The sequence below is a fragment of the Paenibacillus qinlingensis genome (assembly GCF_013204845.1).
In the GTDB taxonomy this organism is placed as follows: Bacteria; Bacillota; Bacilli; order Paenibacillales; family NBRC-103111; genus Paenibacillus_E; species Paenibacillus_E qinlingensis.
Map to the genome: position 1 here is coordinate 1 of NZ_JABMKY010000008.1, position 230,686 is coordinate 230,686.

The following is a 230,686-nucleotide window of genomic DNA, read 5'->3' on the forward strand; positions in this document are numbered from 1 at the left end:
TTTTGCAATCTCTTTTATAGTCGATTACTCGACTGTGCTTACTCACTCGTTGTTCAGTTTTCAAAGATCAATTTCTTTCGTTCGCTACCGTGTTACCGAAGCAGCGAGAAGTAATATACCATGTTTACTTTTAATGTGCAACTACTTTTTTTCGAGTTACTTTCAGTTACTCTCGCCAGCCTGTCTTGCGGCCGGATTGATAATATAGCATGGTTTCGACAAATAATGCAATGGTTTATTTAAACTCGTTTTCTATGCTTCTCCTAGTTAGTGGTTGTCGTTGGGTCGACAATAAGCTTTGGGCTATAGGACTATTCCCCCCATTTTTTGCTAATACTAAAGCGTATATATGCTAGTCAGATGAGTGGTGAACTATGAAAGATATTACATTTAAGGCTTTGGCAATTACTAATGAAATTGATCTGAACAAAATTGCGATTCATTGTGGCATTCCGAAAAGATACACATGGGAACAACCCTTAATCCTCAGGCATAAAGTCCTTGAAAAAATCTATCAAAAGGAATTAGATGATTTACAGCAAGTACTAGTCTTTTCCTTTGGCAGTGTTGTCTTCGTGAATCTGACACACCAGAATGAGATCATAGCTTTGTTGAAGTTTATTCAATCTTTCGAGCCTGAAATTGCACTTGAAAGAGCCGATAAATTCACAGATGACTACAGTCTCCATATCGAAGAAACCGAGAGTATGACCCTGACGGATGAATACGTTGTCGCCCCGGAATATGAGTTCTTTTTACCTGAAATGATCGCGACAGTTCTTGCCAAATCAGTGGCACTCGAGAGGAGCGAGGACCAGCTCGGGAAGATTCAAGATAACCTCGAAATCATGATTGATAGACTGGAAAAAGGAAAGCTTCGCGTCGGCAACAAAGAATTGGCCAGAACGACCGCCAAGATCGTCCGCCATGAGTTTAACACGTTAGCTTATATCATGATTTTGGATAAACCCGAGTTGACTTGGACGCATAGCTCAGCAAGCCAGTTTTACGATGAGATGATCGTGTTTTTTGAATTAAATGACCGCTATACTATATTGAAAAGTAAAACAGATATTCTCTATCATATCTTAGAAGGGTTTTCGACGATCAGTCATTCGATCCGAGGTCTTTTCGTAGAATGGATTGTCGTGATTCTTATCGTCATTGAGGTCGTGTTAACGGTATTACAAATTATTGGTTGGCTACCCTCATCACATTAAAAAACACCTGACCTTCATAAACGAAGGTTAGGTGTTTTTGCTTAGATCTCATTCAACTAATCTTCCCTGGTATACGCATAAAGCTGCGCCCATAAGCCTAACCCCATTTGCGAGTATACCCGATAGCCACTTCGTTGCAGTTCCATACCCCCTGCATTATGCTGAGCAACGCCCGTCAAAATCCCATCTGGTGACAGATAACCGGATAGCTCCAGGAGATTGTGCTTAGCGATCGTCATGTAGGTGTTTGGTAACAACTGCCGACTGGCCGCCAAGGCGAACGCGGCAGAAATTCCTGCCGATCCTGAGGTATCAATTCCTGTCGCCGAATCATCCACGAAACAAGACCACAGCCCACTCGGCTGTCTCCAATGCAAAGCCACCTGAGCAACGCGGATAATTTCAGCCTCTAGCTCCGCTATCCCTGCCAAATTGGCGAAAGGAGAATCCTTCAGCTCGACGCAGGTTTTAACCAACCCTAGACAATACCAAGCGAACGCCCTTGCCCAGCTACGAAATGTGTGCTCTTGTGATCTTGCATGAAAGCGCAGATACACATGCTGCTCGCGTGCCAGGCAATCCCGTCGGAGCAGAATCTGTGCAATAGCTTGCTCGGCCATATCCTGACGATTAAACTGCCTGGCCATAACAGCAAGCGGATAGGCAACCGTGTAAGAGCCTTCTGCCGAAACCATGTCCTCATCAATGACGGCGCCGCCGTTCCTGCGACCTGTAGCCTCAAAAAACTCAAGCGCTTTGAGAATGACAGGATGATTCATGCGGTATTTTACAATGACGGCCAGCGGCAAGGTTGCTTCAATCGTTGTAAAAGTCCCATCAGCTTGTCGACCATGTAAGTCTTCATAGTGCAATTCCCCTTGCTCATTAAAAAACTGACTGAAATGCAAATCCAGGATGGGATTCACTCGTTCCTCCCCCAGAATGGGCTGTAAACTGTGCAGCCCATCCAGCACACATCCTTCCATCCATCCAAATGGTTGAAGAGAGGAGAGTGAAAGCATGGTATTCAACGCTTCATCGATGCGTGAATTTGGTTCTCCCATCAGCAAGTGAGGAGCGAATAACACCCGCTCCGGCTCATCATGATGGGCATTAAAAACCCAAAGTGGTTCCTTGCCACCTTTGAGCTCCAATCGCACCCCTTCATGCAGCGCAGCAGCAGTCTGTTTCTCCGTTAGCAGGAGCTCAAAGGGCTGAAATACATATGCATACCGAATATCTATAGCACCAATCCATTCATTGGATTGACGCAAGATGACATCAACCTGCTGTGCATCCCGATAGTCTAAGGCGACGGTGATCCGCAACCGACTGCCTTGTCCTGCTGTCTGCTTGAGCTGATCTCCATGTAAGTGCCATAGCAACGAAAGTTGCTCCTGACCCTCTCCTAAGTGCGCAGCACGCCACCCTCTAGTAATCTGTTTACCCTCAGGTAAGAGAGCCTTCGACTCGCTGATAACGTGGGCCGGCAAATAATGAACCTGTCTCATCTTCGATCCCGCTCTCTATTTGAATTGATCACGATACTGGCTCGGTGTCACTTGTACAACCTTTTTAAAATTTCGATTGAAGTTAGAAGCCGTGCTATATTGCAGCTTTTCAGCAATATCCGCGATCTTCATATCCGTTTCTTGCAGCCAGCGCTTGGCAACTTCAATGCGATAGTTCGAGACATACTCGGAGAAATTAACACCAGTGTCCTTCTTGAACACACGGCTAATATAGCTTGGATGGTAATGAAACCGAGCAGCAAACATTTCAACGCTTAAATCCTGGTCAAAATATTGTTCAATCTCCGAAATCATCAGCATCGAAATATTCACTTCCTGCTTGCGCTGGCGCTCCCCTGTCCAAGCGAGCAGCGGCTGAACAATCTGCTTCCAAAACCATTCTTCGATCTGTTTGGCTGAATGCATACGCACCAAAATATCCGAGGAGAAAATCTCCTTTTGGAAAACCTCTTGTACTGATTCACCTGCATCCTGAACAAGTCCCGTTAAGTTGTTGAATAAACGTCCAATAAAATGCTGATAATCGGAGTGGTTCATCTGGTTTTTCAGAAAATCTGCAATAATAGCCTGTAATCTTTCCTGCGCCTGCTCTTCATTCGATTGCTTAATAGCCTCCATAATCTGAAATTCAAGCTCTTTCGGATAACGGAACATCTGCGCTTTATTGGGCTCCACCTCGTCAATGAACAGAATGGACTCCGATCCCAGTCTAACGCGATAAGCCAATGCATCCAGACTTTCTTGATGAGCGAGCGGTGCATACATAAAATTCGCGTACCTCCTGCTGATCCCTATGCTTATTTTCAGATTCAAATATTGCTTAATGGTATTACGTATTTCTTCGGATTTATTAAACACCTGTACTTTTAATGGCGTATCATCTTCTAGACCGCCACCTAAGAACAGAACGACGCCTTGGTTCTGAACAATCGAGCTGAGCTTCATGGACTGCGGGACAATCTCTTCAATCATATTATGAATCGCGTACAGCATCAGATCCATGTCCTTTTCGGAATAGCGCGTTCCTTCCAACGTATCAATTTGTAGGGCCAGCACACACCATCGATCCCAATTTGTTGGAAAATCATGTCGTTCTAGTTGATCTTCCATTGAATCTAGCCGAATATCGCCAGTTAGTAATTTAAATACCAAGAATTCACGCGTCTGGCTATGCAGAAATACCATTTCCTCTTTTAGCTTCGTACTTGATTTCGTCAAATGATTCAAATGCTCACTAATATAGCTCAACTCATTGTTCTGCATCTGTTTGTAATCTGGCTGAATAGAACGATAGATCCGTTGAATCGGTGAATACAGCTTATGCGAAAAAAAGAACGATGTCGTGATAACAAGTGTGATCAAAATGCCTACAAAAATAATCGTATAGAGCTTGATGCCATTCGATTTACTCATCACATATTCTAATGGCGTAATGGATGCATAAATCCAATTGTTATATAGCGCATGATTATAGTGAATGACAAACTCCTGACCATCCTGTTTATAGAAGAAAAAACCTTCTTGCTCGCCACTTGTGAGAATTTGCTGATAATAGCTCTCCGTCTTCACATTCGTTCCTATGTCATGATTGTTTAAGCTTGCGACGACAGACCCTAACTCATCAATGATCAACGTACGTCCTTTACTGACATCACCAGCAAGACGCTTACTAAGTTCTTGCAAGGGAACATTAATTGAAATAATGCCATCGGGGTTGATCGCATTCAGCGGAATATGCTTAATGAGCTTAAATACATGACCGGACTTCTCATCGTCTGTCAGCTTCCAATAGGAACGGCGAGAGTCATCTCGATAGGAGATCAGTAACTTTTGCAAATCATATAAACGTTTATCATGCGTCTCGATCAAGGGACGATCTTTCATCGGATAGACAGCACCGCCCTCAACAATCCAATCCTGACGGTAGCTCATCAAATTAACGTCTTGAATACCCAATTCGAACACTTGAATATGGACGAGCTCGTAGAGCAGTTTCTCAAAGAGATCATGGTATTCGTAGGCAAATGGCACATCCAATACCGTTTGCATCGAAATCGCATTCGTCATAACAGTTCCGCTAATCGTTTGCGTTGCTAAGGTATCAATGGTTTTAAGTAAATATTCGACTTTCTCCTTGTTCTGCTTCAGGATGAGCCGATTGCTGGCGATAATCTCTTCCTCCAGAATGGCCGAGGATTTATTAAAGGAAAGGTAGCCAAGAAGCACAACAGGCAGTATCCCGATAATGCAGCTAAGCAACACTAAATTTTTGAAAAATCTGGATGTCTGGAATCTACTCATCATGAGTCCCTCACTCTTCCCCATATTCCTTATACCATTCATCATATCATGGAAGGGAGTAAAGGGGCTGCATCCTTAGATACGCCCCTTTATGCCTTGCTTACTTTTTCTTATAAAGCTCAGAAAGTTCTTTCGCGACTTGATCGCCGCCAACTTTTTTCCATTGTTGAATAGCCGCATCGAAGCCAGCATCGTCTATTTTGCCCATGATGTATTGCGCTCGCGCATCAATGAGGAGGGTTTTCAACTGCGCGTCCTTCTCTGTTTGGGTTGGCGAAATCAGACCCATGGATGGATCCTGAACGCTTGCGGCAGCAAGCTCTGTCATCCGCTTTTTCAATAGGACATCCGTATCTGTCGTGCCCGTTGGGTACACAATCGCATCCGTTGTAATCAAGTTTTTGAGATCATCTACATTGAATTGCTCTGCCGCTGGCTTTTTATCATTTTCTTGGGAAATACGGACAAATTCTGCTTTTGCTTCATCACTATTTTCTGTATTGAAATAGCGAAGAACTTCACGAAGTTCTTTTTCTGTCTTCACACTCGTTTTCGGAATCAAGGCTCCGCCGAAATGACCAGCAGCTGCATACGATTTACCGTTAATAGGCGGACTTACCGTCATGGTATACTTATTTTTCGTATCTGCCATTTGAAGATAGTAGAACGGTACGACAGCATCAATGGCTTCGATACTGAGCCCTACTTTATTGTTGTATAAATCTTTTCTAGCTTCATTCCGCACAACGATCGCAAAGTTTTTATTAATTAAATTCTCGTTATACAATTTGCGAAGGAAGGTCAAACCTTCACGATACTCTTTGGTTTCTACATCTTTCATAAAATTCCCGCTCTTATCTACCATCCAGTTGTTCGGGGCGCCAAACCATGCGAAAATATCAGCTGGGATACTATTTTCATAGAGCATGAGGCCGTACGTATCATTGACACCATTTTTATCAGGGTCTTTCTCTTTAAATGCTTTCAATACGTTGTAAAATTCATCGATCGTCTTCGGTTCCGTAAGACCCACATTATCGAGCCAATCCTTGCGAATAATCGTACCTGCACGTACAAGTGGACGCGGACGCGGAATCACATAGTATTTGCCATCAATAGCGAGATTGTTTAAGATATTCTGATCGTATTTTTTCAAATTTGGAAACTCGTTCAAGTATGGCGTTAAATCCCAGAACATACCGGACCGTACACCGTTAAGCACCGAGGTAATGAATGGATTTTCTACCATAATCGTTTGAGGCATCTCACCAGAAGTCATCGTAACGTTCAATTTCTCGCTGTAAACATTAAATGGCACATACGTAATATCCAGCTTCGCATTCGCTATGCGCTCTGTCTCTTTGACAACGGGCCCATCTGCTTTCGGAGCTGTGTTGGATAAATACACATTTAACATTGACACTTTAGCAGGGCCTGTCGGCGCAGCCGGGCTCGATGCAGGTCCGGGACTCCCTCCTGCACTTGGACTTGATGTCCCCGGCGTGTCGGTTGATGTTGTACAACCCGATAGTATAGCGGAAACAGCTAGAACCATCGTGAGTGAGAGCCCCCATGACTTAACCACTTTTTTGCTTTTCACATTTACTCCTCCTTAGTTGTTGAACATGTCTATATAAGGCGGCTGTATGTCTAAGTATAGCCGCTTTGACACCCTTATACCCACATATAAATGCCGTCTGTCTGCAATTCCAGCTCTGCTTTCTCTAAACTTTCCTGCCCAGCATTCGTGAAGTCCAACTTTCCTTGACGAAGCTTGGTCTGAGGATCAACCAGGTGCTCGCCTGTCGTCAGATCGAACTCCCAGCCATGCCAAGGGCACCTGACAATCTCATTTTCACGCCCAAGCTTATATTCGTAGACGAGAGAGGGCAGACGCGTCCCCGTAATGACTCCCTTGCAGACGGGAGCGCCGAAGTGCGGGCACGCATTGCGCCATGCGTAATATTCGCCCTTCACCTTATAGATGCCGTACTCGGCATTTTTGACTTTAACCATTTTACAGGTACCTTCCACAATCTCATCTTTTGCAGCTACCCATATCTTTTCCATGCATGTATGCCTCCTTTCTACTATCCCTTCACAGAGCCGACTAAGGCGCCTTTTGCAAAGTATTTTTGTAAAAATGGATAGACGACCAAGATCGGCAAAGTAGCCACCGTGATAACGGCCATTTTCACTGTTTCTGGGGGGATCGCAGATTCCCCGGCTATTGAGCCCTGCTCCACAAAGCCTGCTTGAGAAACCATGACAATCTGTCTAAGCAGTACCTGGATGGGCCATTTCTCCGTATCATTAATGTACAGGATGGCATGCATGTAAGTGTTCCACTGAAGCACAGCGTAGAACAAAGTCAGCGTAGCAATTGCCGGTAAAGACAGTGGAATAATGATACGGAAAAGCATCCGTAAGTCCCCGCATCCGTCGATTTTCGCGGATTCCTCAAGCTCCTCTGGGATGTTCTTGAAGAAATTAATCATGATAATGAGATAGAAAGCGATAATTGCCCTCGGTAAAATCAGCGACCAATAGGAATTCAGCAGGCCAAGTTCTTTCACGACAAGATAATCCGGAATCATGCCGCCTTGAAAAATCATCGTCACCACAATGAGAAACATGATGCTGCGCCGGAAGTGAAAGCGATTCCTCGATAAGGGATACGCAAACAACGTCGTAAGCAGTAAGCTTGTCAGTGTACCTGCAACGGTAATCCATACGGTAATCCCTAAGCTTTTGGGCAGCGCATTGGTTGTAAAGATGTACGAATAGGCCTTCAGGGAGAACTCCGTTGGAAATAGCAGGAACGATCGTGAGTTATACTCGGCAACAGAGGCAAAGGAACTGGAAATCACATGGATAAATGGCACAACCGTAATTAATGCAAACAAGCTAAGCAGAATAATATTGATTCCATCAAACAAATAATTTCCCCAACGTTTATCCGTCATTTAGTAGAGCCCCTCCTCGCCTGATTTCTTCACAAGCCAGTTTGCCAACACGACAAGGAGTAGGCCTACAACGCCTTTAAATAGGCCAACTGAAGTCGCATAGCTAAGCTGCCCGTTAACTAAGCCCACGCGATACACATAGGTATCGAAAACCTCTCCCACATCACGCGTCAGCGAGTTGACAATATTAAAGACATGATCAAAACTTGTTTCCAAGATGTCACTTATTTTCAGCAGGAGTAGGATCACAATTGTACTGCGTATGCCCGGCAACGTGATGTGCCAAATTTGACGGAAGCGTCCAGCCCCATCCATTTTGGCTGCCTCATATAACTCTGGACTTATAGCCGCCAGCGCAGCTAGATAAATAACGGTTCCCCATCCGCTATCCCGCCAGATGACTTGCAGAATATACATGGGACGGAAAAATTTGGGATCCATCATGATTGAAAATTTTTGGAAACCCAGCGAGGCAATCCAGGATTGGAATAAGCTCTGTTCGGATTCGAAGATAACGAAAAACATCGCGACTACAACGACCCATGACATAAAATGCGGAATATAGACAAGTGTTTGAATCCAGCGTTTGAACCACTCTCGACGCAATTCATTCAGCATTAAGGACAGTATGATTGGCGCTGGAAAGGCAAAGACCAATTGATACAGTGAAAGCATCAACGTATTGCGCAGCAGCATGAAGAAATCAGGATCAGAGAATAAGCGATGAAAATGCTTCAATCCTACCCATTCACTTCCGAAAAAACCGGTGAACGGCTGGAAGTTCTGAAAGGCAATAATGATGCCGCCCATTGGCCAATATTTAAACAAGATAAAATAGAGAATGCCTGGCAAGGCCATGATGTACAGCCAGTGATCACGTCGTAGATCTTTGAGCAATGTTAATCTGATTCTGGATGCCTTCACCGATAATCCCCCTCACTTCAAATTCTCCTTCTTATGCAAACCGTATAAGGCTGCCGCATTTCCGCCTTGGACTTTCTTGCGAAGCTCCTTTGGAAAAGCAGCAAGCACCATTTTGGGATGATCGAAATCCCAGTGCGGATAATCACTTGAGTAGAGGACTCGATCCTCCATTTTACACATCTGAATGATGTGTACGAGATGCTCCGGCGCGTCCGGTTCCTCAATCGGCTGCGTCGTTACATAGACATGCTCCCGAATGTATTCCGAGGGCAGCTTTGTCAGCCATGGCGTCGTATCCCGCAGCGCTTTGTAGTTCTTATCCATTCGCCACATGAGATGTGGCAGCCAAGCGATTCCGCCTTCGATCGCGACCACTTTTACACCTGGAAATTTCTCGAAAACCCCTTCGCACACCAAACTATTCACATGCGCCATATAATTGGTGGGCAGAATATTATGCCATTCCATATAGCGCGATGGATAACCGGAAGGAGTCGGCGCTCCTGTCATTCCGCGTCCTTCCGTCCCTGGATGGATAGCGATCGGTAAGCCCATCTTCTCTGCTGCTTCGTAAATAGGATGAAAGAAACGATTTCCATACAACCGCGTACTGCCGCTGCACATGATAACTTCCACAATATCCGGATGCCCGCCGATTCGCATAATTTCCTTTGCCGCGTACAAGGGATCCGAATGGTTAATCACCATAGCGCCTTTATAGCGAACATCTTTAGATAACCAACGATCGATTAAATAGTCGTTATAGGCGGATATCACAGCATTCCCATAATCGCTATCGGGATTGAGCGACATTTCCAGCACATTTTGCCCCGTTAAAATGACATAATCAAAGCCATAACGTTCAATGTGATCCTTCACCATAAAAACCGGATCACTGCCAGAGCTGCCGCCGTCATCGGGAATCGCATCTCTTCTTAACACACCTACCGGTGAGTAATACGGTTGTCCTACGCCAGTCCCAACACCGATCCACTGCTTATGCCATGGCTTATCTAAATAAGGAAGTAAATCGTGAGGGTCTCTAATCCCATTGTGCACATCGGTATCAATGAGCATCGACTGTGTATGTCCGTGTTGGATATCGTTGTGATTCATCTGTTTTCACCTTTCTTCGTCGTTGTTATGTCCTGCTTGCTAATCATCTTAGCCCGTCGTTTACTTACCGCCTATAATCAATACCTGACAGTCCAGAACCGTAAGCGGGATAAGGTTTTTTAGACGAAGGTAATCCTTATCTTCTTCCGTAGAATCATTACGTGACTGAATGGCACCTTCATTCTTCATGGAAAAATAAAAAGCCAAGCGTGTTCTCCACAAAGGAGATCGCTTGGCATTAGACTTATTATCAGTAATATTGAATTCACTTTCACCCTTTAACTCTCAATTTCTTCTTAATCCCGCCAGCCAATAGCTCCAACAAGATGGCAAAAATCAGAATGAGATACGTAATCGCTCCGATTTCCCTCACATCATAATAGTAGGAACTGGCCATGAAAAAATCATACCCAATTCCTCCTGCGCCAGCTGCAGCACCCATGGCTAATGCTACGGAGAAGTTAATCTCAAATCGCATAAACGTCCATGAGATCAAATAGGTGATCGACGAAGGCAGAACGGCTTGAAATACGATTTGAACCCAATTAGCACCACTTGCTTTTAATGCTTCAATGACTCCTTTATCTAACTCCTCGAATGATTCCGAATACGTTTTCACGAGATAGCTGACAGAATGGAACGTCATCCCAATAACCGCAGCCACACTGCCCAATCCCGCAGCAACGGCAAAAATCAATACCCACAGGACAGTTGGTACCGCTCTAATAAAAGCAACTATGCCTTTAACTACGACGGAAAGTGTCGGGCTGGATAGATTGGTGGCAGCCATTAAGCCGAGCACCACAGCAATGATGGCCCCGAACAGCGTTGTCAGAAAGGCCAATCCGAGGGTGATAAGCAAATAGGTAACCGCTTCAATAAAGGTAATGTGTTTAAAGTGCGGCTGAAAGAACATCGTTATAAGGGTATGGGCTGTCGAGATAATAGCATCTAGAAATTGAATGTCCTTATAGTCAAAAGTTGCGAATGCATACAGCGTTAATACGACGATTGACACCAAGGTCAGCCGGATCACCAGCTTTTGTTTGTTGAACGGCTTCTTCATTGCCAGTTCCTCCATGGTCATGTTACATAATCACCTTCCTGATGTAGGTAGAAACCGTTTCTATCATAAAGATAGCAAGGACGAGAACAAGGACAACTAAAGAGGCAGCGCTGAAATTAAGACTTTTGTAATACAAGTTGAAAAGAAAACCAATACCCGTCCCGGTTAGAATACCAATTAAAGTAGCTTGACGAATGTTCGTTTCCATCATGAACAAGATCCAACTGATCAGCTGTGGAATACAGGCCGGAATAACAGATTGCGAAATAATGGACAAATAGCCTGCCCCTGTAGATCTTAATGCTTCTACAGAACTGCTGCTTACTTCGTCAATCGATTCCGTAAAGGCGCGGGTCAAAAAGCCGAAGGTGCCAAAAAAAAGCGCGAAGTATCCCGTCAATACATTTTGACCGAAAGATATGAGCAAGATCATCGACCACGCGGATACATCAATGTTGCGGAATACGGTCGCGATCGATCGGCTTACCAAACCGAGTCCCCCTCCTACTCCAGTCGTATGGGAGCCCGCGATAGCGAACATCAAGGCAAATAAGGCTGCAACGGCGGTTGCCGCAATAGATACGAGAATCGTCTCAGAGAGCGCGCTGATAATAACGGGAAGCCGTTTCAATGATTTTTCGTTCGGATAAAAATTGTTGAATGCCCATTCGGCCGCCTTAGGTATAGAAGTAAAACCTTTGATGACGTTATAGTTCGTTATGAGTATGGCAATGAGGGTTAGGGTTAACAATAAGCCACAAAATAACAGCGTCTTCAATCGCTTTCTGGCAAAGAAATTATCTTGCATAACTGCCCTCCAGCTCGTCTAACTCTTCCAGCTCCTCCTGATGCTCATGAACCTCCGAACCGTAAATGCGGGATAACTGCTCGCGATTGATTCCTGTCGGATGACCATCATAGACAATAGTTCCCTTATTCACTCCGAGTATCCGGTCTGAGTATTTCAGCGCTGCATCCACTTGATGCAGGTTCACAATAACCGTGATACCCATCGTGGTAGAAATAGTACGGAGATGATCCATGATGACCTTGGAGGCATTGGGATCTAATGAAGCGATTGGCTCATCGCAAAGCAGCATTTTGGGATTCTGCACAAGAGCTCTGGCAATTCCAACTCTCTGCTTCTGTCCACCACTCAGTTGATCACACCGCTTATAGATCTGCTTTTCTAGTCCGAGTGTTGTCAAAATCGTAAAGGCTTGATGCTTCTCCTCCTTGGAGTAAAGCCCCAGAATCCCTTCCAGGGTGGACTTATAACCAAGCCGCCCGTGCAAAACATTTTCGATGACAGACAGTCTATTCACTAAATTATAATGCTGGAATACCATGCCCATCTGAGTTCTCAACCGTTTCAATTCGTTCTTCTTACATGCCAAAATATTAACGCCATTCCATAGAATTTCGCCACTGCTTGCATCAATCATACGGTTAATACAGCGCAGCAGTGTGGATTTACCGGCCCCTGAGGGACCGATAATCGACACAAACTCGCCTTCTCTCACAGCGAAATTAACATCCGTTAACGCTTTAGTATCCATACCATACTGTTTGGATACCTGCTTGAATTCGAGTAATGTTGTCATGGCTGCTCCCTCAATCGGTCGGTTTGGCACGTTGTTATACCTTTTAGTTGTAGAGTGTTCGGATTGGGTTGAAAAATGCGTCATCCACGCCAAGGAACTTTTCTTTGCCAGTCTTTTGCTTAAACATGCCTGGTTCCTTCGAATCTTTCGGAATGAAGATCAGCGGGTTGTTCGTTACCGCATCGGATGTGAGGGCATCCTTTATTTTCTTTGTGTCCTCTACACTTACCGTGCCTGTGTTAATAACAATCGGTTGATTCAGTACCGGTGTAACCGAAATGACCTCGAACTCTTTACCTACCTGTGTATTAAACGGTTCTGCTGCACCTTGTTTTACTTTGTATACCGCACCAGGCGTGTTTTCCGTCCCTGAGCTCAGTTCGATATAGTTAGCCACGCAAGTATCGCAGAAGGCAGCCACATCCGCTTTACCATTTAACAAATTAACTGCCGATCCTTGGTGAGTTCCTCCAAAAAGCACATCGCTAAAGAACTTATCTTTGCCGCCTAGAAGTAAATCATCCACAGTCAAATTCTTATATTTATCTTTTTTCGTAAAATAGGTAAGGATTCTGCCTGAAGGGATTTTAAAGCCGGATGTAGAGGAGTTGGATACGAATGAAAACTTTTTACCGGCAATATTATCCATTGAGTAGATGCTGCCGACTTTATAGGCATCCCCATCCCCTTTACGCACGTTTAACCAGCTATTATAAACCGCATCATCCAATGTTCCTGACTCTCCGCTAGGCACGACTAGCGGCTGAACCTTCTTATTCTTCGCATTCGCTTCGACATAAGCTTGTGCTCCCGTATAAATTATATCTGCACTGCCGCTGGCAATGGCTTCAATAGCAATCGTGTAGTCAGTCGTCGTTTTGTGCTCTACCTTTTTCCCAGTTGCGGCTGCAACAACTTTCCCTATTTCGTCCCGTGAAATTTTCATATCTGCACCGGATTCATTTGGGAACCAACCGATCGTAATGGTATCTTTGGTCTTTACCGCTTGTGTGCCATTCTGAGCATTCGTACCGCAACCAGCTGTTACAACAACCAAAGATAAAGAAAGCATGAGCGTTAACATTTTCTTATTCATAATAAAAAGCCTCCCATACTAATTTTAGTTTAAATTGGCTATTTTATAATAAGGCAACTAGCATACGTTCAAGTTCTTCAGGAGATATGGGGGCAGGATTATTATCCATTCTCCCTTTCGTATAAGAGTGGTCCACAACCTCGCGGATGCCTTCAACTGTGACGCCATATGAGCTTAGATTGCTTGACAATCCATATCTGTTATAAATACTTCGAATCAGATCATCGACTTCGTCTACGTCCGTTGCCCCAAATGCATGAAGCAATTTATCCGGTTCAATTAATGTATTGAAATTATGTCTTAACACTGTCGTTAACGTTAGGCTGGCAGCGATACCATGATCGATACCATATAACATTGTAAGCGGATAAGATATGGAATGGCAGGCAGTCGTTCTCGTATTGCTAAATGCCAATCCAGCCATCAGACTTGCCAAGGATAATTGCTCTCTCCAGGCCAGGTTATCGGGTTGCTCGATTAATAATGGGAGCGTACGTCGAATGCGTTCAATCGCTTCCAGCGAGTAAACACGGGTAACGGTGTTCGTATGAACAGACCAATACGCTTCAGTTGCATGGCACAAGGCATCTAATGCTGTAGCAACGCTTAAACGAAACGGCATCGTAACGGTCAACTCTGGAAGAATGAAAGCTGCGCTCGCATACAACCTCTCATCGGAAACCGAATATTTGCTTCCGAACTCTTCGTCCCATACGGTTGCCCAACACGTCACCTCTGAACCCGTTCCTGATGTCGTTGGGATCCCGACCCACGGGGTAAAATTGTGTTTATTGCGGTATCCCTCATGTGTGATGGCTTCTCGAACTTCCACGATTGTAGGTAGGGTCTTGTGTTGTAAAGCCGACAACACTTTAGCAGCATCCATGACACTGCCTCCGCCAATTGCCACAATAAGTTCATACTGGAAGGGCTCAATTTCCTGTTTCAGCTTCCAAATATCGGACACATTAGGATTATTCAAAGTCACTTCGATCAATAGCGTTTCCTTGTGAGAGAGTGCGTTCAAGATAGGCTGTAGACAATCACTCTTCTCAACGCCCCCTCCTCTTGTAAGTATTAGTACCCTTCTGACATTTGTATAACGATTGATAAACAACTCAGCGAATGCTTCCGCCGATTCTGTTCCTAAGAAGACGGCTACTGGGTTATAAAAATGGTTCATCTCGTTCCCCGCTCCAAACCGCTTCGTTCAAGCTCCTCAATGACAAGTGGCAGCTGAGCGATTGAACCAATAATATAATCTGCTCCTGCTTGTTCAAATATCAGTCTCGTTTGATTCATTCGCTCTGCGAGTTCATCTGGGTGCAGACTCTCAACTTCAGCTTGTGTTAAACCCAACTCACTACTTCCTAGTAGGATAGCAACCGTCCATACCCCCGCATTCCTACCTTCTTGAATGTCGGATACCGTATCTCCAACCTTGACGACTGCTTTTGGAGGATAGATGCCGAGCTCCACTAGATTTCGGAAAATCATATACGGATAAGGCCGGCCGGCTTTTACTTCATCTGATGTGACCAAGCAGTCTGGCGAATATCCCTTCCGCTTGGCTTCCGGAACGATGACCGCCATCATGCTTGCTGTATACCCAGTCGTCGATCCGATGGCTAGCCCCGCATTACGAAGTTGTTCCACTGTTTCTAACGCCCCAGGAATCGGATCCGTGTAAGTTTTCAAAGATTCCATCAATATGGCCTCGAATCGAACATAGAGACGATCAATATCCTCCTTCACGGCTTGCGTACCGTACTTGGTTATCCATGCTGTTTCTACTCTTTCCATCTGCAGAATTGCGTGAATATGATCCCATTTCAAAAGGCCCATCGGCACTCTGGCTTCACGATCTGTAATCGGTACCCCTGCTTCTTCAAACGTTTGAATAAATGCATGCATTGGCGCGAAGCAACCATAATCAATTACGGTACCGGCCCAATCAAAAATAACTGCTTTAATGCGTTCTTTACTACTCAACTTGACTCCTCATTTCTAGGTGGTTTGGATATACCCAATTATAGAATGATATAACGCAAACAAGCAATGCTTTTTGCTATATTTTACGTTAAATTAACAATTATATGCTGTTATTTGCTGTTTTTAACATTGCGAAAACATAATAAAAACGCAAGCTATGATAAGCCTGCGTTTATGATGGTAACATTATGTTTTTTGTACAATTCTAGAAGACCACTATCCATATCAGAATCCGTTACGATCGAATCAATCTGGTCTAATCCACAAATGTTCAGGTAAGATACCGTTTCGAATTTACTCGAATCCGCTACGACGACTTTCCGCTTCGCGCCCTTTAGCATCGCATTGATGACTTCCGTTTCCCCCTGGCGAAAATCAGTCAGCCCTTTCTCAAGGGAAATCGCATTGATACTAATGAGTGCTAAGTCGGTATTGAAGTTCATAATCTCTTCTTCAATCGCACGCCCATACAAGGAGAACTCCTCATGATTTAGGTAGCCCCCCGGAATAATAACGGTGAAGCCTTTTTTCTGAGCCAAAATATCCGCGATCCGAAGGGAATTGGTTATGATCGTAAGTTTCTCAAAGCGAGCCGCAAGCCGCTTCGCTACTTCAATGTTCGTCGTGCCTGCATTGAGAGAAATAGCTTGATATTCTCTCACCAGCTCGACAGCATACAGGGCCAATTCTTGCTTTCGCTCGTTATGCGTGATCTTACGCTTAAAGAACGCTTGATTCGTAGCAATCTCTTCCCTTTTGGAAACAGCTCCTCCATGTACACGCTGAAGCTTCTCCTCTTGCTCCAACCGTTCAAGATCCCTACGTACAGTATCAAGAGAAACTTGCAACAGCGACTTCAATTCCACAACGGTGACTTGCCCCTTGGATTCTAGCTCCAATAGTATTAATCGATGCCTTTCTGGTGCAAGCATTTCGTATCTCCTCCGTGTTATTGCGTTAATTTGCGTTTGTATGTATCTATATCCTAGCAAAAATGCGCTGTCCCGTAAATGTGGCAGCTTCACCCCTTACGTTTTTGAAAATCTATCATGAACTCTGCGAGATCTTTACAGGCCTGAATGGGAACAGCATTATAGGCTGATGCACGTAATCCGCCAACACTTCGATGACCAGCTAAACCGTCAAAGCCATGCAACTCGGACTCCTGAACAAAAAGTTTCTCTAATTCTTCATCTCTCATTCGCCATGTGATATTCATCATTGAACGAAAAGGCTTTTCAATAAATCCCTTGTAATAGCCCCCGCTACTATCAATCACATCATAAAGAAGGTTTGCTTTCTGGACGTTCACTTTCTCTATTTCTGTGATACCTCCCTGCCGTTTTACCCATTCAAGTACAAGTTTCATCATATAAATGGAATGGACTGGAGGTGTATTATAAAGTGAATTGTTTTGTGCGTATGTTTTGTAATTTAGAATGGTCGGAATAGGGTTAACACATGCTTTCAACAAATCATCCCGAATGACCACAACGGTTGCGCCTGCTGGCCCAAGGTTTTTTTGAGCTGAAGCATACAACATAGAAAACTCGTTGAACGCCATCTTCCGACTAAGTAAATCACTCGTCATATCTCCAATAAGGGGAACTGAACCAGCCGAGGGAAAATCATGGAATTGTGATCCCTCAATCGTATTATTGGTCGTGAAGTGGAGATAAGCGGCTTCAGGATCTACTCTTAAATCGTTCACAGCAGGAAGACTGCACCAATTTTGTGGTTTACTGCTCGCTACAATTTTTGCATTGCCAACAGTTTGAGCTTCTTTATAAGCCTTTTCCGAAAAACTACCGGAAAGAACATAGCTTCCATTTCTTTTAGCTGACATAAAATTCAGAGGTACCATAGCAAACTGCATGCTGGCACCACCACTCATAAATAGGACTTGATACTGCGAATCCAATCCTAAAATCTCAAGCATGATCTGCTGTGTCTCCTCGAATAGTTGTTCAACATCCCTACTACGATGAGACATCTCCATAATGGACATACCGTTCCTATACGCAATAAATTTGTCTTGTGCCTGATGCAGGACTTCAAGAGGAAGAGCTGCCGGTCCCGGATTGAAATTGTTAATACGATACATTTTTTCCAACCTCCTATCGTTTTAGAAAACGCAAAAACGCCCTTCGTCTTATTGGGACGAGGAGCGTTTGCTCGCGGTGCCACCCAACTTGATCGAACATAACTGTTCGATCCTCTTGGTTCCGCGATAACGGTCGGGACCGGCTAACTTAGGAACATTATTTGCATAATGCTCTTGACGAAAACGCCTCCGAGTTGGATTCTCATCATAGGCATAATTCAATTATTGATTTATATTCAGTTAAAACTACTACCGATATTTTGTCAATCATTGTTTTGTTTTCTTAGCCTTACAACTTCTTTCTCAACTCACTCACAGCTACCCGCCTAGCACCGGAATTCCGCTGTGATGGCGCAGGTTGAATCGTCGGTTGGGACTCTCCCGCTTCCTGCATCCGGCGAATCAAGCGCTCACGCAGCTCGGCAGCCACCGCATTGAACGATTGCACGCCGACCAGATTGTTCAGCTCATGCGGATCGGCTTGCAAATCGTAAAGGAATTCCTCTACATAGACAGCCGATCCCGCGTCTCGGTTCGGGTCTTGCTCCGGCGCGGAGACACTGTACTTCCAGCGCTGCGTCCGAATAGCGCGGCCAACCTGCGCTTCACTAATTTGCACTAAGACTTCCTCTGGCCAACCTTCTCGCTCTCCACGCAGAAGTGGAAGCAAGGAACGCCCTTGCATGGAAGCCGGAACCGGTATGCCAGCAGCATCTAGAAGCGTTGGCGGTAAATCCACGAGCGACACCATCTCCTGCAGACGCCCACCTGAACGGAAGCGCCCGCCTGTTAATGCGGTTGGGACGCGGATTGAGCTATCATGGCACGAACGCTTGTACTCACTATTCCTCGTCTTGAAATGACAACCATGGTCTGAGGTGAACATTACAATGGTATCATCCTCTAACCCGAGGCTGATCAAAGCATCAAACAAGCGGCCGAGCGCTTCGTCGAGTCTTTTGACCATCCCGTAATAGCCGCCAAGATGCGCATGCGCCGTACCGCCAAGCGACGCCAGGTCACCAGGCACGAAGGAACTGCCGCTGTAACGCCCTTCATAACCCCGCGGTGCCGGGTAATTGTCACTGTGATTCTGATGATGAGGCTCCAGATACGAGAGGAACAGGAAGAACGGTTCATCCTGATGCTTGTCGATATACCGAATCGCTGCATCCGTTTGCGCATCAACTCGGTAGCCCGGCAGCTTCACGGGTTCATTATCCCCGTTATACATGACCGTATCGTATGCATCAGAGGAGAACTCCAACACATTAGAGGCTAACCATTCCTGATAGCCGCCACGCTGCGCCTCAGGGACAGGCTCTTCGCCGGCCAAATGCCATTTGCCGATATAGCCTGTCTGATAGCCCGCATCACGGAAATGATGAGCTAGCGTTTTCTCATCCTTCTTTAGTGGAATGCCATTCACATAGCACCCGGTTTCCGTGGCATATTTCCCTGTTTGCAGGGAAGAACGAGCCGGACCGCAGACAGGCTGACAGGTGTACGAATTGAACACATGCGTCCCTTCCATCGCCATGCGGTCAAAGTTCGGCGTAAGGCCAAGGGGATTCCCGTGAACCCCCGTGGTATCAAATCGCTGCTGATCTGTAAAAAATACAATGACATTCGGCTGTTTGCTCATTTTTTCCCCATCACCTTACTCTTTATTTATTTACTGGCTTTCTTCCACTCTTCGTTGGCCTGCTGCTCGATCTTTTGTCCGCCTTGCTGGTAATATTTCTGAACGAACTCATCAAACTTGTCGACGGACCATACGCCTGTCACGATTTTCACGAAGTACTCTGTCCAGAGCTTCTTCTCCAGATCGGGATAATCCAGCTCGGCCGGTACCGTTTTCCACAGCTGATTCTTAATAATGTCCTTGGAGCCGATTTCCAGCGCTGCCCGCACCTTATCATCTGTCCAACGACGGTCTGTTATTTGCACAAAGCGGACAGGGTTGGAGAATCCTTTTTTGTATAAATCGGAATAACTGGTTGATTGCGCAATTAAGTTTTTACTTTTATCAAACGTGTAATCGACGTTATTTTCGCCATAAGTAAGCAAATCCACGCCGCCGTTCGGATCATCGCTAACCGACCAATCCAGCATTTGAATGAGTCTCTCCGGATCCTGTGCTTTCGCACTTACCGCACGCAGCGCTCCTCCCGAGTATGGATTCACCTCTGGCCAGCCTAGCTTGCCATCGGGTCCTTTCACACGGTTCATCATCGTCAACTTAGCTGACGGCAGCACCTTCAAGAGCGAGGTGTAAAAGCCTCCGCCATTCACATTGACACCGAAAGCATCGCCTTCAAAGACGCCAACCTTGGAGTTTACGATTCTGGCTTCTGCCTGTTTCCCTTCCATGACCGGGAACTCTGGATCCATCAAGCCCTCTTTATACCACTGTTGGAGAACAGCTAGTGCTTTCTTCGTCTCCGGTGTCACAAAGCTTTTTACGATCTTACCGTCTTTCTCGGTCCAGAAGATTGGACCTGTCGTACCGTAGGAGCTAAGTCCGACGCCAAAAGCGCCAAACACGGTATTGAACATCGAGGATTTGTTACCGCCAAATCCGTACGTATCATTTTGACCGTTCTTATCCGGATCCTTGAACGTGAATGCCTTCAAAACCTCGTGCAGCTCATCTAAGTTCGTCGGCTGCTTCAAACCGAGCGCATCCAGCCAATCCTGCCGTACGAGCAAACCTGTTGTATTGGGAGAATTGAAAGACTCCGGTCTAACCCCTTGCGGAATGGCATAAATTTTACCGTCAAATTTAACGCCGTCCCAGCGCTCCTTTGGAATGTACTTCATTAAGTGCGGTGCCTTCGCCAACAGATCATCCAGCGGCTTCAGCAACCCTTGATTCACATACTGTGCTAGCTGCGTCGTATCCACACTGAAGTAATCCGGCATCTGACCGGAGGAAACCAAGAGATTCAATTTCGTTTTGTATTCATCGCCGGAAATCATACTGACCTTGTAATCAACACTCGGTATACCCGCCTTCTCCATCAGTGAAACAATTTTGGGCTTCGCTTCTCCACCGCTGTCTGGATACTCCGGTATCCCGTAGTTAAAGAACATATTGAACGTAACTGGCTTCTTCGAAGCTGGGCTGGCCGATGACGCACTTTCTCCTTGTTCATTAGAGCCGCAACCAGCAGCCACTAAACCCGCTAAGCAGGTGACACACAATACCGAACCCATTTTACTCATCTTTTTCATAAGAACACCCCTTTAAGATCTTCAAATTATGATTTCACAGAGCCTAACATGGTGCCTTTCATAAAGTACTTTTGCAAAAACGGATATACAGCAAGAATAGGTATAATCGAAATGATGACAGTAGCGGCAATCGCAGACTCGGCTGCGAACGTTGTAAATTGACCCGTATCCGTCGCCAACTGCTGGCCGGCAATAATTTCTTTGAGCAGCAGCGGGAGGGTAAACAGCCTTTTATCATTCAAATAAATCAATGCTTGCATAAAATTGTTCCACAGACCGACGCACTCCCAGAGAGCAATCGTGGCAATCACCGGCTTGCACAGCGGCAAGATAATGGTGAAAAACGTACGCAGCGGATTCGCTCCATCCATGGCAGCTGATTCCTCCACTTCTTCCGGAATGGTCCGCATAAAGCTTTGCATAACAATGACGTTAAAAGCAGATATCATCCCCGGCAGCATGAGCGCCCAGAGGGTATTCGTTAAACCTAAGCTTTTTACAAGCAAATAAGTCGGAATCATCCCACCGCTGAAAATCATCGTAAAAATAACCAGAAGCGTGATGACCTTAGCGCCAGGCAAGCTTCTTTTATTTAACGCATACGCCGTCGTCGCTGTAAACAGGACATGCAGGAACGTCCCTACGACGGCCACTAGAATACTATTTCGATACGCCAGCCAAATAAAGCTGGAAGCCAATACACTCTTATAAGCATCCAGCGTAAAGCCTCTCGGGAAGAAGAACAACCCGCCTTGCATGGCCCCAGCCGCTGAGCTTAATGATATGGATAATTCATGCCATAAAGGATAAAACGTTATGATACTCAGCATTGCCAGAAACAGCACATTCCCTACTTCAAAGCTGCGTTCGCCCCAACTTTTGCCCATTCACATCCACCTCCTTACCACAATCCTCGTTCGCCCATGCGACGCACAAGCCAGTTCGTAAACAGCAGCAAGCATAAGCCTACAACCGATTGGAAGAGTCCTGCCGCCGTAGCAAACGAAAATCTGCCCATCGTAAGCCCTACACGGTACACATACGTATCCAGCGTGTCCGCTACATTATAGACGAGCGGGTTATATAAAATGTAAATCTGATCGAAGCCAACATTTAAAATTTGTCCAGTCCGCAAAATCAGCAGCACGACAATGGTTGATGCAATACTCGGCAGAGTAACATGACGGACCAGCTGAAAGCGATTCGCGCCATCCATTCTGGCCGCTTCATACAGCTCTGGATTAACTCCGGCAATGGCGGCTAAATATATGACCGTTCCCCAGCCAACTTCCTTCCACATTTCCGAACCGACCAGAAAGCCCCGGAATACCTCTGGATTCATTAGCGGCGACGAGGACATGCCCAGCAGCTTCGCTACCCCCGTATCTACCGAAAATACGGAGAACAGAATACTTCCCAGCACAACCCAAGAAACAAAGTGCGGAAAATAGATAATCGTCTGTACGATACGTTTGAATACGCCGTTGAAAAGTTCATTGAGTAAGAGCGCAAGCACAATCGGTGCTGGAAAGTTAAACAGCAGCTTATAAAAGCTAATGATCAGCGTATTCCGAAGCGCCACCCAAAAGTCAGGCGAGTCGAACAGAATGCGGAACCATTTTAGCCCAACCCAAGGACTGTCGAATACACTTCCCGCAATCTTAAAATCTTGGAAAGCGATTGCAATACCACCCATCGGAATGTACTTGAATAGAAGAAAATAAAGAATACCCGGCAACAGTAAAACATAATAGTACTTGTGTTTATGAAACGACTTCCTAAATGCGGATGATTGTGCACGAGGCCTCGTGTTCACAACCGCGCCTTGCGATACCTTCATAGGATGACTCATCACATCCCTCCTCTCGACCGAGTGTTACACATGTCGTTGTGTACGCTTCCATCGTATCGGGGAGCGGACATAAAAAAAATCCTCAGTTTGCAATAAACATGAGGATTTCATGATATGAGCCTGGCCAATGTTATAAATTCGGTATAACTATCCGTTTTTCTAGATGCTTTTACGGTACTCACCGGGCGTCATGCCTTCATACTTTTTGAAAAACCGGATAAAGCTCTGCACGTCATGGTAGCCAACCGCCTGGCCAATTTCCTGCAAGGAATCGCTTCTCGCGCTGAGGAGCTCTTTACTTTTCTTAATCCGGAATTCCGTTAAGTATTCCAGCATGGATTTCCCTATCTCAGCTTTAAATGTACGGCTCAAATGGCCGCTGCTGACCCCAATGCGCTCAGCGATCTCCGTAATGGACAGCGGACTGGCATAATGCTCTTCCATATAAATAATCGTTTTGGTGACATAGAGATTCGTGACCTGCTTATCCTGCAGCGTTTCCAGGAACGCAATGATTTTATGAATATGCGTAATCATAAATTGATGCAGTTCATCATTATTTTGGCATTCGTTCAGCTTAAGAATATCGACTTCCTCGTTCAAGGTTCCAATGTCGTGGCCATCCTTCAATAACTCATTCAGCACGGAACTCATAAGCACAACAATCATGCCCTGCAGCTTTTCAAGCGGGTATTTGGATGTATAGATATACTGCTCAAAAAGTTCAACAATACACTGATTCGCTTTCTCGCGGTTCATCGTAGCAACGGCGTGGATCAACTGCTTTTGCAGCGACAGCGGGTAAACAAACTTCAGTTCACTTTTATGATCCTGTAAAAAGACGATGTCATTGCGATTGATAACTGCCTTGTAGTTCAGCATTCTGCGTATCTGCTCGTAGGCAAGATGCAGACGTTCAGGTGCATCTGCATCGCTCACAATAAATTGAAGCGATACATTCAGTTCTCCCTGCCCTACCGCGTTCATTTCTGCGTAGGATTGATGAATGAGCTGTCGTACACTGGCGTCCATGCCTTTTTGCGGTAAATTGACGATAAAGCCCAGCTTGTTCCGCTCCAAAATCGTCCCCTCCACGGGCAGATACGCCTTCAACGTTTCCAGAACCATACTATAGATAAGAAGATTGCGTTGCGGGTCCTCAGCATCCTCCGATTGCAAATCATCAAACACAGCGACGATGACGGCATAGTTAACTTCGTTAAACATGAGGCCAACTTGTTCCAGCCGCGTTGAAATCGTTTCTTTATCAGATATTTTATTACGCAAAATATCGGAAATCAGGTGATCCTTCATGACCGGCTCATTTTGTTTGATCGTCGCCATCATGGAACTGATGGCCCCGCTGACGAGCATGTACTCATCAGAAGATGGTTTATTAACCCCGACGCCGGAGAGCACCTCCATCATTTTTTTCCAGGGATTGTACATCTTAACCGCAAACATATAGGCAATAACCAAACCAATCAAGAACACGAACAAGACAATAACGAGGAGCTTAGACAGCTTTTCAAACAGCTTCGTCTTGTAGCTGGCATAAGGGATCAAGTTGACGAGCGTCCAACCGTTCCCTTTCATCGAGGCAATATCGGCAAAATACTTCGTATGATTCAGAACGATTTTCTGCATCGTGCCTGACGATGACAGCGCATCGCCATCTGAGATAACCTGATGAATCGCCTCGTTTTCCACCTGCGGATGCGACGAAATCACAAAACCACTTTTATCCACAATGAAAATACGCTCTTCATCCCCGATGTTTAAGTTGTACATCGTATTCAAAAACATTTTCTTCTCCATATTTATGACCAAGGTGCCTAGCGGCTTACTTTCGGTGACAGGAATATCTTTATAAAAAGTGACATAATCTTCGCGAACCTGATACCAGAAATGCGGCCGCTCTTCTTTGCGAATTTGGGATAAAGCCTGCTGATCAAAAAACGTATCCGCATCAAATAGCCCCTCATTCGAAGTCATAAAGCGTTCATTTAAGGCACTGTAAATATACACGGAGTAAAACAAATCATTGGAGTTGATCTGACTGCGCAGCTGTTCCTTCAATTGATAGTAGTCATACAGCGTGAAGCCGGTAGGATTTTTTAACATGTTGTTCATATCCGGCAAGAAGGAAAGTTGAAGAGCAAAATAATTAATCTGGTCAATTAAATTATCCAAATTTTTGGAAGTTCGTTGGATACTGGCATTCGATGTCTGCTCAATTTGCGATGTTAAATCTTCATTAATCGTATACGCGTATACGGAAACAATCATGGTGATTGGAATGAGGACTGTAATCAAATAGGAGAGCAGCTGTTTTCGAAATAAGGAGCGATTGAAAAATAGTTTATTTGTAAACCCTTTCAATAATTTCCCTCCCAAATTCTAAGTAGTAACGGTGTAGATTACAGCATATCTTAGACAACTGCCTCCCCTTTGTCAATGTTCAAAAACAAGCGTCGATCCCAAATTTGTGATATCAGGATCGGCGCTATACCGCAAAATAGCCGTATGCACTCCTATCGGGGCGCATACGGCTATTAGTTACTCCATTATGATACATGCCGTTAAATAATTCCGTTACTCATTCATTTTATGACTTTATATCTGGAGCATTTTTAACGGCTTTTGAAGAGCGTCCACAATGGCTGCGAATATACTTGTAGCTAGAATACCCATTAGGCATAGTGAAGTAGGACCCGCTGCATCATCACTAACGGTAACTTTAGCAAGTACCCTTAAGCTTACTATACCTATCAAAATGAGGATAATAACGGCAAAGGCACATTTCTTAATAATCTTCAAAGAATTAAATGATAATTCAGAGAAAGCATTATTCTTTTCGATGTAGGTTAATAATTTATACGCTTGATACAACGCAACAGAAAACGCAATACTGAATCCGTATGCACATACTAAAAAGGGGATTAGGAAGTAAGCTGTATCTGGATGTGCCCTTGCATCTCTAACAGCTATCACTGGCAACCAGATACACAAAGCAAGCACTGCAATTCCTGCCAGAAAGATAATTACCTTTAAGAAAGTGGTTGAACCTCGTTTAACCTTCATTTACAACACCTCACTTATTTAATGACAGCTTGATTTTAGCATACAATTTATTGTTTTACAATAAATTTCAATTGTTATTTATTATATTATTATTGTTATTTGCACATCCATTTAATTATAACAAAAATAAAAAGCATTTCTCGTTACAAGAAATGCTTTTACTTTATCTCACCCAAGCTTGAATCTGAGCAGATGATCGGTCAATTGTTCTCTCTTTAAGATTTCAATCTGCTTGTCCCCGATTAGGTCGAAATGTGGATATTCATCACGAAGATGTATGTAAACTGGATTTAAACCATTCGCCAAGCACCATTCCTTCAATCGTTCCAGATCACAGCAGCCCACCTTAGTGATCGTCTTCACTCCTGGAAAGCGAGGCTCTACCCAATAATGCGTTAAGAAGGCAATTTCCCCCTGTAAACATTTGTTTTTCCATTCATTCAGTTCATGTCTGGTTATTCCGAAAGCCATGTCATCAATCTCCTATTCGGTGCAAACGTCGCCCCAGCGACTCTTCAGATCGTAGTATAAAGCTATTGTTCACCGTTAACCTATTAACATAATCAAAATTTAGATATTTTTTAAAAGTAACCTTAAAATGCTACTATTCTATTTATTTTCGTTGATCCCTTCTTGGAACTGTTGCTCCAATAATCTTTATGGAAGTGCAAGAAGCCAGCAAACGCAAAGGTTTGCTGGCTTCTTCGTAAAAATAGTCTTACTTCGTTATTCTTACATTATCAATATATAAGATGCCTGTGTCATTTCCGGCAACACCAAACGCCAATTTGTTAACATCCACCGCAGTCGTATCTTTGAAGCTGAACTGATTAGCCTTTTTCGCACCGCCCACATACACATCGTACTTTTTGGTAGTCGTATTCAGTACGACCTTAACATCGTACCATTTGCCAGTGGTGATCGGCTCTAAAGCAGTAAGCGTCGTCCCGTCGTAGGCTCTCAAGTAACCGTTATTCAGGCCAATATGCACGGCAATTTTGCTTGTGCTGTCCACAATAAGGAAATCTTTCCAACTGGCTTCTTCTGGTAACGGTACCCCCAGTGGCCGTTGTTGTCCAGTTGGTCGGAGCTCCGCCTGCTGCCGATCCATTATCACCTGCAACCGTGCTTGAAATAAGGAATAGATTTATTCATCATCAGTAACAAATTTATTTACTTTATGTTAGTCAAGGTGGACCTCCATCCAACTTCCGTCACTAGGTATCTTCGCTTCCAAATCCTCACCTTGTTATCGTGACACTGGTCACTTTCGAGAGATTTTTCGTAAGCTCTCCACCTATATAAGCTCAAAGTTAGCTTCTTTCACCACTTGAGAGCTCGGTCCAACGTAGACTTTGAAGTCACCTGCTTCGGCTTCATAACGGCGGTTTGCCGTATAGAACTTCAAATCCTCTTCCGTAATGGCAAACCGGACTTCCCGGCTTTCCTCCGGCTTCAAATAGATTTTCTCAAAGCGCTTCAGCTCCTTCACAGGTCGCACGGTGCTTCCATACAGATCTTGAATGTAAAGTTGAACGATTTCTTCGCCAGCATAATTCCCCGTATTGGTCACGATGACGCTTATGTTCAGCTTATCATTTCGAGATAATTGAACTTTGTCCAGTTGGATATCTGAATAGGCGAAGGTTGTATAGCTAAGTCCATATCCGAAGGGATACAGGGGTTCATTTGGCGTATCTAAATATTTAGAAACGAATTTTCGCGCTTTATTTGCCTCGTTAAGAGGCCTTCCCGTGTTGAAGTGATTGTAATACAGAGGTGCCTGACCCACCTTATAAGGGAAGCACATTGTCAGTTTCCCGGACGGGTTATAATCACCGAACAATACATCCGCAATGGCGTTCCCCGCTTGTGAACCCAAGAACCAAGTTTCGACGATAGCATCCACATGACGATCGAACCAATCCAAGACAAGCGGTCTGCCGTTAGTTAGCACCATTATCGTTGGTTTACCCAGGTTCACGATCGCTTCGGCCAGTTGCTGCTGAACATCAGGAAGCGTAATATCCGCGCGGGAAGCCGCTTCCCCGGACATCGCGCTGTTCTCGCCTAGAGCGAGAATAACCACATCAGCCTTCTGAGCTAAAGCAACTGCTCTATCCATACCGCCTTCTATGCTGCTATTTACCCCACACCCTTCAGCGTACAACAAATTCTCCGAATCGATTCCTCTCTCCATAAGACCTTGCAGCAGCGTAACTGTATCATTGCCGTACCTTGAAAATTGCCAAGGTCCAAGCATATCTTTACTGGCCGCAAATGGTCCAATAACAGCAATTTTCTTCTTTCCTATGAGTGGAAGTACACCGTTATTTTTCAAAAGCACAATGGATTTCTGAGCAAGCTCGCGACTCTTTCTCAAGTGATCTGAATGGAAATGATATTCAATTTCTTTTTCCGGTCTAATATAGCGATAAGGATCATCCATGATGCCGATTTTAAATTTATACGTTAAAATACGCCGAACCGCCGCATCCAATTGCACTTCCTTCACGACACCTTCCTCGACAAGCCGGGGAAGTCGATCGTAGTACAGTCTCGTCACCATTTCAATGTCCATCGTAGCGTCAATGGCCATTCTAGCAGCCGCCTCGGCATCCTTGGCAGCGCCATGAATTTGGATTTCGTCGATCGAGCCATAGTCGGAGATCAGCATGCCGTCAAAACCAAGTTCATCCCTCAATATATCTTTCAGTAGATAAGAACTACCAGCCACTGGAACTCCTTGATAAATGTTGAATGCGTTCATCACCGATCCAGCACCTGCCTCAAGCCCTGCTTGAAAAGGAGGCAAATATACGTTGCGTAAGGTGCCTTCAGAAATATCTACCGTATTGTAATCTCTACCGCTCTCGGCTGCCCCATATGCAATGAAATGCTTCAAACAAGCAATCAATGTCTCTTCGCTGAACAAGCTGTCACCCTGAAATCCTTCTACCTGAGCCTTGGCAATGAGCGAGCCTAGATAAGGGTCTTCGCCCGCTCCTTCTACCACACGTCCCCAGCGGGGATCCCGGGTAACATCCACCATCGGGCCATGATTATAGGTAATTCCGGAAGCGGTCGCTTCTTTGGCCGCAATGGCACATGCTTGTTTGATCGCTTCTAGATCCCAACTACAGGACCATCCGAGAGGAACCGGAAATATAGTCTGATGCCCGTGAATAATATCAGCGTTAAAGAGCAGTGGAATCTTGTGCGGTGATTGTTCAACAGCAGTTTTCTGCAGCGCAAACACACGGCTGCTGTCAAAAGCACCCAGAATCGAGCCAACCTTTCCCTCCGCCACCAATTGCTCGGGAGGCGCAGAAGCTACATATGCGCCGAACGAGAAGTTGGAAGCGATGCATTGACTCATTTGACCGAGTTTATCTTGAACACTCATTCTTCCAAGTAAGCTTTCGATTTCCCCTTGAATTTCTTCATCCGTTCGCGGTGCAATATGATCTTTCCGAAAAGGCGCAACGATTGCTATCAATTCTTCCGTAAAAGAGGTTCCCTTTCCTCTTTCACCTTGAACTTCCATCTCCCCCACGAATGGCAGCTTCAACTTTCCCGTAAACGTATCTTCTGCAAATTGCAGATCTATGAGGATCGGTTCCGGAGAATATTTGGTCTGTCCCACCGCTATCAGACGATCTCCTTCAGCCTTGATTTCAACGATTCCAATTGACACCCAATAAGGTTCCGTACTCATAGCGAGTGTAATACCATCATTTTCTTCCACGTTAAAAACGATTTTCAATTTTAATTGATTCGTGATTACCTTGCAGTTCCATATGCCAATCATTTCGTTGTCCCCCTAGAATCCATTCAAATCTCAAACCCCTTCGCTTTGCATGGGCGTTTTCAGTGAATCCGATTCCTTATTTATAGAAAGCTTGAACCATATCAGAATTCCGATGGAAAGTAAGCCTATCAGTAACATTAGTCCATACAAGTGCTGGTACGACGCTAGTATTTCTGTTTTTTTGTGCGTTTCGAGCAAGACCCCGCATACCGCTACAGAGATTGAACCGCCGCAAAACTGAATGAGCTGCATTAGTCCCATTCCCGAGCCGATGTGGGCCTTCATCAAAATTCGCGACGTTTCATTGTTCAGCGATGCGAGCGTAGCCGAAAATGCAGGCGAAAAACAAATGTAACCTATGAGTATTACAATTGGAGAAGCACCTAGCACAGTGCAAAATAGAAGCAATACGAAAACCATTACGGTGTGTCCGATGAACAAGAAGAGTAAATTGCCGTATCGATCGATCCATCGGCCGAAGTAGCGTGTCAAGAAGGCAGACAGTATGGCCCCTGGAGCTATCGTCACTCCGATTTTCATAGCCGAAAGGTTGAATACTTTCGCAAGTACCAGTGGCATCAGAAACAAGTTGCCGAGATTTAACATTAAAATACAAAATCCTATGACAATGAGTTTGCGATAAGCTTTACTCCTAAATAGATCAGGATTAATGAAAGTTTCTTTCCCTCTACTCATATGCCAGGTATGAAGTACGATCGAAAGACAAAAGACCGCTAGCCAAATCACGGAAACCTGTGTCACCGTTAACAGCAAAGTAACCGCATTGACGACGGTTAAGGATGCACCGGGAATATCGAAGTGGAACCGTAAGGCGTTCTCCCTTGGAAGTAAGCTCAACAAAGCAGGAAGAATAACCAAAACAAGGCACGTTACCGCGAATAGTCCGTTCCAACCGAAGTATGCATTGACTAGTCCCCCGATTATCGGACCTAGTCCGAATGCCATCGCACTCCCTGCTGAAATCATAGCGATCGCCGACCCGCGTCTTTCTTTCGGAATGTAACGGCTAACCAGTACCAGACCAAGACCTGCCATTGTACCCGAGCCCATGGATTGAATAATTCGTGCCATCAAGAGCGTGTAAAAATCATTCGCGAAAAAGCCCAGTAAGGATGAAAGGCCGAGCACCAAAAGGCCAACCGTTAGCAGCTTTCTCATTGGCACAACGTCAGTTAGCCTGCTGTAAATAATGGTCGATAAAGCATAACCCAAGGAATAGCTCGAGATGACCCAAGATCCTTGATCAGCGCTAATATGTAGATCGTGAATAATACTTGGGATTGAAACATTAAACATCGTTGTGTTCATAACAACGATAAACAAACCAATCGTCCAGACTGGCAACACCATTTTTTCGTTGATCTACTTTCACATCCTTTGTTCTATTTTCTTATCAAAGTCAGTGAAAGGGTTGCTCAAATAGTCATTTCTCTCATTTATACGATCTCTTGTGCCGCAGATGCTTCGCTGAACATGCCATGAATCTGATCTACCACTTCTTGCGAGTAACCATATGATTGCAGGGAACTCAGTATAATACGGATTGGCATGCCAAGTACGATAGGATACAGCGGGTTATCCTCATTTATTTTCATTTGGGACATTTGAGACATTACGAACTGGACTTTATCCGCATAGCGGCCGTCTTTCAACCATTCTTGTAGCGAGTGCTGCAGTGTTAACGGTTCTCTCAAATCTCCGGAAGATGTGAATGTAGTAGTCCCAAATAGACGGATATCACGGGAAGAAGCGCCGACGAGAATTTGGAATTCGCCGGATTCAACGGCAAACTTGCCAAGATGCTCAATGTAATGCGAGAAAGCGCGTTCATTCACTTCGATCTGTACGGACTTCGTTTCACCAGGAATAAGTTCGACTTTTGCAAAACCCTTCAGTTCCTTATCCGCTTTCAATACAGAGGATTTCACATCACGCACATATACTTGCACGACTTCTTTACCTGTACACTCACCGACGTTCTTCACATCTACTGTAACCTTCAGTACATCGCCGTCCTTTAAGCTGTTGCTGGAAAGACGCAGATTTGAGTACTCGAACTCGGTATAAGAAAGGCCGTAACCGAACGCATATTTCACATCCAGCTTCTTCGTATCGTAGTAACGGTACCCGACAAAGATGCCTTCCGCGTATTTCACTTGCTTAATATTGCCCGGGAATGACAGGTATGACGGGTTATGCTCTAATGCCAACGGGAACGTCTCCGTTAGTTTTCCTGACGGGTTAACCTCTCCGAATAAAACGTTTGCAATGGCCGAACCTCCAGCTTGTCCTGGCAACCAAGCCTGCACAATGGCCTTTACCTGTGACTCATACGTACCGATATCTATCGCTGAACCGCTATTTACAACGATGATCACGTTTGGATTGACTTTGGACACCGCATCAATCAGCCGCGTATGGTTGCGGGGTATGTTCAAGTCTTCACGGTCATATCCTTCACTCTCGATTTTTTCCGTTGTTCCGACGAAAATGATTACCGCATCCTGACCCGCTGCCAGCTCGCAAGCCTTCTTCAACAGCTCATCGTTATCCGTCTCATCGTAGCCTGCACCGTAAACGGTGTGAGCGAATTTGGAAATTTCCTGAAGAGGAATGTCCAGTAGGGCCGGGTTCATATGAGAGCTGCCGCCGCCTTGGAATCGAGGCGCTTCTGCGAACTTTCCTAATACCGCTATTTTGGCTTTCTTGACAAGAGGAAGAATGAAATCCTCGTTCTTAAGAAGCACAATCGCTTCTTCTGCCACTCTACGGGCAATTGCATGATGATGGTCCACATCAATCGATTGGACTTCCCTCTTATGCGCAAGCACCAGATGAATGACCTTCAGAATTCGGCGGACATGATCATCAAGCTGCTCAGCAGTAATCTGCTTGTTTCGATAAGCTTCCACTACTTCCGCATTACGGTGGCCCGGACCAGGCATTTCCAAATCAAGACCGTATTGAACGGACGCCACCTTGTCTACAGCAGCTCCCCAGTCAGACATGACCAAACCTTCAAAGCCCCATTCTTGCTTCAGAAGACCGTTCAAATACTTATCGTTGTTCGCCATGTGTATACCATTTACTTTGTTATAGGAGCACATTATCGTCCACGGCTTAGCCTCATTAATTACCATTTCAAATGGAAGCATATAAAGCTCTCTTAAGGTCCGCTCGTCCACTTCAGAGCTGACAACCATTCGATTCGTTTCTTGTTCATTGGCCGCGAAATGTTTAATTGACGTCCCAACGCCACCCTCTTGTACACCTTTCACAAAGGAAGCCCCGATTTTACCCGTTAAAAAAGGATCCTCCGAGAAATACTCGAAGTTGCGCCCGCCAAGCGGAGAACGCTTGCCATTCATACCAGGTCCAAGAATAATTCCAACGTCGTAATATTGGCACTCCTCTGCAATCACTACACCCAACTCATGAATCAATGGCTCATTCCACGTAGCCGCCATCGCAGCCTCGATCGGAAAAGCCGTCGCAGGCTGCGTTTTCGAAAGCATCTCACCTGGCTCACTGGCCGTCGTGAGTCTCACACCGTGTGGCCCGTCGGTCAGTTTTATAGAGGGAATATTCAACCGCTCAATCGCTTGTGTACGCCAAGGCGAGGCGCCGGCCAGCAAGCTGATTTTCTCTTCAACCGTCATTTTACCTATCAGTTCTTCTATGTTCATCTGTTTCTCCTCGAAGAATTTATTTAAAGTATACAGATATCTCTAGCTTATATGCCTAATCGAACATACTGCTCCGGCGGAGCTTCATTTGCTTCCATAAGCTGCTTGAGCATTCGGATCATGTTTGTTTCGATGTGCTGATCTTGGATAGGATGCTTCTGAAACGGATCCTCGGCAACATCAAATAGCAATGTACCCAATGAGTGGAAATGGCTATACCCGGCTGCCTTGATCTTCAACGTTTGTATCCCCTTCGTAAAAGAGAACGGCTTTTGTAAACTGATCTCCTGCAGTTCCTTCAAGGAGAACCTGCTGCGCATATGAGTCGGCATCAGCGTGTAGTTGTATAACGGCGTATTATCCTTAGAAACCGGAGCACGCATATAGACGTAGCGGCCATCCGTCACATTCACATGTGCGCCGTGCAATCCGTAAAGAGCGGCCTCTCGTACCGCAAGGTCACTGGCTATCGTTTCCTTAAGAACCTTTCCCTGCATATCCACGGGAACGTCCAGTCCAAAAAATTCCAGCAAAGTTGGAGCTAAGTCGATAGTCTGCACCAAGCTGTTCCTGCGTTCATTGCATTTTCCGCTTCGAGGGTCCCATATGAAAAGTGGCATATGGGCAATTTCATTGTAGAATGGCATGATCGTTTTGGCCCACCAGTCATGTTCCCCAAGCAAATACCCATGGTCGGTATTTACAATAAGCATTGTGTCCTTCCAAAGGTCCAATTCGTCCATGGTATCCAGCACTTTGCCGAGATAATGGTCGCACATGCTGACTAGGGCTGCATATTCAAACCGAACATGTTCGATTTCTTCCTTCGTTTCGTTTACTGGACCGTAAGGCGGCCAATCAAAATGTTTTCCGTCATACTCATGCGGATATAAGTCACGATATTTTTGCGGTGCATAGAAAGGCTCGTGCGGGTCAAATGTTTCGATCTGAACGAACCATCGGTCCTCCCTATGATTCGTCCGTATAAATTCCAAGCCCTTCTCCATCGTTTGCGCTTGCGGAAAATCCTGCTCTTCCCGCACATATTTACGATTCACCCAATCTTGCCGGATCAATGGGTTCATTTGCTTCATGGCGGCCATCTCCGGGATCTGCGGATCGGCAACCTCACCTTTCCATGGATCGCCTTCCTGCCCGCGAATCAGTTCATACGAGCTGTATCGGGTGTGGTAGGTGCCTCCGCCATCTTCCCAGTAATGCTGGTGATCGGTCACCAAATGCGAGTAAACACCATTCTTCTTGAGCAACTCTGGCATGGAGTCATCAAATGGTTCTACCGGGCCCCAACTGCGGTGAAGAAAGTTGTATCGTCCCGTATGAATCTCCCGCCGCGCAGGCATACAAGGCATACTTCCCACATAGGCTTGGTCAAAAACAACCGTTTTCTCAGCTAACCTTGCAAAATTCGGTGCATGAACCCAATCGCTTCCGTAAGGAGGAAGCATATGTCTGTTTAACGTATCAAACATAAGCATAATAGCCTTCATTGTAGATCCTCTCCTTCAAAAATTTTGTCCGAATGTATCTGGAGCATATTTAATGGCAGACGAATAGAAACGACCGTACCGCGGCTTTCGAATGAATCCACGTGCACCCCGTATTGACTTCCATACTGCAAAACAATCCTCGCGTGTACGTTCGCAATACCTAATGACTGTTGTTTCCCATACCCAAGTTGCGCGTTTTCTGAGAGCTGTTTAAGCATATTCTTGATTTCCACTAGACGGTCAGGACGAATGCCCGGCCCGTTATCCGCTACTTCAATCACTAGATCAGTTAGATCGTTAAATGCATTGACAATAATGCTCCCTTTGCCTTCTTTAGGCTCTATTGCATATTTCACCGCGTTCTCAACAAGTGGTTGGATAATCAATTTAGGGATCAAGCATTCCATAAATTGATCATTTAAGCTGAATTGACTACGAAATGTTCCAGGGAATCGAACATGAATAATCGATAAATAATGCTTCAACTGCGTTAACTCGTCTTCCAACTTCACCATCGAATCCGTATCTTTAGCGGTATATCTGTAAAAGTCCGCCAAGCTGCGGGCCATATTAACAATTTCCGGCATATCCTCCAAATAAGCCATACTTTTGATTATGTCGAGCGAGTTGTACAAAAAATGCGGATTAATTTGGGTTTGCAATGCTTTGACCAACGCTTCCTTTTCCCTAAGCTGAAGACTGACTTCCTTGTACTTCAGAGTACTGACGGTTTCGATCAGTTCTTGAATTTGATCAATCATCATATTGAAGCTTCGATTTAAATACTGAAATTCGTCGTGACCAGACACATGGACTGCACGGACGTTCAGGTCTCCTCGCTCCACATTGCTCATGACTTTACTAAGATGAAGAATTGGCCTAACAAAGATCGATGACAAGAATGGTACGGCCAACACAATCCCCAAGGCTATTATCAGAAATGCAGCTATCATGGCATTCGGGGTATTCTTTGTCGCTGATGCCATCTCGGCATAGGGGACCGTCGAAACGAAGCTCCACCCCGTCGTTTCCGATTTCGTAACGGCTACCAGGGTTTTCCGACCTTCCCACTCTTGAATCGAAGCACTTTCGTTAACCGAAAGATTCAGCTTCCCCAATTCCGTCAACTTGCGATCTACGCCCAGCCAGCTGTATTCCGGATAATAAACAATCGAATCCTCTTCGGATATGATAAAGAATCGGCCTTTTGGAGCGAGCGCTGCCTTTTCGAATGTGCGGTTGATTTCATCCAAATAAAAATCGATGACCAACTTCCCTAGAAAATCCATGTTTTCAATGCTATAGATAGGCAGCTCTAAAGACAGCACGCGTACGTCGCCGGTGATGTATTTCACAGTATGCGTGGGGATCACCACGGTTTTCTCCTGAAAGCCGTCATAGCTCCAAGGCTCATCGTTAAAAACATCTTCCGAAGTTAAGGACAAGTTCGACATCGCCAACGTTCGACCATCTGGGGTGAGCAGAAACATGCCTGCAATTTCCGGATAGTTGAGAGCCACAGATCTTCTCAGGACGTTTTGAACGTCTACTTTTTCCTGCGAGGAATGGGATTGGCCTCGTTTCATCCACTGTTGAATGAGCTCGTCTTTCGCCACAGATGACGTCGACTTTCCCAACTGGTAAATGTAAAAATCGATATGATGATTCAGCCGGAGTGTAGCCTCCTGGGAAATTCGATAAAAGTCCCGTTTGATCCCGCTGCTGTAGTAAGTGTAAGACAGAAATCCCATCAATAAAATGGTGAATAAGCCTAGGAAAAGAAAGGCAAACGTTAACTTCGCTTTGATCGAGAAACGAAAATGGAAATCAGCAAAAGTTTTTCTCATACGTTTATACACCCATCGATTTTCTGTATTCATTGGGGGATTGCCCCGTGTTCTGTTTGAATACACGATTAAAGTGCGGCAAAGAATTAAAGCCGACTAATTCGGCAATTTCGTAGATCCTTAGATTACCTTCCATTAATAGAAGCTTGGCCTGCTGGATCCGGAGCGCGGTTAAATAGTTGATAAAGGTTTGCCCAGTATACTTTTTAAACAACAGGCTAAATTGGGAAACGCTGATATGAAACCGATTGGTCATTTCCGTAATCGACAATTCTTCAGCGTAATGGGCGTGTAGGAACTCACATGCTTTACGGACAAGCTGGCGCATATCAATGTTGAATATCGTGTTATAATACTGAATCCAGTGTTGCGTCAAAGTATGAAAGTACTGGGTGACCTGCTCCTGCTTAAATTGAGCAATCTCCATACGAGTGAAGGAGGGCTCCATACCTTGAATCAAGTCATTGAATTTTCCGGAGAACGTTTTGAGTACTATCATTTTTTCGCTTTCCTGCAATGTAGAGGTGCCAATAATTTGCTGAACAATATCGGCTTGTTCCTTAAACACAGACTGAGGATCCATATCGGTGATTTTGTCAAAAAATTGCTGAATGCTCAGGAAATACTGTCTCAGATTTATGAATTGTGCTATTCCCTCACACGCGTTCTGCAATGCTTTATTTAGCTCCTCCTCCATCACGGGCTTGAGCAAAAAATCACTGACGTTATAACGCAACGCTTGCCGTGCATATTCGAATTCACTGTACCCCGTTACAATAACTGTAATGATCGGCAATCGTCTCTCGTGTATTTCACGAACCAGCCAGAGGCCGTCCTGAATAGGCATCATGATATCGGTGATAACGATAGAGGGCCACACCGTATAAATCATCTGCAATGCCTCTTCCCCATTTCCCACCTCGGCCACAACTTCGTATTCGCTTCCCATCTGCTCCACCATTTTGGCGATGGCACCACGTATCCAATGCTCATCCTCAACAATCATGACTTGATACATATATGAGCACCACCTATAGTTTTAATGAATCCACTATGCCGTCCCTTGGAGTTCGACATTAATCCTTCATTATATCATGGGGGTCCCAGAATGCATCCGCGCACGAAGTTGGGTTTACCCTTTTACCGACCCCACAAGCATTCCCTTATCAAAATGCTTTTGAAAATACGGATACATGATAAGCATCGGAATCGAGGCCATGACCACGACAGCCATTTGCACCGGAGGTCCATACTCAAATCCTTTGGTTGACGTTTCCAGCGAATTACTCGATTCCAATATTATTTGCCTTAAGAACACCTGCAGGGGTAATTTCTGCGAATCGCTGATAAACAGAACGGCTTGGAAATAAGAGTTCCAATAAAACACTGCGTAAAACATAATGAAGGTAGCGACCGAGGTCATGGATAAAGGCAGAATGACCCGCAAAAACAAGGTCCACTCCCCGCAGCCGTCAATCCGAGCTGCTTCCTCAAGTTCCTTGGGCGTATTCTGAAAAAAACTTCTCATCACGATCAAGTTAAACGGAAGGACAGCATTATTCAAAAATAGCGACCAATAACTATTCAGTAAGCCAAGCTGACTGGTCAGTAAATACATAGGAATAATGCCGCCGCTGAAAATCATTGTAAATAAGACCATTATATTTATCGCTTTTCTGCCCCTGAGCCAAGTCCGGGATAACCCGTAAGCCATTAAAGTAGTAACCGTAATGCTGAGTACAGTCCCTCCCACTGTTATTTGCAGCGCATTCCAATAAGATGTAATAAAGTTATGGTTGCTGAATAAATAGCCGTAGGCGTTTAATGTCCAATCTTTTGGAATTAGGAAAAAACCTCGTGATAACATTTCTTGTTTCGTCGAAAAAGAGCTAAGAAGCACATACAAACAAGGGAATATAACCAACAGCAGAATTAAAGAGAGAAGCAAATAGATGAATATATCAAATAATGAAAATCGTTTCGTGATGGCCTTATTCTTCATCCTAATATACCCCTTCCTCTCCTATTTTCCGGGATGCCTTGTTGGCCAAGTAGACGAGCACTAATCCGACCAATCCTTTGAACAGTCCGACCGCGGTTGTATAGCTGAATTCCCCTTGGTTAATTCCAACCCGAAACACATAAGTGTCAAACACCTCTGAAATATCAATATTCAGCGAATTCTGGAGCAGTAGGATATGTTCAAAACCCGAATCCATCACGTGTCCCAATCGCAATATAAATAAAATGATGATGGTCGCCCTCAGAGCAGGCAAATTAATATGCCAAATTTGTCTGAAGCGGCTAGCGCCGTCAACCCGGGCAGCCTCATACAGTGTTGGATCTACAGAAGCAAGAGCCGCGAGGAAAATGATCGCGCTCCATCCGGCTTCTTTCCAAACCACCTGAAACAAATAAAGTATCCGGAAGTAACTGGGATCGGTCATCAATTCAATACGCTCATAACCCCAAGTAGAAAGAAGAATGTTAATCCCTCCATCTTGAGATGAGAATAACAAGACAGTCATACTGACGATGACTACCCAGCTTAAGAAGTGAGGAACATATAGCAATGTTTGCGCCCATTTTTTATACCAACGGATGCGAACCTCATTCAATAGAAGAGAGAGGATGATCGGAACAGGAAAAAAGAAAAATAAGTTCAAAGCGCTAATCACTAGGGTATTCCTAAAGATCCCCCAAAAATCCGGGTCCTGGAACAGACGAATGAAGTTATCGAATCCTATCCATTGGCTTTGGAGAAAGCCATCGAAAGGGTCATAGTTTTGGAAGGCGATGATAATGCCGCCCATAGGAATATATTTAAAGACTATAAAATATAAGAAGCCCGGCAAAATCATCAAGTAAATTGGGATTCCGCGCTTCCATTCATCCCATCTGCGAGGCGTGCTCTTGCTGTTTGCCCGAATGGATTCCGTTATCGCAGTACTCAACACAGCAACCTCCATTTCTCAATTTGGTAATAAAGCCTGAATGAACAGCTCGATCATTCAGGCTTTTAACGTTTGACAGCCTATTATTTTGTTTTCAGATATTCGTCGTTTATTTCCTTAATAATGGTATCTCCTCCGCCGGTCTTCCATTCAGCAATCGCTTTATCTATGGACTCCATCGGTTCTTGACCAACAATAACCTTAACCATGGTATCCATCCATTTTTTATCTATCGTCGGTCCGACTTTGATGGCTGTATCCGATTCAAGACCAAAACCGTCGTTATTCACTTTAAGTTTCTCATTGTTATCGAAATATGATTTAATCGTTGCCGTCTCTTTAGGATCATTCCATTTATAAACCAGAAACAGCGGGTCGAACCGTTTAAAGAACCAGCCAACTAACAAGAACTGTCTGTCCTTTATAGATGCTTCGAGCTGCTCGTATTTATCGGCCGATACCTTCTTGTAGTGGACACCTTCGATCCCATGCTTCACCAGATCATAACCTTCGTCAGAAAGCATGTAATCCATCAGCTTCAGGATCCGTTGCTGTTTCTTAACATCGATCTTAGAATTGATTACGATTTTGTCCGATGCTGGTGAACCTGGTGTCCCGCGTTTTCCTGTAGGGCCGGTCGGTGGCAGCAATTGGACAAGCTCCGCTTTCGGATCCAACTTCGTTAACGGCGGTAAAGTTTCGATATAAAGCTGCTGCGGATTAACATTGGCAATACCGGACTTTCCGGCCTCCATCTTATTAAGCGAATCACGCGATTTCAGGATCGGAAAATCTTTGTCCAATACTCCCTCTGTATAAGCCTTTTTCATAAATCCGATAAAATCCTTTAACTCCTTACTTTGGGTTTGCATAGGAACCAGCTTGTCTGCTTCCAATTTCCATTTGTTCGCAAGCCCGAAACTGGAAGTCAGGTATCGTGCACTTCCCCAGAACCCGAAATTGCCTCCAGGGCTAATTTCCATCGAAAAGCCCACCGTATCCTGCTTGCCGTTGCCATCTGGGTCGTTTAAAGCAAACGCTTTGGCGACGTTATAAAATTCATCGATCGTCTCCGGCACTTTGAGGCCCAGTTTATCGAGCCAATCTTTGCGAATGGCCAGTGAATCTCTCGTTTCTTGGTTGTAAAATGGTATACCGAAATATTTATCTTTCGGGTTAAAATGTTTCAGCGACTGCTCTGGAATGTACTTTACAATGTTTGGATACTTGTTTAACTCCGGCTTCACATCCATAAAAATATTTTTACTCTGCCACTTTACATACTCTGTGTTCGTCATATAAAAGACATCTGGGAAGTTGTTCGACGCGGCCATGACATTTAGCTTCTCTGGATAGTTGGCAGAAGGAACCCATTCAATCTTAAGATCGATATTCAGCTTTTTGTTCAGTTCCTCAATGATGGGATGATTAGGCGGCCATCCTCCTCCAGCGTAGCTTCGCGTCATGAGATTAATAGTTACTTTTTCACTCAAGTCGTCTGCTGCAGCATTGCCTTTCTCTGACTCCTTCTTTCCTGTCACGGAATCCCCGCTGCAACCCGCAAGCAGTGTAGTCAACATCACAGCGCTTAACGAGAGCGTTATCATTTTTTTCATTCTTCCAAAGCCCCCCTGAATCTATTTCTTCATGAAAAAGAAGTTAGTTCAACTTTATCAAATATCCCCACCTAGGTCGTTAACGTATAGTCCGATTTCTTTGCATATTCTCCGAAACATTATCAATGGCTCTTACACTATTTTCCCCACAAAAAATTAATACAAGCGTAACTTCTATCATAATTAATGTGACTTCCCAGGCGCAGGTGGCCATGACAAGGGGCGTAAAAAATTCGTTGCGTTTGTACTGCACATCAACATCGGGCACTAACGCCTAGGGGTCCAGCGAAACGCAAACAAACCACTCCTTGCACGGATTGTGCAGGGAGTGGTTGTGCATAAACCTTGAAGGCCACGGCCTATTTCTCCAACTCATAGCGAGCCGCGGTAACGCCCGACTTGAGCGTTCGGATGGACAGCAGCTTGAGCTTGGTTTTCTCACCGTTGCCGTGGAATGCCGATTTTCCGCCGCCCAAGATGACCGGACAAATCGTCAGCAGGAATTCGTCGATCAGGCCGAGCTCAAGCAACGTCTTCGCCACCCCCGGGCTGCCGAAAATAACGAGATTTTTGCCAGGCTGCTCCTTGAGCGCCTTGATTTCCTCCGCGATATTGTCCTTGATCAGCATCGTATTGTGCCATTCCACACTGTCCATCGAGCTGGAAATGACGATCTTCTTAACATCCTGCACCCATTTGGCATGCTCCATACTGTGCTTCGACGCATCCGGATTGTCCAGCACCGTGGGCCAGTAGCTCTCCATCATCCGGTAGGTCGTGCGTCCGTATACGGGAGATCCAACTTCGGCTACAACCTCCTCAGCGTATTTCTCTAATTCCTCGTTGTATGGAATCCAATCTAGTCCTCCGTTCAAATCCGACGCGTATCCATCCAGCGATACATGCATGAACAATACAAGTTTTCTCATGTTGGCTTCTCCTCCGATTTTGAATTTCATTGTTCGATTTTGGGCATTATGCCCGTGTTTCTTCTGTTCATACGTTCACTATAAATCATTACGTAACGTAAGGATCAAGTGGAAATTTGAATGTAAATAGGCGTTCACCCCATGGAGTGAACGCTTATTTTTCAAAGCTTGCCGCAATTCGTCGCTACTAGTTAGAAGACAGAACCCATGCGTCATCAAAAGATACATCCACCGAGGTGGTTCTGAATCCGATTTTCCCTGTAGTTAATTCCGTTACAGGATTAGTCCATTCCGTCTTTAATACTCCATCCACGTAACCTTTTATCGTATTCCCTTGAATAGAAGCCTTGATCGTATACCACTGGTTCGCCTGAGCTGTGAAAGAAGTGCTGGATACTAAGGTCAGCTGTCCATTCACAGCTTTATATAACTCCAGCTTTTGATTCCCTACATTTATTCGATACAAATAATAATTATCCGCATTCTGCACCCGGAAGACGATGCCCGCATTGGCATTGGTGATGGGCATTTTCACTTTACCTTCATACGTATAGTCCGTCCATGCATCACCAGCTGTAATGAGCGCAGTAGTTGAATTATTTTGCGTTAAAACTTTCGTTCCGTCTGTCACCACACTCCATGAACCTGAAGATGACGTCCATCCGGTCATACTTCCATTCTCAAAATTATCATTCAATCGGATGATTGGTGACACTAGGGCATCGTCAAAATGGACGACCATCGAGGTGGTGCGGAATCCGATCCCGCCTGTTGTCAATTCCGTTATAGGATTGGTCCATGCCATTTTTAATTCTCCATCCACATAACAGGAAATTTTATTCCCTTCTATAACCGCCTTAACTGTATACGACTGCTTCTCAACGGCTGCGAAAGGAGTGCTTGTTACTAGCGTCATTGATCCATTAACGGATTTATACAACTCCAATTTCTGATTGGATGAATTGATTCGATACATATAATAATTATTGGCGTCCTGAACCCTGAAGACAATGCCTGCATTGGCATTGGTAATGCCCATTTCCACTTTGGCTTCATAGGCGTAATCCGTCCATGAGCCGCCAGCATTGGCGACAATAAGGGATGTTGTTGTCTGACTGCCGCTGGATAACATTTTATTCTTGTCGACTGTCGGTACGGTCCAATCACCTGAAACGGATGTCCATCCCGCCGTATCTCCATCTTCGAAATTTTCACTAAACAACGGTTTCGTATTGGCAAAGATGATGCCACTTACATTGGCATTTATTACACTAACTTTCAAGTCAGTCAGATTAGTTGCGAGCTTGCCTTTTACATAAACATCTGAGAACATGACACCATTAACCATTCCACCTTTGGTGAGGTTCCCGGAAAGTCTGGATTGCTCTGATCCCACTTCGCGCAGATTAATGTTCTTTAATACTACATTGTTTACATTGCCAGAAGTACTAGTAGAAACTGTAAGCCAATGATTCCCGAATTGATTAATACCGACTCGTTCAATATCGATATTTTCAAACGTAATATTTTGAGCGTAACCTTCCTCCGGAAGCGTATTACTTGTGTAACCATGATCAACCAGCAATGCCCTTGCGCTTTGATACACATACGAATTTCGGACGGTCACTCCGATTTGCGCCTGGGCTACCCCTTGGCCAATTTTGAAAGCCGCGCATCTGGTCCATGCAAATGCGTCATCAAAAACTACATTTTCCAAATGTTCAAGCGCTCCAGGCCATCCGCTAGACATTCCCGTCTGCAACCAGGTTTTTGTAGAATACGTGTCATCATCCGATATGGCAATCGAATGTTTAACAAGCACATTCTGACTCTCGTTGATATCGATAACATCATTTTCGATTTTGTATAAATCCTGGAATCCTTTGAGATTTTTGATTGTAACATTGTCAGAACGAACTACCATGAACGACCAGAAACCAGCATCCCGCAATGTTAAACCATCAAAATTAAAATTTGTAGTTGCGAGCGGTACGATCAGATTATTCAATAATCCTTCATTTTTATTCGGTGCTGGCATTTTTCGTTCTCGCATCGCTATGCCTTTTCCATCAATGGTTCCCCTTCCCCGTATGGTGATATTGCTGGAGTCTACGGCAGTACGAATAAAATACGTTCCATCCGCATTTCGTGAATCCTTTCGAAAATCAATCCCGTAATCTTCGCCCTTGCCTGTACCGACAATGACCGCGCCTCCGGCTAGGTAAAAGGTCACATTGCTTTTCAAAGTCAGATTCCCGCTCTTATAGACACCGGCTGGAATGAATACAATGCCACCGCCAGCTTGATTGGCGGCGTCGATAGCCTGCTGAATCGCGTTGGATGCCATCGATGTCCCCGTATTATCCGCGTTGTATGGGGATTGGGTCACATTGTAAATCCCGGCACCTGTGGATGGGGGAATATTCGTCTCCAAGGGATCTGCTGCGATGACAATTCTCTTCGTCTGGTCATTGATTGTTACGATCACATATGTGGAGGTAGAAAGCGTAAACGTTAGCTTGTTCCCATTAACAGTCCCCTCGATGTTTTTGGCCATTGGACTGATGGAATAGGAGGTAATCGGCACATTAGAAGTAACCTCAATACTGACCGTTCCTGCAAAAGAAAATTGAGCATAGTCATAGTCATCCTTATAGTTAATCACAGGAATGGACTGATTATCTGCTTTCAATGAAAATACACTGGATGCCGTATAGATGGACGGCATCGGGTAATTCTGAATCGTAGCTGGAGCTGCTCCAACCGTTCTGGGTAACAAGCCTGTGATTATGATGCCAAGCACGACCAACAAGCCGACTAATTTTCTTGTCACTGTAAACATGGATATACCTCCTTAAGATTATTTACTGCCCACCGATATGATAAAGGCAGCGAAGCTTCGTACGCTAAACAAGGTCCTTGCTTGCGAAAATTGGAAGCGCTAACATTTTCCACGATAACAAACTGATCTATTTTGCGGCATTCTTCCCCCTTTCATGAAGTCATAATCTTGTTTAGGCATAGCCCAATAAGATCATTAAATAACTATCGGCTATATACATGAGAACACAGACAAGAGGAGATCCTTACGTCAGTCGTGCAAGCAAGTTCTCCTCTTATTGTAAAATTATGATGAATTACTTACTTTTTCGCAGTTGCATACCAATCATTGACTTCTTTGTAGCTAGCGTCTCCGCCTGTTGATTTGAATTTGGCAACGAATGCATCAATTCCCGTAAACGGTTCAGCACCAAAAATCAACTTGGTTGTGTAATCGTTAGATTGCGTATTTAGACTTTGAAAGTTCTTGGAGAATTCCACCATATACGGTGCGTAACCTAAAAGATCGGTTACTTTAGTAGGTTCGGGCGCTAATCCATTCAGTGAATTCCAGGCATCGTACAGACGCATATCCTTACGTACACGTGCCTGCCAATAAATAGGGTAGTTCTTATCGTCCGTTCCCGTTAAGAAGTTATTCGCTTGATTCCGCTCATCGGTAAAGATGGGTTGAATCGGTGAATATGCACCGTCTTTGAGCGTATAATGTTTGTTTTCTTCCCCAATTGCCATCGTTCTGAACGTATCTTTCTCCAGCTTCGCATTCATCCATTTGATGGCATCTTCCGGATGCTTGGATGCTTTTGGGATGAACGTAATACGGTCAAAGCCTTTCGAAGCAGATAGGCCCGTTTTACCATCTTTACCTTTCACTGCAGGGATAAACGTTGCTTTCGCAGTTGGAATATTTTTCGTTAAAGCATCAGCAATCGTAGGGACATCCGACCAGTTCATCATGAGGATACCGGCTTTACCACTTGTAAATTTCTCTTTCGTCGTTGCTGCCTTATTAGCAGCAAATTCTTTGTCAATTAAGCCTTGTTTAAATAGATCAGCTACAAATGCTGCATAATCCTTGAAGGCGGGGTCCATCACACGAGGCGTTAATTTACCATTCACATCATTCCAGAAATTCGGCATGCCGAAAGCACCAACTATATTAGCAATAAAAGATGAATCACCACCGACGGTTAAAGGAATATTCCCATCGCCATTCCCGCCTGGATCTTTCTCTTTAAACGCTTTCAAGACGGTAACTAGCTCATCAAGTGTTGTCGGCATTTTCAAACCGACTTTATCCAGCCAATCCTGCCGAATGTACAGGTCTGTATTAACAGTCCGGGTGCTTTTCGTTGGAATGGCATATAGCTTCCCATCAACCTTGGCAGCCTCTAAAGCTTCAGGATCAATGACAGCTTTAATGTTCGGCCCGTATTTATCAAGGAGCGGTCCAAGATCGACTAATGCCCCCTTTTTTGCATAATCGGAATAAAGCGCTTTAAAATCAGTGGTTCCTGCTATAGTCACCGCATCGTATGGCTCTCCTGAAGCGATCAGGATGTTCAGTTTATCTTGAGGTTTATCCTGCGGAAGCATATCGTACTGAACTTTATAACCCGTAGCTTTCTCCAAATACGTAGCAACAGGGTAGGTGTTATAATCATCCTTTTGCCAAATTTGCAACGACTTTAGTTCCGGCTTTACTGCCGCTGCCGTTGGTACTGATGACGATGCTGTTGATGATGCCGGCGCTGACGTGGTGCTGCTTGAGCTGGTCCCACCTGAGGAACAAGCAACGAGCGATGAAACTGACAAGCAAGCTGTAAGCGAAACGAGCATCAGCTTTTTGTTTTTTTTCAACATACAAAAACCCTCCCTAGTTCATTATGTAATCCTATCATTAAGCCGTAGATGGCATTAACGCAAGTTCTAACCTTTCACTGAGCCAATCAGAACACCTTTGACGAAATGCTTTTGGAGAAACGGATAGACGAGCAGCATTGGAATAATAGAAGCAATAACGGTGGCCGATCGTATGCCTTCAGGCGAAATCTTCATGATATCGTCCACGGAGCTATTCAGGGCAGTCGAGCTGTCTGCATCCATAACAATATCCCTTAGATATAATTGCAAGGGTTTCAAACTTGCTTTCGAAATATACAGCATAGGATGAAAGTAGTCATTCCAGAAATACACCGCATAGAATAGCGCAATTGTAGCAATAACCGGCGTGCTTAGCGGAAGAATGATACGGAAAAGAATCGTAAAATTGCGAGCCCCATCCATTTTGGCTGACTCCTCTAACGCTTCAGGTAAAGATTCATAATAGCTCTTAATTACCAATAGATTAAACACGCTAATCAGTGCAGGCAGCATTAAGGACCACAAACTATTGATGAGGTGGAGTTCCTTCATTAGTATGTAATTGGGAATGATGCCACCATTAAACAACATCGTAAAAATGAACAGGATCAAAACAAATGGAATTCCTGGCAGATGCTTCTTGGATAAGGGATAAGCCGTTAAAGCCGTCAACATAATCGCAAGCACTGTTCCCACAACCATAACAATAATGGACACGGAGATTGCATGTAAAAACTGACTTGAAGATACGACATACTTCATCGTTTCTAGTTGAAAGCCCACAGGCAGAATCCCAACCTTACCCGAGATGACTGCTGATTCATTACTTAAGGCTTTGGATAGTACATTGAGCATAGGCAATAGCGTAAGCACGCTAGACAATAACAGTGCAGCATATACGCAGATATCTAGGGACCAATCACCAATTGTTTTCTCTTTCATAGCTGCACCTCCTACCAAATGCTTCGCTTGACCACTTTTTTGCTGAGCTCATTGCCCAACACGATCAAGAGGAATCCAATTACCGAATTAAACAAACCTACTGCTGTACTAAAGCTATAGTCTTGCTGTCCTAGACCTATTCGATATACATAAGTCCCAATGACATCACCAGATTGATAAACAACGGAATTATACATGGTCAAAATTTGTTCCGTACCTGCTTCGAGTAAATATCCGAGACGCAATACAAGAATCAGGATAATCGTAGGCACGATACCCGGCAGAGTAATGTGCATCATCTGGCGAATTCGCCCAGCCCCATCAATAGATGCTGCTTCATATTGCTCTTGCTCAATGCCCGCGATCGCCGCAATAAAGATAATCGCGTTCCATCCGGATTCCTTCCAGCCTGCGGTAAACACCAGCACACTCCGGAAATAGTCATTATCAAGAAAGAACGATATCGGCTTACCACCGAAAAACGCAATTACATTGTTGACCAAACCTCCGCTTGGGGAGAGTATGGTAATGAACAGTCCAGAAATTATTACCCAAGACAAGAAATGTGGCAGAAAAATAATCGTTTGAATCGAACGCTTGAACCAGCTTTTACGTACCTCATTTAGCAGCAGCGCAATAATAATCGGAACTGGAAAGAGAAGCACAAGCTTGTATAAACTGATTAAGAGTGTGTTGATAAATACTTGCATAAATTCTTCCGACTGGAGTAATTTCTCGAATTGCGCCAAACCAACCCATTTACTTCCCGTAAATCCATCGAAAATGTTAAAATCCATGAACGCAATGATAATCCCATACATGGGCGTATATTTGAATAGCAGTAAAAACAATAATCCCGGAATTAGCAAAACATAGAGATCTAAGTTTGTGAGAAACAGTTTCCATTTATTCTTGCTAACTTTCGTCGTTCTGACACGTTGTTTCACTTCCAATGTTCTAACGCTCATATCGCGTTCACCTCCAAGTTGTAGAATTGAATTACAAAGACAATTATCAAGTTCGAAGCCCCGGCTATCGAATAGGATCTCTTCCGCACTAGCTTACAAATACTATTATAAAACGCTTTCCTGTTTGGCGAGAATGATGAATCTTCCTTTTATACTTGATGAATCTTACTGTTTTTCGAAAAAAAGGGGCAAATTAATGAAAGCGCTCTCCTTATAATCTAAAAATACTAAAGAGGCATGAATTCGGCACTGTACCGGACTCATGCCTTTTAGCTTTACCGATGGATAAGTCGTGGCCCCCTTCTCTCCGCTTTTGCGACCAAGGACCCGTTGCATTATCCGTTTCCCTCTCTTTTCTCTGTCAATCTCAACGGAGAAACTATATAATCGGAGCAGAATATTTATTTTCTGGAGGAATCTTTCTATGACGAGGTCAGTTCAACACCAATCCAGCGTCATTTATGCTAATTATTTCACCCACACTAAGCCCCACTTTGTTTCGTATAAAGACGGGTTAAACTTTTACATGTTCCGGCTTCAGTCAGAAGGATCCTGTCGTGCATTAGTGGGAGGGAAATTAGAGACCATCATCCCCGGTGACCTGCTTATTTATCATCCTGACCAGCCATACGAACTCAATGTGCAGCCCCGAAGCGCTCCAGATTCGGGCGCGGTTCAACCTGTCGGCGACTATTTCCTGGCTGGTAAGGGGGAATGGCTGGACTCGTGGTGGAAAGACAAAGACTTGCCCACTAAAACAAACATTGGCTTTGACGATACAGTCATTACCTTATGGAAGCATATAATCAGCGAAAAGAAAAAAGTCATGCAGAACCAAGAGGAGATCATGGACTATCTGCTTCGAACGCTTTGTTTGACACTAGAACAAGTAATTCAGAGCAAACAACGCACCAAAGGAGCAGATATCGCCCATAAACTTAAGCTATTTATAGAAAGTCATGCCAATGAACCTCTTAGTTTAGAAAAAATAGCTGCCTCTGTCGGATTAAGCGTCTCACGCTGCTCCTATCTGTTTAAAGCCGCTTTTGACCAATCGCTGTTCGCCTATTGCATTGACGTTAGGCTAAAACTTGCGCAACAGCAGGTGCTCTACAGCAATCTTGCGCTGGAGCATGTTGCGGAAAAGACAGGCTTTGAGAGTTACCCTCATTTTTGCCGAGTTTTCCGTGAACGATTTGGACATCCCCCAGGCGAATACCGGCGCAAATTCGGATATGGGCTCAATCCTTATTGATGCGGGCTTAGGACGCCAACGTGTAATACCTGATTTTCTTGAACCAGTAAGGAATGAAGCTGCTCATACTTTACATTTTGAACGATGCCGTCCGTATTAAGAGCCAGCACGGCTGCAGCCGCAGCCGATTGCCCAAGGATCATAAATACGGGCTCCATCCGGATCGAACCGTAGGCTGCATGGGTAGCCGAAACGCATACCGGTACAATTAAATTGGTGCACTCTGTCTGTTTTGGCACAATTGCTCGATAGCTTATCGGATAAGGGGCTTTTAATTTTACGTAAAATCCGCCTTCTGTGCTAACATATCCGTCTTCGTTTACATAATACTGGGTGTGGTGCGAGTCCATGGCAAAGGATCCCATTCCGATGGAATCGGCTACTTGGTTTTCCAATCTGACTACATGCTCGGTCACTACATAGTCACTAATCATTCTGCGGGATTCTCTGACGTACAACTGTGGAGTCCAGTGACCTGTCTCAATAAATTCATCGAGCGGTAAGCCCCACGGCTTGTAGACTGCCCGAATTGCTTCCGGCACTCGCGGATGATTTTGAATGGTCCACACATAGCCTTGCTGATAAAGACGATGAGCATGCCACATGTGTTCCCGCTCAAGATAATCCGCCTCTGCATAACTATGGTTCATTCCGTTATAATCCGTGGAAATGCCACTGTTGTTATTGGAATCTGTCTTATCCGAAGTTACCATATTCAATTTAAAAAATTTCGAACTTTGCCCCTGCTCGATGGCTCGGAACAAAATTTCATAATCAGCTTCGTTATATCCCTCAGGCTTTTCGATCTCCAGACGGTTGTCCGGATTATTCGTCAAACACATGCGGAAGTTATAAGCTTGAAGCTTCGTGTCTCCATCGCCGATGTTGCCGCCACGTTGAGGATTAACTCGCAAAAGCAAGCCGCTCGAGGGTACCCCTTTAATGACATAAGGATCGATTCCGCTGGGTAGCTCATTGCGTTCATTGCCAGGATGAATGCCGTTTAGTGTCTCACCATATTGTGAATTAGACTCCCGACCAACAAAATAGGATACGCCCGATTTGCCCATCAAATCCCCTTCATACGTAGCATCAATAAACACTTTACCTTGATAGAGGTTCCCGGATTCCATGCAAATGGAAATAATTTGGGAATCTTTCTTTGTAACCCCGTCTTTAAGACGCAGCCTTTCTCCATATATGACTTCAATGTTATGTTCCGTCACCAAATCTTGCATAACTTCGAGCGCTACTTTAGGTTCAAACATCCAGCAAGCTCCGTCATGTGAATATTTCTGGGCTACCCGTTTGTAAAACTCTAAAGCTTGGCCCCCAATAGCTTCCTTCATCCCGAAATCCGTATCTCCCAAGCCTCCCGTGGTCAAGCCCCCAATCCGCTGACTTGGCTCGATCACGACTGCGTTTTTACCCATTTTTTTCGCTTGAACAGCGGCCATAATGCCTGCCGCAGTCCCTCCATAAATGACAATATCACACTGTTTCTCCTGGTACATGTTATGCTTCCTCCTCCTAATTACGTTTACGTTTATTATTATAAGCCTATCCTCAATCTATCGAGAATGATGGATCTTCCTTTTTAACTTGATACATCTTACTTTTTTAGCTTGACTGCTACTGACACAAATGACCCGGAGGGTGAGCACTTTTTTAAAGTGTCCACCCTCCGGGTCATCTATATGTGCATATGGCATATGTAACTTCTCAAATCTTCGTTTATACGTCCATGACAACCATTTGATGGCAATCTATTCTTGGCACCTCGTAATGCACAGTTCCATCTGAATCCGTTACGAAAGCGAGCTCTGTCATCTGCGGGGCCAGATACACCTTTTTGACCGGCTTATCCAACCGCACTGATACCTTAGTCTCGAAAATCGGTACTACATCTTCAATTACTTCGACGTTCTTCCCCCGTTTGACAGGCACGGCATACAAGAGGTGATTAACAAAGCGCCGCTCTGTCGGCTGCTCCATAAGCGTAACGATTCCCTGTGCCGGCAAGTTCGTCGAGAGTGTTTTTGCAGGTCCTAACAGCTTGTTCAGCGCATATAAAACGACTTGTTTGAGAACGAGACTGCCCACCGTCGCATATTCCTCGAAGACATTCCACGCTATGTAAATACCATTACTGCTTTCAACCATCCCTGCTCCGTTCGATTGGAGAGTACTTGGGGTATGTTGATGCGAACAAAACGTATACACATCACGGTTAAAATAAGGATTCTCCCGGTGCCCTAGCATCACCCCATCCCCGCTCAATTCAACTTGCTGACCCTTGGAATAGAAGACGAAGGATGCTTCCGGCACGCTTTCCAGCGCAAAATGCGGGTGAAAATAAGAAGGTTTATACGGATTCATCCCGGCATAGCGCACCCCAAGATCAATTGAAAATGCAGTTCCCTCTACGTTTAGCCCAGATTCCCCGGAAGCTAGCAGCTTTCCACCCTGTGCCATGTAAGCGTTCAGCTTGGTTTCAAGTTCCGGGGTTATCATAATACGATCTGGCAAAATAATAACGCGATAACGATGGAAATCGCTATCCATATCAATGACGTCGAACAGAATGTTACCTTCCAGCAGCATGCGAACTGCTCCAGCATCCCCATTGCCTGTTCGATCGGCTTCCCCCTCTTCTGGCCGTGAGACTGCAGCTTCCACCGTAAATAATCCAACGTCAGCAATGCTTAGAACATTGGCGCACCATGGTTCCTTGCTTTCCACTTCGGCATAAGCCGCGCCAATAATCGCATAAGTTGCAGGATCCATGCGGCCTTCCGGATGCAGTTGATCGCCTATGGAACAGCTTGCCCCATTCGCGATGCTGAGTGCTGTTTCGTAGCGCAGCGCATTCGGATGCTTGTAGCCGCCGAATTCTCCCCACGACGTGTGGAATTTGCCTGTCATGCCAAGAAACGGCATCCCAAGTCCTTGCGCGTAGCGGGCCGAAAGTGGGAAATGATCATAGCCCCACCCTCCGGTCGGTAAAGATTCCAGTTCCAGATGCGAGTTCATTGCAGCCAAATCACGGCGTCCACGGCGGATATGTCCGCCGTTGTGGAACACGGGCAGCCCCGGTTTCACAGCGTCAATCGTTTCTCGGACCCTGCGAGTGTAATTGCTGTATGTGCGTTCGCCTAGATCTAACACTGCCCTCACGTCACGGGGATCCATTCCCTCAGACCGTAATTGGCTAACGCAGTTGTGACAGTAGCATTTGCGTACCCCGACAATATCGAGAAAAATACCGTCCGCATCATAGCGCCGAACGACTTCGTCAATTTGACGTAGAAGCACGTCCAGATACGGTGAATTCATACAAAAAGAGTGATACCCCGGCTTCATAAAGCCATCCACCCACGTCGTCTTGTCATTGATGTCCCGAATTAGCCATTCGGGATGTCGGCGCGCCAGCTTTTCATCTACGCCTGCAGATAGATAGACTGGCGTTTTAACGCCAATGTCATGCGCTGCTTCGATCATCTCCCCAAGCAGATCAAATGTTAACTGAGGATGCATCTCATTGGCTTCGGAAGGATGATAGGCCCAGCCATGATGACATTTGGAAAAAACGGTGATTGAATCCACATGGCCCTTGCGAAGCATGTCCTGAAACTGCCCTTTGTCGAAATCGCGCCCAATCCCTGGGATTGCTTCCGACGTATGAAAATCAAGGTGAACTTGACGAAAACGCATAGAACTGTCGCCTCCTAAATCTGTATTTGATTTAACTATAGCTTGAAACATAAACATGATATAGTAATAGCAGCGACTTAAAATAGCACATTTCCGACCAATGGGAGATCCAACTTATGACTACCTGCTTGCAACTTCGCATTCCGCCCTTGCCGCAATTTCTCACCATCGGTTTCTCAACCTGGCCGGTTGGCGCCCAGCATTTTGGTCGAACTTTTGACGTCTACGATTTGCTGTTCGTTCGAAGTGGGATGCTGCATATGACAGAAGAATCGTACGCGTATGATGTAGGTCCTGGCGAAATGCTGTTGCTTGAACCTGGCATCCCGCACATCGGCCACAAAGCTTGCGAGGTGCCGACCGAGATTTACTGGGTCCATTTTAAGCATGAACCTGCGATCTCTAGGCTTCCGGAGCATCAGATCTCCTGGTCGGTGCCCGTGCGCGAAGGAAGAGACAGCGATTTGGCGCCTCAAGAACAGTATCTGTATGTGCCTAAATTCAGTTCCTACGATCAGGTGGCGGTGGAGCCGATTTTGGATGAAATGCTGCGACTCAGGTCGTCCTTGACGATGGAGTATGCCGTCGATCTGCAACAACTGTTAGGCCGACTCCTGTCACAACTGCAAGCTTCATTACGGTCAGGCCGGCTAGGCAGCCGATCTTCCGTGCTTGCAGCGCAGGTGATGCGTTATTTGGAAGTGCATCTTCGCGAACCTTATCATGCTGCACACATGGAACAGGAGCTGCATTTCAACGAGGACTATGCTGCGCGCTGCCTTCGTAAGCATACAGGGCTAAGCCCGCTCCAGTATCATCATGTGGTGCGAATGGAGGAAGCCAAGCGACTGCTCAGCACAAGTGAATTATCCCTACAAGAAGTCGGAGATCGTGTCGGTTATGAGGATTATAACTACTTTATCCGCGTCTTCCGCAAAACCGTCGGCTGCACGCCAAGCGCTTTCCGCAGGTCGGTGTACAGGTATGTGTGAGGCAAACATTGCGTCCCTTACCAGCAAGCAAGAAGCCTATCAAAGAAGTGTTAGGTGACAAATAAGTTCTGAAATGCCAAAGGGGCTGTCCCGCTGCCGAATTGTATTTAGATGTAAAAACTACAGCTAATGTTCTCGAATTCGAGGTATTTTCGTAATTCCGTTTCAAATAGATGGAGAAAATCCAGTTAAATTGCAGGAAGTCCGTTTATTATTCATCGATCCTAAGGTCAACAACGAAAGAAGAGGCCGTTTCAATAAGTCTACATAGACTTTTGAGACAGCCTCTTTTTACGAAGAAAGGGGTAGCGCCATAGATAGCGTCAAAGAGGATCGGATCGCCTACTTAGACTTAGCGTATTTCTCATTGTACATCTTGACAAGCTCGTCGGTTTTCAGCTTTTTGAAGCCATCAACGAAGGCATCCCATTCCGTCATTGGCTTTTGACCAAGAATAAATTTCGTTAGGTTTTCGCTCATATACGTCTTCAACGGGGTTGTAATTTCGGCGAGTTTTGACGATTCGTCTTTGGACCAGTTGATGGAAGGCTCGGGATCGCGCAGTGCGTTCATTTCCTTCAGTTTTTTCATCCGGTCTGGGATGATGGCGGCCTGTTGATCCTCTCCTGCCTTAAAGCCGAGCAAACCGAAGCGGTTATACGACGGAATGACACCGGTTAGCCACCAGCTACCATAGCCGTAATCGGTTTGTTTTTTCATACCTTCAGGGTATTTGCCATCCGCTCCGACGGTCCAGACGCTTTGGGTTTTGTCGAGCTTATATCCGGAAGGCGTCGTTTTGTCACGGGTGAACGTCTCATTTTCAACGCCAAGCATGAAGAACTCAATGCCCTCATCGCTGTAAGTGTAATCCATAGCCTTGATAATTTGATCGATGTATTTCGATTTTTTATTAATAACCATCGGCGAGCGGTAAGCGATGTTATAGTGTGGATCTAGATTTTGGGTATACGTTTTGCCGTCAATCTTCAATGGATAAATAGGCTGAATGTCGCGAGCTGGATCCTTCTTGGGATTGAGATTGTTCGACATCGCAAGTTGCTCCATCATTAGCGGGAACTGGCCGCTCTCATAACCCGCAAACAACTCCTGATCTTTCATCGTCAAGAAATTGGGATGCAGCAGCTTCTCTGAATACATCCAACTCATCAGCTCTGTCCACTGCTTGTAACGATCTTTAAAGTCGACTGGCGCAAAAACGAACTTTTTCGTCTCAGGGTCCATCATCATTCCGTTACCCGGACCGTTATTAACATTGATGCCAAAATACATCTGCGTCCGCTCCGCAAAATAATCGAATCCAAGACGTGACGAAGTAATGTAGTCACCCGTCTGTTTCTTCAGCGCGAGCATAGCCTTCTTGAAATCGTCGACCGTCTGAATCTGGCTAGCATCCAGTCCCTCTTTCTTCAACAAATCGTTACGAACGAGCCAGAGCGTTGTGGCAAAATCGAAATCCTGTACGAGTGGAAACGCATACAATTTACCATCCTCCGGATGGCGCATCACCTTGTCGGCCTCTGGATACTTTTTAAGCCATTTTTCCAGATTCGGCAACTTGCCGGCCTTCATATAATCATCGAGTGCCACGAACAACTGCGGTCCGTAATCCTTAAACGTGCGGTCATCTTGGAAAAATTTCATCATATCTGGCAGTTGTCCGGAGCTGAGTACGATGTTCATTTTTTCCTTAAACGCGTCGCGAGGCGGGCTGTTCACGTTAAATTTGACGCCTGTCCGCTTGCCCCACTCGACGAACACTGGCAAGTCGCTGCCGATCGGCAGTCCCGGATCCCAAGGTGTCAGTACCTCCACGGTTGGAATTTCGCCGGCAACGCTTTTACCGTTCCCAGTTGAAGCGGTAGGCGTGGCAGCTTTCTCTGTGCTCTGGCAACCGGCCAGCACTGTCATACAGATGGATAAGGTGGCGGCTGTCAGCCTCCAATTCATATTTTTGCCCATTTAGAACCCCTCCTGAATCGTTTATACGAATGCTATGAAAAAATAATTGTACACACTTGGAGCTACGCTGTTCAGCCCTTTACGGAGCCAACAAGCACGCCTTGCACGAAAAATCTTTGCACAAACGGGTAAATGAGCACGATCGGACCGATCGTCACGAAAATCGTCGCCATGCGCACGCTGATCATTCGCCCTGCGCCAGCAACTGGATCAACCTCCAGCGTATTCGCTTGGTCGAGCGCTCCCTGGGACAGTACTTCGTTAGCAACGAGAATACGGCGGAGAATAATGGTGAGTGGCTGCATATCCGGCGATGTTAAATACATGAGCGGGCCGAAATAAGCATTCCACAGTCCGACCGAAGCGAACAGCGCAATGGTTGCCAGAATAGCCTTGGAGAGAGGAATAACGATGCGGAGCAAAATTTGCCAATCGTTCGCACCGTCGATAAAAGCCGATTCATACAGCTCCTGTGGCATCGCCTGAAAATTAGTACGCAGAATAATAATGTTCCAGAAGCTAAATGCAGCCGGCAGCGTAATGGCCCACATCGTGTCGAGTAACCCGATATTTTTAATGAGCATAAAACTAGGAATGAGGCCCCCGCTAAAGAACATCGTGAAGGTGAACAGTACAGACAGCTGTCGACGTGCCCGAAATCGGTTAATCGACAGTGGATATGCCGTGAGGCAGCCGATTAGCAGTACAAGAAACGTGCCGAGCAGTGTATAACGAATGCTGTTCCAATACGCCAACACGATTTGGTTATCCCGGAAGACAGCCATGTAAGCCTCCCAGTTGATGCCCTGCGGCAGCAGCATTACCTTGAACAAGCCAACCGGCACAGGATTGCTTATCGAAAGCGCGAACATGTGCACAAACGGCAGAACGATCGACAGCGTCAGTAGCAGCAACGCTAGAAAATTAGCCGTATTGAACAGCCGGTTGGCGAATCCAGTATTTTTCACGTGCAGATTCCTCCTACCATAACGAATTTTGCTTCATAGCGCGACTAGCACGATTGGTTACGTACAGAATAAGGAAGGCGGCGACACTGTTGAGCAAGCCGACAGCAGTCGCATAGCTGAAATTCCGGTCAATAATACCCCGGCGGTACACGTAAGTCTGAATGACATCACCCACCTCGTAGATCGCAGGATTGCTCATGAGGTATGCCTTCTCGAAGCCAACGTTAATTACATCACTGGCGTGCAAAATAAATAGGATCGTAATGGTCGGCAGCATGCCCGGCAAGCTGATGTGCCAAATCCGGCGAAACCGATTGGCACCATCCATGTAGCTCGCCTCATATAGCTCGGGATCAATCCCGGTAAGAGCGGCCAAGTACAGAATCGAGCCCCAACCGATCCCCTGCCAAATACCGCTGCCGACGAATAATGTACGAAAGTACGACGATTCGTTGAAGAAGGCAATCGGCTCCATACCCAGCGACCCGAGCAGTAAATTGACCGGACCATTCGCGCCGAGCAGCTCCATCATCATCCCGACGACAACGACCATCGCGATAAAATGCGGCAGGTAACTAACGGATTGAAAAAACTTTTTCCACCACTTGCTTGTCAGCTCATTCAACAGCAGCGCCAGCAGGATCGGCGGCCAAAAGCCGAAAAGCAGACTATACAAGCCAAGCAGCAGCGTATTCTTGACCACTCGCACGGCATACGGATCGGCAAAGAAGCTCTGAAAATGCTTGAGACCGACCCACGGACTGCCGTCAAATCCGAGAATAAGATCGTACTGCTTGAAAGCGATAATAATGCCGTACATCGGGATGTAGTTGAACAGCAAAAACCCGAGCACGCCAGGCAGCACCATTAAATACAAATGCCCACTAAGTCGCAGCTCCCGCAGCCAACCCACGCCCCTCCGCCTCTCTAGCGGAGAAGTGAGTACAGCGGCCGCCCTGTTCTCTTTCAGTTTGTCGTTCATTACGCTTTTGTTTCCTCCCTTTCTCCGATAACCCGCTCCTTCTAGGTGGCCGCCACTGCAGCTACGCTTCGTACATGTAGGTTCATTTCGGTTACGCTTACAGTTTAATTATATAAGCGCTTTCATTAGGGGGAAATAGACGAATCGAAGACGATTATGGATGAATAACAGAAAAGCAATTTTGCATCTTTGAGAGGGGCTACTCCACTTCTTCTTCTTCTTCTTCTACTTCTACTTCTACTTCTACTTCTACTTCTACTTCTTCTACTTCTACTTCTACTTCTACTTCTACTTCTACTTCTACTTCTACTTCTACTGCTTCTTATTAATTCACTTTTCCCTCCCCAATAGGCCTAACCTGACAAATTTGAAGTTGAGGGTCAATGTTGGCAAGTTAGGGTAATCGGGTGGCATTCTGGCGGATGAGCTATTGCTTGCGGGCGGGGTGCTGTGGACGTGGGCCGAGCGAGGTTTGTAGGCGGGGCGGGATTCTGTGGATGTGGGGGCGAGCGAGTTTTGAGGCGGGGCGGGATTCTGTAGATGTGGAGGCGAGTGGTCTTTGTAGGCAAGCTAGATTCTGTAGCCTTGAGACGAGCAAGGGTTGTAGATGGGATACTTCAATAGAGTGCAGGGGTGAGTCAGCACGGAGCATTGAATTAATCCAACTCCCACCGCTCCCTTCTACTATCTCAGAAATGCAAAAATACAACCTTTTTCACTAATATATACTTGTTATTGTAAAATACGTGCAAATAGGCAACCTTTTCAACGTATTTCAAGATAATCTCCTGAAATCACTTCAAATTGATGCCTATTTGCATTAATTTCCAATAAGTAAGGAGAAAACCCCTTCGAAAAGTGCTTTTTTGCATCTTTGATAGGGGTTACTCCTCATTCTTCTCCTACTCATTACTTCACTTTTCCCCTCCCTAGTAGTCCTAATCTGACAAATTTTGGGCTGCGCTCGGGGGGGGGTTGGGGTTGGGGGTTAGCAGTTAGCAGTTAGAGGGTTGATGTTAGAGCTTGGGGGCCTTAAGGCCCCCAAGCTTGATTCTTGTTGCTGTGAAAGTATAGACCGGAGCCTGCATGCGCGCGCATATGTTTTATTCCGGCGCTCCTGCGGTCACCTTCACATTGTTCCAATAAATTTGCGTATTCACACCGGTCGTACTGCCACCGACCATGATCTTCGTAATATCGTCGGCCGTCTGACGGAAATTACCCTGTGATACAACCTGCGTACCGTCCAGATACATATCCATCTTCTGTGTCTGCGGATTGACAACCAGACGCACCGCATACCACTGATCCGAGGCCAGCGGAGCAGCAACAATGGTCTGCGTTCCATCTAAATACCAGAAACCGGTCTGATCGGCAAGCAGGGACACAGCGTTAGCGCTGCCCTGCGACTGCACATACACGGCAATTGCACCGCCCGTCGCCGGATTTGTGCCAAGATTAATGCGGAAATCAAAGTCGATCGTCACGGTACGTTTTTGCTGCACGAACTCCGCTGTCGCGCTTGGGAAGCTGCCACCTGTATTGTCGTAAACGTTTAAGCTTTTATCGGTAGCAGAAGGGAATTCGGCGATTTTAATATATGACCCGCCATCCAGCACTGGCTTATATGTCCAGTGCAACGGCACATCCGTTTCGCCATAGCTGTCGAATGATTCGTCCAGCAGCACCGGATCGGCCAAGGTCACCTCGACCGCGAGTGTGCCAGTCACCGTCACGCCTCCAGCGGTAAACTGCGCCGTCACCGTCGTTTCCCCGACACTAACGGCATGGACGACGCCCTCCGCATTCACAGTGGCGACCGCCGGGTCGGAGCTGGTGAAGACGATATGCTCACCGGTAATGTCCGCTTCCGCAACCGTCCCGTTATCATTGAACGACGCACTCACCGTCAACGGTGCACTGGCATCAAGCACGAACGGTTCGGGCAAGCCACTAAGATTCACTTCCGTCAATTCACCTGGAGGCAGCGTCAGTCCGCCATAGTTCAACGCAAGTCCAGTTAAGGACGCAGTAAACTCGGATGCTTGCTTGCCTGCGGCTGCAAAGCCTCCGCCGAGCAGCGTGCGCATCGACAGCTCATGCGTACCGAGCGACGCACCGTACGTAACGCCGTCAGCCGAATAATAAGCATGGTACCTACCACCTTCGCGCGCTAACTTCAAATAACCGGACGTGGCACTTACATCAAGATTTACAGCGCTGACCTGGCCGTTGTCCTCATCGCGCCAGTACAGTTTCCAGCCGCTGCCCTCTACGTAAGCGGCCGCTACAAACTTGGCGTTGGAAGCAGACGTCTCGCGAATCATCAAGCCCGATAAGGCACCAGACGTCTCGCTAGCGGTCGGCTCCAGCTTAACCGATAATTCGTAATTTTGCAGTGGTGTAGCATCAATATGGCGATAAACATAAGAGAACTGGTCCATCGAGCCGTTATCTCCCTTTACCGGGACATGCAAGCCCTGCCCCTTGCTCGCGAGCTGGTACGTCACACCGCTCACTGTAACCCCGCCGCCCTTCGTCGGGTTACCGATCGCAAGCCCTGACCATGGCGCTTGCACCGCAAAGTCGTCTTCCGCTGTCAGCGATGCAGCAGTACCGCTGCCGATGCGCAGGATGCCCCACTCGGCCAGTTCCGGCACCGTTAGCTCATGCTTGCCGCTTCCTGCGCTCGTCACCGCGAGTGGTAACGGGTCTTGACCCGGACGGTAGAGCACCGCCTGGAGCGAAGCGCCACCAAAGAAATCCGCATCCGTCAGCGTCACCTTCGCCCCTGTAACAGATTCACCCTTATGGTTGAGCAGATGCACCGACTTCGGCGCATTGGCGTCTGCAGAGGAGCGAACGATCGCATACACCTGATCCACGACGCTGACGCTCACAGCACTATGGTCGGCAAGCCATGTTGCGTCGATCGTCGGCACAGATACCACCTCAGCCTCTGTATCCGTAATGCGCTGCTGATCATCCGAGTCAAAAGACGACACCGGAGAATAAGCGATCAGCGTGTCCAGACCTTCCAACGTCTGAGCGCGCAAATCATAGTGCGGCAGACTGTCGTTTGCCGTCACTGTACGGAACGGTACACCTGCCTTAAACAGCTTCATAGATAAGTCCGTCAGTGTATTGCCGTTTAATTCGTTCCATTTCAGCAGAATGCCCACCTTAGCCGGTGGCTCGTGCCCGTCAAACAAGAAGGGATATTGCCGGATAAAATGGAACATTTCCCCGTACTGCTCGACCGTTCCGAAATAGCGAGTCGAGCCTTCCAGCCATGCGTCCCACGGCACAAGCATATACTGGCCAAGGGCATAGGCAGCCGCAAGCGATTGCCGAATATTCCCTATTTGAAACGGTAGCGGCGACATGATATGCGGTTTACCAAGCCCTGAGGCAATCGTGCCGTTCGTCACAATATTGTTCAGACTCATCGCACCCTCGTTATGCTCACCCATGCCATAATCAAACAAATCGTGGATGAAATGCGTTTGAGTGCTGGCATCGCGAATAAACGAAGCGTTATTCGAATATTCGATCGGCCGTCCGGCATACGTCTCCATATCCTCTCGCATGCGGGTATGGAAGTTAATCGCTTCCTGCTTCATAAACGCACCGAAAATGCTGTCGAGCGGCGTAAGCGCCTTTTTCGTCATATAATCGGCATTCGTTTCCACAACCAGCGTCGTTTGCAAAAACGTCTTATAATTGAAAGTCGCAATATTATCAATACCGAATCCGCTCAGCTCCGAAGTTGTATAATGCTCCTCTAGGTAATCCCGGAATCCGGTCATGCAAGGCGCGCAGAAGTCACCGCCGAACTTGTAGGCATCCACGCTTCCCACCCAGTCATCAAATTGAAATGACGACGCACCAGCGTCAATGGCGCTTTTGGCTGTAGCCAGAACCTGGTTGTAATACACCGGGTCACTCATACTGCCCCAAGTTGCGCCCCAAGTCATCCACGGAGCGACGATGTCGGTGCCGTCATAATATTTGGCCCGACCTCCGGTGCCGTTGTTCATATTTAGCGACCCCTGGAAGCCGACGCCGAGCCGGACGATATTCGAGATCTTATCCTGCTCCGTCAAATACGTCCACTTGTCGTCCGTCGCCATAAAACGCTTCAGTACGTCCAGTGTGCCAAGCTGGCCGTCCTGGCCGTCTGTCCGCCACCAGCGGGAAGACAGGAAGACACTCGAATAGCTATCGAACGAATTCGTTTCTGTGCCAGGCGCAGGAGGAGCGACTGGCTGCTCCGCCTCAGGAAGCTCGGGCATTCCCTGATAAATGCGAACGTTGTCCAGATTAGCGATGCGCACATAGTTCGCTGCGTCACCGTAGTAAGCACCGCTTACCCGAAGCGAAGAGAGATTAACCGTTCCGTCATAACGGAATGGAATTGCGCTTTTCTTCAGTGTGCCGTCCACATAGACGTCATACGTTACCGTCTCGGGATGAATGGCGATCGCCAGATTACGCCAAGCGTGAGACGACAGAGAAGTCGCTACATCCGTAGTCGCCGTCGTTGTGCCGACCGTGCGGAACGATGTAATTTTGGTCGGCAGCAGATTGAGCGCCACAGCGGTTTTGCCTGTTGTATCATTCACATAAAACAAGATATTTTCTTTCCCCGCCGTCGCACCCTCCGGAAGCTGCACATCGGCCTGAATCGTAAACGTGCCACTTTGCGCCGAGAACGTCTTCGTGATCCCCTGCGTATTTTGACGGCTGGCATCATAAATTTGCAGATAGCGATCACCGTCGAGCTTCTCCTTTACCTTGACATACGAATCGCCGGTCACCGACACGCCCCAGCCGGAAGGAGTCGAACCTAGCGCCATACTAGTGAACGTTTCTTTCAGCAGATCAGCATAAATGACCTGTTGTACCGTTGTAGTTAAATAACCGTCCGCCTGTACTGCGATGGTATACGTTTTGCCATCCGGAAACAGCGATGCGTCCAGCGTCAACTTGCCGGTGGAAGCTGCATACACCGAGGCAGATACAGTTGCATTATCGACGGTCACTTTCGTGATTGCCGCCCGCCAAGCCGCATCATCCGTGAACGTTAATTCAATCGGCTGACCAGGAACAGTTGACGTCGTATCGGGCGACAGCGCAGGCGGCGTTAGCAGCCTTACATCACCCGTGTATATTTTTACCCCATCCAAATTGACCACGCGAACCGGGTTTGACGTCTCGTTATAATACGCGCCCGTCACTTGCAAACGGCTGAGGCTCGTTACATCGTCATAACGGAACGAAACCCCGGTTGCCGCCAACGAACCATTCAAGTAAAAATCGAATGTCTTAGCGGATAAATCTGCCGACACGATGATATGCTGCCAAGACGACATGGCTAGCCCCTGCGCCAGTGTCGTACTGGTCGTCGTGCCGCCCACTGTGCGGTACGATAAGATACGGGTAGGCATAAGGTTCAATGCCACTCCCGCCTTGCCCGTTGAATCGAGCACATAGAACAGCACATTTTCTTTGCCGGACGTGCCGCCAGGCGGAAGCTGCACTAGTGCCTCAACGGTAACCCGTCCAGTTTGCGAGGCGAACGACTTTTGGATACCCTGCGTATTCTTTTGACTGGCATCGTAAATTTGCAAATAGTGGTTGCCACTGCTCTCCTGCTTCACCTGCACGTAAGAATCGCCAGTGGCCGACACGCCCCAACCCGACGGCGTTGAGCCGACCGTCATCGACTCGAACGATTCATCCACTAACGGTGGGTCGCCGGTCACGCCGTCCGCATAGGCGGCCTGTAAACCGAAGACCGGCAGCAGCATTGTCCAGACGAGCAGCCAGACCAATACCAGCCGAAGTTCCCTCTTGCGCTCCCCTCCCATTGTGAATCTTAGACGTTTACTGTTCAATCCATTGCACCTCCATGTAAAATGATATCGCTTACATGGCAAGTATACGCTTCGGCTTTTCGCCTTGAGAATGGACGAATCCGAGAACGATATGGACAAATGGACGGCTTTTGCGATTATTCGGACAAAAAACGCTTATTTCATAAATTCCGAGGGCGATTTCCCAGTCACTTTCTTAAAAACACGGCTAAAATAAAGTGAATCAGCGTAGCCAACCCGGTCAGCAATATCCTTTAGCAGCAGCTCTGGTGAGCTCGCCATAAGCGACTTGGCCTGCTGTACACGCCATACCGTCACGTATTCGCCTGGTGTCACACCGCGCGCCTTCTTGAACATGGCGCTCAAATAATTCGGCACCAGCCCGAACTGGCGAGACAACTGCTGGAGCGTGATCGGTGAAGCGTAATGCGCGCGCAGGTACTGCTCGATGCGGGCGACGTTTTCCTCCTGATGAGCGGATAAACGAGCTTCAACCGACACGTCCTTGTCCTCACTCAGCTTCATCAGCTCCGCGAACAGGGAGGCAGCACCTTCGCGCAGCTCGCCGTAATCCAGTGAGTGAGACAGGAGCGTGTCCAACTCCTGACTCGCGAGGATGAACGTCTCGTCGCGGAATGTTAGCCAATGCTCCTTCAAATCATACAGCGTCTGCCTCAGCAGCATATCCACACGCAGCTGCGTCGCCGCCTCTGCCTCCCATATCTTCGTCAGCCGCTCTAGCTCCGCGCGCACCGCCTCCGGTTGCCTGCGCAGCACGGCCTGAGCTAACCGGCGGTAATCATCGCGGGGCGCTTCCGTCCGCCCGCGCTCGGCCTGGAGGCCGAAGCCCGAACGGCCGATGCCTGCCGCCAGCGGTAGCCGGCTGCGCAGTTCCTGGGCGACGCGACGGAGCTCGCCAAGTCCTTGCAGGCTGCCGGCGACAACCGTCAGCGGCATGCGCTGGCTAGCAGCATGCGCCAGCAATGCATGGGACACGCTCTCCGCGTACGAGGAAGTATGGAGCTCCTCGCCGTTTCCCCCGACCAGCAGCAGCCGCTCGTTGGCGCGCTCGCCCTCAAGTACCCACCAGCCGAGCTGGCCTGGATTGGGCTCAGGCAAGCCGGGCGTCCATGGCGCCGAAGCCCAGAACGCCTTGCCTGGGTGCAGCGCATCGTCCGGCGAGGCGCAGTACGGACCTGCACACCAAAGCGAAAGCGTATACGATGTATAGCTTAAGCCCTCTGGAACTTTCTGCCCGGCCAGTGGTCCCCCGTGATCCACCGTCTCCTGAAGCCAATCGGCGTCGCGCCGCTGCCCGGCGTCGTGCAGCTTTGCCGCGACCCGCTCCAGAACATCCCGCAGATCCTCCTCACGCAGCGGCTTCAGCAAGTAATCCTCGGCATGGAGCCGGATGGCCCTTCGCGTATAATCAAAATCGTCGTACGAGCTGACAATAACCGGAACCACCTCGGCATATCGCCGCTTCATTTCAGCGATCAATTGCAAGCCATCCATGACCTGCATCCGAATATCGGTAAATAAGACATCCGGCCGCAATTCATCTATCTTCTCCAGCGCCTCCTCGCCGTCATATGCCTCACCAACGACGCGGAAACGCGTATCAGTCGCCTCGATCCATCGACCAAGTGCTCTGCAAAAACGGATTTCATCGTCAACTACAAGTACCGTCGGCATCCTGCGTCCTCCTCCGTTTCATGTTGCTTCTTTCCTTGCACGCTCGCCGGACAAATCCGGTCTCAACCAATGGATAAGCACGATAGCCCCACCGGCTGGATCGTTGTCCAGACTGAATTCTAGCAGGCCACCCGCCTGATATTGCAGCCGTGAGTAGGTATTGTACAAGCCGCTTACGCCAAGCGCCTCCATGCCCACCGTGGAAACTTCACCACGCCCGAAGCGTTCTAGCTGAGCCGGGGGAAAGCCCGCGCCATCATCCCGGATTTCTATCGCAACGCGGCCGTCCTCAAGCAGCATCCCACGGATGTCAATCCGCCATGGATACCGTTTGGAAGCAAAGCCGTGCTTAAAGCAATTTTCTACAAATGGCTGCAGCGACAGCTTGGGTAGACGAAGCTCCAGCATGGCTTGGGGAATGTCGATTGTAAATTGCAAATGCGCCTCATATCTAAATTTCATAATATTCAAATAATTTTTGGTGTGTTGAATTTCATCTCGCAGCGTAACTGTTTGCTCTGCCGAATACGTCATATATCGGAACATATCTGCCAGCATCGCTGTGAGCTGCACAATTTCCCTGTTGCCCGCCTCTTGTCCGAGCACGCCGATCAGAGAAAGCGTGTTGTATAAGAAATGCGGATGAATTTGTGCCTGGAGCGCGGTAAAATGCGCCTGCAACTCACGCGAGCGCGAAAGAATCGCTTCCTCTTTCGACGCTTCGAGGCGATCTAACATTTTACGAAAAGAATGATGGAGATGATGGAGCTCGTTATGCGTATTAGTCGGGATGACACTCCCGATAGCCAGCCGCTCATGCGCGTCTGGAAGCGAATCGAGCTGTACCCTATTCATCGAGTCACGCAGCTGACGCAGCGGTTTTACGAGCATTTTGGCGGAAAAATAGGAAGTTAGCATGGTCAGCACAATGACGATTAGACCTGTTGCCGCGAACAAATACCCCGCCTGACGCTGCGGGCGCAGAAGCTCGCCCTCTGGCTGAACAATCATCACTGTCCAGCCCGAATACGGCGCCCGGGCATAAACGACAAGCTGTCGGGAGCGATCCGGCAATCGCACATACGTCTCGCCTTCCGAGGTTTCGCCTTGCCCCTGGAGCTTAGACAGTACGTCCTGAACATCCGACAATCCGGATTCGGGCGAAAACGGATAAATCGTTTGGCCATCGCCGCTAGCAATGAGCACACGCTTGCCACCTATCTGCGACTTGGCTGTCATCGTTTCAATGTAGTCGTACGGAAGCTGAATTTCAATTAACGCATTCGGCGCTGTCGCGTCACCAAGCTTTCGTATGACAGAGACAACCAGCTTGCCCGCGTTGTCCCAATCATCGCGATGCGGCGGTAGCAGCAGACGGTATTCAGACTTGTCAAACTGACGGAACCAATCGATCGTTTGCAGTCGATCTCTCACGGTCAATCGGTCGGAATATGCGCCTGTAGCCAGAAATGCACCTGATCGGCTCAGGATCGATACGCGGTGAAAAATTTGTGGATCGACGCCAACAATCGAGGATATCGCTTCCTTCACCTTGTAGGCAGCCTCAGGTTGATCGTCGAAATACGTCTGCGCATTCGCCGTATACGGAAGATAGTAGAAGGTATTGGCAATCGTCGGGTTAAATTTCATCTGCATGACGAGTCGATCCATTGTATAGATCGAATTGTCGAGTTGCTGCGCCAGACTCTGCGATTCTCCGCGAAATGTATGGATCATCGATTCGATGTTTACCTTCTGATAATACCAATAAAACACCGTGAAAGCGCTGATAATAATACCGGCGATTAGCATGGAAAAGACGATAAACAGCTTCGTTTGAAAACTGATTCTGCGATTCATTCTTTACCTCGCGTCCTTCCGGCCAGGCCAGTAAAATGATAGCATACCCGAACGACAGGCGGCAGCGCACCGACGAAGGGCACGCTGCTCTGCTATGGTTTATAGTTTTTTGGCGTTGCTGTGCTTTACAGTTCAATTCGCTAAATTTGCTGTATTCCCTTCTCATGTTGCCTTATATTCCCTGAATTCCTGTCAGCGTCTGACAAGCGCAGTGCAGTTACTCCGTTTTCGCGATTAAATACTGCTCCCATACCTCTAGTACGGATGCCCCGCGCAAAATCAACCGATGAGGTCCGTCGAAACAGTCCGTCAGCCGAGACTGCAAACGGTTTAGCAGCTCTCCTGTCTTGAATTGCATATTCAGTTCAATCGGACCGTCGAGTCGGTACGGTTGCAGCCTGGCAGCAGCAGCCGCACACTGAAGTGCACCTTCCTTAAGCAGCACAGCCGTTCTCTCCGGCGGTAGGCAGGCCGCAGCCGTATCACCGAGCGACTGCTTGACGCTGACAGTAATTGTACCCGGCAGCAACTCGGCTGTTTCCTTCGCTCCCTCCGAATCCCCTGTCACCATCACAAGCGGCACGCCAGCTTCGCCAGCCATCAGCGCTTCAAGCCCAATCTCCCCAACAACAACTCCGTTGATGCTCATCGTGCGAATGTCATGTTCATAGTTATGATTCAGTAGTGAACCCGGCATCTCTGCCCTTGCATGCAGGCCGAGCAAAATCATGCCGTCGAAGCTTTCATCGAGATACGACCGATTGCCTGGCGTATAATGTGGCTTGCCGCAAATCGCGGTCACGCGTGAGTCAAGCTTGTGCAGGTCAATATTCGTTCCGAAGAAATGAATATCGTACAGCACGACCTCATCGTCGGGTGTTTGCAACAGACCGTCCAGTACAGCTAGCAAATCGTGCATAAGCATACCGCGCCCGAATTCATAATCCGCCGCGCCCGGTACAACTTGTTTCATATTAACGACGCCTGTGACGCCTTCCATATCCACGCGAATCATCCATTTCATCGCAGCTTCCCCCCAAGTTACATGGCTCTCCAAGCTTCTTCCAACTTACCTAAAAAGATATCAACACTTTCCCGTTCAGTGCGGCCTGGATACGGACGCATTTCTAGTGTCACGGTTGGCCTCTCCTCGCCTGCTCCAAGATATCCGCATGCAAATAGCGCTTTCAAAAACTCGATAAGCTCAGGCACGTCGTTTTCACCGCCTGGATAACCCCATGGCGGATGCATGTCACCATAAAGCGGATTAGCTGGATCATGTTTCACACAGCTGCCCAGATGCACGTGACGAATGTACGAACTTGAATCGTCGACTGCTTGCGCAAATGTTTCTTCCATTAGAGGTACGTGCCCCATATCGATAAGGAGGCCGATATTTGGTTTGCCCGCCTCCTGAACGCGGCGAACAACCTCGGCTGCCTCGCGGGTCGAGCCTATCAGCAAGTTTTTGCCGATTGAGCGGTCGAATGGCTCAATCATCAGCGTCAGATCAGGCACCGCAGCACATAGCTTCGTGACATAGTCGACGAAGGCGTCGGTCTGCTCTTGGATTTGCGCAGATCCCGGGTTTGGACCGCTGGCAATAACGACCTTGCGCGCACCGATCGCTTGAGCCCGCTGTAAATGAGACAGGGCTGCCAGAACCGTCTCATTGCGAATCGCCTCATCTGAACTGTTCGGATTTAGTCGCGGTCCATTCAAAAGTGGACAGTTATACACCGGAACACGGCCGCTGTCCCGCACCTGCCGTATCTGCTCGGCGGCGATATCCGCCTGGGCCGACACGAACAGATCGATAACCTCAAATTCCGGATATGCCAGCACTTCGGGCAGCGATAAGCGGTGCACCTCTTCTGAATCGAAGCTGGCTGGGAACAACAAATGATGGTTAATGCCAAGCTTAAAATAATCACGGTACGATTGCTGCATAATAAGCTCCTCTCTATCTCCCGGATTGGTAATTCCCAACCGCTTCCGACGTCAGCAGATAACGGTCGTAAAGGCGCAACGCCCCGATTGTTACCGCCTGAGCGCCGCCGATGACCGCCAGCTCGCTGCCGTTAACTTCACGCAATTGAGGCGAGAAGCGGCCCCAGCCGAACTGGCGCTGCTTACCGCCGTCACATAGCTCGCCGTCAATTACCATCGTAATGATATGAGGACCGCCGTCGACGATGATTGCCGCATGATGCCAACGGTTCGGCTGCAGCAGCCCTTCATCTGATTCCCACGAACATTCCGAACGGCCGTCGTTCATCGTCAGCCGAAGCGTTCCGCGCACCGTCAGTTCAACGGCAATCCCTTTGCAGTCCGCCCCCCGCGTTTCGAGAAGCGTACCAGCTGCGCTGCGGCTTCCAGCCAGCAGCCACAGCTCTACCGTAAAGCTTCCGCCGTTCTGCAAGGACGGCAGCTTCGGCAGCTCTGTCGGCGTACCGGCAAGCGCCGCAGCTTCCGCTTCGTAGATCAAACCACGCTTCGTTCTCTCGGCCGTTTCCAAATCATGCTGTCCCCACATGGCTTCTAGCAGTGCCCCGTCCAGCTCATGAATGCGGGCAATTGTTTTTTGCGTTTCCGATATAAAGTACTTGCCCCCCTCTTCGATGAAATCGGGGTAGCTGATGCGAACGGCCGGATCTTCGTCGTACAGCACAATTTCCGGCTGCGACCAGTGAATGAAGCCGTCCTTCTCAACCCCGCCGCACATCCATACCGGATTGCGGTCGTTGTAGGCCAACCACGGCGTTGCCCGGTTATCCCAGCCGTGGTTATGAAACCACAGAATAAATTTGCCATTGCTGAATTTCCGCACGAAATTCGCCGCTCGCGGATGCTTGATTCTCCGCCCGCCGGGGCGATATTCCGCATACTGCGAGGTCGTCCACGTATGCCCGCCATCACGGCTGTAAGCATGCCCGTTATGTCCCTCTACCGTGCGAAACGTGCAGTACAGACTGCCGTCAGCGAGACCCACTGGGTTATGCTCGTCGGCCACTCGCCCGTGTGGCGCACGAATACCGTAATCGCCATCTGGCAGCGTCTCCCATTCGATCCGGGAAGCGTCGTGTTCCGTCAACATATTTGTACTCTTCATAAAAATACCTTCCGAGGATGCCATGAAGCCTTCTCCAAAGCTGCCTACCTTTGCCAATCCCATATATACTGCGCCCTGATGAATGATCGGTTTGCCGACACCCCAAAAAAATTGCGGCTCCCCGCCGTACGGATTGTTGCGATCGATCGCCATAGACCGGATCGGCACTTTGTATCGCTCGGCCGACCAAGTGCGCCCATCGTCGTCGGAATACTTGAAGGTCAGATCTCCAAGCGTATCGACACGCGAAATCAGCTTACCCGAGTCGCTTCTGACATCCCGACGATTATCGGTATTATACGTATAGAACGCATAGATTCGCCCACCCGGCACCAACAGCGGCATCACCCACGAAGCTTCGGGTCCATCTGCCGGCTCAATGTCAATCAGTTCCGACCACGTTTGTCCCTGGTCCCGGCTAATCGTCGAGACGACATGCTGGCCCCGCTCGCCTTCAACACCCTGGCCCGTGGTCATGACGCAAACCCACTCGCTTCGCTCCGTCACAACGATATAGGGCTGATCGCAATAAAATTCACGCGGAATATCCAACCCCCATTTAATATTTCTTGCATCACGCCACTCGCTGACCGTCTCCTCGTTCATTGCTCCGACTCCTTTGCGCAAGTATTTTTCACCTTATACACAGAATGAACCACTTAAAATGAGTACTGAATCTTGTCTATAACTCTCCATCTGCCAACCAGGCATCCGGTATGTCTTTCCCAAGCAAAAAGTGTTTCCGGTCCGGATACCATAGCACGCGCCGTCCGCCCCATTCCGTCAGACTTGGATACGTGGCGATCTCGCTCGTTCCCTTCGGTCCGAAAGTCACGCCGTCCGTATCGAGAATTTGCCGTGGCTTCGAAAACCAGAGCGGCTGCTCCGCTTCAGGATGATATTCGCCTACAGCGATAAACGCTGGACGACGGTTATGCAGCGCATGCTGCGGCTTGTATTCGCCAATGTGACCGTCGTTATTGTGAAACACAAGAAGCACATTACCGTTTGCCAGCTGATATAACGGACAGGAAGCAATAGGCTGCTTGATCGGTTCGCCGCCATCACGGTAGCGCAGCATCTGTGGCTCCGACCAGCTTCCACCGTCGTCGGATGATACGCTGTACCAGATGTAGCCGGTAAAGGTACGCATCGCGCAGAAGATTCTTCCGTCCGGCAGCAGTATAATACCCGGTTCCTGAGCCACAGAAAGGTGCGGCCTGTCCGGGAACGGCACGGCCAGCCCTTCGTTGTCATCGGGCAGCCATGTGATACGCAGCTCTGCCGGATCCGGCCCTTCGTCAAGGTTATCGAAACGCATAAACATCGCGCGTGAATCCTTGCTGTACCAGCCAAGCGGCGTTTCTGTCGCGTGAAAAAGGCTGCTCCACTGGGTATAGCCGACTAACCAGCGCCCTTTACTGTCTCGAATCGGCTTTTGCCAGACGATCCAGTTGCGTGGAACATTCGGATCCGGGTGATCGTATCGGTTCCGTTTCATCTCCACGTCCGCACCCGACGTCCAAGTGTGCCCGTTGTCGTCAGAATAGACACAGCCCATCGTGCCCGACGTCTGCGTGTCCAGGTCGTGAACGCCCACATCCCTCGTGTAAAAGACGTAGATGCGCCCTTGCGCAGAGACGACGGGAAATCCCCAGCTCGCTTGGTCGCCGCGAGCGCCTCGCTTCGTTCCAACGACATATTGCGGCTCGCTCCAGGTTACCAGATCTTGGCTGCGTGCCAGAACGAGATGATTGTCGCCATGTCCCTCGACTGAGCTTTGTGTCCAGAGCGCTAGTAGCTCATTGCCTCCTGGCGATTCAAATACGAGAAAATGCTCATTATCGCCCGTATAGGCGTCCTCCTGCGGAATGTAGACGACGATGTCGGGATGACTACGCTTCCATTCTTCGGTTTTATCAATAGCCGTCATAAAAGTATGGCCCTCCTTTGTTCACGTTGTTTTTCATTTACAGCGTAAATATTACGCCATGTTAAATGTCGTTTGCGTTTCATAACGTTTCACACGCCTTCTTTATCACTTTGCTATACGTTAAGCTTATCAGGATGGAGCGCTAAGTGATGGTCTTTTTTTTGGGTGTTTTGCAAACAAAATTTGGGATTTGTAGTATACTGATCTCGCAACCGGCAGTCAGGCCGGTAAGCTGGGAGGCGAGCTTTATGCAAGCGTCGTTTGAAACGGCCGAGGAACTGAGCGGCGAAGTTGAGTTAATTTTCCGGGAGTCTCCTGTTCTGCTATATTACGAGCTCGATTCGATTGCACCCTTTCCCGGCTTTCAGAGCCATGACGGCATAGAGATGTATTACATCGAACAGGGGCAAGGCAGGTATTTGGTCGGTGACCATGCCTACCCCTTGCAGGAAGGCACTCTCATGATGATCCAGCCATTCACGCTGCATAAGGTGATGCAGACGGACATGAACCGAATGTTGCGCCGGAATGTACTGATGTGGAAGGAATCACTGCTAAGTGAAGGCTGGGAAGAGGATCTGCCGAACCCGCTAAGTTTGTTGAGGGGCGACTGCTGGAGGATGCAGTTCGACGGGCGCGAGCGCGAGCGAATCCGACAGCTGTATGCAGTCATTAACGAGGAATTGACGGGACGCGGTCCTGGTTATGCGAGCGTCGTCCAAGGCGCCATCCGCGAACTTCTCATTCGCTGCTACCGAGCACACGAAGCCTCTGCACTAAGCGGCGACATAGCGGCACCCAACGACTTGCCAGAGGAAATCGCGTATCTTGTGCAATATATCAGCGCAAATTTCCAACACGAGCTGTCGCTAGATAAGCTGAGCAAACTTGTCCATATGAATCCGTCATATGTCAGTAGTATTTTTCATAGGTATACGGGTACGACGCTCACTAAACTAATTACAGTTAAGCGCTTGCATCATGCCAAGAAGCTGCTTCGCGAGACGAAGCTGCCTGTAACAGACATCGCCTACCAATGCGGCTTTAACAATCACTCGTATTTCATTAAGTTATTTAAACGAATGGAGAATTACTCACCGCTGCATTATCGTCGTCAGCATCAGCCCTTGGAGGCAGATGTGCAATCGTCGTCGCCTAGCGATTGGAATCTCACTAAATAATTGGCGATTCGTTTCAACTATGTCATCCATATAATGATCGCTCCCACCTTAAGGAAGATGAGAGCGATCATGATCATTTCTAGCTCACGGCGATGGCCTGCGCACCGAACGGATCGACTCGAAACCGAAGTCCTCTTTCATCCGCTCCATGCTATATATCGGCTTAAATTCATTGCCCGGTTGCCTATAATAACCGAGATCCAGCTCTGTTCCACGGGCATGCAGCAATGCCTGCAATATCTCGGTCGCAGATACGCTCGAGCTAATATCCGGGCCGACCAGATTATAGCTGGTTGCTCTCGGCTTTGAAGGCTCTTCGATCACACGGACAATTCCTTCAATTACATCGCTAACGTAAACTCGGCCTAGTAAAATGAACGGAATAGTCATCTGCGTACTCCCATCAACGTAAGGAGGCTCCCAGTCGTCCGGCACGACCGCGCCAAAGCGTAGATTGACAAAGTCGGCTTCAGGTGTCTTACGATGCAGATACCGATTCAAATCTTCCATTAACCATTTGCTCCATCCGTAGGCATCGGTCGCCAAACATTCATGGTTGTCCGGCATCGGCAGCTCCTGCGGTAAGAAGTTGTTATCCAAACCGCCGACGGCCGCAATGGAACTCGCTGTAATGAATCTTCTGCATCCGCGGTCGAGCAAATAGCGATATAATCGCCGCGTTCCTTGCACATTAACCGCCAAGCTGTCCTCCTCGCTGCTGCCGCCAGTGACCGCTGCCAAATGCACAACGATATCGATTCTATATTCATCCAGCAATCTGAGATCCTCAAATCGGTCGAAGTTTCCCTTGATTGCGAAATCAACGCCAGTCAACTTGCTGCGAGACATGCCGATCAGTTGATGCCTCTGCGCCAAACGCTGGCACAATTGTTCTCCGACAAATCCGGTTGCTCCAGTAACTAATATGTTCATAAAGGCTGCTCCCACCGAATGACGATTCCATTATAATCATTGCGCTGCTTCGTGAAGAGCGTATTGTAAACATCCTCAGATTCATCCCAACTCACCTCGTGCGAGATCAACGGTAATATGTTGAGTGTGCCCGATTCCATCAGGCGGATGACACCCTCCCGTACGGGACGCTCACCAATGAAGCAGGGGAAAATGGCATTAAGCTGCTTAGAATGTGGCGTATTATAATAAAAACTTGCACGTTCAGGATACCAACCAAGAAAGACAAAGGTCCCCTTATTTCGGGTTGCCGACATCGTATCATCAAGCAGTGCTTCAAAACCTGACGATTCGGCCGTGATATCAACGCCATTCGAATAACGTTTCTTTAACGCGTCCAGCGCGTTTTCCTCTGAAGCATCTATTGTCCAATCCGTACAGTATTCTTGCGAGCGCCTGATACGATCCGCGGAGATATCACTAGCGATGACATAGGCGCCACGCAGCCGAGCAATCATCGCTGCACACTGACCAATCAGTCCTTGTCCTGCAATATACACAACATCGCCCATATTAACGCCAGCCATGTTCCACGCGTTCGCCGCAACCGACGGCTGCACAAACATGGAACAAACCTTAAGCGATTCAACCTTGCTTAGTTTATGAACCATCCATAGGCTTGCTTTGACATATTCAGCGTGAGCGCCGCTACAAAAAACGGTCACTAGGTCACCGATTTGATATTGTCCCACACCGTTCGCACCTACTTCTACTACGTGACCACTCGCTTGATATCCGTTAATAAACGGAGGGTCCCCGTAATCTGATCTGCGTCCCTCGGCAATCCACATTTCCGTCCCGATGCTGATGCCCGAATAGACTGTTTTGATCACGATTGAGTTTTCATCTGCCTCCGGACGCGGCATCTCAATCAGTTCCGCCCTTTTGCCTATTTCCGTAACAGCAAGTGCTTTCATTGTCAGCATATCTATGTTCTCCTCTACACACGAATGGCCGGATACCTAAGTGCAACCCTAACCTTATTTCCATCGTAATCCCTTTTTCTATAACATCCCATGGTGTATATTAAGGAAAAGATGGTCGAATGTACGATCCTTGAGAGTCAACGTTTGGACTGGAGGCAACAGGTATGTTAGCGGAAGTCGTCTATCGTGGAGAAAACTTTTTTCGGGAAGGGGAAGCCTTCTGCATTATTCAATTTCCCGAAGCGTCCAAGGAGAAGAAACAATCTCACTCTCACGACTTTGTCGAGATCTGTTATGTGTATGCAGGCTCTGGCTACCATACGATTGACAATAAACAATATCGGGTATCCAAGGGCGACTTGTTCTTAATCAATTACGATATTACCCATGCTTTTTATCGAGAAGCCGATGATGAGGAACTCGTGACCTATAATATTTTGTTCAAGCCTAGTTTCCTTGATGAATCTCTGCTCTCTTTCCATGATTACTCAAGCTTGGCCCTATCTTACCTATTCAAAAATGAATGGGACGATCATTTAATACGTTCCGATCTGCGGCTCAGTGTTGCGGAACAACTCGACTTCGATCATCTGATTGAAAAGATGGATTATGAATACAACCAGCGCCAAGAGGGCTATAATGCGATCATCCGCGCCTATATGATTGAGCTGATTGTGAAAATCATGCGTGGTTTTAACCGCCGAAGCGAAGGAGATTATCAGCAGCAAAAGAAAGCCAGTGCCATCGAATCGGCTATTCGACACCTCAACGAAAGTTACCATGAGCCTGTCAATCTCAGCGATCTGGCGCACAAAACGTTCATCAGCAAAAATTACTTTTGCCAATTGTTCAAAGAAGCTACAGGTATGACCCTGTCCCAATATACGCGTCAAATAAGGATTAATGAGGCCTGCAAGATGATCGTCACAACCAATAAAACATGGGTCCAGATCGCGCTAGAGGTTGGTTACTCCGACTACAAGGCCTTCTACGTTGCATTTAAGAAGCAAACAGGTGTTTCTCCTAACGAATACAAAAAAGGCTACTAGGATGTGGAATGATCCGAGTAGCCTTTTTTGTACTTTACAAGAGATCGAGAATTGTGTTGTTGTTTGTTTGTTGATAAACATTCAAAATCTAAATTAAAATTTTTTGGCTTTATTTTATGATATACTCATTTAGGAATATTTTACTATGTTTAGGAGGATTACATTTGAAATACAAAGTGTTACTTAGTTCATTGGCACTACTAATTACTGTTTCTACTACTGCAACTGCTCACTCGGGAAGAACAGATTCTAATGGTGGTCATAATTGTTCAGCGGCATCCAAGGCTAAAGGATTGTGCTCTGGTTACCATTATCATAACGGTGGAAGTTCTAGTAACTCTGGAAGTTCAGGTTCTGGAAGTAGTAGCTCAGGTAGTAGTTCTACATCTCCTTCAACAAAAGCTCCAGAAACTAAAAAAGTGGAAGTTGTTGATACAAGATTAAAAGCTACCATACCTCCCTATAAAATCTCGATAAACGGAACTCAAATCGACAACGCGTATGCAGAATATCCCGTATTATCATATAAAGATATCACGTATTTCCCGATGACCTGGAGTTACACTCAAGCCTTAGCTGTAGAAGTAAATTGGAGTGATGATACAGGTTTCTCAATAGGAAAAACCGAAAATAAGGCTTCGCTCTTAACACAAATAAAGGGTCTGTATAACAATCCTTACTCCGAATATATCATCGATCTTCCAACATTTAATGTATTCGTAAACGACACGTGGCTTGATAACTACAAAGAGGACTATCCCTTAATTGTTTATAAAGATATTACCTACTTTCCGATGACCTGGAAGTTTGCCGTTGACGAACTTGGATTGACGATTAACTATGATTCTACAAATGGATTTAGTATAAAAAAATAAGCTTTACGAATTAATGACCAGAGCCTTTACTTAGCTTTGGTCTTCTTTGTTGTTTTACGGCAATTCCTCTCAGTCCCAAGTCAACAGAACGCGGTTTTTGAATCATTCGAAATAAGGACTTTTACAGATTAAATAATATGCGTCATGGATGGCATGCCAAAACGGTCGAACTCATATCACGTTTCGCTCACTTGAACTGAATTACCGATCCTTAAATGGTAAATAATTGTATTTCGTTAAATATTGATCAATGCGTTCGATAACTTTCAGCACTTCCTGCTCTTCCGTCTTGTAATCGAACAGAACGAATGCGTGGGCCAGATGCGGATAAAGAACAAGCTCTGCTTCGTTGCCCGCCGCCGTATACGCTTCATAGAAGCGCACCGCTTCCTCGGGCACAACTGTTGAATCCAATAAGCCATGCAAGATAAGCATCGGTGGCTGGCCTTCTCGCACATGATGTAGCGGTGAAAGTTCCTTCGCGTGTTCGTGGCGCATCAACCAAGCGCGCACTTGATCACTTTCAGCCTGCCCAGTCTCAATCATAGGTACAAATTTTTTCCAGATACCCGTAAAATCGATGATGCCATTGCAGTTGACGACGGCATTCGCCATAGCTGAATCAGAGGTGACTTCACCAGGAGCATCATAGTTGTCCATTGTGGCGAGACTTACCGCCAGATGGCCGCCGGCGGAGTCTCCGACAACCGCGATACGCTGTGGATCAATGCCGAGTTCGGCTGCATGGCGGCGAATGTAACGCATTGCCGAGCGACAATCTTCGATGCACGTTTCGACGCCTCGTGCCTGCCACGGCTCTGCTTCTTGCCCATCACGCAGCATGAGCCGGTATTCAATGCTGAACGTCACTGCTCCACGTGCTGCAAACAGGCGGCAATGACGCAGCATCATTTCCGGTTGGCCACCTTGCCAGCCTCCGCCGTGAATCCAGACAACGCCTGACCTTGTGTCAGCCGCATCCCAACCTTCCGGACGACAGATGAGTAGCCTAAGTCGCCTGCCAGCCGCTACTTTATAGACAACCGTTTCATATGGAATTCCCGTATCCGTGATGTTGGCTCATCTCCTTTTCATGTGAGGAACGTTGAAACCTTCAAACCCCTTACAGCAGACTGCGCAAGATCATGTGTCACACTTTATCCTCTTCTTCTATATCATCTGGCTTCGGGTATGTAAGCACTGACTTGCTTTCGTTCGCCCAATGGTCAAACCCGTGGTAGCCGTATTCGTGGCTTCGCGTATAGCGGCGAAAATCTTCGTCCGGCCGAGGATCCCAGTCGGCAAGACCGCCAAGCGCCGTATCCCGAAGCGGCGATGCAGCCCCCTCGCCGTTGCCATTGCAGGCAGTGATGCAGTATTCGTAGACACAGTCTGGATCGACGTTCGTGTCTTCGTATACGGGTGACTCGCCTTCATAGACGACGATAAAACGGCCCTCGTCGCGCTCCCGGCGATACAACCGGTAACCGGTCACCCCAAGCTGCCAACCCCATGTTAATCGATATCCGCTCCCAGTCCGTGTAACCCGCAGCCCATCAGCTCGCTCCGGAGATTCTCCTGTCATGTAGACGGGATAATCTTCGCTCCAAGCTCCTTCCCTGTCTCGATTTATGGCCCTTATTCGAACATGACGCTTCGTGCCATTCGTCCCAGTAAGCCGCCAGCGCAATGGAAGCGCTGTGTCCTCTAGCTGGCTGGAGATGCCCGACGCCGTGACTGTCCAGTTTGCACCGCCGTCTTCACTGACAACGATCTCGTAACTTTCCGCTCCTTCGACCGGCTCCCAGATCAGATCGGCTGCGCCGGACGAAGCTCGATATCCTATTATCTGCACAGTGCCTGGAATCGGCAGCCGATCCGTCCACTCCCACTGGCCTAACCCCGCTGGAAGTTGAAACGAGATGCCACTTTCGTCAGCAGAAAGCAGCTCCAGTGTTGTGCCATCGACATATATCCGATACGCCGCGCCGCGTAGAGATTCCGGAATCGTCAGCGTTAATACAGCTCCGCCCCGACTGGAATACCGGCCGCTGAGTGCGGGACCATTTCGGATAAAGGAAAAGCCTGCAGACATCATTTCCTCTGCCTCTTCATCCTCCTTACCTACCGCGGCTACTTGTAAGACAACACCTGCAGCGCCGATACGCGAGCCTATGAACAGTGCTGCTTCCACCTTGTCAGCACAGTAATGACGAACAAGGCCAGAATGACCCATAAATGAAATGTCACCTTCGTTGTAAGCAATTGCAGCCTCGTCGCGGAAAATAAAATCACGCCGGTCGTTCAGTACCACCAACGCTCCATATGCAGTCGCCTGAGTGCTTAACAAGTAGCCGTAATCTCCTTTGCCGTGAGGGGAAACGAGTGTCAGGAAGTGGCCGTTCCCGTCGTAATATTTTCCCTTCGACTCGTCGTTAACATGGCGATAAGCGCCAGAGCCAACCTCGGCCGGAATACCAGGCACAGCGTCATAACCGGTTACGCCTGGTTTCAACTGGCAAATCGTCGGGAACGCATCCCGCTCATGAACAAACCAAGCGAACCGCCCTCTGACTCGCATGTCTCCGACTTGATCGTAAATGATCATATAATCGCTGCCGGACATCAGTACACTGCGCGAATGATACGCCGGATTGGCGTACGGTCCTGCCAGCACGCGGGCAAACTGGGCAAAGCCGAGATCAAGCAGCGGCTCAGTAAGCTCCGAGCGCCCGACGCTGCGGAACTCGTGGCCATACAGCACGCCGAAATTACAGCAAGCCTGAACATCACCCATGTTGTCGTCTCCGACATCTTCCTTCCGATTAAAGCTGAGCCGTTTGCCATTTGCATAGTAGGTGATAACACCGCAGCCTCCTTGCCCAGCACGTCCCCAGCGGTAATTCGGCCCTTCGTCAATCTGCTGCAAGTGTACCGAAGCTTCCGCAGATTCTCCAACCGCCGCCCTCAGAACGAAGCCGTAACCGGTATATGCCGACGAATGGAGTGATGGCCGCGTACCCGTATTGGCGTCGTGTGGGGCATCGTCTGCACCTCGCCATATATCCGTATTCGGCACGCGCTCCGCGTAAATCCGCGCATCAGCCGGACTTACATACATCAGATGTTCGGCCAGCAACGGCTCGATGGCGCGCAAGCCGTATCCGGCAGAGCGCAGTGTCAGCGGGGCTGCATAATCATCGACGTGCCCACCGGCATGCGCACCTTGGGAAGGTACATGACGGAAGCCTTCAACAGGAGCAGTCAGCGCATTGAGCAGCCACGACAGCCACTTGGCGTAATTCGGGTAAGCCATTGTATGCTCGCCCCATACCCGCTGAAGCGCGATAACCGGACTCAGCATCGCTTTTAAATTATATAGCGTGTAGCAGGCTAAGTTCTCGGTATGCCGCCCTCCTTTGGTCCCCCAGGAAGCCACGTCTGGCCGGACATGGTACTTTGCGTTCAGCGCCATTGCCCGCTCGAAATCTTCCTTCCACCGACGCGCGTCGGGGTGCGCAGGAAACAGCGCAGCCATGAGCGCAGGAACGCTTCTTACGTCCACGAGGAAATTCGGATGTCCAGCGAGCATATTCACCACCGGCATGAAGGATTCCTCATTATGCGTGTAAGCCATAAACGCCCAAGCGGCTTTCAATCGGTCAAACTGATCCGCCGTCATCGCCCGGGCTGCTAAATCGAACGTGGACGCCCAAGTATAAAATTCACGGGCTGCCACTGGACTTAGATCACTAGGATTGTGAAAGCAAAACGATAGGCGGTCAACAATCGCTTCCATATCGCCTGGCGTCGGCTTGGCTGTACTGTAGCCGAACCAGGTATGCATCCGCTGCGGCAGCCGTTCCTCACGGAATAAGCGCGGATAGTCAGACTGCCGCTCTTCCCATGCGAGCGTCCAATCTTTCACTTTGTCGAGGGAAAGAAGTTCGTGCCATAGCCACAACTCGTCGATATAGGATCCGGTCGACACAGCAGCTTCCCGCTGCGACGGGTACAGCGCAATTGCCGTGCAGCGTCTTCCATCAGCCAGAGGATACTCCCAGCGGAGTGTCCGGCGACGCTTCGACCAACGGAAACGGAGCGCCAGTGACTGCGGCGAGCCCCATAGGGCATACTCGCCGTCATCCCAATAGCCGCCGTCTTTGACAAATACACCGGCTGTGACCGCTCCGTCCGTGAAAGATGCCCCTTTCGCTTGCTGCCAGCATACGGCGTTATCGTAAGGCTTCACCCGAAAAGGCAGATCACCATTTCCGTCCAAGTATTGGTCTATGGGCTCCGCACCACGCGGCTTTATATATCTGTGCGTAGGCGCAAACGAACGCCACTCAATCAGAAGCATCGCGTTTTCACCAGCGGTACAACCCGACATTTGCTCGCGCAGTTCGATGTAGTCCATACCTTCGGCAATCGTTACAATGGCACGGTACTCCCCATCACCCTCGAAGTGGCATATAAATTCGCATTCGGCAAACACCGGCCCCGCTGCCGTTACTGTCCCTTCCGCAGCAAGTAGCTTATGGCCGCCGCTGTTAATGCGGGCGACGCCCTCAGCTCCGAAGCCGTCCAGGCGAAACGTAAAGAGCTCGCCGTCCACAAGCGCTCCTTCCGCAAATCGTACAGTCAGTCGACCATTATCCGCTTGAACGCTCCCGTTCTCCCGGGCGACTGTCACCTGACCGTACTTCATTTCCGGCGTTGGCGCCCCTCCACAGCGCCATTCAAATCTTCGTTCAGCCCCAGTCGGAAGATCAGCAACCAGACATAACTGCATTGCGGTATCCGTCTGTCGCCACTGGAAGGGTACGGCATCCCCGTTAGTATCTGATAGCCAAGCCATTTGTGTCGCCGCTTCCTCTTCCGGCAGGATGAAGCCTAGCAGCGTCGGCGGCCATGTGTATCCAGCCTTTCGCAGGTGATCTTTTATGATAATAGGTTTGCATTCCATCGCACTCTTCCTCCCTTTGGTGTCCAGCTAACACGCTTCTTACCGATATCAGCGGAACGCAAACGACGGCGCACCGCTGCACGCCGCCGTTATTGCTATTTCTTATTTGCTGCCTAGAACCGATTTATATAACTCATTCGCTTCCTTCTCCAACTGCGCGCCGCCCATGTCGTTCCACTGCTTGACGAAGTCGTCGAAATACGATAAAGGCTTGTCGCCCCTTATGATCTGGGCGTAGACGTCCAGCTTCAGCTTCGTCAAATCAGCCCAATATTTTCCTGATGATGGAAGTACATCGGATTTACCAAAGATGTCCCACACCGGCTTGTTATACTTGTTCAGCAGCTCAACACTCGATTTCCCAAGTGCTTTCTCGAAAATTACTGGAGCAGGACCGCCGGCAAACAGCGTGTCGAAGTTGTTCTTCAGCCCCTCAGTCGCAAGCTTGGCGACGTCATCGTAAGGAGGCAGGAACTTGATGCCACTCTGCGGGTCGGAAGGCGTGTTGTAATCCCACTGTGTGCCTTTGACACCTACACCGGCATCCAGGAACACCTGCTCGTCATTACGCATCGCTTCCATAACTTCAAGCACTTTCTTGACTTTCTCCGGCTGCTGTTCCATCTGCTTGCCGAAGGCGAAGACACTGCCCGCCGTGCCCCATGCCCATCCGCCTTGCTTGCCTTGGGGGCCTTTCGGAAGTGGAGCCACTTGGAAATCTGCATCTGGCGCAATTTTTCTCATCGAGGAGAGCGCAGATTGGGGGTTGCTCGCGTCGAACGCAGCCATTGACGTACTGTGGGTATAGGCAACCTTGCCTTCAATCAGCTTCTTGTCCAAATCTTTGCCGGTAACGAATTCCGGATCGATGTAGCCCTTTGCGTACCAGTTCGCCAGCAAGGTCAGCGCTTCTTTCGCTTCTGAAACAACCGCACCATTGACCACCTTGCCGTCCTTCAACATCCACTGCGTCGGCATGACGCCGTAAGCGCCGAAAATGGACCAGAACTGAAAATAATAGGAGTTTCCATTGGTCGACATGCCGTAGACGCCGATTTGTTTCAGCTTGGCGAAAGCAGCCGTCATTTCGTCAATCGTTTCCGGAATCTTGTCTACCCCCGCCTTCTTCAGCAGGTCCATTCGCCAGCCTTGCTTCGCATTGAACTGACCCGTGTAGTACGTGGTTGGCAAGCCGTAATTTTTACCGTTAAGATTCGAATAGAACCAGCCCTGCTTCGCAAAGCTATCCAACACAGCTTTCGTTTTTGGCGCATACTGCTCGATCGATTTCACCGGCATCTCGGCGATCAAGCCCTGGCTTGCATATTTGAACAATTGATTCGGATCGTAGATGAACATAACATCAGGCACGTCGCCCGAAGTAAGCAGAATTTGCTGCTTCTGCACATAGTCGGCCTGTGGAATTGAATAATAGTTGATTTTGACGTTGAATTTCTCCTGCAGCACCTGAATGGTTCGAGAATTGGGAGTCAAATCTGCCGAAGGCACCATCCATTTAATTTCTATCGGCTTGGTTGGTGCTGCTGTTCCCGCGCTCGGCGAAGCTGTGGATTCGTTTGTTCCCCCTCCATTCGAGCATGCCGTAAGCGTCAGCGAGCAGACTGCAACCAACGCCGCCCATCCTTTTACCCCTCTTTTTGCAAACATCTCGTAACCTCCTGTATAGATCTGGTTATGGTTATATATCGGCATGTCAGTTCCGTTGTGCAAGGCCTCTACGCCTATCCTTTCACCGAACCGAGCATGATGCCTTTGACGAAATACCGCTGGATGAACGGATACAGAAACAAAATCGGAAGTGTCACAGCCACGATTGTAGCCGCCTTGAGCGATTCCGGTGTATATTCCTCGCGAAGCCGATTAATGTCCTCGCCCGGTGTCAGAGACACCGTTGCATCAACCACGGTTCTGCGCAAGAATAGCTGCAGTACTTGCCATCGGTTGTCCTGGGTGTAAATCAGCGCATCGAACCAGTGGTTCCAGTGAGCGACGCCGACCCAGAGCGCCATGACGGCCATCACTGGCACCGACAGCGGCAGCACAATGCGCAGCAGTACCCGCATTTCCGATGCACCATCGATACGCGCTGACTCAATAATCTCAGCTGGGATCCCCTCGAAGAAATTGCGCATCACAATCATATTGAACGCCGATACCGCTCCGGGCAGTACAAGCGCCCACAGGGTATTGAGCAAGCCGAGATTTTTCACCAGCAAAAACATCGGAATCGTACCTCCACTAAAAAGCATGCTGAAGACGAACAACTTCATAATCAGCTTCCGATGCGGGAACGTGCGCCGGGACAACGGATACGCAATCATCGCTGTCATGGTCAGCGAAATCGCGATGCCGACACCTGTGCGAATCAGCGTGTTGACGTAAGCCGACACCAAGTCGGGATGCGCCAGCACCTTTTCGTACGACATCAGTGTCGGATGCAGCGGAAACCAGTAAAATTTCATCGCCATCGCATCTGCCGGTGTGCTGAACGAAAGCGTAATGATATAAAGCAGCGGATACAGCGTCGTCAATCCGAAAATCGTCAAGAAGAGGGCATTCAGCCCGTCAAACGTTCGCTCGCCCCAAGTTGTTTTCACACTCTCCACCCCTTTCCGCTACCATAGTCCCCGCTCCTTGTCGTACAGCTTCACGACCGCATTGGCGACAAGCACCAAGGTCAGTCCTACCGTCGAATTAAATAACCCCGCTGCAGTGCCAAGCTCGTAGTCCATCGTGAGTAGTCGACGCAGCACGTAAGTATCGAGGATTTCCCCAACACTCGAGGTAGGCGGCGTCATCAGGTTGTAAATTTGGTCAAAGCCAACAGACAAGAAATGACCGATTGATAGCAAGTACATAATGATGACAGTCGGTGCGAGCGACGGCAGGCTAATATGCCAGATGCGCCGCCAGCGGCTTGCCCCGTCGGCAATAGCGGCCTCGTAGAGACTTGGATCAATGGAAGCCAATACTGCAAAGTAGACAATCGACCCCCAACCTGCGGATTGCCAGATGTCCGTTAGTACAATGGTGCCGTAAAAATAGTCAGGCTCAAGCAGCCACAACTGCTCCGAAATGCCGAATAGGCTAAGCAGTTTGTTGAATCCGCCGTCACTGCCAAGAAACGGAAATAGAATACCGGCGAGTACAACCCACGAGAAAAAATGCGGTAAATATGTCACCGTCTGAATTGTCCGCCTAAACCAGGTTAACCGAAGCTCATTTAGCAGCAAGGCAAGTACAATCGGCGCTGGAAACACAAACACCATTTTCAGAAAAGCAATCAGCACCGAATGACGCAATGCGTTCACAAAGCCGTTTCCCTTGAACAAGCGTTCGAAATTCTCCCAACCAGCCCAAGGGCTGCCAAGAATGCCCTCTGTAATCTGAAAGTGCTTAAACGCGATAACAATACCGTACAGCGGCACATAGCTGAATAATAGAAATAACGCCAGCCCGGGCAGCAGCATCGCAATCAATGCTCGGTGCTGCTTGTAAACGCGCCATTGCCCCTGCCATCTGCCTGCCTTTCCTGGACTGGCGGTCCCCGGAATCGCGCGCCGAATTTCCATTTTGTTCGATCCTCCTTTTTGCATGACGCTCGTTCCTCCTTCGTGCATGACCTGCGTTGTCTTATATCGGACAGCCCGCAAATGCGGTTGCGGATAGTTACTCCGAAGCTCGCCGCATGGGGCCATCGTGTTGCCGATGACATCAGCTTACGGCTGCTTCCGATATCAACGCAATCGTCACATTTTCGTGGCCCTGGAAAAAGAAAATGCGCCGCAGCCGTGGGGGCTGCGGCGCATTTCGCGCAATTAGGAACGGCTCCGCAGGCGATATTCGCCCGGCGTCATTCCTTCCGATTTTTTGAATACTCGTATGAGATGCGTGGCATTGCCATAACCGATCTCGGCGGCAATGTCGGCGATGTTCAGCTCCGTTTTGAGCAGCAGTGATTTCGCTTTGTCAATTCGGAATCGAGTAACATATGTAATGAATGTTTCTCCCCAGTGTTGCTTAATCAGCTCACTCAAATATGAAGGGGAGAGGCCAAGTTGATCGGCAGCAAGCTGAAGCGACAAGTCCTGTGCGTACCGTTCCTCAATTAGTTTCTTCGTCCGTTCCATAATGGTTTCCATACGCAGACGCTTCAACCCATTCAAGAAGTCGATCCCCGGCCTAAGGACGGTTTCGCTGAACCAGTCGCACATGGCAAGGGAGCCATTTAACTGGGCAAATTCCGCGTAAAGGCTCCGACCGGGAAACGTCTGGGTTAAGTCAGGGTCGTACTCCTGCAGCAGCCGGATGACAGAAACCAGTAGTTGCATCGCATACGTTTTGATCAACGCAAATGGAAGTCGGCTGCCGCTAAGTCCGTCGAAGAAGGTATTCAGCTCCTGTACAGCCTGACCGCGGTCACCTTCGCGAATTGCTGCGAGCAGTGCACTTTCGCATTCAGCCGGATACGGCACGGAAACCGCCGTCTCCAGCTCTCTCCCCCCTCGAACTACCTCATTGCCCACCTTCGGCCAATTTTCCTGCAGCGCATATAGTGCGTCTTGATACGAGCTGGACAGCTCGCGGAAATCGGTAATCGATCTGCCGACAGCAATTGTCACCGTCTGCTTCAGGTACGACGAAACCGCATAGCGAATCGACTCCGCCGCTCGGACTGTTTCACGATCAGCTTCATGTTGCGGCATGTTTAGAATGACGGCCACGTGCTGACGGGAAATGACGGTTTCCGTCGCAAACTTGTCCCGAAGCAATTCCTGGCTGATATTCGCCACGGCGAATAGGAACAGTCGTGTATCCTCGCCGCTGCTAAAGCGTGAGGTCTCGCCAGTCTCATCCATCTCCGCTACGAGCACGCTAAACATCGGGTCTGGAAAGAGCTCCATCTCGGCTGGTTTCTGCCGCAGCCACGGGTCCATGCCCGCTTTATTGCCAAGCAGCGCGGACATGAGGAAATGGTCGCGCAACACCGGCAGCTGGCTGCTCCATTGCGAACGTACGTCTCCCATTTCCTTGAGCAACGCTGCAATGCCGTTCTCGATCCGGGCGAAGCCCTCTGCATAGTCGGAGTCGAACGGCTCCGGCTCATCCTCCGCGTTCGCTTCTCCCTTGCCGCGCAGCGTCAGAAAGATCCTCCGCAAACCGCTTTGAAATCGCCGTACATTGAAATACGCGACAAATAAGGATAGCAGTGACAGTGCAGCCGTTGCGGCAACAATCCATATTTTAAGCAACTGTGCATTGTGTGAAGCCGCATCCGCAGGGATCAGCATGGCATATAAGAAGCCGTATGCCGACGAGCGTTCGGTCGTCACGTACATTATTCCGGCTTCCGTATCCAGTTTAACCGGCCGGCTCTCTTCCGGCGCAACGCCGGCTGTCAGCATAGCTCCAATTGAGTCAGGATTCTCCAGCCTCAACTGGCCAGCCTGCACAATCATCTGCCCCGCCTCTGACATGACGAGCAGGCCGCCACGGCTGTCGAACGGAAAGGAGCGGATCATCTCGGTGATGACGCTGGTTTTGATGTTGACGATGAGCGCTGCGTCGGGCTCCTCGTAGAAGTATGGAAGCGGTAACACGTAGGTGAGCGCCTCCGCGCTTTTGCCTGCTTCGCGCCCCATAGCTCTAGGCGTAATCCACAACTTCGATTTGCGTTCTGTCGCAGCTTGCTGTAAAGTCGGCATCCATGATGTATCTGTGAAGCTTTCCAAGTCGAACAGCGTATTGGACGTCAGAACAAGCTTCTGCTTACGATGATAGAGATAAACCGAGTCGACCGCATGGATCGAAGACGTAAAGTTGACCAGGTCGCGTCTGATGTCGTTGACCGCCTGCAGCGTACCGAGCGCAGGGGCTTCCTGGATTTTGACAAATTGAAGCATCCCCGCCTGCAGCGAGAATTGTCCCGTCACTTCCTCAATTTGCCGAAGCAATTGGTCCACTTGCTCCTTCATCTGAGCAATCGCTACATCGGACGTACGCTTCACTTCCGCCTCGATCAGGCGAAGGCTCGTGTAATAGCTGAATGTCCCGAAACCGATTACAGGTACGATCGAAAGAAGCAAAAGTAAAGCGATTTGACGTTGTTGAATCAGTTTGCGAAAAAGGTTCATACTCTTATCACCGCTCTTCGTTCCATCTGAATGGTCTGTGCGGCTTTATTATAGCAAAGATCGGTTTTCATCGGCATCTTCATCTTTTCGGAACCGTTCTCCCGCACCAAAAAACGGCGTAGCAAAGAGCCCAAGAGGTCCTGGGCTCTTTGCCGATTTCCATTTGCGGGCGGCTTTACGCTTCATCTACACGGCGGGATGGGCCGAATTCCCGTCTTCCAACGAACCGCTGCTTTCAGCCAACATTGCCGCCAACAGCATCAACAGTAAACCTTGGCCGTAACCTTCTGCCCGATTCTGCGCAATGACATGGTACTCTCCAGCATGCTTCTGCACCCCTGTGCCGGCGGATACGCCTCGGAATACGCCTTCCCAGTCCACATGCGCAAGCGCAGCACGCGCAGCGCGGTCGGCCATCGCCGCATAAGCTTCGTCCACATTGCCGAAGCGCAGCGCCCGCTTCACGGCATACGCAATGCCGGCGGCGGCGGACGTTTCCAAATACGTATTCGGATCATCGATCACCGTCGTCCACAAACCGGACATGTCCTGATAGTGAGACAAGCCGGCCAATTGCCGTGCCAAAATCTCCTTAATTTCCTTCCGCGCAGGCTCCGTTTCCGGAAGCAGCACAAGCAGTTCCGCCGACACAATGGCAGCCCACGCGTTGCCACGCGCCCACAGGCAGCCTATCGGTCCATTCTTGCGCTCGTCCCATCCGTGATAATACAAACCGTTCGCCTGCTGCAAATGACGCACATGCAGGAAATATTGGTGGAGTCCTTCCTCGACTGCCGCCCGATCTTCGAACAATAGCCCCGCCTTAACCAAAAACAGACCGGCCATGAACAATGTATCCACCCACATCTGCCCGCCGAAGTTCGTTTCCACAAGCGTATGCTCGAACGCACCGTTATCAAGCCGCTCCGCCCTATGCAGCAGAAAATTGGTTCTCGATTTGATCATATCCGCGTAACGCGGTTCGCCCGAAGCGACATATAGCTCGATCAGCGAAAAGCACGGCGCTGTCGCATTAACCGTTTCGAAGACGCGTCCTTGCGTTAATTGATCGTCAATCCACGTTTTCAAATATTGCAGCAGCGCTTCGTCTTGATTCGTCTTCCATAACGAAACCAAACCGTACAGCGCCACGCCTTCGCTCCAATTCCATTCCGCCATCGGCATCCGTCTCGTCGCTTGCGAGACCTGCCCGATTATTGCAGCCAAACTCCGCGACATGTCTACTCCTCCTTCAGTCTTATGTCCGGCTCCAACCGTAAGCCAATCCCGATTTCATTTCAATGGTCATTTTTTTGGAGCGTCACAAACGCAGTCTTCCCCCGAAATAAAATTCCGAGGGAAGGCTCAAGATCATGGAAGCGTTACGATTGAAGCAGTCAGCCTGTCGCGGGCAGCGTTACCTGCTGCATCGACAGCTTCCACTTGAAACGCGTAAGCTGTTCCCGGCAGCAAGTCGTCAAACGTGCACATGGTAGCGTTCGATACCGTCTCATGGAGCACACCGTTTACATAGATGCGGTACGATACCGACATACCCGACGTATCGACAGCCGACGGCCAAGTCAATTGCGCTTCCGTGGATGTCACATCAGTAACGGACAGTCCGCCGCTACCTCCCTGCCAGTAAGGCGCCCTGACATCCGCATACGCATTAGTCGTTGTGACAGTGTTGAGAGAGCCTGCGTCCACGACCGGCGCCATGACGTTCGTGAAGCTGTTGCCGCTCAGCACCTGGCCGTAAATCGCTTTCGTCAGCGAAATCCCTGTTTTTAAATTGACAAACTTGTTATTCTCAACAATGGTATTTCTAACGGCCGGCACATCGAACGTACTGCCTTTCACTGCTCGGACGAAGAAGCCTGAAGCGTCGGCATTCTGATCAGCCACCAGTCGGTTATTGCGGAATTCGCTGCCGAAAGCTTCAACCGCATACGCCGTATTATCGGCTTGCACCCCTAGTCCGAAGCCTGTACCTGGCAGGGAATCGATCAGCGTATTGTTATCGAAACGTGTAAAATACGTATTGTTTAATCGGCGCTGCGCCTCCGAATTGAAGCCATATGTAACGGCTCCGCCCATATTGATCAGCACATTGTCAGCCACAACGTTGTCAAAAGAGTTGCCGTATAAGGAAATCGGGCCGCCGCCGTCCATGCCGGTATTGCGGTACACCGTCCCCCTGGCGTTTGGAATAACGAAAGTAAATTTACTCGTCCGATCAGGTACAATAGCCCATGGCGCTGACACCGACATCGTATTCCCGATCACTTGTGTCACATCGCGCACTTGCCCGATGCCCCGGCCGCTCAGGATGACAACCGCCAATTGGCCGTAACGATGCGGATAGCTGTAGACGTTGCCGCTCACCGTTGCTCCGACACTGAGCGGAGCGATTGGTGCTACGGTCAGCTCCGTGCTCCCTGCCCCCAATACTTCACCATAATTGAACGTGCCGCTTGGCGATTCATTTAATACGATCTCGCCATCGGTGTTATCTCGTTCCCCCGTGCTGATCCCTTCTATGATGTTACCCCCCACATAGTAATCCGATTTGACGTTGAAGCCATGGATGTCTATGCCGTCCGCCGGATGCCCGATCAAGTGGTTGTTCTCATCGATCACATAGCGGGCCAGCATGTGCGTTGCTCCGCTTGCATATTCAAACGTATTGTCGCGCACTTGGGCATAGGCGTTGACATAGCCTGTCACAATACTCGCTGCCCGGCCTTTGAAATCATTGCGGACAAAAGCCACATGCTCGTCGGCAATGATGCCGACAGCACTCGCTTTACCCGTCATCGCCTCCAAGGGCGTATCAATGGCAACCTCCGCAACGAACAGTTCACTCGCGGTGCGAAGCGAATTGTCTGTCACTGCAGTCCCCCACGCATGCCCAAGCCAAATGAAGAAATCCGGATATACCGATGGAGTGAATACACCCAGTGTCATACGTGCCACCCCTGCCCGACCAACGGTTTGGCCATCGCCAGAAGAAACGATCAGCGTACCCGTACTGGTGCCGGCGTAGGCGAGAACCGTATTCGCCTGGCTTTCACCCAGCAGCACGACGCCAGCAGGAAGCCGTATCGTTGATACCCGGTAAGTTCCGTTCGGGAACCATACGACGCCACCGCCATCCTCATTCGCCTGATCGACAGCGCTTTGTACCGAAGCAGTGTCATCGGTTGTGCCGTCGGCCGTAGCGCCGAAATCCGTCACATCGTACACGTCGCTCCAACGAAAATTCTTCGCCCAGCCCACACCAAGATCGAGCGGATCGTCGCCCGCTTCCGTCACGGTCAGGAGCTGGCCGTTATCCAGCCGCACCCAATTGCCGTCTGTGTGATTGCGCACCTCGACCCAATACGCTTGCGGCGGGGCCTCGTCAATAACAAACGTGACCGCGAATGGGTTCAGCTGATCGATCGGCATTTCGTACACGCTGCCGGCAACACTCTTCAGCCTGACCGCCGTATCGGCTGCCACACCGCCGAATTCCCGCGCGTCAAAATTGCGACCGACCAGCTTGATCCGCTGTCCGTCAAACGCTTCCCTCTCCGAAATAAACAGCGGTCGCGGATCGTTCAGCGGCTTCGCTTCGCTCCAGCCGTACTCATTGCGAACCCATACAGCATAGGCTACCGGGCTCATATCTGCCGGCAAGCGCGATACGACGAAAGCACCCTGATCGTCCGTCTGCACGACATCCAGCATGCGAGCACCGGCGGACGGCGCACTGGCGCCAAGCTCCGCATAATCGTCGATGGCAACTTCAACGGCGGATGCGGTTATGCCGTAGCCAGAGATGGTAAACAGCGTGCCGGGAGCAACCGCATCAGACAACCGCAGCACGACGGGCGGCTGTTCCCAAGCTTCTACTTGAACGATCAGCGGAATCGCGTCCGTGCTCCCCGTCAACAACTGAGCATCGTCGACGGCAAAAACAGCCTTGATCGTATAAGAACCCGCATACAACGGCGTATAATTGACTGTGATTTCACCATTGGCATCCGTTACACGGGAACCAACGTCGCTGTCGATATACGTGCCGACATGTTCGCCTTCCATTTCAAAGGCAACCGTCTGGCCAACAAGCGGAGCACCTGCACTGTCCTTCAATACGGCGCGAAGCTGCACGGTTTCGTTCGGATGATCGACGACGAGCGATGCGTCTTCAAAAATCAGGCTTGTCGTCTCGTAAGCGGGAATCTCAACCGATGCTCGCGCTGCAATGTCCGAATAGCGGAATTGGCGAATGCTGCGAATGCCATATTGATAAAGGGCGCCCGGCTCCAGATTGGAGTCGGTATAGGCATCCGTGCCTGAACTAATCGTAGCAATGCGGGCAAAATCGGCATCGCCCTGCTTTTTGCGCAGGAGAATCGCCTCGTCGCTTCCGGCAGCCGTCCACGACAAAGCCACCTGACGCGTGCCTGTATTTACGGCTTGCAGATCCGACACGGTCGGCGCAATCGGCGTATCGAAGAAGATTCCTTCCACATTCGCTTGCGTACCGGCAAGTTTCGTAAACCGCAGCTTGAAGCTGCCTCTCACCAGATAAGAGACGTACTTGCCGCCATTGATCGTATCCACCGTCTGCACATCCAGCACATTGCCGCTGGCGTCCAGCAGTTCAAACTTCTCGACATTCACTTCGGTCGACCCGAAGTCCGTCGTGTAGAAGCTCACCTGATGGGGGGTGTTGTCCGTCAGCGTAAACGAATGCGTCAGCGTACTGTACGTGTAGACCGTAATCATTTTGCGAATGCTGCCATCTGGCATCCGGAGTGCACGCACGTCAGTGGATGGATTCTGCACGACATTGTAACCGTTGCTGCCTCCGAGCGTATAGGCACTCACATACGAAGGAAGGCTGGCGATATGCGCCGGCGTCGTCGCGTCCTTGCCGGATGCGGACGTTGCTGTAAAAAACGGCAGGATGTAGCCGTCACTGCCATAGGTACCGATCCAGTTCCCCTTGGTTACCGTATCCTGCCCCAAATAATAAGTCGGAACGGCTATAGTCATGGCCGTTGAGGTTGGTCCATCCTCGCTCCAGTTACCCGCTGCGTCACCGGCTTGTACGCGGAACGTGTACCCTGTCTCCGGCGCAAGGCCAGTCACATCGTAGGCATAGACACTACTACCTACAGTTGCAAGCTGCGTACCGTCGCGGTAGATACGGTACTGGGTCACGCGCTCATTGTCCATTGCGGCATTCCAGGCCAGATGAACCCCGTTCGCCATCTCCTGCGATGCGGTTAATGCGCTGCCGGTCGGCCATACTGGCGCTGCCGTATCCGGTATCGCCGGCGCATCGAAGAAAAAGCCTTGGGCCGGCGCTTGCGAACCCGCTTGCAATGTCACGACCAGCTTGAAGCTGCCCTGCACGAGATACGTCACATATTTGCCGCCGTTAATTGTCGCAACGGTCTGTGAATCGAGCACAGATCCAGCGGCGTCGCGCAATTCGAACCCCATCTGAACGGACTCCGTCGTGCCAAAATCGGTCGTATATACAGAGAATTGATGCGTTTCGCTATCAGACAGCGTAAATGAAACAGACATCGTGTTGTACGTGTACACGGTAAACCGTTTGCGCGTACTGCCGTCCGGGGATTGCAAACCACGCGGATCGGCCTGATTGCCGGAAACCCAATAGTTGGATCCCGCTTTTGTGTAAGCGCTCACATATGGTGGCAGTTGCACAACGTCGGTGGCGAGCGGATTATCTCTGCCGCTCGTAACCGTCGTGGCGTAATAAGGGAGTAAGTAGCCTTCACTGCCGTACGTCCCCACCCAATTGCCTTTCGTCGTTGTATCCGTGCCCACAAAGGAAGCGGCGGATGCGCGAGCCGCCTGCGGCCCAAACGTCATACCGCCAAAGACAAGCGATAAGATCAGTAAATAAACAAACCAACTCCACTTCTTCATTCTCGGGTTCAAAGTCATTTCCAACGATCTCCTCCTTTTTAAACTGTACAAATGAGTTCGCCTGATTCCTGGCGCAAGTCCACTTAGCGCCCCTCCAATTGTTGCATGTATCCAGCCGAATGCAGGCAAGCCTATTCTACGGGAGATGCCTATCGCAAATATATCATCAAAAATTCGGCTACCTTTGAACGCCGCTTCAACATAACGTAAATCGTAGCTTGTTGTTCGAATCGACATGATCTCTGCGCTGTGATTTTATGCTATCTGCATGTTTTGCTCGTATCTACTCTTCTTGTTGAGGGCTATATATAAACACAAAGAGAGGCTTTCGCCTCTCCTTAACGTTTCGTCTTATACAATAATGCATGAATGGCAAGGCCTTAGCCCCTTTTCTTGTGATAATTCATAAAGTTCTTTAGCTTCCTCACTTGAAAGAGTTAAAGGTTTTTCCGAAAGTAGATGCTTCCCATGCAGTAACGTTTGTTTATTTATTTCAAAATGAAGGTGATTAGGTGCAAACTCAAGGTTTGCTGACTTCTCTTCTATAAACGAAATACATATTTAATAGGTATTCATCCCTTCACTGCCGAACTGGAAAATCCTTGAATGATGTACTTCTGCCCTAAGAAAAAAACAATCAAGAGCGGTACTACCCCTGCAGTCGCTGCCGCCATCATCAAGTTGTAATCGACGCCAGCCTCCAACATGAAATTCTGCATGCCGATGGGCACTGTATACAGCTTTTTGTCGATTAAGAAGATTAGCGCATTCTCATAATCGTTCCAATTCCAAGTAAAATCTATAATCGCGAACGTAGCCAGCACCGGCTTTGAAAGTGGCAAGAACATCCGGGTAAAGATCAAGATGTGCCCCGCTCCGTCGATAAAAGCCGCTTCGGAGATTTCCTGCGGGATCGTGAGAAAAAACTGGCGAATCATGAATACCCCAAATACGGAAAACAAGCCTGGCAGAATCAAAGCCCAGTGAGTGTTATAGATATGCATCCAATCAAACATGATAAATTTAGGGACAAACAGTACCTGCTGTGGAATCATCATAAGACATAAATAGAGGAAAAAGATTTGGTTTCGACCCCTAAACTCAATTTTGCTGAATCCGTAAGCCGCCAGAGCTGCCAAAAGAGGTGCAAGTATCATAAGCGTAACGGAAATTTTGAGTGAATTTAGATAAAACATGAGAAATCCATCGCCTGTCGTCCACACCTTTATGTGGTTCGTCATGACAGGATTCAGCGGAATCCATTGAATCGGGTAGGTGAAGACATCCTTCGGCTTCTTGAACGAGGTGCTGATCATCCACAACATCGGTGATAGTAACAACAGGCTTAGAAAGGCCATTATGATGGTGTTTAGTCCCTTAGCAACTCGATTTCGGAGTGTCCGGCTAACACTTGCATTCATGAGCATGCTCCCTCTTTAATTAATAGTGAACCCATCTTTTCTGTCCCCACCATTGGAGGAGTGAAATGAGTAAAATGAGCAGAAACATCGTCCATGATATCGTTGATGCAAAGCCCATTTCATAGAAACTAAATGCTTTCTTATAGGCATAGATCGAGAACACCGTTGTGCTGTTAGCCGGCCCGCCTTGTGTGATCGCGTAGATCATGCCAAATCCTTTAACAGCACCTACAAATCCAGTAATAAGTAAAAAGAATGTGGTCGGACTAACAAGCGGCAGAATGATCTTGAAGACCATATGATTTGCCCTTGCACCATCCATCCGGGCTGCCTCCAGCAGCTCCGTCGAAATATCTTGCAGCGCCGCCAAATAAATGATCATATTGTAGCCGATACCACCTACGGTTAACATAATGAGCACGGCAACCATAGCTGAGTCTGGCGAAGAGAACCAACGGGGCACATTCGTGACACCAAGTGAGTGTAGGAACGCATTAATCGGCCCATCGCTCGGCTGGAAGAGCACCATCCAAACGAAAGCGATCGCGATGCCGCTCGTAAAGTAAGGAGCGAAGAAGAACGCTCGCAGCGTCTTGCTCAAATACACCCGATTGTTAAGCATGATCGCAATCAGAAAGCCAATACACACTGCGACAGGTACGGGAAGCAAGACCAGCATTGTATTTTTGACAGAGATCCAAAACAATTCTTCCTTTACCATCCTGCGAAAGTTGTCTAAGCCAACAAACTGTGGTCCCTTGCCGCTGGAGAATACCCAATCCGTAAACATTAAATAGAACGAGAATAAAGCCGGAATAAGAAGAAACACTGTCATCCCAATTACGTTTGGAGCAATGAAAACGTACCCCAGCATGCGCTGCCGTTTCATCCAACTCATAAGATCACCGCCTTTCAAGGAATAGAAAAGGGAAGCCCGGAGCATGCCCCTAACTTCCCCTATCCCTATCTTCAATTATTTTTTCGCTGCTTTTAAGTTGTCATTGTGAATGCGTGCGAGTTCCTTAGAACCTTCTTCTGGTGTTATTTTCTGTGTGAACACTTTATCGTACACCGGTTGGAAGTCCGAGGAAGTCTTTGCGTCAAGCTGCGTCAAAGATAGAGGAAGACTACCAAACATCACCCGTTTCACCGATTCAAGATCGTAGGTGTCTTCCACGCCTTCGAACATCGCCTTAACGGCTTGATCCGCTTTGAAATCCTTTGATGAAGGTACACGTCCACCCTTGGCTAAGGGGAGCATGCCCTCGTCCGCATACCATTTGATGAACTGCCAGGCTTCATCTTTATATTTCGACTTCGAATTGATCGTCAGTACGTCGCCCAAACCACCGTTGTACATGTAGTCCGTTTGATCCTTGGTAACCGAAGGCGCTGGAGCAGCGGCTACCTTGAACTTCCGCGGGAAATCTTTGAGATTATTGGTTGTCCGGAAAATCTGTTCCGTCGAGAACAGCATCGCCGTCTCGCCTTTCACGAACATTTGATCCAGTGCCGGCTTTGATGTAATTTGCTCCGTATGTGGCATTATGCTCTTATCTTTGAACATCATATCCGAGTATACTTGGAGTGTCTTTAGCGTAAACGGATTATCGAACGCCGAGGTGTTGTCCGGCTTCGTCATCAGCAGGCTTTGTTTCAAAAGCGATCCGTTGATAGGCACTGTAAAGTAATAATCGCTCTCCGCAACCCCCCATACTTTGTCACCTTTCAACTTGTTCGCATAATCCCTCATATCGTCCAGGCTCCAATTGGTCGGTACCGGAAGCCCCTTTGCATCTAACATGTCCTTGTTCAACCAGACGAAGGAAAGGCCTTTTTTGGTAGGTACACCATAGTATTTACCGTCTTTTTTCCAAATAGCGGCACCTGAACCCATCTTGTCATCGATGTTATAGTCTTTGAAAGAACTCAGATCCAGCGCGTTCCCAGCCATGACCCTTTTCTCCAACGTATTAAAGGCGTAATTCATGTACATGTCTACCTGTTGTCCGGAAACGAGTGCCGTATCCAACTTTAGGTTTCCCGCATCGTCATTTACAAAGCGTACATACTCAACTTGAATCTCCGGATGCAGTTTGTTCCAGTTATCAACTGCAGTCTGGGGACCGCTTTCTGCTGGCACGGCTCCCCACATGGTAAGCTTCACTGGATCCTTTTTGGGAGCCGTGGTCGCTGAACCCGTTGGGCTCGTCGAAGGTGTTTGTAAGCTCTTCTCCGTTTGGCTGCTGCAGCCGGTAATCAGCACGGATGCAACCGTAAATAAGGTAATCGCGCCCACATAAATTGAATTTTTTCTTTTCATGCTTGAACCTCCTTGTGAATAATAGGACTCAATCAACTTCCTCTATTCACACTATATCAGCGGACTCGTTTCCTTCTAAGAGTCAAAACTTACGAGTTAATATGACAAATCCGAGATCACCTTCGCCTTTCGGTAGGCGCTTGGTGTTTGTCCGACTTCACGTTTAAATAGCTTGATAAAATAGGCATCGTCGGTAAATCCAGTCTGGGCGGATATTTCCGCCACACTCCACTCCGAGTAATGCAGCAACTGCTTCGCGTGACCAATTCGAATGTTCTGAAGGAAGGAGACCGGCGTCTGTCCCGTCTTTCTTCGGAACAGTGTACTCAAGTAATCCACGTTCATGGAAGCCAGCTTTGCCAAATCTTTAACCGAGATATTTTCCCGAAAATGCTCAAGCATATACCGGATTACCCTATTGACGTCTGGATGATCGGTGTAAAGCCCTTCTTCTTCATTCATCTTCCGAATACATGCTGTAACCCAATGTTTCATTACTTGCAGCAACTCATGATGGCTACGCTCTCCAAGTACTAGCTCCTTCGGCATTTCACGGCCTCTTGCAAGTATCACGATCATCTCTGCAAGGCGAATAGCAACCTGCTTGACTTCAATGTGGCTACATCCGGCAATAGCCATCCCTCGCCAGATCGCATCCATAAGCTCGATGCACTTCGTCTCATGCCGCTCTTCGAAACAGAGCAGAAACTCCGCTTCCAATTCACGCTCAGCAAGATAGGAACCACTCCCTTGACTAATAGCTTCCCCGTACCAGAACTGGTCCAACTGCTTAAGGGATAGTCCCCATTGGTGCGCCAGCGTAGAAAGACTTCCTCCCTTTACTACCGCAATTGGATATTCCCCCATTTTCAAAGTAGTCAAAGGTCCCTTATCTTCCCTCATACTCCAGCAAAAAAATGCAGTCTCCCCTGCTTCCGTAAACGGATGAATCAACAAATATGCTTCGCTTGTGGCGATTCCCATTGTAACAAGCTGCTCCCATGTTATAGTCTCTGCGCCGTTTAAAACCGTATAGACGGTAAGATAAAGCGAATGAATGACATCAGGCATCGCAATGGGTTTTCCTGGCGGCTCGGACATGCCTCCATGTCTCCACTTTTCCGCCCAAGATTGATAATACAGCTGATATAGCGTTTCGCCCTTACGCTGCAGCTCGTTCAGAAGCTCCCCCTTGATCCGGGAGAGGTTATCTAATAAAATATCGTCGCTAAGCGATAACTTTAGCAAATAGTTGGTGGCGCCGTACTGCAGCGCATCTCGGGCATAATTGAAATCGCTCATTGCAGTCAGCATAAGAAAGCGACTCGGTATCCCATCCTCCCGAACCTGTCTGAGCAGCTCGATACCGTCCATGCCGGGCATTACAATATCGCAGATGACGACATCAGGCTTAAGCTTGCAAATATCGGCGAGTGCATCCTTACCTGTCCCGGCTTCTCCAACAACGTGAAACCCGTGCTTCTCCCACGCTAGAATCTCGCGAATTGCCTGACGTACGAATACTTCATCTTCAACTAGGTAGACTGTCCACATGATTGTCCCCTCCCTCAGTAAATGGCGTCGATACCAATAAAGCCGTTGTCATTCTTGCAAGCGTCCCGCTCGCAATAGGGACAAATTCCAAGATTGCATCTTCCTTGTATAAAAGCTGGAGTCTTTCCTTCACATTACTGATGCCGATGCCTTCGCGACTCCTCCGCTTACGCTTCTTGGACGCTTCTTCCAAACCAATTCCGTTATCTTCTACTTCAAGTATAAGTTTTCCGTTTTCTGCCTTAGCGCGTATGATGATTGTCCCTATCTGCTCCTCCGAATCGAAGCCATGGACAATCGCATTTTCCACAAGTGGCTGCAAGCTAAGCTTTGGAACAAGTGCATAAGTAACCGATTCATCCACCTCGTAAAGCATTGTAAACCTACTCTGGTAGCGTAATTTTTGAATGGATTCATAGGCTTTCAGCAGCCCAATTTCTTCATGAAGAGGCAGCAACTCAAGCTCCGAATTGAGGCTTGCCTCCAGCAACCCGCCAAGTGCGATGCAAATGTCGACGATTGGGGCTTGTTTTTCCTTGCGCGCCATCCACTTCAACATATTTAGTGTATTGAGCAGAAAATGAGGATTCATCTGCGTGAGAAGCATTTGGAACCGGACGGCTTGCTTCTGCCGTTCCTCCTCTTTCAAACGCTGAATTAGCGCTCCAATGTCATTTATCATCCGATTAAAGCTAGAGCCCAGCGAAGCAATTTCTCTCGTTTGACTCATCTTGATATCGAGTCTTACATTCAGCTTCTTCTCAGACGCTTCTTCCATTTTCTTCTGCAAAGCGGAGAGTGGACGTGTTACGCGCGATGCAATCAAGAAGATAACCGCAACGAAAACGACGACCAGCAGGGCGAGAATCAGGAAAAAACGGATGCGAAGCCGGGTCAACTCCGACCATAAATCATCGAGTGATATCCGGCTAACGACATACCAATCCAGCTTATCCAGGTAACTGTAGGTGACAAGCGATGCGGTCGAAGCATCCCGATAAGATCCGGAGCGTTGTGCCTCTTTTATCACCTGCTCAATGATGTTACTGCCGATGCTGGCACCGCTGCTCCGTAGAACGGACTCACCTTTGCCGGTGAACACAGTAATTTCTTGGTTTGCGGCAATATTTTTCACCGTACTGTCGAACCATTCCTGTGCATCAATGCTGATTCTTGCTAACCCATAATTTCCACGGCGTTGATCCTGCAGCAGGATATATAAACTTAAAAGTTTACTGTCACGGTTATTGTAGATGTCACTCGGGTCACTTGCCACCCACTCATAGGACTGGGGCGAACGCTCCAATCTGCTCTTCCATCTTTGAAACTCGTCAATCGAGTTGGTTAACTGACCATTGGGGGAATACGATGTGTACACATTTCCCTCGTGATCGATTAGCTTGAAAAAAAGTTCCGTCTGGTGAAAAAAGAAGCTGTTATTAATGCCTGACATTTTGCTCTCAATTAAGCGCTTTCGCTCAATAGGATCGTAGTTCTCCGGCGTATCCATTACCTTAATTAGACCCTCATCCTGGCTAAGCATGGTGTGTGTCTTATATGCGAATGCCATCATATCTGTTAAAGAAGTATGTACCTGCTGCATCCGTTCGGACATACGGCCTGTCAAATCATCCTGACGAATTGACTCGAAGTTTCGAAATAACGAGTAGACAGCAAGACACAAGGGAAGGAGCAGCAACGCTACGAACGTAACAATGAGGCGATATTTTAAAGTTAGAGGAAACCATGCTGGCCATTTCTTTTGCCATTTGCTCATCGTAAACTGCCTCCTTTTCTTTCCGTTTCCATTCAAAGGTTGGCTTCATCGTAGCATGGGAAAATAGAGCTGTACAGAAAGATCTAGCGGAGATGCACCACTTGCCTGCCGGGAGCCGGCAGGCAAGTGGGCGTGTTATTTTCTTCTTAATATTGCAGTCCAAAGGCTTACAGCTTTTAGATGAATAGAAGTTCCATTTGCCATTTCCTTCGATGCTAGACCATGCAATTGCTGCTTCCCAACACTTAAGCCTGCGAACTGTGATTCATTTGAATTCTCGACATAAACAGAAGTTGTTACCGTCGACATCACTTGCTTAAGTCCACTAGGATATTCTGCCGTCGCATGGATTACCGTGAAATCTGTACTACCCACAGGCGCATCATTCCTCACAGTAAAACGAAGCTTGAATAAGCTCATATCTTCGTTCATGAGTTCGGAATTGTTAAGACTTGTATGAATTGTAATTTGGCCGTCTTGGCTTGTTGTTTGAGTTGCCGTCACTCCGTTCGATGCTGGCTCCAAGCTGACATAAGTATAACGGCTTGCATCGTAGTTGATTGTGAGTGCGGCTTGTGATATAGCATCTGCTTTTGTGATGCCGACACTTAAGTCGAGTGTGTCCCCCTGCATGACAGATGCAGATGCGCCATAGGTCGCAAGAGTAACGGAAGCTTCCGATGCAAGCCCCCATTGAACCGATCTAAATTTACTTGGATCTTTGGACGAGCCAATCCCGGAGCCCCATTCAATATACCCTTTTCGGCCAGATCCATCGTTGTCATTGACCAGCAGTGAGAGACTCATGCCGTTGCTTCCAGGTTCTTTGACTGGCGATATTTCCGACCAGGGAAGGGCCAGTTCATAGACAGTTCGTTTGCCTATTTCATCCCGCGTTATGGTCAGTTCTCCACTTCCCGTCCTATCACCGGTGAGAAAGCCATTCGGCGCAATCCAGCGGTAAATTTGCGGACCAGAGCCCGTTTGCGAAATGCCGTACTCAAACCATTGTGTACTCGAACCTGGCAATCCTGGCGCGATTGCAAATTGGATATTATCATTTTGCCAAATGTTCTGGTCAGATGCCGGGTAGGCAAACACGTTGTCCGTCACCTGCGCAGATATATACAAATTATCCTGATCATAATTGAGCCAAACTTTTCCGCTCAGATCGTTCACGCCCGTGTACCCGGTCATTTGTACCACTCCGTTCGCGAGATCGGCTGTTGGAGATGCGGCAGGCGCATCAATTACACCATCTACGATACTGACTGCGGCAGGAATGACATTGAAATCAAGCTTCCCTTGGTACTTGTATGGCTCTCTGCCAGCCATCGTGACCTTTACGTTTGCAGCATACGAAACGCCTAGTTGCGTCCCTTCGCTTAGCTGGATACTGTACGTTTGGGAAGTGCCAGGTGCAAGCGATAGATTCAACTCGGCAATCCCTGATTGTCCCCCAAATTGCCAGTCAATTCGGTTAAACTCAGCAGCATGCGTAATCGAACGGTTGGTCAATTCAAATCTAAGCGATTTCTGCCCTGACTCCGGATCGACGTAAGGATAGAAAGCGGCTTGACTCGCGTAAACCGTCTGAACATGTCCTTTAATTTTACCGAACTTCACTCCGCCTGCTTCTAAATATCCGGTTACCTTGCGATCACCAATTTGATTAGATCCGGGAATGGTAAGTGGTACACTCACATTTTGTCCAGGAGATGCTTGTACGGAAGCGCTGATACCTTCCATAGAGAACGTTGCGGAGATCGCCGAACTCCCTCCGTACTGAACATGTAGCATCATCGAAACGGGGTCTCCTAGGATGCCATCCTCTCCCGTTATTTGAAAATCAGGAGCCTCACTAATTCCGGACACGTTCCCTTTAATATAGAGCGGTTCGTCTGTAATCGTCACATATACGTAGCCCTGGTAAGGAACAAACGTCTCCGTATTCCCCATCATATCCGTTACTTGAAGAGGGCCATCCGCAGCGATCGCCGCAAGCGTGTCGCGTGTCGCCCAAACGACACGGGTTTTCGATTGATCTTGTTTGAAAAGATAACTGTACAGGTTCGATCCCGTTGAGTCTTTACTATCGAACTGCCAACCCGTCAATTGCCTCGTCATAGCAGCGTAAGCCGCATAAGCCGGCTTTGGTGTGTACGCACCTAGCGGGTCTTTCAAGTTACGAATCATGCCGAAGTTATGCTCATTGTTAGCTGTTTCAATTCCATCGTTCATCAAATCATACATATATATTTTCTCGATTCCTGACGCTAGCTGAAGCACATAGCCCCTGACGAGATAGTCAGCCTCTTGCTTCTCTGTATTCCCACCTTCCTGCGTTGACCAGCCGAATTCTGTTGAGTAAATCGGAATTAATTGTCCATTGTTATATTTGCGTATCAAGGTTTTTAAACCCTCAAGCTGTTGAACCATAACTTCTGGCGGGCTTGGTTGCGTATACGGATGGATAGAAATGGCATCCAGATACTGCAAACCGCCAAGTTTGAAAAATTCCTCAAACCAGTCTAGAGGGACATTTGCCGCTGCAGGTCCCACGATCGTTACGTTTGGATACACAGGCTTGATCGTTTCATACGTTTTCTTCAGCATTAAGTAGTAGTATTCCGGCTTAGAATCAGCAGGTCCGTTACCTCGGTCGCCATAGCCAGCTAGATTGTATTCGTTCCAAACTTCCACCCAAGGCGTTTGCGATCCATATTCTTCAATCGTTTTCAGCGCATAGTTGGCAAATGCCGTACGCCCTTCGTCCGTATACGGTGTGCTGTTCTGGTCATAGAGCGGATTGTTCAGTCCGAGCGCGCCAATCATCTGGACTTGATTCTGACCAAGACGAATCATTTTATCCCGATAGTCTTGATTAAATTGATATTGACCCGGAACTGATTCAACCGTCCCCCAGTAAAATCCATCTCGAACCGACTTTGCACCAGCTTCGCGGGCTAAATCAGCCAAGAGCGGCGACCAGCCAACGAGTACGCTCGACAGATGCGTATTCACACCGAATGGCGAGTCCTGCACTTGCAACCAATCGTACGGAGCCAACACGGCAAAGGTTGTCTTGAGCTCAACTGGCGTACGTCCCGGCGATTCTAGGGTTGTTCGGAGAACAAAGTACCCCTTATGTGACATAGGGAAACTGAGCATTGCCTCCGTGCCAGAATTGGACATGGTGCCTTCCTTTACTAACTTTCCATTGAGGTCACTAACCTGCCACACCAGCGTCTGACGGTCAGTCACGAATTTAAAGCGAGCATTTTCGTTATCAAGGAACACATTGCCAAGCTTTTGCTGTTCAAGCCGCACCGCACCAGTCCTCGTGGTTCGGTAAGGTCCATCCACGCTGATTTTACTTGCAGCGTTGACAGCCTCGACCTTGAATGTATATTTCGTATTCATGGTTAAGCCAGTTACAGGATAGGTGAAGGTTTGACCGTCAACGGTACCGATAAGCTTACCTTCTTGATAGATGTTATAGCCCGTAATGCTAGTACTATCCTGCGCTGCCGTCCAACTCAGCGTAACGGCTGTCTCGTCCCCGCTCGAATCTGTAGTCAGTATGCTTGACGTAGGCCAAGTCGGAGCAGCCAAATCAGGCACCTTCTTGTCAATTAGAAGATAGGGTTTATTGGCCGGACTCTCCTTGCTCTTGATACGAACAAGCAGCCCCTTCGCTACATCTTCGAGCAGAACGAAATTGGCTGAATGTCCGCTTGCGATCTGCGCACGCACATAAGAAGTCACGTCTAGGGAGTACCATTGATACTCTTGACTGGCCGAGTGAATAGAGGCTGTCTGGAGATAGTCGTAAGGAGTAGGCCGATAAGTGTTCCACGTTACCGTATTTTCCTGCCAACTCTCGTCCAGTGATCCATACAGCTTCAAGTCGATATCCGTTCCTGCCGGATCCGTAACCGCCGCATAGAAATAAAGTTTTGCAGAACCAATTGGTTGGTTTGAAACCGATTCAAGATTGAACTTCAGATAAGACTCCCGGGTAAATTCCGCCGTATCTTTCTTCACTTGCAGTTCGGAAGCGGTTGCAAAATTGTTGTTCACATCCGTACCGCCTCTTACATAGACGTCTGCCGAGGGAGTCAAGCTCGTATCATCTGACAGACGTTCGAACTTAACAGCATCCCCCCGTAGCTTAGTGTTCGTAGTTCCACGACTCAGCTTGACGAAACCAGCTGAACCTGAATCGAAGTGATACGTTCCCAGTACTTGCCAACCGTTCGAACCGGCCGTCCAGTTCAAATATTGCGTATCCGTTCCCCCTGCATGAACGATTTCGGCCTTTGCATTTGGATCGGTACCCACGTCTCGAATACTGTAGATGGAGACGATATAGTCGCCGCTGACGGTAAGCGTTGGCGTCCATTTTACATAAGCGCCCATGTTCCAAAATTCGCTTGTATAGCGGGTTGTGGAACCGTTATAACCCAGATAACCGGAATCCGCCCAAGCTCCAACAGAGGACTCGACATAGCCGGGAGTCCCATTGTCAATCAGTACTGTTTCGACGACTCCGGCGGATGCCTTTTGAGCGAACATACTGAAGAGAAACAATGTTGTAAGAAATAGTCCGTACAACCAGATCTTCTTATTAATAGGCTTAAAGCTCCCTAACATGTGTGATTCCCCCTTATGCGTTGCTAATTTCATTTCAATCCAAGTAAGCGGCCGACAATCATTCTCCATCTACAATTTCGTTCTCCTCTCCTTTGTATCAACATCAACTCGGTTATCTTACTCCTCGGAATAGCTCGCACCCCTCCTTTCGGTACCTAATCAAACTCAATATATCACCGTACCGAAAATGCATGTAGGGTGAAAACTTATCGGTTGGCATAACAAAACTTAGTCCTCTATGTAATTGCCACCGGTTAACTAACTGACTACCCTCCATCCTCCTTGTTTGGTGACAAATATGCTTTGAAATGCAAAAAGCCACTGCCCGGAATCGCGGGCTGTGGCCTGTATCAACTATTAGGAGAATCGCTAAGCTTTGCGAACGTTCAGCAGCCGATAAGCAGCCGCAGCCAGCAGTGCCCCAAGGAACGGAGCCGTGACGAAAACCCACAGCTCGGACCATGCTTCTCCCCCGAGTAGAATCGCCGGTCCGATGCTTCTCGCCGGATTGACCGAAGTTCCCGTCAAGCCGATGCCGAGAATATGTACGAATGCGAGCGCCAAGCCGATGACCAGCCCGGCGACTCTGCTGTTGCCGGGCTCCGAGGTCACGCCGAGAATGGCGTAGACGAAAACGAACGTCAAGATAATCTCCACCACAAACGCCATTAGCGCCGTAATGCCAATGCCGTAGCCTTCGCCGAAACCGTTCTGCCCGAGGCTTGTCACCGCTTTACCCGTCGAGTGGATGATTGCGTACAGCAGCGCCGAACCAGCGACAGCACCAGCGACCTGGGCAACGACGTAGCCTAAGAAATCTTTGGCAGAAAGCTTCCGGCTGACGAGCATGACGAGCGATACGGCAGGATTAACGTGACAGCCGGAAATAGGGCCAATCGCGTAGGCGAGCGCCACGATCGACAGACCGAAAGCCATTGCGATGCCCAGATATCCCAGCTCACCTCCAGCCGTGGCTGCACTTCCGCAACCGAACAGAACAAGCACGAACGTGCCTATGAATTCAGCCACATACTTTTTAAATGATTGCAAATCTACCCCTCCCAAGATCAGTTTGCTGTCATTATATGCTAGGAATCTGGACAAGATTCTAACTATTAGCACGAAAATGGCTGAGAGGAGCTAGCAAACATTTCATTTGGGCAGCTTTATCTCTATACAAGTTCCTTCGCCAAGTTTACTTTGAATCGAGAAGGTTCCTTTATGATTGTTGATGATTCTGCGTGTGACCATTAAGCCTAAGCCGTTCCCGTTTTCTTTGTTTGTATAGAATGGCTCCCCCACTTGGCACAACTCCTCTTCCGATAAACCAAATCCTTCATCAAGGATATGAATGAGGACAAAACTCGGACTCGAGCTGTCTAGCTCAATTTTAATGGTGCCGCCGCCCGGCATGGCTTCCATCGCATTTTTCATCACATTAATAAACACCTGCTTCAACTGATTACGATCACATCGGATGTATGGCTCATGGACGGAATCAAGGTGCATTTCAATTTCCACATTGTCCAAGCTTGCTTGTGACTCAAGCAGTTTGCTGACATGAAGCAAAATCTCACGAATGTCTGCTTGCTGAAATTGCACTGCCTGCGGCTTAGCTAGTACCAAAAATTCGCTGACAATAAAATTAATCCGATCTAGTTCGGAGAGAATAAGGTCCAGCTGGCTTTCCTTAATGGCGACTTTTGATTTTTGCAGTTGAACAAAGCCTTTGATGGTAGTCAGTGGATTTCGAATTTCATGTGCGACTCCTGCAGCCAGTTGTCCGATGACATTTAGCTTCTCCGATCGTCTAAGTACATCCTCGGCTTCTTTGCGAGCTGTAATGTTTCTGGTGATTGAGGCAATCGCCACAATATGCCCGTTTTCGTCCCATATCGTGGAAATCGTGATACTAACATCGATAGTACGGCCATCTTTCGTATAGCGAATTGTTTCATAATCCGCTACCGCCTCGTTTCGAAGTATGCGAGCAATTATTTCTTGGTAATCAACTAGGTATTCTGGTGGAATGTTTTCCAGTTTTTTACCATATAGTTCCTCAGGTGCCCAGCCAAAAATACGCTCGAACGCCTGATTCAACTGTGTAACATTACCTTCTAAATCGGTTACATGAATGGCATCAGACGTGTGATTCACAAAAGACTCCAAATAACCTTTGGTATGGCGAAGCTCATCGGCTACCTCATGAAGCTGTTTTGTGTAATCTGATAAGTTTCTAGTCATCAAATTTACTTGGAATGCGAGGTGACCGAGTTCATCTTTACCATTGTATTTTATAATGCCTTCGAACTTTCCTTTGGCGACTTGGTTAACTACGGATAGAATTTGACGAATTGGTCGAATAAGTATGCCAGACAATAGATAACTGGTAACCATAGTCAATATTAGGAGACTCAGTGAGATGATGACTAGTTTGATAAGCTGATACCGCAAGATGTCTTCAAGCGCTTTTGCATTAAAAATAATACGAATGACAAATGGCTTAGCCGTGTTCATGACGGGGATAAGACTTTGAATAACGGGCTCATTCATAATCCGAAGTTCTGTCGTTACAGTCTTTCTAGTTGTAAGCGCATCTTGAATAAAAGTGACATCATTCGTTTCGTCTGCATACTTATAGGTTCCAAAAATAATATCCCTTACATCCAAATTAAATACAGGCAGTCCTTTTTTCATTTTTATAATCGGCTTTTTCCCGAAAAACTGCGGATCAATCCCGGTAACTTCGAGGATATTGCTGTTTTTCATAAGCATGTTATTAATAACAGCATCTGTTCCTGTCGTTTGCTGGAAATCCAGGATGTTCTGGGCATTTATATAAGGATTGATCATATAGTTCGTTGTTCCATCATAGTAGTTACCCCACTTATTAACGATATTCGGGGAGGATGTCGCATAATTAATTGGGCCAGACCAGTAATTTTTTAATTTTTGACCCTGTGGGATGGATACTTGATGAAAATCAAAGAGCTGGTTAAAAGCCGTGTACCAGTAGTCCCATGTTTTTGAACTAAGATTAATTTCTTGCGGATCGCTTGAACGCAAAGCCACAATATCATTGTCCAATCGTTTCCAAAGCGTAATATGATCTACGCCAAGTTTGGCGCTAAGCTGGACAAGTTGCTCGTTCGTTACTTTTTCAATGTCGGGATCCAATTCGTGTTCTGCAGAAATAGCAACAGAACGCAACCTCTCGCCAATCGCATCCTCTATATACTGACGTGCCTGCTGTGACACTTCAACCGTTGCACTAATCTGTTCAGCCATTGTAATCATCTGCTGTTCGGCAGCTTGCTTCAAACCTTCTTTCGTGCTGATGTAATAAATAGACATATTGAGAAGAAGAATGAAAGCGACCAATACAGAAATCCAGAACGTTAGCTTCACTTTAATTGACATGATTTCCTCCAGTATGTCTATGATGTTCATGTAATTGCTACTTTAATGGTATGGATAATATGGATCATACATAATGATACTGCGCAATACACCGCATCATTGACCCGTTACACATGATAATATAATAACCAGTATGATTACTCAATGTACATTTGCGGTAGAATGGCATAATGAAATAAACGCCGCAGCGCACGCTTTACACGTGCACTGCGGCGTTTCCCGCTGATTCAACATTTCTTATTAAAACTTAATACCGCAACAGCCCATGCTGGCATATGGAGCACGCATTTTTTTTCAGTTTCGCGCAGAATTACCTGATCTGATGAAAGCTCGACATAGACCGGGTTAAGCAACTTACTCAAAACCTGAGCAGTTGTCGTCGCGCGATCCTGCTGCATATCAGCAACACTTTTCACCTTCACTCGAGCATCTCCTTCGTAGTCATGTGTTGGAATGAGATTCCCAGCAGTAAGTCGTTGTTTGGCCTCAGCAATCGCGGAACTATTTTGTGGCGACCATGCCTCTGGTGCTACCAACCATTTGCAACAGAGATGCTGACATTGCACACTGTCATTGGATGTTTGATAACCGGAATATTATCTATATGTGCATGCGGTATATGTAACTGCTCAGCTATTTCTATTGTTCTTTCTATTAAAAGTGGATACTTGTTCTCTGGTGAATTCTTTCAGCTTTCCAGCCAAGTGTTCGAGTAAGATAGCCATCTCCTGAAATCTTGTTATCACTAGCTTGAATAAAGGGATATAATCTTTACCCAATCCTTGACCACGACCATCCTTCATTTTATTTTCTTGATTTCTTCTTACAGAAGTACCTCTAGTCATATTTACACTCTCTTCCTAAGGATAAAAGCAAAAACCCCGACCATATTGTTGGTCGGGGCCTAGTTGTATTTGATACTACTTCTGAATATTATTAGGGCTTGCTCTAACTAAACCTTTATTTCAAAACTTTATTGTCAATTTCAAAACCAATTTGTCATCCAACACCACCTTTACCTCCCCGCCCATTGACTTTCCCATCTCTACGTAATAAAATATTTGTACGTAACATATAATTTGTACACGGAGGCTATCCACTCCATGCCACAAGAAAATGAGATCCAAGACAGCTACTACATCGAGTCCCCTGAGCAGGCAACTGTCCTGCTGAATCCGCTTCGCGGAGAAATCATAGCTCAGCTTCTAGAGCCGGGATCCGCCGCGGAAGTGGCGCGTACCTTGGGCGAAACGGCTCAGCGTATCAACTATCACCTGAAAGCGTTGGAGAAAGCCGGCTTAGTTACGCGCGTTGGTACACGGCAAGTACGCAATCTGGTCGAGGTACTCTACCGTTCGATCGCCAAAACTTTTGTACTGGCCGAGTCTCTCAGTATGAAGCCTGAAACCATACAAAAGCTGAAGGATCAGAGCTCGCTTGCTCATCTCGTGACGACTTCAGAGCGAATCCGCCGCGATGCTATGTTACTCATGGAGCAGTCTGATGTCGGTGAAGTAATTCCGAGCGCGACGCTACAGCTTCAAGTTCAACTATGCACGGAGCAACAGCGGCAGAAATTCATTGAAGAATATACAGCGATGGTCGGGCAGTTAGTGGAGCGTTACACAAACGTTCGAGGTGAGGTTCAAGACGCTTATCAGGTATTGCTAGCCGTTTATCCCAAACCAAAGGAATGAGGAGGCACTTACTATGAGTCATAAGCAAGAACAAGAGCAAGCACAGGAGAAACAAACAATTCTGCCACAGCAGGATACCCCTCCCTCAATATCAGTATCACCTGTCATCGCATGGGAACAGCCCCATACACAATCAAGCGATTCATCTAAAAGCAATGTCATTTCGATTGAATCCTATCGCCGACAAGATGCCGCATCCATAGATTCTGAAGCAACCATTACGGTTCGCGAGTTCCCATCTTCTCAAAATGAAGAACCTATTCGACTCATCATGGTTTCCTCTGGATTTGGCCAGAAGACTACCATGCATACCCATACAATCCAATGCAAAGCCGCTTAGTCGTTAAACTATTTAGTTATGCTAAACCTTCATCTTATAAACAAAATAACCCATGTTCATCTTAGAAAGGATGATTTCAATGAGCTTCATACCTATGGTAGTCGAACAAACCGCGCGCGGAGAGCGCTCGTATGATATCTATTCGAGATTGCTGAAAGACCGGATTGTGTTCCTCGGCACGGAAGTAAATGATCAAGTTGCGAATGCGATTATTGCCCAGCTTTTGTTCCTTTCCGCAGAGGATCCTGAGAAAGATATTTCGCTCTACATCAACTCACCAGGCGGTTCTACCTCAGCTGGTCTCGCGATTTATGACACGATGAACTTCATTAAACCCGATGTATCCACGATCTGTGTTGGTATGGCTGCCTCCATGGGCGCTATTCTTCTTACTGCTGGTGCGCCAGGCAAACGATTTGCACTGCCGAACGCAGAAGTCATGATTCACCAACCTTGGGGTGGTGCACAGGGGCAAGCCAGTGATATTCATATCCGCGCTCAGCATATTCTCAAAACGCGCAGAGTTCTCAACGGTATCCTTTCCCAAACCACCAAACAACCAATCGAGAAGATCGAACTAGACTCCGACCGTGATTACTTCTTGGACGCTGAGGATGCACGCGTATACGGGTTGATCGATAAGGTAATTTCGCGGATTTAACGAATATCTTTAACATGAAAAAAGACTACCAAAGAGGCTTATCTCTTTCGGTAGTCTTTCGTTATGTTTCATAGCATTAATAGTTGTGGCCTGCGCCAACATCATCGTATTTGGCATCCGTGTTAAACGTGCGGAGACCGATACTGCCTGTGGAAATCGAGCTATCGGTGATTCCGCTGATTTTCTTCACACCATCCAAATAGCCTTCCAAATTATTCTCAATCATTACAAGTTTGAGCGTGTACCAGGTGTTCAAATTCACTGTAACGGCGATCTCCTGAAGCAATGTAAATGTCCCGCTATTTTTTTTATACAGCTGGAGCTTATCCCCCGTATCATTTAAACGCAGCATATAATAATTATTGGCATCCTGATAGCGCCCAATCACCCCTGCCCCACCGTTGGCCGTTACTATTTTCACTTTAGATTCTACGAAATAGTTGTGCCACAGCGAGTTGCCATTCGTGACAATTCCCTCGCCCGTTGTTGCACTTTGTCGGAGGACTTTGGAGGAATCCGTTACCACGCTCCAGCTGCCCAGTCCCGTTGTCCAGTCTGTTGCACTGCCGTCCTCAAAATTATCGCTGAGCAAATCAGCAGGTGGTGTGGCGTTCGGATCTCTTTTGTACGCACGGAAATAATCAACAGCGAACTCCTTGGGATAGGCAATCGTCGTATCTAGAGGACCGGTCCATCCTGCATTTTCATAGATACCTAAATAGAAATTCATCCGATAATTCGGCGAATAGGAGTACGTGCGTTTAAGTTGATTATCCACATAAAGTTTGATCCCTGAGGCATCCCATTCCATCGCATAAATGTGATACTCCGTCGTCATATCGAATCCTACATTTACAGATCCAGCTGAATCCGTTGCATTAGGATCATCCCATTTGTAGAAGTTCATCAAGGTTTGCTGTACGTTTCTACCTGGATGCTCCGAGATATCCACTTCCAACTCTTGCCACGCTTCATCTTCTACACCTGTTGCCCAAAAAGCAGTATGCATGCCGCTGCCTTTCTGAGATTTAGCTCTGACTTCAAAATAACCATACTGCGTCGCATATTTAATATCTGCCGGGATGTGTTGATAGAGATCATCCAAATGCAGATAATCTTTAGCCGCCGTTTGAATGGAAGAAACTTTGGTCGTTCCACCTGCCTTATAGGTTAGCTGATCTGGCAGAATTTGAAGCACAATTGCACCATCTCGGAATATGTAATTGGCTTGCGAACGTTCCGTTGTTGTCCGAGCTTCTAGAAACTTAGGAATCCATAAACTCTGGTTCAAATTCGTGCCATTAAACTCGTCGTTCGTGTCTAAGATCCAGCCAGTCTTATTAATTGGATTAGCAGGAAAATCAGCCGCCTTCGCCGACGGTGCTTGCAGGGCTTGTGGAAACAAGAGTGCCGCGACAAAGAGAAGTGTCCATGCACTCCTTATTATTTTTCTGCCTACCTTCTTCTTAAGCATCATTCCTTCATCCCTCCCAAACGATTGGTAATCGCTATCATGCTATGACAATTGCCCAGCTGACATGCCCATTCCGACTTGTCCATCCCGAAAAAAAAGAGACCGCGTGATCGAACCCATCGCCCACTACTGAACTGAGCGAAGGGGATAGTGGAGATAGCCACCATTACGAACGACATCCAGCTCGGCCCACCTTCCTCATTTAGCACAAAATGCAAAAAAACCGCTATCCGTTTCTGAAGAAACAGGACAGCAGGTTCATTTTACTCCAACACGAAGTCCCGCAGGACTTCGTTCGGCTTATAGACGCCGTATCCCAGCACGGGATACCGTCAATTTCTCGTATCCATCTTCAGTGATCAGATACGTATCTTCAATACCGACGACACCTCGCCCAGGAAAGGTGAACTTGGGCTCGATCGCGATGACCATGCCGGGCTCCAGCGGATATTTGAAGCCTTTGGCGAGAACGGGCAACTCGTCGATTTCGAGCCCGATGCCGTGACCAAGGAATTTCACTTGGTCAGCGCCGTACCCCATGAAGTGGGCGCTTAGCCCAGCTTCCTGCACTTGATCCAGCGCGAGCAGATACAGATGCTCGGCAATCGTGCCCGGCTGCAGCCTGGCTTCCGTGGCACGGAGGACCTCCTCCGCCACATCATAGGCTCGCTGCAGCTCAAGGTCTAGATCCCCGATCACGACTGTTCGCGTCTGATCGATCAAGTACCCGTCGATGGTGCAGCCAATATCGACGAGAATCGGGTCGCCGCGCTGAATCAGCGCGCGGCCTGAGCTTTGCGGGCTGGACGGGTGAAGCCCCGTGCCCCCGGCCGGCCCGTCAAAATAGGTGGGCACCGCTGCCGATGCGCCTGTCGCGACCATTCCGGTGATTAACTCGGAATTGTACGCGCGCATGCGCATCAGCCCTTGGTGCCCGCGCAGTCTGAGCTGATGCTCAATGAGCGCCATCAGCTCAAATTCGGCCATCCCCTCACGAATGTGGGGGATGACTGCCTCCAGCGCGTCGTCGACGACGCGCGCTGCCGCCCGAATCGCCGCGACTTCATCCGGCGATTTGATCATGCGCTGCTCTCGCACGAGCAGCGAGCCGTCTTCCCAGACCGCGCCGGGCAGCGCGGTCTGCAAGCGCATGTACAGCTGGACGGGTAACACGTCCAGCTCTGTCGCTATACGCAGCGGATTTCCCGCCGCTGCGTCAGCTCCTGCACAGCGAGCGCGAAGCCGCTCGCCGAGCGTCTTCCAAGACCCGAGCGCTTCGACGGCCGCTGCCGCTTCCTCCTCCGCTCGGACCAAACTCCGACGAACGAGATAGATCGCTTCGCCCTCCGTCGGAATGAACAAATACCCCGTCTGCATGGAGCCGCAGTAGTAATATATATCAACATTGTGCGTGACCAGGAAGCCTGACCACCCTCGCTTACGCATCTCATCTTGCAGCCATTGCTGCCTTTGCTGAAAAATCGTCATAGAAATCGACTCCTATACACCGTAGATTGACACCTCACCTTCACATTATACATGGAAATAACCTTTATCGCTCTAACGCTGCTCCATTGTCACTCTAACATCACTCATCAGCACTCCAGCACACTCTATCTACACACCGGCGGTTCTCTTCCACTGACTCTGACTCTAGTTTTAGCTTTAGCTCTGACTCTAACTCTAGCTCTAGCTTTAGCTCTAACTCTAACTCCGTCTACCAACTCCAATGAAATAACTGGATTTCCTGTATCTAATTTGCTCACTTTTGGGCTCATTTGCAGAATAACTGGATTTCCTCCAGCTATATTCCTCTAATTTTGCGTAAATGAGTGATTACGAGTAAATTACCTGTACATTTTCCATCTATACTCAAATAATTATCTTTTCTACTCGAATTAGCTGTATGTTTTCCAGTTAAATGGCGCTAGCTAATCCGATCTCCTTCACTCTCACTCTCGCCTACACCTTGAGGCATAGGAAAATGGGGCATGAGAGAGGGACGGGCGAGACTCCGAGTGGAAGTCGATGTTGATGTTGATGTTGATGTTGATGTTGATGTGGAAGTGGATGTTGAAGTTGATGTGGAAGTTGATGTGGAAGTCGAAGTAGATGTTGAAGTGGAAGTGGACGTCGAAGTCGAAATCGAAGTTGAAGTTGGACGTCGAAGTCAAAGTCGAAGTCGAAGTTGATGTCGAAGTCGAAGTCAAAGTTGGAAGTGAAAGTGTGCAAGTGGCGGCGATTCAAAGGGAAGGCATGACAAGCTGAGGATGAGATCAGCCTACCTCAATACACCATCTCCGCTGAAGCCTTAATCGTCCATGTAATCGGCTGCAAAACCGTATACGTCCGCGGAAAAGCCAACCGAATAAACATAATAACACCAGGGCGTTCCAGTGTGACCGTGTACTCTTGTGCATCATCTCGATACGTATAGGGAAATATTTCCCCCTCATTAACAACCTTAAATAAGTCAACCACCACCGTGCTCTGTAAAAACGTATCCGGCAAGGGCATATTTTCTGCATTTAATCGTAAATTGGCCTGCAAATACGCCATTGCAGCCTCTCTTGCCCTCGTCTCATCAATCGCATGAATCCCTTGTGCAAGCTTCGCTGCATCACTTTGTTGCGCAGCCGCATGCACAGCATTGTTCAACCCATGTTTTCCCTGAAACACGGTATGCATGGCCAACTCTTCATCCGTTTGTAGCCCATATAGCGATATAAACACCACGCTCATTAACACCATTAATAGCAGCTTATACACGCCATTCCCTCAACTCTCACGGCACATACTCACTCATCTTCATGCCCGTCGCACCCATTCGATCGGAAGCCAGTGGCACCGAAATGCCCACCAGCTGATCAATGACAAAAAGCCGCTGGTACGGATACGTAATCGTTAACCGCAAGCCCGTTCCGCGCCAGACTGGTGCACTTGCATCCATGCCACCAACACCTGAATTAGTCCCAACTACATACGAAATTTCCCCAGGGTCGAAACCTCTTTCCGCCATACGATCCCTGGATTCGGCAATCATCGCTGCGTTGATATACCCATGGCTGCCGTTCGCTCCGACCTCGAGCAAATAATCGACTTCCTTTTGCAGCACCGCCTGCCGAACAATAATGATATGCTTATACACCGGTGCGAACATGAACCAACAGAGCAGAGTCGCAAATAGAATAAACACCAAAATCTGCTTCATGGATTAATCCGCTGAATAGATCCACTAATTCTAGCCCCGCTATCGCTAACCTGTCTGCGAGTTCCCGTGCTTCCCCCAACAACATCCATATAAATGCCGATAACAACAATCATCAAAAGCACTGTAACAAGAATGGATCTCATACACCGCCTGCCTTTTCTAAGGTTGAAGTGCTGTAATGTTCGTATTTGCGGTCGTTCCGTGGGTCCCGATATTTTTCTTCATACCTGTCGAGCCATCATTGATAATCGTTGTAAACAATAGAGCCACCACAATCAACATCATCACCGTTACCAAAATATTTCTCATCTTCTTGTTCTCCCATCACATGTTAGTTAATTGCATCAAATAATCGTTGCCCTTCGGCGATCCAAGGGTACATAAACACCCGAAATGTATTCAGAATCGGCAGTCCGGCAAGGACAAAAAGCACATACGATACCGTTTCCTTCTTGCTGTCACGAATCAATTCCATCTTCTCTTTGTAATCCTGAATGCGCTGCTGGAGCAGATCATAATAGCCCGCATGTTCATTTAACCTGAGCGCATTCAGCGTTTCACCAAAGCTATGGGCTTCTTCCGTCCCTAGTCTCTTTTTAAAATGGGAAATCGCCTCTTCGGCCCCTTGATACCATTCATTGAGCAGCAGTTGAACATGAGCTCGAATCGATGTTGTCTGACCGACACATAAGGACAATTTGTCATGCAAATTTAGTTTTGAATCGTTATAGTACAAGAGTTGTCGACTGATCGCATAAATATCCCGCACGATGCGCTGTGACCGCTTTTCTTTGAGCTGCGCCAGTACCTTACCATCCCATATAAGAAAAATCGACACGACTGCCGCTCCAACTAACACATATGCAGGCTGCATATGCAAAGTGATCCAAGGACGCTCGAAAGCCACATATCCCATACCACCTATAAGCAATGTCCCTGCTAAAAGCATTCTTCTCGTACCTTCATACAGGTTCGCATTCAGCCAAATTCCGCATCCCAACAACAATTGGCGCTTCGCCTCCACAGCTTTCGTGCTCATGCCCAGCATTTTATACATAAATGAGGGGATTTCGGCCTCTTTGAGCGTGCTCTTTACCTGTAAAGATCGCCATCTTCGCTTGCGTGCTGGAATGTACCTTAGACCCTGGTAAATCATGATCATAAAAAGTAGGAATAATAGCAAACGCGAAGCGTACTGCAGCATTAACAGTTGGGTATTGACCATAACCACAGCATTCACCTCCTCACATTCTTCGCATAGACAAGTAGATCCCCATCAGAAACGATACAAAAATTAGTAATAGTGCATCCAAAATCATATTTCGACCAACAGGATCAATCACATAATATAAATAGGCGTTATCTGCATTTACCTTAAAGTTAATCCACATGAATAAGACCATAAAGCCGATTGGTGTAAAATTGGCGATGCGAATTTCCAATAGTCGATTTCTTTCCATCTGATCAAAACGCTGTGCTTTCCGCATGTCGGTGATCAGTTCCTTCAAGCTATCTCCGACAAAGCTCCCCTCCTTCAAGGCTACTCGCATGATTCCTGTAAAATAATCCGCCCAAATGTGCCCAAGCGTTAGGTTGAAAATCCGCAAGCTTTCCTCAGTATCCCTTTGCGTCATTAAATGACGGTATAATTGCTCGAAAACAGGCTTAATCGGGTACAAAATGCGATTTTCTTCCATACAATACTTCAGCGCAATTTTCATATTCTGATTAGGGTCCAACATATAAGATTGGAAAAACACTTCAACAGCCGGAAGAAACTCTAGCCTCGTTCGCAATCTGACACTGACCAACTTCACCCGAAGCAGCAAATAAGGCAGCGAAGCACCAATCAACGTCATAATAAGCGCGCCTTTGAAGGTTTGAAAAAACACGCCACCAATTAACAAACCAAATAACAACCCAATTAGACTTATTGTGAGCATGGCTTGCATGCTTAATCTAGATTCGACGGATTCCAGCAACTCCTTTATATGCTTATATATCCCGCTCCATGTCTCCAAATAAGTAGTTATTCGCACGCTAACTGTAGCATTTCTTACATAGTGCAGCCTGATCCTAGCCTTGTGTTGCCTAATAAGCAATTCCAGCAGAGCTCGACAAACGACATAAACAAGCACAAATAACAACAAGAGAAAGACATATTTGGCGAAAATCACGGTTCAAAACCGCCTTCTTCCCCTTCATTTCCGATAAATCCGTGCTCTCTCAACAGCGAATGCTGTCCCCGATCCCCCTTCTGTATTTTTCGCGATGCATGAAGCGACAATTTCCCGGGAAATGTCCACTCCTCTGTCGAGTTGTCATAAAGTGCTAGATTCGTGACGAAAACGCATTCATTCTGGTATCGGTATTCGACGATTCGCACAATCTTTCTTTTCCCTTGAACAACCTGCATTTCAATGCCGATATGTGTCACAAATTCCGTAATTCTTTTCGTCAAACGCTTCGAATCCATCCCTCTGCCATCGAGCATACACATGTCAGTAATCGCATCCGGTACGTCTTCCAGTTCACTCACATGGACCGTCGTCAAACTCCCCTCATGACCACGTGTACAAGCACGAACATATAAATTAGCATCTTCATCCCTAATTTCTGCGTGACATATCCGCTTTGGAGACTGCCTCAATGCCAGCTTAAAGGCTTGCAAACCGGAATGCCTCGGATCTTCCTCATCAATTTCATATTCGACGATATTTTTATGAGGAAAATCTCGCTTTAAATTCAGCTCGAATCGCGATTCAATCGTAATAATTCGTTCGTTATCGTTCATTTCGGCAATGAGTGCCTTCATTAAATTAGTTTTTCCTGAGTTTGTCGGTCCAATGATGACCATATTGAAATACGTGTGGATGAAACAACGAAGTAACACTTCCATGCGGGAATCCATCGTGGCTAGATCGGGGGAGGCGAGCGAGGCTAAATCAAATCTTTTTACCGTGTAGAAGCGTATTGTTAAGGTGGGTTCCGCTGTAAATCCGAAGCCCGTCATCGTCACACGCGAACCATCCTGCAGGACAACCTCCGCCCAACGCTTTCTAGGATTTAAGGTATCGTGGTTAAATAACACTAAATTTTGTTGAATTCGCTCTAATTCTCGGATGGATGGAAGCTCATACGATGAAGGTCTAGCCATACCTCCACGCACTTCAAAAATTTGCCTCCCTACAACCTGAATCTCTTCCAAACTATCCTTCTGTTTGAGGACAAGTTCAAGGACATTTAAGCCAATAATTTCGGCAAAAATCGCTTCAGGCAATGTCGTATACCCACTAGTCCTAGGCGGGATGTCTGAAAGTCTCCTTTTCGACACGAGATCATGAATAATGGCCAGCAGCTTGCCACGATCCTCATCATAGCCCAGAATTGCACGATTCAGCGTCTCGTTATACAGTTGTTTCTCCGTCTCTGATCGGCCTTTCAAGGCAACAAGCTCACTGCGAATCTCCTGCACCCATTGCTGGAAAATAGCTTCTTCTCCGGCGCCAGCATGATGCTGACTGCTTCCATTCCCACGCACTTCGTTCGCCCGTTGGACCACTCTGTCGCTGATATCATTAATCCCAGATGCTTGTAATGTCGGAAAGCGCTCCGACCCAACCACAGCCTCTTCCGTCCTACGCTCATGCATGTAGGTAATCATCGAAAACCTTTTCCCACTCACTCCCTTACCCTCCTGATCGTGATTTAACTAACCGCGCGTTTGCCGGCGATGAGCTTTTGGAACCAAGTTTCCTGTCGTAGACTCGTCTTTTGTGGCAGTTTGTAATAATCAGCAAATTTCCGTGCTACTGCCTTCACTTCATGATGCATAGGGTGAGATGAACTCAACAATTCCATCAGCTTCCCTTGATTGCAACGCGAAAGCGCATCCCCGTGTCGGCTAACATGTCCAATTAAATGTAGCTGCGTTTCTTTACGAATATCTTTAATCGTGAACTCGCTTTGCTTCGCATGCCGATCTGTTTGCACGGCCATTAGCTCAAAAGCATCTGGCTGTAGGCCAAATACAGATCCAACCTGCCTAATCCACCTCGAGAAATCCTCCTGAAAATGGGCAATATCCCCTGTTGTGACGACAATTTTGCTATCTGCTTCCAGCAGCCCGCTTACCGTCGCTGCATTATCCCAATATGCGCTAACTTCAATGATACAAATATCAAAAGCGCCTCGCGCCACACGCAGTAAATGGATAATTTCCGATGGGGTGAAGAACTCCGCCTGCTCACGCAACATATTGCCATATAGAATATGTAGGCCATGTGCCTCTTTCGGCTTATCACAAACGTGGAGCAGCCTTTCTGGCGTTAAGCTTTGAGCCTTCAGTTCCGCCCTCAATCCATCTAATGTAAAAAGGTGCTCTTCGCGCCCCAAATACCGATGAAGTTTTGAGCTTTTGAGATTCAAACAGAGATAACCTACCTTCTTCGAAGTCTCCATCGCGAGTGTACAAGCCACTCCAAAAGACGCCAACGTCGTACCAATATTCGGTGTAGAGCCAACGAACGTAATTAATTTACCAGATAGCGCCTCATTGGATGAACTACCGTTTGACCCATCAACCCATGCGCGGATTTCATCCGCAATCACTGCCGTACTACGTCCTGGTAGAATATAATCCAGCTTCATCAACTTGCACATTTTCACATACTTCTCGTTGATCGAGGCATCGTGATAATTCGAAAGCAGCACAATAATCTTCATCGTAGGTTCCTGCCCCTGTATGCCCTCAAGAAACTCCTCTAGTTCTCCGTACGAAAGCTCCCGATCTGAAAGAATAACATGGGAGTAAGATGGCTCCATTGATTTAGGCTGTAAATCTTTCGCCTCGGCAAATATTCGCCACCCGAACGGTTTGGCATACACCACATTCGTTAGTTCATCAATTAAACGCTGATCTGTCGATACCAACCCGATTTGCACTTGGTTTCACCTCTCTTTTTGCCAATTTACATCCTACTCTTGGACTTGAATCGACGTGGAACTAAACGCAATGACCAGCTTCGCCTTCTTCGCTGAGCATAATTGATCGATCTGCAGCCATTCGTTTTCCGTCAAATTCAAATTGATCTGATCTATCGCGCCATTGGCTTCCAGTCTAGAGGTATACATCTTTTGCTCGTCTCCCTGGGCCTTGGATAGCAAATTGGAGTTCTTCGGGTTGTCTACCTCCACATTGGCGGATGACTTCACGGATGCTACCGTAATTTCCTTATCACCAAACAACCTGCGTGAGCTGCCATCGCTCCCCGACACGTACATACGAACTCGATCTCCTGCACGGATCCCATTCGAAACCGTAAGTAGATACTCTTTGGGAATTTGAAAAGTTGCCTGCTGCTCATTAGGTAGGAGATGATACCGATTCAACTTCCACTTCAGAATGGGCTCCTGTGTGCCTAAAGGGATCATGGATTCCTGCCCAACAACATCCGTAAGCTTCGTCAGCATACTCGATGTGTAGCTACCTTTCTGAATCGCCTTGAACTCGACCATGTCATCATGAATAAACTGCCCCGCTCGAATAAAATCCTTCGGCACCACAACCTGAACCGTCTGCTCCAGCTCCACTTGATTCACTTGCAATACATATACCCCGTATACGAGCAATCCCGCCAGCAATGCAGCAACCACACTAATGAGCAGGCTTCTCCTGCGATTCAATCGATCACCTCCTTCCTTTCATATACGAGAGCGCACAACAAAAAACGCAAACCCCAGAGAATTCATCTCCGAAATTTGCGTTCTTCGCAAATCAAACTATATCATCATAAGTTCGAAACAATATACTAAAAGTATCACATAAACTTCCAAATTTCAACATCTATTTACAATAAATTTAGGATATCAAATGAAAGCGCTCTGCTATTTGTTATACCCGAGCGCGCGCATGATGAATGCCGTGGTTTGCCCAATCAGCATCTCCATGTCTGGACGTTCCTCTGTAAACATCGGTTCGAAGAACTCTCGCTGCTTATAGAAAAACATAGCTCCCAAGACAAACATAAGCGTACTATCCAACCCTTCAAACTCATAGAGTCCCTCTTGTCTACCCTTGTCCAATAAATAACGGACCTTTTTCCACAGCGGGAAAACAAGCTCCCTCATTTTATCTACACGTGGGGTAATCGTGATAATCTCCATTTGAATCAAGCTAATCAGCTGCGGATCTTCGTTGCGAATTTTGACAACTTCTCTAATCACCTGTTGGATGCCAGCAAGTGGATCTTCGACATCATAAAACTCCGTTAATTTAATTGCAGGAAAAAACTGCTTAAATATTTCATGGAAAACGCTCTCTTTTCCACCAAAATAGTAGGAAACCAGAGCCACATTGGCCCCGGCCTCCTCACATATTTGACGAACGCTAGTCGCATCATATCCATGCTGTGCAAACAGCTTTTTCGCGGCCAATAGAATTTTCATTTTCATATCTGACTCTTGATGAACCATGCCTAGCGCCCTCCTAATCCTTAGTTAAGCGTTTGATGAAACCCGACCTACCGCTGGAGCTATCTTTGTTTTTTTCGCAAATACAACCAATATATCAATTACGAGCGCCACCGCGGCAATTAGAAATAAAAATCCAACCTCGCTGCCGACACTTGGTCCACCGAACAAAATATTCATCAACCCGTTCACTGCGTACGTTGCCGGGAAAAAATTACTGATCGAATGATAGAAATCTGACAGAAGTTCTCTCGGTACAATCGCACCTGATGAAACCAACTGCAAGGATAGCATCGCAATGTTAAATAGCATACCTGCGTTCCCAAACAAAGTCAAAAACATTTGAGCAACCAGAGCAAACGTTAATAAGAACAATGATTCAAAGCCCCAAAGAGCAACAAATCCTTTATCTACATGCCCGCCCAACGAAACAACCATGATAGCACTGATGAGTCCAACCACTATTGCAGCAATCACCGTTATTCCAATGCGTGCAGCCAATTTTTGCGTTTTAGACAGTGAAGCACCTAGTACATTAGTTGAAACGCTGAAGTTCATTCCCATAATCATCGTACCAACAATTGAAGCTAGGACAAGCATCATCGGGAGCATTTGATTCGGCATATCCTTTACTTTATTCGTGCTCTGGATGTCTGAACTCACTTTACTCGCTAACCCTTGTGCAATCTGAGTCGCTTGCTCAGCAGGAAGCTGTGGATTCATCTGTGTCAGGACAGCTGATGCCCCTGCCGCCACTGCCTCTTTATTTACCGTTGCCGTAATGTTCCCCGCTACAGCTTGCATGACTGACTTTGTCATAGACGGATTTGACTCATTAACCGTATAGGTGATCGGTACTGTTTGTCCAGGCGTTTGGAGTTTTTTGGAAAAATCCGATGAAATATGCATAACCATCTGCACTTCACGCATGTTTAGCTTGTTCTGAGCTTCTTCATTCGACGCGATAACTTCCGTTTGGAAAGGAAGATTGCCTTGCAGGCTTTGAACGATTTTGCCACCCATGGCTTGATCTTCATTCACGATCGCAATCTTCAAATTCTTCGTATTATCCGAAACTCCCGAATACCCTGTCATCCATATGATGCTAAACAACAACTGAAACGTAATCGCTGTAATAATCCCTACCTTGGTTGTTGCAGGCTTCAAAAAAGCCGCTATTGACGATCCCATTTTGACCACTCCTTATTATTAAACAATCATTTAAAACGAATGTTTAAATCATAAGATAGTTATTTTATTTTGTCAACTCACTTTGCTTCAGTTTAACGACAAGAAAATACCTATGATGGATCAATTATGCGCATCGATATTTAGATCTAGGCCTTCTAATGTGATTAGATTTCTATGTCGTTTTCCTACCTTACCGTATCTGATTTTATTAGAGGTATCCGTTCCATATTGTTGTAAAAGCTGCTTAGTACTAATTAGATTTGCAAATTTAATTTTTTCTAGTACCGACCAGGGAGACTCGTATTGTGTTAACCACTCATTTGTCCAATTAATTGACATACTGACCCCTATTATTATTGTGAGTATTTAAACTACTTCTTATTTCTTTGAACTTTTTTAACTTTGGTTCAAGTATCTCAATAGATCTTGTCCTTCCCATAACTCTAAACTCACTTATACGTTTCTCCAATACATTTATCGATTCAATCCAGACACCATCTTCTCCGAAACTTAAACAATCAAATTTCAAAGTCAATATATCGATTAAGTGAAAACCAGTTGCCTCCATTAACATAATTATCGGTACGTACTGGGGATCAAGAGATGAGATATTATCTACTATTTGATTCCATATATGTAAAATATTTTGGTTGTAACTTTGGTCGATCCTTCTGAGAGACAAGTGATCCAACTGGTTTTAAGGGTGCCTCTACCCAATGATAACGTTGAATAAAATACAAGAAATTCTCCAGGTTTGCTACCATACTACAAAAATAACTATCTGTTGGTTCCTGATTTTGTATTGCGATCTACTTTCACCACCCATCGGATGATTTCTTACCTAGTTAAAGTATTCCAAAACATCTTCTCTTGACATCTGACCAAAATCTTTCCAATCCGGCTTTGTTAAAGCTTCACTGATATATGCTGAACGCCTTCACATCTTCTAATTAGAACGACATGAAGGCCACATGTATTTCGTTTAAAAGGATCTGCCATCTCTGGCAGATCCCTTTTTTCTATAAGAAATGGTAGCTTGATGTATCTTTGCCAAGCAAAATATTACGTTGGTAATGCTGGTAATGAGCCTTGTTTATAAGTCACCGTTCTTACTTGGGGAATAGGTCAAATATAGCTGTTTTCTGATAACCTCTGAGCGGTTTACTCCGCTTTGATGTGGGGTAAAGGAGTGGAAGATGATAATATCGCCAGGATTCGCTTCTACTATAACACCAGCTTTCGGATCAATTTCTGCGATTTCTTCCGCATTCATATTATGGAGCTCACCCGGCGTGGAAACGCAGCATTTCATGATAAAGCAAAATACCTCTGATTTTAGATACAAAAATAATAATTCAGCAAATTTTCGCACCTATTTGTGATGCTAATTATATTTTAGCATTTAGGTTTGTACTAATTTCAGAAAATCGCTTTCGTGCCCAGGATAACACTGCCGACATGACACTTCCTACAGGACGATCCTAAGTTTTACATTTACAAATCAATGTTGTATAAAATCCTATCGTATACACTGAACGTTTATTATTCCGGATTTAGCCAGTCATTTTTTGACTTAAACATAAACATATATCATCTTTCATTATGAGCCTATCTACTCCCCTGCTGTCTGCACTCCACTACAGACTAGAGCTGCAGAAAGGATCTACACTCAGAGGCAGCGGAACGCAAAGGACTATACCCAATTTTCGGATAAAGTCCTTTGCGTTCGTTTTCACCTGGTTTTAAATGTAATAGTCATAGTCGAGATAATGAGGAAGTTTACAGAATTTCTTTTCTTGAGATATTCTTGTCTCCCGATAAAGTATCCAGGAATAAAACCACATACCTCTCTAGTCATTGTACTTTCTCTTCAATAAAATTTTTCAAGTATTTACCGGTTAAGCTGTTTTTGTTTTCTGCAATTTGCATTGGTGTTCCTTGTGCAATAATCTTACCACCAAATATACCTCCCTCCGGTCCCATGTCGATAATGAAGTCGCTTTGCGATATGACTTCCAGAGCATGCTCAATCACAAACACCGAGTTATTCCGTTCGACCAATCTTCGGAGTAACTTTAGCAATCGATCAATATCCGAAGGATGTAAACCCGTAGTGGGTTCATCCAATAAATAAAGTGTGTGTCCCTGTATGGATTTTCCTATTTCCTTAGAAAGCTTAATGCGCTGGCACTCACCGCCAGACAAGGTGATGGTAGATTGCCCCAACATAAGGTAATCCAAACCTACATCACAAAGAGTTTGCAATCTCCCTGCAATTTCTTTATGCCCTCCCAAAAATGTGAGATTGTCCGACACTGTTGCTTCCAAAATATCTGATATATTTTTATCCTTGTAAGTAACGCTTAACACTTTCTTTTTAAACCGTTTTCCACGGCAAACAGGGCATTGTACCTCCACATCATCAAGAAACTGCATGTCCAATGGTATGACACCCAACCCTTGACATCTTTCGCAACGCCCACCTTTTACATTGAAAGAAAAATCAGAAGGTTTTAGCCGTAACTTTTGGGCCTGTGGCAGGGCTGCGTACAGTTCCCGTACTGGAGTATATAAATCTGTATAGGTGGCAATGTTACTGCGGCTTTGTCTGCCGATTGGGTTTTGATCTAACTTAATGATTTCTTTCACATACTCGAATCCTCTAATTGAATCACACTCTGCACTACCGCTCTCAGAAAAACGTACAATCGTATCAAATACTATGCTGGATTTACCGCTGCCAGATACTCCTGTAAATGAGACAAGTTTTCCCAAAGGAACCTCAACCGAAACATTTTGCAAGTTATGGGCATGGGCATTCTTAACAACAATGCTGTTATGGATATTAATCTCTTTGGGCAATGCCAGGGTATTTGTACGGTTAAGATACTTACCCGTGACAGATAGTTTATTCTTCGCAATCTCCGATGGTGTACCAATGGCGACAATATTGCCCCCACCGCTGCCTGCACCAGGTCCAAAGTCGATAATATGATCGCAATGCGCCACAAAATCCATATCATGTTCAATCACTAACACCGAATTACCCAAATCACGCAGTCGCTTGAGTGCTTCTAAAAGAAGCTGCGTATCTCTGGGGTGCAACCCAGTTGTTGGTTCATCTAAGATATACAACACACCTGTCAGTCCACTGTCCATAACATTGGCAAGACGAATGCGCTGTGCTTCACCGCCAGATAACGTACCCACTTTCCTATCGATCGAGAGATACCCAAGTCCGATTTTTATAATTCCCTCGGTCCGTTTTATAATATCTCCCGTAATTGCTGAAGCGACAATCAGTGCATTTTCGCTTAAATTTTCAGACAAGGTTTTGATTTTGTCATAGAGTTGCTCTGCTGTAAATGAGGACAATTCTATAATTGTAAGACCGTCCAATTTAACAGTTCTACCTACAACGCCCAACCGTGTACCATGACATTCGGGGCATTCGGTTTTAATGATACAGTTTTCGATTTTGCTGTTTTTTATCTCTTTCCGTACACTTTCTGCGGCTTTCTCCTGCATAAAGTCACGGATTCCGCGAAAATATCCATCGTTGACACGCTTTGGCGTTTTTTTTTCAGGGAAGTATTTTTTAAATGCCTCACTGTCCACGCCGTCATAAAAAACAATTCGCTCCAGCTCATTATAGTCCTTGATTATTTTTGTGGAGTCGAATTCAAATCCATAATGAGCACCGCATTTGCGCAGTGTGTTGGCGTAGTGTGTGCGGATTACAGGATCCAGCCACAAGGAAACCGCACCTTTTTCAATAGTTAACTGCTCGTCAATCAGTTGTGTTAGATCTAAAGTTGTTACAATACCTACGCCATTACAGGTGGGACAAGCACCTTGCGATTTGTTAAAGGAGAAATGTCCCATAGTAAGCTTTTTGTGCTCTGTTTGACAGTATGGACAAAGGATATTTCCTTCGTCAAGTTCATTTTCCTCATCTAAATCATAATCAGGCGGGATATCTTTACCGCAGTACCTGCAGCTTCTCACACCCAGCTTTGCATAGAGAATACGTAAATATGTTAGAATTTCGGTATAGGTTCCAATGGTTGAACGAGGGTTGTTGGATAGTACACGTTGCCGGATGGAAATGGAAGGAGAAAGTCCTGAAATGCTGTCCACCAATGGTTTGTTCAGTCCGTCAGTAACCATCCCCATACTCTCCATATACTGCCTCTGACATTCCCTTTGCAAAATATCCATGGCAAAAGTAGATTTTCCGCTGCCTGAAATACCGGTTAGGGCAATTAACTTATATTTGGGCAACCTCACCGATATATTTTTTAAGTTATGTTCCTTTGCGCCTTTAATTTCAATATAATCCTGCAAGGTTAGTCTCCACCTTCATTTACTATTTCAATTGTATCAACAAAAAATAAAGGCCGTGAGAATGGTGTAATACCAAACTCACGTCGTTCAAGTCCCCCATTAAGATTTCACGGTATAATGGAGTAGTACAATTTCTCCATAACGTTTTGATCCAACCAAATCAAGCTACATTTCAGGATTATCCTTTTTAAAGAACGGAATTCCAATCCCTAATATCATAGGCATAATTGCTATGATAAACTCATCCACGAGGCGGACTTTCAATAGTGTGTCGAGAATCGCAGCTCCACCGACAACCCAGATTTTAGAACCTTCCCGTTCTTTAAGTTTCTCGATTAACGCGGGAATCTCTTCAGTGACATAAGTTACATTCGAATCTGGTACTTGCTTTGTTCGTGAGAAAACGTAGCTTTCCTTACCTGGATAAGGATATTCATCCGCCAACTCAAAGTCTGCTTATACGTTGTGTTCCCCATTAATACTGTGTCAATGGTATTGTAAAATTCGCTGTAGCCGCTGTCTCCCTCCCCTTCCACTTCATGAAGCCAATTAATATCGCCATTTTCTTTCGCGATGTATCCATCCAAAGATGTTGCAATATATAAAACTACTGGGCGCTTCATTTTATTCTCTCCTTTGTATATGTGCTGCATTGAATGATAACTATTTCGATTCTAACAGTTTAATATGACACCTACTGTCATATTAAGTATAAGCCCAATCTGATATGACCATTCATTGTCACACAAGCATGTTATCGTCGGGAAGAGGGAAGCCCAGCTCTTCTTCGACTAGGCGAATAAGTGCTTCATCGGCCGTGCATTTCATTTTATTGCTGGTAGTATGGATTCTAGACTTTTCGTAAGCTCGGACACTATGGATTGTAGCATTTTAATGACCACTCCTTGGAGGAAAGTTCATGACATATAAGATAACAATAGCTTACTCAAATGCACGTAAAAAACCTCATAACGTGTCTTAATGGTGATTAAATCGATGAAAATCAGGAGTTGAAGTGCTTTAAAATAGATCTTGTGAACTATGAGTATCGCGAAAAACAGTTCATGTAGACTATAAGTATCGCAGAAATTCTTATCCTAAAGCATTAATATAAATAGAATGAAAATAGAAAAGAAGTGAAGAAGTCCAAAATATCAAATAACTGGAAAAGTACATTGGAAATATGAGGAGGAATTGGGGAATGGGTAATAAGAAGAAATTTTACAAAACTACCTGGTTTATTTGGGTAATGATGCTTTTAGTTCCTCCAATAGGAATTATCTTACTTTGGCAGAAGCGACAATATAAGCCGCAAACAATGGGGATTTTATCGGCAGTATTTGGTGTTTATTTTATTGTTATGATGGTTATCGTAAATCAGGATACCAATAACAAAACAGTGGTAAAAGAAGTTAAGGATACCCCTACTGTTTCAGTTGCCAAGGATAAACCTAAAGAACAATCTAAACCCGTAATAGCAGCAAAAACTACAGAGAAACCGAAAATAAAGGCCCCAGAAGTAAAGGCTCCGGAAATAAAAGTCCCGGAAATAAAGGCCCCGATGAAGCCTATAGCCCCAGCACCCAGCGTATTAGATGACTACATTCCCTGGGCAGTTGAAAAATACGCAGGCGAAAAAAGTAATAATAAAAACGTGGACAGAATACGACGCATAGAGATTGATGACAAAAGTATTTTTATTGAGTTGATGGCAGATGACGATACTACAAAAGGAACAATTAAATCCGACATTCTGGAAAAGAGTACCGCTATCTTTAAACAGGTTTTTAAAAATAGAACGGATGTCCCTAAAGTATTTTTATCATGGGCGCTGCCGCAACGGGACACTAAAGGTAATGAGTCTATTAACAGCGTTGTTGCTGTCTCGTTGTCCAGCGATACAGCGAAGACAATTGACTGGGACAAGTTTACATATTTGAATCTTCCGAAAACAGCTACTAGCTATACCGAAAATGAGATACTTAGGAAGTAATCCAGCAAGCCATATCAACTGCAGAAGCTCATTTTGACGAAGTTTAATTATAAGGCACCCAGATAATTGGGTGCCTCAGTGTGTATTTATATAAAGCATTATTTTTTTAAAAATATCATGAATACCGTTAAATTATATATGGAGGAAGATAGAGAAATAACTGCTAGGCCAGCATTTTTGTCTTGGAATCTTGTAAGTTTTATTATAGGGGGAACATTAAGATGAGTACTATATGGGCTTTTATATTGCATCCATTAGTTTTGTGTTGGCTGGGTTTTATTTTTATGGCTAATCGAGTTTTTGTAATGATGCTCCCGCATTCAAGTAAGATGCAAAAGATTTTTAAGGTGGCTACAGGTTTTAATAGCAGATTACTTTGTCAAACGTTGATTCTAGTGCTATTAAGTATATTCTATTCCTTTTTTTGCTTTTCGAATGTTTTTGCAATGTACGCTATCACCGCTTTGGGAACTTCGTATAACCTCATGATTCCACGGTAAATCTAACTCTGGATTATGTAATTATCATGAAGTTCCATTTCCCTTTGTTTATCGGAACTTGTATTACTTCATCCTCAACAATCAATATGGTTTTCATAGCCATCCTCCATGAACCATAGTCTATCTCTACCTACCTGAAGTATGTCCATAATTTATCATGAAAAACGGGCCAATAGAAACTGCTCTATAGGCCCGTTTATTAAGAATTATTTTCTTGCACTATGCTCAAGTAATCTTCTCAACACTACTGCAGCTTGCGCACGCGTCGTGATCCCTCCGGGCTCAAAGCTTTCAGCGGTTACACCCATCATGAAACCTTCCTTAATTGCCAGAGTGACATCGGCTTTAGCCCAATCTTGTACACTACTGCTGTCAATGAATGGGTCCAGCGAAGCAGAGTCCCCTGACGAAGTACTGCCGAATCCCAAGAATCGATAAGCACGGCCAATCATCACAGCCATCTGCTCGCGAGTGATCGTCTCTTCTGGCGCAAAACGCTCCCGATCCACCCCATCTATGAGTTCCTTGGATACAGCCTTCTGAACAGCCTCATAGTACCAAGCATTGGTATCGACATCGCTAAAGTGATTTTGAGGAAGATTCTCGGATAATGGGATCCCGAGAGCTCTTACAAGAATAGCCGCGAACTCTGCTCTTTTTACTGTACTATTGGGTTTGAACGCTGTTTGCGTTACACCGTTCACCAATAGGTGGCGTAACATCCAATCAACATCCGGCTGTGCCCAGTGTCCCGCCATATCTTCAAAACGATTACCAATGCTCATTACAGCATAAATATCATCAGAGAGCAGATCAAACTGCAATACTTTCCCCTTTTCATTCTTCATACTCTCAACATATATCCATGCGGAAGAATTAGCATCAAATTGATACACATCGCTGCGTTCAGCGTTTGACTCCTGCACTGTATATTGTCCTTGCAAAGCATTCAAAATGGGCGAAGCCTGGTTGTTGCTATGGATAGCTTCAGCACTAACAACTACGGCAGAAGACATCATTTGCAAAGCTTCGTTTTGTTGATGTGCCACTCTGACTGCTGCTGCCTCTAGCTGATCGCCTGCCTTGGCAATAACCAGCTGGAACATCGTTCCCTTCGCCAAATCCAATTGTTGAAGTGCCGCGGCAGCATCGATTTGGACATTCATCAGGCCTGTTTTCACAACTAAAATCGGTTGATTGCTTTTCATTGCTTGAAGTGCTTCAACAGGAACTTGTAGAATGATTTCATCTACGGAATCTTTCAACTCCACATAAAGCTGTTTAGGTTGCTTGCCAACTTTCAAAGCATTCGCGACAGTTTCTTTGCTAATACCTACGACTAAACTGCGTCTTCCGTCCAATGCTGTCTTCCTTACTTTATCAGCAGTTTCACCCAAGTTATTCAAATCCACAGCTTCGTCGCCTCCCACATTCGGAGGTGTAGGTGTCGAAGGTGAGTTCGGATCTGGGATATAGTCACTAATACGAATGCTATAGGTCTTCGTCACAGTACCGCCGCCAAGTTCAACTCCTATATGGATGATTCCATCATCAGGTATGGACATCGGTTTCATTAATCCGCTGACAGCCGGCACTGAGCCAATTGTTAGTTTAGCTTTAGGGTCTGCTGTAACTGCTGTTACTTCAAGCTCTTTCGAACCTTTAGGCAATTTCAAACTGTATTCGTATTGTGTAGGATCGAATGCCGGACTCAGTGTTCCACTTCCTACTCTGAGCTCACTTAGGTTAGGCATACTATCAGAGACTAACTGCAGTGTACCTTCCTTTGATGTATTGCCATCCTTGTCCTGGACGGCATCTGGCAATAAATTCAGATAAGATTGATTTATAATAGGGCCACGTAAAGTTAAAAGCAGCTCACGCGTTTCAGCCACACCTTGTTTCGTTACAGCGACAGCTGAAGTTACCGTATCCGCCGTTCCATTCAACTGAAATTTGGAAACATCCGCAGTCGGTTGAATAGGCTCATTATAAGTGATCCGAATCATACGACCGCCGCTTTCCATCCTCGCATGTACCACGGTTGGTCCAACTATGTCCAATGTACGCATTGGAATCACGATCGACCCTGCATCTTTATCCAACATCATCGTGCCTGCATAGCTTGTAAAAAAGATATTATCAAGTTTCACTTGATATGTTCCAGTTCTTGATAAGTTTGCCTTAGGTGTAAACCGGACGGTTCGAGACACCATTGCACTAGGATTTGCCGCGCTTTCCTCTACTTGGATAAACTCAGCGGTTCCTTTCAACAAGGTATTACCAGCGCCCGTTATGGCAACAGCACCCTCTGACAAATTAGTTACTTTGAGATATTTGGAGAACGTAATATCTACATAACTCCCCCCCTCATAAGTAACGCCCGACACGGTCGAGATTTGTGGAGCAGTTCTAGAAATCAGTCCAGCGTTTACTTCCGTATGTGGTGGTGGAACATCTAATTCTGCGCTTGTAAGTGACTCATACCCGTCTTTCTTCCAAACAACCTTCCATTTGCCAGGCGGAACATCCCAACCGTATTTTCCCGCAGCGTCGGTTAATTGCGGATTCACCTGGTCATACGCCTCCGCATCCCAAACTTTCCAAACGCCCGTATTCACGTCTTGATAAAGAACTGTTGCAACAGCGCCTTCAAGTGGATTGCTTTTTACAGCTTCATATACGAATCCGCTAGGATCGTAAATCCATTTAGGACTAGCTACTTTTTGACCTTTATGTTTCTTTTTATCAAGATCAGGGTCTTCTTTGCATTCATTATAACCTGCGCCTACGGCATCGATCTGTTCATCGACATAGTTATCAATTTTATCTTCAACAATGTCTGAAACAACGCCAGCCGCAACACCTGCGGGGCCGCTCAGGGCCATTACGCCTACCCCTGCGCTCATCGCTGTCTTCGCTACTTCACCTAGGATAACAGCTGCCAATGCCTTTCCTGCCTCTTTAGCTGTCGTTGGCATTTCGTCCAAACAATCGAGACCGCTGGCCTCAACATTGTACATAATCTTGTTAATTTTCCCCGCATATTCCATATAGTCATCGTATTGTTCCTTAACTTCATTTAACTGATCATTTATCTCATCCACATCAGCCTCAATATCCAAGTAATACTCAGCTGTATGTTCCCAATCTCCTTCCTTAGCGGCAGCACTTCGCAAGCCAGCTTGCTCTTGCGGGAGGAGATTACTCGGTATATAGCCTCTCAACTTCATATTCATGGCTGTATCCGTCTCTGTGAAATCAGTCATTTTCTGCACGGCCGGTACACCCGATCGCTTAGCAAGCTCCTTCTCCTCCTCCGTCGGCTTGTATTGGGAATTAGGATCGATATTCAGCGTATAACTAATCTTGTAGCTATGGAGTTGAGGAAAGCGAAGAACAACAGCTCCTGTGTATTTACCATCGGACAACGCCAAAGGCTCCATGGAAACAACTTCAAAGTCTCGCATTTTCAGAGGCATAGACGCACGAATTTGCTCAAGATCCGGCAAGCTGCCATCATAGGTGCGCGGTTGATTTTTAACATCATAATCAACATATATGCCCCCCAAAGCATCCTTGGTTGTGGGAACGGTAGCTCGAAATAGATCTCCTTCTCTTGTAGCCAACAAAGATTCTCCTTCTTGACCATCCATATAAACGCGAACATTTTCTAATTCATCAGGATTGGTAAACTGCAAATCAAATAGAAACGGATTCCCCGGATAAACCGAATAAGGTAATTCCGGCAAGTTTTTCTCTGGCTCTATCGTTATCCATCTGCCGTCAGGCGCTTGGGAAAACACCATTTTTTCCAACTGCGGGAAATTCTTATCGTACATCGCGTAGACTTTCTCTGATTGTAAGGTTACTTGGTTCAAGGCTGTTTCTGCCCACAAAGCGTGCATACTGTGGTTTCCTAAGTCTACAAGCGTTACAGAAACCTTCCATATGCCAGAAGCATTCGCGACGGCTCCGCCGATCCTGACATTCGTGTCATACAGGTTTACCGTGCTTCCTGCTGGGGCATAGCCGCTAACTTCCGTTCTCATGCCCGCATCTGAAATTTTTGTCGGGACATCAAGCGTGACTTTAGGCGTATCCAGATGAACCGTCCCGATGGTTTCCGGCTCTGTGCTTAGCTGGGTATGAATTCTGGCAGAAGCGGATAAGCTCTTTTTATTAAAAGCTGTAGATACCATAAGCTTGTATGTAACCGTTCCGCTGCTTCCTTGCTCTAAATCATCCAAAGGAACGTGAAGTGTACGTCCTTCAACGGTAACTGGGACATTCTCCTTCCCCCCTGTTACTGCTTTGTTTCCATTCTTATCCGATACTAACGTCATATCTTCCGGAATTTCTAACTCCAGGCGCGCATTTTTTACTGTTTTATCCGAATTATTCCGGTAGAATGCTTTCAACACAATCGTACTGCCTGGTATGGCTCGCGCTGGCTGGGCTGTAAAATAATTACCAGATTGATTGTTAAAATAACTTGTCGAATTAAACGATATCGCACCCAGATTTTTAACTTGATTTTGTTCAATCGTAAACTCTACATTCGCGTACTCGTAATGCATTTTATAGTTCTGATCCCGTACACTTTTGGTTATCTCCATTCGGAAGGTCCCGCCCGATGGGATATTAATGTTAAAAGGGGCTGCTTGGAAATGAGCGTCCCAAGCGTCTGCTACCCATTGTTTGCTTCCGTTAGGCTTAATTTCATAAATTTGAGCGTCATAACGTATGTTGCGCCCCATTTCGACTAAGCCCTGAATGCGAGCGCCTTTTTCCTCCAGGCGAACCTCAGCAGTCGCATTTGAATTTTCGTCCATAGTGACCTGATTACAAGTATTTATATACGTATAAATGGTTCCTGTTATACACACTTCAACCTTCTCACCAGGATTTCCGCCCAGTGTAACTGCATTGGAAAAGTAGGTCCTCACCCACCCATGCTTGGAGCTGACGGTGGACATAAAATTCTCATTGCTCATATTGAGCGGACCTATCCATTCTGTATCCAATGCTTTTTTAAAAACATTGAGATTAATGACATAATGGTCTGGCTGCTTCATCGGGATATCCATGAGAACAGTAGACTGAGGCTTAACTTGTGTGATAAGGAGTGAAGAGCTGTACTCATAAGAGTACTGGGTAGCTTCAAGCGCTACTTCACCAACAAACAAGTCAAACCTAACCTTGCCGTCCAAGCTGGTTCGGCCTCTCGTAACGATTGGCTTCCCCTTATAGGTTTGGGTAGCGGTAACGATAGCGTCAAATACAGGTTTGTTGTCCGGGCTCTTGACCGTGAGCTCTAGATATCCATGATCGGGAGAAATGAGACGTATAATCCCCTCATTATCGCCCTTATCCAATGTGAAGTTTAGATTAGACCCGTGTGACAGCTCATAATACATATCACCAAGTTCCAGCTCAACAGTTACTGTCTGATTTCGTAACAATCCTTCACGCCAGTTCGTTGTCCCGTCCGACATCGTGGTAGTTGTCCCCAGTAGTTGGCGTTCTGAATCCCATAGTGTGATCGGCACATCGGAAACAGGCTGTCCTTCCGAATCTACTACTTTCACACGAAATTGTGCAGGCATTGTCACAGGAAAGGAGAGAGATTGTGTGCGGCCAGGTTGAACTTGGATATCCTGCAAGGTGCCCATTTCGTACCGATAATCCGGCGTTCGGAGCGTAATGGTTGTATCCTTATCTGCCCACAATCCATCAATAATTCCAAGTTCATCGCCATCAAGGATAAAGGTTTGTTCCTCAGCGTTTTCCTGCGAAACAGTTAGAACCGAACCTTGCAGCTCTGAAGGTGTGGCTCCTGTAAATGTGATATCTAGGCCGCCTCCAACTGAAATTGGCAGTTCATCTGCTTCTTCCTCCTTTACCTTTCCGTCTCCACTCAGCGTCAGCTTCATATCCGTTAGTTCTGTAGACAACGCTGTTAAATAAAATGACTCTGAATAAAAACCTGGAGCATCTGTCGACTCCCTTAACTGGATAGAAGAAGTCTTTACGACCTGAGAATCATTAACCCATTCCTTATAGGACCATTCTGCTTTCGCAGTACGTCCCGGCGCTCCCTCGGCAAGAAGGGTAACCTTGCCGCCTTGTTTAAGTGGTCCTTCGACATTGCTGCGCTCCCCAATCCAATCAAAATAGAGGGATTCCTCCTGCGGTGGCGGGTTATCTCCTCCATCCCTAATCCATGTATAGGAAGGGCCGTTCATGCTCATGTGATAACGGCTGTTTATAGCCTCAACTTGAAACAACACATTTTGATTTGAACTTTGGTATTCATTGGTAACGGTATACGTCCTAGCTTCCGAAGCGGCAATATAGGCAATTGGCGATCCGTTCTTATATAAAGCGTATCCCGTTACCCCATTTACATCAGTTGCTTCCGGCCAACTAAGCGAGATATGATCTTTTCCTATATTTGTGGCTTGCAGGCTGCTGCCTGGTTGCCACACTGGTGCAGTCCCGTTCGTTGCAACGAAATAATCACGAAATGGAAACTCGATATCATTAATTTTCTCTATATAGGAAGAGAAAAATGTAATCGTACCGCCTGTATCTCCAACCGTTGGTCGTTGGCTTGGAGCTTTCAGTGAGATGGAAGAGTTAGGTACGGCAATTTTCTTCGATGTTAGATCTTGTATCCTTGTCACATAACTATCGGATGGATCCAGAATGCCATCGTTTTTCACTTCATAGGCGACATAAGCGCCATTACGGCTGATAGAAGGATATCTACTGCTGTTTGCGTGCTCGCTTCCATCTTCTTGCAATGAAGCTCGAAGAAAGCCTTTTTCTTTGCTATCGTAAACATAGATATCATCTTTGTTGTTAGTATCTCCAGGGATTAGATCGTTGCGCCCTGTTGTAAATGCCAAGTACCTGCCGTCACTACTGATTGAAGGCGATTTCCCTTGAGTTACCTGCTTGAGCACAGCGCCTGTCCCAGCACCACGATCATAAAGATACACACGATCTGTAGCGATACCTGCATCATTCTCTATTAGCTTGGCCCTAGAGACAAAAGCAATGGTTTGCCCTTCCCCGCTTATAGCAGGAGCCCAGCTGTCGTTGTTCCATTGTTCTTCCAGCGGTACACTGATTCGCTCCAGTTTATTCCCCGTTCCCATCCTATCGTAGAGGTACACATCCTTTTCCTCATTGGTATCTAGGGGGGCGAGTTTCGCTTCTGTATCGAATACCACATACCGTCCGTTTTCACTAATAGAAACGTAGTCTCCATCCTCGAACCTAAACTCACTGGATCCGTTCACATTAGTAATTGTTTCCAGCTGATCCGTCACTCGATCGTAGAGATAAACCTTAATTTTACCGCTAATAATATCTTCTCCGTACGTATAAACGAAATAGCGAGCATCCGGTGTCATATCAAAATGAATGACAGTTCCTGTTTGATCTGGGGTTTTGACAGGTTGGTACACCCCTTTACTCCGATCTTGCACGTAGACAGCCTGTCGTCCTGCTGCATGTTCATCATCAGCCGCGTAAGTCATAAAAGCCAAATATTTTTCATCTGAGCTTAGCTTTGTAATCGGTGAGTCATACGTAGCCAACATGTAAGCATTGTAACCGCGGTTCATTCTTGTCAGTACGTTCCATGAAAGCGAACCTACAGATCTGGGTAACCGTGGTTGAACTAGTTGCCTTATTCCCTCCATATTCGTGTACACAGCATCCGTTATAGAGCCGGAAGAGAGATTTCTGTCATTGGGACTAACAGCATTCACTGCAGCAGGCATGACGGTGGTCACAACCATTATCATGATCAATAACATAGATAGCTGCTTTTTAATAACTTTCGATAATTCCAATCTCATACCCAATTGATCCTCCCACTCATATAGATACATTTCGTATCACTTGAAAGACATCTGTTCTTATGAACAGTGCCTCTACCAATTTCTTAACTTCTTCATATTAATATACGTGTTTGTGCGGAGTCGACGGATTATGAGTATCATTAAGAAATTTCACATTGATTACATGAAAGTAGTATGCTTCGTTATGGCTGTTTAACTTTGGATGCATTGAGATTTGAAATTCCTATTCCATACGCGTCATGATATCTGCAATTTTACGATCAATTGTTGCTTTGCAGAAATAATTGTGAATCCCAAGGACGAAACTGTTGTATAGGTTAGTGTTAAGTGCAGTTGGTGATTGGCGAATTTTTAGGATACGCTTCTTTGCTTCCAACTTGATTTCGAATTTCTTCTTCTCACTAATACCAGTGTTTGCGACAAACTTTTTGCCTTTTTTAATTGCACGTATTGTGAATCCTAGAAACTCCGATTCTCGTTTTCTTAGATTTACAATCTGCGATTTTTCAGGCGAAATGTCGAGTTTAAGACGATCCTTTAAGTAAAGTCTTACAGCGTGAAACCATTTTTGAGCAGTTTTCCAGTCTCGACATAGAATCTTGAAGTCGTCCGCATAGCGAACGATGTAGCCTTCTTTGAGATTGGTTTTCTTCAACACCTTAGTTCTATATCCTTTAGTGGTGAATGAGTCTCTCGACTGGAACTGTTCCCATTGTTTCACGATCCATTGATCAAGGTCGTTCAGAACAACGTTTGATAGGAGAGGTGAGCCCCAATCAGAACCCGACGTGCGGATTTCCCGCATCGGGCTCCCCAGAGTCGTTCACAGGTTAGCTCGTTAGATGGTTGGATGGAGTAACTTAGGCTCCGGAAGCCTGAACCAATCTCTACTTCTCAAGTAGGACCAATATAGACAATGACTTTGGCTTCTCCTTCGAAGGGACCGGATCCATTGCCGTTCAATTTGTCTTTTAAGGCTATGCAGTTTGTAGTCGCAATGGTAAAGCGAAAAGTACTGGTAGAATCCTCGAAGCATCATCGTCAGTTGTTTCTGCTGATCTCGCCGTTTCCAATGGCTATGCGCTTTCAGCCAAGTTCTAACGCGGTCCGTGAATTTCCGGCAACTCTTCACACTTGGTATTCGTACAAGCGCGAATTCGCTTTTTTGTCCAACTCCACAGACATGCTTAAAGCCCAGAAAATCAAAGGTCTCCGGATTCTCTCCGTATTCCGCTTTTCTCTCTCTTGCAAATCGTCCAAAGATCATAAGCCGGGTCTTTTCTTCTGCTAATTCAAGACCGAATTGCTTCATCCGTTCATTTAGCAGCGTCTGAAAGTTCTCTGCATCCCGTTTGTATTCGAAACACACCACGTAATCATCAGCAAATCGGATCAAGTAGGCTTCTCCTTGAAAACATCTCTTGCACCGTTTCTCATACCATAAATCCAGCACGTAATGCAGATAGATGTTTGCAAGTAGCGGACTAATTGGCCCGCCTTGTGGAGTTCCTTCCTCATTCCGTGTGACTACTCCGTGTTGCATAACTCCTGCTCGCAGCCATTTTCCAATGAGATGCAGGATAACAGGATCAGCGACCCGATGTTCTACCATCTTCATCAACCATTCATGATTAATATGATTGAAGTAGCCCCGGATATCCGCATCGAACACTTGTCTTACCTTCTTGGTTACAATGCACGATCTGAGCGCCTTCAGTGCCATGTGCGGGTTTCGTCCCGGACGAAATCCATAAGAGATTTCCAGAAAATCCTGCTCGAAGATCGCTTCGACTACTCTCGCTACTGCTCGTTGTACCAATCTGTCTTCCACTGTAGGAATACCCAGCGGACGAGTCTTCCCATTTCCTTTTGGAATATCCACTCGCCTTACAGGTGGAGCCTTGTAGCGATTTTGTCTGAGCCTTGACCAGAGATCCTCCGTTCTCTCTTTCAGATTCGCTTCAAATTGAGCCATTGTTTCTCCATCTATCCCGCTCGCACCTTTGCGATTCATCAATCCCCACGTTTCTTGTAGAAATTCGGGCGTGATGAGATGCGCAAGTGATGTGAACCGGATTTTCTTATCTTGCCGAGCCTTCTCTGTTATCTTAGCCAGTTTTGTTGACATACATTGTCCATCTCTGTGTGTGGGATATGTTTCGCTGTTAAGAGCTTACTCTGTCCTGCCGCTTCCCCCTGTACGTGGCTTTCCCACGCTCCGAGTACTACCAGCAGGTCCGACTTCCACCGCGACTTCCGCTTCCTATGGATGGTCCTTTTAGTCGGCGTACTCCATATTTTTTTCTATGAAGATCGCGGTGGATCTCCCTAGTTCCGTTGTGCTTCCTTTTCCGCCATGCCGTGCTCTCAGACTCCGCCGGGGTCTCCGATTTCCTCGCCCTTTACGGAAATCTACTATAGCCTTCCAAGTTTTCGACCTTGTCGGCCCCCGGATATCTCACGAGGCTCTATCGCTTCACTTGCGTTACGGCCTGGACGTCGCTCTGTATACGCTTAACCCGTATCGTTACCTTTACGTGTTCAAGACTCGATTCCGGGTAGGGCGGCTTTTCCCTTTGCCCGGGTGGGAATTACACCCACTGAAAGCACCCAGCTTACCTAGGCGCACCAAAGTAGCCTTTAATGTCGATATCCACCACATAATGGAGTCCGACCAAATTAACAAGTTGCTGAACCCTAGCGATTGCATGATGCGTGGATCGTAGTGGTCTGAACCCATAACTATGTTTGAAGAAATGGGCTTCCGCAATCGGTTCGAGAATCTGTTTAAAGCATTGTTGAATTATTCGGTCTAGGATACATGGAATCCCGAGAGGGCGTTGCTTGCCATTTTCCGTCAGTACCTGGCGTATATGATCCTTTGTTGGATTTGATCGTCCGATAAGCCAACAAGATGTTATTACGGGATGTGATAAGATCATATAACCGTGTAAAATTCTCCTTGTTCATGGCTCTTGAATGAAGATCCGTAAAAGAATCAGTCATGTTGCAGTAGTCCCAATATCGAAGAGCTTGCACTGTGGACATCACCCCCTTACATTTGGAAAATTAACTTAATCTGTAGAAGACTTAGGGCTATTCCTCCACCCTCATTACAAGAGCTTCATCAGTGCTGCCCTTACTCTCACAAGGATGAATGCATTTCGGATATAATCCTTATAGCAACCGTCTAGGTTTAACAGACCGCATTTCGACATTCCTTGCTTTCTTTGTTCCCTGCATCCTAGCTATTTATGAAAGCGTTAGGTGCTATCTCTGAGCCTGTGGGATGGAAACCGCCATAGTTCGATGTAACGAATTTCCTAAGCGTGAGCCGTACTTTTCGTCACCCACCTCAACGTTTGTTGATACATATGTTTCCATATGCTATAGGTTTAGACCCGTACATTCGATAGTTCGTCAGTCTTCTTTTAGACATTCTCACCATAACTTTCTTTTCAGCCATCCGACATATCCGTTGACGTACCTTCCAATTTCGGGTGGCTTTAGTCCTCGTTCTGCCGACTTCACCTAGCTTCATACAAGGGAAACTGTCATTTCCTTCGCATGTAGGAGTATTAATGGAATAGTTTCGGCATACATGGTTGCTGAATTCCTATTCTCAGATACAGAGTTAGGTTCATTTGAACCCCTGCTTTTCCTGCTGTGTGGCAGTTATAGCAGAACAAATCGCACCACGCTCCCTATTCATAGAATTAATCGCCGTACTTTTCTTCGAGTCATTCCTCACTTTGTGGATCGGCGTCTTCTTCAGCCCTCAAATATTTTTGCTTTATTTACAGGTTTACTACATCCTTCTGTACATACCCAGCCGCAACTCCTCCGGTGGATTGGTATAAATCTCAATATACTTATCCGATCGATGACCAAGCCTGCGCTGCAGTTCAAATTTATCCCCATTCGTTTCTCTAGAAAGCCTGAAGGCGAAAGTGTGCCTTAGGTCATGTGAGCTCAGAGGAGAGATATGACGGTCGAGGTCATTCTGTTCTTTATCATGCCACTTACCAATCTGTTCAAGGACCCGGTTTATTGTCCTTGGATCCAGTCTTCCATCGGGTAATCTAGCGGAGGCCCCCACCGCGTTTACAAATAATGCCTTCACACTGTCGGGTATTTCATTTGGCCGTTCCTTTTCAATGTAGTCTGCTAAAGCATGCTTCGCATCTTCAGAAAGAAATACATTCCTTTGAGTACCGCCTTTACCGTTTACATTTCTAAGAGCTGGTTTTTTGGCAAATCGCAGACTCTCTGGATCATTGGGTTGTAGCTGCTTAATATCAAGATTCACCAGCAGAAAATAAAAATTAAAGCCAAGAAAGAATGGGAGAATCTAAATGCAATGTAATTCCAATCATTCGCAGCAAATTCTAACCAATGCTGATAATCAGCAGGTTATTGGAGCAGGAATCTTGTACCTCAGGTATCCACACGAACAAAGGGATAAAATACCCGGTCATGCAGAAGACGTATCCAAGGTTGAAGTACAAAAAATAATAAATAGTTACAATATGTTTAAGTGGATATGGCGGACTCCTTGGAAATGAATTCCATTTGGATTTTCATGATGAATCGAAGATTGAGATATTTGTAACATGTAATTAAATTCGTTTATATATTAACTAGGAGGGCTATTTTTCATGCCCTCTTAGGTTCTTCAAAATTCAAACGTGTCTTCCGGCGGCATAATCGACCCAAGGCTGATATTAGATGACATCATGATAAAGATTACATAAAGGTATTTTCCATTTATTTCAATATCATTACAAATTAAAGAAATAATTGTTTTTAATTGGAATTTATAATAATATGAAACCCGTGGTCTAATATAGTAAATTTTAGGAGGGAATACACTTTATGTTGAAAACTAATTCTAAAAAAAACTTAGCCATTGGTATCATCACATCTTCTCTAATTTTTTCTGTACAATCAGCATTTGCAGACACTATTGTAGAGTAGACAGCGCCACGGGGTGCTGACTCTGAATTGATTTAGGCATACGTGAGTTTAGCAGTTGCGCAGCTAAGCTCTCTTGGGCCAGACGATGTATTTTCGGGTGAAGGATGTGATAAAGAGCACGCTTAAAACCGAATACGAAGGCATTATATCTCCTTATATAATTCGACTTTGCTCAACTTCAACACACACTTCTCATAAATCATTCGCCATGGAACAACACCTTATTCAAATATATCCTTTACTAGAAGTCACGTTCTACCCGTTCCCAATTCTCCGATACTCGCGTTAAAAGGCATTTTGCATCTTTCTCACGTTCTTTAACTTCTTCGAAGAGGTCTAGATTACAATATCGCTCAGCTAGAGGACGAAATGGATGCGCGTCTAGGCTACCAGAAGCATGACGTACAGGGTAAGCAGACTACCAATAACCATTACGCACTTATATTACTCTGCATCGTTGTGTCTCTGGGGCATAATGTTGGTGGTTTTGCGCTTTATCTGATGACACAAATTCCTATCAAGCTCTCACTCAATTAATAGGTAAAAGTGTGTCCCTAGACATCATTCGATGTAAGGACTAACTCGAAAAAGCAGCTGCCAGCATTGACGGCAATTGCTTCTTCGAGGTAAAAGCTTTTCTCACTTAAAGCGTTGCCGACAACGCCATCTTCATCGCTACATCTCCTGGGATTGACCCGGTTACGCCAAATTGGACATCTTCCATCGTCCAGAACAATTCAGTCATGCCCGGTTGTTCGAATATGAATCCTTCCAGTTTGCCCACTTTCGTCTTGCTAAATAGCTCGGCCGGATAGATGGATGACATGCGGCTAGCCAAGAACGTCACCGTGTGTTCGCCCGACGTATACGTAAAGATGATATCTCTAGCTGGTTGACCCAACATCCCCACCGCTGCAATTTCTGTTAAGGTGTACCCTGTCGGTACAAAAGACGGCAGTAGCAGATCTTCTCCAAAAGACGCCTTTGCTTCTTCGATTGAACCAAGCGTCATTGTCGTCAATTTAGTCATATCCGAACCCGCGATGCCTCCGTTCGTCTGTGTCGTACTATCCACAGGCGCCGGAACGCTCGGTGTACCTAACAGCGGGATGGCCACAACGATTGAGACCGCAGCTGCCAATCCCACCGCCGCCACCTTCCATGATTTCACAAGTTTCCATTTACGCCCTGCCTTCTCAGCGGTCGCTTCTTGACGAATCTTCCGTTTCAGTTGCTCACTCATCTCCATACTCGAAAATAACATTTTATCAGACTCCTCTCTAAACTGTTGATGCAGTTCATGATCCATATCCGTCATGAATGATTCCCTCCTTACCGATCTCTCGGGCGAGCATCTCTCGCGCCCGGTGCAGTTTGTTGCGTACTGTTCCTTCCGGAGTGCTAATTGCTTCTGATATCTCCCGCGTGTTAAGGTCCGCGTAATAATACAAGTACAACGCTTCCTGATAAGGTAACGGTAGGCGAAGTACATGCTGCAGCACTTCGCTCTTCTTTATCCGTTCAAGCGCCTCATCTTCCACGCTGATCGTTCGGCCAAGCTCCAACTTGCCTGGCTCAGTCGGCTGTTCCGTGAACATACGAACGCTCATTTTGTCGCGGCATATGTTGACTGTGATCGTCGTCAGCCACGTCTTAACGGTACTGTCGCCGCGGAAGCTGTTCCACTTTCGGTACGCGCGAAGGAACACCTCCTGGCTAATATCCTCGGCAATATGAGCATCTCCCGTATAGAAAAACGCCGTACGTATGACAATCGTGCCGAATTCGTTCATGAGTTGCTCCAGTGCTTGCGTGGCGTCTTTTGAAAAATCATCCTTATGTCGACTGCCGGTCGGCTTCATGTGATCACCACCTTCACCTTATTAGACGGTCCGAGTGGGAAATCCGCTGCAAACTCTTTAAGAAGCTTCTTCACTTTTCCACTCCTTCGTGATTTGTGTCCGTTATGCAATAATTAATTGACGCAGCTTCACTAAATTTTTTATAGTTGTAGGCTTAGGACATTCTTCGAGTGGTATCCTTAATATATTTGTTCCTCTAACGAGAACCGCCAACAATAGAACTCATCATTTTCTGTATTAACTGCACATTCCATCACATTAAGCTGATCTTCAGTACAACGTTCCTGCTGAAAAGAATTCATTCTCTTCACTTGATTCTGAGTCAAAGCCATAATTACATCTCCTTTATCTTGAAACGCTCAAAATTCTGAATTTAAATACCGGTATCTCACGGCGTTTAGTTGCTGTTTTCTTACTTAAAAGAAGAAGCATATACCCAATGCAACCAGAAATATAAATAATAATTGTTATTAGTATGACAACACTTAACTCATCCAAATAAATAACCTCCATGTATTCATCTAACTTGATTTGTAGAAGCATTAATTCAAGTTGTAAACATGAAGATTATTTCTTGATATTAGAAAAACGAGTAAACCTAAGGGTCTACTCGCCATTATCATTTATATTCTCTTAGTTTTTCGGTTCATTAAACCTATGTTTCACTATTAATTCATTTGCCAATAATTCCATTTACTTAGTCTCAACTGACGCCACTTTGCTATTCCCTGCTTCTTTTTCAAGTGCTGTCCATTGCGCATCAGTTAGTAAAACTATAATACTCACTTATTTTTTTGTTTCTTCGGACCATCCTTTCTACTAGATCCTCATCGAGCTCCTCCCCAACTAAAAGGCTTATTTTCTTCTGTACCACTAATAATGCTGTGTCAAACAAATCCAGCCAGTCGACATCTAACTCGTAGCCATTGACCTGCAGAAATGTATATGTAACGCAGCTACAACGACTCGACAACAGCCCGTGAAACGTCTTCCCATTCTTGCTCATCAGATGGATCCGTGTCCGCTGTTGCTGTTCGTGATCCCATATATTTAATGCGACTTTTTTATCCCTGATTTTTCAGATAATGTTTTAGAAGACTAACCTGCCATTAGTTTATCGCACGCCCCATTCCCATACACCAAATGCCGTTTTTTTGTTCAGCGGAAAGCCCAACTGCTTGGCTAACAAAGCGATTTGTCCACGATGATGAGATTCATGAGAGATGAGATACCCGAGAAATGCCACAGGATGAGGCTTAAAAAAACAAGTTAATTCGATTGTGAATGTTCCAAGTTTCCAATAATTATTCAATCATCGAGGTCTGCCTCCTTGTTAGGTTGTACTCCCAGCACGGTCCGTGCTTCCTGAAGTATTCGAGAAAACAAAGTATGCTAAATTAATCACATGTCATATACCTTTAGTGTTGCATCGAATATTGTCATATTCCGTCATCATTCAAAAAATAAAGGATATAAAATGTCTGAATCCAAACTTATAATTGATCAAAAAAGTGATTTTTAAATTACACATGCACAGCGCTGGTCTGCTGCTTCTTGCTTCCCTCAAGCCGGCTCGATCCCACGAATAGCGCCGCGATGAAGCCCACGATGCCAACGCAGATGCTAAGAATAAAACCGTGATTAATGGCTGTTGCCAGCGCAGTCTGCAGAAATTTGCGAATCTCTGGCGAGATCGTCCCTTCTGCTCGTATGAGCAGCTCTGGATTCGCTAGCATACTAATTCTATCTGCAGGAATCCCCGCTTTGGCTGCACCATCGGTGATCAATTGATGGAGATTGTTGTTCACAATCGTCGCCATAATGGAAGCGCCCATGATACCGCCAATACTGCGCCAAAAGCCAACGATCGAGGAGCTGACGCCCATATATTTGGGATCAACATTCGAGGCAATCGAACTTTGCGCGACACTCATTAGCGGTCCAATCGCTCCCAAACCGAGCAAAATCATGAGGAGGATCATATACCCGCTGGAAGCATCGCTACTCACAATACTCAGCAGCCACGCAACGATAATCGTCATCGACATACTGACAAGCATCAGCGTGCGGAAAGCAAATTTCGTTTGCAAGAAGCCGAAAAGGATCGCACCGGCTATTAAGGAAGCCATCATTGGCGTCAGTACGCCATTCGAATTTTCATGGCCTAACACGGCAACTGTAAAGATCGGGAGGTACGTGATGGCTGAAAACATCAGCACACCTTGGCAGAAAACGATGATGCTGGTTCCGAGAACCATTTTATTTTTGAAGATGCTCAGCGGAAGTACAGGCTCGGAAGCATGCCGTTCGATCATAATAAACAGAGCTCCAAAGATTACTGATACAGCGAATAAGCTGATTTCCTGCCAGGAGCTCCACTCATAATCCTTGCCGCCCCACTCCAGCGCCAGCATTAAGGATACCGTAGTGATGACGAGGAAGATCGTCCCCAGATAATCGATTTTTGGCCTATGCTCCGAGCGCGTCTCTTTGAGCGAAATCATCAGAACAATCATGGATGCCAACCCGATCGGTACATTGATATAGAAATTCCATCTCCAGCCTAGGTGTTCAGCAATAAAACTGCCCAATTGAGGTCCAGCTACAGAGGAAATGCCGAAGATCGCTCCGAAAACCCCTGACATTTTGGCGGCATCCTTAGGATCGCTAAAAATCGTATAAATAATCGTAAAACTAATCGGGAATAAGGCTCCTGAGCCTATGCCCTGAATGACCCGAGACCAGATCAACTGATCGACACTCTGAGATACACCACACAAGGCGGAACCGATTAGAAACATGCAAATTCCAATCATGTAAAACATTTTTCTGCCGAATAAATCAGACATTTTCCCGAATACTAACATCGTGCTCGTCGCTGCCAGCATATAGGCGGTGAACACCCAGCTAATTTTATCAAAAATGTTGAAATCCTCACTTAATTTACTGATGCAAGAAGCTACAATCGTGTTATCCAGCGATGACATCAATAATCCTAGCGCCATGGCTAAAATAATCAGTTTCTTGTTGGAACTTGATCCGTTCAATCTAATCACTCTCCTCTTGTTGGCATTGTTGAATGCTAGCTATACCTTCGCGAATTACATCCAGCTTCGCCTGATATTCCTTGATCCAGATTTGGATGCAAATTGAGCAGGATGTGTTAGCCAGGACAGCACTTTGCCATAGCCAACATGCTGACCAAAATAAAGACTCATAAAAAAATCAGATTTCACACTACCGGACTCCACATGACTTAATAAATAGACTCTTAATTGGATTTTCCCTTTGTCCGTGATGGTGTACACATTTTTATTCGGTTCCCTCTTGCAGCACATTTCCCTTCGTTATCAGCTCATTCTTCTAAATCGCGTAAATATAATAATTCCATTCTTACGAAATCTTAATAAGAAGTGGGAAACGCTTCAAGTTGCTGAAAGGGGTCTTTTTGGGGGCTTTAATATAAAATAGAGGAGCAGTGGCAGCATCAGCTCGAAAAGGATGGATATCATGGGCATAGTTTTATTGAAATTCAACAATTGAATGTAATTTTGGAAAAACCAAAGCGAGCAGGCTAAAGCGAACAAGCCTACAGGAGCGACGGACAACTGACCCGATATATGTGGCGTGAGGCGACGAAGCCCATGGCACACCATGTATAAACTGTAGGAGGTTTTTATCAGCATAACAGGAACCCATACGCTGACAAGGGGAATTTCAAACCGATCCATCAAATCGGTCAACTGAACTTGACGAATCAACTCATAGCTGCAAAAAAGAGAACGCGACATAACGGGCGCTCCCAAAACGATCAACTCATTCATCGAGAGTACGATGATCACTAAGCCGGCAATAGATAAACTTAACATTCCATGGCGAAAGCGAAATGTGTGACCGGAACAAAGGAATGGCATGGCGATAATATGTCCCATGCTCCCATAGTAAATCCAACTGCCTTTAAGAACCTCCATAAATTCTGTATCGAATACAGGACGAATGTAAGACATATGGAAATCTACAAATATAAGAAACGGCAGACTAAAAATGACGATAATGTTAAGCGGTCCGAACAGTTCTGTAAGTCTCCCAACGACTTCTCCGCCCCCGCGAACAATAACAATCGTAGTAATCACTACAAGTAGAGCAATTACAGTTTCTGGCGTACGGGGGAGCCATAATATATTCATCATATCGACTACGGTTCGTAGATCAATCGTGAAAATAAAAAAGAAGAACAAGATGTAGAGCATTGATATGGTGCGTCCCCAAATCGGAAATCGACCAATCAACACTTGAAATAAATCCTGACCGGGAAATCGGGACATGACCCCTGCTATCAGCCATATGGAAACACTGACAGCCCCAGCCGCCAACAGACCGGCAAGCCAAACCTGCCGTTCGGCATAGCCTACTACCTGGCAATTCATATGAAGAATGGTTGAGGCAAATGTGTACACGCTCCCTATGAGAACCAGTTGGCGTTCGGATATTTTCTCCATGCGTACTTCTCTCCTTATTTAAAAAACATAGGATTCATCGGCCTCAACCATTGTTCCAACCATACGACCGGATGAAACAGTTGTCTGGCGTACATCAAATAACAATGAATCGCTGAACTAAGCCCAAACAATGCCATTGCCAGGTACAGATTGACAGGATGCGCTTTTTTCAGCGACTTCCAATTAAGAGCAAACAAAACTATCCATAACCCTAAAAAAGGGAAGAGCATATAAGTCATTGTTCCACATCCTTTCTGCCCAACGGAGCACCGACTATGCCTATATGTTCGACGTGAACGTTTGAAATTACCTCGACATGGATTTTTGGATACACATCACGCCAGCGGTTGCGAATCTTTTTCCATTCTTTTAAGTTTTTTTCAGAAATGATTTGTCCAATTCCGATCGGGTCGCTATGGTATTTATTTTGCAAATCCTTAATAATTTCTTCGGTTCGTTTCTTAATTTTTTCGTTTAACATTTGTTGGACCTTCAACAAACCTGAATCTGTGTTGATCATATAATTCGATTCATTCTCCAATATCATCCCATACGATCGTATTTCCAGTCGGAGCGTAATTTCTTCACCTCGAATAACGGGTAAAGCCCGAACTTCGCTGCGTTCCAAACGGACTACCAATTTCCCTTTGCTATTCGGCGCATTTAGCTCAAGCAGCGGCAATTTTGCCTGATTCATGGCCAATAATAACAGCTGTGCGTCTTCCCCAGACAGATATCCAGTCAGTTTATCTTTGCGAAATACAGCTAATCCGTGAATTCTAATTAAATCGGAGGAGGATTTGACCGACGGATCCGATTTTACAATATCAACAGTCGGAAGAGTCAAATCAATTCCATCCGTTAACAAGATATTCAATACATGCTTAATATTTTGGGGAGTTTTCCTCGAAAGCAATATCAACTCTCGAATATGCTCAGAGGACAACTGCTCGCTGGGAACATTGACAGTCAACACGTTGCGCGCCTCCCCTATTGCAATGATCACCAACGTGGTCATTCTCTGCTGCGTCACACGACCAAACGCATCAAAAATCGGGGAAATTCCCTCTTTAGCCATTTGTTCTCCGATCAGCATGGAGCGTCGATGCGCCAAATATAAACTACGGGAATAGCTTTCCTGCTCTTGTTGGTTCACGATTTGAATGGTTTCACCCGTTTTGGATAATACGAACCACGCTTGTTGTTGGCCGCCTCCTCCGGGATTGCCCGGACTGCCCAAACGTCTCGGAAGAGCAATAATATTGGAAACCTGGTATTTCCCTTCTTTTTTGTCAACAGCGGTCGAAGTGATAAAGGCAATGTCATTGACTTCCTTCCGGTCCCAGCACCCTGTCAGCAGCAGCGATACGGTTAACATAGATACAAAAAGAGGAAACCTGTTTGTCATAAGCTACCTCACCATTTTTCTGTCGGTTCAGGTGAAACTTTCGTCCGTTCCTTCATCCGCTTACGATTGTCCGAAAATAAGAAATTCGGACGGTATACCATGTTCCACCAAGGTTTCCTTACTAAAATATCCATGGATGCTTGTTTATCAAAAGGAGCTAAACCAGATAAATACGGTATGCCGAATGAACGCAATTGGCAAAGGTGTACAAGGATAAAAAGCGTTCCGATGACCATTCCTATGAGGCCAAAAACGGCTGCCATTATCATCATTGGGAAGCGCAGAAGACGCAGCGAAATGGATAAATTGTACCGGGGAATACAAAATGACGCAATTCCAGTCAACGATACGATAATAACCATAGGCGCTGAAACAATTCCGGCTTGAACCGCGGACTGCCCGATCACCAGCGCCCCTAGGATACTTACCGCTTGACCGATCGTTCTCGGCAAACGCACCCCTGCCTCTCGCAAAGCCTCAAACGATACTTCCATAATGAACGCTTCCACCAAAGCAGGAAACGGAATCGATTCCCTTGCGGCTGCAATACTTAATATTAATGGCGTAGGCAGCATGTCTTGATGAATGGTCGTAACGGCTACATACAACGACGGCAAAAACAAAGTCACAAAGACAAAGCCGATCCGCAGCCATCGAAGGAGGTTAGCGATAAAATAGTATTCATAATAATCTTCGCTTGCTTGAAGAAACTGCCATATCGTCACAGGCCCGGTCAACACAAAAGGTGTTCCATCGGTTAAGATGGCAAACCGTCCTTCCAGAAGCTGCGATACCACGGAGTCGGGACGTTCGCTATACTGCAACTGAGGGAACAGGGAGTAAGGGTTGTCAACAATGAATTCTTCTATATAACCGCTCTCCAGTATGGCGTCAATCTGAATACGTTGAAGACGGGACTTCACTTCGTCGATGATGCTCGGATCGACAACGCTATCTATGTACGCTAAAATGACTTTGGTTTTGGTTTTTTCTCCAATAACAAAAGCAATGGTTTTATACTCCGGCGTTTTTAGTTTAAATCGGATTAGTGCCATGTTGGTCTGGATACTTTCTGTAAAACCTTCACGCGGTCCGCGAATAACGCCCTCGGTAACAGGTTCCTGGATTGCTCTTCTTTCACCGCCTTTGACATCAGCAACCAAGGCTTGCTGGTACCCGTCAATCAATAGCGCGACACTTCCCTCGAGAACAGCGCTGATTAATTCGGAGTGCGTTTCCGTCAATGTTAATCCCGAAATCGGTATTTCTTGATAAGCCAGCATTTTCGGATCAGCTGTGAAGTTCATATTTTCAAATTCTAAAAACAAAACACGCAGTAACTGTTCATTTAATATATTTTTATCGGTGATGCCTTCCGTGTATACCAGCAACCCGTTCGTTTGCTGCTTTATGGAAACTGCCTTGAACGAAATGTCAGAGCAGTTTGCAAAAACATCTTTTAAATAGGAATGATTTTCCGTTAAATCAATCGAAATTATTCTTGGGACGCTTTGGGAATCTGCTGGTTGGTTCGCTGTTTTATATGTGTTTTTTCCAAGCCACTTTCGCCAAATCCCCATATTCTGCACCTGACTTTCGCCTATGTTAAACGCGGATTTATGTACATGCTACTCTGGCTTTAGTATGGTTACAAAGTTACAAAATTATCCTAAACAATTCTTACTTCATATAAATACATGGTATTCATTTACTGCTATCATTGAGAAATAATTCTAAGTATCAAGGCGTGTAAAAAATGCTAGATTGTTTTGCCCTAAGTGCAAACACTACCCATTTAGAGAATTATTATTTTACTGTAAACGAGAAATAAACCGCTAAGTTATTGAATTATCCTGGATATAGTCGATCAAGAATCTAATTTCCATTCTTATGTGGCGCACTGCGAGGGGAATAGATGTCTAAGAGGACAGTAGCCCTGCGCGTTTATGAGATTGAGTAGACATTACTACCCTTCCCTAGGTTATAATGCCTTTTTTTTGCTATAAATCAACAGTTTTTATTGCTATTTTTAGTGAAAAAAGATCAGTGTGCCAACACGCGGGATTATAGAATAGCGTATTGCCCCTTGGAAAAAGGTATGTGTGGATTAGGACAAGTGCTAACCCACACATACCTTTTTCATAAAGTAAATGTTTATCTACTAGACTAGTAGGTAAGTGCACATCATTTGTAAAATGATTGACGTAGAATGTAATCACTAATGACATGCTACTTTCGGTCTCAATGCCAAAAATGAAGATCTCTGAACTTTAAAATACAGAATTAGCGTTTAAGATCTACATCAAATGTTCTTTGGTCGGTTACTGCGGAATTCCCATACATTGTTGAAAGAAGAGTCTGTAAGTATGATTCTCTGTTTAAGAGATCAGATGTGGATGACGACTTTCCACTCGCAGCCTTACTGTTTGTTGTACCTTGAAGACTTGAAAGCACATTGGGTTGCATAAAGAGCGCCCCATCTTGTAAGATGTTCTGTATCGAGTCGACTTTATCCTTGTCCTCCTTGCTTGGGGTCTTTTTCCCCGTAAGGAAAGAATAAAGATTGTTTACAGTTGGATCAGCCTCTTTTGCACGGGTATCCGTTTGGCTACAACTGTTAACTTATCTTTAAGGTCCGTTTTCTGAGTTTTGGAATCTTCTGTGACGGAAGCAGAGGTAGGTGTATCGTTCGACTGAGCTACAATACCAGTACTTGGACTGCTTGTACTAAAGACTGGCATGGAGGTTTCACATCCAAATAACCGTCAAGACGCAGCATTCTTCCAAAGAGTTGGTCCAATTAGCAGCTAATGAAAGCATTCGGGTATACGATCAGCTTGAAATGCAGGCTGGGACTTACATTTCGGGTTTTCCTCAAATCTATATCGGATTTGGAGGTTTAAGCGAGACGGAGATCGAAAGTGGGGTCCTACTGTTATACAAAGCTTGGAGGAGTTGTCTTGAATTGAATTAATAACGGCAGGCAGGGTGGTCTGTTTCTTAATAATGAAGATGGGGCTTGTACCCATGACAATATGTAGAAAAGGAGACCTCCGAAAGAGAGACCACTACAAAGCCCTACTTTTGAATGAAGTGGATCTTCGAAATGGAAAATGTCTTGAGTTTAATGAAAAAGCAGTCCATTCATCCTCAGAGGGCGGGCTGTTTTTGCTCTATTAGCTTGACCATCCGCTTCACATTCACGACGAATGCGGTGAGATATCCTTGTATTCGCATGCGAAATAGACCCTGGATGTCTCCTTTTTTTAGAATTTATTAAAATCCCACATTATATTCTTTCCCAATTCGTCTTCTAGGGAACCAAACAAGGGCTTTATGGAGTATAAATTTGGAGAGATTTCAATAGCATCGCTACTGTCTTTTATAACTGCCTTCACCGGTGGTAGCGTACGAACTAATCTTTTCCATTTTTTCATAGCTATCCTCCATGAACCATAGTCTTTTCTCTACGTACCTGGCTTTCATTATTAAGATCATTATAAAAAAAATCCCCGGTCGATTGACCGGATCATAAGTTTATTGCAGGAGCTCGCTTATCTCCTTCAAGTTTTCAGCGAAACCAACGAACACCTTGTCTTGAATGATAATGGTCGGAACGATCTGCTTGCCAGTCAGATCCAGCACTTCTTTTGCATAATTCACATCTTCTTCGCAGTTGAAGTCAATGTAGGGAATTTGATGCTCATTGAAGTAGCGCTTGGCAAATTGACAATCGCTGCAAGTCGGAATCGTGTAAATTTGGAGTGGTGTTTTCGAATCGATTTTCAGCATAAAAGTTCGCTCCTTTACGCAACAATTTGTTTTAACTGCTCGATCGTAATTCGGTCCACGAATTTGCTAAACTTTTCTTTCCCCTTCGCTTGCTCCTTGTAGAAATCGATCAGCGTGGATACGACAGGAACAAGCCGTTCTTCCGTTATGGCGGTGATCAACAGCCGCCCCATCGCGGCCTTGATTCCTTTGGGCTCTCCTCCGACGTAAATATCGAACGTGTCTAGCATTTTAACAACGCCGATATCTTTCAGCAGAGGTTCACTCGTGCCCAGCGCGCAGCCTGCGTAGGCAACCTTCAGTGGCGTGGGTGTATCTATGCCAGCAATCGCTTGATTCAAGATGCGAGCTGTCTCCAGACCGGCTTCTTCCGCACCTTTGCAGAAATTGCAGGCAATCAGGCTCTTGGTCGCAAACCCGGCCGGGTTCACTTCCAGTCCGGCGCTCTCCAGCTCCTCCTGGACAGCCTCTCGCTTATCGAGAGGCACTTCAACATAAAGTTGCTTGAACGAGGTCATTTCAATTTTGGCGTCCGAACCGGCTGCCGTACCGATCTTGGCAAGCTGTTTCGGTGTAAAGAGACTTCCCCCGACTTGAATGGCAGGTGATACCGCCAGTTTCGTCTTTTCTCCCATGATCATTCTCCTTTTTCGAAATTAACTACGCCGAATTCACGCTTTTAATGTAAGGCATGATTATCACCAGCACCAGCCAATAGATGATGAAGTGACACACCTTAAATACATTCCATATTATGTCAATAACTTTATGAGCCGACGTTGTACCCTCTATTCTTAATAGCTTCCTCAATTGCGGAAATTTGAATTTTAGTTTCGTCAAATCGGACATCTACCGTACCTTGCTCCAAATTAACATGACCCTCCGCGCCGATATCTTTAATTGCTACTTCGATTTTGGGAACACAAGAACCGCAGGACATACCTTTTACTATTACAGTTGTTTCTTTCACCTGTTTTCACCTCCTTGAATAATTCCTTTACCTTACGAGATGTTTCAACTACTCTAGATAAATCCAATCTACGAATTTGCTGAACTTAGGCTGCTAGTGTTTTAGAGGATCACCATCAAAAGGATTGTCTGCAACCTTGATTGAATTTGTTGGGCACCCTTGAAAAGTATCAATCATTTCTTCTTGCAGAATTTCCGGAACTTCGATCGTTCCTTGGTTATTCCATAAGGAATGCCTTCATCTTCATAATCGTATATATCTGGAGGTGTAGCTCCACAAGCTCCGTATGCAATACTGGTTTCTTTATCTACAATAGTATATTTAAGCAATTAAATTCTCGCTTTCAATTATAGCTTTCATATACAATACGATGGAAGGGTATTTTGTTGACGAAGAATAGTGTAAAATTCCTGTCTGATGGTTAATGCGTTAACCATCAGATGGACGCTTTTTCTTCCAGAGAAAATTATTTAATCCACTTTAATTTGACCCATCATACCGTTATCTTCATGTTCCAAAATGTGACAATGGAACATGTAGATTCCTTTTTCCGAGAACCTAACGGCAATGTTTGCTTTTTGTCCAGGTTTTAGAGAAATGGTATCTTTCAACCCTGATAAATTCTCAGGAGGTGCCACACCATCAATGGATATCACTTGGAATTGTGTCCCGTGAATGTGGAATGGATGATTCATGCCTCCCATTGAATCTTTTACATTTTCAATTTCCCATACTTCGGTCTCGTTTTGTTTTTGAGTAAAATCAATTCGATTTTCATCAAACTTCTTACCATTGATGCTTACACCATTGCCCATGCCAGCCAGCTTGATTGTTTTTGTAACCTCTTTATTTTTAATTTCATCAGTGAGGGCTAGATCGTTTAATGTATTAGTTTCTATTGTTTGTTGGGAATGATCATGAGATTCATTCAAATGAATCGGCAGTACCTTTGTGTTGCCTTCATTAATAAGGGTGACTTGATTTCCATTCACTTTTGTTAAATCGGCAATCACTTCAACTCGTTCAGAAGGTGCAATTTCAATCTCTTTTGTTGTGTTAGGTTTATTTAAGAAACCACCATCACTTGAAATCTGTTGAAATTCCATATAATTATCAAAATGCAGCTTGTAGGTTCTCATGTTAGAACCGTTCAGAATGCGTAAGCGAACTTTCTTACGATCAATTGTTAGTTTTGGATCGACAACACCATTAATCAAAAGTGTGTCTCCCGTCGTTCCATCTTCATTCATCGCCTTACCATAATCAAGTTGTTTATCAGCGGTGAATGTTTTATCTTGAAGAATAATTGGCAAATCATCTACTCCATACATTTTTGGAATACTCAATTCTTCGCTGTTCGTGTCATCAATATAAATCATCCCAGCTAAACCTTTATAGACTTGTTCTGCTGTTTCATGCATTGGATGCGGATGAAACCAAAGAGTAGCTGCATCCTGTTTCACAGTAAACTTAATGGTTTTAGATTCGCTCGGTTTTAACACTTTATCAGGACCGCCGTCTACATCGCCTGGGACCTCTAATCCATGCCAATGGAAAGTAGTATTTTCTTTTAAATCATTCACTAAATGGAATGAGACTTCCATTCCTTTTTTTAGCTTGATGACAGGTCCCAAAAAGTCCCCGTTATAACCAAAAGTCTGTGTTTTCATTCCATCAAATATGGCAAAAGTACCTTGCTGAGCTCGAATGGTATATGAAATGGAATTGCTATCCTCGAAATCTGGTTTTAGTACCTTTGGAAAAGTCATCTCATTTTTCCCAAGACTACTTTTTAATTCTGTCACCGATTCGTGGCTCATATTCATAGAGGAATGTTCCATCCCCGGCATGTTCATAGATCCATTAGAGTTATTTGTATTATTACTGTATACACTGTAACCAATCATAACTACCCCAAGGTACACGACTGCCGAAATACCCCAAACCATCATACTTCGTTTCATATGTGCCTTCTCCTTTCTGAACTTACCCCTTTAGTTTAATTCTCTGTAGTCGTAGAGCGTTGAGAACAACCGATACAGAACTAAATGCCATTGCTGCACCTGCTAACCATGGTGCCAGAAAACCTGCTGCAGCAATCGGAACACCCAATATATTGTAAGCGAGCGCCCAGAATAGATTTTGCTTAATATTCATGATTGTCTTCTTACTCATGAAAATCGCATCTGCAATACTTGTCAATTCGCCGCGGATAAGGGTAATGTCCGCTGCTTCCATTGCCACATCAGTACCTGTACCAATCGCCATCCCAATATCAGCTGTTGCAAGTGCAGGGGCATCGTTAATTCCATCCCCTACCATAGCGACTCTTTTACCGGCTTTCTGAAGCTTTTTCACTTCTTCCGCCTTGCCTTCTGGCAACACTTCTGCAATGACGTTCTTAATTCCAACCTGTTCCGCAATTGCTTTTGCAGTTTGGATATTATCCCCTGTAATCATGACTACTTCCAAGCCCATTTTGTGTAAGCGGGCGATGGCCTCTTTCGAAGTAGCCTTAATGGTATCGGCCACGGCAACAATGCCTGCATAGCGCCCATCGATCGCTACCAACATTGCTGTTTTCCCTTGCTTCTCCAAGCTTTCCATTACCGCCAGTACATCTTGAACATTAACGTTATATTTCGCCATAAGTTTACGTGTCCCGATAAATAACTGCTTTCCATTCACCGTTGACTGGATACCGAAACCAGGTATGGCTTCGAAGGCTTCTGACGACCCTAGGTTAATTCCTTTTTCCTTTATGCCTTCTACAATCGCTTCTGCAAGTGGATGTTCAGAGTTTCTTTCCGCCGTACCGACAAGCGAAAGAAATTCATTTTGGTCAATGCCTTTTGTTAAAATAACATCCGTTAAAGACGGCTTACCGTTTGTAACTGTTCCTGTTTTATCTAGGATAATCGTATCTAAACGATGAGTTGTTTCAAGGTGTTCTCCACCTTTAAACAAAATCCCAAATTCAGCTGCACGACCTGAACCGGCCATGATAGAAGTTGGTGTAGCAAGACCAAGTGAACAAGGGCATGCGATAACTAATACGGCTATAAATTTCTCAAGAGCACCTGAAAAATCGCCGGGATTTACAGCGAAATACCACACCAGGAAAGTAATAATCGCTATACCCACTACAATCGGTACAAAAATACCTGAAATGACGTCCGCCAAACGTTGGATCGGTGCTTTAGAGCCTTGTGCCTCTTCAACTACCTTAATAATTTGAGCTAATGCCGTATCTTTACCAACTTTTGTTGCTTTGACTTTCAGGAAACCATTCTTATTGATCGTTGAACCAATAACATTGTCCCCAATCGTCTTATCAACCGGAATACTTTCACCCGTTAGCATCGATTCATCAAGTGCAGACCTGCCCTCAACAATCTCACCATCAACAGGCACCTTTTCCCCTGGCTTCACATATACAATATCCCCCGCCAAAACATCTTCGATTGGGATAATCATCTCTTGACCATCACGAACGACTGTGGCATTTTTCGCTTGCAGTCCCATCAACTTCTTGATCGCCTCAGACGAACGTCCTTTAGCCTTCGCTTCAAACAGTTTTCCTAAAAGAATTAAGGTAATAAGAACAGCACTTGTTTCATAATAGAGCTCAACCATTTGAAAGTTTGAGCCAATTGACATAAAACTTAGATACAGACTGTAGAAGTATGCAGCTGATGTACCTAGTGCAACGAGTACATCCATATTTGCGCTTTTATTTCTTAGCGCTTTATAAGCACCTACATAAAACTGACGTCCAACAATAAATTGAACAGGTGTTGCGAGGGATAGTTGTACCCATGGATTCATAAACATGTCAGGCAGCCAAACAAACGATGTGATTGTAAAGTGACTAACCATTGCCCACAGTAACGGGAATGACAAAATGACAGAGAAGAGAAACTTTCCTTGTTGTTTTTCGATCTCCTTTTGTCGGTGGTCAACGTGTTCCCCGGCATTTTCTTTCTTTTGTTCAAGGGCATAGCCTAGTTTTTTAATGGCCTCTTTCATGTCTGTAATCGAGACTTGATCCGGGTTATACTCAACAAGGACCGATTCCAACGCGAAATTAACGTTTGCTTTATCAACGCCATCAAACTTGTTTAGTCGTTTTTCGATTTTTGCCGCGCAAGCAGCACAGGTCATTCCCGTTATATCGAATTCAGCTTTTTCGCTAATAGTGTGATAACCAAGAGATTGGATTTTCTCCTTAAACTTGCTTACGTCCGTCTTTTCCGGATTATATTTTACAGTTGTTCTTTCAAGTGCAAAATTTACGTTTGCCTCTTCTACACCTTCAAGTCTTTTCAGCCCTTTTTCAATTTTTGTTGCGCAGGCCGCACATGTCATGCCTGATATTTGAAGGGTTGCTTCATTTTGGCTCATGCCCTTTCACTCCATTCTTTATGCATACCATATGGGGGTATAATTTCTTCCGAATTATGATCGTGCTATAACTACGCACGATCCACAATTCCCCGCTTAATTCCTACACGATTACACCACTTCGTAGCCCTGCTCCTCAATCGCTTCTTTTATAGCTTCGAGTGTCACTCGATTCTCGTCGTAATCCACTGCCACCCTGTTACTATTAAGATCAACCTTGCCCGCGGCACCGATTTCTTTCAGCGCCCCTTCAATGGAATTAACGCAGTGTTGGCAACTCATACCTTCTACTTCCAATGTAATGTTTGTCATTTACTCATATCTCCTTCATCTGCTCTTCAACTGCTCGTATGAAATCAATCTCAATCGCTTGTTATTTAGTATACCCCCGTACCCTATATTAAGTCAATTCTTTTTTTCACCTTGTTCCCTATATAATAATTTCAGACTTATTGTCCCATTTACTTAACCAGTTTATATAATTAACTCCGCTAAGACTTCTGTGTCGCCCTCCTGGATCCGTATGACGACACAGCTTTCAAATGATATTCAAGCAACAGTTTTCCGACGCCATTCGATGCCGATTGCACGGAAGAAATAGAATTAAGCACGTCGTCGCAGTACTTACACTTTTGGATCATTCCTTTAAGTCCTCGAACCTGACCCTCGATCCGATTCGAACGGCTGATTAATTTGCTTTTCGATTTGTCGGTATGTTGAGTATTTCGCTCATGTTCTTCGTGCGAGCAGCAGTTCAACGGACCTTGTTCAGAAGGGTGGTTCTCTCAAAGTTTAGTAACATATTTACTCTCCTTTCGATATCGTTAATACATACGTATGTTCCTATTTAAAATACCCATCTAGCCTATATTAAAACCAAAGAAAGTCCACATTAAAGTGGGCTTTCAAGTTCAGAAACATCGAGCTCCGCAATTATTTCATTAATTTATTGACCGTTATTAATAATTCCTCAATCACTTCATGTTCGCCCGCTTGAATACGTTCCACAATGCAAGTTTTCATGTGTCCTTCGAGTAAAAGCTTGCCCACTCCATTCAAAGCCGATTGAATTGCTGCAATCTGATTCAGTACATCATCGCAATAAGTATCCTTTTCGATCATCGCTTTTACACCACGGACCTGGCCTTCGATTCTGTTCAAACGGGATATCAAGTTGTGTTTTACCTTATCGGAATGATGACTCTTGCGATTACCCGTGCAGCAGTCCTGTTCGATTTCCACCCCATGCAAGTGCTCTTTTAGATCCTTCATAATGTTCTCACCTCACACCCATCATAGAATACCCCCCTTAGGTATGTCAAGAGCAATGCTAATAGTGTAGGCCCGTCCTACTATGCAATGCATTTCCCAGTAGAAGATGGATCAGCAACGAAGAACTCCTTATCGCTCCAAGAGGGATGTGCGGATATTAAACACAAGCTCATTGAGCTGAAAATGAGGATCGTTACTTCTTACAAAGGCTCGAAAAGCACAGAACCAATCTGAGTCGATTTCCTGCAACTGCGGCTTCGTTCTGTTTGACATATCATCAGTGTTTGGCGGAGAGAAGGCAAGAGGCGCTTATTGCTGTGGAGAGAAATGAAGCGTTTGAACTGTTTGTCCAAAAAGAATAAACACAATTTCATTTTCCATCACCCTACCAATAAGTGGTGGTATATCTGTTAAGGATGATCAGCCAGTTTCACTGCACCTGTCAAACTTGGGCTTAGTATGCGCGGAGGACTAAGCACGTATGCATAAGGTTTCTATTATCATCTAAATGGGAATTGGGCAGGTTTGGATATGAACAGACTTTTTCACCAGATTAAATTTTTTGAATTTATTCGTACATATTTGTACCGGCCAAGCCATTTTCATTGAGTAAATACTATAGGTTGCAATAGGTAAGCATTTGATGTGATCTCCAGCTTTTCCCGTGCTCCGCATGGAGCGTGCCAGTTTCCAAGCACTCCGCGGTCCATCTAACTGAATTTACTAAATCATAACTTCCTCGTTACTCATTAATTTGGGATATGTTAAACTGATTCTAATACACAGCGAACCGGCGTCAACCAGGAACGGATAAACTTCAAGCGGGAAGAGCAGACTTCTCGTGTTCATTGAAAAAAATGCGCTTGAGGATGTTCGGCTCCATACATTCAAATTACCGGAAAGATCATTCAGGAGGAAGTACGGGTTCCTCCTGAATGATCTAAATTCTAATAAGCAAAAAAATGAATCCGCTGCAAGGCGGATTCATTTTTTTGCTTATAGAACTACATCTTATGCGAGCAAATTCGTTTCTCCAAAATTCGATTCAATCGGTTGAGCAGACCGCTCTTGGCTTTATCGGAATGATAGCTCTTGCGCTCACTTTCTCCTGAGAGCAGTAGCCCGGATCTTGCTCTATCGCCTGTTCCATATGTATCGTCTCTTCGCTCATTTGGAAAATCCCTCCTTTCCCATTGGTATAGAATACTACCCTACCCTATACAAAAGAAATATAAGTTTGTTAATTTGATGGGGCTCCAGTCAACTACGATGATTTGTCTCTGAAGTTACATGACTGCCGTGTTGCTTGGTTCACCCCTGCTTCTTAGGCGAACGGATAAACAGAAACGCTAGAACTGCACCTGCAAAAGCAACGATACCGGACCACAAAAACGCTTGATGAAAGCCTGCGTTTAGCGCGGTGACCGGGTCAACACCTGTTTGGGAAGCAGTTGTTGAGCCCGCAATCGCAACCATGATAGCCAAACTGATAGCTGATCCAATCTGGTAGCTCGTATTGGCGAGACCCGATGCAAGCCCTGCTTCTTCGGGTTTAGCCCCCGACATGGCGGACATCGTAGCCGGAATATAGGCAAGCGACATGCCAAGCGCACCAAGCAAGGAAGCTGGAAGCACGTTGGCGATGTAGTTCCCATCAACCGGCGTATTGCCAGCGAACAGAAGCATTGAACCTCCGAGTGCAATCAATCCAATGACTAGGTTTGCTTTCATCCCGAATTTCCCGATTAATTTACCGGTGATCAAAATCATGAAGATAGCAATTAGAATCGTTATCGGCAGCAAGCCGACTCCGCCGGCGAAGGCAGAAAACTTTAGAACCTGCTGCATATAGAGATTGAGAAAATACCATAGCGGAATCCAACCACTGGCCAGCATAATGAGCGCGATATTGCCTGCAGCCAGATTGGGCGCTTTAAAAATCTTCAGTGGAACAAGCGGCTCTTTTTTAGTTGCCTGAACGATTAGGAACAGGATAAATAACACAACTCCTGAAATAAGTGTCCACAACGTGGACGGCGCTCCCCATCCATTGTGTTCTGCAGTAACAATGCCATATACCACCAACACCAAGGCCGCTGTGACGAAGATAGAGCCAATCACGTCAATGCTGCCCTTTCTTCGCATTCCCTTTGCCAAAACTCCAGGAGACAGAAGCAACGCAATAATACCAACAGGTACGTTTATGAGAAAGGTCCACTGCCAACTTAGCCACTCGGTAATGACCCCACCGAGAAACACGCCAGCCGAACCGCCGGCAGCAGCTGAAGCGCCCCAGAGGCCTAATGCTTTCCCTAATTCTTTGGGGTTGCCGCCGAAGAGAATCATGACAATCGTTAATGCGGATGGGGCTATTAATGCGGAACCTAACCCTTGCAAGGCGCGGCCCACATTAAGCGACTCCTCGTTCCATGCGAGACCTGCCAGTAAAGAGGCAAGCGTCAGAACGGAAAATCCCCACATGAATATTCGTCGCTGGCCAAATAGATCGGACAATCGGCCACCGAGCAACAGTAACCCGCCAAAGAAAATGACATACGCATTGAAAACCCACTGCAAACTTGCCTGCGAATAACCGAGGGCTCCTTTGATAGCTGGCAGTGCAACGCCGATAATGGATGTGTCCATGATCACCATAAAATTGGCAAGGCATAGTAAGGCCAGCGCCATCCAGCGCTTGGGATCTGCTTGCGGTAAAGCCTGTGCTTGATTTTTCATGATTTTCTTCCTCCTTATGATAACCAATTATTAAAAATATTTGTGTCGATGCAATTATAGCATAGCCCCCTACCCTATTTGTCAAGTAAGAAATGTCATATTCTCCTCTGTTGCTGAAGAATTTAATACTTAACTAAGAAAATGCTCGTTACAACGCTGTTTATTGGTAGCCAAACGGTCCCGATTTAGGATGTCCTCATAATAGGAATGCTGCCCGTTAGCAAGAAGGCTGCCGTTTTATACTGTCGGCAGCCTTCTCCTGATATCTATTAGCTATCGTTATCCGTTAACTCAATGGTATGGGTTTTCTAATTATAGAGAAACCATAAGTTCTATTCCAACCGATCCATCATTAAATCAAGCCCTTATTTGAGATAGCGAAGAACACTTCGGAGATAAAAAGACGGAACGCGGCCCAACTCCCCCCGAGATCTTACCTCGGTATGCCGCAATATTGATTGATAACTTACCGTGTGATAAATTGCATGAACGACCTCGCACAAGGACCACAACTCCTGCAACCTTTTCGTCGATTCAAATCCTGTCCATAGCTCCAAATATGCATCGCGCAGCCGAGTTCGAATCGAAGGATCCTTTTCCTGATAGATAAGGATCATATCCATGAAAGGATGAGCGACACACGCATCAGTCCAGTCGAAAAAGATAATGCGCCCATTACTGCTTGCCACATTCCCCATATGTAAGTCGCCGTGGACAAGCGTAGAGGGTACATCATATGTCGAAATTCGCTTGCACATTTCTGAAATCGCAGGAAGTTGCCTGCGAAGATCTCCGATCTCTTCCGATGTAAGCTTAGAAACAACAAGCTCGTCATCCAAAAGAAGATCAACCAGAGGAAGAAGCTTCTCGGGTTTTCGATTCGCGCATCCCAGTTGTATTAACTCTGCGGTGCGGGATACCATTTCAAGTTGAATTTTACCAAATGTTCGTAACAGCTTGATTCTTAGCTCCACTGTGGCATCCGAGCTTAGTTTTTCTCCTGCATCAGCAAGAAGCATCCACCCCTCATCAGGTTCAGATGCTAATATATTCGGTACACTATCGGGAAGTATTCCTGCCAAGTAAGTAAGGAAAGCTGCCTCTTGAGTAAACAAAGGCTGTTTAGCGTTAGTTTTAAAATATACGATTCCGTGAGTCGTGATGAGCCGCAGTACGCAGGAGAGACTCCACCACTTAACCTGTTCGGGAGGTTCAGTAAGTTGGAAACCAAGTCGCTGAAGCGAATCCTCGATCCATGACGTGGCTTTAGAGTACCATCCACTATGCTCCCAAGGCTGACGGTACTTCGGCACATACTCGCTTTCAGCCTCTAGAGAGTATTCATTAATAATTCCGTATTGATCCGACTGCATACCCGATAATTGCTCGACTCCACTCCATTTTTCATTTGGTTTGAGGTCGTCCATTGATGATTGCAAGCTTATCAACTCGAAGAATGCTTCTTTCCTACCACTGTGATTATTGTTCTGAATTCGTAAATAACGGTATGCTAAGACTGGACGCCCGAGTAATTGGGACATCTCACGCGTTACCAAGCTTGGAGTGAGCTCCTCTCGCTTCTTTGCAAAAAGAGTAGGTATGCTCCAACCTTCATTGACAGACTGTTTTACCGTTAGAAGACTACCAGTAGAGGGATTACGGAGCAGTCCATATATAACACATTCAATTTCATTTCCATTTAAATTGTTCATATTCTTCCCTTCATATGCAAACTAGATTACAAACATAAAATCGAGCTTTTAGCAAATATCATTTAACTCTTATTTCCAGTTAGTTGAACCCAACCGGCCGTGGTATGTACTACTTGGCCTGTAATCCGCTCAGCATCATCGGTTTCTAGGAACGATTAAACATATTAAGGCAAAACTCCCCATCTTGACCCCCTCTAGATTCATACAAATGTTTTCTATCACACAATTCCCTAAGCAATCCTCTTAAGTATATTCGCTTAAATTAACTTTTTTTCCTACATATTGTATTTAGAAATACCATCAACCTCTACCACGTTAAACTGCCCGTTAGGTGAGCGAAAGGCTGCCGGCAGGATCGGCAGCCTTTCGTTGCTGTTGTATTGAACAAACGTTACACTGCTAGTTGAGTCTTCAAATTCTGGTTTTTTTAATAATTGCTACTAATTACTCTGCCTCTGTTTTGAAATAAGAGTTCTGGGCTTTGCCCTGAATAAAATCAAGCCACAGATTAATAAAGTCACCCCTATTGTTTTTTGAATCGTAAAAGGGACCCTATCCAGTCCGAACCAGCCTGCGGAATCCCACCATAATGCACATAATAGCTGAGATGCCATGACGATCGAAATCGCGTAACTTGGTCCCAACAGTTTCACTCCTCTTACTATCCAAGTTACGACGCCAATCCCCAGTAAACCACTAAACCAGAACCATGATTGCATAGGTTTCAACGAAAAAAAACCGACTCCGTCAAACAATAATCCCATACTAATAGAAGCAAAGAATCCCATACCCAGCACAAGAGCCGTCGTAGAATGAGATCTCGCAGCTTCATTAACTTTACTGTTGAACATCGTTTGAACACTTATTAAGGAGCCTGCCGCCAAAGCCATCAAAATGCCCCATATCATGACTTCCTATCCCCATTCTCGTAAATATTTTGGCCAGCTACATCGGTTAGCCCCTTTCGATCTTTCACGATAAGTGTTCTTTTGCTCCGCTCAACCAGTCCTGATTGACTGAATTCCTGAAGAACCCGGTTCAAATGTCGGTAACTCGTCCCGATTAGGTTCGCTGTATCTTTCAAATTCGCCATGCTTACGCCTGAATATGCCCACTTCAAGTCCTCCGTTGAAATAGACAGTAGATAACTGGCGAGCCTGACTTCTACTGGATATAAAAGATTATAACTAAGAGATATTGATTTTAGGTAGAATTTGTGGGTCACCATGTCAAGCAAAAATCGTAGAAACGATACATCACCTTCATATTGGCTTAACCAACGCTTATGAATGCTGATCGTCTCTACAGGGGACACCGCTGTTACAGTATTGAGATTTTCCTTCCCTCTCAAACATTCTATTTCCCCAATTACCCCCAACGGGATAGTAAAATTAATTAGTAATGTTTTTCCATCCGTTGAGGTTGTATACACTTTTACCTTTCCTTTCACAAGAAAATGTATATACTGGGGTTCTTCACCTTGGAGGCACAGTGCTTCATCCGATTCAAAACGAAATAGGGCTAAATGTTGTCGTAATCCGTCAGGCAAAACATTTTCCAAGCCAAATTGACTGAGATATTGATTGATTCGATTCGTGTCCACGATCTCTTTCATAGCAATCGCCTCCTCCTTTATCAGGTATTCTATACATTATTATTTTAAACATAAGATCCCAATAACCATTAGCCCGACACCGACCCATTGTGATGATCTCAAGCGAAGTGGGACTGAGCCGAACCAACCAATTTTCTCCAATACTAAGGTTACTGTGATTTGAGAAATCAGCACTGCCGATACAGTTAATGCTGCACCATTTCGGTGAAACGCCGTTATGTTACTAAACAGGATAAAAGCTGCAAAGGCCCCACCAAACAGGTATGCTGGCTTCACCTGTTTAAGATTCCTCCATGACTTATCCCCGACCAACCAAACAAGTATTAATGCTGCTACAAATCCAGTACCCTGAGTAAGGGCAGCTGCCTGCCATGTTCCGATTCTTTCGCCGATGGTCGCGTTAGCCGCACCTTGTAAAGTCAGGAAAGCGCCGCCCAAACAAGAATATATGGCCCCTTTCATCTCCTATATTCCTCCCTTCATCTTCGCGCTTTTTCAATTTAACGATAAGTCAAGGTTCGGTAAAGGACATATGTCCTATTTGCATATTCAACAGATAAGCTCCAATTCAATTTAGTATCTACATCGAGAGGGTGATTTGTTAGCATGTGCTTCAGTTGGCAGAGAAAATTAATTATGAAAACGGTGTTAATATTTACATTATTCCTTAACTATACTGCCACGTTTAGCATAGCTATTTAATAGTACCGGATTTAACATCTCCGGTCCTTTTTAATTCGCATAATTATATTATTTTAAACTCACCATTAATTCCACTCTTCACTTTACCCCTATTTGTGATACGGGAACCGTATCACAAATAGGGAGCGATAATAAATTGCTGTTCTACCAAGCTCTGCTCTTTACACAAATGAACAAATAAGAAGCTGTCACGAGGTAGGCTCCTTAACTATCATTCTCTGTTAACTACTATCATTTGCAAAACCATTTAGATGTGGGAGTGTTTCTTACACATTTAATAATTGGTGCTGATCTATACGATTATAAAAAGCTCTTATATTCTCCGAGCGCACCATAATCTTACGATCTATAAGAACCGACTGAATGATCAGGTGGCGCGTAAAAAGTATCATTAATATCCATTTAACCACCCAAAATTCGATATCCAATTTCAAGGTTTCCACTCTTTCCTTCACTTTATACACGTGTTCAACTAGAAGTTTTCTCGATCAACGTATCTGTGCTAATGATCGTAATTTTCGTTGTACACGCCGTGTTTTAAATCTTGTACTCGAGAATGAGCTGCGGGCAAGTAGTTGAGTCCTTACTTCCACTGTATGCTAAGATAATTCGCTGAAAATTTAATATTCAACGAGACTACACGACTCCTCAATCAAACTCATATCTAACATTTTTAACGATCTGCCCTGGACGGGTTGTCGCTTGAATGGATGGATCCAGTTCATCGACTTCAAAGCCCGCTTCAGCTAGCATATCTAGTGCCACAGCACTTTCCGTTAGCACCGGCCACTCATTTGATCGTGTACACCATAAGGAGAAATGGTGTAATCTACGAATACTTCCGCAAGAAAGAAATCATGCCCATCAAATTTAATATTAGAGATAGCAATTTGCTCCGCAAATGATCTAGCCAGGCGATTTAGATAGCCAGCCTGCTCCATATAAGAGAAAAAGAATCCAAAACAGTTATCATGTAAGAGTACTTCGTTTCATAAGATCCAACTGTCTTCCCAGCAATATCTTTCAATTCCGACCTTTTCCGGCGCTACGCATTCGTTGGATATTTTATGTTCCCTGTTATCGCAATACGGTGCTCCTCTTCAGTAAAAACATAACCATCCATCATTCACGAGTATTTGCGCTACAAGCTTTGAACAGAAGTAGAGAGGCATGCCCTCCAACTTTTGTTAGGCCGTAAAAACCATTCTATAAATCATCAAGATACTCCTGTCTTATGATGTCTTCAATGTCTTCGTTAGCTTCTCATCCTTGTTTAAAATCGCATCACCAAGTGCTGCAGTATACAATGCCTTCTCTTATCTGCAATTGGATAAAAACGAAAAAAAGCCAAGAGTTCGGAATAAGACAATAGGAATCCTTATCTAATTCTGCCTCTAAGGCTTATAACTTACTGGTTAATAGCTACAATGAGCAAATGATTTAGAGCTAGTTTACCATATTGAGTAAACAAGGTCGACGTTTTACATTCTAATTGCATCTTACTTGAGAGTATATATTGTTACACTGGCCCTGAAAATTAAACAGCAGCGGATACATAAAAAAGACAGTGAACGTATTAGGTCTTCTCCCGTTCCCTAGAAACGGCATCAGATCAATTAAACTGTTTTTTTTGAGTAAAAGGAAGAAGTATTTCTCATGATGTTCTAATGAATTTTTAGCGAGAGTTAGTATATCGGCTTTCTCAAATGGTTATAAATTGATTAAAAGTGAGGCGAATATCGATCCTCATGACGAAACAGTACCAAATGACTACTCAGCAGGAACTTATTGAAATTGTTCAAGCTTTTTATCGAGCAAAGATAATGGAACGCTGCATTGAAGTTTAATTGAACTTCTAAAAAATATGGAACATGGAAATGCAAATTCTGATTCGGAATGGATTGCCAACTTCTTCGTCATGGGCTACTTAAAGCAAGCTTTATTCCAAACCGGACTAACGCGAACTTCGTGAACTTGTTCGGTATCGCCGCTGCATCATTGAAGACAGATCTAGACAACATCATCAGATTCAAAAGGTGCTAGAAGGCGCAAACATTAAGCTTGGCTCTGTTGTCTCGGATATTAGGGGTGTCTCTTCACGTGCTATGCTTCGCGCTATTGCTGATGGCGAGGATGATCCTCAGAAGTTAGCGAACTTCGGCGGCGCACCCTGAAGAAGAAATAGTACGAACTTGCTCGCTCTTCAAGGATATGCAAACCCCTACCAATGTCTTATGAATTAAGACAATTTTAACTCATATTGTTTTTTTGAGTAAACAGGTTAAACTCTCAATACGGAAGTTGCTGCGCGGGTAGAATCTTTTCAAGAGGATGTGGAACGTTTAGATTCAGTCCCTGGTATTATCACGCGAATGGCAGAGCAGAAGATCCTTGCGGAAATTGGAACGGATATATCGAAGCAATTGCCCAGTGCAGCTCATTTATGTTCTTGGGCTGAATTAGTACCTGGACATCAATGAAAGTGCAGGAAAAAAGAAATCTCTCCTAACTCGTACCTATATTCTAAACTATTCTACACTTTGCTGACGCTTTTCAAAAAATGAATGAAATGCGCTTTCTTCAGTGATGCCTTTTTCTGCGACTACTAGCTTAATTTCATGGGAGCTTAATAAAAAGTTCTCATTATATATACTTTATATAAAATCGTAAAGTAGGTGTAAGGCTTGATTATAGAGACTGATCGGTTAATTTTACTTGAATTTAATCCTGGAGATTTTCAAGAGGTTCACAAATATGCTTCTGATGTTGAGGTTTGTAGATACTCCGAATCGGGGACCAAACAGACTTGAAGACACAATAGCGTTCATCGAAGAAGTTGTTAAAGATACTAATGTATTAATCGAAGCCTGTAACTTAGGATCGCAAGGGGAACTTGGTTATAGCATAAATCGTGACTATTGGGGTTTTGGTTTTGCTACGGAGGCTACTAAAGCAATGATCAACTTAGGATTTAAGGACCTGAAACTTCATCGTATCTATGCAACTTGTAGACCAAACAATGTAGGCTCTTATCGGGTTTTGGAGAAAATCGGCATGCGTAGAGAAGGTCACTTACGTGTAGATAGATTCTTCAAAGGAAAATGGCACGATTCATTTCTATATGCAATTTTGCGTTCCGAAGTAAAAAATGAATAAAATTAAATTTGCATCGTCTATTAAACATGTAGTGCCCTTCCTTATTTATTTGACAGGGTGTCAGTTCTCCAAGTTTGAGCAATAGTATAAAATCTGCTAGGTTAAAAATCATAGTTATACATTAACTCTGCTGCTTTTGAAAAACTTATTACTAACTCTCTTTGTACTTCTTTCTTGCTCAAGCTTTCTTCAATTATATTAAGAAGTTCATATACATCCATTGCGTTAGTACAAAAACTTGTAATACCAAATACCATTATTCCTGGCATTGAAGGTAGAATACCTTTTTCAACTATCCCTCTAATTTGACAAATATCAACTCCTAAAATTTGTGCGACGTCTTTTCTAGATAATCCTTTAATTTCTTTTTATAGGAAATATAACATGAAACGATCAGCGCTCTCTCTGTGTACATAACCCGACTTCCAATAAGGAGTAGTGTCTATGCAAATGGCATCGAAAACGGCGATCAAAGCTATGATCCAACTAAAGAAGACTGGTTTAAAGCTGTTACTGAAAATAAAAACTGCAAATTTATTCATCCTCCTGTCCCAGATGAGAAAATGTCCAAATTCTTATCATCCAACCAAGTGCAGTACTCCATTTTGTCAGAAGAAAATAAAGTTGTAAACTGGAATTGTTGATCCTATGAGGATTCCTCAATTACTAATCGTCAGGCTCAGAATAAAAAGTATTAAACAGACTCGATTTTTGAATCAACGGCAACCCTAACTGAAAAATAAAGTATTAGACTACCGCTTGGTTATTGAACTAACGTTACCTCATTTTGAGGATGTTTTTCTTGGCTTCGCTTTTGATTTTCTGCTATTTGCTGGCTTTGATATCCGTATGCGATACTCGTTTTTGACCCTTATTGTTCGCTCGTATTGTAAACCCAAGGAATTCCGCCTCTCGTTTTCACAGATTGATAATTTGCGATTTCTCTGGTGAGATGTCGAGTTTCAGGCGATCTTTCAGATACAGAATTACCGCATGATACCACCTCTGGGCCGATCTCCAATCTCTACAAATGATTTTGAACTCATCGGCGTAACGCACCAGATAGCCTTCTTTCAGACTAGTCCGTAATTTTCGCAGCCCTTTCCCCAGTTCTCGATTTGAACGGTTGCGTCAGCGAAAAGAATTCCCATTGACCAGCCACCCAATGATGAGGTCACTCAGTACAATATTCGAGAGCAATGTTGACAACAAGCCCCTTTAGGTATTCCTTCCCCCTCGATTTCAGCTTTTAGCATTTTGGAGAAGCATGCTAGAACCATTCTATCTTGGATACCCACGTTCCAAAGTTGCTTCATGAGCAATGCATGGTTGACATTGCCAAAAAACCAATATGTCGATGTCTACTACAAATTGCATCGACGCCTGATTGATGAGAAATCGGACTCTTGCCATGGCATGGTGTGTCGATCGAATGGGTCTGAAACCATAGCTATGCTTGTAAAATTGAGCTTCAGCTATGGGCTCAAGGACTTGCTTAAAGCACCGTTGAATGATGCGGTCGAGGATGCACGGGATGCCTAGCGGTCTCATCTTACCGTTATCTTTTTTGATGAGCTTCCGTCTGACGTTCTTGGGGAGATAGTTTTTCAGTTTGTTTTGGATTTCACTAACTAATTCGTATTCGGGTCGTTGTTCGATGTCTTTGATGGTTAGTCCATCTATTCCTGGTGTCTTTGATCCTTGATTAGACTTTATCGTGCGATAAGCCAGAAAAATATTTTCTCTAGAAGTGCCGATCTCATAGAGATGTGAAAATGTTTCTTTGTTTTCTGATCTTTCATACAATCCGTAAAAGAGTCCGTCATGCTGTAATACTCCCAATTTCGTAAAGCTTGCACTGTGGCACCCCTCCTTGACGAAGCGATGTCCCCACATTCCTACCTGATCGATGCAATTCACGCATGGAAAATGATCGTTCTTTTCGATTAGACTTGGGGCAACGTCCCTTGTTTTCCAAATCCCATAAAGCCTAGCTATCTTTTCTGAACTTAGGTGCTTCCTCTAAGCCTGTGAGATTAATGCCACCATAGTTCGGCATAGCGTATTTCATAGGCGAAAGTCTTACTTTAAGCCGCTCACCCCATCATTTGATGGTACATACGTTTCCGCATGCTCTAACTGTAGACCTGTACCTTCGAAAGTTCGTCAGTTCTCTTCTGTGCGAGCATTCTCACCATATTTAGTTTTTCAGCCGCGCGAAATACATTGGCATACCTTTTCTAGTAAGATGGCTTCAGCCTTCGTTCTGTCGAATCTAACTGTACTTCACACCTCATGTTCTGCTAAACATGACGCGTGCAGGAGTATTGTCGGGATAGTTTCAGGATACATGGTTCCGTCATTCCCATCTTCGGTTTTAAAGTTAAGATTACTGTTGTAATCTTCTGCTTTTCACACTGATTGGTGCTTGTAGCAGAAGTTGTCGTACTTCACCGTTAACTCTGCAAGCAAGAAGCCGCCGCCGCAGATCATCAATTTTTCTAGCAATAACAGGTGTTTTTAGTTAATCGAGAGGCACTAGCTTGGAGCAATAGAAGATCATAAGTGGCAACGACGCCCCCCTGCAAACTGAACTTATCCTCGTATTCCTTATACATGTTGGAGAACAGCCGTCTCAAGCTGAGACCACGGATAGAAGCAGCCTCTGATGTACTGGCTCCCATCGCTTTAACCGAAAGGAGAAACTCTCTTACTGAAGCATACTTTTCTCTTTGAATCGAGCATTCAGAGTGGATACTTGAAAATCCTGATTCCTTGAGCAAGTTGTACCATTCATTTGTCGATAGAAACGACAGTCCGTGCCGCTGCGGCTCCAATCCGCTGGCTCGATAAACTTCATTAAAAGCTTTATGCATTTCATAGAATGTATCAGGCCCGAATGTCGTGAATATCAACATGCCTCCAGGACGAAGCAACCTCCTAACGTGAGCAAGTGTTTGCCTAGGATTGCTTAGCCATTGAAAGCAGGCGTTAGAGACGATGAGATCAAACGAGGCCATCGGAGCATCTGGCGCCCACATCTCAACATCAGCATGAAGAAAGCGTAAACGATCCGATGTAATTTCCCCAATTAAGTTCGCTTCAGCTGAAAAGACACGCTGTTCAGCCAATTTGATCATCTCTGGCGCAATATCAAGTGCAGTAATACTCGCGCCAGGCCATCGATTTACTAGAAACTCGGTCAGTGTCCCCGTGCCGCAACCGATCTCAAGAATATTGAGACCAGCTACGTTACCTTTGTTCTCCCACCTTATGAAGGAGTCTGCAAGGCGATCTGACATTATACGCTGAACATGAGCGTGAGCGTCATACGAATTTGCACTTCGGTTAAATTGACGTCGAATATTACTTATTCTACTGCTCATGCCACCATCTCCTCAGTTCATCGGCTATTTGATCTTCCCTACCTAAGAATGGGGCATGCCCGCAGGCAGGTATTGTAAATAACTTTGCTTTAGGTAACTGGGCCATAAGTTCCATTGCAGCGCTGTAAGGACAAATACTATCCTCATTCCCGTGCACAAGAAATACCGGACAGGTAATGCTCTCCAGTTGAGATAGGCATTCCTCGTTTCGCAAGATCTGAAGACCTGCGACTAGCGCTGGGGTTGTCCAGCTACCGATTGGGGGAAGGCTTCCGCCTAGATCGGCCTCCCATTCTGATTCCGTAAACATGAGTTGTCGGAAATTTGCTTCAACAACTTGTCGATCCTTAATAATTCCTGTAATCATCTTCCTGACGTATGTATCTACCCAACCGAGGTCAGTCTCTTCTTTTGAACGAGTAAACCGGGCTGATGCGGCGAACAACACAAGGCCATCAGCGAACCCTTTACCCGCTAGTCTCAGTGCAAGTAAACCTCCGAGAGACCAACCTCCAATCAACAGAGGACCGTGGGCGGCCCTTGTACTAAAAGCCGCTCCATCCAAATTCATAACATTTTTAGCTGCTATTTCAGTCAGGATCAATATTTTCTCTGGAGAATCTGCATCACTGTAATCTATGGAAATATGATGAAAATCAGGCAACAACTCACGAAGCCGGTCAAAAACCGCATCCGGCATGCTCCAACCGCATAACCATAAAATGGTACCATTCGCCTGCTGCTGAGTTAACACTGAATTAATATCCAATTCAATCATGAACTCAACACCCCTAGTCTAAGTCCGATGTTGTGGATGCGTGCGACTACATTGGTCAACTCCGTATCCGTGTGAACAACTGACAAGGAAAAGCGAATGCGCGCTGTGCCATCAGGCACAGTAGGTGGACGGATGGCAACCGCTGCGATCCCCTCTTCTTCAAGAGCACTGCTAAAGCGCAAAGCCGTATCGTTATCGCCAACGATTAATGGTACAATTGGGGAGTCGCCGCCACCAATGTTAAACCCGGCGTCAAAAAGCAAGAACCGAAATAACCTGTTTGCCGCATAAAGTCTTTCTCGACGCCAGTGTTCCTCTTGTACCAAAATTAACGCCTTTGAAATGCCAGCTACGATAGAAGGAGGCAACGCAGTTGAATAAATGAGTGGTCTAGCCTTGTTCACCAGCCACCGAATTAGTGTACTGCTGCCACAGATATAGGCGCCATAAACACCGAACGATTTACTGAATGTTCCCATATGAATATCCACATCATTCTGCAGCCCGAGTTCATGGCATAATCCCTCACCTCGCTTACCGTAGATCCCCCCGCTATGTGCCTCATCCACCATAAGCATCGCTCCGTACTCGTGTTTGAGCGCAACAAGTTCATCTAATTTCGCTTGGTCGCCATCCATGGAGAACACAGCATCTGTAACAATCAACTTGCGCCGTTTATCACGATACTTATTCAATAACGTACGCAAATGTTCCATATCGTTATGTCGATACCGGGCGTGCTCCGCACGGCTTAATACAATGCCATCCACAATACTCGCATGGTTCAACTGATCGCTGAAAACAACATCTCCTCGGCCTACAAGCGCACTAATTACACCAGAATTAGCCATGTAGCCATTTGCAAAAACTAGCGCAGCTTCGCAATTCTGCCAATCGACTAGTGCCTCTTCGAGACGAACATATGGCAACCGGTTACCTGTCACAAGGCGTGATGCGCCTGAGCCAACTCCTTCCGTGAGCAGAGCCTCGCTCATCACTTCCAGTATGGCAGGATGCTGGGAGAGTCCAAGATAGTCATTGGAGGACATGTTGAGTAACACTTTTTCTCTATGCACCGTATAGCCAGGAGCTCCCGATACTGAACTACTTGCATGCAAGGAACGCTCCAAGGAAGCATCAGCCAATAATTCTAGTTCTTTTTCCATCCAGTTCATGCTCGACACCGCCTTAAAGGGCATTTATTTCAATCTCGAAACCCAAATCTTCAATAATTTGATGATCAGTCGATACGTCTTGGCCCGCTGTCGTTAAATAATCACCTACAAAAAGTGAATTTGCGGCGAACAGTGACAAAGGCTGCAGTGTGCGGAGGTTGACCTCACGACCGCCAGCCACGCGGATTTCTTTTGACGGACAAATGAAACGAAATAGAGCTAGTACCTTCAACGCTTTCATTGACGATGTGCGTCCTGCATGTTCCAGAGGTGTTCCCGGTATCGCATTTAGAAAATTAATTGGAATCGAATCCGCATCAAGTTCACGTAGCGCATAGGCCATTTCAACAATTTCTTGATTTGTCTCGCCCATGCCGATAATGACACCAGAGCAAGGAGACATGCCGAATGTTTTTACCTTCTCCACGGTTTCAACACGTTGATCATAGGTATGGGTCGTCGTGATGGATGCGTAGTTAGCTTTGCTCGTGTTCAAGTTGTGGTTGTAGCGATGTACGCCAGCTTCTGCAAGCCGTTTCGCTTGATCGTCCTTGAGAATGCCTAGACATGCACAAATTTTTAGCGGCATTGTTTGGCGAATTTCTCTAACCGCGTCCACTACTTGATCTAGCTCCTTGTCTGTTGGTCCCTTCCCAGCCGCTACGATGCAATAGGTTCCGGCTTTGCGTGCCAGCGCTTCACGTGCGCCTGAAAGCAACGTGTCTTTATCAAGCAGGGTGTATTTCTTAACTGGTGCCGTGGAAACGATCGATTGTGAGCAGTAGCCGCAGTCTTCAGGGCAAAGGCCGCTTTTGGCGTTGATGATCATATTCAGCTTCACTTTTTTACCGTAAAAATGTTTTCTCACATTAAACGCAGCCTGCATGAGTAACAATAACTCATCATCCTCGGCTTCGAGCACAGCTAGCCCTTCCTTCAACGTTAAACATTCTCTATGCAATGCTTTCTGGGCAAGCGATTGCCACTCCATCTCTGCTGAAATTGTTTTCATCTCAATCATCCTCCCATAAGTTGAACTGCAAATGCCTCTCTGATAGGCGTGATTTGTATTGTGTTTCGTAACGTATGTATTAACGTCTCTGAAGTCGCTTCGGCTTTTAAATGTGGAAACCGACCGAGGACCTCAAGGCCACCGTATTGTTCAATTAGTTCTGCATTCGTAGCAACACTCGGATCGTCATTTAGCTCTGTTAATTCTCCATCGTTTAAAATGACACCAATAATCGGGATACCGTGATTCAGAAGGAATGCAGCAGTCAAAAGTGTGTGGTTAATGGTTCCGAGGCTAGAGCGGGCTACAATTAGAACAGGTATCCCAAGCTCTGAGATTAAATCCACCAAGAGGGCGTCTTCGGTCAGCGGTACAGCTACGCCGCCGGCGCCTTCGACGAGCAGCGCCTCATAACGTTTGGTAAGTGGTAAGCCAGCTGCGATTAGCTCCTTCAGCGTAAGGTTCACACCTGCTTGCTTAGCAGCGAGCATCGGCGTAAGCGGAGCTTCAAATGTAAATGGCGCAACTGCCTCTGGCCGTTCTTTGAGTCCCGTTATTTTCAACAGACGCTCAGCATCGGTAAGTCCGCTACCAAGTGGTGCACCAGACTGAATCGGCTTCCAGACACCGGCATTTAGCCCCTCAGAACGGAGCATAGCGGTAATAGCTGCCGTTATGACCGTCTTCCCCACGCCAGTGTCCGTGCCTGTCACAAATAAGCCTCGTACCGTCTCAGTCTCACAGTTCACTTTGTTCATGCTAACTCAACCATCTCGGTGACTTTTATTATCGATTCCGACAAAATATGTATCATGGCATCCAGCTCAGCTTCACTACTAGTAAGCGGAGGGATGAAGACAATTACATTCCCGAGTGGTCTTGTTAGCATGCCAAGTTCTCTGGCCTGCTGACTCGTACGAACGCCGATTCGATCTGCCCAATCGTATGGCTTTCGTGTAACCTTATCCCGTACAAGTTCTATTCCGATCATCAGTCCCTTTTGCCTTATTTCACCGACGTGTGGGCGCTCCTTAAGCGCTGCTAGCTTACGCTCGACAAATATTTCCTTTGCCCTCACTTCTTCGACCATGTTGCGTTCTTCAAACAGCTTCAAGCTGGCCAATGCAACGGCACAACCAAGCGGGTTCCCTGTATAAGAATGACCGTGGAAGAATGTTTTCTGCTCCTGGTAATCGGCGTAAAACGCTTCATACACCTCATCCGTCGCAAGCGTCGCTGCCACTGGCAAATAGCCCCCGGTCAACCCTTTCCCAATCACCATCAAATCTGGTGAAACATCTTCGAGATCACAAGCGAACATAGCCCCCGTTCGACCGAAACCGGTCGCCACCTCATCAGCGATGAGCAAAACGCCATACTTGCGGCACAGCTTTGCCATCTGGCTTAAACAGCCAGGCGGCATGACTATGATGCCACTAGCCCCTTGCACTATCGGCTCTACAATGAGAGCCGCAATCTCATCTGCCCGTGTCTCGAGGAAATTGCGTAGTGCGGTCAGTGTATCTTCCATTGCCTTCGTCTCACCGCCGTCATATCGATAAGCGTAGGGATACGGAATGACGTGCGAAGGAAATAGCATGGGGCGAAACACGTCATGGTAAAGAGGTATTGCACCGACACTTACTGCTCCAACTGTATCACCGTGGTACGCTTGATTCATCGTGATAAACTTCGTTTTACCCCGTATCCCCTTGTTATGCCAGTATTGAAACGCCATTTTGACTGCGATCTCGACACCAGTTGCTCCAGAATCTGAGTAAAACACTTTGTTTAATCCTTCCGGCGTGATTCCCACCAACTTTTCGGCAAGCTCGATTGCTGGTACATTGGCCATTCCGAGAAGTGTGGAATGGGCGACTCGCCCTAACTGTTCCGTGATCGCCTGATTTAGCTCTGGCACGTTGTGCCCATGTACATTGAGCCAAACTGATGAGAAACCGTCATAATAAGCGCGTCCTTGGACGTCATATAGCATGATGCCTTCACCGCGTTCAATAATGAGTGGATCAGAGTTATTGTAGTCTTTCATTTGAGTAAAAGGATGCCATAAGTGATCCTTATTCATGGCAGCAAGCCGTTCGTAATCCGTTATCAAAATTATCACCATCCCTTGATTTTTAATTTTTATCGTCAACCAAAATATATTTTTTTGGTTGACAATCGGGTGTGGTCATTTTAGCAGACAGGGGCGCCAATGTAAAGAGGATTCAAAGTGTAAGATTGAAGATTGACATTATACAGAACAACCTGAAAACTTCAATCCTAAGTTCTAATCGTTACAAAAATTCCTACAGCTGATAAGAAAATTTTTTGTCCCGTGACCAGCAACACACTAAAGATAACGAGGAATCGAAGTACGCAAAAGACTAAGATATATAACATCAAAAACCCTTCTGCTCGGATCACAAAAGGGTCAATCTGGGAGTATTTAGAGTGTGAATTAAGAATTGTTATTTCGCTAAACTCCCGTTATCCATGCAGCGCGCGAAACCAGCGCTGCACCACAGAGGATGAAAATGGATAAAATCCGTCAATACTTCTACTACGGCTGGGTGAGGAAGGTCAATCAACTATGGTGCGTTAGAGCCCATCCGTTAGTCTGACTCCACCGACCACGGTGCATCACAGAATGTCGCTCCTTCGGGAAGCACTCATGGTAGATTAATCCTTTTTGGTTGTTGCACCAGCCCATAATTCAGGTCGTAGAAAGGATAATTTCAATGGATATACTTATTGAGCGAGCATGTGGCATGGATGTTCATAAGGATTCTATTACTGCATGTACGATGACACCCGCAGGAAAGGAGATTCAAACATTTTCTACTAAAACAGTATTTCTCCTACAGTTAATTGACTGGATTAAGAAGCATGGGTATACCCACGTAGCGATGGAGAGTACAGGCGTATTCTGGAAACCAATTGTTAACTTATTAGAAGCTGAAGATATTGAGTTTCTTGTCGTGAATGCTCAGCATATGAAAGCTTTGCCTGGACGTAAAACGGATGTCAAGGACGCGGAATGGATTGCCCAACTTCTTCGTCATGGACTTCTGACAGCTAGTTTTATACCAAACCGAATTCAACGAGAATTACGTGAATTAGTTCGTTATCGCCGAAGCATTATTGAAGAACGTGCCAGGCAACATAATCGAATTCAAAAAGTGCTAGAAGGTGCAAACATTAAACTTGGCTCTGTGGTTTCAGATATTATGGGAGTCTCGTCTAAGGACATGCTTCATGCCATCGCAGAGGATGAAGATGACCAAAAAAAACTAGCCAGCCTCGCTCGGCGATCAATGAAAAAAAATGATGAACTCGAGCTCTCTCTTCGAGGTTACGTTAACCCACATCAACGAATGATGCTTAAAACCATTTTAGCCCAAATCGATTTCCTTACTGAGCAGATTGAGATGTTAGATCAAGAGGTTTGGCAGAGAGTCATCTCAAATCAGGAAGACATAGAGCGATTAGATTCTATACCAGCGATCGCCACTCGAATGGCTGAACAAATCTTGGCTGAAATAGGAACAAATATTGAAAAACAGTTTCCAAGCGCGGCACACTTGTGTTCATGGGCAGCACTCATACCTGGACATAATGAGAGCGCAGGCAAAAGGAAGTCTTCTAAAGGAAAGAAAGGAAATAAATATCTAAAATCTGCATTAACAGAAGCAGCACATTCCGTAGGAGCCTCCAAAAACTACCTTGGTGCTATGTACAGGCGAACATCAGCACGAAAAGGCAGGAAAAGAGCAGCTATTGTAGTAGCACATGCCATGCTAAGAATCGCTTATTATCTGCTGACAAGAAAAGAAATGTATGTAGATTTAGGTGAGGATTATTTTGATAATCAAAAACTTGGATCTATCGTAAGGAATTCAGTGCGAAGACTTGAAACCTTAGGCTATAACGTTACAATTTCTGAAGTCTCCTGATCTACTGATTACCAATATCCTAGGCGCTGCACATTTTAAAAAACATTAATGAACTGCGTCTTCTTTCATAGTTTAATGATTAAAGCCTGTAATAACATTATGCTAAAGCATCTGGGGTTTCTCATTAACGAACATCAATAGCGAAGAAGCACCTTGCTGATTTTCCTGATTTCATGACAATTGCAAGTAAACCAACAAATATTCCTTTTTCAGAAGGAACTTTGATATTACCTCTCATGGGCATCAGCTCGGTAACAGGTTCCCATGAAAAATTATAAATTTCGCTCTTCTTATTGATGATGTAATTAAACTCTTCGGTATTTTCAAGATGAATGGATATGTCCGTATTTGGAGCGAATACTGTCGGCGTCAGGGCAGCTTTGTTCACATCCGAACTGGGTAAATCACTTGACGTTGGAAGAAGAGTAGTTTTTTACCGTCAGGGGCCTTTACTTCAGGAATTGTTTCTGTGTCCGATTCATCTGTTATGTTAATTGAATTTTGTACAGGTGCCCGAACTGAACTATTGGAGACGCATGCAGTCAACGTTAATAGTGACGTTAAGAAAATAATAAAGAATTTTAAGTTCATAATTGTGCTCCTAGGATTTTGAGTTGGTACTACCATTATTTTATTCTTAAATTCGGATTATACCACACATGTTTCAAGTTTCCCCGTTATCTGTCACTGTTGAAGTAATCTTCCAGTTCGTATTATGAGGTCACCAGATATTTCTGGTAGACCTCATTTTTGTGTGGTCTTAAGATAGCGGTAGCCGGGGATCGAGCGTATCTGCCCGTGGGACTTTGATCCCGAGAGCTATTCTGTTCATCCCCCCTACTTGTTCAACCATGGTTAGGCTGGTTGGGACATGAATCCCGTATCACATGCGATAGTGTGGAAAACAAGAAGGTTAGGGGCTGCCGGTGAGAATACTACAGGAGTGATGTTATGAATCCAGTCATTGGTTTGGATGTTTCAAAGGGTGAGAGCCATGCACAAGCTTTTTTAGATCGTGGAGTACCTCATGGGAAGATTTTTAGGTTTAGTCATGATATTGAAGGTTTAGCTTCATTTTTAAATTATATTAGAGGATTGGAATCGGCTGCAGAGATGCCTCCCACCATTGTTATGGAAGCGACAGGCCATTATCACAGTCCCGTCGTTCAGTATTTGGACGAGCAACAGTATCTGTACATCATAATTAATCCGTTAATCTCGCACGAAGCCAAAAAAACCAATTTGCGACGGGTGAAAACAGATGCCGCTGATGCTTATCAACTTTGGACACTGTTTTATAAAGAGGAGTTTGAACCCTACAAAAAACGGGGTCAGCATCTCATGAATTTACGCTATTTAACACGACAATATGAATCTTTAACGGGTATCTATGTTCAAGCAAAACTACAATTCCAGTCAATTCTGGATCAGGTTTTTCCCGAATATCATGGCGTGTTTGGTGATCTTTATTCTAAAGTTTCCCTTCGATTTCTGGCCTTACACCCGACATCTAAAGAGGTCCTAGAAATGTCCGATAATGAAATTGCAACAGCGATCGGGCGACTCACTGGGCGTGGCAAATCCGCATCGTGGTGTTTGGAACGTGCACAAAGCCTGGCAGCTGCGGCAAAGCGAAATCCATTTAAGGAGACGGCTTTTCCAAGCCACTTGATCTCCTTGCAGTTGCTCATCAAGTTGCTTCTTCAATACCAGGAGCATCTAGCAACCTTTATTAAATCGGTAGATGCTCTGGCAGAAGAGTTACTAGAATATGAATTAATTCAATCGATACCCGGTATTGGCACTAAAATTGCTGCAACAATTTTGGCTGAAATTGGGGAAATCGATCGGTTTGATCACGCAAAGAAACTGGTGGCCTTTGCTGGCGTTGATCCAAGCGTTTTTTCTTCAGGCAAGTTTACAGCAATCCAGAATAGAATCACTAAGCATGGCTCCAGAAGACTTCGTACTGCCCTGTATCAAGCTGTACGATGTGGTATCCGTAGCAATAGAAATAAGAAATTAAGGGCTTATTATGATAAGAAACGTGCTGAGGGAAAGCTGTTCAAAGTAGCTATAATTGCTTGTGTGAATAAACTCATCCACTGGATTTTTGCTACTAAGGAAGCGTTCCGTTTAGAGTAAGTCATGAAAGCTAGAAATATATGGAATATAATTCCGTGCTTTATGGGACGGTAATTTCCCATGCACTTTTTTAAGTATATCACTTCATGAATCCATCATTAATAATTAAGTATTGACAAGCTATTAGCTGGAATAGTGGAGTGACGAGACCATGAAAACCAGGTGAGCATGAGATTAACTCGATGAATAAACGCTAGGTTTCTGTCCACTAAATGACCTCAATGATGCAGAAACCATCGTTGAAGCTCTTCCCAAATCGCTGTAACTTCATGTTGAAAGGCAATGGGCTGATCTTTGGTCATCATATCGAGTGTGTTACATAAAATTTCAATATTTTTCAGTTAAACATTGCGCTCACCACGTTCCACTCCCCCAATATACGTTCTGTCCAGTCCAGAGAGAGAGGCAAGCATGTCTTGAGACATATTTGATCGTTGTCGTAATTCTTTAAGACGTAGTCCAAAGTCTTGCATATAAGTAACATCCTTCTGGTTAATGGGGATAAATCAATCCTAAGCTACATGGCGCGCAGAGTCGACGAACTATTAGTATCATTTCCATTGAATAATAAAAAAGGTTGTGAAGGACGTATGTCCAAAATTTTTCATGAAAAACGGGCCAATAGAAACTGCTCCATAGGCCCGTTTATTAAGAATTATTTTCTTGCACTATGCTCAAGTAATCTTCTCAACACTACTGCAGCTAGCGCACGCGTCGTGATCCCTCCGGGCTCAAAGCTTTCAGCGGTTACACCCCATCATGAAACCTTCCTTAATTGCCAGAGTGACATCGGCTTTAGCCCAATCTTGTACACTACTGCTGTCAATGAATGGGTCCAGCGAAGCAGAGTCCCCTGACGAAGTACTGCCGAGTCCCAAGAATCGATAAGCATGGCCAATCATCACAGCCATTTGCTCGCGAGTGATCGCCTCTTCTGGCGCAAAACGCTCCAGATCTACCCCATCTATGAGTTCCTTGGATACAGCCTTCTGAACAGCCTCATAGTACCAAGCATTGGTATCGACATCGCCAAACTGCGTCTTCCGTCCAATGCTGTCTTCCTTACTTTATCAGCAGTTTCACCCAAGTTATTTAAATCCGCAGCTTCGTCACTCCCACATTCCGGAATTTCTAACTTTGACCGTAAACGCAGTATAAGCTACCGAATCCGATCTACCGGTAGCCTCCATTCTAATGCTATTAAACTAACGTTCTAATAATGTTTAAGGGAGTTTTACTTATTTATTGCCGAATTCGTTAAGCTATATCGGTTTTGGGGCACCGGCAAATTCAAATGAGCACGAAGCGTATCACCTTCGTATTCAGTACGGAATAATCCCTTCTCCTGCAAAAGAGGAACGACCAGATTCACGAAGTCCTCCAAATTGCTCGGCAAAAGCGGTGACATCAACATAAACCCATCTACCGCTCTTTCAACAAACCATCTTTCTAAATTATTTGCGATTTTTTCAGGAGTTCCTACAAAATCGTTGACGGTATATGAACCAGTTAATAAAGAGTAAAGTTCTCTAAGCGTTGGGTTCTCTTTGATAACGAAAGGACGAAAATTTTCATATTCGATTCTTACACCAGTCAATTCGCCAAATCCAATATCAAGCGATTTGGTTTCCAGTGTATGCTCACTCAAATCCAAGCCTCCAAAATAATCGGTTAGAAACTTTAAGCCTGTTTCATCGGTTATTAAAGATTCTAAGTAGGCAAGCTTCTGCTGTGCAATGTCCTCTGTAACTCCAATAATTGGTGAAATCCCCTGCAGAATATGCACCTCATCAGAGGATCGGCCAAATGAGACAACCTTGCTTTTGAATGAACGATAAAATTCTTGCGAGTCCTCTAGACTATTTTTATGGGAAAAAATAACCTCCGCACTCCTCGCTGCAAACAGTTGTCCTGACTCTGAGGATCCGGCTTGCACCAGCACAGGATGGCCTTGTTTAGAACGATGTATATTTAATGGCCCCTGCACCGAGAAAAACTCGCCTACATGTCCTAGCTTGTGAAGCTTACTGCGGTCAAAAAACTGGCCGCTTTCTTTGTCCCGGATAAAGGCGTCGTCCTCCCATGAATCCCATAAGCCTTTGATTACATCTACAAATTCTTCAGCCCGTTTATATCGATAGCTGTGCTCATAATGCTCAGAACCATTAAAATTCAAAGCTGTATTACCAGATAAATCTCTGGTCGTAACAACATTCCATCCAGCTCTGCCTTTGCTGATATGATCGACGGACATGAATTGACGTGCTAAGTTATATGGCTCCACATAAGAGGTAGAGGCTGTCGCTACAACTCCAATTTTTGAGGTTGCCCCTGCTAACGCTGTAATTAAGGTAATAGGTTCATAACGTGTCAAAATATTCGGATGCGATTCTTCATTGATTGCTAGGCTATCCGCAATAAAAGCGAAATCGAACTTCCCTTGCTCCGCGATTCCAGCCAAATGTTTGTAATAGTCAATATCTATGCTGGCATTCGTCTGAGAGTCGGGATGTCTCCAAGATGCAACATGCATGCCTGTTCCTACTAAATAGGCGGACAGTTTTATTTGTCTTTTACGAATCATGAGGCCTCCTCCTTTTAAATACAAGTAATTCAATAGATTTAATGTGTTATAATTTACCATTCTCTCGTTTTTCCGTCAATACCCTGATTCCATGCTTGAATCACTGCATAAGAAATTATCTTGACACATTTTTGAAAATCATATAAATTAAACTAACACTATCGGATTAGTAGGTATTGAGGAGGATTACATAATGATTGCTATAAAAAATCTTAATAAAACATACCGAACTTCTAAATCAATCTTCACTGCGTTAGAGAATGTCAACCTTGAAATTGATAAAGGCGATGTTTTTGGCATCATTGGCTTTAGTGGCGCAGGTAAATCGACGTTAATTCGGTGTCTCAATCGGCTGGAGGAGCCCGATTCTGGGAGCATTGAGATTGAGGGCAAGATCATTACTGATCTGTCAGAGAAAGATCTGCGCCTGGCCAGACTGAAAATCGGCATGATTTTTCAACAGTTTAATCTTCTTGATTCTAAGACCGTGTTTGAAAATGTTGCTTTTCCCTTAAAAGTTGCAGGGCATCCTAAGAGCTACATTCACCAGCGTGTTAGAGAAATACTGGATCTTGTGGAGCTGGGTGACAAAGAGAATTCCCATCCATCGCAATTGAGCGGAGGTCAGAAACAGCGCGTTGGCATCGCCAGAGCTCTCGTGAATGAGCCAGACGTGCTGCTCAGTGATGAAGCGACATCATCCCTTGATCCTCAAACGACCTACTCAATCCTGGAACTGCTAAAAGACATCAACCGTAAGCTTAATTTGACAATTGTGCTAATCACCCATGAACTCGATGTACTGCAGCACATTTGCAAAAACTTTGCAGTCATTGAGAATGGCAAAATCGTTGAGCAAGGATCCGTTGACAAATTTTTTCTCCATCCAGAAAGCGACACTGCCAAAAGGTTTGTTAAAATTACGGATTTCTACCGGAACCAGTATCAAGTCAAGGAGAGGGTGAGCGTTAGTATATGATTGAGGAATTAATCGAATTAATTTGGCCAGCTCTTCTAGAAACACTCTTTATGCTGTTCTGGTCTTTCTTTTTCGCATTAATTATTGGCTCTGCACTTGGCGTCACTCTGGTAGTAACTGAGAAGGGCGGCATTCTCGAGGCTACGAAGCTCCATAAAGTCATTAGTATAATCATAAATTGCATTCGCTCTATTCCATCAATCATACTAATCGTTCTGTTGCTTCCTTTATCCCGTTTGATTGTCGGAACCTCTTTGGGACCTACAGCAGCTATCGTGTCACTTTCGATCGGTATTGCGCCTTTCTTGGGAAGGATTATCGAAACATCGCTTAAGGAAGTTAGCACAGGTAAAATAGAAGCGGCAAAAGCCGTTGGCGCTACCCCTTTTATCATTATTTTCAGAGTGCTCATTCCTGAAGCCCTGCCAGCGCTAGTACGCGGAGTAACAATTGCCATTATCGCAATTACTGAATTTACTGCCATTGCCGGAGCCATCGGGGCCGGAGGACTGGGAAGTTTGGCAATCCGCTTCGGTTACCAGAGATTTCGTGAAGACGTACTTATCGCAACAGTGATTATCATTATTCTTCTTGTACAGATTTTTCAGTGGACGGGAGACTACATCTCTAGGTCCATTCATAAAAAACGCTTCAAGCCTGATTAAGCTATCGGTTTCATAGCATTTTCAAATACACATATAGAAATAGGAGTGAGAAATTCATGATTAAAAAAAGATTATTTTCAATTGTTTCATTATCCGTCGGTTTTAGTGTTATCCTTGCTGGGTGTGGTGCAAAAACCAGCACTGAAGCATCAAACAGCCCCAAAGTTTCCGCAGCAGCGGCAGCAGCCCAAAGTAGCGCTCCAACAGAAGCGCCAAAAAAAGAAGTTACTTTAACAATAGGATCAGCGGAAATCCCTCACTCAGAAATCCTTAATTTCGTTAAACCGAAGCTGAAGGAACAAGGTATAAACCTTCAAGTTAAAGTTACGGATGAAGATCTCTTGAATCAGCTACTTAAAGATAAGCAAATCGACGCGAACTACTTTCAACATGTGCCTTACTTTGATTCAGTTAAAACTGAAAAAGGCTTCGACTTTGTAAATCCGATTAAAGTTCACGTAGAGCCTATCGGCTTCTACTCCACCAAGCTCAAATCAAAGGATGAAATTAAAGAAGGTGCGAAAATCGGCATCCCGAATAACCCATCCAACGAATATAGAGCTCTTGTGCTTCTTCAACAGCAAGGTTTAATTAAGTTAAAAGACGGTTTATCCACTTACCAAGCAACACCTAAAGACATCGTCAGTAATCCGAAAAACCTGAAATTTGTAGAAGCAGAAGCCCCTACCTTAGCTAGATCTTTACAGGACCTTGATGGCGCAGTTATTAACACAAACATTGTTATTGAAGCTAAAATTGATCCAAAAACTGCCCTGTTCAGAGAAGATGCAAACTCTCCTTACGCCAACGTAATTACCGTTCGCAAAGGTGACGAAAACAGAGACGAAATTAAAAAATTAGGTGCTGCTTTGACCTCCCCTGAGGTGAAGAAGTTTATCCTAGACAAGTATGGAGTTGCGGTAGTTCCCGCATTCTAATTAATTAAATGTAGAAAAAGCGTCCTTCAAGCCGCACTGCTTAGAGGACGCCTTTTTCAGTTATTATGGATGAATTAGATTCGATAGTGGATAGCGGTAATCATGCTATTTCCCTCTCACCGCTTCAGACTGCCGAATATAACGGTTCACTGGTACTTTTAAACCTAGATTGCCTCGTAGCGTATCACTTTCATATTCCTTACGAAAAATTCCGCGTTCCTGCAGCACAGGCACAACCAGATCGATAAAATCGGAAAGTCCGTTCGGTACGAATGTCCTAATGGTGAAGCCATCCGCTGCTCCGCCCTCGAACCATTGCTGGATGAGATCAGCTACCTTCTCCGGCGTCCCGATGAAATTACTTCTCGGTGTTGATGCCCGCAGGGCAACTTGTCGAAGTGTGAGACCCTTTTCCTTCGCCTCTTGTTTAATGCTGTCTGTCGTACTGCGGAAGCTGTTGCTGCCAAAGTCGCCGAGATCTGGAAACGGATCATCCAGAGCATGCTGCGAGAAGTCATAATGCTCAAAATAACGACCCAAATAATTCAGTGCCTGTTCAATTGTAACAAGTTCCACAATTTCCTGATATTTGCGCTCTGCCTCCGCTTCAGTTCTGCCGACAATCGGGCCGATTCCTGGAAAAATCAGAATCTCACCCGGCTGACGACCGTAAGCCGCAGCTCTGCCTTTTACATCTTGATAAAAATCACGCGCTTGCTCGAATGTCTCGTGTCCTGTATATATCGCGTCCGCCGACTTGGCAGCAAGATTTTTGCCAGAATCCGATGACCCTGCCTGGAAAACAACTGGGTACCCTTGCTTGGAACGAGCAACATTCAGAGGCCCTTGAACAGCAAAATGTTTGCCCCTATGGTGAAGCGTGTGAAGCTTAGCGGGATCGAAGAATACCCCGCTAGTTTTGTCTCGAACAAACGCATCATCCTCCCACGAGTCCCAAAGCCCTTTTACAACCTCAAGATGCTCCTCAGCAATTTCGTAACGCAGCGAATGATGTGGATGCTCGCCCTTGTCGAAGTTAAGCGCCGAGCCTTCCAAAGGTGATGTGACTACATTCCAGCCCGCTCTTCCTCCGCTAATAAGATCAATGGAAGCAAACTGTCTGGCCACTGTGAACGGCTCGCTGTAGGAAGTAGATAAGGTTGCAACCAGACCGATATGAGTCGTTGCTTCACTTAGGGCCGACAGCAGTGTAAGCGGCTCAAAACGGTTCAAAAAATGCGGATTAGACTTTTCATTAATATACAAGCCATCAGCGATAAACAAGAGATCGAATTTTCCCTGCTCAGCCTTACGGGCCTGCTCTTTATAGAATGCTAAATTAACGCTTGCATCGGTTGGCACTTCGGGATGCCTCCAAAAGGATATACTATTTCCGACTCCGTTTAAACTAGCTCCCAGCTTTAGTTGTCTCCTGGACATGGTAGTGACTCCTTTTGCCCAATTATACCAATATATATAATCGGATTTAATTTAATAGAATTACTATATATCAACAGTTTGTCACAGTATACTGTATATCAAATTTTTCTATTCATCTATTCAAAAGTTCTATCGTAGAAGGACTAGCTAAATCATTTCACAAAATATTTACCATAAAAAGGATCCTTCTTTTGTGAAATGGAAAATTAAACTACGGTAATCCGTTTCCCATTGAGGGTGTAACCCCCTTCATCCGAAATTTCCAAGCAGCCTATGATACTCATCAGTATGTAATTTCCCAGAACCCGCAGGCCCCATGATAGCTACAAATTCACCTTGCGAAATGCCATCCAGCGCTCGAATCGTCTCGCCACCCCTATAGTAAAATTTACTAACATGCTCAATTTGAATTAAGGCTGTCATCATCTTCGGCGCCATTATTTGAAGCCAAATAAATGAAGAATCCAATGCTCCAATCTAACAACTTGTCGCTTGCCTTTATAAAACTCATGGTACAGCTTCATGAGTGCCCGGTTCTCAATCCTTGATTCATAAGAACGACTAATGCCCAGTTCCTTCGAAATCTACCGCTGCGTATCTTTAACTACACCCCAAGCACTGTTTTAGTTGAAACATCTAAAATTACAAGCAACCATAACCTCTTTAGTGTTTTCGTTATTCAGTTCCCATCAAGATTCCCTCCCTAACCTAATGTAGTTCATAACTTTTTCACTACTTTTTTATTAAGATACCTTAAAATTGAAATGGCTTGTTGGTTCATTAAAATAATTACTCAATTTGTAAAGACGTTTCCCTCACGAACTTATATAATTAAGAACAATTAAGTACTAGATACCCTCCTCCCCCGCCCCCCGAATACGTATTGTGTAAGAAAGGATAATGAAAAATGAGAGATTGGAATTCAACCGAGTTGCTTGAAAATTTATTTTTTTCATCAATCCGAATTTATAGCAGTAATAAAAAACAGGATGAACACATTTTGAGTAAAAGAATCGTTCATCGATATGCCATCTGCCTAATAACTTATGGTACAGGTGTGCTCTCCATCAATGAAGTTACCCATATAGCGCGGGAAGGGGATATATTCATCTTGTCACCTGGGATGATTGTCGAGGGCACGTCCCAAGGCTTGAATCCGATTTACTATTCAGTTATCTTCTTCTCTTACTTGCTAATAAAGAAACATCGTAAAGAATGGCGCATGGAGCAACCCTATTTCCCAATCAGCGGAAAGCATCCAATATCCTCTCAAGATCACACGATCAAAGATATAATTGAACGTATCTTGGCCACGGGTAAGAACCGCCATATTCACGAGAAGATCGATTTGAAATACCAATTGCACAACCTACTTACTAAACTTATGGCAGGCACCAGTTCACAAGAGAGCGAACCTGAGACACCAATTGGCATGGAACATGCACTCGCATTCATAAACGAGAACTATACGAAGGAACTTAAAATTGGTCAGCTAGCGCAAATTGCAGGCTATAGTATCAATCATTTTACAAGAACCTTTAAGCATCTGATGAAAATGACACCAACGGAATATTTTTTACAACAGCGTATCCGAAAAGCAAAACAACTGCTTTTTTCTCCAGTGAAAATCAAAGAGGTGGCTCAACAAGTCGGTTATAAAGACGAGCATATTTCAGTAGAGCTTTTAAGAAAGAGGCCGGTGTCGCTCCTACCATATACATGAAAGACCAAAATCGTCGAATTGCCGCGCTGTACTATGGCCTTGATGATTATCTCATGACGCTTGGTCTTCATCCTGTTGCTGTTCTGTCCTATCAATACCGGGTATCCCAAAGTTATCCTGTTCCTTCGTTTGAATCCATAAATCAGGACGCCGTCCGTCTGGAAAGCATTAAACTGAATTATGATAAGCTGATTCAAACCAAGCCCGACTTCATCCTGACCAGCGATCGTTTGGAAATGGACGATACATTGAAACGTATAGCACCTACGATCGTGTTAAGGCACTCGAATGATTATGATCAACTGTTGACCTATTTAGCTGGGATTTTGGGTAAAGAATCGCAGGCGGTGTCCTGGAAAGATACATATGCCGAACACAGAAATAGGCTTCAACATAAAATCACAACAAAATGGGGTTCTCAAACCGCATATTATATCCGAGTTAGTTCTGGTTTCTATCGTATTTATGGCACGCTCAATCAGACTGGAACGCTGCTCCATCATGATCTTGGTCTGATGCTTCCAGCCGAATTCCCACGTACGGAATGGGCGATCGATTTTCAACTATCCGAATTAAAGCTGTTTAATCCGGATCATATTTTTTTAATGACGGATCCTACGGAAAGTGCTAGACAGCGGCTGCAGCAGCTTATGTTATCTGAGGAATGGTTAGCTTTGGATGCGGTAAGAAAACATCAAGTTTACGATGCAAGCGATTTGCTCTTCAAAACGTTAGGACCAACTGGTCGACTATGGGCAATGAATCAAGTTGCAGATCACTTACAGATCGATAAGGTGAAATAGTTCAAGGGAATACAGTGAGATAATCCATTGAGCAAGTCTATGCACCCTTTTATAATGATAATGATTATTATTATTATTTAGGGAGGAAGAAGGAAGACGCATGCTTAGGAACAACTATATGGGATGGATCATGTCCATCATTCTCGTACTTGTATTGTCGGCTTGCGGTGCCGATACAGGAAAAAGCCAACAAACTCAATCGAGTGCAAGCCCGGCTTCACCTGTAGCTACACCAGCAGCTCCGTCGACGAGAACTATCAACCACTTGAAAGGTACAACGGTTATTCCCGCAAAAATCAATAAGATTGTTGTTCTTTCAGCTGCCTATATCGACCATTTGTTAACTATTGGCGAAAAGCCGGCTGGCGTAAACAATGAAGTCCGCTATGGTGGAGATTACCTGCCTTATTTAGCTAAACAACTGCAAGGTGTTACGCTGGTTGGATCAGCTGACAAGCCTAATCTCGAAGCTATTTTGGAAATAAAGCCAGATGTCATTCTCGTTGAGAGCCGTACCGCCGCTACCACTTATGATCAACTTCAAAAAATCGCACCAACGATTGTGATGGGGAATGAATGGCAGGAGTATGAGAGCGACGTTAACTTTTGGAAAAAAGATATCCTGATGATCGCTGAGATGTATGACAAAGTCGATGTAGCCAAAGCGAAAATTGCCGAACTCGAGCAAAAGGTAGCGAAAGCACGTGAGCAAATTAAAACATTACCCAACAAGAATATGGCTTACTTGCGCGTTAGAGAAAAGAATCTTCAGCTTTATGCGCAAAATGGGCATCCGACCAACGTGTTGCTCTATAACGATCTAGGATTTACACCGACTGCACTTACGCCTAAAGATAAACGCGTTGACTTATCTATGGAAAAAATTCCTGATATCAATGCCGACTTTGTTTTATTAGAAACAGACCCTAACGCTAACGACTTTTTAAAAAACTTAAAAGCAAGCCCTCTGTGGAAAAATACCCCGGCCGTTATGACAAACAAAATTTATGAAACAGACTCCTTCTGGCTATTTAAAGGATGGGGTGTCATCGGACGTGGGGAAATTATTGATGAAATCATGAAAATTATTAAGTAATGATGACCAATGAGGATACAAGCATGGATGATCTCACTTCTTCCTTGCGAAAATATTTCGTAACAACGCTCCGCGACTACGAAAAATCGTCTTACTCCTATTCAGTGATGAGTCTATTGGAGGAAGATTCCATAGCTCACATCCTGAGCGTACAGTCTGCCCAATTGGGAAATCCTAAACGCATTGTAATAGGTACCTTATTTGCAAAACGATATTCTGTTTTCCTTATGGGACTCCTTGCAGCGGCAAGCCTTCACGATACTTTGATCTCGGCATACCCTAAACACGTCCGATTTCGTATAACGCAAGGCGGTGCTATGGCGTACGAGACAGAAATTATGAAAGGATACTCGCTGCCAGCGTGTCCTGTTCTTGAGCGTGATCTCCAATTTAGTGAATATGTCCAACTTCTGCAAACTCATACAGCACCGCTTTTTCAATCCGTAGCCCTGCATACTGGAACTAACATCAAGGTGATGTGGGCACTAGTTTCGCATAACCTGCAACAACTCTATATCCGATTGGAGTCCGATCAGAAGCATTGGCAAACCGAGCACCGCTTAAAACTCATACGAAGAGATCGAGTTCTCTTGTTCGAACCGCTACATGGCAATCTGTTAGCAGTTAAACTGCGCGTTTTCAAGCACCCGGATTGGCATGGCCCAGACTTCTATTTACGGCCATACTGTTGCTTAGCTTATCAAATTGATTCTAGCGCAGAGACTCGTGATTATTGCACAACCTGTCCTAAACTAGATTCAGAAGAAAGAATGCATCTGCTAAATTCTTCAGATAACCCGCAGTAATAAGATGAACAAAAGAGGCTCCAATGGAGCCTCTTTTGTCTTTCCCCTAAACTGCATAAGAACTGATTGATCCTAACTGGTTCCCTATATGTACATAGATTTTAGTTAACGTCTTGTTTTTATGAGTTAGATGACTTCTTTTCTCTTATACAAATGTACGTATAAAATAAGTCCGGTTATGGCACATAATGCTGCACATAATCCAATAAAGCCGTAGCCAGCTTGAAGTCCTCGAAGCAAGCTTGTTGGCGAATCCTCACCAACCATATGTTTAACGAGCCCCGTGATTCCCCCGATGAGATAATTGCCTATTACGCTGCCTATTCCCATCAACGTTACCGTAAATGTAATAACCGTATCACTACCCTTCGGATATCGCTTGGCAATAAAAGCCATTACTGTTGGATAAATCATCGCAATGCCTATACCCGAAGCAGCAAACAGGAACGCGACACTTTCACCACCTAATATGGCAAATAAAGTGCATATCGCGGAAAATCCTGAAGAAATAATAAGAGATAATACAAACCCTATCCGGTCTGTTAGTGGACCAAGAATTAGTCGGGCCATCGCAAAGCATAAGAAAAAGATCGACAACATACCGGAAGCATTAACCGTATCCCAGCTATAAGCTTTCTCCAGGAAGTTAACGAGCCAGCCGCCTACGGCCAATTCGGATACAACGCCAAAAGTAAGCACCAGCACCATTAACCATAATACCCGGTCTTTTAACAAAACTTTTAAAGGAATACGATCTTCATGTGAGATGTCATCTCCCGGGAACTTACTGAACAGTGCAATTACAATCGGGATCACAGACAATAGCAGCATCACCAGGTACATCCCGCGCCAATCCAGTGTGTGGCCAGCAATCGTCACTTTCATAAGGCCAGTTGCAATAAGTGGAGCGACAGTTGAACTTAAGCCGTAAAAGCCATGCGTCATATTCATCATCATGCCCGTGTTTTTCACGAAAATCCGAGCGCTTAGAATCGCGAGGCCAATCTCTAACATCCCATTGCCGATATACATCAGGAAATACGATGCCGAGAACAACGTATAGTAATGGGAGAAATAAATAAGGATACCAGATCCAGCCATAGAGGCGAACGCGGCGACAGTGACCCATTTAATCCCCCATTTTTTGGTCAAATAAGCTGTAAATGAACAGGCTATCAAATAACCTAGGGCATTCAAAGATAATAAAGTGCCGAGCTGGGATTCATTCAACATAAAGTCGAATTGAATACGTGGGATTGCTGGACCTTTAATATTTTCCGAGAACCCGAAGATGACAAATCCAATAAAAATGGTTGCCAGCTGCATGGCGTAAATTTTATTGAACTTGCTTACATTTTTTTTCATTCTTGGTGTACTCCTAGCTTGTTATTTTTTCTGGATTCCATGCATGTGATGTAACAAAGCATAAGCCAATATTCTATCAAATGGAATTTTTTTTTATTACATAAAATTTTAAAGGCGCATTCACCACAAAAGTGAATGCGCCCTAGCTATTCAAGCCACTGTTCTTTCGCGTCTATCATATCCCTATCCCGACGACACAACAACCATCAAATAAATAATCAGCACGATCGCCATACAACCAGCGAATTTATAATTCGGCACAGTCACTTCAAATACCGGCTTCTTAAACAGACCAGCCAGCAAATTGTTCACGGCCGAGGCAGGTGATATGGGATTGGACAAGCTCCAACTTCCGAGCAGCAGCACGGCGAAATATATCGGACTAATCTGCACGCTCACCGGATCTATGCCACCAGCAAGAATGGTTACTGGCACGATCGGGTGAAGACCAATTAACGATGTTCCCGCAATTAGTGCCACTGTTAGTAGCGAGAATGTTAAGGATATCGACAAAGGGATATGCGCTAGCATTGCCGGAATCGAGGATCCGAACTTGGTTGCACCTATGGAACCGCTGAAGAAGCCAGCAGCCAAAAACAGGGTGATTTCCTTCTGCAAGGCAGGTAACGTGACGGTAACATGATTCTTCAACCCTTGTCTGTATACGGCCAACGATCCCTTAGCGATGCACCAAATTAGCGGAAACCATACAGCCGCTATACAAATTAACATCACCATCGGCAGCTCGACCAATCGCTCCAATAGGAATATGGCGATTATTGCGGTTATTAAGTATATGCCGAGCCCTACCGGGAAAACTGCACTCCTCAGCTTCTCAGCCTGTTCCTCTTGAGGTGGCTCCGGTTCTGTCTTCCGCAGCTCCCGGTAATCGACTGCCAAGCTTACTACAAGGCTTAGGAAGGCCAATCCAAGCAAATAAAGAAGTACGGAAGACCAAGCTAAATTAAGCGCCGAAGTTACAAGCGTCATCGCAGCAAAATAGGGCGACCATAGAATCGCCCCCGCAAATCCCCGGTTTAGCGCATTGGCAAGCAGCCTGGACATACCGGGTTGCGGCTTTACAAAAACCATTTGATATACGACAGGGATCGAACCCACGTTGATAAACACGCCCATGATCTGTGTAAGAAACTGCGTTCCTATGAATAAAGCTGCTTTGCTGCGAAAGTTTTCTTGGTAGAAACGTTTCAAGGCTTCGACGTATTCGGGAAGTCGGACTGGAATCCCAAACAGCGGTGCGAATATGAACAACGTAACGATCGTCACATTAATTTCCGCCGACTCAAACCAAACCGACGCCTCCACTTTTTGAAGCACCATAAGGACTATCCCTACAACCATAAAGAATACCGTCAGCCAGAGCGTTAACCCTTTAAGATTCGGTAACAATACTACGATTGCTAAAAAGACAAGACATCCCAGTACAGGAGTAAGCATCTCCAGCTCTGTAAGCTGCTGTACAATATAAACCGCGGCAATGGCGAATATGATGGATCTCTCCATTGCCGCTTTAACTGCGGATTTCATCCGATCCGCCCTCTTTCACTTAACATCATTAATTAAATTGCCAGCAGCTTAAACTTAAGTTGCCGTATTGATAGCTGCGGTGAAGCAGCTTCGCCTGGCGATTGGAGTCACCAGAACCCATTGCGAGGAACAGCGGAATAAAGTGTTCATTCGTTGGCACGGCTTCTGGGGCATGGGGAGCCAGTTCATGATATTGAAATAGCGCCTCAGTATCCCATGACTCTAGCTTATTCTGGAGCCAGTTATCGAACTGCTCAGCCCAAACATCGTTCCCTTCAGACTGCCAATTCAATCTTCTTAAATTGTGGACGGTTCCTCCACTCCCGATAATGAGAATATCCTGTTCCCTAAGTTCCGACAACGCTTTGCCAATTTGATACTGCTGCTCATTACTCAGATGACGATTCACGGATAGCGCAACAACCGGAATATCCGCTTCCGGATATAACAGCTTCAAAACCGCCCAAGCTCCGTGGTCAAGTCCTCTACTCTCATTCAGAACGCTCTGAATACCTTGTTTTTCAAACAGCGCTCGAACATGCTCGCTTAATGAACGATCGCTTTTAGCCGGGTAGGTCATCGTATAAAGTTCATCCTGAAACCCGCCAAAATCATAAATGGTATCATACGTTTCAGCCGCGCCGACCGTCTGTACCGACTCTTCCCAGTGAGCGCTAAAGAGCACGATTGCTTTTGGTCTAGGGGTCTGTTCCTTAAATTTCTTTAGTAGTTGTGTATATCCGTTATCCTCAAGTACGATCGATGGCGCGCCATGCGCGAAAAAATAGGAAGGCATCATATCCTTATTCACTCCTTAGTTGTCGTTAATCCAGCTTCTTGATTAAGCCAATTCAAGAAATCAAATTGGTTTTCCTCCGAAACCCCATGGTCCGTGGGGTATAAATGGAAACTTAGGCGTGGTGTCTGACCCTTGAAATACGCCGCTGTCTCGTGACCGATTCGAACCGGAAATACGGAATCATACTCGCCATGGGAAATAAACACTGATACGTCCTGCACACTTCGCAGTGGATACTCCTTCTTCACAAAGTCAGGAACGTACCCATTCAGCGCAACAATCCCGCTCAGCTCATCTCCCATCGTAAGTGCAAGTGTCATCGACAGAATAGCACCTTGGCTAAAACCAAGCAAATACCGTTGGCCTGGATCGATTGGATACTTTTCCGCCACATCGCGTATGAATGCTTGGAGTTCTTTAACCGCTTCGTCAAACATCTCACGAATCGGATTGCCGAGACTTTTCAAATCATAATACTGGTAACCCGCTCCAAGCCGTAAATTACCTCGAATACCGATGATGATGAAATCATCAGCCAACGGAGCGACCAAACCGAACATATTCTTTTCATTGGAGCCTTTGCCATGCAGGGTAAATATCACTGGATATTTCCTGTCTGGGTCCATTTTTGCCGGTAGTTGAACGTCATATTGATAAAATGGATTCATAATAATCCTCCTTAGATAGTAAGTTATGCTTTGTGTTTGTTCATAATAAGACGGTCGATAAGTATCAATCATAAATATTAGTAATAGAGAAATAAATTTTATACGACTAATTTAAAACGAAATACATTGACCTGTCAATATGAAAATTGCTAATATAAAATTATATTCTTTATTACTAATATTTAGAGGTGGATTAGGATGGATATCGGCTCCACGATACGAGCGATTCGCAAGAGAAAAAATATTACCATCGCTCAAATTTGCGAAGAAACCGGTTTGTCCCAAGGCTTCATGAGCCAAGTTGAAACGAATAAAACTTCCCCATCCATAGCAACGCTGGAAAATATAGCGCAGTCTTTGAATGTACCTTTAGCTTATTTGCTCCTAAAGAAAGAAGATCGCATGCATATTGTTCGAAAGAATGAGCGAAGAATCACAACAAGCGGCTCCGAAAATTTGAAGGTGGAGCACCTGAGCTCCACTAAGAACGTCAAAATGAGGCTTGTCGAATTCCCTCCAGGGAGTTCAACGGGAGACGTGCCTCATGCTCATGAAGGTGAAGAGGTTCATGTTGTTGTTAAAGGAAGCATATACGCAGAACAGGGAGAGGATACAGCTGAATTCGGAGAGGGCGATTCGTTCAGTTGGAACGCATGCACACCCCATGTGGTAAGAAATATAGGGGAAGATACGGCAATTGTTCTTATCGCCATTTATACAGAAAGCGACGGCGGACAAGAACTTCTCTAATAAAAGAATGATGACCCGTAAGATGGACACTTAGAACCAAGTGCCTCTTACGGGTCATTTCGTGATTGATTAATTCTCCAAAATTGGATCTGCCAGAATCAGATTAAGCAATCCTTTGCGATCGGACTTAAAGTTGATTTCCAGCCGCTTTACCCCCGTAACATTGAGATCGATCTCACGTGCTGCTTGACCGGAATGGATATTCTCAATCGTGGCAAGCACTTTGCCGTCTCCGCGGATTGTGATTGTTCCTGACGCTGTATCGGATATGCGGCTCTCGTCCGCACCGACTTTCGCTTTAAAACGAGCATATTCCCCGTTGATCATGACAGAGGCGGTCCCTCCTGTTGCGATATCAGGTGGATAAGCCTTGTCATGTAAATAGATCCCAAGTCCAGATGAATATCTAATGCCATTAATTGTGAAGACAGGCGCATGATTGGCGGTATTTTGCGTCAAGATATCCCATTTGTTGGTCACCATATGCGACTGTGCTTCGAAAAGTTTGGTCACAGTCAATTTGGTGAGCGGTGTTGCAGCTCCACTACGACTTGTTGTTCCTTTTCCATCGAGGTTCCATTTCGTCAGATGGGCGTCTACATTCACAGCATACATGACCCTGTCTGCGATGCTCGGCAGCGTCAATCTGCTCGTACCAATAACACGCCAAAGCTCACTTCCGGTGTTCGAGTCATAGGCCGCAAGGAGTGGGGAACGAGTGTCCTTGGCCGTTCCGCGATACACCATTAGGTCGCCCGCTAACATCATGTTATCTCCAAAATCATCATTCACATAATTCTCAATCTGACGGTTCCAAAGCTCCTTGCTTGTAGATAAATCAAGAGAAACGGCCCAATTGGTGCCATCCTTCTTCGCATAACTAACGATTAGTGCTTTGTCGGTTGCATCTGCTGATACGATGGAGCCCCCCAACTCTTTTCTCCACATAGCGGATTTCGTTTTCAAATCTAAGGCGTACACATAGCCTGTCAACGTGGTGAAATATAGCGTGTCGCCTTTTAAGTTAAAATAGTCCACGCGGTGATTGCGAAGATCGTATTCATCCGTAACAAAATCCAGCTTCCACTCCCACTCCTGAGTCCCGGTTTGCCGGTTCAGCGCAACAATTTTACCATCTGTGGCAGCGAGCAGCATATCATTGTAAGTGACAAAATCATACCCCATAAAATTCTCTTTCGTGTACGTCCAACGAATGTTTCCAGTGGCTTTATCAAGGGCCCGAACATGATTCCCATCTCGAAAATAAACCACAGATTCGTCCATAACCGGTATCGTTACAATTCCTGCAGGGACTTTCCATTTCATAGATCCCGTTTCAATATCGATCCTATAATTATTCTTTTCATCATTAAAATAAAGGGAATCCTTATCCGCTATAATCTTATATGCGTAATGCTCAATAGGGAACGACCAGAGCAAACGGCCATCTTGGGCAGAAACAGCATATACATACATCGAGTCGGCATAAAAAACCTTGCTTCCCGATACGAGGGGCCGTGTTTCGCTCGCGTTCCAGTCATGAGCAAACTTCAGGCCAGATTCCTTCGCTTTGAAGATCCAAGCAGGGTCGCTTGGTTTGGAAGATGTGGATGTTCCTTGGGATTGAGTAGACGGCTGCGCCGTCGATGTGGCCTTTTCCTCTGTCTGGATGGAGACCACACGTTTGATGTCATCCCAAATTACTTCCGCACCGAGAGACTCACTAATGAAACGAACTGGGACTAAAGTCGAACCGTTCACGAGTTGCGGCGATACGTCTAGTGTCATAGACCGTCCGTTAAGCCAGGCTTGCTTGGAGTCAATGGTCAGCTTGACAGCTGTTGCTCCTTTCACACCAATGACCGATCGTTCTCCCCCGTTCCAAGTCACTTTCGCTCCTAAGGCCTCGAAAATAGCTCTCATCGGTACGAAGGTGCGTCCGTCGATCAAGAGGGGTTCCTGTCCGTCCATTTTCAGTTTGTTACCGTTAATTTCAACTGTAATCGGCGGCGTTTTATCATATTTAACCTTGACCCCATTACTTTCTAAGTACTTCATGACACCAAGTCCGAGTTCATCCAGTGGATTCCCCTGTGCATAGGCGGTCTCTAGATTCTTTACCATCAAGAGAGGCGACACGTCGTCTATCCGATTATTGGATACGTAGACATGTCGAAGACTATCCGACATCGTCAGGAGAAGCGTAATATCCTCTATCTGGTTATCTGCCGCGTCGAGCCAAACGAGTTTATGATTATACAGCGGCGATAAGTCCTTAATCTGATTTTCGGCAACAAATAATTCGGTCAAATTGGATAAGCCACTTAAAGGCGACAAATCCTGAATGGTTGCTCTTGATGCGCCTAAATGCTGAAGTTTCTTCAGATTTCGGAGCGGTGTTAAATCGGAAACCTGCGTCTGAGATATATCAAGAAAGGTTAGATTACTCAAATTTGCGATCGGCTGCAAATCAGTGATGGACTGATTGGAAACGATCAACTTGTTCAAGTTTTGAGCAAACTCCAGCCCTTTTAAGCTTGTGATCCGTTCGTTTCGGAAAGCGTAAATGGATGTCAACTTCAACAAGTCATCTTTCGTAAGAACGCCCTCATTTTTACCGATTGTTTGGCGTACGACCTTCTCTAGATTTGCATCTTCAATCAGTGAGTCTTGTGCACTGGCCATTTGGACTGGCAGCAAAGCCGAGATCAACAACGCAAAGACTACACAGAACGCTAATAGCCTATTTTTCATGATACTTACTGGTATAAAAAGCATGAAATTTCCCCTCTTTACAATGGTTCTATAATACTAGCGACTATTATACCAATTACAGGGATTTGTGAACAGAAATTTACAACCTCCATAAGATTAGGCGCTTTGCCATGTAAAGATACTACATAGACCTGATAATGCGCGGCAATAAAGGGAGAAGTCGATCCATCGTAATCGGATCATCAAAATTCCATTTGCCTTCTAATATATGAACGTTATCTTCCCTCATGGATTTCCAGTAGGGATGATTAGTTACGCTCTGTGCCATAAGCTTGGAACGTTCATACTCATCCACGAGCAGAAACAGATGGTCAGCCTCGTAATCCTTGATCATTTCGGGCTCAATTGCGAAAAATGGAATGCTCCTAGCAATCAAATCTTTCACTGGGTCAGAAGGCTCGAAAGCTAAAGGATGATATAGGGTTATTGCTATACCTCTCATTCCCATGACATAGATAACACCATCATTCACGACGAAAATGGTAGCTTGCTTCCGTTTGTCCATTGGATAGGTAAACAGCCGCTTCCATATCTCGTTGGATCTCTGCTCATAGCTCTCTACCCAATTTCGCGCTTCGTTGGTTCTACCGAATAGATCAGCTACCTTCAAAAGCCGATCATATGTATGCTCAAACCGATCAATTGCTACGATGGGAGAAATATTGGACAGCTTATCTATCCAATCCATCCGGAAACCACTATATACAATGAGATCGGGATTCAACGCTTTAACCTTACCAGGTTCACCTAAAAGCCCGACATCAGCTATGTTGTTCAATTCCTCGCGATAGACTACTTTTTTGCCAACTACCGTCATATCCGCACCAATCGGCTTGATGCCGAGAGCCAATAAATCACCAAGTACTGCCCCCACTGCCACAACTCTTGTGAAAGGGGTCGAACCTCGCTCATTTGTTATCAGTTTATTGCTTTTAGTGCGGACATATTGTTTGGGCGTCATCCCCGTCTCATGCCGAAACTTGCGGGAAAAATAATATTCGTCCTTAAAACCGACTCTGCGCGCAATTTCACGTAAAGGGTCATCCGTTTGGAGAAGAAGCTCCTTGGCCCTGTTAATGCGCACCTCAGTCAAATATTCAAGCGGTTTTTTGCCAATTAACGACTGAAACAAATCACTGTATTTCCAACGGCCAACACCTGACATCCGCAATAGCATCTCAACCGTAATTTCCTCCCGGTAGTTGTGATTGAGATAGTTGATCGTTTGTTGAACAGCTGATGTGGCATCGGTGAAAGAATGCATGGTTTGGACATTTTCCATAAGAAGGACAAGAAGCTCTTGCAGATGAATCTGCTGCTTACAACGTTCTACGAACTCATGTCTCAATGTATCGCTAGCTCGATGAGCTACCTGTTCAAGCAAATCCACCAGTCTCGACAAAGGCATCACATCGATCTTCGTCTCGTAAGGAATACAGGGCCCAATATCAATGGATGGCTCTTTTTCTCCTATTCCATAGGCATGGAAGCGAATTATATACACAGCTCCAAGCAGATCACTTTCGCCGTTAATCTCTATTTCTGCCTTGTCCCCTGGGGCCAAAAGCATACAAGATCCTTGATCCGCATACAGAATATGCCCGGCCAGACGAAGATTGCCCCCCATCCGAGCAAAGCAAATGATCCGATGACCATGACTATCCGTGGGAATAACCAACTTGGCGGACAACAAGTCTATGATTTTAACCTCTACTATATCGTATATATACATGTCAAGGTCCCTTCCTTCTCCGTCCATGCCTGCTAGTATTTAGGGATACCACGCTCTATTTTGTCCAATAAAAAAACAGTTGTTTCTCCATTGTTAATTGTAGCAAAAAAAAATATTATTATCGAGTATGATAATCATTATCAATGAAAAGGGGAATTACTTAGATGATCCGCAAAAAATCAACTCGCTTCTTACCAAAAGTAGCTGTGCTATTAGCATTGCTTATTACTGTATTAGGCTGCTCAAAGACAGAGCCAGCAACCAACACTAGCACGGCTTCCCCCCAAAAACCAAAGGAAATCACCGTTTCCTGGATGAGGGATTTGGGCCCATCGAACCCTCATGCCTACTATCCTAATCAATTATTTTCACAGTCCATGATTTACGAGCCGCTTGTCAGCTATAACGAAGGTGGAGAGCTTAAGCCTTATCTTGCCGAGTCATGGAATATTTCAACGGATGGCAAAGAATACACCTTCAAACTTCGCAAAAACATTAAGTTCTCGGATGGTACGCCATTTAACGCTGCTATTGTGAAAAGAAATTTCGATGCCATCATGAAAAACAAAAGCACGCACAGTTGGCTTGGCATAGCAAAGATGTTGGAAAAAACGGAGATTGTTGACGAGCAAACGGTTAAGTTAACTCTCTCTGAACCGTATTATCCAGCATTACAGGATTTGGCGACAGTAAGACCTTTCCGCTTCCTTGGTGAAGCCGGTTTCCCAGAAGGCGATGATACCCTTAAAGCTCTAAAAGCACCGATAGGTACAGGACCGTGGATGATTACGGAGTACAAACAAGATCAATACACCGTATTCACTAGAAACCCCAATTATTGGGGTGAGCAGCCCAAGATTGATAAGGTAACGGTTAAAATCATTCCTGACAGTGAAACACGTGTACTAGCTTTTGAAAAAGGCGAACTGGATATGTTATTTGGCGAAGGAGCGATCAGCCTCGATGCCTATAAACAACTACAAAGCACCGGCAAATATGGAACAGCTCTCTCGGATCCGGTAGGTACTAGAAATATTATGTTGAACACCTCTAACGATAAACTTGCGGATCAACGAGTCCGTCTTGCTCTTCAACATGGCTTGGATAAACAGAGCATCGTAGATGGTATTACAGGCGGTGTGGAACAAAAAGCCGATTCTCTTTTATCGAACAACTATCCGTATGTGGATTTGAAAGTTAACCCGATGGATTACAGCAAAGCCAAAGCAATGGCATATTTAGATGAAGCCGGTTGGAAAATGGCTCCAGGACAAACAATTCGGGAAAAAGATGGCAAAAAATTAGAGTTGCAATTAGATTACGATAACACCGACCCGATACAAAAAGTAATGGGAGAAGCTGTACAAGCAGCTTGGGGGGAGATTGGCGTTAAACTGAACATCACTGGTGTAGAATTAACTACAGCAACTAAGCTGCTCAGAGAAGGAAAGTTTGACGTTCGTTTCTGGTTTAATTCCGGTGTTCCTTATGATCCACATACACTTGTTAATGCTGTGAAAGAACCGAGCTTTGGTGTGGCTGAAGCCCATTCACGCATTCCTATGAAGCAGGAATTGGACAAGAAAATACAGACAGTACTTGCCTCTACGAATGAAGTTGAACGTAAAAAGCTCTATACGGAAATTTTGACAACTTTGCATGAGCAGTCCGTCATCGTACCGATTTCTTATATTAAACAAACCGTTGTGTACAATAAATCCTTATCCAATGTTAGCTTCCCAGCAAGTCGTTGGGATCACCCTTTCAATGGAATTAAGTAGCTATATTGGGAAGCGACTGTTCGCCATTATTCCTTTGATCATTTTCGCTACATTGCTCACATTTATCTTAATTCAGCTTTCGCCGGTGGACCCGGCGGAAGCTTATTTCTCCGCTTCGCATATTCAACCGACGGAACAACTTCTTGCCGAGAAGAGACATGAACTCGGGCTGGATCAGCCGCTTTATATACAATATTGGCAATTGTTAACTCAAATCGCCAAACTTGATTTTGGAACATCCTATCTGTCCAATAAACCTGTATGGGACGAGGTCGCGATGCGACTTCCAGCCACCTTACAGCTTGCATGTAGCAGTATCATTATAACGATTGTTGTCAGCATAGGACTTGGGTATTGGTCCGCTGTTTACGCCAATAGCTGGATTGATTATTTCAGCAGGGCGCTTTCCTATTTTGGCGCGTCCATCCCACAATTTTGGCTCGGCTATTTATTGATCTTTTTCTTCGCTGTCCAATTGGATTGGTTACCTGTGAATGGGATGGGAAGCTGGAAGCATCTCGTCCTGCCTTCATTAACCCTGTCGTTTGCTCTTATCGCTGTCTATAGTCGACTTTTGAGGGCAAGTATTTTGGAGCAATTGCAAGAAGTGTATGTGTTGTATGCCAGAACCCGTGGTATTCATGAAGGAGCAATTATGTTTAAACATGTGATGAAGATTGCCATTTCTCCTATTATTACTGGCTTAGGAATGAATTTCGGCAAGCTGCTCACGGGTACGATTATTGTCGAGCAGGTGTTTTCATGGCCTGGAATAGGCAGGTATTTTATTGAAGCCATCTTTAATCGAGATATGCCAGTCGTTCAATGCTATGTGCTTCTCGCTGCATGCGCGTTCCTACTTTGCAACCTGATCGTAGATATATTTCAAATGTATATGGATCCTCGAATTTCTTTGAAAGGAAGAAGCGATCGGTGATGAAACCTATGAAGAATGTTCTCTCAGGTAAGAAGACCATCATCGCGTGCACTTGCTTCCTGCTGCTTTGTTTCTTAATCACAATTCTAGCACCTTACCTTGCACCGCATGATCCAATCAAGGTCAATCTAGCATTGAAGCTACAGCCACCTTCATCTGATTATTTATTAGGTACAGATCATCTAGGGCGTGATCTATTATCCCGACTGCTGTACGGAGCTCGCATATCATTAGGCTTAGTCTTCCTCGTATTTATTTTATCATTAACGATAGGATTAATCGTTGGAACCGTGGCGGGGTACCAAGGCGGATGGATCGATACCTTACTCATGCGCTTCTGTGATGGTGTCATGGCTTTTCCTAACCTTGTACTTGTCCTGGGAATTGTAGCGATGCTAGGTCCCGGTATCATGCAGATCGTGTTTGCCCTACTTCTTGTTCAGTGGGTAACCTATGCTCGGATGTTTCGCGGCCTTGTTGTCAGCTTAAGAGAACGCCAGTTTATTACGGCTGCCATCATAAGCGGGTCATCACCATGGACCATTATGAGGCAACACATCATTCCCAACGTTCTGCCCCCCATTGTCGTTATCGGGACACTTGAGATTGGTTGGGCGATTATGGATATTTCTGCGCTGTCTTTCCTTGGATTAGGCATTCAGCCGCCTACCCCTGAGTGGGGTGCAATGATTCATGAGGGCAAGAGCTACATTCGGAGTCATCCCGGACTGATGATGTATCCTGGATTTTTCATTTTACTTGTCGTGATTAATTTCAATCTGCTCGGTGAAGCGCTATCGAATAAATTTGGGATAAAAAAACGTTTTTAAACAAGGAATGAGGCTAACATGAACACATCCCGCAATGTTTTGCAGGTCAGTGGGCTGAATGTCAAAATAGACACAAATCAAGGTCAACTTCAACTTCTTCATGATATTCATTTCAACTTAGAAGAGGGGCAAATTCTCGGCCTAGTCGGCGAAAGTGGTTGCGGCAAAAGCATGACATGCAAATCTATCTTGCAGTTAATGGATCCACATACCTTTGTCGAAGGCAGTATTCAACTGCGTGGCCGTGAGCTTAACGGCTTGGATCCGAAGGAAATGCGCCGCATTCGAGGCAAAGAAATAGGTTTCATTATGCAAAATCCGATGAATGCCTTTACGCCAGTGTATTCTATTGGAAATCAATTTATTGAAACCATCCGTACACACAGCAAACTGAGCAAAAAAGAAGCCACTGAGCTAGCTGCCGCTTCTCTCGATAACGTTAATTTGCCAAATCCCTATGAGCTTCTCAAGCTATACCCTTCTCAACTGAGCGGGGGCATGCTGCAACGTGTGATGATTGCGATATGTATGTGCCTGAAACCCACCGTTGTTATCGCCGATGAACCCACTACCGCATTGGATATGGTCAACCAATTACAAGTGTTACGACAGCTAGAACGGCTGCGATCGGAATGTGGGACAACCATTTTGCTGATTTCTCATGATTTAAGCGTCATTGCAGAAATGGCAGATGAAGTGATGGTTATGCAGCATGGGAGAATTGTTGAACAAGCTGATGTCTTTCAACTATTCGATCAACCTGCACATGACTATACAAAAAATTTGCTAAACGCAAGGATGCAGTTACCCGATTTCACAAGTAAGCCAACGTTCGCGTACACTGCAAACTTTTAAAAAGAGGTCACATACATGAGCTTACTGCACGTACAGGAAGTCAGCCATACTTACGGAAAAAATCGATTGTTTAGCACTGCACGCCAACAACCACCAATCCTGTCTAACATCTCTTTCTCTATCGAGGAAGGCGAATGTCTAGGTTTATTGGGGAGTAGTGGAGCTGGTAAAAGTACACTCGGTAAAGTTATTCTTGGGTTGGAGAAACCACAGCAAGGTAAGGTCATCTTGATGGGGCACGATATGTACAGCATGCATGCATCCTCTCGCAGAATAGTTCGTCGAGACTTGCAAGTTGTTTTACAAGATTGTTATTCGGCCGTTAATCCACGCATGTCTGCCGAACAGATCATTGGAGAGCCCCTCAGCAACTACATGTCAATGTCGTTGCTTGAACAAAAGCGAGCGGTCTGCGAGCTGTTGGAAAGGGTTGGACTACAGGCAACTGACGCTTTGAAATCCCCCCATCAATTCAGTGGCGGCCAATTGCAAAGAATCAACATTGCAAGGGCGATTGCGCTGAAGCCGAAGCTTATCGTGTTAGATGAGCCGATTAGCAGCCTTGATATGGTGAATCAAAGCCAGATATTAGCCTTGTTACATGACTTGAAGTTAACATTCGGGCTTTCTTATCTATTCATCACCCATGACATCAAGGCTGCTTACGCGCTGTCGGATCGGTTAGCGGTCATGGAGCAGGGTAAGCTCATAGGGCAGTTCGAAAACAAGGAATCGATTTTCACATCGTCTCAACCTGCAGTAAAACGCTTGTTACAATCCGTCCTTGCTGAGCATCCGCGAGATCGAAAAATCAAACCTATTCAGACAGAATGTCTGTCACTATGAATAAAAGCGGCCCCTTATCTTTACCTTTTATCAGGCTATATGCCATCACTTTTCTATTTTTCAGCGCAAATCCAATCTTAAATATCATTGTACCTCTGCGCAGCGAAGCTCAAGGCGCAAGTAATGCAGAAATCGGCGTCATGATGGGCGCTTATATGATAACGAGCATGCTTTTCCGTCCGTGGGCGGGCAGTATCGTCCATCGCTTCGGACCGTTACCTGTATTACGCATTTTATTACTTGCAAATGGCCTTATTCTTATTCTGTATACGATATCTAGCTTGGAGTGGTACTTCGCTCTTCGTGCTATGCAAGGCGTAACGACGGCATTTTTCTCCTTATCGCTTCAACTAGGTATAGTTGATAAGCTGGCTCACAATGACCGATCTGAGGGCATATCCCTTTATTTGTTAGCGGGCATGCTGCCTACGGTAATCGGTCCTATTCTGGCATTAACCTTGTGGGACTGGGGCGGAATGCATGCATTCACAACATCTATGATCATTGTTGCACTCGCCACAGGTATCATAGGCTTCACGGCTCCACTGCCCTCCAGATCGCAAATAACTCAAGAGAAGCAACAGCATGCAAGCTCCCTACCTTCTCAGTTGAGCTGGCTATGGACTCATCGTGGATTTCTTGTATGTAGTACAGCTATGCTTATTGCTTCTGTCTCCTTTAGCGCTGTAACAACGTATATTGCGCTATATACAAAACATAGCGGTGTCGGTCATGCCGGCATTTACTTGATGCTCCAAGCTGGCGTGATGGTTTTTTGCAGATTCGCCTTACGCAAAAAAGTTCCTTCAGACGGCCAATGGCATCCCCGTTTTCTTATTGGCTTACTGCTAAGCATGGCTGTTGGCTTGAACCTATTGGCACTAGCCGTTTATGGCGGGGCATCATTCATGTATGCAGGTTCCTTGTTGATCGGGTTAGGCATGGCGCTGCTCTACCCCCATTTAGTGACGTATTTGACCATTGTACTGCCAATGTCCTCCCGCAATACGTTAATCGGTGTTTTCATTGCCGTATCCGATCTCGGTTCTGTACTTGGCAACATCGTAATGGGGACGATTGCCGATCATATGTCCTACTCTTTTATGTATGGCATTTGCGCTGGCTTATTGCTGACCTCCGTTGCGATAATACTCATAAATGGTCATCGTTTAGCGATCCGTCCCGAAGGGACCCAAAAAAGGTAGACATATATGTATACAGCTTGTAAAACATAAGTTTGGTAGCAAACCTAGCTCATGCCTTTAGCCTTTCCTTATGCGTAAAAACACAAGAAACCCATCTCAAGGTTGGATGGGTTTCTTGTATGATGAAAAGGACATTTTTTCAGATTTTAGAATTGGAATACAATGGTTGAATCTGTAATATCATGTACACTTTCTTTCGTCGTTCCACCATAGGTCATGCTGAACGTATAAGTGCCTGATAATAACTCTTTGTTGATCTCGCCGCCGCTCGTATGTCCGAACGTCCTCCAGCTTCCTGCATAATAGGTCACATTGCCAGTGTCTATCCCATTTCCTTGACTATCCTTTAGCTGCACCTTCACGTTCACCGTTTGGAAGACAACTACGGCGTCGGTTTCCGTATTCTGCACCTTCTCTTTGTACGTCCCTTCATAAGTCATGCTAAACGTATACGATCCAGATAATAACTCCTTGCTAATCTCACCGCCGCTCGTATGTCCGAACGTCCGCCAGCTTCCTGCATAATAGGTCACATTGCCGCTGTCTATCCCATTCCCTTGACTATTCTTTAACTGCACCTTCACGTTGACCGTCTGGAAAACAACCACGGGATCGGTTACGGTATTCTGCACCTTCTCTTTATACGTCCCTTCATACGTCATACCGAAGGTATAAGATCCAGGCAGCAGCTCCTTGCTGATTTCACCGCTGCTTGTATCGCCGATCGTACGCCAGCTTCCTGCATAATAGGTCACGTTGCCGCTGTCTATCGGATTACCTTGACTATTCTTCAACTGCACCTTCACGTTGACCGTCTGGAAAACAACCACGGCGTCGGTTCCGGTATTTTGCACCTTCTCTTTGTACGTTCCTTCATAACTCATCGCAAATGTATAGCTTTTATTCGGTAGAGATTTACTTACCATTCCGGAAGCATCCGTTATGCCAAAATCCTTCCATCCGCCGTCATAATATTTAACTGTACCGCCGCTTAATGCATTGCCATTGCTGTCTTTGAGTTGAACCTTCACAGCTGTCGCAGCAAGGGTAAAGCTAAGAGTCTGTGGAGGCTCAACATTGCCTGCTTGATCTGTTGACTTATACATCAAGCTGATCTGACCTTGCTTATCAAACGTAACAGCTGACGAATAAAGATGCCATGTTGTCCCGTTATCCAGACTGTACTCGGTTCTCGCCACACCCGACAAGTTATCGGTACTCTGCAATGTTAGTGTGACGGGATTCACGAATGTCCCATTGGGTCCATCTGGCTCTAGTGGAAATACACTTGCAGTCGTAACTGGTGCTGTTTTATCGATCTCATTAACGGTTGGCGTTGTTACAGGAGGAGCCCACACTTCAAGCTCCACATGATTACTGTACACATTCGTTGAGTTGCCATTCAACCATAACCGCACATACCTTGCATTTGTTGTAGCAAAAGGAATATCCTTCCCGCCGCTTGTTTCCACGTACTCGGCGTCTGTTCCTATACCCTGACCTGCACTATTATCGGTATCATTATTGAATACCGTAGTCTTCGTCGCAAAGGTAGGGTCATTCGATACTTGGACGACAACATCACGGTATTTCCATCCGCTTCCGAAATAGTGCCACAATTTAATGTCGTTAATATCATAACTCTCTCCGAGGTCTAGCTGTATCCAATTGACAGAGCTGGAATACATATCTACAAAGTTAGCGTTCGTCTTATCTCCATCTGTAAGTCGCACTTTATTTTGGGCATTTGAACTGGAAGTTATGGCTGTCTTATTCAATGCCACATTCGTAGGTAGAGCAGGTGGTACTACAGGTGCTCCAGGTTTACTCGTAATCGAGACTTTACCAAGCTGAGTAACATAGGCATTCGTCGCATCATGCATGAATACGATTTTCAGGTACTTCGTGCCTACCGGCAGCGATTCATTGTAGCTAAATTTATTCCAGGTTCCCACTGCTTTAAGCACACCAGTCCTGATCGGCGTGACTGGCGTATAAGTAATGTTGTCTGGTGAAGAAAAAAATTGATAATCGGTAAACGGCCCATTATTTAAATACCATGTGTCCGCAGCAAATTTATCTATATCCATATCCATAAACGACTTATAAATTACATATTCATTCAAGTTTTTCGTTCTGGTTAAACGGGAAGCATCACCTTCCATCTTGGCTGCGTTGCTTGAGTCAAATCTAAAATTAGCCGTATGGTCGAACATATTCGTAAAATCATACACATCATCTGTCACAGTTACCGTGCCAGCTCCAGCTGGAGGTGCTGCTAACGGATCATACTGAATGGACAATTTATGGGAAATTCCGTCCTTAGCTCCTGTATTTACTTCAAACTTGATCGTTGGGCTTAACTGCAAGATCGTAATCGTCGGATCCTTTGTTACAACCGAAACGCCAGCTTTTTCAATTTCATACGTTAGCTTGTTCTGCTTGTGTGTCGGATCGGAAATCGCAAAATCCAACACGCCAGCCTGCTCCTTCAGCATCATGGAAGATGGGTTATACGATATTACACCCCCAACCATGCCTGCGTTCCAGAAATTTGCTCCTGTGATGCCCAGGACTTTTTCTTTCACCGCATGCACATCCGTATTGTTCATGAGGATTTCAATATCCGGATTGTTGCCGTACGACGTCGTTTCCTGCGATGTTTTGTTTGGCAGTAAGACATAGGAATAGTCCTTATTTACCGGGTTACTGCCATGATCATACCAGAGTGTCAGATATTTTTTGGTAATTGTACCAAGTCCCGTATTGCCAAGCGCCTGCCAAGTGCCTTTTCTTGTTTCTCTCAATCCTTTGATTGACGCAGGTTGAGGGAAAAAGTAGCCGCCTGTTCCTTCCAAGTAAACGGACGAAACATTCGTCATGTCCTCTGACCAGCCCAGTCCAGATGGCTTCGTGACGCCATTGACCACAAGCTGTTCATCACCATTATTTTTAGGCAGATTATGATGTACAGGATTTAATACAGCGCCCAGTGTGTTTGGTGCATAGAATTGAATTTCAGAAAGTCGATTTGTGAGATCAAGATTATTTCCGTGAAATACAATTTTCATATATCTGGCTGTCGTATCTGGAATGTCATAGGCTATGATCTCAGAGCTTAAGACACTATTTTGACCGCTGTATACGGTCGTCCAAGTCGTGTTGTTGGTCGACGTTTGAAGATCAAATGAATAATGTTTAGTAAGGCCATCGAAGAAGCTTATGCCTGCATAACCCACCTGAACATTGCTGCCAAGATCGTAGATAAGTGATTGTCCGTCACCCACGGAAGAGTAATAAGTCGTAATATCGGAGTCCGTGGTTTCCGTTTTGTTGGTTGTGGACAAAGCATTCAAAGAAGCAACCGTTAGTGGAATAATGGCATTTCCTTGCGCATTAGGAGCATAAATTTGCGCCTCTAGAATGTGGTTAAATTGGTTCGCAGTGTTGCCATGTCCGATAATTTTCACATATCTTGCCTGCACATCAGGGAAATCGTACACTTTAATATCAGCAGCGCTCCCACCAGGAATGGAACTTCCGCTATATACATTCGTCCAAACTGAATTATCCGTTGATACTTGAATATCGAAGCTCGTTGCTCTCGATGTTTGACTTTGGAAGTTGATGCCCACATAACCAATAGGCTGTAATTTGCCAAGATCATACTGGATCCACTGATCATTGCCTAAGGCTGACCATTTTGAATCCAAATTATTGTCTAATGTATGCTGCGGCACATTGCCATCATTGCTGTTACCGGTTACTGCATATACTTTCAGACGCAGCGGTTCGCCGGCAATTGGCGTTGAAACAGGAGAAGCCAGATCGATACTCTTGGAAAACGTTTCTTTATTCAGCATGCGATTCTCGATCGTTGTTTCAATTTTTCGATTGTCCGTGGAGTTAATACCACTGCCGATGGCGACGATCTCATCGTCAAACATGAACCAGGATTTTCTGGCTTTAAGGGAGCTGCTCGCGGCTTTCAAATCCATGCCTACTGCAGCGTATAGATTATTAAGTTCGCTGCCTCCTGTCCATGGATTGGGACTTACATAATTCATATTGGAATTATCGGCTCTGGTCATCGTATCCACCGTGGTACCCGACAAACGGTACAGGTTTACGGTTGGCCAAAAATCAGTATATTGATTCAGATCCTGATTATATAAATAAGTCATTCCCTCGCTCGTATACCAACCCTTTTTATTGTCATTTGAAATCGACTCGTAATTGGCAATCCGGCTGGAAGACATACTGACCCCAAAGCCGAAGCCCGGCTTAAGTGAGACCGCTCTGTCCATACCTGCAAACACTTTGGTAAGAACCTTCTCATCTCTAGGAATAATGTTCGGATCATTGATCACAGACTTAGCCAGCAGCATTGTAGCTAAATCGATATCTTTGTAGAAATTACTTAAGCTATTCTGAAGCATCCAATACTTCACCATAGCTTTCATTCTCAGCGCATCTACAGGCGGCGCAGATTGTGACAAGCGTAATATAGCTCCCATCACTTTATGAGCCGGAACTTGGTCTTGATAATAATTTCTCGCCACTTCTCGACTTCTGATCATATCCATCAAGGCACCTTTGTAGATAAACGGCTCATAGGAGTCGTATACCCATTGATACACATTATTAATGCCGCTGTAGGTAGGATACCATTGCGTTCCTCCCAGTAAGTTTAAGATTTTCGCTACATCCTGAATCAGGGCTGCTCCATAACCTCCATTATAAGCAAACCTGCCATGCATCACGAAAGAACCATCCTGATAAAATCCGTCCCCCGTTGTCACATAGTCCATCACCTTAGACAAGGCGTCTCTTGCATTCGACAGCATTGTATCCGATTTCATAATAATGCCTTGCACAGCTAGATAGGAGGCTTTCCAAACACGGTTAGTTCCTGTAAGTTCCGTTAAGTCTATACTCATTTTGGTATTATCGGGAGAAAAATGTTGAATCATATTCATATATTTCGTAATTCTGTCTGGCGTAGCTAACAGATCATCGTACATTAATAAAACAGCATCTGAGAGTTGAAGAGGGGTACCGATCTCTAAGTCATACCATAAATCCCATGAAGACACCGGATATACCGTTTCGTTGTACCGATTCACATACATCCATTCCAAGGCGTCGAGGATGTCAATTTTTAGCGTTTGATTCCCATAGAAGCTGGATCCAACGCTTTTGTAGGCGATCGCCATCTCTTTAATTCGAGTATAGTTCTGAGTAAGATGCAACGGCTTACCGATATTGGCTGGATCGTATATATCTGCCCATAAATAAAGCCTGCCAGGTGCTTTATTCAAGGTGCCCCAGCTGGATTGAGCTAACAAATTGACTTTATAAGCAACATCGGGATCAGAAGTATTATATCCAGTACCTCCAGTTATGGTCGCCTCATACTTTGTTCTTAAATCATCATACACATCATTCGCACTTGCATTACGCAATCCGACTTGGCCAAAAACCGAAAATAAGAGCGCTAGAATCAAGATTATACCCAATTTTTTCCTAATCTTTTTTAACATAATAAACCACCATCTCTCTCATTGATTATTCAGCCATCAGCTGTGGACAGCAAAAAAGACGGAAGAGCAAATTTGGTATGTTACACAATACCGCCACTTCTTCCGTCTTCTGTTCTCTTATAGAATTATTGTTCCATTCACGATTTATTTTTTCTTACTATTATAATAGTCGGTTTCATATTTGATCCTTTCGGTACCGGCTTGTGCTCTCCATTGCTTCACATACGTATCGAAGTAATCGAGTGGTTCCTTGCCAAGCATGATCTGAGCGGCTGCTTCTTGGAAAAGCGTACCGCTGAATTCCAATTCAGGCTTTGCGGGTAATTTGGTAGGGGGGAGACCCGCTACAATACTCTTCATTCCTTCTGCAGCGGCGACTTTATAAGCCGCATCCACTTTGTCCGCTGCTTCCTTGCTGCCTAATTGAATTTCCAGGAAGTCTCTGTTGTAGGCGACCAGATTGAAGGTACTTGGACGCCAAAGTGCCGTTTTGTCATCTGTATCCTTTTTGATATCATAGGTAATTTTGCCGCCATCCTTCTTGTACGTTATGTTTGGTATCCCAAAATTAACGAACTCTTGGCCTTCCTGACTAACGAGCCAATCAAGCATTTTCACGATCGCAGCTGGATCTTTCGCAGCTTTGGTGACCATGAACGACTTATTAGATGCACGAACCGAAGTCCCTGAACTTTCTACGCCGGGTGCTTTCGGCGTTTTAATGGCAATTACATTTGCGCCTATACCGGGGAGAGACTTGTTTAATTTATCCTGCCAATCCCAAGCAAGCGAAGGTGTATGCACCCAAGTACCAACCAAGTTATTTTGGATCTTCTGCTCCCAGACATTCCGTTTGTTTGTCAGAAACTCGCTGTCAATCAGCTTCTCTTCAACCAATGTCCGGAAAAATCCAAGCGCTTGCTTCATATTAGGACTAATAACCGATGGCACTACCTCGCCATTAACTAATATACGGTTGAAAGCATCCACACCGAACATGGTCATTACATTGTCGACCCAACTGAACTTTTCACGACCTGAGATCGCCATCTCATCTTTTTTGCCGTTGCCATTCGGATCCTTATCACGGAATGCCCGCAGCATCGTCAACAATTCATCAGGCGTTTGGGGCGGGTTGGCAATACCAACCTTATCCATCCAGTCTTTACGGACATATAGCACATTATTTCCTAGCTGTCCTTCTGGAATCGCCATAATTTTCCCACCCGTTGTGACTTCGTCCCAAGCGGCTTGCGATATCACTTTTTTCAAATTGGGGCCGTATTTATCAATATAATCGTTTAATGGGATAATCTGTTCATTTTGCAATAATTCATAATTAATACCCCAACCTCCGACGACATCGGGGATATCACCGCTGGCAAATTTAATTCTAACCTGCTCCCCATACTGCCCATGCGGTAGGAATACCCAATCCAGATCCGTATTCGATTTTTGAGCCACGTATTTCATCGTAGGGTCATCCATTGTCTTTCCACCTGGAATCGGTTGGTTAACATCACTTGCGAACACGCGGATTTTCACCGGTGCTGCTGGTGTGGCAGGCGCTTGTGAAACGCTTGTTTGCGTACTTGTTTGACTCGGTGTTGTGCTAGAACTGCTGCTCTCATTACCCGAAGAACATGCTGTGAGAAGCACGATTGTAGACATTGTTAAGCAAACCGTACTCCCCCATTTCTTTTTGAAGCTCATATTGTTACCCTCCCTAGGTTTTCTTCATGATCTATAAAGGCATATGCCTGAATATTCAGTTATTCTTTGACAGAACCAAGCAACGCTCCTTTAACAAAATGCTTCTGCAAAAAAGGATAAATCAGTACAACGGGCACGGTGGCTAATACAATCGTGGCCATTTGAATGGCGACCGGAGAGAGCTTGATGCCGCCTTCTGCAGCCGCACCTGCCGTCGAGTCCGAATCCCCATTGGCAATCAACGAGTATAGGTACATTTGCAGCGTTTGTTTGTTGCGGTCATTAATAAACAAGAGCGGCCCAAAATAATTATTCCAATGGCCCACTGCATAAAACAAAAGAAGTGTCATGACAATCGGCATGGATAAGGGTACTACGATACGCCATACCATGCCGTATTCGCTCATGCCATCCACACGAGCTGCATCAAATAAATCATCGGGTACCGTACGAAAAAACGTCAAACATAGAATCATATTAAAAGCACTAATGGCACCCGGCAAGATGAGAGCCCATATGGAATTTAACAGAAATAAATTTTTCACAAGTAAATAGGATGGTATAATCGGAGCGCTAAAAATCATCGTAAAAATGATTAACAGCATAAAAAACTTTCTTCCCTTTAAATCCATCTTGGACAACGGATAAGCTGTAATCATCGTTAGTACCATATTGACCATGGTACCTATCACTACGATTTGGACTGTCATCCAACCTGCCTTCCAGAAAGTGCTATTATTCGCGACTAGTTTGAAATTATCAAGGGTCGCTTCTACCGGCCATAAGAAGACCCTATTATGAATAAGAGCGTTCGAAGAACTGAACGAGCCTGCGATAACGTAAAGGATCGGCAGCATGGCTCCAACTGTAATCAGGATGAGAAAACTGACGTTAGAGACATCGAAAACCTTTTCACCGAATGATTTTCTAATTTTCATATACGACCACCTAGAATAACCCTTCCCCAGAAACTTTTTTACTGATTCGATTTGCCGTAATTAAAAGCGTAAAGCCGATGACGGATTTAAACAGCCCTATCGCGGTTGTGACGCTGTATTGCCCCCCTAAGATACCTTGCCGATAGGCATAAGTATCCAACACTTCACCTACCTTAAGCGTAGTTGGGTTTAAGAATAAATACACTTGCTCGAAGCCAACATCCAGTACGTGGCCGATTTTGAGCAGCAGTAGAATAACAATAGCAGGTAGAAGTCCTGGGAATGTGACATGCACGAATTGCTTCCATCGTCCTGCCCCATCAATTCGCGCTGCCTCATAATAGGAAGGGCTTATCCCCGCCAAAGCTGCCAAAAAGATGATTGTACTCCACCCCATCTCCTTCCAGATGCCAGAACTGATTAGCAACGTGCGAAAGTATTCCGGCATTTGCAAGAAACTGATTGGCTCATATCCGAACCATGCCAACACCAAGTTAACGAAACCTGTCTGGCTGGAGAACATCATATAGACTAAGCCGTATACAATCGTCCAGGATAGAAAGTGAGGCAAGTAAAGCAACGTTTGCACCATGCGTTTAAGCGCCAAATGTCTCAGTTCATTCAACAAACAAGCGAGTATAATTGGAGCAGGAAACGCAAAGATAATTTGATAAAAACTTAAGATGATTGTATTAGCGATTAATCGCTTGAATTGTGGGTACGTAACTAACTGCTCGAACCATTGAAATCCGACCCAATCACTCTTAAGGAATCCTTTGTAAATATTGTAATCTTGAAACGCAATGACACTTCCTAGCAATGGAATGTATTTAAATATAACAAAATACAAAATTCCCGGTAGCAGCATCAAGTACAACGGATGATTTCTCCTTAGGTATCGGAAAAGCGACGACTTAACAACACCTGTGGAGCCTTCAGACGCTCCTGCAAGTAATGCCTCATGCTTTGTTGATAGCAACTTATTGTTCAATCCATTCCATTCCTTTCTCTATCTGTTTAAACTTATTATAAGGGACTGGAAAGTTACCTCATACAGGATAAGCGTTCGTTTATACCTGACGATATTCGGGAGATTGGGCAAAAAAAGACACACCGCTCGGTGTGTAGGATCATTAGGATTCCATTCGCTTCTTGTAATCCAATGGATTCAAACCAAAATGTTTTTTGAATAATTTCGTGAAATAGTCGACGTCTTCATAGCCAACACGATTTGCGATTTCGTACACTTTTAATTGGGAGTTTAGCAAGAATTCGCGCGAATGATTCATTCGTTCCACAACGATAAATTGCCATACGGTCATGTCCGTTTCCTGCTTGAATAAGGTGCACATATACGTTTTGTTGTGTGAAACGATGTCAGCCAGATCCTGCAAATTAATTTTTTCTCCATAATGGACTCGGATATATTGCTTCATCATGTCCACAACCTTACTTGACTGATTGTCACGGATGCCACGCATGACCGACATCAGGCTATTGGCTCCTTCTTCAAGTCTTCTAACTGCGCATAAGCGAAAATAACTTCGAGTGGCATGAAGGAACAGCAGATTCTCCCCCAGCCCCAAATCCTTCCCTTCATCCAACTCCAGTCGAAGTTTGTCCTTCGCCATCTCTTCAATGACAGTTTGCAGCCATAGATTAGAAAGCACATGTAGTAAATAGTAGTTACCTGCCGCCCATCCTTCCAATAACTCAAGGGTTTCAACAATGAGCAGCGGCATTCTGTCCGTCCGCAGCATTTGGATATGTTCGATCCATCGTTCCATCCATGATCGGTTCATCGGCAGTTTACGTAATATCAATTGGGCAGCCTCGTGATTTCGTTCCTGTATAATACGATTTGTCGCCGCATTCAAGGACTCGTGAATGGACTGCGGATTTATCGGTTTTAAAATATAATCCAGCGCAGATAGCTTCATACTACGTTGCGCATATTGAAAATCGTCATAACTGGAAACGACCATGCACTTCATCCATGGATAAAGCCGATTGATATGTTCAATTAATTCTAATCCGTCCATAGCTGGCATTCGAATATCCGTAATGCATAAATCCGCATAATGCTCTTCTAGCCATTCCAACGCTTTAACGCCGTTTGAAGCAGTTCCCGCAACGACCGTTGTATCGTTGTAGCCAGATACATATTTAGATAAACTGTTACAAATTAACATGGAATCATCTACAATAAGCACTCGAATCATACTTAGGCCCCCTCTTAGGTTCGATATGGAAAGCGAATGATAATACGCGTCCCGCCTTCCGGCAGTAATCGCTCTACGAATACCCCTGTTTCCGGCTCGTTATAAAACGTTTTTAACCGGTAATGGACGTTCAGCACACCTATTCGGGAAAAACGCATGTAATCTTGCTCCGTCTGCCCGATGCTTAACGCCTGTTGAATCGTGTTCAACCTTTCGTCCGTGAATCCGATCCCGTTATCCTCAATGACGATTTGGACGTACCGCTCCTTCCAGCGTGTCGTCGATATCCTTATCAACAAACGATCCCCAGTCACTTCATAAGCATGTTTAACACTGTTTTCAACAAAGGGTTGAATAATGGCTTTCAGGCATTGCGCATCCAGGGTGGAAGTATCGTGTTCAAAACTTAACGATATATTGTCACCGTACAAGATACGAATGATAAAAAAATAATTTTTTAAGTGATCAAACTCATCTTTGACTGTAACAATAGTTTGTTGATAGTTGGATGTGTACCTCAGCATGTCAGACAATGCGATCGTTGTCTGTTGAATATCGGGTTGTTCAGCCAAATGAGCCATGGAATTGATGGATTCCAGTGCATTGTATAGAAAGTGGGAATTAATTTGCGATTGTAACGCAGATAATACAGCATGCTGCTGGACGAGACGGGTCTCAGCCAGCTGAAGAATCGAATTTTCTATGCGATCTAGGAGTAAATTATAGGCCGAAGCAAGCTCAGCCACTTCATCAATTCCGGTCACCTCGGCACGGATATCGAATTGATCGAGTTTCGTCATTTTGATCGTCCTGCGCAGCTGTTTCAGTCTTCGTGTTATGGAATGAGAAGTTAAATAAGCCAGAATGGAAGCAATCAACAGCCCCGCAATTGTAAGCGTTATCGTCAAATGACGAATATTGGATATGCTTTTAGCCAAATCTCCGTAAGGTACGATAACAATAACTTTCCATTCTGTACCTGTGATGGTTTGATACACGATCATTTGTTTCGATTCAGCTCTGTAATAGGAACCTGAAAGGTTGGAGCTGATATTCGTAAAAATGCCAGGATCCAGCTTTGTATTGATTCGCTCTGGGTCGGGATAGGATACAATCGTTCCAGATTGATCAACAATCATGCCAAGCCCGTGCTCGCCCAGCTGGATTTCATTTAATATTTCTTGTGTAGCTAGAAGGGAAATATCGATGGCCAAGTAACCGTTCTGTTCAGCAAAACGAAACTTTTGCGCATACGTTAAAATAGGGATGCTCTTTGACCTCCCCGCTTTATCGGTGTACTGGTCGTCCATCCCATAATGACGGGAAATCTTCCCTGTCAGTTGCATACTACCCAGCCACGATTCATTCTTCATCGCATAATAAGGTGCTAGAATAGATTCCCACATGTATTCATTGCGATATGTGCTCTCGTTCCCATTCTCGTTATAGAACTTGATGGACAAGGTTTCTGGATGGTAGGTGGTAAAGGGGGTAATCCATGTTTTTTCTATCTTTTGGTAGCTATCGAAGAGGCCATATTGATCATTAGGTCCCGTCTTTAACCAATCCTGAAACTCTCTGCTTCCGCTAATCGTGCGAAAGAACTGTTCATTATCCCTGATATATCGGCTCAGGTTCAGGTTCGCTTGCTTCAGAATCTGGTTACTGAAACGCACCACATCATTATTGATTGCCTCTGAGCTTTTAATGAAGCTGAATGTGCTGACCCCGGTTACCGTAATAAAAATAGTGGCAAAAATGATTAGAATGAGCTTCCATTCCAATGAACTCCGGATCGCTTGAATCATGCTCATTTCCTCCTCGGACAGATGTCTACGCTTTCGGACTCCTTTGTCAAGATTTATGTTACCAAATATTGCCTCCATCCACCAGAGTTTAATAGATAGACCCCAGTTAACTATGATTAGGGTACACGAACGAGACATGATTTTCGACCATCCTCATCGAGTACGCTTCTTGAATTGATACAGGAAGAATTGCAGGGAAAGAATCAAGAGAGCGAAAGCAATTCCTGAATCGATAACGATAAAGGGATAGACTTGGATGTACTTAGCTCCGTAAGCAATCAACGAGGTCCACTCGCCGGTAGTCGTCAGATATATAAGATAGGGCACTTCACCTGGCACTAACTTATCTACCATATCCAACGTTTCTGAGCCTCCGATGATGATATTGAAAATCGCCAATTGACCCATAAGGAAGAGCACGATGATGAATTCACTAATCGCGATATAAAGCAACTCAACTCTCATGTTTGAAAAGATGTGCCTTACGATCCTATGAAATGATGAGCCGCCCATCAACCGAGATGCGTCGACATATGGTTTCGAATTGTAGAAACGGGCTCTTTCAGCAATCTGGTAGGCGAGAGGAAAGATGCCTAGGACAGTCACCATGAAGATAAAGATGATTGTAAATTGCATCAAATTGTGCGGATTCGCTTTGTCCACCTCGTTCAAGCCAAGTTTGAAGTACATGCCTACCAGCGGTGGGTACAAAAACAAGAACGCTGGCACGGCAGAGATGACCCATTGCATCGTTCGCAATACGCCTCCTCCTCTCCCCGTCGTTCCCGACCACATGCCTAGCGGCATAGCGATAATGAATCTTAATCCCGTTAATAAAGCGGCATACGCCAATGTGTATTTCAAGCCATTCAGCAGCAAGCTCAACATATCGAAGCCCCTGTGATCTGTCCCTAGAAGATAAGTTGCATTCGGACGAAGAGGAGGCGTTTCGTAAATTGTTTTGCCATCGATTATTTTCGTTATTAAGTACAATTTATCCGCGTTCATAAAACCATGGGGCTTAATCATGCCGCCTATTGCCGCTAATCCTACGATGAAAACGATAATCGAACAGGCGAAATAAAACTGTATCGAGGATTTCTTTTTCATTGTCATGCACTCTCCTTAATCTGTACGACAAAGAGCTTACTGAGCAACGCATATGTGATATGAAACAGAATCGCTAGAATGACCAGTACAATGCAAAAGATCGGAGTGGCGCTGATATTTTGTACTCTTGAACTTACAATGTATCCGCCGAGTCCAAGAATATCGCACATCGCTTCCGCAACTGCCATGCTTGCGAGTGCCAAAGTCGTCGCTTTGGGCAATACCATCAACAGGTCTTCCATGATGTTCCGGATAACATGACGAAAGATTACTTCCCGTTGGGATAATCCTTTAGCCAGCGCTGTCGTGATGTAATCCTGCGTCATCTCGCGTTCGATCGCGAGCCGCAGCGTACCGTAAATCAAAACGCCGGGAATTAGGGAGATAGCAAGAAATGGAATCGTAAACGGAATATTATTGCCATAATGTGCAACCAGTATGACATTTCTTCCCGTCAAGCGAGTTAAATAAATAGACATAAGCTGGATGAGAATGATCAGGAGAAAGTCCGGCAGGCCACTTAATACTGCGTGGACCGAATCTAACAACCTCCCTATCGCAGACCGTATCGAAGCCAACAGCGATAACAGAACGGACAACAACACCCCAGTGATCAGACCTGGTATGAAATAAGTGCAAGTCCGGATGATCGTTTCCGTTACTATGCTTTTTACTTGGATGACATAATTTCCGGTGCGGATCAGACCTAATTCGCCATGGGAGTAGTCATGTAAGAGGTCCTTAAGGGAAAACAGATAGTAGCGAAACGAAATCTCTGGCTTCTCCACCGGTACAGTTCTCGGAAGGAAAACGCCGGGAAGGTTAATGGCCAACTTCCCATAATCGTCAACTCTGCCATAAGGTACGGAGAAAATGTGTCTACTCGCATCAACAATTGTGCTTCCGGGAAGCTGGGAGACGACTTCTTCATTCGTTGACTCCGAGCTTAGGTTAATTCGCAACAGATCAGGCGCCTCAAGAATGAAGGCTTTGCTGATATTGCTCAACAGAAAGACAGCTGCAATGGTAATGAGGCTAAGAATTCCCCACTTCAAAATGATTTTCATTATAATCAGACTCCTTTCTGACATTACTAAGACAATTCGCAACTCTCATGTGTGACTTGATTTTTATGGCAATATTTGATTATTAATGTGATTAAATAATGCGTTGCTTTGTTTTTGCAAATTAAAAAAGCACCCCTATGTCTACGATCATGAAGTTTAAAAATTCATGTTCATCCATAGAGGTGCCTTTGTTCATGCTGTTAAGTTCCTTATGTGCAATATAACTTTATTTCCTGATTCCCATTTCCGAAATAGTCACTTTAACAATCAATTTAACGTTCATCATTTGATATTCTTGCTTCCATTCCTCTTCGTTCCAATTTCGCGTTTTACTTCTGACGAAATCTCCCAATCCGAGCGGGTCGATCCCTTCTTTTTTACATATTTGTATGAGATCCATGCCAGTTGAGGTTAGATCCTTTTCGAAAAGGTCTTTTATTTTCCCCTGCTCTTGTATGCTTAATTGATTCGACTTCGAGTCGATAATTTCGCCCTTCAAGCTAAGATTTATCGTCACTTTTGGACTTTTCGAATCTTTCCCTACTCGATAATTCACCTTTGAACCGACATTTTTTACTGCAATGTAAGAGCCATTGTCCAGCTTTGCTTCAAGAGTACCGTACTTCTCATCGCGCAGAAGAAGGTTCATAACTCGCATCTGCTTTTCGTTCACTGACATGAGATATTTGTCATGTTTAAATAAAGCTAATCCGGTAATCATAACTTGATTATTTTGCAAATTAAGAACCGGCAAAAATGGGTCCATTCCCTGTCCCCAATACGAATACTCAAAATCGTGAAGATTTTGCCTGGGAACAAGTCCATTCCGCACGTTCGTATCGAGTAAATTGTACAAAAACATCCCTTTTTCCTCATTTGAAGTGAAATTCGCCTTCAATATCTCCTTTGCTTTTCCATCGACAACAGCTAAATACATCCTTCGGGAAGCTACAGCGTCACGCAAAAACACATCCAATTCATCTATCAATCCCTTTGCCGCCAACTCTTGTCCGATTATAATCACCGAAAGACTTCCTGGTTTAATAGGCCGACTTAATTGCATGTCCATTAATTCTGCCATGTTCCTAGTGGTGTGGCCCACCTTTGAGTACAATATATTTGAAACGGAACTGGACTTACCAGCTTGAAACTTAGGCGCGGCGATCGTAAATTCGATTTGATCATCAGGTGCTTCATCTAAGGCACAGACAAAAGATATCGTAATTTTTTCTAATGTTTGTTGCTTTACGCACCCCGTTAACAAGAAACAGATGAGCCCTAGCAAGAAAAAATACCGACTCATACTGTTCTTCTCACTTTCATTCTGACAGCGTCGACTATAAATAAAAACGGGACGTACACAAAAACAATATAAAATCCGATCCCGGATAACAAGGTTTGAACAGATTCAATGCGAGTATGATCTGGAATTAGACATACAGTGGCAAAAACAAGAATCAATAATATCGGCAGAGCTGTCAATTGTTTCACCGTGAACATGATTTTACACATTCGGCTTGAAGCCCAAAGACAGAAGCATAGGATAGGAATCACCCATAATATCTGTGCAGCTGCGCCGATATATTCAAATCGTTCAATAAAAGGAAAATGAATAAATTTATATTTGGTTAATTGTGGCCATATTTCCTTCGATAATTGCTCAGGTTTGAACATTAATATTGAAAAGAAGATAATTAAAAGATACGACACGGTTGAAACAAAATTAGCTAAATGTGCCCACTTTTGTGATTTCTTTGGTGTTTCGATGAATGTGTAACAGAAAAATAACGTTTCCACGCCTAAATAGGGATATGTCATCTCTTTTCCTGCTTGGATAATATCGTTCAGCGAATGATCAAAAACTGGCGTTAGATTGTTAAAATGAAAATAAGCCACTGGAAAAAATAAAGCCAATATGGTTATATATCGTACCAAGCTAAACATACAAATACCAACGATAACTCGAAAACCCCCTGCAACAATGTAATAAACAAGGAAGAGTAATACCAATGCCAATGGCCATGTCGCTAAGTCAGGAAATAGCCATACTTGTATAATTTCTATAAATTGCCGTATTAGGAAACTGGCAACGAGCAGGAAGTAAATGATAAAGATAAAGTTAAGAACTCCACCCACCAATTTCCCGAAAAATTGTTGATGAATATGGGTAAGATCCGTCTCACTATGGCCCAGAATTCGATATATCATCCAAATAACGACGTGGAAACAGATCCCGCATAGGATGACTGAGATCCAAGTATCTTGGCCGGCCAATTGCATCGGCTTGATCGACATAGAGAGATACTCAGGTCCGAACTGCATCGAATGAATCAACACGAATACAAGGAAAGGCGAAATAGTAAATCTCGGGTGTTCTGTTGATTTCATCTTGGTATCACTCCCAGAGCTGCTTCATTCGTCTATGTCTTTTTTAGTGTTTGCTTTCTCCCTGTCGAATCTTACAGGCTTTCTTGTTCTTAAAAAGCTGTATCTATGATGAAACTTGGAATATGGTGGACGAATGACCGTATCGAATAAGTCGGAGGTGCGAAAAGGATAAAAAGGAACCAAGTAAGGCATCCCTAGAGAAGTTAATCGCAATAGATGCGCTACCATGGCTATGATACAGATGAAAATCCCCAATAACCCCCATAATTGCGCAGCGAATATAAATGGAAATCGAAGGATTCGAATGGTAGCGCTCATTCGGAAAATGGGTGTAGTGAAAGAAGCCAAAGCCGACAACGCCACAATGATCAATAAAAAGTTGCTTGTAAGCGCAGCTTCAACGGCAGCCGTACCAAGCACAATGCCTCCTACAATGCCAATGGTTTGTCCGATTTTCGTAGGTAATCTGGCGCCAGCTTCCCGTAACAATTCAATAACAAGCTCCATAATGAGCACTTCCACAATTGGAGGAAAAGGTACATTGATCCTGGATGAAATAATCGTAGGTAAAAAAACGGGTGAAATACTCTGACCATGATACGTGATAACGGCAACATATAAGGGTGAGGCGAAAACGGAAAACAACACGGAGAACATGCGAATCAAGCGTAGTATGGAGGCAATAATCCATGGCAAATAATAATCTTCATAGGTAATAAAAAATTGCCAAAGGTTGACTGGTGCAAAAAACGCAGTCGGGGACCCGT

General features: G+C 45.5%; 176 protein-coding genes and 5 pseudogenes (1 of these 181 cut by a window edge). 28 read left to right on the forward strand and 153 right to left on the reverse strand.

The window, feature by feature from the left end; translation table 11 throughout:
* The first annotated feature begins 374 nt into the window (after window positions 1-374).
* On the forward strand, window positions 375-1,220 hold the full coding sequence (locus HQN88_RS16345; RefSeq protein WP_173114056.1) for an RMD1 family protein: 846 nt from the start codon (window positions 375-377) through the stop codon (window positions 1,218-1,220).
* A 56-nt stretch (window positions 1,221-1,276) separates the two neighbouring features.
* On the opposite strand, the gene HQN88_RS16350 is transcribed toward HQN88_RS16345, so the two are convergent.
* From HQN88_RS16350 to HQN88_RS16530, 37 genes are all read right to left on the reverse strand, one after another.
* Window positions 1,277-2,731: a glycoside hydrolase family 88 protein gene (locus HQN88_RS16350; RefSeq protein ID WP_173114059.1), complete on the reverse strand. Its 1,455-nt coding sequence runs from the start codon at window positions 2,729-2,731 to the stop codon at window positions 1,277-1,279.
* Window positions 2,732-2,746: 15 nt separating this feature from the next.
* Window positions 2,747-5,056 carry an AraC family transcriptional regulator gene (locus HQN88_RS16355; RefSeq protein ID WP_173114062.1) on the reverse strand — a complete coding sequence of 770 codons (2,310 nt, stop codon included), beginning with the start codon at window positions 5,054-5,056 and terminating at the stop codon, window positions 2,747-2,749.
* A gap of 97 nt (window positions 5,057-5,153) precedes the next feature.
* Entirely contained in the window at window positions 5,154-6,653 is a 1,500-nt protein-coding gene (locus HQN88_RS16360) for an extracellular solute-binding protein (protein ID WP_173114065.1), read from the reverse strand.
* A gap of 74 nt (window positions 6,654-6,727) precedes the next feature.
* Complete coding sequence (locus HQN88_RS16365) at window positions 6,728-7,123, reverse strand: Rieske (2Fe-2S) protein (protein WP_173114068.1); 396 nt, start codon at window positions 7,121-7,123, stop codon at window positions 6,728-6,730.
* A 20-nt stretch (window positions 7,124-7,143) separates the two neighbouring features.
* A complete protein-coding gene (locus HQN88_RS16370) occupies window positions 7,144-8,019 on the reverse strand; it encodes a carbohydrate ABC transporter permease (RefSeq protein WP_173114071.1) in 876 nt (291 codons plus the stop codon).
* Complete coding sequence (locus HQN88_RS16375) at window positions 8,020-8,943, reverse strand: ABC transporter permease (RefSeq protein ID WP_274319528.1); 924 nt, start codon at window positions 8,941-8,943, stop codon at window positions 8,020-8,022.
* 12 nt (window positions 8,944-8,955) lie between these two features.
* On the reverse strand, window positions 8,956-10,059 hold the full coding sequence (locus tag HQN88_RS16380; RefSeq protein ID WP_246320281.1) for an amidohydrolase family protein: 1,104 nt from the start codon (window positions 10,057-10,059) through the stop codon (window positions 8,956-8,958).
* Window positions 10,060-10,330: 271 nt separating this feature from the next.
* Window positions 10,331-11,146, reverse strand: a complete 816-nt coding sequence (locus HQN88_RS16385) for a PhnE/PtxC family ABC transporter permease (protein WP_173114074.1) — start codon at window positions 11,144-11,146, stop codon at window positions 10,331-10,333.
* A 1-nt stretch (window position 11,147) separates the two neighbouring features.
* A complete protein-coding gene (locus HQN88_RS16390) occupies window positions 11,148-11,933 on the reverse strand; it encodes a PhnE/PtxC family ABC transporter permease (protein ID WP_173114077.1) in 786 nt (261 codons plus the stop codon).
* Window positions 11,923-12,729, reverse strand: coding sequence for a phosphonate ABC transporter ATP-binding protein (phnC, locus tag HQN88_RS16395; RefSeq protein ID WP_173114080.1), 807 nt, complete (start codon window positions 12,727-12,729; stop codon window positions 11,923-11,925). Before phnC ends, HQN88_RS16390 begins: the two co-directional genes overlap by 11 nt.
* A gap of 43 nt (window positions 12,730-12,772) precedes the next feature.
* Window positions 12,773-13,825: a phosphate/phosphite/phosphonate ABC transporter substrate-binding protein gene (locus HQN88_RS16400; RefSeq protein WP_173114083.1), complete on the reverse strand. Its 1,053-nt coding sequence runs from the start codon at window positions 13,823-13,825 to the stop codon at window positions 12,773-12,775.
* A 43-nt stretch (window positions 13,826-13,868) separates the two neighbouring features.
* Entirely contained in the window at window positions 13,869-15,008 is a 1,140-nt protein-coding gene (locus HQN88_RS16405) for a phosphonoacetaldehyde reductase (RefSeq protein WP_173114086.1), read from the reverse strand.
* Window positions 15,005-15,817: a phosphonoacetaldehyde hydrolase gene (gene phnX, locus HQN88_RS16410; RefSeq protein ID WP_173114089.1), complete on the reverse strand. Its 813-nt coding sequence runs from the start codon at window positions 15,815-15,817 to the stop codon at window positions 15,005-15,007. Before phnX ends, HQN88_RS16405 begins: the two co-directional genes overlap by 4 nt.
* A 155-nt stretch (window positions 15,818-15,972) precedes the next feature.
* The gene (locus HQN88_RS16415; RefSeq protein WP_173114092.1) at window positions 15,973-16,749 is read right to left on the reverse strand and encodes a DeoR/GlpR family DNA-binding transcription regulator; all 777 of its coding nucleotides are present in this window, start codon (window positions 16,747-16,749) and stop codon (window positions 15,973-15,975) included.
* An 89-nt stretch (window positions 16,750-16,838) separates the two neighbouring features.
* Window positions 16,839-17,921 carry a 3-phosphoserine/phosphohydroxythreonine transaminase gene (gene serC, locus HQN88_RS16420; RefSeq protein ID WP_173114095.1) on the reverse strand — a complete coding sequence of 361 codons (1,083 nt, stop codon included), beginning with the start codon at window positions 17,919-17,921 and terminating at the stop codon, window positions 16,839-16,841.
* A 289-nt stretch (window positions 17,922-18,210) separates the two neighbouring features.
* On the reverse strand, window positions 18,211-19,566 hold the full coding sequence (locus tag HQN88_RS16425; RefSeq protein WP_173114098.1) for a sulfatase family protein: 1,356 nt from the start codon (window positions 19,564-19,566) through the stop codon (window positions 18,211-18,213).
* A 26-nt stretch (window positions 19,567-19,592) separates the two neighbouring features.
* The gene (locus HQN88_RS16430; protein ID WP_173114101.1) at window positions 19,593-21,158 is read right to left on the reverse strand and encodes an extracellular solute-binding protein; all 1,566 of its coding nucleotides are present in this window, start codon (window positions 21,156-21,158) and stop codon (window positions 19,593-19,595) included.
* A gap of 26 nt (window positions 21,159-21,184) precedes the next feature.
* A complete protein-coding gene (locus HQN88_RS16435; RefSeq protein WP_173114104.1) occupies window positions 21,185-22,045 on the reverse strand; it encodes a carbohydrate ABC transporter permease in 861 nt (286 codons plus the stop codon).
* A 14-nt stretch (window positions 22,046-22,059) separates the two neighbouring features.
* Window positions 22,060-23,010 carry an ABC transporter permease gene (locus tag HQN88_RS16440; RefSeq protein WP_173114106.1) on the reverse strand — a complete coding sequence of 317 codons (951 nt, stop codon included), beginning with the start codon at window positions 23,008-23,010 and terminating at the stop codon, window positions 22,060-22,062.
* A 159-nt stretch (window positions 23,011-23,169) separates the two neighbouring features.
* The gene (locus HQN88_RS16445; RefSeq protein WP_173114109.1) at window positions 23,170-25,392 is read right to left on the reverse strand and encodes an AraC family transcriptional regulator; all 2,223 of its coding nucleotides are present in this window, start codon (window positions 25,390-25,392) and stop codon (window positions 23,170-23,172) included.
* A 234-nt stretch (window positions 25,393-25,626) separates the two neighbouring features.
* Window positions 25,627-26,094, reverse strand: a complete 468-nt coding sequence (locus tag HQN88_RS16450; RefSeq protein ID WP_173114112.1) for a DUF2975 domain-containing protein — start codon at window positions 26,092-26,094, stop codon at window positions 25,627-25,629.
* Between the two features lie 168 nt (window positions 26,095-26,262).
* A complete protein-coding gene (locus tag HQN88_RS16455) occupies window positions 26,263-26,565 on the reverse strand; it encodes a hypothetical protein (RefSeq protein WP_173114115.1) in 303 nt (100 codons plus the stop codon).
* Window positions 26,566-26,812: 247 nt separating this feature from the next.
* Entirely contained in the window at window positions 26,813-27,205 is a 393-nt protein-coding gene (locus HQN88_RS16460; RefSeq protein ID WP_173114118.1) for a hypothetical protein, read from the reverse strand.
* A gap of 186 nt (window positions 27,206-27,391) precedes the next feature.
* Window positions 27,392-29,905 carry a glycoside hydrolase family 3 N-terminal domain-containing protein gene (locus HQN88_RS16465; RefSeq protein WP_173114121.1) on the reverse strand — a complete coding sequence of 838 codons (2,514 nt, stop codon included), beginning with the start codon at window positions 29,903-29,905 and terminating at the stop codon, window positions 27,392-27,394.
* Between the two features lie 30 nt (window positions 29,906-29,935).
* Window positions 29,936-31,276 carry an MFS transporter gene (locus HQN88_RS16470; protein ID WP_216855736.1) on the reverse strand — a complete coding sequence of 447 codons (1,341 nt, stop codon included), beginning with the start codon at window positions 31,274-31,276 and terminating at the stop codon, window positions 29,936-29,938.
* An 86-nt stretch (window positions 31,277-31,362) separates the two neighbouring features.
* Window positions 31,363-33,612, reverse strand: coding sequence for a glycoside hydrolase family 3 C-terminal domain-containing protein (locus HQN88_RS16475; protein ID WP_173114124.1), 2,250 nt, complete (start codon window positions 33,610-33,612; stop codon window positions 31,363-31,365).
* A 47-nt stretch (window positions 33,613-33,659) separates the two neighbouring features.
* Complete coding sequence (locus HQN88_RS16480; RefSeq protein WP_173114127.1) at window positions 33,660-35,120, reverse strand: sulfatase; 1,461 nt, start codon at window positions 35,118-35,120, stop codon at window positions 33,660-33,662.
* Window positions 35,117-36,967 carry a sensor histidine kinase gene (locus tag HQN88_RS16485; protein ID WP_173114130.1) on the reverse strand — a complete coding sequence of 617 codons (1,851 nt, stop codon included), beginning with the start codon at window positions 36,965-36,967 and terminating at the stop codon, window positions 35,117-35,119. The genes HQN88_RS16480 and HQN88_RS16485 overlap by 4 nt, the downstream gene beginning before the upstream one ends.
* Window positions 36,968-36,971: 4 nt before the next feature.
* Window positions 36,972-37,985, reverse strand: a complete 1,014-nt coding sequence (locus HQN88_RS16490) for a response regulator (RefSeq protein WP_173114133.1) — start codon at window positions 37,983-37,985, stop codon at window positions 36,972-36,974.
* 114 nt (window positions 37,986-38,099) lie between these two features.
* Window positions 38,100-38,969 (reverse strand): carbohydrate ABC transporter permease, encoded by an 870-nt coding sequence (locus HQN88_RS16495; protein ID WP_173114136.1) that lies wholly within the window; start codon window positions 38,967-38,969, stop codon window positions 38,100-38,102.
* Window position 38,970: 1 nt separating this feature from the next.
* Window positions 38,971-39,921 carry an ABC transporter permease gene (locus HQN88_RS16500; RefSeq protein WP_173114139.1) on the reverse strand — a complete coding sequence of 317 codons (951 nt, stop codon included), beginning with the start codon at window positions 39,919-39,921 and terminating at the stop codon, window positions 38,971-38,973.
* Between the two features lie 83 nt (window positions 39,922-40,004).
* Window positions 40,005-41,537: an extracellular solute-binding protein gene (locus HQN88_RS16505; RefSeq protein WP_173114142.1), complete on the reverse strand. Its 1,533-nt coding sequence runs from the start codon at window positions 41,535-41,537 to the stop codon at window positions 40,005-40,007.
* Between the two features lie 359 nt (window positions 41,538-41,896).
* Window positions 41,897-42,466 carry a dihydrofolate reductase family protein gene (locus tag HQN88_RS16510; RefSeq protein WP_173114145.1) on the reverse strand — a complete coding sequence of 190 codons (570 nt, stop codon included), beginning with the start codon at window positions 42,464-42,466 and terminating at the stop codon, window positions 41,897-41,899.
* Between the two features lie 187 nt (window positions 42,467-42,653).
* A complete protein-coding gene (locus tag HQN88_RS16515) occupies window positions 42,654-45,308 on the reverse strand; it encodes a 3-keto-alpha-glucoside-1,2-lyase-like domain-containing protein (RefSeq protein WP_173114148.1) in 2,655 nt (884 codons plus the stop codon).
* Window positions 45,309-45,607: 299 nt separating this feature from the next.
* Window positions 45,608-47,170 (reverse strand): extracellular solute-binding protein, encoded by a 1,563-nt coding sequence (locus HQN88_RS16520; protein ID WP_173114151.1) that lies wholly within the window; start codon window positions 47,168-47,170, stop codon window positions 45,608-45,610.
* 66 nt (window positions 47,171-47,236) lie between these two features.
* Window positions 47,237-48,112 carry a carbohydrate ABC transporter permease gene (locus HQN88_RS16525; RefSeq protein ID WP_173114154.1) on the reverse strand — a complete coding sequence of 292 codons (876 nt, stop codon included), beginning with the start codon at window positions 48,110-48,112 and terminating at the stop codon, window positions 47,237-47,239.
* Window positions 48,113-48,123: 11 nt separating this feature from the next.
* Window positions 48,124-49,080 carry an ABC transporter permease gene (locus tag HQN88_RS16530; protein ID WP_173114157.1) on the reverse strand — a complete coding sequence of 319 codons (957 nt, stop codon included), beginning with the start codon at window positions 49,078-49,080 and terminating at the stop codon, window positions 48,124-48,126.
* A gap of 424 nt (window positions 49,081-49,504) precedes the next feature.
* Here HQN88_RS16530 and HQN88_RS16535 point away from each other — a divergent pair, with 424 nt between their 5' ends.
* Entirely contained in the window at window positions 49,505-50,335 is an 831-nt protein-coding gene (locus HQN88_RS16535; RefSeq protein WP_173114160.1) for an AraC family transcriptional regulator, read from the forward strand.
* On the opposite strand, the gene HQN88_RS16540 is transcribed toward HQN88_RS16535, so the two are convergent.
* Complete coding sequence (locus tag HQN88_RS16540) at window positions 50,329-51,849, reverse strand: FAD-dependent oxidoreductase (RefSeq protein WP_173114163.1); 1,521 nt, start codon at window positions 51,847-51,849, stop codon at window positions 50,329-50,331. The genes HQN88_RS16535 and HQN88_RS16540 overlap by 7 nt on opposite strands.
* Before the next feature lie 220 nt (window positions 51,850-52,069).
* On the reverse strand, window positions 52,070-54,049 hold the full coding sequence (locus HQN88_RS16545) for a beta-galactosidase trimerization domain-containing protein (protein WP_173114166.1): 1,980 nt from the start codon (window positions 54,047-54,049) through the stop codon (window positions 52,070-52,072).
* A 116-nt stretch (window positions 54,050-54,165) separates the two neighbouring features.
* On the opposite strand from HQN88_RS16545, the gene HQN88_RS16550 reads away from it, so the two are divergent.
* Complete coding sequence (locus HQN88_RS16550; protein WP_173114169.1) at window positions 54,166-55,041, forward strand: helix-turn-helix transcriptional regulator; 876 nt, start codon at window positions 54,166-54,168, stop codon at window positions 55,039-55,041.
* Window positions 55,042-55,383: 342 nt separating this feature from the next.
* Here HQN88_RS16550 and HQN88_RS16555 read toward each other — a convergent pair whose 3' ends face one another.
* The 10 genes from HQN88_RS16555 to HQN88_RS16600 form a co-directional block, all read right to left on the reverse strand.
* Window positions 55,384-57,024 carry an extracellular solute-binding protein gene (locus tag HQN88_RS16555; RefSeq protein ID WP_173114172.1) on the reverse strand — a complete coding sequence of 547 codons (1,641 nt, stop codon included), beginning with the start codon at window positions 57,022-57,024 and terminating at the stop codon, window positions 55,384-55,386.
* A gap of 71 nt (window positions 57,025-57,095) precedes the next feature.
* Window positions 57,096-57,992, reverse strand: a complete 897-nt coding sequence (locus HQN88_RS16560; protein ID WP_173114175.1) for a carbohydrate ABC transporter permease — start codon at window positions 57,990-57,992, stop codon at window positions 57,096-57,098.
* Window positions 57,993-58,005: 13 nt separating this feature from the next.
* Window positions 58,006-58,974, reverse strand: coding sequence for an ABC transporter permease (locus HQN88_RS16565; RefSeq protein WP_173114178.1), 969 nt, complete (start codon window positions 58,972-58,974; stop codon window positions 58,006-58,008).
* Window positions 58,975-60,077: 1,103 nt separating this feature from the next.
* Window positions 60,078-64,424 (reverse strand): DUF1533 domain-containing protein, encoded by a 4,347-nt coding sequence (locus tag HQN88_RS16570; protein WP_173114181.1) that lies wholly within the window; start codon window positions 64,422-64,424, stop codon window positions 60,078-60,080.
* 585 nt (window positions 64,425-65,009) lie between these two features.
* Complete coding sequence (locus tag HQN88_RS16575) at window positions 65,010-66,548, reverse strand: response regulator (protein ID WP_173114184.1); 1,539 nt, start codon at window positions 66,546-66,548, stop codon at window positions 65,010-65,012.
* An 18-nt stretch (window positions 66,549-66,566) separates the two neighbouring features.
* Window positions 66,567-68,408 (reverse strand): sensor histidine kinase, encoded by a 1,842-nt coding sequence (locus HQN88_RS16580; RefSeq protein ID WP_173114187.1) that lies wholly within the window; start codon window positions 68,406-68,408, stop codon window positions 66,567-66,569.
* Window positions 68,409-68,625: 217 nt separating this feature from the next.
* Window positions 68,626-69,432 (reverse strand): M55 family metallopeptidase, encoded by an 807-nt coding sequence (locus HQN88_RS16585; protein WP_173114190.1) that lies wholly within the window; start codon window positions 69,430-69,432, stop codon window positions 68,626-68,628.
* A 17-nt stretch (window positions 69,433-69,449) separates the two neighbouring features.
* On the reverse strand, window positions 69,450-70,358 hold the full coding sequence (locus HQN88_RS16590) for a sugar phosphate isomerase/epimerase family protein (RefSeq protein WP_173114193.1): 909 nt from the start codon (window positions 70,356-70,358) through the stop codon (window positions 69,450-69,452).
* A 13-nt stretch (window positions 70,359-70,371) separates the two neighbouring features.
* Complete coding sequence (locus HQN88_RS16595; protein ID WP_173114196.1) at window positions 70,372-72,126, reverse strand: exo-alpha-sialidase; 1,755 nt, start codon at window positions 72,124-72,126, stop codon at window positions 70,372-70,374.
* Between the two features lie 76 nt (window positions 72,127-72,202).
* Complete coding sequence (locus HQN88_RS16600) at window positions 72,203-73,453, reverse strand: sialidase family protein (protein ID WP_173114199.1); 1,251 nt, start codon at window positions 73,451-73,453, stop codon at window positions 72,203-72,205.
* Between the two features lie 248 nt (window positions 73,454-73,701).
* Here HQN88_RS16600 and HQN88_RS16605 point away from each other — a divergent pair, with 248 nt between their 5' ends.
* Window positions 73,702-74,634 (forward strand): AraC family transcriptional regulator, encoded by a 933-nt coding sequence (locus HQN88_RS16605; RefSeq protein ID WP_173114202.1) that lies wholly within the window; start codon window positions 73,702-73,704, stop codon window positions 74,632-74,634.
* Between the two features lie 84 nt (window positions 74,635-74,718).
* Here HQN88_RS16605 and HQN88_RS16610 read toward each other — a convergent pair whose 3' ends face one another.
* Both HQN88_RS16610 and HQN88_RS16615 read right to left on the reverse strand, forming a co-directional pair.
* The gene (locus HQN88_RS16610) at window positions 74,719-75,567 is read right to left on the reverse strand and encodes an NAD-dependent epimerase/dehydratase family protein (RefSeq protein ID WP_173114205.1); all 849 of its coding nucleotides are present in this window, start codon (window positions 75,565-75,567) and stop codon (window positions 74,719-74,721) included.
* Window positions 75,564-76,532: a zinc-dependent alcohol dehydrogenase gene (locus tag HQN88_RS16615; RefSeq protein ID WP_173114208.1), complete on the reverse strand. Its 969-nt coding sequence runs from the start codon at window positions 76,530-76,532 to the stop codon at window positions 75,564-75,566. Before HQN88_RS16615 ends, HQN88_RS16610 begins: the two co-directional genes overlap by 4 nt.
* Before the next feature lie 164 nt (window positions 76,533-76,696).
* Between HQN88_RS16615 and HQN88_RS16620 the strand changes: the two genes are divergently transcribed.
* Both HQN88_RS16620 and HQN88_RS16625 read left to right on the forward strand, forming a co-directional pair.
* Window positions 76,697-77,581, forward strand: a complete 885-nt coding sequence (locus HQN88_RS16620; protein ID WP_173114211.1) for an AraC family transcriptional regulator — start codon at window positions 76,697-76,699, stop codon at window positions 77,579-77,581.
* A gap of 164 nt (window positions 77,582-77,745) precedes the next feature.
* Window positions 77,746-78,456: a YHYH domain-containing protein gene (locus HQN88_RS16625; protein WP_246320282.1), complete on the forward strand. Its 711-nt coding sequence runs from the start codon at window positions 77,746-77,748 to the stop codon at window positions 78,454-78,456.
* Window positions 78,457-78,657: 201 nt separating this feature from the next.
* Here HQN88_RS16625 and HQN88_RS16630 read toward each other — a convergent pair whose 3' ends face one another.
* The 19 genes from HQN88_RS16630 to HQN88_RS16720 all read right to left on the reverse strand — a co-directional run bounded on the left by HQN88_RS16630 (window position 78,658) and on the right by HQN88_RS16720 (window position 111,531).
* Entirely contained in the window at window positions 78,658-79,530 is an 873-nt protein-coding gene (locus tag HQN88_RS16630) for an alpha/beta hydrolase fold domain-containing protein (protein WP_173114706.1), read from the reverse strand.
* Between the two features lie 76 nt (window positions 79,531-79,606).
* Window positions 79,607-83,425, reverse strand: a complete 3,819-nt coding sequence (locus HQN88_RS16635; protein ID WP_173114217.1) for a fibronectin type III domain-containing protein — start codon at window positions 83,423-83,425, stop codon at window positions 79,607-79,609.
* Between the two features lie 102 nt (window positions 83,426-83,527).
* Window positions 83,528-85,093: an extracellular solute-binding protein gene (locus HQN88_RS16640; RefSeq protein ID WP_173114220.1), complete on the reverse strand. Its 1,566-nt coding sequence runs from the start codon at window positions 85,091-85,093 to the stop codon at window positions 83,528-83,530.
* Between the two features lie 74 nt (window positions 85,094-85,167).
* Entirely contained in the window at window positions 85,168-86,043 is an 876-nt protein-coding gene (locus tag HQN88_RS16645) for a carbohydrate ABC transporter permease (RefSeq protein ID WP_173114223.1), read from the reverse strand.
* A gap of 18 nt (window positions 86,044-86,061) precedes the next feature.
* Window positions 86,062-87,042 (reverse strand): ABC transporter permease, encoded by a 981-nt coding sequence (locus tag HQN88_RS16650; RefSeq protein WP_246320283.1) that lies wholly within the window; start codon window positions 87,040-87,042, stop codon window positions 86,062-86,064.
* A 222-nt stretch (window positions 87,043-87,264) separates the two neighbouring features.
* Window positions 87,265-89,580: a helix-turn-helix domain-containing protein gene (locus HQN88_RS16655; RefSeq protein WP_173114226.1), complete on the reverse strand. Its 2,316-nt coding sequence runs from the start codon at window positions 89,578-89,580 to the stop codon at window positions 87,265-87,267.
* A gap of 186 nt (window positions 89,581-89,766) precedes the next feature.
* On the reverse strand, window positions 89,767-90,819 hold the full coding sequence (locus HQN88_RS16660; protein WP_173114229.1) for a glycoside hydrolase family 88/105 protein: 1,053 nt from the start codon (window positions 90,817-90,819) through the stop codon (window positions 89,767-89,769).
* Between the two features lie 132 nt (window positions 90,820-90,951).
* Window positions 90,952-95,553, reverse strand: a complete 4,602-nt coding sequence (locus HQN88_RS16665; protein WP_173114233.1) for a fibronectin type III domain-containing protein — start codon at window positions 95,551-95,553, stop codon at window positions 90,952-90,954.
* Between the two features lie 333 nt (window positions 95,554-95,886).
* Window positions 95,887-96,096 (reverse strand): Gfo/Idh/MocA family oxidoreductase, encoded by a 210-nt coding sequence (locus HQN88_RS37335; RefSeq protein WP_173114714.1) that lies wholly within the window; start codon window positions 96,094-96,096, stop codon window positions 95,887-95,889.
* Between the two features lie 11 nt (window positions 96,097-96,107).
* Window positions 96,108-96,956 carry a carbohydrate ABC transporter permease gene (locus HQN88_RS16675; RefSeq protein ID WP_173114236.1) on the reverse strand — a complete coding sequence of 283 codons (849 nt, stop codon included), beginning with the start codon at window positions 96,954-96,956 and terminating at the stop codon, window positions 96,108-96,110.
* A 19-nt stretch (window positions 96,957-96,975) separates the two neighbouring features.
* On the reverse strand, window positions 96,976-97,854 hold the full coding sequence (locus tag HQN88_RS16680; RefSeq protein ID WP_173114238.1) for a carbohydrate ABC transporter permease: 879 nt from the start codon (window positions 97,852-97,854) through the stop codon (window positions 96,976-96,978).
* A 75-nt stretch (window positions 97,855-97,929) separates the two neighbouring features.
* Entirely contained in the window at window positions 97,930-99,279 is a 1,350-nt protein-coding gene (locus HQN88_RS16685) for an ABC transporter substrate-binding protein (protein WP_173114241.1), read from the reverse strand.
* 96 nt (window positions 99,280-99,375) lie between these two features.
* A complete protein-coding gene (locus HQN88_RS16690; protein ID WP_173114244.1) occupies window positions 99,376-100,833 on the reverse strand; it encodes a response regulator in 1,458 nt (485 codons plus the stop codon).
* Complete coding sequence (locus HQN88_RS16695) at window positions 100,811-102,610, reverse strand: cache domain-containing sensor histidine kinase (protein ID WP_173114247.1); 1,800 nt, start codon at window positions 102,608-102,610, stop codon at window positions 100,811-100,813. The genes HQN88_RS16690 and HQN88_RS16695 overlap by 23 nt, the downstream gene beginning before the upstream one ends.
* Window positions 102,611-102,745: 135 nt before the next feature.
* Complete coding sequence (locus HQN88_RS16700; protein WP_173114250.1) at window positions 102,746-107,266, reverse strand: CBM96 family carbohydrate-binding protein; 4,521 nt, start codon at window positions 107,264-107,266, stop codon at window positions 102,746-102,748.
* A gap of 369 nt (window positions 107,267-107,635) precedes the next feature.
* Window positions 107,636-108,316, reverse strand: a complete 681-nt coding sequence (locus HQN88_RS16705) for an MIP/aquaporin family protein (RefSeq protein ID WP_173114717.1) — start codon at window positions 108,314-108,316, stop codon at window positions 107,636-107,638.
* A gap of 102 nt (window positions 108,317-108,418) precedes the next feature.
* Window positions 108,419-110,686: a PAS domain S-box protein gene (locus tag HQN88_RS16710; protein WP_173114252.1), complete on the reverse strand. Its 2,268-nt coding sequence runs from the start codon at window positions 110,684-110,686 to the stop codon at window positions 108,419-108,421.
* A gap of 227 nt (window positions 110,687-110,913) precedes the next feature.
* Entirely contained in the window at window positions 110,914-111,108 is a 195-nt protein-coding gene (locus HQN88_RS38665; protein WP_173114255.1) for a hypothetical protein, read from the reverse strand.
* Between the two features lie 207 nt (window positions 111,109-111,315).
* The gene (locus HQN88_RS16720; protein ID WP_173114259.1) at window positions 111,316-111,531 is read right to left on the reverse strand and encodes a hypothetical protein; all 216 of its coding nucleotides are present in this window, start codon (window positions 111,529-111,531) and stop codon (window positions 111,316-111,318) included.
* A 258-nt stretch (window positions 111,532-111,789) separates the two neighbouring features.
* Here HQN88_RS16720 and HQN88_RS16725 point away from each other — a divergent pair, with 258 nt between their 5' ends.
* The 3 genes from HQN88_RS16725 (at window position 111,790) to clpP (ending at window position 113,384) form a co-directional block, all read left to right on the forward strand.
* The gene (locus tag HQN88_RS16725; RefSeq protein WP_173114262.1) at window positions 111,790-112,383 is read left to right on the forward strand and encodes an ArsR/SmtB family transcription factor; all 594 of its coding nucleotides are present in this window, start codon (window positions 111,790-111,792) and stop codon (window positions 112,381-112,383) included.
* 13 nt (window positions 112,384-112,396) lie between these two features.
* Window positions 112,397-112,723, forward strand: a complete 327-nt coding sequence (locus HQN88_RS16730) for a hypothetical protein (RefSeq protein ID WP_173114266.1) — start codon at window positions 112,397-112,399, stop codon at window positions 112,721-112,723.
* Between the two features lie 79 nt (window positions 112,724-112,802).
* Window positions 112,803-113,384, forward strand: a complete 582-nt coding sequence (gene clpP / locus HQN88_RS16735; RefSeq protein WP_173114268.1) for an ATP-dependent Clp endopeptidase proteolytic subunit ClpP — start codon at window positions 112,803-112,805, stop codon at window positions 113,382-113,384.
* A 76-nt stretch (window positions 113,385-113,460) separates the two neighbouring features.
* Here clpP and HQN88_RS16740 read toward each other — a convergent pair whose 3' ends face one another.
* Window positions 113,461-114,861: a glycoside hydrolase family 16 protein gene (locus HQN88_RS16740; RefSeq protein ID WP_173114270.1), complete on the reverse strand. Its 1,401-nt coding sequence runs from the start codon at window positions 114,859-114,861 to the stop codon at window positions 113,461-113,463.
* 297 nt (window positions 114,862-115,158) lie between these two features.
* A complete protein-coding gene (locus tag HQN88_RS16745; protein ID WP_173114272.1) occupies window positions 115,159-116,346 on the reverse strand; it encodes a M24 family metallopeptidase in 1,188 nt (395 codons plus the stop codon).
* Window positions 116,347-116,849: 503 nt separating this feature from the next.
* Here HQN88_RS16745 and HQN88_RS37340 point away from each other — a divergent pair.
* Window positions 116,850-117,050 (forward strand): hypothetical protein, encoded by a 201-nt coding sequence (locus HQN88_RS37340; RefSeq protein ID WP_216855738.1) that lies wholly within the window; start codon window positions 116,850-116,852, stop codon window positions 117,048-117,050.
* Between the two features lie 94 nt (window positions 117,051-117,144).
* On the opposite strand, the gene HQN88_RS16755 is transcribed toward HQN88_RS37340, so the two are convergent.
* The 15 genes from HQN88_RS16755 to HQN88_RS38405 all read right to left on the reverse strand — a co-directional run bounded on the left by HQN88_RS16755 (window position 117,145) and on the right by HQN88_RS38405 (window position 130,701).
* Window positions 117,145-117,627, reverse strand: a complete 483-nt coding sequence (locus HQN88_RS16755; RefSeq protein WP_173114274.1) for a hypothetical protein — start codon at window positions 117,625-117,627, stop codon at window positions 117,145-117,147.
* A gap of 16 nt (window positions 117,628-117,643) precedes the next feature.
* On the reverse strand, window positions 117,644-118,069 hold the full coding sequence (locus HQN88_RS16760; RefSeq protein ID WP_173114276.1) for a hypothetical protein: 426 nt from the start codon (window positions 118,067-118,069) through the stop codon (window positions 117,644-117,646).
* Window positions 118,066-118,212, reverse strand: coding sequence for a hypothetical protein (locus tag HQN88_RS16765; RefSeq protein ID WP_173114278.1), 147 nt, complete (start codon window positions 118,210-118,212; stop codon window positions 118,066-118,068). Before HQN88_RS16765 ends, HQN88_RS16760 begins: the two co-directional genes overlap by 4 nt.
* Before the next feature lie 16 nt (window positions 118,213-118,228).
* Window positions 118,229-118,378, reverse strand: a complete 150-nt coding sequence (locus HQN88_RS16770) for a hypothetical protein (RefSeq protein WP_173114280.1) — start codon at window positions 118,376-118,378, stop codon at window positions 118,229-118,231.
* A 22-nt stretch (window positions 118,379-118,400) separates the two neighbouring features.
* Window positions 118,401-119,300: a hypothetical protein gene (locus tag HQN88_RS16775; RefSeq protein ID WP_173114282.1), complete on the reverse strand. Its 900-nt coding sequence runs from the start codon at window positions 119,298-119,300 to the stop codon at window positions 118,401-118,403.
* A 13-nt stretch (window positions 119,301-119,313) separates the two neighbouring features.
* Window positions 119,314-120,246 carry a hypothetical protein gene (locus HQN88_RS16780; RefSeq protein ID WP_173114284.1) on the reverse strand — a complete coding sequence of 311 codons (933 nt, stop codon included), beginning with the start codon at window positions 120,244-120,246 and terminating at the stop codon, window positions 119,314-119,316.
* Window positions 120,243-121,754, reverse strand: a complete 1,512-nt coding sequence (locus tag HQN88_RS16785; RefSeq protein ID WP_274319525.1) for an ATPase, T2SS/T4P/T4SS family — start codon at window positions 121,752-121,754, stop codon at window positions 120,243-120,245. The genes HQN88_RS16780 and HQN88_RS16785 overlap by 4 nt, the downstream gene beginning before the upstream one ends.
* 23 nt (window positions 121,755-121,777) lie before the next feature.
* Window positions 121,778-123,013 (reverse strand): CpaE/TadZ family protein, encoded by a 1,236-nt coding sequence (locus HQN88_RS16790; RefSeq protein ID WP_173114286.1) that lies wholly within the window; start codon window positions 123,011-123,013, stop codon window positions 121,778-121,780.
* Between the two features lie 33 nt (window positions 123,014-123,046).
* Window positions 123,047-123,754 carry a CpaB family protein gene (locus tag HQN88_RS16795; RefSeq protein WP_173114288.1) on the reverse strand — a complete coding sequence of 236 codons (708 nt, stop codon included), beginning with the start codon at window positions 123,752-123,754 and terminating at the stop codon, window positions 123,047-123,049.
* Window positions 123,755-123,955: 201 nt separating this feature from the next.
* Window positions 123,956-124,543: a TetR family transcriptional regulator gene (locus HQN88_RS16800; protein WP_173114290.1), complete on the reverse strand. Its 588-nt coding sequence runs from the start codon at window positions 124,541-124,543 to the stop codon at window positions 123,956-123,958.
* Window positions 124,544-124,567: 24 nt separating this feature from the next.
* On the reverse strand, window positions 124,568-125,731 hold the full coding sequence (locus tag HQN88_RS16805; protein ID WP_173114292.1) for a YhgE/Pip domain-containing protein: 1,164 nt from the start codon (window positions 125,729-125,731) through the stop codon (window positions 124,568-124,570).
* 1,093 nt (window positions 125,732-126,824) lie between these two features.
* Window positions 126,825-127,004 carry a phytanoyl-CoA dioxygenase family protein gene (locus HQN88_RS16810; RefSeq protein ID WP_173114294.1) on the reverse strand — a complete coding sequence of 60 codons (180 nt, stop codon included), beginning with the start codon at window positions 127,002-127,004 and terminating at the stop codon, window positions 126,825-126,827.
* A gap of 581 nt (window positions 127,005-127,585) precedes the next feature.
* Window positions 127,586-130,078: an excinuclease ABC subunit UvrA gene (gene uvrA, locus HQN88_RS16815; RefSeq protein WP_173114296.1), complete on the reverse strand. Its 2,493-nt coding sequence runs from the start codon at window positions 130,076-130,078 to the stop codon at window positions 127,586-127,588.
* 165 nt (window positions 130,079-130,243) lie between these two features.
* Window positions 130,244-130,522, reverse strand: coding sequence for a dihydrofolate reductase family protein (locus HQN88_RS38400; protein WP_337995193.1), 279 nt, complete (start codon window positions 130,520-130,522; stop codon window positions 130,244-130,246).
* A complete protein-coding gene (locus HQN88_RS38405; RefSeq protein ID WP_337995194.1) occupies window positions 130,444-130,701 on the reverse strand; it encodes a dihydrofolate reductase family protein in 258 nt (85 codons plus the stop codon). The genes HQN88_RS38400 and HQN88_RS38405 overlap by 79 nt, the downstream gene beginning before the upstream one ends.
* Before the next feature lie 578 nt (window positions 130,702-131,279).
* Between HQN88_RS38405 and HQN88_RS16825 the strand changes: the two genes are divergently transcribed.
* Window positions 131,280-132,071 carry a hypothetical protein gene (locus HQN88_RS16825; protein WP_173114299.1) on the forward strand — a complete coding sequence of 264 codons (792 nt, stop codon included), beginning with the start codon at window positions 131,280-131,282 and terminating at the stop codon, window positions 132,069-132,071.
* A 706-nt stretch (window positions 132,072-132,777) separates the two neighbouring features.
* Here HQN88_RS16825 and HQN88_RS16830 read toward each other — a convergent pair.
* The 32 genes and pseudogenes from HQN88_RS16830 to HQN88_RS38105 form a co-directional block, all read right to left on the reverse strand.
* Entirely contained in the window at window positions 132,778-140,445 is a 7,668-nt protein-coding gene (locus tag HQN88_RS16830) for an S-layer homology domain-containing protein (protein WP_173114302.1), read from the reverse strand.
* A 268-nt stretch (window positions 140,446-140,713) separates the two neighbouring features.
* A pseudogene (locus HQN88_RS16835) lies at window positions 140,714-141,217 on the reverse strand (reverse transcriptase domain-containing protein); the annotation flags it as partial.
* Window positions 141,218-141,286: 69 nt separating this feature from the next.
* Window positions 141,287-142,576, reverse strand: a complete 1,290-nt coding sequence (ltrA, locus tag HQN88_RS16840) for a group II intron reverse transcriptase/maturase (RefSeq protein WP_173114308.1) — start codon at window positions 142,574-142,576, stop codon at window positions 141,287-141,289.
* A 502-nt stretch (window positions 142,577-143,078) separates the two neighbouring features.
* Window positions 143,079-143,487, reverse strand: a pseudogene (locus HQN88_RS16845) (reverse transcriptase domain-containing protein); the annotation flags it as partial.
* Window positions 143,488-144,256: 769 nt separating this feature from the next.
* A complete protein-coding gene (locus HQN88_RS38670; protein ID WP_173114311.1) occupies window positions 144,257-144,757 on the reverse strand; it encodes a tyrosine-type recombinase/integrase in 501 nt (166 codons plus the stop codon).
* A gap of 1,311 nt (window positions 144,758-146,068) precedes the next feature.
* On the reverse strand, window positions 146,069-146,743 hold the full coding sequence (locus HQN88_RS16855; RefSeq protein ID WP_173114314.1) for a hypothetical protein: 675 nt from the start codon (window positions 146,741-146,743) through the stop codon (window positions 146,069-146,071).
* Window positions 146,724-147,287, reverse strand: a complete 564-nt coding sequence (locus HQN88_RS16860; protein WP_173114316.1) for a sigma-70 family RNA polymerase sigma factor — start codon at window positions 147,285-147,287, stop codon at window positions 146,724-146,726. Before HQN88_RS16860 ends, HQN88_RS16855 begins: the two co-directional genes overlap by 20 nt.
* Window positions 147,288-147,466: 179 nt before the next feature.
* Entirely contained in the window at window positions 147,467-147,619 is a 153-nt protein-coding gene (locus HQN88_RS16865) for a hypothetical protein (protein ID WP_173114319.1), read from the reverse strand.
* A gap of 782 nt (window positions 147,620-148,401) precedes the next feature.
* A complete protein-coding gene (locus HQN88_RS16870; RefSeq protein WP_173114322.1) occupies window positions 148,402-148,599 on the reverse strand; it encodes a DinB family protein in 198 nt (65 codons plus the stop codon).
* 211 nt (window positions 148,600-148,810) lie between these two features.
* Window positions 148,811-150,334 carry a DHA2 family efflux MFS transporter permease subunit gene (locus HQN88_RS16875; protein ID WP_246320284.1) on the reverse strand — a complete coding sequence of 508 codons (1,524 nt, stop codon included), beginning with the start codon at window positions 150,332-150,334 and terminating at the stop codon, window positions 148,811-148,813.
* A 378-nt stretch (window positions 150,335-150,712) separates the two neighbouring features.
* Complete coding sequence (locus HQN88_RS16880) at window positions 150,713-151,786, reverse strand: GerAB/ArcD/ProY family transporter (protein ID WP_173114325.1); 1,074 nt, start codon at window positions 151,784-151,786, stop codon at window positions 150,713-150,715.
* A 14-nt stretch (window positions 151,787-151,800) separates the two neighbouring features.
* Complete coding sequence (locus HQN88_RS16885; RefSeq protein WP_173114328.1) at window positions 151,801-152,025, reverse strand: hypothetical protein; 225 nt, start codon at window positions 152,023-152,025, stop codon at window positions 151,801-151,803.
* On the reverse strand, window positions 152,022-153,194 hold the full coding sequence (locus HQN88_RS16890; RefSeq protein WP_173114331.1) for a Ger(x)C family spore germination protein: 1,173 nt from the start codon (window positions 153,192-153,194) through the stop codon (window positions 152,022-152,024). The genes HQN88_RS16885 and HQN88_RS16890 overlap by 4 nt, the downstream gene beginning before the upstream one ends.
* Window positions 153,195-153,202: 8 nt before the next feature.
* Window positions 153,203-154,774 carry a spore germination protein gene (locus HQN88_RS16895; protein ID WP_173114333.1) on the reverse strand — a complete coding sequence of 524 codons (1,572 nt, stop codon included), beginning with the start codon at window positions 154,772-154,774 and terminating at the stop codon, window positions 153,203-153,205.
* Between the two features lie 987 nt (window positions 154,775-155,761).
* A complete protein-coding gene (locus HQN88_RS16900; protein ID WP_173114336.1) occupies window positions 155,762-155,935 on the reverse strand; it encodes a hypothetical protein in 174 nt (57 codons plus the stop codon).
* A gap of 525 nt (window positions 155,936-156,460) precedes the next feature.
* Complete coding sequence (locus HQN88_RS16905; RefSeq protein WP_173114339.1) at window positions 156,461-156,631, reverse strand: hypothetical protein; 171 nt, start codon at window positions 156,629-156,631, stop codon at window positions 156,461-156,463.
* A 100-nt stretch (window positions 156,632-156,731) separates the two neighbouring features.
* Entirely contained in the window at window positions 156,732-156,986 is a 255-nt protein-coding gene (locus HQN88_RS16910) for a glutaredoxin family protein (protein ID WP_173114342.1), read from the reverse strand.
* A gap of 14 nt (window positions 156,987-157,000) precedes the next feature.
* Complete coding sequence (locus tag HQN88_RS16915; RefSeq protein WP_173114345.1) at window positions 157,001-157,621, reverse strand: NAD(P)/FAD-dependent oxidoreductase; 621 nt, start codon at window positions 157,619-157,621, stop codon at window positions 157,001-157,003.
* 131 nt (window positions 157,622-157,752) lie between these two features.
* Entirely contained in the window at window positions 157,753-157,956 is a 204-nt protein-coding gene (locus HQN88_RS16920) for a cation transporter (protein WP_173114348.1), read from the reverse strand.
* A 93-nt stretch (window positions 157,957-158,049) separates the two neighbouring features.
* Window positions 158,050-158,285: pseudogene (locus HQN88_RS16925) on the reverse strand (ferredoxin).
* Between the two features lie 141 nt (window positions 158,286-158,426).
* Window positions 158,427-159,863 carry a multicopper oxidase family protein gene (locus HQN88_RS16930; protein ID WP_420794179.1) on the reverse strand — a complete coding sequence of 479 codons (1,437 nt, stop codon included), beginning with the start codon at window positions 159,861-159,863 and terminating at the stop codon, window positions 158,427-158,429.
* A gap of 79 nt (window positions 159,864-159,942) precedes the next feature.
* The gene (locus HQN88_RS16935) at window positions 159,943-162,360 is read right to left on the reverse strand and encodes a heavy metal translocating P-type ATPase (protein ID WP_173114354.1); all 2,418 of its coding nucleotides are present in this window, start codon (window positions 162,358-162,360) and stop codon (window positions 159,943-159,945) included.
* Window positions 162,361-162,471: 111 nt separating this feature from the next.
* Window positions 162,472-162,672 carry a copper ion binding protein gene (locus tag HQN88_RS16940; RefSeq protein WP_173114357.1) on the reverse strand — a complete coding sequence of 67 codons (201 nt, stop codon included), beginning with the start codon at window positions 162,670-162,672 and terminating at the stop codon, window positions 162,472-162,474.
* A 162-nt stretch (window positions 162,673-162,834) separates the two neighbouring features.
* Window positions 162,835-163,118 (reverse strand): annotated as a pseudogene (locus tag HQN88_RS16945) (metal-sensing transcriptional repressor).
* A gap of 175 nt (window positions 163,119-163,293) precedes the next feature.
* Entirely contained in the window at window positions 163,294-163,632 is a 339-nt protein-coding gene (locus HQN88_RS16950) for a metal-sensitive transcriptional regulator (protein WP_173114360.1), read from the reverse strand.
* Window positions 163,633-164,677: 1,045 nt separating this feature from the next.
* The gene (locus HQN88_RS38100) at window positions 164,678-164,803 is read right to left on the reverse strand and encodes a hypothetical protein (RefSeq protein ID WP_274319524.1); all 126 of its coding nucleotides are present in this window, start codon (window positions 164,801-164,803) and stop codon (window positions 164,678-164,680) included.
* Between the two features lie 140 nt (window positions 164,804-164,943).
* On the reverse strand, window positions 164,944-166,368 hold the full coding sequence (locus HQN88_RS16955; RefSeq protein WP_173114363.1) for a DHA2 family efflux MFS transporter permease subunit: 1,425 nt from the start codon (window positions 166,366-166,368) through the stop codon (window positions 164,944-164,946).
* Window positions 166,369-166,733: 365 nt separating this feature from the next.
* The gene (locus tag HQN88_RS16960; protein WP_173114366.1) at window positions 166,734-168,080 is read right to left on the reverse strand and encodes an aminoglycoside phosphotransferase family protein; all 1,347 of its coding nucleotides are present in this window, start codon (window positions 168,078-168,080) and stop codon (window positions 166,734-166,736) included.
* Between the two features lie 440 nt (window positions 168,081-168,520).
* Window positions 168,521-168,988 (reverse strand): DMT family transporter, encoded by a 468-nt coding sequence (locus HQN88_RS16965; RefSeq protein ID WP_173114369.1) that lies wholly within the window; start codon window positions 168,986-168,988, stop codon window positions 168,521-168,523.
* Complete coding sequence (locus HQN88_RS16970; RefSeq protein ID WP_173114372.1) at window positions 168,985-169,695, reverse strand: Crp/Fnr family transcriptional regulator; 711 nt, start codon at window positions 169,693-169,695, stop codon at window positions 168,985-168,987. The genes HQN88_RS16965 and HQN88_RS16970 overlap by 4 nt, the downstream gene beginning before the upstream one ends.
* 39 nt (window positions 169,696-169,734) lie before the next feature.
* Window positions 169,735-170,157 (reverse strand): DMT family transporter, encoded by a 423-nt coding sequence (locus HQN88_RS16975; RefSeq protein WP_173114376.1) that lies wholly within the window; start codon window positions 170,155-170,157, stop codon window positions 169,735-169,737.
* 888 nt (window positions 170,158-171,045) lie between these two features.
* A complete protein-coding gene (locus HQN88_RS38105) occupies window positions 171,046-171,180 on the reverse strand; it encodes a hypothetical protein (protein WP_274319533.1) in 135 nt (44 codons plus the stop codon).
* 1,971 nt (window positions 171,181-173,151) lie between these two features.
* On the opposite strand from HQN88_RS38105, the gene HQN88_RS16980 reads away from it, so the two are divergent.
* Window positions 173,152-173,553, forward strand: a complete 402-nt coding sequence (locus HQN88_RS16980) for a GNAT family N-acetyltransferase (protein ID WP_246320285.1) — start codon at window positions 173,152-173,154, stop codon at window positions 173,551-173,553.
* A 101-nt stretch (window positions 173,554-173,654) separates the two neighbouring features.
* Here HQN88_RS16980 and HQN88_RS16985 read toward each other — a convergent pair whose 3' ends face one another.
* From HQN88_RS16985 to bioA, 9 genes are all read right to left on the reverse strand, one after another.
* The gene (locus HQN88_RS16985) at window positions 173,655-173,822 is read right to left on the reverse strand and encodes a hypothetical protein (RefSeq protein WP_173114379.1); all 168 of its coding nucleotides are present in this window, start codon (window positions 173,820-173,822) and stop codon (window positions 173,655-173,657) included.
* A 1,012-nt stretch (window positions 173,823-174,834) separates the two neighbouring features.
* The gene (locus HQN88_RS38410; protein ID WP_337995200.1) at window positions 174,835-175,104 is read right to left on the reverse strand and encodes a reverse transcriptase domain-containing protein; all 270 of its coding nucleotides are present in this window, start codon (window positions 175,102-175,104) and stop codon (window positions 174,835-174,837) included.
* 161 nt (window positions 175,105-175,265) lie between these two features.
* Entirely contained in the window at window positions 175,266-175,412 is a 147-nt protein-coding gene (locus HQN88_RS38415; RefSeq protein ID WP_337995201.1) for a hypothetical protein, read from the reverse strand.
* Between the two features lie 642 nt (window positions 175,413-176,054).
* Entirely contained in the window at window positions 176,055-176,939 is an 885-nt protein-coding gene (gene bioC, locus HQN88_RS16995; protein WP_173114382.1) for a malonyl-ACP O-methyltransferase BioC, read from the reverse strand.
* Window positions 176,929-177,717: an alpha/beta fold hydrolase gene (locus HQN88_RS17000; RefSeq protein WP_173114385.1), complete on the reverse strand. Its 789-nt coding sequence runs from the start codon at window positions 177,715-177,717 to the stop codon at window positions 176,929-176,931. The genes bioC and HQN88_RS17000 overlap by 11 nt, the downstream gene beginning before the upstream one ends.
* Window positions 177,714-178,892, reverse strand: coding sequence for an 8-amino-7-oxononanoate synthase (gene bioF, locus HQN88_RS17005; RefSeq protein WP_173114388.1), 1,179 nt, complete (start codon window positions 178,890-178,892; stop codon window positions 177,714-177,716). The genes HQN88_RS17000 and bioF overlap by 4 nt, the downstream gene beginning before the upstream one ends.
* 13 nt (window positions 178,893-178,905) lie before the next feature.
* Window positions 178,906-179,904: a biotin synthase BioB gene (gene bioB, locus HQN88_RS17010; protein ID WP_173114391.1), complete on the reverse strand. Its 999-nt coding sequence runs from the start codon at window positions 179,902-179,904 to the stop codon at window positions 178,906-178,908.
* A gap of 5 nt (window positions 179,905-179,909) precedes the next feature.
* Entirely contained in the window at window positions 179,910-180,662 is a 753-nt protein-coding gene (bioD, locus tag HQN88_RS17015) for a dethiobiotin synthase (protein WP_173114394.1), read from the reverse strand.
* Window positions 180,659-182,032 carry an adenosylmethionine--8-amino-7-oxononanoate transaminase gene (gene bioA / locus HQN88_RS17020; protein ID WP_173114397.1) on the reverse strand — a complete coding sequence of 458 codons (1,374 nt, stop codon included), beginning with the start codon at window positions 182,030-182,032 and terminating at the stop codon, window positions 180,659-180,661. Before bioA ends, bioD begins: the two co-directional genes overlap by 4 nt.
* Before the next feature lie 613 nt (window positions 182,033-182,645).
* On the opposite strand from bioA, the gene HQN88_RS17025 reads away from it, so the two are divergent.
* The gene (locus tag HQN88_RS17025) at window positions 182,646-183,860 is read left to right on the forward strand and encodes an IS110 family RNA-guided transposase (RefSeq protein WP_173114400.1); all 1,215 of its coding nucleotides are present in this window, start codon (window positions 182,646-182,648) and stop codon (window positions 183,858-183,860) included.
* A gap of 124 nt (window positions 183,861-183,984) precedes the next feature.
* Here HQN88_RS17025 and HQN88_RS17030 read toward each other — a convergent pair whose 3' ends face one another.
* Entirely contained in the window at window positions 183,985-184,248 is a 264-nt protein-coding gene (locus HQN88_RS17030; RefSeq protein ID WP_173114403.1) for a hypothetical protein, read from the reverse strand.
* Window positions 184,245-184,451, reverse strand: coding sequence for a hypothetical protein (locus HQN88_RS17035; RefSeq protein WP_173114406.1), 207 nt, complete (start codon window positions 184,449-184,451; stop codon window positions 184,245-184,247). The genes HQN88_RS17030 and HQN88_RS17035 overlap by 4 nt, the downstream gene beginning before the upstream one ends.
* A gap of 360 nt (window positions 184,452-184,811) precedes the next feature.
* On the opposite strand from HQN88_RS17035, the gene HQN88_RS17040 reads away from it, so the two are divergent.
* Window positions 184,812-186,005, forward strand: coding sequence for an IS110 family RNA-guided transposase (locus HQN88_RS17040; RefSeq protein WP_173114409.1), 1,194 nt, complete (start codon window positions 184,812-184,814; stop codon window positions 186,003-186,005).
* A 341-nt stretch (window positions 186,006-186,346) separates the two neighbouring features.
* Here HQN88_RS17040 and HQN88_RS38110 read toward each other — a convergent pair whose 3' ends face one another.
* The 4 genes and pseudogenes from HQN88_RS38110 to HQN88_RS17055 all read right to left on the reverse strand — a co-directional run bounded on the left by HQN88_RS38110 (window position 186,347) and on the right by HQN88_RS17055 (window position 188,589).
* Entirely contained in the window at window positions 186,347-186,478 is a 132-nt protein-coding gene (locus tag HQN88_RS38110; protein ID WP_173114412.1) for a helix-turn-helix domain-containing protein, read from the reverse strand.
* Between the two features lie 267 nt (window positions 186,479-186,745).
* Window positions 186,746-186,916, reverse strand: coding sequence for a hypothetical protein (locus HQN88_RS37690; RefSeq protein WP_246320286.1), 171 nt, complete (start codon window positions 186,914-186,916; stop codon window positions 186,746-186,748).
* Between the two features lie 6 nt (window positions 186,917-186,922).
* Window positions 186,923-187,057, reverse strand: a pseudogene (locus HQN88_RS38675) (S-layer homology domain-containing protein); the annotation flags it as partial.
* 182 nt (window positions 187,058-187,239) lie between these two features.
* The gene (locus HQN88_RS17055) at window positions 187,240-188,589 is read right to left on the reverse strand and encodes an LLM class flavin-dependent oxidoreductase (RefSeq protein ID WP_173114415.1); all 1,350 of its coding nucleotides are present in this window, start codon (window positions 188,587-188,589) and stop codon (window positions 187,240-187,242) included.
* 193 nt (window positions 188,590-188,782) lie between these two features.
* Here HQN88_RS17055 and HQN88_RS17060 point away from each other — a divergent pair, with 193 nt between their 5' ends.
* Genes HQN88_RS17060 through HQN88_RS17070 form a run of 3 tightly spaced genes read left to right on the forward strand, consistent with a single transcriptional unit; the run spans window position 188,783 to window position 191,171 of the window.
* A complete protein-coding gene (locus HQN88_RS17060) occupies window positions 188,783-189,568 on the forward strand; it encodes a methionine ABC transporter ATP-binding protein (protein WP_173114418.1) in 786 nt (261 codons plus the stop codon).
* Window positions 189,565-190,233 (forward strand): methionine ABC transporter permease, encoded by a 669-nt coding sequence (locus HQN88_RS17065; RefSeq protein ID WP_173114421.1) that lies wholly within the window; start codon window positions 189,565-189,567, stop codon window positions 190,231-190,233. Before HQN88_RS17060 ends, HQN88_RS17065 begins: the two co-directional genes overlap by 4 nt.
* Window positions 190,234-190,289: 56 nt before the next feature.
* Window positions 190,290-191,171, forward strand: coding sequence for a MetQ/NlpA family ABC transporter substrate-binding protein (locus HQN88_RS17070; protein ID WP_173114424.1), 882 nt, complete (start codon window positions 190,290-190,292; stop codon window positions 191,169-191,171).
* 105 nt (window positions 191,172-191,276) lie between these two features.
* Here HQN88_RS17070 and HQN88_RS17075 read toward each other — a convergent pair whose 3' ends face one another.
* Window positions 191,277-192,611 carry an LLM class flavin-dependent oxidoreductase gene (locus HQN88_RS17075; RefSeq protein WP_173114427.1) on the reverse strand — a complete coding sequence of 445 codons (1,335 nt, stop codon included), beginning with the start codon at window positions 192,609-192,611 and terminating at the stop codon, window positions 191,277-191,279.
* A gap of 249 nt (window positions 192,612-192,860) precedes the next feature.
* The gene (locus HQN88_RS17080; RefSeq protein WP_173114430.1) at window positions 192,861-193,037 is read right to left on the reverse strand and encodes a hypothetical protein; all 177 of its coding nucleotides are present in this window, start codon (window positions 193,035-193,037) and stop codon (window positions 192,861-192,863) included.
* A 481-nt stretch (window positions 193,038-193,518) separates the two neighbouring features.
* Here HQN88_RS17080 and HQN88_RS17085 point away from each other — a divergent pair, with 481 nt between their 5' ends.
* From HQN88_RS17085 to HQN88_RS17100, 4 genes are all read left to right on the forward strand, one after another.
* Window positions 193,519-194,334 carry an AraC family transcriptional regulator gene (locus HQN88_RS17085; RefSeq protein WP_173114432.1) on the forward strand — a complete coding sequence of 272 codons (816 nt, stop codon included), beginning with the start codon at window positions 193,519-193,521 and terminating at the stop codon, window positions 194,332-194,334.
* Window positions 194,331-195,137, forward strand: coding sequence for an ABC transporter substrate-binding protein (locus HQN88_RS17090; protein WP_173114435.1), 807 nt, complete (start codon window positions 194,331-194,333; stop codon window positions 195,135-195,137). Before HQN88_RS17085 ends, HQN88_RS17090 begins: the two co-directional genes overlap by 4 nt.
* A 100-nt stretch (window positions 195,138-195,237) precedes the next feature.
* Entirely contained in the window at window positions 195,238-196,233 is a 996-nt protein-coding gene (locus HQN88_RS17095) for an ABC transporter substrate-binding protein (RefSeq protein ID WP_173114438.1), read from the forward strand.
* 23 nt (window positions 196,234-196,256) lie between these two features.
* Window positions 196,257-197,039, forward strand: coding sequence for a (2Fe-2S)-binding protein (locus HQN88_RS17100; RefSeq protein WP_173114441.1), 783 nt, complete (start codon window positions 196,257-196,259; stop codon window positions 197,037-197,039).
* A 126-nt stretch (window positions 197,040-197,165) separates the two neighbouring features.
* On the opposite strand, the gene HQN88_RS17105 is transcribed toward HQN88_RS17100, so the two are convergent.
* The 4 genes from HQN88_RS17105 to HQN88_RS17120 form a co-directional block, all read right to left on the reverse strand.
* Window positions 197,166-198,404: an MFS transporter gene (locus HQN88_RS17105; RefSeq protein WP_173114444.1), complete on the reverse strand. Its 1,239-nt coding sequence runs from the start codon at window positions 198,402-198,404 to the stop codon at window positions 197,166-197,168.
* Between the two features lie 183 nt (window positions 198,405-198,587).
* Complete coding sequence (locus HQN88_RS17110; protein ID WP_173114447.1) at window positions 198,588-199,952, reverse strand: hypothetical protein; 1,365 nt, start codon at window positions 199,950-199,952, stop codon at window positions 198,588-198,590.
* Window positions 199,953-199,980: 28 nt separating this feature from the next.
* Complete coding sequence (locus HQN88_RS17115) at window positions 199,981-200,751, reverse strand: DODA-type extradiol aromatic ring-opening family dioxygenase (protein WP_173114450.1); 771 nt, start codon at window positions 200,749-200,751, stop codon at window positions 199,981-199,983.
* 8 nt (window positions 200,752-200,759) lie between these two features.
* On the reverse strand, window positions 200,760-201,419 hold the full coding sequence (locus HQN88_RS17120; RefSeq protein WP_173114453.1) for an alpha/beta hydrolase: 660 nt from the start codon (window positions 201,417-201,419) through the stop codon (window positions 200,760-200,762).
* Between the two features lie 198 nt (window positions 201,420-201,617).
* Between HQN88_RS17120 and HQN88_RS17125 the strand changes: the two genes are divergently transcribed.
* Window positions 201,618-202,169 carry a helix-turn-helix domain-containing protein gene (locus tag HQN88_RS17125; protein ID WP_173114456.1) on the forward strand — a complete coding sequence of 184 codons (552 nt, stop codon included), beginning with the start codon at window positions 201,618-201,620 and terminating at the stop codon, window positions 202,167-202,169.
* A 69-nt stretch (window positions 202,170-202,238) separates the two neighbouring features.
* Here the strand turns inward: HQN88_RS17125 and HQN88_RS17130 are convergent, their stop codons facing one another.
* A complete protein-coding gene (locus HQN88_RS17130) occupies window positions 202,239-204,947 on the reverse strand; it encodes a stalk domain-containing protein (protein ID WP_173114459.1) in 2,709 nt (902 codons plus the stop codon).
* Window positions 204,948-205,065: 118 nt separating this feature from the next.
* Window positions 205,066-206,676: an AraC family transcriptional regulator gene (locus HQN88_RS17135; RefSeq protein WP_173114462.1), complete on the reverse strand. Its 1,611-nt coding sequence runs from the start codon at window positions 206,674-206,676 to the stop codon at window positions 205,066-205,068.
* 164 nt (window positions 206,677-206,840) lie between these two features.
* Here HQN88_RS17135 and nikA point away from each other — a divergent pair, with 164 nt between their 5' ends.
* The 6 genes from nikA to cntE are packed head-to-tail and all read left to right on the forward strand — an operon-like array spanning window position 206,841 to window position 213,130.
* Window positions 206,841-208,457: a nickel ABC transporter substrate-binding protein gene (gene nikA, locus HQN88_RS17140; RefSeq protein WP_173114465.1), complete on the forward strand. Its 1,617-nt coding sequence runs from the start codon at window positions 206,841-206,843 to the stop codon at window positions 208,455-208,457.
* On the forward strand, window positions 208,444-209,394 hold the full coding sequence (gene nikB, locus HQN88_RS17145) for a nickel ABC transporter permease subunit NikB (RefSeq protein ID WP_173114468.1): 951 nt from the start codon (window positions 208,444-208,446) through the stop codon (window positions 209,392-209,394). Before nikA ends, nikB begins: the two co-directional genes overlap by 14 nt.
* Window positions 209,391-210,224 (forward strand): nickel ABC transporter permease subunit NikC, encoded by an 834-nt coding sequence (gene nikC, locus HQN88_RS17150; protein ID WP_420794181.1) that lies wholly within the window; start codon window positions 209,391-209,393, stop codon window positions 210,222-210,224. The genes nikB and nikC overlap by 4 nt, the downstream gene beginning before the upstream one ends.
* Before the next feature lie 18 nt (window positions 210,225-210,242).
* On the forward strand, window positions 210,243-211,079 hold the full coding sequence (locus HQN88_RS17155) for an ABC transporter ATP-binding protein (RefSeq protein ID WP_173114471.1): 837 nt from the start codon (window positions 210,243-210,245) through the stop codon (window positions 211,077-211,079).
* Window positions 211,080-211,094: 15 nt separating this feature from the next.
* Entirely contained in the window at window positions 211,095-211,925 is an 831-nt protein-coding gene (gene nikE, locus HQN88_RS17160) for a nickel import ATP-binding protein NikE (protein WP_173114474.1), read from the forward strand.
* Complete coding sequence (gene cntE, locus HQN88_RS17165; RefSeq protein ID WP_173114477.1) at window positions 211,922-213,130, forward strand: staphylopine family metallophore export MFS transporter CntE; 1,209 nt, start codon at window positions 211,922-211,924, stop codon at window positions 213,128-213,130. Before nikE ends, cntE begins: the two co-directional genes overlap by 4 nt.
* Before the next feature lie 146 nt (window positions 213,131-213,276).
* Here the strand turns inward: cntE and HQN88_RS17170 are convergent, their stop codons facing one another.
* The 11 genes from HQN88_RS17170 to HQN88_RS17220 all read right to left on the reverse strand — a co-directional run.
* A complete protein-coding gene (locus HQN88_RS17170) occupies window positions 213,277-218,673 on the reverse strand; it encodes a polysaccharide lyase family 8 super-sandwich domain-containing protein (protein ID WP_173114480.1) in 5,397 nt (1,798 codons plus the stop codon).
* Window positions 218,674-218,817: 144 nt separating this feature from the next.
* Window positions 218,818-220,386, reverse strand: coding sequence for an extracellular solute-binding protein (locus HQN88_RS17175; RefSeq protein WP_173114483.1), 1,569 nt, complete (start codon window positions 220,384-220,386; stop codon window positions 218,818-218,820).
* Between the two features lie 59 nt (window positions 220,387-220,445).
* Window positions 220,446-221,324, reverse strand: coding sequence for a carbohydrate ABC transporter permease (locus HQN88_RS17180; RefSeq protein WP_173114486.1), 879 nt, complete (start codon window positions 221,322-221,324; stop codon window positions 220,446-220,448).
* Window positions 221,325-221,334: 10 nt separating this feature from the next.
* On the reverse strand, window positions 221,335-222,315 hold the full coding sequence (locus tag HQN88_RS17185; RefSeq protein WP_246320287.1) for an ABC transporter permease: 981 nt from the start codon (window positions 222,313-222,315) through the stop codon (window positions 221,335-221,337).
* A 142-nt stretch (window positions 222,316-222,457) separates the two neighbouring features.
* Window positions 222,458-223,546, reverse strand: coding sequence for a response regulator (locus HQN88_RS17190; RefSeq protein WP_173114489.1), 1,089 nt, complete (start codon window positions 223,544-223,546; stop codon window positions 222,458-222,460).
* Window positions 223,547-223,560: 14 nt separating this feature from the next.
* Window positions 223,561-225,354, reverse strand: a complete 1,794-nt coding sequence (locus HQN88_RS17195) for a cache domain-containing sensor histidine kinase (protein WP_173114492.1) — start codon at window positions 225,352-225,354, stop codon at window positions 223,561-223,563.
* 153 nt (window positions 225,355-225,507) lie between these two features.
* Window positions 225,508-226,464, reverse strand: coding sequence for an ABC transporter permease subunit (locus HQN88_RS17200; protein ID WP_173114495.1), 957 nt, complete (start codon window positions 226,462-226,464; stop codon window positions 225,508-225,510).
* A gap of 2 nt (window positions 226,465-226,466) precedes the next feature.
* Window positions 226,467-227,531, reverse strand: coding sequence for an ABC transporter permease subunit (locus HQN88_RS17205; RefSeq protein ID WP_173114498.1), 1,065 nt, complete (start codon window positions 227,529-227,531; stop codon window positions 226,467-226,469).
* 226 nt (window positions 227,532-227,757) lie between these two features.
* Window positions 227,758-228,834 (reverse strand): Ger(x)C family spore germination protein, encoded by a 1,077-nt coding sequence (locus HQN88_RS17210; RefSeq protein ID WP_173114501.1) that lies wholly within the window; start codon window positions 228,832-228,834, stop codon window positions 227,758-227,760.
* Complete coding sequence (locus HQN88_RS17215) at window positions 228,831-229,919, reverse strand: GerAB/ArcD/ProY family transporter (protein ID WP_173114504.1); 1,089 nt, start codon at window positions 229,917-229,919, stop codon at window positions 228,831-228,833. Before HQN88_RS17215 ends, HQN88_RS17210 begins: the two co-directional genes overlap by 4 nt.
* Before the next feature lie 24 nt (window positions 229,920-229,943).
* Window positions 229,944-230,686: the 3' portion of a spore germination protein gene (locus HQN88_RS17220; RefSeq protein WP_246320288.1), read on the reverse strand. The gene runs 709 nt beyond the window's last position; 743 of the gene's 1,452 nt are visible here — the last part of the coding sequence; its start codon lies beyond the right edge, outside the window; it ends in the stop codon at window positions 229,944-229,946.

What these genes read in the sequence shown, in the direction of transcription:
- HQN88_RS16740 (WP_173114270.1), bottom strand. Translation starts at nt 114,861, where the DNA reads ATGATGCTTAAGAAGAAGGTAGGCAGAAAAATAATAAGGAGTGCATGG.
- HQN88_RS17190 (WP_173114489.1), bottom strand. Translation starts at nt 223,546, where the DNA reads ATGATTCGAGTGCTTATTGTAGATGATTCCATGTTAATTTGTAACAGT.
- HQN88_RS16400 (WP_173114083.1), bottom strand. Translation starts at nt 13,825, where the DNA reads ATGAATAAGAAAATGTTAACGCTCATGCTTTCTTTATCTTTGGTTGTT.
- HQN88_RS16885 (WP_173114328.1), bottom strand. Translation starts at nt 152,025, where the DNA reads ATGACTTATATGCTCTTCCCTTTTTTAGGGTTATGGATAGTTTTGTTT.
- HQN88_RS17175 (WP_173114483.1), bottom strand. Translation starts at nt 220,386, where the DNA reads ATGAGCTTCAAAAAGAAATGGGGGAGTACGGTTTGCTTAACAATGTCT.
- nikE (WP_173114474.1), top strand. Translation starts at nt 211,095, where the DNA reads ATGAGCTTACTGCACGTACAGGAAGTCAGCCATACTTACGGAAAAAAT.
- HQN88_RS17155 (WP_173114471.1), top strand. Translation starts at nt 210,243, where the DNA reads ATGAACACATCCCGCAATGTTTTGCAGGTCAGTGGGCTGAATGTCAAA.
- HQN88_RS16480 (WP_173114127.1), bottom strand. Translation starts at nt 35,120, where the DNA reads ATGAAGGCTATTATGCTTATGTTTGATACGTTAAACAGACATATGCTT.
- HQN88_RS16935 (WP_173114354.1), bottom strand. Translation starts at nt 162,360, where the DNA reads ATGAGCCAAAATGAAGCAACCCTTCAAATATCAGGCATGACATGTGCG.
- bioD (WP_173114394.1), bottom strand. Translation starts at nt 180,662, where the DNA reads ATGAACAAAGTGAACTGTGAGACTGAGACGGTACGAGGCTTATTTGTG.
- HQN88_RS16455 (WP_173114115.1), bottom strand. Translation starts at nt 26,565, where the DNA reads ATGGCTTTCGGAATAACCAGACATGAACTGAATGAATGGAAAAACAAA.
- HQN88_RS17070 (WP_173114424.1), top strand. Translation starts at nt 190,290, where the DNA reads ATGATTAAAAAAAGATTATTTTCAATTGTTTCATTATCCGTCGGTTTT.
- HQN88_RS38100 (WP_274319524.1), bottom strand. Translation starts at nt 164,803, where the DNA reads ATGAGCGAAGAGACGATACATATGGAACAGGCGATAGAGCAAGATCCG.
- HQN88_RS17040 (WP_173114409.1), top strand. Translation starts at nt 184,812, where the DNA reads ATGAATCCAGTCATTGGTTTGGATGTTTCAAAGGGTGAGAGCCATGCA.
- HQN88_RS16720 (WP_173114259.1), bottom strand. Translation starts at nt 111,531, where the DNA reads ATGACTAGAGGTACTTCTGTAAGAAGAAATCAAGAAAATAAAATGAAG.
- HQN88_RS17060 (WP_173114418.1), top strand. Translation starts at nt 188,783, where the DNA reads ATGATTGCTATAAAAAATCTTAATAAAACATACCGAACTTCTAAATCA.
- HQN88_RS38405 (WP_337995194.1), bottom strand. Translation starts at nt 130,701, where the DNA reads ATGAAGCGCCCAGTAGTTTTATATATTGCAACATCTTTGGATGGATAC.
- HQN88_RS16895 (WP_173114333.1), bottom strand. Translation starts at nt 154,774, where the DNA reads ATGGGGATTTGGCGAAAGTGGCTTGGAAAAAACACATATAAAACAGCG.
- HQN88_RS16975 (WP_173114376.1), bottom strand. Translation starts at nt 170,157, where the DNA reads ATGAAAGGGGCCATATATTCTTGTTTGGGCGGCGCTTTCCTGACTTTA.
- HQN88_RS16425 (WP_173114098.1), bottom strand. Translation starts at nt 19,566, where the DNA reads ATGAGCAAACAGCCGAATGTCATTGTATTTTTTACAGATCAGCAGCGA.
- bioF (WP_173114388.1), bottom strand. Translation starts at nt 178,892, where the DNA reads ATGAACTGGATGGAAAAAGAACTAGAATTATTGGCTGATGCTTCCTTG.
- HQN88_RS17215 (WP_173114504.1), bottom strand. Translation starts at nt 229,919, where the DNA reads ATGAAATCAACAGAACACCCGAGATTTACTATTTCGCCTTTCCTTGTA.
- HQN88_RS16700 (WP_173114250.1), bottom strand. Translation starts at nt 107,266, where the DNA reads ATGTTAGGGAGCTTTAAGCCTATTAATAAGAAGATCTGGTTGTACGGA.
- HQN88_RS16770 (WP_173114280.1), bottom strand. Translation starts at nt 118,378, where the DNA reads ATGAGAAATATTTTGGTAACGGTGATGATGTTGATTGTGGTGGCTCTA.
- HQN88_RS16765 (WP_173114278.1), bottom strand. Translation starts at nt 118,212, where the DNA reads ATGAGATCCATTCTTGTTACAGTGCTTTTGATGATTGTTGTTATCGGC.
- HQN88_RS16535 (WP_173114160.1), top strand. Translation starts at nt 49,505, where the DNA reads ATGACGAGGTCAGTTCAACACCAATCCAGCGTCATTTATGCTAATTAT.
- HQN88_RS16610 (WP_173114205.1), bottom strand. Translation starts at nt 75,567, where the DNA reads ATGAACATATTAGTTACTGGAGCAACCGGATTTGTCGGAGAACAATTG.
- HQN88_RS16940 (WP_173114357.1), bottom strand. Translation starts at nt 162,672, where the DNA reads ATGACAAACATTACATTGGAAGTAGAAGGTATGAGTTGCCAACACTGC.
- nikB (WP_173114468.1), top strand. Translation starts at nt 208,444, where the DNA reads ATGGAATTAAGTAGCTATATTGGGAAGCGACTGTTCGCCATTATTCCT.
- phnC (WP_173114080.1), bottom strand. Translation starts at nt 12,729, where the DNA reads ATGACAACATTACTCGAATTCAAGCAGGTATCCAAACAGTATGGTATG.
- bioC (WP_173114382.1), bottom strand. Translation starts at nt 176,939, where the DNA reads ATGAGCAGTAGAATAAGTAATATTCGACGTCAATTTAACCGAAGTGCA.
- HQN88_RS17110 (WP_173114447.1), bottom strand. Translation starts at nt 199,952, where the DNA reads ATGAAATCCGCAGTTAAAGCGGCAATGGAGAGATCCATCATATTCGCC.
- HQN88_RS37690 (WP_246320286.1), bottom strand. Translation starts at nt 186,916, where the DNA reads ATGGCTGTGATGATTGGCCATGCTTATCGATTCTTGGGACTCGGCAGT.
- HQN88_RS16800 (WP_173114290.1), bottom strand. Translation starts at nt 124,543, where the DNA reads ATGGTTCATCAAGAGTCAGATATGAAAATGAAAATTCTATTGGCCGCG.
- HQN88_RS17075 (WP_173114427.1), bottom strand. Translation starts at nt 192,611, where the DNA reads ATGTCCAGGAGACAACTAAAGCTGGGAGCTAGTTTAAACGGAGTCGGA.
- HQN88_RS17205 (WP_173114498.1), bottom strand. Translation starts at nt 227,531, where the DNA reads ATGAAAATCATTTTGAAGTGGGGAATTCTTAGCCTCATTACCATTGCA.
- HQN88_RS16635 (WP_173114217.1), bottom strand. Translation starts at nt 83,425, where the DNA reads ATGGAATGCAAACCTATTATCATAAAAGATCACCTGCGAAAGGCTGGA.
- HQN88_RS16905 (WP_173114339.1), bottom strand. Translation starts at nt 156,631, where the DNA reads ATGAAAAAATGGAAAAGATTAGTTCGTACGCTACCACCGGTGAAGGCA.
- HQN88_RS16690 (WP_173114244.1), bottom strand. Translation starts at nt 100,833, where the DNA reads ATGTGGACAGTCTACCTAGTTGAAGATGAAGTATTCGTACGTCAGGCA.
- HQN88_RS16355 (WP_173114062.1), bottom strand. Translation starts at nt 5,056, where the DNA reads ATGATGAGTAGATTCCAGACATCCAGATTTTTCAAAAATTTAGTGTTG.
- HQN88_RS16565 (WP_173114178.1), bottom strand. Translation starts at nt 58,974, where the DNA reads ATGAACGACAAACTGAAAGAGAACAGGGCGGCCGCTGTACTCACTTCT.
- HQN88_RS16580 (WP_173114187.1), bottom strand. Translation starts at nt 68,408, where the DNA reads ATGAATCGCAGAATCAGTTTTCAAACGAAGCTGTTTATCGTCTTTTCC.
- HQN88_RS16540 (WP_173114163.1), bottom strand. Translation starts at nt 51,849, where the DNA reads ATGTACCAGGAGAAACAGTGTGATATTGTCATTTATGGAGGGACTGCG.
- HQN88_RS16825 (WP_173114299.1), top strand. Translation starts at nt 131,280, where the DNA reads ATGGGTAATAAGAAGAAATTTTACAAAACTACCTGGTTTATTTGGGTA.
- HQN88_RS16955 (WP_173114363.1), bottom strand. Translation starts at nt 166,368, where the DNA reads ATGAAAAATCAAGCACAGGCTTTACCGCAAGCAGATCCCAAGCGCTGG.
- HQN88_RS16350 (WP_173114059.1), bottom strand. Translation starts at nt 2,731, where the DNA reads ATGAGACAGGTTCATTATTTGCCGGCCCACGTTATCAGCGAGTCGAAG.
- HQN88_RS17125 (WP_173114456.1), top strand. Translation starts at nt 201,618, where the DNA reads ATGGATATCGGCTCCACGATACGAGCGATTCGCAAGAGAAAAAATATT.
- HQN88_RS16430 (WP_173114101.1), bottom strand. Translation starts at nt 21,158, where the DNA reads ATGAAAAAGATGAGTAAAATGGGTTCGGTATTGTGTGTCACCTGCTTA.
- nikA (WP_173114465.1), top strand. Translation starts at nt 206,841, where the DNA reads ATGATCCGCAAAAAATCAACTCGCTTCTTACCAAAAGTAGCTGTGCTA.
- HQN88_RS16490 (WP_173114133.1), bottom strand. Translation starts at nt 37,985, where the DNA reads ATGTATCAAGTCATGATTGTTGAGGATGAGCATTGGATACGTGGTGCC.
- HQN88_RS17080 (WP_173114430.1), bottom strand. Translation starts at nt 193,037, where the DNA reads ATGATGACAGCCTTAATTCAAATTGAGCATGTTAGTAAATTTTACTAT.
- HQN88_RS16470 (WP_216855736.1), bottom strand. Translation starts at nt 31,276, where the DNA reads ATGGTGTTGCCAGTCTGGACGATTGGTTTGTTTATCGTTGTTATGAAC.
- HQN88_RS16760 (WP_173114276.1), bottom strand. Translation starts at nt 118,069, where the DNA reads ATGAAGCAGATTTTGGTGTTTATTCTATTTGCGACTCTGCTCTGTTGG.
- HQN88_RS16960 (WP_173114366.1), bottom strand. Translation starts at nt 168,080, where the DNA reads ATGAACAATTTAAATGGAAATGAAATTGAATGTGTTATATATGGACTG.
- HQN88_RS16970 (WP_173114372.1), bottom strand. Translation starts at nt 169,695, where the DNA reads ATGAAAGAGATCGTGGACACGAATCGAATCAATCAATATCTCAGTCAA.
- HQN88_RS17100 (WP_173114441.1), top strand. Translation starts at nt 196,257, where the DNA reads ATGGATGATCTCACTTCTTCCTTGCGAAAATATTTCGTAACAACGCTC.
- HQN88_RS16730 (WP_173114266.1), top strand. Translation starts at nt 112,397, where the DNA reads ATGAGTCATAAGCAAGAACAAGAGCAAGCACAGGAGAAACAAACAATT.
- HQN88_RS16910 (WP_173114342.1), bottom strand. Translation starts at nt 156,986, where the DNA reads ATGCTGAAAATCGATTCGAAAACACCACTCCAAATTTACACGATTCCG.
- HQN88_RS16805 (WP_173114292.1), bottom strand. Translation starts at nt 125,731, where the DNA reads ATGGGATCGTCAATAGCGGCTTTTTTGAAGCCTGCAACAACCAAGGTA.
- HQN88_RS16530 (WP_173114157.1), bottom strand. Translation starts at nt 49,080, where the DNA reads ATGAGCGTTAGAACATTGGAAGTGAAACAACGTGTCAGAACGACGAAA.
- HQN88_RS16725 (WP_173114262.1), top strand. Translation starts at nt 111,790, where the DNA reads ATGCCACAAGAAAATGAGATCCAAGACAGCTACTACATCGAGTCCCCT.
- HQN88_RS16345 (WP_173114056.1), top strand. Translation starts at nt 375, where the DNA reads ATGAAAGATATTACATTTAAGGCTTTGGCAATTACTAATGAAATTGAT.
- HQN88_RS16615 (WP_173114208.1), bottom strand. Translation starts at nt 76,532, where the DNA reads ATGCTGACAATGAAAGCACTTGCTGTTACGGAAATAGGCAAAAGGGCG.
- HQN88_RS16890 (WP_173114331.1), bottom strand. Translation starts at nt 153,194, where the DNA reads ATGACAAACAGGTTTCCTCTTTTTGTATCTATGTTAACCGTATCGCTG.
- HQN88_RS16460 (WP_173114118.1), bottom strand. Translation starts at nt 27,205, where the DNA reads ATGGATCGGCAGCAGGCGGAGCTCCGACCAACTGGACAACAACGGCCA.
- HQN88_RS17180 (WP_173114486.1), bottom strand. Translation starts at nt 221,324, where the DNA reads ATGAAAATTAGAAAATCATTCGGTGAAAAGGTTTTCGATGTCTCTAAC.
- HQN88_RS16590 (WP_173114193.1), bottom strand. Translation starts at nt 70,358, where the DNA reads ATGCAGCAATCGTACCGTGATTATTTTAAGCTTGGCATTAACCATCAT.
- HQN88_RS37340 (WP_216855738.1), top strand. Translation starts at nt 116,850, where the DNA reads ATGAGAGAGGGACGGGCGAGACTCCGAGTGGAAGTCGATGTTGATGTT.
- HQN88_RS16675 (WP_173114236.1), bottom strand. Translation starts at nt 96,956, where the DNA reads ATGAATGCAAGTGTTAGCCGGACACTCCGAAATCGAGTTGCTAAGGGA.
- HQN88_RS17085 (WP_173114432.1), top strand. Translation starts at nt 193,519, where the DNA reads ATGAGAGATTGGAATTCAACCGAGTTGCTTGAAAATTTATTTTTTTCA.
- HQN88_RS17000 (WP_173114385.1), bottom strand. Translation starts at nt 177,717, where the DNA reads ATGATTGAATTGGATATTAATTCAGTGTTAACTCAGCAGCAGGCGAAT.
- HQN88_RS16405 (WP_173114086.1), bottom strand. Translation starts at nt 15,008, where the DNA reads ATGAACCATTTTTATAACCCAGTAGCCGTCTTCTTAGGAACAGAATCG.
- HQN88_RS16695 (WP_173114247.1), bottom strand. Translation starts at nt 102,610, where the DNA reads ATGAGCAAATGGCAAAAGAAATGGCCAGCATGGTTTCCTCTAACTTTA.
- clpP (WP_173114268.1), top strand. Translation starts at nt 112,803, where the DNA reads ATGAGCTTCATACCTATGGTAGTCGAACAAACCGCGCGCGGAGAGCGC.
- HQN88_RS17200 (WP_173114495.1), bottom strand. Translation starts at nt 226,464, where the DNA reads ATGAAAAAGAAATCCTCGATACAGTTTTATTTCGCCTGTTCGATTATC.
- bioA (WP_173114397.1), bottom strand. Translation starts at nt 182,032, where the DNA reads ATGGTGATAATTTTGATAACGGATTACGAACGGCTTGCTGCCATGAAT.
- HQN88_RS16855 (WP_173114314.1), bottom strand. Translation starts at nt 146,743, where the DNA reads ATGACGGATATGGATCATGAACTGCATCAACAGTTTAGAGAGGAGTCT.
- HQN88_RS16860 (WP_173114316.1), bottom strand. Translation starts at nt 147,287, where the DNA reads ATGAAGCCGACCGGCAGTCGACATAAGGATGATTTTTCAAAAGACGCC.
- HQN88_RS16600 (WP_173114199.1), bottom strand. Translation starts at nt 73,453, where the DNA reads ATGACGGCTATTGATAAAACCGAAGAATGGAAGCGTAGTCATCCCGAC.
- serC (WP_173114095.1), bottom strand. Translation starts at nt 17,921, where the DNA reads ATGTATCGTATTAACAATTTCAATCCGGGACCGGCAGCTCTTCCTCTT.
- HQN88_RS16650 (WP_246320283.1), bottom strand. Translation starts at nt 87,042, where the DNA reads ATGCAAAAAGGAGGATCGAACAAAATGGAAATTCGGCGCGCGATTCCG.
- HQN88_RS16660 (WP_173114229.1), bottom strand. Translation starts at nt 90,819, where the DNA reads ATGTCGCGGAGTTTGGCTGCAATAATCGGGCAGGTCTCGCAAGCGACG.
- HQN88_RS16965 (WP_173114369.1), bottom strand. Translation starts at nt 168,988, where the DNA reads ATGATATGGGGCATTTTGATGGCTTTGGCGGCAGGCTCCTTAATAAGT.
- HQN88_RS16985 (WP_173114379.1), bottom strand. Translation starts at nt 173,822, where the DNA reads ATGCCAGGAATAATGGTATTTGGTATTACAAGTTTTTGTACTAACGCA.
- HQN88_RS16655 (WP_173114226.1), bottom strand. Translation starts at nt 89,580, where the DNA reads ATGAACCTTTTTCGCAAACTGATTCAACAACGTCAAATCGCTTTACTT.
- HQN88_RS16620 (WP_173114211.1), top strand. Translation starts at nt 76,697, where the DNA reads ATGTTAGCGGAAGTCGTCTATCGTGGAGAAAACTTTTTTCGGGAAGGG.
- HQN88_RS17090 (WP_173114435.1), top strand. Translation starts at nt 194,331, where the DNA reads ATGAAAGACCAAAATCGTCGAATTGCCGCGCTGTACTATGGCCTTGAT.
- HQN88_RS16475 (WP_173114124.1), bottom strand. Translation starts at nt 33,612, where the DNA reads ATGAACATAGAAGAACTGATAGGTAAAATGACGGTTGAAGAGAAAATC.
- HQN88_RS16680 (WP_173114238.1), bottom strand. Translation starts at nt 97,854, where the DNA reads ATGAGTTGGATGAAACGGCAGCGCATGCTGGGGTACGTTTTCATTGCT.
- HQN88_RS16380 (WP_246320281.1), bottom strand. Translation starts at nt 10,059, where the DNA reads ATGAATCACAACGATATCCAACACGGACATACACAGTCGATGCTCATT.
- HQN88_RS16865 (WP_173114319.1), bottom strand. Translation starts at nt 147,619, where the DNA reads ATGGCTTTGACTCAGAATCAAGTGAAGAGAATGAATTCTTTTCAGCAG.
- HQN88_RS16595 (WP_173114196.1), bottom strand. Translation starts at nt 72,126, where the DNA reads ATGAACGAGGAGACGGTCAGCGAGTGGCGTGATGCAAGAAATATTAAA.
- HQN88_RS17135 (WP_173114462.1), bottom strand. Translation starts at nt 206,676, where the DNA reads ATGTATATATACGATATAGTAGAGGTTAAAATCATAGACTTGTTGTCC.
- HQN88_RS16665 (WP_173114233.1), bottom strand. Translation starts at nt 95,553, where the DNA reads ATGACTTTGAACCCGAGAATGAAGAAGTGGAGTTGGTTTGTTTATTTA.
- HQN88_RS16555 (WP_173114172.1), bottom strand. Translation starts at nt 57,024, where the DNA reads ATGGGCAAAAATATGAATTGGAGGCTGACAGCCGCCACCTTATCCATC.
- HQN88_RS16545 (WP_173114166.1), bottom strand. Translation starts at nt 54,049, where the DNA reads ATGCGTTTTCGTCAAGTTCACCTTGATTTTCATACGTCGGAAGCAATC.
- HQN88_RS16980 (WP_246320285.1), top strand. Translation starts at nt 173,152, where the DNA reads ATGCTTCTGATGTTGAGGTTTGTAGATACTCCGAATCGGGGACCAAAC.
- HQN88_RS16575 (WP_173114184.1), bottom strand. Translation starts at nt 66,548, where the DNA reads ATGCCGACGGTACTTGTAGTTGACGATGAAATCCGTTTTTGCAGAGCA.
- HQN88_RS16605 (WP_173114202.1), top strand. Translation starts at nt 73,702, where the DNA reads ATGCAAGCGTCGTTTGAAACGGCCGAGGAACTGAGCGGCGAAGTTGAG.
- HQN88_RS38110 (WP_173114412.1), bottom strand. Translation starts at nt 186,478, where the DNA reads ATGCAAGACTTTGGACTACGTCTTAAAGAATTACGACAACGATCAAAT.
- cntE (WP_173114477.1), top strand. Translation starts at nt 211,922, where the DNA reads ATGAATAAAAGCGGCCCCTTATCTTTACCTTTTATCAGGCTATATGCC.
- HQN88_RS16915 (WP_173114345.1), bottom strand. Translation starts at nt 157,621, where the DNA reads ATGGGAGAAAAGACGAAACTGGCGGTATCACCTGCCATTCAAGTCGGG.
- HQN88_RS16505 (WP_173114142.1), bottom strand. Translation starts at nt 41,537, where the DNA reads ATGAAAAAAATGATAACGCTCTCGTTAAGCGCTGTGATGTTGACTACA.
- HQN88_RS17055 (WP_173114415.1), bottom strand. Translation starts at nt 188,589, where the DNA reads ATGATTCGTAAAAGACAAATAAAACTGTCCGCCTATTTAGTAGGAACA.
- HQN88_RS16710 (WP_173114252.1), bottom strand. Translation starts at nt 110,686, where the DNA reads ATGTCAATTAAAGTGAAGCTAACGTTCTGGATTTCTGTATTGGTCGCT.
- HQN88_RS16435 (WP_173114104.1), bottom strand. Translation starts at nt 22,045, where the DNA reads ATGGGCAAAAGTTGGGGCGAACGCAGCTTTGAAGTAGGGAATGTGCTG.
- HQN88_RS16465 (WP_173114121.1), bottom strand. Translation starts at nt 29,905, where the DNA reads ATGATTGGCATATGGAACTGCAAGGTAATCACGAATCAATTAAAATTG.
- HQN88_RS16370 (WP_173114071.1), bottom strand. Translation starts at nt 8,019, where the DNA reads ATGACGGATAAACGTTGGGGAAATTATTTGTTTGATGGAATCAATATT.
- HQN88_RS16830 (WP_173114302.1), bottom strand. Translation starts at nt 140,445, where the DNA reads ATGAGATTGGAATTATCGAAAGTTATTAAAAAGCAGCTATCTATGTTA.
- HQN88_RS16485 (WP_173114130.1), bottom strand. Translation starts at nt 36,967, where the DNA reads ATGAGAAAAACTTTTGCTGATTTCCATTTTCGTTTCTCGATCAAAGCG.
- HQN88_RS17115 (WP_173114450.1), bottom strand. Translation starts at nt 200,751, where the DNA reads ATGATGCCTTCCTATTTTTTCGCGCATGGCGCGCCATCGATCGTACTT.
- HQN88_RS17120 (WP_173114453.1), bottom strand. Translation starts at nt 201,419, where the DNA reads ATGAATCCATTTTATCAATATGACGTTCAACTACCGGCAAAAATGGAC.
- HQN88_RS16525 (WP_173114154.1), bottom strand. Translation starts at nt 48,112, where the DNA reads ATGAAAGAGAAAACAATTGGTGATTGGTCCCTAGATATCTGCGTATAT.
- HQN88_RS16415 (WP_173114092.1), bottom strand. Translation starts at nt 16,749, where the DNA reads ATGCTTGCACCAGAAAGGCATCGATTAATACTATTGGAGCTAGAATCC.
- HQN88_RS16570 (WP_173114181.1), bottom strand. Translation starts at nt 64,424, where the DNA reads ATGCCTACCCGTATCTTATCGTACCGCACAGTGGGCGGCACGACGACC.
- HQN88_RS16520 (WP_173114151.1), bottom strand. Translation starts at nt 47,170, where the DNA reads ATGTTGAAAAAAAACAAAAAGCTGATGCTCGTTTCGCTTACAGCTTGC.
- HQN88_RS16900 (WP_173114336.1), bottom strand. Translation starts at nt 155,935, where the DNA reads ATGCCAGTCTTTAGTACAAGCAGTCCAAGTACTGGTATTGTAGCTCAG.
- HQN88_RS16950 (WP_173114360.1), bottom strand. Translation starts at nt 163,632, where the DNA reads ATGAAGGATCTAAAAGAGCACTTGCATGGGGTGGAAATCGAACAGGAC.
- HQN88_RS17095 (WP_173114438.1), top strand. Translation starts at nt 195,238, where the DNA reads ATGCTTAGGAACAACTATATGGGATGGATCATGTCCATCATTCTCGTA.
- HQN88_RS17025 (WP_173114400.1), top strand. Translation starts at nt 182,646, where the DNA reads ATGGATATACTTATTGAGCGAGCATGTGGCATGGATGTTCATAAGGAT.
- HQN88_RS17105 (WP_173114444.1), bottom strand. Translation starts at nt 198,404, where the DNA reads ATGAAAAAAAATGTAAGCAAGTTCAATAAAATTTACGCCATGCAGCTG.
- HQN88_RS16745 (WP_173114272.1), bottom strand. Translation starts at nt 116,346, where the DNA reads ATGACGATTTTTCAGCAAAGGCAGCAATGGCTGCAAGATGAGATGCGT.
- HQN88_RS16930 (WP_420794179.1), bottom strand. Translation starts at nt 159,863, where the DNA reads ATGATTGGTTACAGTGTATACAGTAATAATACAAATAACTCTAATGGA.
- HQN88_RS16390 (WP_173114077.1), bottom strand. Translation starts at nt 11,933, where the DNA reads ATGCAAGATAATTTCTTTGCCAGAAAGCGATTGAAGACGCTGTTATTT.
- bioB (WP_173114391.1), bottom strand. Translation starts at nt 179,904, where the DNA reads ATGAAAACAATTTCAGCAGAGATGGAGTGGCAATCGCTTGCCCAGAAA.
- HQN88_RS16640 (WP_173114220.1), bottom strand. Translation starts at nt 85,093, where the DNA reads ATGTTTGCAAAAAGAGGGGTAAAAGGATGGGCGGCGTTGGTTGCAGTC.
- HQN88_RS16495 (WP_173114136.1), bottom strand. Translation starts at nt 38,969, where the DNA reads ATGAAGAATAAGGCCATCACGAAACGATTTTCATTATTTGATATATTC.
- HQN88_RS16585 (WP_173114190.1), bottom strand. Translation starts at nt 69,432, where the DNA reads ATGAAATGGATGATTCGCGTGGATATGGAAGGCGTCACAGGCGTCGTT.
- HQN88_RS17210 (WP_173114501.1), bottom strand. Translation starts at nt 228,834, where the DNA reads ATGAGTCGGTATTTTTTCTTGCTAGGGCTCATCTGTTTCTTGTTAACG.
- HQN88_RS16510 (WP_173114145.1), bottom strand. Translation starts at nt 42,466, where the DNA reads ATGAGAAAACTTGTATTGTTCATGCATGTATCGCTGGATGGATACGCG.
- HQN88_RS17065 (WP_173114421.1), top strand. Translation starts at nt 189,565, where the DNA reads ATGATTGAGGAATTAATCGAATTAATTTGGCCAGCTCTTCTAGAAACA.
- HQN88_RS16440 (WP_173114106.1), bottom strand. Translation starts at nt 23,010, where the DNA reads ATGAGTCATCCTATGAAGGTATCGCAAGGCGCGGTTGTGAACACGAGG.
- HQN88_RS16550 (WP_173114169.1), top strand. Translation starts at nt 54,166, where the DNA reads ATGACTACCTGCTTGCAACTTCGCATTCCGCCCTTGCCGCAATTTCTC.
- HQN88_RS16365 (WP_173114068.1), bottom strand. Translation starts at nt 7,123, where the DNA reads ATGGAAAAGATATGGGTAGCTGCAAAAGATGAGATTGTGGAAGGTACC.
- HQN88_RS16880 (WP_173114325.1), bottom strand. Translation starts at nt 151,786, where the DNA reads ATGGAGAAAATATCCGAACGCCAACTGGTTCTCATAGGGAGCGTGTAC.
- HQN88_RS17130 (WP_173114459.1), bottom strand. Translation starts at nt 204,947, where the DNA reads ATGCTTTTTATACCAGTAAGTATCATGAAAAATAGGCTATTAGCGTTC.
- HQN88_RS16810 (WP_173114294.1), bottom strand. Translation starts at nt 127,004, where the DNA reads ATGAATGCGGAAGAAATCGCAGAAATTGATCCGAAAGCTGGTGTTATA.
- HQN88_RS38410 (WP_337995200.1), bottom strand. Translation starts at nt 175,104, where the DNA reads ATGAGACCGCTAGGCATCCCGTGCATCCTCGACCGCATCATTCAACGG.
- HQN88_RS17035 (WP_173114406.1), bottom strand. Translation starts at nt 184,451, where the DNA reads ATGAACTTAAAATTCTTTATTATTTTCTTAACGTCACTATTAACGTTG.
- HQN88_RS16685 (WP_173114241.1), bottom strand. Translation starts at nt 99,279, where the DNA reads ATGAAAAGAAAAAATTCAATTTATGTGGGCGCGATTACCTTATTTACG.
- HQN88_RS16385 (WP_173114074.1), bottom strand. Translation starts at nt 11,146, where the DNA reads ATGACCATGGAGGAACTGGCAATGAAGAAGCCGTTCAACAAACAAAAG.
- ltrA (WP_173114308.1), bottom strand. Translation starts at nt 142,576, where the DNA reads ATGTCAACAAAACTGGCTAAGATAACAGAGAAGGCTCGGCAAGATAAG.
- HQN88_RS17170 (WP_173114480.1), bottom strand. Translation starts at nt 218,673, where the DNA reads ATGTTAAAAAAGATTAGGAAAAAATTGGGTATAATCTTGATTCTAGCG.
- HQN88_RS16515 (WP_173114148.1), bottom strand. Translation starts at nt 45,308, where the DNA reads ATGTTTACAGTGACAAGAAAATTAGTCGGCTTGTTGGTCGTGCTTGGC.
- HQN88_RS16450 (WP_173114112.1), bottom strand. Translation starts at nt 26,094, where the DNA reads ATGAAGGTTAAACGAGGTTCAACCACTTTCTTAAAGGTAATTATCTTT.
- HQN88_RS17195 (WP_173114492.1), bottom strand. Translation starts at nt 225,354, where the DNA reads ATGATTCAAGCGATCCGGAGTTCATTGGAATGGAAGCTCATTCTAATC.